Origin of the sequence: Rhizobium sp. BK491 (assembly GCF_014194925.1) — a bacterium.
Classification (GTDB): Bacteria; Pseudomonadota; Alphaproteobacteria; order Rhizobiales; family Rhizobiaceae; genus Rhizobium.
In genome coordinates, this window is the sequence record NZ_JACIAR010000001.1 from 679,742 (window position 1) to 905,335 (window position 225,594).

226 protein-coding genes, 1 tRNA gene, 2 other RNA genes, 1 pseudogene and 1 riboswitch (2 of these 231 only partly in view) are annotated in these 225,594 nt (G+C 58.7%); of the genes and pseudogenes, 96 read left to right on the forward strand and 134 right to left on the reverse strand.

The window, feature by feature from the left end:
• From FHX05_RS03390 to FHX05_RS03415, 6 genes are all read right to left on the reverse strand, one after another.
• Positions 1-1,608, reverse strand: the 5' portion of a protein-coding gene (locus tag FHX05_RS03390; protein ID WP_183870667.1) for a Do family serine endopeptidase. Its footprint begins 99 nt before the window's first position; the window shows 1,608 of its 1,707 coding nt (coding positions 1-1,608); its start codon is at positions 1,606-1,608; the stop codon falls past the left edge of the window.
• A gap of 192 nt (positions 1,609-1,800) precedes the next feature.
• Positions 1,801-2,739, reverse strand: a complete 939-nt coding sequence (locus FHX05_RS03395; protein ID WP_183870668.1) for a protease modulator HflC — start codon at positions 2,737-2,739, stop codon at positions 1,801-1,803.
• A complete protein-coding gene (gene hflK, locus FHX05_RS03400; protein ID WP_183709717.1) occupies positions 2,739-3,863 on the reverse strand; it encodes an FtsH protease activity modulator HflK in 1,125 nt (374 codons plus the stop codon). The genes FHX05_RS03395 and hflK overlap by 1 nt, the downstream gene beginning before the upstream one ends.
• Before the next feature lie 163 nt (positions 3,864-4,026).
• Entirely contained in the window at positions 4,027-4,545 is a 519-nt protein-coding gene (locus FHX05_RS03405; RefSeq protein ID WP_112605329.1) for a dihydrofolate reductase, read from the reverse strand.
• 105 nt (positions 4,546-4,650) lie between these two features.
• Positions 4,651-5,487, reverse strand: coding sequence for an NAD(P)-dependent oxidoreductase (locus tag FHX05_RS03410; protein ID WP_183870669.1), 837 nt, complete (start codon positions 5,485-5,487; stop codon positions 4,651-4,653).
• A gap of 102 nt (positions 5,488-5,589) precedes the next feature.
• Entirely contained in the window at positions 5,590-6,156 is a 567-nt protein-coding gene (locus FHX05_RS03415) for an XRE family transcriptional regulator (RefSeq protein ID WP_183870670.1), read from the reverse strand.
• 200 nt (positions 6,157-6,356) lie between these two features.
• Between FHX05_RS03415 and FHX05_RS03420 the strand changes: the two genes are divergently transcribed.
• On the forward strand, positions 6,357-6,884 hold the full coding sequence (locus FHX05_RS03420) for a GNAT family N-acetyltransferase (RefSeq protein WP_183870671.1): 528 nt from the start codon (positions 6,357-6,359) through the stop codon (positions 6,882-6,884).
• Here FHX05_RS03420 and FHX05_RS03425 read toward each other — a convergent pair.
• Complete coding sequence (locus FHX05_RS03425; RefSeq protein WP_183870672.1) at positions 6,881-7,801, reverse strand: thymidylate synthase; 921 nt, start codon at positions 7,799-7,801, stop codon at positions 6,881-6,883. The two genes, FHX05_RS03420 and FHX05_RS03425, sit on opposite strands and share 4 nt — an antisense overlap.
• Positions 7,802-7,984: 183 nt before the next feature.
• Here FHX05_RS03425 and ssrA point away from each other — a divergent pair.
• The 4 genes from ssrA to FHX05_RS03445 all read left to right on the forward strand — a co-directional run bounded on the left by ssrA (position 7,985) and on the right by FHX05_RS03445 (position 9,553).
• Positions 7,985-8,355: a transfer-messenger RNA gene (ssrA, locus tag FHX05_RS03430) on the forward strand.
• Between the two features lie 118 nt (positions 8,356-8,473).
• Complete coding sequence (locus FHX05_RS03435; RefSeq protein WP_041677914.1) at positions 8,474-8,986, forward strand: SspB family protein; 513 nt, start codon at positions 8,474-8,476, stop codon at positions 8,984-8,986.
• A gap of 55 nt (positions 8,987-9,041) precedes the next feature.
• Positions 9,042-9,236 (forward strand): DUF4169 family protein, encoded by a 195-nt coding sequence (locus FHX05_RS03440; protein WP_015340298.1) that lies wholly within the window; start codon positions 9,042-9,044, stop codon positions 9,234-9,236.
• A 104-nt stretch (positions 9,237-9,340) separates the two neighbouring features.
• On the forward strand, positions 9,341-9,553 hold the full coding sequence (locus tag FHX05_RS03445; RefSeq protein ID WP_041677915.1) for a ribbon-helix-helix domain-containing protein: 213 nt from the start codon (positions 9,341-9,343) through the stop codon (positions 9,551-9,553).
• Between the two features lie 77 nt (positions 9,554-9,630).
• Here FHX05_RS03445 and FHX05_RS03450 read toward each other — a convergent pair whose 3' ends face one another.
• Together FHX05_RS03450 and FHX05_RS03455 are read right to left on the reverse strand one after the other, a co-directional pair.
• Positions 9,631-13,338 (reverse strand): AsmA family protein, encoded by a 3,708-nt coding sequence (locus tag FHX05_RS03450; RefSeq protein WP_183870673.1) that lies wholly within the window; start codon positions 13,336-13,338, stop codon positions 9,631-9,633.
• A 245-nt stretch (positions 13,339-13,583) separates the two neighbouring features.
• Positions 13,584-14,996 carry an FAD-linked oxidase C-terminal domain-containing protein gene (locus tag FHX05_RS03455; protein ID WP_183870674.1) on the reverse strand — a complete coding sequence of 471 codons (1,413 nt, stop codon included), beginning with the start codon at positions 14,994-14,996 and terminating at the stop codon, positions 13,584-13,586.
• A 345-nt stretch (positions 14,997-15,341) separates the two neighbouring features.
• Here FHX05_RS03455 and FHX05_RS03460 point away from each other — a divergent pair, with 345 nt between their 5' ends.
• The 4 genes from FHX05_RS03460 to FHX05_RS03475 all read left to right on the forward strand — a co-directional run bounded on the left by FHX05_RS03460 (position 15,342) and on the right by FHX05_RS03475 (position 18,215).
• Entirely contained in the window at positions 15,342-16,121 is a 780-nt protein-coding gene (locus tag FHX05_RS03460) for a transporter substrate-binding domain-containing protein (RefSeq protein ID WP_183773984.1), read from the forward strand.
• Between the two features lie 63 nt (positions 16,122-16,184).
• Positions 16,185-16,856: an amino acid ABC transporter permease gene (locus FHX05_RS03465; RefSeq protein ID WP_183870675.1), complete on the forward strand. Its 672-nt coding sequence runs from the start codon at positions 16,185-16,187 to the stop codon at positions 16,854-16,856.
• Positions 16,853-17,512: an amino acid ABC transporter permease gene (locus tag FHX05_RS03470; protein WP_183870676.1), complete on the forward strand. Its 660-nt coding sequence runs from the start codon at positions 16,853-16,855 to the stop codon at positions 17,510-17,512. The genes FHX05_RS03465 and FHX05_RS03470 overlap by 4 nt, the downstream gene beginning before the upstream one ends.
• Positions 17,490-18,215 carry an amino acid ABC transporter ATP-binding protein gene (locus FHX05_RS03475; RefSeq protein WP_015340305.1) on the forward strand — a complete coding sequence of 242 codons (726 nt, stop codon included), beginning with the start codon at positions 17,490-17,492 and terminating at the stop codon, positions 18,213-18,215. The genes FHX05_RS03470 and FHX05_RS03475 overlap by 23 nt, the downstream gene beginning before the upstream one ends.
• A 16-nt stretch (positions 18,216-18,231) precedes the next feature.
• On the opposite strand, the gene FHX05_RS03480 is transcribed toward FHX05_RS03475, so the two are convergent.
• Positions 18,232-19,098, reverse strand: coding sequence for an AraC family transcriptional regulator (locus FHX05_RS03480; protein ID WP_183870677.1), 867 nt, complete (start codon positions 19,096-19,098; stop codon positions 18,232-18,234).
• A 35-nt stretch (positions 19,099-19,133) separates the two neighbouring features.
• Here FHX05_RS03480 and FHX05_RS03485 point away from each other — a divergent pair, with 35 nt between their 5' ends.
• Positions 19,134-19,541 (forward strand): DUF2000 family protein, encoded by a 408-nt coding sequence (locus FHX05_RS03485; protein ID WP_112334527.1) that lies wholly within the window; start codon positions 19,134-19,136, stop codon positions 19,539-19,541.
• 58 nt (positions 19,542-19,599) lie between these two features.
• Here the strand turns inward: FHX05_RS03485 and FHX05_RS03490 are convergent, their stop codons facing one another.
• Positions 19,600-20,268 (reverse strand): OmpA family protein, encoded by a 669-nt coding sequence (locus tag FHX05_RS03490; RefSeq protein ID WP_112411710.1) that lies wholly within the window; start codon positions 20,266-20,268, stop codon positions 19,600-19,602.
• 315 nt (positions 20,269-20,583) lie between these two features.
• The gene (locus tag FHX05_RS03495) at positions 20,584-21,558 is read right to left on the reverse strand and encodes a flagellin (RefSeq protein WP_183871175.1); all 975 of its coding nucleotides are present in this window, start codon (positions 21,556-21,558) and stop codon (positions 20,584-20,586) included.
• Positions 21,559-22,119: 561 nt separating this feature from the next.
• On the opposite strand from FHX05_RS03495, the gene FHX05_RS03500 reads away from it, so the two are divergent.
• Together FHX05_RS03500 and FHX05_RS03505 are read left to right on the forward strand one after the other, a co-directional pair.
• The gene (locus tag FHX05_RS03500) at positions 22,120-24,585 is read left to right on the forward strand and encodes a UvrD-helicase domain-containing protein (protein ID WP_112411757.1); all 2,466 of its coding nucleotides are present in this window, start codon (positions 22,120-22,122) and stop codon (positions 24,583-24,585) included.
• 391 nt (positions 24,586-24,976) lie between these two features.
• Positions 24,977-25,261, forward strand: coding sequence for a GIY-YIG nuclease family protein (locus FHX05_RS03505; RefSeq protein WP_183871176.1), 285 nt, complete (start codon positions 24,977-24,979; stop codon positions 25,259-25,261).
• On the opposite strand, the gene FHX05_RS03510 is transcribed toward FHX05_RS03505, so the two are convergent.
• The gene (locus FHX05_RS03510; RefSeq protein WP_183870678.1) at positions 25,241-25,603 is read right to left on the reverse strand and encodes a helix-turn-helix domain-containing protein; all 363 of its coding nucleotides are present in this window, start codon (positions 25,601-25,603) and stop codon (positions 25,241-25,243) included. The two genes, FHX05_RS03505 and FHX05_RS03510, sit on opposite strands and share 21 nt — an antisense overlap.
• 147 nt (positions 25,604-25,750) lie before the next feature.
• On the opposite strand from FHX05_RS03510, the gene gstA reads away from it, so the two are divergent.
• The gene (gstA, locus tag FHX05_RS03515; RefSeq protein ID WP_183871177.1) at positions 25,751-26,386 is read left to right on the forward strand and encodes a glutathione transferase GstA; all 636 of its coding nucleotides are present in this window, start codon (positions 25,751-25,753) and stop codon (positions 26,384-26,386) included.
• 130 nt (positions 26,387-26,516) lie between these two features.
• Here the strand turns inward: gstA and FHX05_RS03520 are convergent, their stop codons facing one another.
• Positions 26,517-27,254, reverse strand: coding sequence for an SDR family oxidoreductase (locus FHX05_RS03520; RefSeq protein ID WP_183870679.1), 738 nt, complete (start codon positions 27,252-27,254; stop codon positions 26,517-26,519).
• Between the two features lie 147 nt (positions 27,255-27,401).
• Here FHX05_RS03520 and FHX05_RS03525 point away from each other — a divergent pair, with 147 nt between their 5' ends.
• The 4 genes from FHX05_RS03525 to FHX05_RS03540 all read left to right on the forward strand — a co-directional run bounded on the left by FHX05_RS03525 (position 27,402) and on the right by FHX05_RS03540 (position 31,483).
• A complete protein-coding gene (locus FHX05_RS03525) occupies positions 27,402-28,016 on the forward strand; it encodes a TetR/AcrR family transcriptional regulator (RefSeq protein WP_112605291.1) in 615 nt (204 codons plus the stop codon).
• Positions 28,017-28,298: 282 nt separating this feature from the next.
• Positions 28,299-29,582 (forward strand): sugar MFS transporter, encoded by a 1,284-nt coding sequence (locus FHX05_RS03530; protein WP_183870680.1) that lies wholly within the window; start codon positions 28,299-28,301, stop codon positions 29,580-29,582.
• Positions 29,583-29,693: 111 nt separating this feature from the next.
• Positions 29,694-30,317: a bifunctional nicotinamidase/pyrazinamidase gene (gene pncA, locus FHX05_RS03535; RefSeq protein ID WP_183870681.1), complete on the forward strand. Its 624-nt coding sequence runs from the start codon at positions 29,694-29,696 to the stop codon at positions 30,315-30,317.
• Between the two features lie 80 nt (positions 30,318-30,397).
• A complete protein-coding gene (locus FHX05_RS03540; protein WP_183870682.1) occupies positions 30,398-31,483 on the forward strand; it encodes a glycosyltransferase family 1 protein in 1,086 nt (361 codons plus the stop codon).
• Positions 31,484-31,487: 4 nt separating this feature from the next.
• Here FHX05_RS03540 and FHX05_RS03545 read toward each other — a convergent pair whose 3' ends face one another.
• Together FHX05_RS03545 and gcvA are read right to left on the reverse strand one after the other, a co-directional pair.
• Positions 31,488-32,873: a hypothetical protein gene (locus FHX05_RS03545; RefSeq protein ID WP_348648302.1), complete on the reverse strand. Its 1,386-nt coding sequence runs from the start codon at positions 32,871-32,873 to the stop codon at positions 31,488-31,490.
• 169 nt (positions 32,874-33,042) lie between these two features.
• The gene (gcvA, locus tag FHX05_RS03550; protein ID WP_183870684.1) at positions 33,043-33,933 is read right to left on the reverse strand and encodes a transcriptional regulator GcvA; all 891 of its coding nucleotides are present in this window, start codon (positions 33,931-33,933) and stop codon (positions 33,043-33,045) included.
• A 124-nt stretch (positions 33,934-34,057) separates the two neighbouring features.
• Here gcvA and FHX05_RS03555 point away from each other — a divergent pair, with 124 nt between their 5' ends.
• The 3 genes from FHX05_RS03555 to panB all read left to right on the forward strand — a co-directional run bounded on the left by FHX05_RS03555 (position 34,058) and on the right by panB (position 36,709).
• The gene (locus tag FHX05_RS03555) at positions 34,058-34,762 is read left to right on the forward strand and encodes an SDR family oxidoreductase (RefSeq protein ID WP_112605652.1); all 705 of its coding nucleotides are present in this window, start codon (positions 34,058-34,060) and stop codon (positions 34,760-34,762) included.
• Between the two features lie 251 nt (positions 34,763-35,013).
• The gene (gene panC, locus FHX05_RS03560; protein WP_183870685.1) at positions 35,014-35,886 is read left to right on the forward strand and encodes a pantoate--beta-alanine ligase; all 873 of its coding nucleotides are present in this window, start codon (positions 35,014-35,016) and stop codon (positions 35,884-35,886) included.
• A 1-nt stretch (position 35,887) separates the two neighbouring features.
• The gene (gene panB, locus FHX05_RS03565; RefSeq protein WP_183870686.1) at positions 35,888-36,709 is read left to right on the forward strand and encodes a 3-methyl-2-oxobutanoate hydroxymethyltransferase; all 822 of its coding nucleotides are present in this window, start codon (positions 35,888-35,890) and stop codon (positions 36,707-36,709) included.
• 7 nt (positions 36,710-36,716) lie between these two features.
• On the opposite strand, the gene FHX05_RS03570 is transcribed toward panB, so the two are convergent.
• Complete coding sequence (locus FHX05_RS03570; protein ID WP_112334812.1) at positions 36,717-36,968, reverse strand: DUF2164 domain-containing protein; 252 nt, start codon at positions 36,966-36,968, stop codon at positions 36,717-36,719.
• A gap of 234 nt (positions 36,969-37,202) precedes the next feature.
• On the opposite strand from FHX05_RS03570, the gene FHX05_RS03575 reads away from it, so the two are divergent.
• On the forward strand, positions 37,203-37,925 hold the full coding sequence (locus FHX05_RS03575; RefSeq protein WP_183870687.1) for an AzlC family ABC transporter permease: 723 nt from the start codon (positions 37,203-37,205) through the stop codon (positions 37,923-37,925).
• A gap of 2 nt (positions 37,926-37,927) precedes the next feature.
• Positions 37,928-38,239: an AzlD family protein gene (locus FHX05_RS03580; protein ID WP_183870688.1), complete on the forward strand. Its 312-nt coding sequence runs from the start codon at positions 37,928-37,930 to the stop codon at positions 38,237-38,239.
• Positions 38,240-38,282: 43 nt separating this feature from the next.
• Here the strand turns inward: FHX05_RS03580 and FHX05_RS03585 are convergent, their stop codons facing one another.
• Positions 38,283-40,118: an aminopeptidase P family protein gene (locus FHX05_RS03585; protein WP_183870689.1), complete on the reverse strand. Its 1,836-nt coding sequence runs from the start codon at positions 40,116-40,118 to the stop codon at positions 38,283-38,285.
• A 344-nt stretch (positions 40,119-40,462) separates the two neighbouring features.
• Between FHX05_RS03585 and FHX05_RS03590 the strand changes: the two genes are divergently transcribed.
• A complete protein-coding gene (locus FHX05_RS03590; RefSeq protein ID WP_162711788.1) occupies positions 40,463-40,603 on the forward strand; it encodes a hypothetical protein in 141 nt (46 codons plus the stop codon).
• 201 nt (positions 40,604-40,804) lie between these two features.
• Here FHX05_RS03590 and FHX05_RS03595 read toward each other — a convergent pair whose 3' ends face one another.
• From FHX05_RS03595 to FHX05_RS03605, 3 genes are read right to left on the reverse strand one after another with little or no spacing between them, the layout of a single operon-like run.
• Positions 40,805-41,683 (reverse strand): 50S ribosomal protein L11 methyltransferase, encoded by an 879-nt coding sequence (locus FHX05_RS03595; RefSeq protein WP_112605270.1) that lies wholly within the window; start codon positions 41,681-41,683, stop codon positions 40,805-40,807.
• A 20-nt stretch (positions 41,684-41,703) separates the two neighbouring features.
• Positions 41,704-42,852, reverse strand: coding sequence for an NAD(P)/FAD-dependent oxidoreductase (locus tag FHX05_RS03600; protein ID WP_183870690.1), 1,149 nt, complete (start codon positions 42,850-42,852; stop codon positions 41,704-41,706).
• Between the two features lie 7 nt (positions 42,853-42,859).
• Positions 42,860-43,462 carry an SCO family protein gene (locus tag FHX05_RS03605; RefSeq protein WP_183870691.1) on the reverse strand — a complete coding sequence of 201 codons (603 nt, stop codon included), beginning with the start codon at positions 43,460-43,462 and terminating at the stop codon, positions 42,860-42,862.
• 450 nt (positions 43,463-43,912) lie between these two features.
• Here FHX05_RS03605 and FHX05_RS03610 point away from each other — a divergent pair, with 450 nt between their 5' ends.
• Positions 43,913-44,377, forward strand: coding sequence for a chemotaxis protein CheW (locus tag FHX05_RS03610; protein WP_015340333.1), 465 nt, complete (start codon positions 43,913-43,915; stop codon positions 44,375-44,377).
• Between the two features lie 266 nt (positions 44,378-44,643).
• Here FHX05_RS03610 and FHX05_RS03615 read toward each other — a convergent pair whose 3' ends face one another.
• From FHX05_RS03615 to FHX05_RS03625, 3 genes are all read right to left on the reverse strand, one after another.
• A complete protein-coding gene (locus tag FHX05_RS03615; RefSeq protein ID WP_183870692.1) occupies positions 44,644-45,138 on the reverse strand; it encodes a CreA family protein in 495 nt (164 codons plus the stop codon).
• Positions 45,139-45,326: 188 nt separating this feature from the next.
• Positions 45,327-45,770 (reverse strand): SRPBCC family protein, encoded by a 444-nt coding sequence (locus FHX05_RS03620; protein WP_132716981.1) that lies wholly within the window; start codon positions 45,768-45,770, stop codon positions 45,327-45,329.
• A gap of 37 nt (positions 45,771-45,807) precedes the next feature.
• Entirely contained in the window at positions 45,808-46,131 is a 324-nt protein-coding gene (locus FHX05_RS03625; protein ID WP_183870693.1) for a helix-turn-helix domain-containing protein, read from the reverse strand.
• A 329-nt stretch (positions 46,132-46,460) separates the two neighbouring features.
• On the opposite strand from FHX05_RS03625, the gene FHX05_RS03630 reads away from it, so the two are divergent.
• Positions 46,461-46,997 carry a GNAT family N-acetyltransferase gene (locus FHX05_RS03630; protein ID WP_112605254.1) on the forward strand — a complete coding sequence of 179 codons (537 nt, stop codon included), beginning with the start codon at positions 46,461-46,463 and terminating at the stop codon, positions 46,995-46,997.
• Between the two features lie 42 nt (positions 46,998-47,039).
• On the opposite strand, the gene ligA is transcribed toward FHX05_RS03630, so the two are convergent.
• Entirely contained in the window at positions 47,040-49,190 is a 2,151-nt protein-coding gene (gene ligA, locus FHX05_RS03635; protein WP_112605251.1) for an NAD-dependent DNA ligase LigA, read from the reverse strand.
• A 345-nt stretch (positions 49,191-49,535) separates the two neighbouring features.
• Here ligA and FHX05_RS03640 point away from each other — a divergent pair, with 345 nt between their 5' ends.
• Positions 49,536-50,276 carry a CDP-diacylglycerol diphosphatase gene (locus FHX05_RS03640; protein WP_183870694.1) on the forward strand — a complete coding sequence of 247 codons (741 nt, stop codon included), beginning with the start codon at positions 49,536-49,538 and terminating at the stop codon, positions 50,274-50,276.
• A gap of 21 nt (positions 50,277-50,297) precedes the next feature.
• Here the strand turns inward: FHX05_RS03640 and FHX05_RS03645 are convergent, their stop codons facing one another.
• From FHX05_RS03645 to aqpZ, 9 genes are all read right to left on the reverse strand, one after another.
• Positions 50,298-50,930, reverse strand: coding sequence for a DapH/DapD/GlmU-related protein (locus tag FHX05_RS03645; protein WP_183870695.1), 633 nt, complete (start codon positions 50,928-50,930; stop codon positions 50,298-50,300).
• Positions 50,931-51,060: 130 nt separating this feature from the next.
• Positions 51,061-52,734 carry a DNA repair protein RecN gene (gene recN / locus FHX05_RS03650; RefSeq protein ID WP_015340341.1) on the reverse strand — a complete coding sequence of 558 codons (1,674 nt, stop codon included), beginning with the start codon at positions 52,732-52,734 and terminating at the stop codon, positions 51,061-51,063.
• Positions 52,735-52,746: 12 nt separating this feature from the next.
• Positions 52,747-53,616, reverse strand: coding sequence for an outer membrane protein assembly factor BamD (locus FHX05_RS03655; protein ID WP_183709668.1), 870 nt, complete (start codon positions 53,614-53,616; stop codon positions 52,747-52,749).
• Between the two features lie 288 nt (positions 53,617-53,904).
• A complete protein-coding gene (gene lpxC / locus FHX05_RS03660) occupies positions 53,905-54,861 on the reverse strand; it encodes a UDP-3-O-acyl-N-acetylglucosamine deacetylase (protein WP_183870696.1) in 957 nt (318 codons plus the stop codon).
• A 331-nt stretch (positions 54,862-55,192) separates the two neighbouring features.
• A complete protein-coding gene (gene ftsZ / locus FHX05_RS03665) occupies positions 55,193-56,929 on the reverse strand; it encodes a cell division protein FtsZ (protein ID WP_183870697.1) in 1,737 nt (578 codons plus the stop codon).
• Between the two features lie 103 nt (positions 56,930-57,032).
• Complete coding sequence (ftsA, locus tag FHX05_RS03670) at positions 57,033-58,364, reverse strand: cell division protein FtsA (protein ID WP_069612528.1); 1,332 nt, start codon at positions 58,362-58,364, stop codon at positions 57,033-57,035.
• Positions 58,361-59,269 (reverse strand): cell division protein FtsQ/DivIB, encoded by a 909-nt coding sequence (locus FHX05_RS03675; RefSeq protein ID WP_183709664.1) that lies wholly within the window; start codon positions 59,267-59,269, stop codon positions 58,361-58,363. The genes ftsA and FHX05_RS03675 overlap by 4 nt, the downstream gene beginning before the upstream one ends.
• A gap of 11 nt (positions 59,270-59,280) precedes the next feature.
• Entirely contained in the window at positions 59,281-60,207 is a 927-nt protein-coding gene (locus FHX05_RS03680) for a D-alanine--D-alanine ligase (RefSeq protein WP_112411687.1), read from the reverse strand.
• 301 nt (positions 60,208-60,508) lie between these two features.
• Positions 60,509-61,195, reverse strand: a complete 687-nt coding sequence (aqpZ, locus tag FHX05_RS03685) for an aquaporin Z (RefSeq protein WP_183870698.1) — start codon at positions 61,193-61,195, stop codon at positions 60,509-60,511.
• 254 nt (positions 61,196-61,449) lie between these two features.
• Here aqpZ and FHX05_RS03690 point away from each other — a divergent pair, with 254 nt between their 5' ends.
• Positions 61,450-62,781, forward strand: a complete 1,332-nt coding sequence (locus FHX05_RS03690; protein WP_112398973.1) for an MFS transporter — start codon at positions 61,450-61,452, stop codon at positions 62,779-62,781.
• Between the two features lie 92 nt (positions 62,782-62,873).
• Here the strand turns inward: FHX05_RS03690 and murB are convergent, their stop codons facing one another.
• The 17 genes from murB to FHX05_RS03775 form a co-directional block, all read right to left on the reverse strand.
• Complete coding sequence (gene murB / locus FHX05_RS03695; RefSeq protein WP_112605236.1) at positions 62,874-63,848, reverse strand: UDP-N-acetylmuramate dehydrogenase; 975 nt, start codon at positions 63,846-63,848, stop codon at positions 62,874-62,876.
• Complete coding sequence (gene murC, locus FHX05_RS03700) at positions 63,845-65,260, reverse strand: UDP-N-acetylmuramate--L-alanine ligase (RefSeq protein ID WP_183870699.1); 1,416 nt, start codon at positions 65,258-65,260, stop codon at positions 63,845-63,847. Before murC ends, murB begins: the two co-directional genes overlap by 4 nt.
• Complete coding sequence (gene murG, locus FHX05_RS03705; protein WP_183870700.1) at positions 65,257-66,378, reverse strand: undecaprenyldiphospho-muramoylpentapeptide beta-N-acetylglucosaminyltransferase; 1,122 nt, start codon at positions 66,376-66,378, stop codon at positions 65,257-65,259. Before murG ends, murC begins: the two co-directional genes overlap by 4 nt.
• A gap of 181 nt (positions 66,379-66,559) precedes the next feature.
• Complete coding sequence (gene ftsW, locus FHX05_RS03710) at positions 66,560-67,714, reverse strand: putative lipid II flippase FtsW (protein ID WP_015340353.1); 1,155 nt, start codon at positions 67,712-67,714, stop codon at positions 66,560-66,562.
• Position 67,715: 1 nt separating this feature from the next.
• Positions 67,716-69,128 carry a UDP-N-acetylmuramoyl-L-alanine--D-glutamate ligase gene (murD, locus tag FHX05_RS03715; protein WP_183870701.1) on the reverse strand — a complete coding sequence of 471 codons (1,413 nt, stop codon included), beginning with the start codon at positions 69,126-69,128 and terminating at the stop codon, positions 67,716-67,718.
• 7 nt (positions 69,129-69,135) lie between these two features.
• A complete protein-coding gene (gene mraY, locus FHX05_RS03720) occupies positions 69,136-70,257 on the reverse strand; it encodes a phospho-N-acetylmuramoyl-pentapeptide-transferase (RefSeq protein WP_112334486.1) in 1,122 nt (373 codons plus the stop codon).
• Positions 70,258-70,268: 11 nt separating this feature from the next.
• A complete protein-coding gene (locus FHX05_RS03725) occupies positions 70,269-71,729 on the reverse strand; it encodes a UDP-N-acetylmuramoylalanyl-D-glutamyl-2,6-diaminopimelate--D-alanyl-D-alanine ligase (protein WP_183870702.1) in 1,461 nt (486 codons plus the stop codon).
• Positions 71,726-73,189 (reverse strand): UDP-N-acetylmuramoyl-L-alanyl-D-glutamate--2,6-diaminopimelate ligase, encoded by a 1,464-nt coding sequence (locus FHX05_RS03730; RefSeq protein WP_183870703.1) that lies wholly within the window; start codon positions 73,187-73,189, stop codon positions 71,726-71,728. The genes FHX05_RS03725 and FHX05_RS03730 overlap by 4 nt, the downstream gene beginning before the upstream one ends.
• Positions 73,190-73,255: 66 nt before the next feature.
• Positions 73,256-75,010, reverse strand: a complete 1,755-nt coding sequence (locus FHX05_RS03735) for a penicillin-binding protein 2 (RefSeq protein ID WP_112334482.1) — start codon at positions 75,008-75,010, stop codon at positions 73,256-73,258.
• A complete protein-coding gene (locus FHX05_RS03740; protein ID WP_112605219.1) occupies positions 75,010-75,531 on the reverse strand; it encodes a hypothetical protein in 522 nt (173 codons plus the stop codon). The genes FHX05_RS03735 and FHX05_RS03740 overlap by 1 nt, the downstream gene beginning before the upstream one ends.
• Before the next feature lies 1 nt (position 75,532).
• Positions 75,533-76,558, reverse strand: coding sequence for a 16S rRNA (cytosine(1402)-N(4))-methyltransferase RsmH (gene rsmH, locus FHX05_RS03745; protein WP_183870704.1), 1,026 nt, complete (start codon positions 76,556-76,558; stop codon positions 75,533-75,535).
• Between the two features lie 14 nt (positions 76,559-76,572).
• Positions 76,573-77,013, reverse strand: a complete 441-nt coding sequence (gene mraZ, locus FHX05_RS03750; protein WP_183870705.1) for a division/cell wall cluster transcriptional repressor MraZ — start codon at positions 77,011-77,013, stop codon at positions 76,573-76,575.
• A gap of 429 nt (positions 77,014-77,442) precedes the next feature.
• An RNA gene (gene rnpB / locus FHX05_RS03755) (RNase P RNA component class A) lies at positions 77,443-77,842 on the reverse strand.
• 67 nt (positions 77,843-77,909) lie between these two features.
• Positions 77,910-79,103 (reverse strand): FAD-binding oxidoreductase, encoded by a 1,194-nt coding sequence (locus FHX05_RS03760; protein ID WP_183870706.1) that lies wholly within the window; start codon positions 79,101-79,103, stop codon positions 77,910-77,912.
• 77 nt (positions 79,104-79,180) lie between these two features.
• Positions 79,181-79,738, reverse strand: a complete 558-nt coding sequence (locus tag FHX05_RS03765) for a transglycosylase SLT domain-containing protein (RefSeq protein ID WP_183870707.1) — start codon at positions 79,736-79,738, stop codon at positions 79,181-79,183.
• Positions 79,739-80,005: 267 nt separating this feature from the next.
• Entirely contained in the window at positions 80,006-80,767 is a 762-nt protein-coding gene (locus tag FHX05_RS03770; protein ID WP_183870708.1) for an N-acetylmuramoyl-L-alanine amidase, read from the reverse strand.
• On the reverse strand, positions 80,764-81,474 hold the full coding sequence (locus FHX05_RS03775; protein ID WP_112334471.1) for a DnaJ family molecular chaperone: 711 nt from the start codon (positions 81,472-81,474) through the stop codon (positions 80,764-80,766). The genes FHX05_RS03770 and FHX05_RS03775 overlap by 4 nt, the downstream gene beginning before the upstream one ends.
• A gap of 273 nt (positions 81,475-81,747) precedes the next feature.
• On the opposite strand from FHX05_RS03775, the gene FHX05_RS03780 reads away from it, so the two are divergent.
• From FHX05_RS03780 to FHX05_RS03790, 3 genes are all read left to right on the forward strand, one after another.
• A complete protein-coding gene (locus FHX05_RS03780) occupies positions 81,748-82,959 on the forward strand; it encodes a pyrophosphate--fructose-6-phosphate 1-phosphotransferase (protein WP_112334470.1) in 1,212 nt (403 codons plus the stop codon).
• Positions 82,960-83,077: 118 nt separating this feature from the next.
• Positions 83,078-83,713: a LysE family translocator gene (locus tag FHX05_RS03785; protein ID WP_183870709.1), complete on the forward strand. Its 636-nt coding sequence runs from the start codon at positions 83,078-83,080 to the stop codon at positions 83,711-83,713.
• Between the two features lie 134 nt (positions 83,714-83,847).
• Positions 83,848-85,002 carry a lytic transglycosylase domain-containing protein gene (locus FHX05_RS03790; protein WP_183870710.1) on the forward strand — a complete coding sequence of 385 codons (1,155 nt, stop codon included), beginning with the start codon at positions 83,848-83,850 and terminating at the stop codon, positions 85,000-85,002.
• 29 nt (positions 85,003-85,031) lie between these two features.
• Here FHX05_RS03790 and FHX05_RS03795 read toward each other — a convergent pair whose 3' ends face one another.
• Positions 85,032-86,420 carry a serine hydrolase gene (locus tag FHX05_RS03795; protein ID WP_183870711.1) on the reverse strand — a complete coding sequence of 463 codons (1,389 nt, stop codon included), beginning with the start codon at positions 86,418-86,420 and terminating at the stop codon, positions 85,032-85,034.
• A gap of 192 nt (positions 86,421-86,612) precedes the next feature.
• Here FHX05_RS03795 and FHX05_RS03800 point away from each other — a divergent pair, with 192 nt between their 5' ends.
• From FHX05_RS03800 to FHX05_RS03820, 5 genes are all read left to right on the forward strand, one after another.
• On the forward strand, positions 86,613-87,860 hold the full coding sequence (locus tag FHX05_RS03800) for a DUF3419 family protein (RefSeq protein ID WP_183870712.1): 1,248 nt from the start codon (positions 86,613-86,615) through the stop codon (positions 87,858-87,860).
• 50 nt (positions 87,861-87,910) lie between these two features.
• Positions 87,911-88,531: a class I SAM-dependent methyltransferase gene (locus FHX05_RS03805; protein WP_183871178.1), complete on the forward strand. Its 621-nt coding sequence runs from the start codon at positions 87,911-87,913 to the stop codon at positions 88,529-88,531.
• Positions 88,532-88,745: 214 nt separating this feature from the next.
• Positions 88,746-89,537, forward strand: a complete 792-nt coding sequence (locus FHX05_RS03810) for a GH25 family lysozyme (RefSeq protein ID WP_183870713.1) — start codon at positions 88,746-88,748, stop codon at positions 89,535-89,537.
• Positions 89,538-89,616: 79 nt separating this feature from the next.
• Positions 89,617-90,861 carry a lytic murein transglycosylase gene (locus tag FHX05_RS03815; RefSeq protein ID WP_183870714.1) on the forward strand — a complete coding sequence of 415 codons (1,245 nt, stop codon included), beginning with the start codon at positions 89,617-89,619 and terminating at the stop codon, positions 90,859-90,861.
• A 153-nt stretch (positions 90,862-91,014) separates the two neighbouring features.
• The gene (locus FHX05_RS03820; RefSeq protein ID WP_183870715.1) at positions 91,015-91,941 is read left to right on the forward strand and encodes a DMT family transporter; all 927 of its coding nucleotides are present in this window, start codon (positions 91,015-91,017) and stop codon (positions 91,939-91,941) included.
• 415 nt (positions 91,942-92,356) lie between these two features.
• Here FHX05_RS03820 and metF read toward each other — a convergent pair whose 3' ends face one another.
• The 4 genes from metF to FHX05_RS03840 all read right to left on the reverse strand — a co-directional run bounded on the left by metF (position 92,357) and on the right by FHX05_RS03840 (position 96,999).
• Positions 92,357-93,259: a methylenetetrahydrofolate reductase [NAD(P)H] gene (gene metF / locus FHX05_RS03825; RefSeq protein WP_183870716.1), complete on the reverse strand. Its 903-nt coding sequence runs from the start codon at positions 93,257-93,259 to the stop codon at positions 92,357-92,359.
• 1 nt (position 93,260) lies between these two features.
• Positions 93,261-94,286, reverse strand: coding sequence for a metalloregulator ArsR/SmtB family transcription factor (locus FHX05_RS03830; protein WP_183870717.1), 1,026 nt, complete (start codon positions 94,284-94,286; stop codon positions 93,261-93,263).
• Positions 94,287-94,477: 191 nt separating this feature from the next.
• Positions 94,478-96,127, reverse strand: coding sequence for an energy-dependent translational throttle protein EttA (gene ettA / locus FHX05_RS03835; protein WP_112334452.1), 1,650 nt, complete (start codon positions 96,125-96,127; stop codon positions 94,478-94,480).
• A 125-nt stretch (positions 96,128-96,252) separates the two neighbouring features.
• Complete coding sequence (locus FHX05_RS03840; RefSeq protein ID WP_112605173.1) at positions 96,253-96,999, reverse strand: ribonuclease; 747 nt, start codon at positions 96,997-96,999, stop codon at positions 96,253-96,255.
• A gap of 165 nt (positions 97,000-97,164) precedes the next feature.
• On the opposite strand from FHX05_RS03840, the gene FHX05_RS03845 reads away from it, so the two are divergent.
• From FHX05_RS03845 to FHX05_RS03860, 4 genes are read left to right on the forward strand one after another with little or no spacing between them, the layout of a single operon-like run.
• Positions 97,165-98,097, forward strand: coding sequence for an alpha/beta hydrolase (locus tag FHX05_RS03845; RefSeq protein WP_183870718.1), 933 nt, complete (start codon positions 97,165-97,167; stop codon positions 98,095-98,097).
• 19 nt (positions 98,098-98,116) lie between these two features.
• A complete protein-coding gene (locus FHX05_RS03850; protein ID WP_183709646.1) occupies positions 98,117-99,076 on the forward strand; it encodes a DMT family transporter in 960 nt (319 codons plus the stop codon).
• Positions 99,077-99,094: 18 nt separating this feature from the next.
• On the forward strand, positions 99,095-100,297 hold the full coding sequence (locus FHX05_RS03855) for a CaiB/BaiF CoA-transferase family protein (protein WP_183870719.1): 1,203 nt from the start codon (positions 99,095-99,097) through the stop codon (positions 100,295-100,297).
• Positions 100,294-101,952: a thiamine pyrophosphate-binding protein gene (locus FHX05_RS03860; protein WP_183870720.1), complete on the forward strand. Its 1,659-nt coding sequence runs from the start codon at positions 100,294-100,296 to the stop codon at positions 101,950-101,952. Before FHX05_RS03855 ends, FHX05_RS03860 begins: the two co-directional genes overlap by 4 nt.
• 42 nt (positions 101,953-101,994) lie before the next feature.
• Here FHX05_RS03860 and FHX05_RS03865 read toward each other — a convergent pair whose 3' ends face one another.
• The 3 genes from FHX05_RS03865 to FHX05_RS03875 form a co-directional block, all read right to left on the reverse strand.
• Positions 101,995-102,336 carry a RidA family protein gene (locus FHX05_RS03865; RefSeq protein ID WP_183870721.1) on the reverse strand — a complete coding sequence of 114 codons (342 nt, stop codon included), beginning with the start codon at positions 102,334-102,336 and terminating at the stop codon, positions 101,995-101,997.
• Between the two features lie 83 nt (positions 102,337-102,419).
• Positions 102,420-102,758, reverse strand: a complete 339-nt coding sequence (locus FHX05_RS03870) for a sulfur transferase domain-containing protein (protein ID WP_112334441.1) — start codon at positions 102,756-102,758, stop codon at positions 102,420-102,422.
• 72 nt (positions 102,759-102,830) lie between these two features.
• Entirely contained in the window at positions 102,831-103,670 is an 840-nt protein-coding gene (locus tag FHX05_RS03875) for a DUF4432 family protein (RefSeq protein WP_183870722.1), read from the reverse strand.
• A 216-nt stretch (positions 103,671-103,886) separates the two neighbouring features.
• Between FHX05_RS03875 and FHX05_RS03880 the strand changes: the two genes are divergently transcribed.
• Entirely contained in the window at positions 103,887-105,347 is a 1,461-nt protein-coding gene (locus FHX05_RS03880; protein WP_112605153.1) for a L,D-transpeptidase, read from the forward strand.
• A 114-nt stretch (positions 105,348-105,461) separates the two neighbouring features.
• On the opposite strand, the gene FHX05_RS03885 is transcribed toward FHX05_RS03880, so the two are convergent.
• From FHX05_RS03885 to FHX05_RS03905, 5 genes are all read right to left on the reverse strand, one after another.
• Positions 105,462-106,610 carry an iron-containing alcohol dehydrogenase gene (locus FHX05_RS03885; protein WP_112605150.1) on the reverse strand — a complete coding sequence of 383 codons (1,149 nt, stop codon included), beginning with the start codon at positions 106,608-106,610 and terminating at the stop codon, positions 105,462-105,464.
• The gene (locus FHX05_RS03890; protein ID WP_183870723.1) at positions 106,607-107,992 is read right to left on the reverse strand and encodes an aldehyde dehydrogenase family protein; all 1,386 of its coding nucleotides are present in this window, start codon (positions 107,990-107,992) and stop codon (positions 106,607-106,609) included. The genes FHX05_RS03885 and FHX05_RS03890 overlap by 4 nt, the downstream gene beginning before the upstream one ends.
• 155 nt (positions 107,993-108,147) lie before the next feature.
• Positions 108,148-109,518, reverse strand: coding sequence for a glutamine synthetase family protein (locus tag FHX05_RS03895; protein WP_015340391.1), 1,371 nt, complete (start codon positions 109,516-109,518; stop codon positions 108,148-108,150).
• A gap of 125 nt (positions 109,519-109,643) precedes the next feature.
• Positions 109,644-111,215 carry an amino acid permease gene (locus FHX05_RS03900; protein ID WP_183709634.1) on the reverse strand — a complete coding sequence of 524 codons (1,572 nt, stop codon included), beginning with the start codon at positions 111,213-111,215 and terminating at the stop codon, positions 109,644-109,646.
• Between the two features lie 126 nt (positions 111,216-111,341).
• Positions 111,342-112,112, reverse strand: a complete 771-nt coding sequence (locus FHX05_RS03905; protein WP_183871179.1) for an N-formylglutamate amidohydrolase — start codon at positions 112,110-112,112, stop codon at positions 111,342-111,344.
• Positions 112,113-112,288: 176 nt separating this feature from the next.
• Between FHX05_RS03905 and FHX05_RS03910 the strand changes: the two genes are divergently transcribed.
• The 7 genes from FHX05_RS03910 (at position 112,289) to FHX05_RS03940 (ending at position 118,502) form a co-directional block, all read left to right on the forward strand.
• Positions 112,289-113,161, forward strand: a complete 873-nt coding sequence (locus FHX05_RS03910) for a MurR/RpiR family transcriptional regulator (RefSeq protein WP_015340394.1) — start codon at positions 112,289-112,291, stop codon at positions 113,159-113,161.
• A 188-nt stretch (positions 113,162-113,349) separates the two neighbouring features.
• On the forward strand, positions 113,350-114,453 hold the full coding sequence (locus FHX05_RS03915; RefSeq protein ID WP_112334428.1) for an ABC transporter substrate-binding protein: 1,104 nt from the start codon (positions 113,350-113,352) through the stop codon (positions 114,451-114,453).
• Between the two features lie 72 nt (positions 114,454-114,525).
• A complete protein-coding gene (locus tag FHX05_RS03920; protein WP_015340396.1) occupies positions 114,526-115,416 on the forward strand; it encodes an ABC transporter permease subunit in 891 nt (296 codons plus the stop codon).
• Positions 115,413-116,201, forward strand: a complete 789-nt coding sequence (locus FHX05_RS03925; protein WP_015340397.1) for an ABC transporter permease — start codon at positions 115,413-115,415, stop codon at positions 116,199-116,201. Before FHX05_RS03920 ends, FHX05_RS03925 begins: the two co-directional genes overlap by 4 nt.
• 11 nt (positions 116,202-116,212) lie before the next feature.
• Positions 116,213-117,274 (forward strand): ATP-binding cassette domain-containing protein, encoded by a 1,062-nt coding sequence (locus FHX05_RS03930; protein ID WP_015340398.1) that lies wholly within the window; start codon positions 116,213-116,215, stop codon positions 117,272-117,274.
• Between the two features lie 106 nt (positions 117,275-117,380).
• Positions 117,381-117,526, forward strand: a riboswitch (FMN riboswitch).
• 89 nt (positions 117,527-117,615) lie between these two features.
• Positions 117,616-118,092, forward strand: a complete 477-nt coding sequence (locus FHX05_RS03935) for a 6,7-dimethyl-8-ribityllumazine synthase (RefSeq protein ID WP_112399004.1) — start codon at positions 117,616-117,618, stop codon at positions 118,090-118,092.
• 59 nt (positions 118,093-118,151) lie between these two features.
• Complete coding sequence (locus FHX05_RS03940) at positions 118,152-118,502, forward strand: VOC family protein (RefSeq protein WP_112413630.1); 351 nt, start codon at positions 118,152-118,154, stop codon at positions 118,500-118,502.
• Between the two features lie 39 nt (positions 118,503-118,541).
• Here the strand turns inward: FHX05_RS03940 and phnF are convergent, their stop codons facing one another.
• The 4 genes from phnF to FHX05_RS03960 form a co-directional block, all read right to left on the reverse strand.
• Complete coding sequence (phnF, locus tag FHX05_RS03945; protein WP_183870724.1) at positions 118,542-119,270, reverse strand: phosphonate metabolism transcriptional regulator PhnF; 729 nt, start codon at positions 119,268-119,270, stop codon at positions 118,542-118,544.
• A gap of 1 nt (position 119,271) precedes the next feature.
• Entirely contained in the window at positions 119,272-119,958 is a 687-nt protein-coding gene (locus FHX05_RS03950; protein ID WP_183870725.1) for a methyltransferase domain-containing protein, read from the reverse strand.
• 119 nt (positions 119,959-120,077) lie between these two features.
• On the reverse strand, positions 120,078-120,473 hold the full coding sequence (locus tag FHX05_RS03955; protein ID WP_183870726.1) for a VOC family protein: 396 nt from the start codon (positions 120,471-120,473) through the stop codon (positions 120,078-120,080).
• A 69-nt stretch (positions 120,474-120,542) separates the two neighbouring features.
• Positions 120,543-120,989: a tautomerase family protein gene (locus FHX05_RS03960; RefSeq protein WP_183870727.1), complete on the reverse strand. Its 447-nt coding sequence runs from the start codon at positions 120,987-120,989 to the stop codon at positions 120,543-120,545.
• Between the two features lie 121 nt (positions 120,990-121,110).
• Between FHX05_RS03960 and FHX05_RS03965 the strand changes: the two genes are divergently transcribed.
• The gene (locus tag FHX05_RS03965) at positions 121,111-121,716 is read left to right on the forward strand and encodes a TetR/AcrR family transcriptional regulator (protein ID WP_112605126.1); all 606 of its coding nucleotides are present in this window, start codon (positions 121,111-121,113) and stop codon (positions 121,714-121,716) included.
• A gap of 66 nt (positions 121,717-121,782) precedes the next feature.
• On the opposite strand, the gene FHX05_RS03970 is transcribed toward FHX05_RS03965, so the two are convergent.
• The 5 genes from FHX05_RS03970 to FHX05_RS03990 form a co-directional block, all read right to left on the reverse strand.
• Positions 121,783-122,787 (reverse strand): ABC transporter ATP-binding protein, encoded by a 1,005-nt coding sequence (locus tag FHX05_RS03970; RefSeq protein ID WP_183709628.1) that lies wholly within the window; start codon positions 122,785-122,787, stop codon positions 121,783-121,785.
• Between the two features lie 12 nt (positions 122,788-122,799).
• The gene (locus FHX05_RS03975) at positions 122,800-123,864 is read right to left on the reverse strand and encodes a Gfo/Idh/MocA family oxidoreductase (protein ID WP_183870728.1); all 1,065 of its coding nucleotides are present in this window, start codon (positions 123,862-123,864) and stop codon (positions 122,800-122,802) included.
• On the reverse strand, positions 123,861-124,700 hold the full coding sequence (locus FHX05_RS03980; RefSeq protein ID WP_183870729.1) for a carbohydrate ABC transporter permease: 840 nt from the start codon (positions 124,698-124,700) through the stop codon (positions 123,861-123,863). The genes FHX05_RS03975 and FHX05_RS03980 overlap by 4 nt, the downstream gene beginning before the upstream one ends.
• A 12-nt stretch (positions 124,701-124,712) precedes the next feature.
• Positions 124,713-125,666: a sugar ABC transporter permease gene (locus FHX05_RS03985; RefSeq protein WP_183870730.1), complete on the reverse strand. Its 954-nt coding sequence runs from the start codon at positions 125,664-125,666 to the stop codon at positions 124,713-124,715.
• A 200-nt stretch (positions 125,667-125,866) separates the two neighbouring features.
• The gene (locus tag FHX05_RS03990) at positions 125,867-127,126 is read right to left on the reverse strand and encodes an ABC transporter substrate-binding protein (RefSeq protein WP_183870731.1); all 1,260 of its coding nucleotides are present in this window, start codon (positions 127,124-127,126) and stop codon (positions 125,867-125,869) included.
• 543 nt (positions 127,127-127,669) lie between these two features.
• Here FHX05_RS03990 and FHX05_RS03995 point away from each other — a divergent pair.
• On the forward strand, positions 127,670-128,554 hold the full coding sequence (locus FHX05_RS03995) for a BadF/BadG/BcrA/BcrD ATPase family protein (protein WP_183870732.1): 885 nt from the start codon (positions 127,670-127,672) through the stop codon (positions 128,552-128,554).
• Positions 128,551-129,315, forward strand: a complete 765-nt coding sequence (locus tag FHX05_RS04000) for a GntR family transcriptional regulator (RefSeq protein ID WP_112334406.1) — start codon at positions 128,551-128,553, stop codon at positions 129,313-129,315. Before FHX05_RS03995 ends, FHX05_RS04000 begins: the two co-directional genes overlap by 4 nt.
• Before the next feature lie 131 nt (positions 129,316-129,446).
• Here FHX05_RS04000 and metH read toward each other — a convergent pair whose 3' ends face one another.
• On the reverse strand, positions 129,447-133,223 hold the full coding sequence (metH, locus tag FHX05_RS04005; RefSeq protein ID WP_183870733.1) for a methionine synthase: 3,777 nt from the start codon (positions 133,221-133,223) through the stop codon (positions 129,447-129,449).
• A gap of 262 nt (positions 133,224-133,485) precedes the next feature.
• Here metH and FHX05_RS04010 point away from each other — a divergent pair, with 262 nt between their 5' ends.
• Positions 133,486-134,742, forward strand: a complete 1,257-nt coding sequence (locus FHX05_RS04010) for an AGE family epimerase/isomerase (protein ID WP_183870734.1) — start codon at positions 133,486-133,488, stop codon at positions 134,740-134,742.
• A gap of 45 nt (positions 134,743-134,787) precedes the next feature.
• Here FHX05_RS04010 and FHX05_RS04015 read toward each other — a convergent pair whose 3' ends face one another.
• Positions 134,788-135,276: a heme-degrading domain-containing protein gene (locus FHX05_RS04015; protein WP_112334401.1), complete on the reverse strand. Its 489-nt coding sequence runs from the start codon at positions 135,274-135,276 to the stop codon at positions 134,788-134,790.
• A gap of 190 nt (positions 135,277-135,466) precedes the next feature.
• Here FHX05_RS04015 and FHX05_RS04020 point away from each other — a divergent pair, with 190 nt between their 5' ends.
• The 3 genes from FHX05_RS04020 (at position 135,467) to FHX05_RS04030 (ending at position 137,375) form a co-directional block, all read left to right on the forward strand.
• The gene (locus FHX05_RS04020; protein WP_183870735.1) at positions 135,467-136,435 is read left to right on the forward strand and encodes a polysaccharide lyase; all 969 of its coding nucleotides are present in this window, start codon (positions 135,467-135,469) and stop codon (positions 136,433-136,435) included.
• A gap of 131 nt (positions 136,436-136,566) precedes the next feature.
• Positions 136,567-136,863 (forward strand): hypothetical protein, encoded by a 297-nt coding sequence (locus FHX05_RS04025; protein WP_183870736.1) that lies wholly within the window; start codon positions 136,567-136,569, stop codon positions 136,861-136,863.
• Positions 136,864-137,168: 305 nt separating this feature from the next.
• On the forward strand, positions 137,169-137,375 hold the full coding sequence (locus FHX05_RS04030) for a hypothetical protein (RefSeq protein WP_183870737.1): 207 nt from the start codon (positions 137,169-137,171) through the stop codon (positions 137,373-137,375).
• Between the two features lie 90 nt (positions 137,376-137,465).
• Here FHX05_RS04030 and FHX05_RS04035 read toward each other — a convergent pair whose 3' ends face one another.
• The 8 genes from FHX05_RS04035 to FHX05_RS04070 all read right to left on the reverse strand — a co-directional run bounded on the left by FHX05_RS04035 (position 137,466) and on the right by FHX05_RS04070 (position 142,244).
• Positions 137,466-138,344, reverse strand: coding sequence for a sugar phosphate isomerase/epimerase family protein (locus tag FHX05_RS04035; RefSeq protein WP_183871180.1), 879 nt, complete (start codon positions 138,342-138,344; stop codon positions 137,466-137,468).
• A gap of 91 nt (positions 138,345-138,435) precedes the next feature.
• A complete protein-coding gene (locus FHX05_RS04040; RefSeq protein ID WP_112334396.1) occupies positions 138,436-138,765 on the reverse strand; it encodes a hypothetical protein in 330 nt (109 codons plus the stop codon).
• A gap of 74 nt (positions 138,766-138,839) precedes the next feature.
• The gene (locus tag FHX05_RS04045; protein WP_183870738.1) at positions 138,840-139,091 is read right to left on the reverse strand and encodes a hypothetical protein; all 252 of its coding nucleotides are present in this window, start codon (positions 139,089-139,091) and stop codon (positions 138,840-138,842) included.
• Positions 139,092-139,237: 146 nt separating this feature from the next.
• Entirely contained in the window at positions 139,238-139,870 is a 633-nt protein-coding gene (locus FHX05_RS04050; protein ID WP_183870739.1) for a hypothetical protein, read from the reverse strand.
• A 26-nt stretch (positions 139,871-139,896) separates the two neighbouring features.
• Positions 139,897-140,562, reverse strand: a complete 666-nt coding sequence (locus tag FHX05_RS04055; RefSeq protein ID WP_183870740.1) for a DUF4376 domain-containing protein — start codon at positions 140,560-140,562, stop codon at positions 139,897-139,899.
• A gap of 18 nt (positions 140,563-140,580) precedes the next feature.
• The gene (locus tag FHX05_RS04060) at positions 140,581-141,000 is read right to left on the reverse strand and encodes a hypothetical protein (RefSeq protein ID WP_183870741.1); all 420 of its coding nucleotides are present in this window, start codon (positions 140,998-141,000) and stop codon (positions 140,581-140,583) included.
• Positions 140,990-141,412, reverse strand: coding sequence for a hypothetical protein (locus FHX05_RS04065; protein WP_183870742.1), 423 nt, complete (start codon positions 141,410-141,412; stop codon positions 140,990-140,992). Before FHX05_RS04065 ends, FHX05_RS04060 begins: the two co-directional genes overlap by 11 nt.
• 4 nt (positions 141,413-141,416) lie before the next feature.
• A complete protein-coding gene (locus FHX05_RS04070; protein WP_246698835.1) occupies positions 141,417-142,244 on the reverse strand; it encodes a hypothetical protein in 828 nt (275 codons plus the stop codon).
• A 63-nt stretch (positions 142,245-142,307) separates the two neighbouring features.
• Between FHX05_RS04070 and FHX05_RS04075 the strand changes: the two genes are divergently transcribed.
• From FHX05_RS04075 to FHX05_RS04085, 3 genes and pseudogenes are all read left to right on the forward strand, one after another.
• On the forward strand, positions 142,308-142,718 hold the full coding sequence (locus tag FHX05_RS04075) for a hypothetical protein (protein WP_183870743.1): 411 nt from the start codon (positions 142,308-142,310) through the stop codon (positions 142,716-142,718).
• 105 nt (positions 142,719-142,823) lie between these two features.
• The gene (locus FHX05_RS04080) at positions 142,824-143,264 is read left to right on the forward strand and encodes a hypothetical protein (protein ID WP_210294800.1); all 441 of its coding nucleotides are present in this window, start codon (positions 142,824-142,826) and stop codon (positions 143,262-143,264) included.
• A 156-nt stretch (positions 143,265-143,420) separates the two neighbouring features.
• Positions 143,421-143,993 (forward strand): annotated as a pseudogene (locus FHX05_RS04085) (transposase); the annotation flags it as partial.
• Here the strand turns inward: FHX05_RS04085 and FHX05_RS04090 are convergent.
• On the reverse strand, positions 143,990-144,280 hold the full coding sequence (locus FHX05_RS04090; protein ID WP_183870745.1) for a hypothetical protein: 291 nt from the start codon (positions 144,278-144,280) through the stop codon (positions 143,990-143,992). The pseudogene FHX05_RS04085 and the gene FHX05_RS04090 sit on opposite strands and share 4 nt — an antisense overlap.
• A gap of 262 nt (positions 144,281-144,542) precedes the next feature.
• On the opposite strand from FHX05_RS04090, the gene FHX05_RS04095 reads away from it, so the two are divergent.
• The 4 genes from FHX05_RS04095 to FHX05_RS04110 all read left to right on the forward strand — a co-directional run bounded on the left by FHX05_RS04095 (position 144,543) and on the right by FHX05_RS04110 (position 147,167).
• Positions 144,543-145,010 carry a hypothetical protein gene (locus FHX05_RS04095; protein ID WP_183870746.1) on the forward strand — a complete coding sequence of 156 codons (468 nt, stop codon included), beginning with the start codon at positions 144,543-144,545 and terminating at the stop codon, positions 145,008-145,010.
• Positions 145,011-145,114: 104 nt separating this feature from the next.
• Positions 145,115-145,804 carry a transposase gene (locus FHX05_RS04100; RefSeq protein WP_183870747.1) on the forward strand — a complete coding sequence of 230 codons (690 nt, stop codon included), beginning with the start codon at positions 145,115-145,117 and terminating at the stop codon, positions 145,802-145,804.
• A 225-nt stretch (positions 145,805-146,029) separates the two neighbouring features.
• Positions 146,030-146,482 (forward strand): hypothetical protein, encoded by a 453-nt coding sequence (locus tag FHX05_RS04105; protein ID WP_183870748.1) that lies wholly within the window; start codon positions 146,030-146,032, stop codon positions 146,480-146,482.
• Between the two features lie 271 nt (positions 146,483-146,753).
• Positions 146,754-147,167 (forward strand): hypothetical protein, encoded by a 414-nt coding sequence (locus FHX05_RS04110; RefSeq protein WP_183870749.1) that lies wholly within the window; start codon positions 146,754-146,756, stop codon positions 147,165-147,167.
• 47 nt (positions 147,168-147,214) lie between these two features.
• Here the strand turns inward: FHX05_RS04110 and FHX05_RS30305 are convergent, their stop codons facing one another.
• The 10 genes from FHX05_RS30305 to FHX05_RS04160 form a co-directional block, all read right to left on the reverse strand.
• Positions 147,215-147,520 (reverse strand): hypothetical protein, encoded by a 306-nt coding sequence (locus tag FHX05_RS30305; protein WP_183870750.1) that lies wholly within the window; start codon positions 147,518-147,520, stop codon positions 147,215-147,217.
• Positions 147,521-147,543: 23 nt separating this feature from the next.
• Positions 147,544-147,945 (reverse strand): hypothetical protein, encoded by a 402-nt coding sequence (locus FHX05_RS04120; RefSeq protein ID WP_183709578.1) that lies wholly within the window; start codon positions 147,943-147,945, stop codon positions 147,544-147,546.
• Positions 147,946-148,028: 83 nt separating this feature from the next.
• Positions 148,029-148,514 carry a hypothetical protein gene (locus FHX05_RS04125; protein WP_183870751.1) on the reverse strand — a complete coding sequence of 162 codons (486 nt, stop codon included), beginning with the start codon at positions 148,512-148,514 and terminating at the stop codon, positions 148,029-148,031.
• 3 nt (positions 148,515-148,517) lie between these two features.
• The gene (locus FHX05_RS04130; RefSeq protein WP_183870752.1) at positions 148,518-148,949 is read right to left on the reverse strand and encodes a phage tail terminator-like protein; all 432 of its coding nucleotides are present in this window, start codon (positions 148,947-148,949) and stop codon (positions 148,518-148,520) included.
• A gap of 36 nt (positions 148,950-148,985) precedes the next feature.
• Positions 148,986-149,378 (reverse strand): HK97 gp10 family phage protein, encoded by a 393-nt coding sequence (locus FHX05_RS04135; RefSeq protein ID WP_183870753.1) that lies wholly within the window; start codon positions 149,376-149,378, stop codon positions 148,986-148,988.
• 21 nt (positions 149,379-149,399) lie between these two features.
• Positions 149,400-149,648: a hypothetical protein gene (locus FHX05_RS04140; RefSeq protein WP_246698836.1), complete on the reverse strand. Its 249-nt coding sequence runs from the start codon at positions 149,646-149,648 to the stop codon at positions 149,400-149,402.
• Positions 149,624-149,980 carry a hypothetical protein gene (locus FHX05_RS04145; RefSeq protein WP_183870754.1) on the reverse strand — a complete coding sequence of 119 codons (357 nt, stop codon included), beginning with the start codon at positions 149,978-149,980 and terminating at the stop codon, positions 149,624-149,626. The genes FHX05_RS04140 and FHX05_RS04145 overlap by 25 nt, the downstream gene beginning before the upstream one ends.
• Positions 149,980-150,537, reverse strand: a complete 558-nt coding sequence (locus tag FHX05_RS04150) for a DnaT-like ssDNA-binding protein (protein WP_246698837.1) — start codon at positions 150,535-150,537, stop codon at positions 149,980-149,982. Before FHX05_RS04150 ends, FHX05_RS04145 begins: the two co-directional genes overlap by 1 nt.
• Positions 150,538-150,686: 149 nt before the next feature.
• Positions 150,687-151,277, reverse strand: a complete 591-nt coding sequence (locus FHX05_RS04155) for a hypothetical protein (RefSeq protein ID WP_183871211.1) — start codon at positions 151,275-151,277, stop codon at positions 150,687-150,689.
• On the reverse strand, positions 151,234-151,581 hold the full coding sequence (locus FHX05_RS04160) for a hypothetical protein (protein WP_183709559.1): 348 nt from the start codon (positions 151,579-151,581) through the stop codon (positions 151,234-151,236). The genes FHX05_RS04155 and FHX05_RS04160 overlap by 44 nt, the downstream gene beginning before the upstream one ends.
• 331 nt (positions 151,582-151,912) lie before the next feature.
• Between FHX05_RS04160 and FHX05_RS04165 the strand changes: the two genes are divergently transcribed.
• Entirely contained in the window at positions 151,913-152,551 is a 639-nt protein-coding gene (locus FHX05_RS04165) for a 50S ribosomal protein L11 methyltransferase (protein WP_183709558.1), read from the forward strand.
• 70 nt (positions 152,552-152,621) lie between these two features.
• Here the strand turns inward: FHX05_RS04165 and FHX05_RS04170 are convergent, their stop codons facing one another.
• The 4 genes from FHX05_RS04170 to FHX05_RS04185 all read right to left on the reverse strand — a co-directional run bounded on the left by FHX05_RS04170 (position 152,622) and on the right by FHX05_RS04185 (position 154,318).
• Complete coding sequence (locus FHX05_RS04170) at positions 152,622-153,287, reverse strand: DUF6362 family protein (protein ID WP_183871183.1); 666 nt, start codon at positions 153,285-153,287, stop codon at positions 152,622-152,624.
• The gene (locus FHX05_RS04175; RefSeq protein WP_112334391.1) at positions 153,262-153,678 is read right to left on the reverse strand and encodes a hypothetical protein; all 417 of its coding nucleotides are present in this window, start codon (positions 153,676-153,678) and stop codon (positions 153,262-153,264) included. The genes FHX05_RS04170 and FHX05_RS04175 overlap by 26 nt, the downstream gene beginning before the upstream one ends.
• Before the next feature lie 58 nt (positions 153,679-153,736).
• Complete coding sequence (locus tag FHX05_RS04180) at positions 153,737-154,018, reverse strand: hypothetical protein (protein WP_112399018.1); 282 nt, start codon at positions 154,016-154,018, stop codon at positions 153,737-153,739.
• 75 nt (positions 154,019-154,093) lie between these two features.
• Positions 154,094-154,318: a hypothetical protein gene (locus tag FHX05_RS04185; protein ID WP_112605090.1), complete on the reverse strand. Its 225-nt coding sequence runs from the start codon at positions 154,316-154,318 to the stop codon at positions 154,094-154,096.
• Between the two features lie 361 nt (positions 154,319-154,679).
• Here FHX05_RS04185 and FHX05_RS04190 point away from each other — a divergent pair, with 361 nt between their 5' ends.
• From FHX05_RS04190 to FHX05_RS04200, 3 genes are all read left to right on the forward strand, one after another.
• Positions 154,680-155,468: a LexA family transcriptional regulator gene (locus tag FHX05_RS04190; protein WP_183709557.1), complete on the forward strand. Its 789-nt coding sequence runs from the start codon at positions 154,680-154,682 to the stop codon at positions 155,466-155,468.
• 306 nt (positions 155,469-155,774) lie between these two features.
• Positions 155,775-156,161 (forward strand): hypothetical protein, encoded by a 387-nt coding sequence (locus tag FHX05_RS04195; RefSeq protein ID WP_246698838.1) that lies wholly within the window; start codon positions 155,775-155,777, stop codon positions 156,159-156,161.
• A 47-nt stretch (positions 156,162-156,208) separates the two neighbouring features.
• A complete protein-coding gene (locus FHX05_RS04200) occupies positions 156,209-156,604 on the forward strand; it encodes a DUF4440 domain-containing protein (RefSeq protein ID WP_183870755.1) in 396 nt (131 codons plus the stop codon).
• 70 nt (positions 156,605-156,674) lie between these two features.
• Here the strand turns inward: FHX05_RS04200 and FHX05_RS04205 are convergent, their stop codons facing one another.
• The 5 genes from FHX05_RS04205 to FHX05_RS04225 all read right to left on the reverse strand — a co-directional run bounded on the left by FHX05_RS04205 (position 156,675) and on the right by FHX05_RS04225 (position 163,136).
• Positions 156,675-157,325 carry a response regulator transcription factor gene (locus FHX05_RS04205; protein WP_183870756.1) on the reverse strand — a complete coding sequence of 217 codons (651 nt, stop codon included), beginning with the start codon at positions 157,323-157,325 and terminating at the stop codon, positions 156,675-156,677.
• A 3-nt stretch (positions 157,326-157,328) separates the two neighbouring features.
• The gene (locus FHX05_RS04210) at positions 157,329-158,393 is read right to left on the reverse strand and encodes an ATP-binding protein (RefSeq protein ID WP_183870757.1); all 1,065 of its coding nucleotides are present in this window, start codon (positions 158,391-158,393) and stop codon (positions 157,329-157,331) included.
• Positions 158,394-158,621: 228 nt separating this feature from the next.
• The gene (locus tag FHX05_RS04215; RefSeq protein ID WP_112605078.1) at positions 158,622-159,953 is read right to left on the reverse strand and encodes a nitrate/sulfonate/bicarbonate ABC transporter ATP-binding protein; all 1,332 of its coding nucleotides are present in this window, start codon (positions 159,951-159,953) and stop codon (positions 158,622-158,624) included.
• Positions 159,954-159,974: 21 nt separating this feature from the next.
• Complete coding sequence (locus FHX05_RS04220) at positions 159,975-161,735, reverse strand: ABC transporter permease subunit (RefSeq protein ID WP_183870758.1); 1,761 nt, start codon at positions 161,733-161,735, stop codon at positions 159,975-159,977.
• Positions 161,736-162,773: 1,038 nt separating this feature from the next.
• Positions 162,774-163,136: a hypothetical protein gene (locus tag FHX05_RS04225; RefSeq protein ID WP_183870759.1), complete on the reverse strand. Its 363-nt coding sequence runs from the start codon at positions 163,134-163,136 to the stop codon at positions 162,774-162,776.
• A 465-nt stretch (positions 163,137-163,601) separates the two neighbouring features.
• On the opposite strand from FHX05_RS04225, the gene FHX05_RS04230 reads away from it, so the two are divergent.
• Complete coding sequence (locus FHX05_RS04230; RefSeq protein WP_183870760.1) at positions 163,602-164,684, forward strand: hypothetical protein; 1,083 nt, start codon at positions 163,602-163,604, stop codon at positions 164,682-164,684.
• A gap of 110 nt (positions 164,685-164,794) precedes the next feature.
• Positions 164,795-165,013 carry a hypothetical protein gene (locus FHX05_RS04235; protein WP_183709544.1) on the forward strand — a complete coding sequence of 73 codons (219 nt, stop codon included), beginning with the start codon at positions 164,795-164,797 and terminating at the stop codon, positions 165,011-165,013.
• A 112-nt stretch (positions 165,014-165,125) separates the two neighbouring features.
• Here the strand turns inward: FHX05_RS04235 and FHX05_RS04240 are convergent.
• Positions 165,126-165,201 (reverse strand) — tRNA-Ile (locus FHX05_RS04240).
• Between the two features lie 163 nt (positions 165,202-165,364).
• On the opposite strand from FHX05_RS04240, the gene FHX05_RS04245 reads away from it, so the two are divergent.
• Positions 165,365-166,108, forward strand: a complete 744-nt coding sequence (locus tag FHX05_RS04245; RefSeq protein ID WP_112605066.1) for an SIMPL domain-containing protein — start codon at positions 165,365-165,367, stop codon at positions 166,106-166,108.
• Positions 166,109-166,232: 124 nt separating this feature from the next.
• On the opposite strand, the gene FHX05_RS04250 is transcribed toward FHX05_RS04245, so the two are convergent.
• The 4 genes from FHX05_RS04250 to FHX05_RS04265 form a co-directional block, all read right to left on the reverse strand.
• A complete protein-coding gene (locus FHX05_RS04250) occupies positions 166,233-166,571 on the reverse strand; it encodes a hypothetical protein (protein WP_112334374.1) in 339 nt (112 codons plus the stop codon).
• 245 nt (positions 166,572-166,816) lie between these two features.
• Entirely contained in the window at positions 166,817-167,122 is a 306-nt protein-coding gene (locus tag FHX05_RS04255; protein WP_112411637.1) for a hypothetical protein, read from the reverse strand.
• A gap of 179 nt (positions 167,123-167,301) precedes the next feature.
• Complete coding sequence (locus FHX05_RS04260) at positions 167,302-167,727, reverse strand: secondary thiamine-phosphate synthase enzyme YjbQ (RefSeq protein WP_112605643.1); 426 nt, start codon at positions 167,725-167,727, stop codon at positions 167,302-167,304.
• Between the two features lie 79 nt (positions 167,728-167,806).
• Positions 167,807-168,160 carry a DUF1428 family protein gene (locus FHX05_RS04265; RefSeq protein WP_183870761.1) on the reverse strand — a complete coding sequence of 118 codons (354 nt, stop codon included), beginning with the start codon at positions 168,158-168,160 and terminating at the stop codon, positions 167,807-167,809.
• A gap of 131 nt (positions 168,161-168,291) precedes the next feature.
• Here FHX05_RS04265 and FHX05_RS04270 point away from each other — a divergent pair, with 131 nt between their 5' ends.
• Positions 168,292-168,690, forward strand: a complete 399-nt coding sequence (locus FHX05_RS04270; RefSeq protein WP_183870762.1) for a GNAT family N-acetyltransferase — start codon at positions 168,292-168,294, stop codon at positions 168,688-168,690.
• Between the two features lie 14 nt (positions 168,691-168,704).
• Here the strand turns inward: FHX05_RS04270 and FHX05_RS04275 are convergent, their stop codons facing one another.
• From FHX05_RS04275 to FHX05_RS04320, 10 genes are all read right to left on the reverse strand, one after another.
• Positions 168,705-169,631, reverse strand: coding sequence for a LysR substrate-binding domain-containing protein (locus FHX05_RS04275; protein ID WP_183870763.1), 927 nt, complete (start codon positions 169,629-169,631; stop codon positions 168,705-168,707).
• 288 nt (positions 169,632-169,919) lie between these two features.
• Positions 169,920-171,149 (reverse strand): MFS transporter, encoded by a 1,230-nt coding sequence (locus FHX05_RS04280; protein WP_183870764.1) that lies wholly within the window; start codon positions 171,147-171,149, stop codon positions 169,920-169,922.
• A 94-nt stretch (positions 171,150-171,243) separates the two neighbouring features.
• The gene (locus FHX05_RS04285) at positions 171,244-171,975 is read right to left on the reverse strand and encodes a phenylalanine--tRNA ligase beta subunit-related protein (protein WP_183709540.1); all 732 of its coding nucleotides are present in this window, start codon (positions 171,973-171,975) and stop codon (positions 171,244-171,246) included.
• An 81-nt stretch (positions 171,976-172,056) separates the two neighbouring features.
• Positions 172,057-172,863 carry an AraC family transcriptional regulator gene (locus FHX05_RS04290; protein ID WP_183870765.1) on the reverse strand — a complete coding sequence of 269 codons (807 nt, stop codon included), beginning with the start codon at positions 172,861-172,863 and terminating at the stop codon, positions 172,057-172,059.
• A 92-nt stretch (positions 172,864-172,955) separates the two neighbouring features.
• A complete protein-coding gene (locus FHX05_RS04295) occupies positions 172,956-173,933 on the reverse strand; it encodes a DMT family transporter (protein ID WP_183870766.1) in 978 nt (325 codons plus the stop codon).
• A 138-nt stretch (positions 173,934-174,071) separates the two neighbouring features.
• Complete coding sequence (locus FHX05_RS04300; RefSeq protein WP_183870767.1) at positions 174,072-175,508, reverse strand: DUF930 domain-containing protein; 1,437 nt, start codon at positions 175,506-175,508, stop codon at positions 174,072-174,074.
• Positions 175,509-175,744: 236 nt separating this feature from the next.
• Complete coding sequence (locus FHX05_RS04305) at positions 175,745-176,545, reverse strand: APH(3')-II family aminoglycoside O-phosphotransferase (RefSeq protein WP_183870768.1); 801 nt, start codon at positions 176,543-176,545, stop codon at positions 175,745-175,747.
• Between the two features lie 100 nt (positions 176,546-176,645).
• Positions 176,646-178,706, reverse strand: a complete 2,061-nt coding sequence (gene rpoD / locus FHX05_RS04310; RefSeq protein WP_015340553.1) for an RNA polymerase sigma factor RpoD — start codon at positions 178,704-178,706, stop codon at positions 176,646-176,648.
• A gap of 449 nt (positions 178,707-179,155) precedes the next feature.
• Positions 179,156-180,193 (reverse strand): L-threonine 3-dehydrogenase, encoded by a 1,038-nt coding sequence (gene tdh / locus FHX05_RS04315; RefSeq protein WP_183870769.1) that lies wholly within the window; start codon positions 180,191-180,193, stop codon positions 179,156-179,158.
• Positions 180,194-180,214: 21 nt separating this feature from the next.
• Positions 180,215-181,402 carry a glycine C-acetyltransferase gene (locus FHX05_RS04320; RefSeq protein ID WP_183870770.1) on the reverse strand — a complete coding sequence of 396 codons (1,188 nt, stop codon included), beginning with the start codon at positions 181,400-181,402 and terminating at the stop codon, positions 180,215-180,217.
• A 262-nt stretch (positions 181,403-181,664) separates the two neighbouring features.
• Between FHX05_RS04320 and FHX05_RS04325 the strand changes: the two genes are divergently transcribed.
• A complete protein-coding gene (locus FHX05_RS04325) occupies positions 181,665-182,435 on the forward strand; it encodes an SDR family oxidoreductase (protein WP_183870771.1) in 771 nt (256 codons plus the stop codon).
• Between the two features lie 38 nt (positions 182,436-182,473).
• On the opposite strand, the gene recQ is transcribed toward FHX05_RS04325, so the two are convergent.
• Both recQ and dnaG read right to left on the reverse strand, forming a co-directional pair.
• Positions 182,474-184,354: a DNA helicase RecQ gene (gene recQ / locus FHX05_RS04330; protein ID WP_183870772.1), complete on the reverse strand. Its 1,881-nt coding sequence runs from the start codon at positions 184,352-184,354 to the stop codon at positions 182,474-182,476.
• A 7-nt stretch (positions 184,355-184,361) separates the two neighbouring features.
• Positions 184,362-186,347 carry a DNA primase gene (dnaG, locus tag FHX05_RS04335; protein WP_183870773.1) on the reverse strand — a complete coding sequence of 662 codons (1,986 nt, stop codon included), beginning with the start codon at positions 186,345-186,347 and terminating at the stop codon, positions 184,362-184,364.
• A gap of 327 nt (positions 186,348-186,674) precedes the next feature.
• On the opposite strand from dnaG, the gene FHX05_RS04340 reads away from it, so the two are divergent.
• The 3 genes from FHX05_RS04340 (at position 186,675) to FHX05_RS04350 (ending at position 188,406) form a co-directional block, all read left to right on the forward strand.
• The gene (locus FHX05_RS04340) at positions 186,675-186,869 is read left to right on the forward strand and encodes a hypothetical protein (protein ID WP_146746663.1); all 195 of its coding nucleotides are present in this window, start codon (positions 186,675-186,677) and stop codon (positions 186,867-186,869) included.
• A 46-nt stretch (positions 186,870-186,915) separates the two neighbouring features.
• Positions 186,916-187,149, forward strand: a complete 234-nt coding sequence (locus tag FHX05_RS04345) for a hypothetical protein (protein ID WP_183870774.1) — start codon at positions 186,916-186,918, stop codon at positions 187,147-187,149.
• 348 nt (positions 187,150-187,497) lie between these two features.
• Positions 187,498-188,406 (forward strand): hypothetical protein, encoded by a 909-nt coding sequence (locus tag FHX05_RS04350; protein WP_183709527.1) that lies wholly within the window; start codon positions 187,498-187,500, stop codon positions 188,404-188,406.
• Here FHX05_RS04350 and FHX05_RS04355 read toward each other — a convergent pair.
• Positions 188,381-188,833: a GatB/YqeY domain-containing protein gene (locus tag FHX05_RS04355; protein ID WP_183709525.1), complete on the reverse strand. Its 453-nt coding sequence runs from the start codon at positions 188,831-188,833 to the stop codon at positions 188,381-188,383. The two genes, FHX05_RS04350 and FHX05_RS04355, sit on opposite strands and share 26 nt — an antisense overlap.
• A 301-nt stretch (positions 188,834-189,134) precedes the next feature.
• Between FHX05_RS04355 and carA the strand changes: the two genes are divergently transcribed.
• Entirely contained in the window at positions 189,135-190,343 is a 1,209-nt protein-coding gene (gene carA / locus FHX05_RS04360) for a glutamine-hydrolyzing carbamoyl-phosphate synthase small subunit (RefSeq protein ID WP_183871184.1), read from the forward strand.
• A 115-nt stretch (positions 190,344-190,458) separates the two neighbouring features.
• Here carA and FHX05_RS04365 read toward each other — a convergent pair whose 3' ends face one another.
• The 4 genes from FHX05_RS04365 to FHX05_RS04380 form a co-directional block, all read right to left on the reverse strand.
• The gene (locus FHX05_RS04365; RefSeq protein WP_112334355.1) at positions 190,459-191,031 is read right to left on the reverse strand and encodes an EVE domain-containing protein; all 573 of its coding nucleotides are present in this window, start codon (positions 191,029-191,031) and stop codon (positions 190,459-190,461) included.
• Between the two features lie 92 nt (positions 191,032-191,123).
• A complete protein-coding gene (locus FHX05_RS04370) occupies positions 191,124-192,524 on the reverse strand; it encodes an MATE family efflux transporter (protein WP_112605012.1) in 1,401 nt (466 codons plus the stop codon).
• 148 nt (positions 192,525-192,672) lie between these two features.
• Positions 192,673-193,929 carry a TCR/Tet family MFS transporter gene (locus FHX05_RS04375; protein WP_112334806.1) on the reverse strand — a complete coding sequence of 419 codons (1,257 nt, stop codon included), beginning with the start codon at positions 193,927-193,929 and terminating at the stop codon, positions 192,673-192,675.
• 160 nt (positions 193,930-194,089) lie between these two features.
• Complete coding sequence (locus FHX05_RS04380; RefSeq protein WP_112605009.1) at positions 194,090-195,001, reverse strand: LysR family transcriptional regulator; 912 nt, start codon at positions 194,999-195,001, stop codon at positions 194,090-194,092.
• 123 nt (positions 195,002-195,124) lie between these two features.
• On the opposite strand from FHX05_RS04380, the gene FHX05_RS04385 reads away from it, so the two are divergent.
• Entirely contained in the window at positions 195,125-196,117 is a 993-nt protein-coding gene (locus FHX05_RS04385) for an aldo/keto reductase (RefSeq protein ID WP_183870775.1), read from the forward strand.
• A gap of 49 nt (positions 196,118-196,166) precedes the next feature.
• Here the strand turns inward: FHX05_RS04385 and FHX05_RS04390 are convergent, their stop codons facing one another.
• Entirely contained in the window at positions 196,167-197,087 is a 921-nt protein-coding gene (locus tag FHX05_RS04390) for a neutral zinc metallopeptidase (RefSeq protein WP_183870776.1), read from the reverse strand.
• A gap of 93 nt (positions 197,088-197,180) precedes the next feature.
• Positions 197,181-197,672: a DUF2306 domain-containing protein gene (locus FHX05_RS04395; protein ID WP_112605000.1), complete on the reverse strand. Its 492-nt coding sequence runs from the start codon at positions 197,670-197,672 to the stop codon at positions 197,181-197,183.
• Positions 197,673-197,758: 86 nt separating this feature from the next.
• Here FHX05_RS04395 and FHX05_RS04400 point away from each other — a divergent pair, with 86 nt between their 5' ends.
• The 6 genes from FHX05_RS04400 (at position 197,759) to FHX05_RS04425 (ending at position 206,186) form a co-directional block, all read left to right on the forward strand.
• Complete coding sequence (locus tag FHX05_RS04400) at positions 197,759-198,583, forward strand: LytTR family DNA-binding domain-containing protein (protein WP_183870777.1); 825 nt, start codon at positions 197,759-197,761, stop codon at positions 198,581-198,583.
• Positions 198,584-198,902: 319 nt separating this feature from the next.
• Entirely contained in the window at positions 198,903-199,472 is a 570-nt protein-coding gene (locus FHX05_RS04405; RefSeq protein WP_183870778.1) for a DUF1190 domain-containing protein, read from the forward strand.
• Positions 199,473-199,483: 11 nt separating this feature from the next.
• A complete protein-coding gene (locus FHX05_RS04410) occupies positions 199,484-200,653 on the forward strand; it encodes a glutathionylspermidine synthase family protein (RefSeq protein WP_183870779.1) in 1,170 nt (389 codons plus the stop codon).
• Between the two features lie 232 nt (positions 200,654-200,885).
• Positions 200,886-204,371 (forward strand): carbamoyl-phosphate synthase large subunit, encoded by a 3,486-nt coding sequence (gene carB / locus FHX05_RS04415; protein ID WP_112604987.1) that lies wholly within the window; start codon positions 200,886-200,888, stop codon positions 204,369-204,371.
• 252 nt (positions 204,372-204,623) lie between these two features.
• On the forward strand, positions 204,624-205,100 hold the full coding sequence (gene greA, locus FHX05_RS04420) for a transcription elongation factor GreA (protein ID WP_015340574.1): 477 nt from the start codon (positions 204,624-204,626) through the stop codon (positions 205,098-205,100).
• Between the two features lie 6 nt (positions 205,101-205,106).
• Entirely contained in the window at positions 205,107-206,186 is a 1,080-nt protein-coding gene (locus tag FHX05_RS04425; protein WP_183870780.1) for a glycosyltransferase family 4 protein, read from the forward strand.
• Between the two features lie 9 nt (positions 206,187-206,195).
• Here the strand turns inward: FHX05_RS04425 and FHX05_RS04430 are convergent, their stop codons facing one another.
• From FHX05_RS04430 to FHX05_RS04440, 3 genes are read right to left on the reverse strand one after another with little or no spacing between them, the layout of a single operon-like run.
• Entirely contained in the window at positions 206,196-207,110 is a 915-nt protein-coding gene (locus tag FHX05_RS04430; protein ID WP_183710127.1) for a glycosyltransferase family 92 protein, read from the reverse strand.
• Between the two features lie 55 nt (positions 207,111-207,165).
• Positions 207,166-208,074 carry a glycosyl transferase gene (locus tag FHX05_RS04435; protein ID WP_112604981.1) on the reverse strand — a complete coding sequence of 303 codons (909 nt, stop codon included), beginning with the start codon at positions 208,072-208,074 and terminating at the stop codon, positions 207,166-207,168.
• 4 nt (positions 208,075-208,078) lie between these two features.
• Entirely contained in the window at positions 208,079-208,546 is a 468-nt protein-coding gene (locus tag FHX05_RS04440; RefSeq protein ID WP_015340578.1) for an Lrp/AsnC family transcriptional regulator, read from the reverse strand.
• Between the two features lie 236 nt (positions 208,547-208,782).
• On the opposite strand from FHX05_RS04440, the gene trxB reads away from it, so the two are divergent.
• The 4 genes from trxB (at position 208,783) to FHX05_RS04460 (ending at position 212,795) form a co-directional block, all read left to right on the forward strand.
• On the forward strand, positions 208,783-209,757 hold the full coding sequence (gene trxB, locus FHX05_RS04445; protein ID WP_183709512.1) for a thioredoxin-disulfide reductase: 975 nt from the start codon (positions 208,783-208,785) through the stop codon (positions 209,755-209,757).
• A gap of 23 nt (positions 209,758-209,780) precedes the next feature.
• Positions 209,781-210,677, forward strand: coding sequence for a LysR family transcriptional regulator VtlR (locus FHX05_RS04450; RefSeq protein ID WP_015340580.1), 897 nt, complete (start codon positions 209,781-209,783; stop codon positions 210,675-210,677).
• A gap of 562 nt (positions 210,678-211,239) precedes the next feature.
• Positions 211,240-211,533 carry a metalloregulator ArsR/SmtB family transcription factor gene (locus FHX05_RS04455; protein ID WP_132717119.1) on the forward strand — a complete coding sequence of 98 codons (294 nt, stop codon included), beginning with the start codon at positions 211,240-211,242 and terminating at the stop codon, positions 211,531-211,533.
• A 149-nt stretch (positions 211,534-211,682) separates the two neighbouring features.
• The gene (locus FHX05_RS04460) at positions 211,683-212,795 is read left to right on the forward strand and encodes an alkene reductase (RefSeq protein WP_183870781.1); all 1,113 of its coding nucleotides are present in this window, start codon (positions 211,683-211,685) and stop codon (positions 212,793-212,795) included.
• A 101-nt stretch (positions 212,796-212,896) separates the two neighbouring features.
• Here FHX05_RS04460 and FHX05_RS04465 read toward each other — a convergent pair whose 3' ends face one another.
• The gene (locus FHX05_RS04465; protein WP_246698839.1) at positions 212,897-213,874 is read right to left on the reverse strand and encodes an SDR family oxidoreductase; all 978 of its coding nucleotides are present in this window, start codon (positions 213,872-213,874) and stop codon (positions 212,897-212,899) included.
• A 92-nt stretch (positions 213,875-213,966) separates the two neighbouring features.
• Here FHX05_RS04465 and FHX05_RS04470 point away from each other — a divergent pair, with 92 nt between their 5' ends.
• Positions 213,967-214,881, forward strand: a complete 915-nt coding sequence (locus FHX05_RS04470) for a LysR family transcriptional regulator (RefSeq protein ID WP_183870783.1) — start codon at positions 213,967-213,969, stop codon at positions 214,879-214,881.
• Between the two features lie 2 nt (positions 214,882-214,883).
• Positions 214,884-215,369, forward strand: a complete 486-nt coding sequence (locus tag FHX05_RS04475) for a GrpB family protein (RefSeq protein ID WP_348648304.1) — start codon at positions 214,884-214,886, stop codon at positions 215,367-215,369.
• Between the two features lie 25 nt (positions 215,370-215,394).
• Here FHX05_RS04475 and FHX05_RS04480 read toward each other — a convergent pair whose 3' ends face one another.
• Positions 215,395-215,676: a DUF2188 domain-containing protein gene (locus FHX05_RS04480; protein ID WP_015340586.1), complete on the reverse strand. Its 282-nt coding sequence runs from the start codon at positions 215,674-215,676 to the stop codon at positions 215,395-215,397.
• Positions 215,677-215,945: 269 nt separating this feature from the next.
• Here FHX05_RS04480 and FHX05_RS04485 point away from each other — a divergent pair, with 269 nt between their 5' ends.
• The gene (locus tag FHX05_RS04485; RefSeq protein ID WP_112413594.1) at positions 215,946-217,007 is read left to right on the forward strand and encodes a calcium:proton antiporter; all 1,062 of its coding nucleotides are present in this window, start codon (positions 215,946-215,948) and stop codon (positions 217,005-217,007) included.
• A 142-nt stretch (positions 217,008-217,149) separates the two neighbouring features.
• On the opposite strand, the gene FHX05_RS04490 is transcribed toward FHX05_RS04485, so the two are convergent.
• The gene (locus FHX05_RS04490) at positions 217,150-218,352 is read right to left on the reverse strand and encodes a pyridoxal phosphate-dependent aminotransferase (RefSeq protein ID WP_112604963.1); all 1,203 of its coding nucleotides are present in this window, start codon (positions 218,350-218,352) and stop codon (positions 217,150-217,152) included.
• Between the two features lie 516 nt (positions 218,353-218,868).
• Here FHX05_RS04490 and FHX05_RS04495 point away from each other — a divergent pair.
• From FHX05_RS04495 to FHX05_RS04515, 5 genes are all read left to right on the forward strand, one after another.
• Positions 218,869-220,029, forward strand: a complete 1,161-nt coding sequence (locus FHX05_RS04495; protein WP_183870785.1) for a PQQ-dependent sugar dehydrogenase — start codon at positions 218,869-218,871, stop codon at positions 220,027-220,029.
• A gap of 100 nt (positions 220,030-220,129) precedes the next feature.
• Positions 220,130-221,020: a DMT family transporter gene (locus tag FHX05_RS04500; protein ID WP_183870786.1), complete on the forward strand. Its 891-nt coding sequence runs from the start codon at positions 220,130-220,132 to the stop codon at positions 221,018-221,020.
• Between the two features lie 497 nt (positions 221,021-221,517).
• Positions 221,518-221,733, forward strand: coding sequence for a cold-shock protein (locus tag FHX05_RS04505; protein WP_004116423.1), 216 nt, complete (start codon positions 221,518-221,520; stop codon positions 221,731-221,733).
• A 148-nt stretch (positions 221,734-221,881) separates the two neighbouring features.
• Entirely contained in the window at positions 221,882-222,319 is a 438-nt protein-coding gene (locus FHX05_RS04510) for a BA14K family protein (RefSeq protein ID WP_183870787.1), read from the forward strand.
• Between the two features lie 51 nt (positions 222,320-222,370).
• Positions 222,371-222,889, forward strand: coding sequence for a nucleoside kinase (locus tag FHX05_RS04515; protein WP_183870788.1), 519 nt, complete (start codon positions 222,371-222,373; stop codon positions 222,887-222,889).
• A gap of 42 nt (positions 222,890-222,931) precedes the next feature.
• Here FHX05_RS04515 and FHX05_RS04520 read toward each other — a convergent pair whose 3' ends face one another.
• Positions 222,932-223,576, reverse strand: a complete 645-nt coding sequence (locus FHX05_RS04520; RefSeq protein ID WP_015340593.1) for an MBL fold metallo-hydrolase — start codon at positions 223,574-223,576, stop codon at positions 222,932-222,934.
• A 248-nt stretch (positions 223,577-223,824) separates the two neighbouring features.
• Here FHX05_RS04520 and FHX05_RS04525 point away from each other — a divergent pair, with 248 nt between their 5' ends.
• The 3 genes from FHX05_RS04525 to FHX05_RS04535 all read left to right on the forward strand — a co-directional run.
• A complete protein-coding gene (locus FHX05_RS04525) occupies positions 223,825-224,463 on the forward strand; it encodes a DUF1236 domain-containing protein (RefSeq protein ID WP_183870789.1) in 639 nt (212 codons plus the stop codon).
• A 246-nt stretch (positions 224,464-224,709) separates the two neighbouring features.
• Positions 224,710-224,973: a hypothetical protein gene (locus FHX05_RS04530; protein ID WP_112399071.1), complete on the forward strand. Its 264-nt coding sequence runs from the start codon at positions 224,710-224,712 to the stop codon at positions 224,971-224,973.
• 461 nt (positions 224,974-225,434) lie between these two features.
• Positions 225,435-225,594, forward strand: partial view of a MarR family transcriptional regulator gene (locus FHX05_RS04535; RefSeq protein WP_181476084.1) — the beginning only. The gene runs 311 nt beyond the window's last position; only the first 160 of its 471 coding nucleotides appear in the window; it begins with the start codon at positions 225,435-225,437; the stop codon falls past the right edge of the window.

Below are 225,594 nucleotides of genomic sequence, written 5' to 3' on the forward strand. Positions count from 1 at the left end.
CTCCGAGGCAGCACTCGGAGTCTGGACGAATTCCTGCGCAACCTCAACGACGACATCGCCGGGCTTCAGCCCCTTTTCCGCCGCCGCCGAGCCTGGTGCCACTTCGGTGATCACGACGCCATCGACACTGTCCGCAATGCCGAAGCTCTTGCGGTTTTCGGCTGTTAGCGTCGAGAGCTTCATTCCGAGAATGCTCGAGGTTGCCTGGACCGGCGGCTGGGCCTGCGGCGATTGCTGCGGATCGCCTCCCTGATCCTGCCCATCCATGCCGTCGTCACCCTCGTCTCCCTGGTCGGGATTGATGACACCATCGCCATTGCCCTTATCGTCGGGCGCGAGCTGCGGCTTCTTGTTCTTGTCGGCGCTTGCGGCTGCCGCCTGATCGCTGTCCTCCAGGCGACCGAGTGTCACCTTGACGGTCTGCTGCTTGCCATCGCGGTAGATGACAACGTCGACTTCCTTGCCGACGGTGCTTTCGGCAACGACGCGCGGCAAGTCGCGCATCTCTTCCACATCCTTGCCGTCAAATTTGAGGATGACATCGCCCGCCTTGATCGAGCCGTTATCGACAGGGCCGCCCTTGATGACACCGGCCACGAGCGCGCCCTTGGCTTCGGATAGGCCGAGGCTATTAGCGACATCGTCCGTGACCGGCTGAATGCGCACACCGAGCCAGCCGCGACGCGTCTCACCGAAGTCACGGAGCTGATTGACGACGCCTTCCGCGAGTTCGGACGGCACTGCAAAGCCGATACCGATCGACCCACCGCTCGGGGAGATGATGGCCGTGTTGATGCCGATCACCTCACCCTTCATGTTGAAGAGCGGACCGCCGGAATTGCCCTTGTTGATCGCCGCATCGGTCTGGATGAAATTGTCGTAGGGGCCGGCATTGATGTTACGGCCGCGCGCCGAGACGATGCCGATGGTCACCGAGCCGCCGAGGCCGAATGGGTTGCCGATCGCCATCACCCAGTCGCCGATTCGCATCTTCGAGGAATCGCCGAATTTGACTGACGTCAGCGGATGCTTGGGCTCGACCTTGAGAACCGAAAGATCGGTCTTCGTATCCGTTCCGATCAGCTTGGCCTTCAGCTTCGTGCCGTTCGGGAAGATCGCCTCGATATCGTCAGCGCCTTCGATGACGTGATTGTTGGTGACGATATAGCCTGCGGGATCGATGACGAATCCGGAGCCGAGCGAGCTCACCTTGCGGTTGCTGTCGTCGTCTTTCTTGTTGTTGAAGAAATCCTTGAATTCATCCTGGTAGGGCGAATTGTCCGGCACCTTCGGGGTGGCCGGTCCGTTTCCCTCATCCTTGACCTTCTGCGATGTGGAAATATTGACGACCGCGTCGAGTAAGCCGGAAGCGAGATCCGCAACCGATGCCGGTCCTGCATTCATCACTGGATTCGTAGTGATCGTGGGAGATGCGGCCGGCGGCTGATTGTTCGGCGTTGCTGGCGGCTGGGCGCCCGCGGCCGCACCGCTGTTCTGCGTCTGCGCATAAGCCTGTTCGGTAACGCCCGCGACGGGACCGGCAATCAGTGCAATGCTTGCGAGCAAGGCAAACGAACGGCTGAAAGGCAGGCGATTGGTCGAAGCCATCAGGCATCCTCATAAAGAAAGGGAAAACTTGTATAAGCATCAACATAAGGCGGAATGATGAAGCGTGAAATCACCTTTTTGCGAAATCCTCGGACCTCCGTCCCGCCGATGTGGAGATGACGAAGGTGATGCAATCTGCCTTAAAGAAAAGGGCCGCCAAAAGGCAGCCCTTTCATTTCTTGCGCCGGCAGCTTAGTTCGCGGGCGCCGTCGGATTGGCAAGCGCCGGCGCCCCGGAATTGGGCGCGGCACCTGCCGGACTGTCGAAGAACTTGAAAAAGTCCGACTGGTTCGGCGGCAAGACAAGCGTCTTGCCACCCGAGCCAAGCGCCTTGGTATAGGCAGCCATTGAGCGATAGAACTCGTAGAAGTTCGGATCGCGCTTGGAGGCATCCGCGAAGATGCCGTTGCGTTCGGCTTCGCCTTCACCACGCAGCACTTCCGAATCCTTCTGCGCATCGGCAACGATCTCGACGACCTGACGGTCCGCGACCGCCCGGCGGCGCTGGCCCTCTTCGTTACCGCGAGCGCGGATCAGCTCGGCTTCCGCCAGACGCTCGGCCTTCATGCGGTCGTAAGTGTTCTGCGACACTTCCTGAGACAGATCCGTGCGGCGGATGCGGACGTCCTCAATGTTGAGGCCGAGTGTTTCCGCATCGCGATGGAGATCGTTGCGCACATCCGTCATCATCGCGGCACGCTCGTTGGAAAGCGCCGCCTCGAAGCCGCGTAGACCATAGACGCGACGCAGAGCAGCGTCGAGGCGCGTCCTGAGACGCGATTCAGCCGCATCGCGATCGCCGGAGACGGTCTCGCGGAACTTGCGCGCATCCATGATCTTGTAGACGACGAAGGCATCGACTTCGTAGAACTTGCCGCCCGAGACCTGGACACGGATATTGTCCAGATCGAAGCGAAGTTCCTGCAGCTGCACATACTGGACGCGATCGGCATCCATGAAGGCAAAAGGCAGCTTGAAGTAGATGCCCGGCTCCGTCTTCACGGCACGAATCTGGCCGAAGCGCAGGACAATCGCCTGTTCACGGGCGTTGACCACGAAAACCGACGAATAAATAAGCAGCAGTACTACCGCGAGCGCGATAAGAATGGCTGGCAAACGGCTGGATGTCATTATTTGGCCTCCGGCTGAGTTGCAGCAGCGGGCTTGCCCGCCTGGGTCGTGGACTGCTTGCTGACTTCATTCAGCGGCAGATAAGGCACGACGCCCTGCTTGTCGTCGATGATGATGCTGTTGGAATTGCCGATGACGGACTCCATGGTTTCCAGGAACAGGCGCTTGCGCGTGACCTCGGGCGCCTTGACGTATTCGTCGTAGATCGAGATGAAGCGCTGCGCCTCACCCTGAGCTTCCTTCACGATACGATCCTTGTAGGCAGCCGCTTCTTCGCGGATCTGAGCCGCGCGGCCGCGGGCCTGACCGAGCTTCTGGTTGGCGTATTGATTGGCCTCTTCCACCTGCTGGTCTTCGTTCTGCTCCGCACGCTGCACTTCTTCGAATGCGTCGGCCACTTCGCGCGGCGGCGAGACATCCTCGATCGGAACGGCATTGATGGAGATACCGGAGCCGTAGCGATCCATCGTATCCTGGATGATGCTTCTGACTTCGGTTGCGATTTCCTGACGCTTGTCGCGATAGATGTCCTGAGCCGGACGGCGACCGACCACTTCACGCATGGCGCTCTCCGCAACCTGCTGCAAAGTCTCGTCGGGGGTCTCGAGATTGAACAGATAGGATTGCGGGTTGGTCACGGTATAGAGGATAGAGAACTGCACGTTGACGATGTTCTGATCGCCCGTCAGCATCAGGCCAGCATTCGAACCGGCCGAGGAGCGGCCGCCGATATTGCGCTGCTGCTCTGTGACCTTCACGAATTCGATGCGGTCCATCGGCCAGATATGGAAATGCAGGCCAGGCATGGAGACTTCTTCACGTGGCTTGCCGAAGCGCAGCTCAACGCCGCGCTCGTCCGGCTGCACGGTATAGATGCACTGGATCAGCCAGAAAACGGCAATCACTGCAATGATGATGAGAACGACGCCTGCATTGAAGCCACCGGGCACGAAACCTTTCAATCGGTCCTGACCGCGGCGAATGATATCCTCCAAGTCCGGAGGCCCACCATTGCCGCTGCCCCGCGGCCGGTTCGGTCCCTGTCCCCAAGGTCCCTGATTATTTCCGCCGCCACCGCCGCCCCATGGGCCACCGCCGCCGCCATTCTGATTGCTCCAAGGCATCAAAACCTCTTTGTTTGTTGACTCCCGATATCGCGCCAAGCCCACGAAATCCGTGGGTGGCAGCGATTGTTTCCCGTTATAGGTATCGAAGCACCTGCTTTCAACGCGACTTCAGGAAGTTCGTCGGATTCATTGGAAAATATTTGCTTTTTAGGGCCAGCTCTTATGCCTTTCGCCTGAAATAGCGAACGAAACGCGTCGGATACGTGTCCTTTTCTCCAGCCGGCACGGCAAGCTCGCTATCTGCCTGCCAGATGCCGGGATCGATCTTTGGAAAGGACGTGTCGCCTTCCACATCCGCCTCGACATGGGTGATCAGTAGCCGGTCGGAGAGATCAATCGCCTGCCGATAGATTTCGCCACCGCCGAGGATACAGATTTCGTCGACATTGCTCTCCTTGGCCAGACGGGATGCAACCGAAATCGCTTCATCGAGCGAGTGCACGACCGTTATCCCCTCGGCGGAAAAATCGGTGTCGCGGGTAATGACGACATTCGGCCGGCCCGGCAGTGGCCTGCCGATCGACTGGAACGTCTTACGCCCCATGATCACCGGCTTGCCGAGCGTCATCGCCTTGAAACGCTTGAGGTCGGATGACAATCGCCAGGGCATGTCGCCTTCGCGTCCGATGATGCCGTTGCGCGATACGGCAACGACGATGGTCTTGATCGGCTGGGTCATACGTCTCCCTCAATCTGCCTCGCCGACGCCAATACGAGTCGGCGAGGCGACTTTACATCATCAAGGCGGCGGCGGCAGATGGAACGCACCTATCCCGGCCTAATATCAGCCACCGCTATTCAATTTATCGAGCTGGCGGGCCAATAGGCCTCCCTCTTCCCGATCCCTGGCCATCTTCCGATAGAGCCCGGCCATGCCTTTGAAGATCAAGGCGGCCGGATCATCCTCACCGAGGAACTCGGAAATCTCCTCCATCTCCGCGACCCATCGGTAGGCTTTCGGATACATGTCCGGAATGCCGTGGACGAATTTCGCATCGAGATCCGGCAGGCTTTCCTGAAGTTCGCGCTTCAGGGCGGCATCGGCACCCGAACGGATCGCCGCAAGCAGCATGGCGGCACCGAGGCCGGTCACGCCCTTGTTGATGCCGGCATAGCACATCTTCAATGCCGAAGCCGCGCCGATTGCCCCATCGATGTGGCGAACCTGCAGTCCGTATTCGACCAAGACGCCGCTGTCGTTCGCGGTATCGGCGCTCACATAGAGTTTCGGCCCCTTCTGGCCGGGCTTTGGCGGACCGCCGATGATGGAGCCGTCGAGAACCACGGCGCAGTCGCCGCCGAAAATTGCCGCAACCTCGGTCATGGTCCTCGGCGAAATCGCATTGCAGTCCATGAAGGTCGTTTTCGCGCCCATCCGACGCAGTTCAGCGGCAATCTGCTTAGCGACGGCAACAGCCTCCGCCGGCGGAACGATGGAGAGAATGAGACGCGACGCGGCGATGGCGTCTAATCCAACCGGCTCCATGCCGGCTGCTTTCGCCCGTTCGATGGTCGAAGCCGAGCGTCCGTCGAGATAAGTGAGCACCCTCGCCCCATTTTCGACCAAACGCCGGCCAATGGCGCTTCCCATGGCACCGGCTCCGATGACTGCGATCTCCACGGCCAATCTCCTTTTCCGATCGAGGAAGACGGCAGCATATCGCCTATCGTCCGGCCGGACGAGCGCAATGCCTTGCGGTAACGCTAAGTTTAGCGGGGGCCGTCAAGCGTCGCGAAGCACGAGGACGGCACAGATACAGGGCTCTCCGCTTTCATTCTTGAAAACGCAATCCGTCGGCGGACCGAGCTCGAGGCAATCGCCCGCCGACATCGAGTACTTCGTATCTCCCTCGAGAAAGGTCAGCTGTCCGTCGAGCACCCAGATGAGCTGCCGCACGAAGGCATAAGCCGATGCGGGCATCGGAACCTCCGCCCCGGCAGGCAATTCGATGCGGACGAGATCGAGCGGCAGGTCCGACTTCGGGGAAACGTGCCGGCGCTCATAGCCCGTCTGCGGATCGACCCAGACGGGCTGCTCCCCCTTTCGAAGAAACCGGCCCCGCTGCATCTCCGCACGTGCCATCAAGGCCGACATGCTCAGGCTGAAAGCGCCGGAAAGCTTACCGAGCAGCGTCGCCGTCGGGCTGCTTTCGCCACGCTCGATCTTGTGGATCATGGCCCGGGAAACGGCCGAGCGTTCGGCCAACTCCGTCAGCGACCAGCCGCGACTTTCCCGTTCGATGCGAATGCGCGCGCCGATGCGCTTATCGATATCATCAAGCTGAGACATGCGTTTTACTATAGTGGACTTTCACGGGAGTGACAATCGAGGCAAATTACTGAAAAAGCTTAACCATGGCGTAGCTGAGTTTGATCTCTGATGCAGCCGTGTAATAACATAGTAGACAGGCGTCGAAATCAGTGTATGACAGCATGAAGAACAAACGATACGATCATCCAATCTGATGGACGGTGTCTACGGAGCGACCGATGCAAATTCGCGATGCGAGAGACGAGGATCTCGCGGGAATAACCGCGATCTATAACGACGCCGTCGCCAATACCGCCGCGATCTGGAACGAGGCGCAGGTCGATATCGCCAATCGCAAGCAATGGCTGCAGGATCGGCACAAGCTCGGCTATCCGGTCCTCGTCGCGACCGACGATCGCGGTGACGTGGTCGGCTACGCCTCGTTCGGTGACTGGCGCGCCTTCGACGGCTATCGGCACACGGTCGAGCACTCCGTCTATGTACGAAACGATCAGTATCGCGGCGGCATCGGCAAGGCGCTGATGATCGAGCTCATCGAGCGCGCCCGAGCGATCGGCAAGCATGCGATGGTCGCAGGCATCGAGGCAGGCAACGAGGCTTCGATCCAGCTGCATGAAAAGCTCGGTTTCCAGCAGGTCGGGCTTCTCCCGCAGGTCGGTACGAAGTTCGGACGTTGGCTCGATCTCGCCTTCCTGCAACTACTCCTCGATCAGCGCACCGATCCCGACGCCAAGCCGACGAGCTAAACCGCGACTTCGGCCGCGATCGCCGCGTGCGGCTCATATCCGAGAACCTCGAAATCCTCGATACGATAATCGTCGATGCTGTCGGGCCGACGCAGCAGACGCAAGGTCGGGAACGGCTTCGGCTCCCGGCTGAGCTGTTCCCTGATTGCTTCCAGATGGTTGAGATAGAGGTGGACGTCACCACCCGACCAGACCAGCTCGCCCATATCCATATCGACCTGCTGCGCGACCATAGCCAGCAAAACCGCCTGCTGGCAGATGTTGAATGGATTGCCAAGGAACAGGTCGCAGGAGCGCTGGAAAACCATCAGGCTGAGACGCGGGCGCTTGCCGCCTTCGGCCGAGATGTTCGATACATGAAACTGATAGACCATGTGGCAGGGATGCAGCGCCATATCGGCAAGTTCGCCGACATTCCAGGCGTGGAAGATCATCCGGCGGCTGCTGGGATTGGTCTTGAGATCCTTGATAACAGCGGCGAGCTGGTCATGCACGCGGCCTTCGGCATCGCGCCATTGCCGCCACTGCTTACCATAAACCGGGCCGAGATCGCCCCATTGCAGAGCAAAGGCCTCGTCCTCCAGAATGCGCTTTTCAAAAGCGACCTGATCGATCTCTTCGCCCGTCGCCTTGCGATATTTCGCCAGCGGCCAGTCGGTCCAGATCCGCACATTTTCCTTCAGCAGATTGCGGATATTGGTGTCGCCGGTCAGGAACCAGAGCATTTCCTTGACGGCGAGTTTCCAATAAACCCGCTTCGTCGTGAAGATCGGAATCTGTCCCGTTGAGAGATCGAAGCGCATCATCGCGCCAAGACCACTCAAGGTGCCGACGCCGGTGCGATCGATACGACGATCGCCGTGCTCGAGCAGATGCGCCATCAGGTCGAGATATTGGTACTCTGGGTGACGAGCCATCTACCGCTCCGAAATCGCTTGAAATTTCCGGCCGTAAGGCTTGCCTGAACAGCCGCCTGCCGATTCCTTTTTCGCAATTTTAATGACAAGCCGACGCGAAACCAACCGCGGCGAGGCGTAATTCAGGTAAATCTCGCGACCTTGCAGGCAAACCGATGTTTCCACGAAGCATTTGTGACAATTGCCCTTCCCTTCGCCTGCGGAAAACACTATATCACCCTTGCCGGTCTTCGGGCCGGCTATGGCGATAAATGAGCGGTGTAATAAACCTATTGGACCCGGGGGCGGTACCCGGCGCCTCCACCAAAAACCGGCCGGCAGAACTTGCGACAGACCGGCTTTTGATGGGGGCGAAACAGGATCGACAAGGGTGTAAAGATCGACTTTTCGCTCGGCATTGTACCGCCGTTATCGGGCTAAAATTGTAGTTGCAAACGACAACTATGCGGAAGCTCGTCTCGCTGCTTAATCGCGGTGTGACACTTCAAATAAAGTCCTAAGGGGTCGCACTCTTAGGCGGGGTTCGAAGGCACCTGGCAACAGAAGCCTTCACCTTCTTCTCCAGTGCTATATTATGGATCGACACGCGGTGACTCGCGCATAGGGCTTTTCCGGCGGCGCTCAGCGTGGCATAAGCCTATAAAAAGCATGGCCAACGAAAGACAGGAAAGCATGGGGCAGGATCATATCCGCTACGACATTTTGGCACAGGACGCCCTGCGGGGAGTAATCCGCAAGGTGCTGACCGAGGTCGGCGCTACAGGCCGCCTGCCCGGTGACCACCATTTCTTCATCACCTTTCTGACCGGCGCCCCGGGCGTGCGCATTTCACAGCACCTGAAGGCGAAATATCCCGAACAGATGACCATCGTCATCCAGCACCAGTTCTGGGATCTGAAGATCACGGAAAGCCAATTCGAGATCGGCCTCTCCTTCTCCGACGTTCCGGAAAAGCTGGTCGTCCCCTTCAACGCAATCCGCGGCTTCTACGACCCCTCCGTCAATTTCGAGCTGGAATTCGACGTGCCGCTGGCCGACGAAGAGGAAGAGACCTCCTCCGGCGAAATCACGGCCTATCCGGTGCCGGTCGAAGGCGAGGAAGCGCCTGCGGCTGCAGCCAAGGAAGGTGAGGAAAAGAAACCGGGATCGGTTGTCTCTCTCGACGCATTCCGCAAGAAGCAGTAGCCATTGCAGGGGAAGCATCCGCTTCCCTTTTTCATGCCGGTAACGGAAGAGATTAATGAGCGCCGAAATCGTCAATCTGCGTCAGTTTCGCAAGAAGCAGGCCCGCTCGGATAAGGAAACGCAGGCTGAGCAGAACCGCATCGCCTTCGGAAGGACCAAGGCTGAGAAGAAGCTGACGACAACGCTTAACGAAAAGGCCGCAAAGGCGCACGAGGCCGGCCGAATCGAAACCAAGAAGACCGAAGACTAATTTAGGTCCTGAGACAAAAAACTTCAGAAATCAGTTGCTTACTTCCGCATTTTGAATCACTTTCAGAAATATCCCGCCATTTCCGATTTTTGATCGATCCGCCGATGATCCGTAAACATTCCGCGACGCTGCATGGCCATCGCACGAGCTTTTCCCTTGAGGATGCCTTCTGGACAGAACTGAAGGCGATTGCCAATGCGCGCGGCACGTCGCTCGCAGCGCTGATCTCAGAGATCGACGACGGCCGCGAAGCCGGCAGCAATCTCTCCTCTGCGCTCCGCCTCTATGTCCTTAAATGGCTGAAGGATCGCAACTGAATAGTTGCAGAGAGCTCAAGACGATGTCGTGAGCGCGCTTTACCTACCAGATGTGGATCAATCCACAACCTTCCGGTTTACTGGGCAACTCCCGGCAGTTCATTGAAATTCAAAGGTGCCGTAGGATGTTGAGTTTCGGCCTTGGCTCGCGCGTCGGCCGCCGCCTTGGCCTTGGCCGCCTCCTCCGCTGCCTGCTTAGCGCGCGCCTCTTCCTCCGCCTGCTTCTGAGCGGCCGCCTGCTGAGCCAGATTGCGTAACCGTTCCTCTTCTGCGCGGCGTTGCTGCTCGATGGCGGCATCGCGCTGGCGCTGAGCCTCGCGCACGCTTGCAACATACTTGTACAGCGCCACCTCACGCCGCAGCCGCTGCTTTTCAAGCACATTGGCCTGCAAGCGCTCCACCCGACGGCGCTCGCGCTCGAATGCCCGGACCGACAGGAAGCTGGTGACGTCCGTGATATCCATCGTTCGGCCAGGTGCGGAGAGCGGTCCGGCGAAATCGAGGCGTAGGGCCGGTTCCGCCCCGCTCTGCGCTTCGGCACCGGCCTTGAAGGCGATACCGAGTGAGCCGCGCATGCGCTCATCCGGCAGGCTGATTTCGGCATTGCCCGAAAGCTTTGCCAGATCGTTGCTGGCGACAATATTGGTCGCTCGCACCACACCGGCGGAAATGTTGAAAGGGATGCTGGTCGCCGGGAGAACAGCCTCGCCATTGTTCAGCAGCGTCTGCACGATCGGCAGCACCTTGGCGGCAGTGATATCGCCCTGAATCTGATCCGTCGCCGAGAGGAGCGGCGGCATGACGGAGAGATTGAGGCCACGCACATGCGTCTCGCCCAGCTTCATTTCACCCGAACCGCTTGCATTCGCGGCAAGGTCGGCAATGCTCTTGCCGCTCGCTTCGGCATTCATCGCAAGGCCGAAGCGGCCGGTCGCAAGCGGCGCTCCATCGCGCTGCCAGGCAACAGCCGCAAGATCGCCATTGGCGAGACTGAGCTTCGTCTGCAGCAGGCCGGTGCCATCCGAATTGGCGAACATCGCGCTCCCGGTCAGCGTACCACCATTCCAGCCACCCGTCAGATCATTCAGCCGCAACTCCTCGCCCCTGTAAGCTGCATTGGCGGTGAAATTCGAAATGGGACCGAACAGACCAGGCCATACCTGCTTTGCGGAGAGTTTGACGCCAATGTCCATGCCGCTGAAGGCTGGAAGGCCGAGCTTATCCTTGTTGAGCGCGCCTGTTTTCGGATCGCTCATCGGCCCGTAGATGGCTTCCGCCAGCCAGTCGAGATCCATCTTGTCGAGCGACAATTCACCCGAGGCCTTTAGATTCGGCGCCTTCCGATCGACGGTCAGCGTGCCGGACATGTTGTTGTCGGCGAACAGCCCTTTCATATCCGAAAATACGATCTTGTCCGGGCTCAGCGCGGCATTAGCCTGGAACTTCACCGGCAAACCGGCGCCCATCTGCGGAATACCGATGCCGTTCATCACGAAATAAGGATCGATGTCAGCGCTTTCGAACGATAGCGCTATGTTGCCGTTGAGGAAGGTAGCTGGACGGACATCCACCTTGCCGTTTGCGGTAAACGATGTCTTGTCGGTCGCAAAAGTGAGCGCGGCATCCGCCGGATCGGTGCCGCTTGCCGACACTTTCAGCGTCAGACGACCATTGGCATCGGCTTCAACAGGCAACGGATCGAGACCCGCCTGGCCGAACAGGATCGACGTCACCGAATTTTCCAGCGTTCCCTCGAGCGTCGTGGTGCCCTTGCCCTTGAACGCCGAAAGATCGGACATGCGATAATCGAAATTGACGCGGCTGCCGTTGGAAACACCGGCAAGCGTCACCGTCAGCGCGTTGTCCTGATCGCCGCCAAGCGTCACCGCCCCGCGAAGAGCCGTGTTTCCATACCAGGCTGCATTGCGCACCAAACGGTCCATGACGGGATGGTGCGGTAAATGCTGGCGCAACATTTCGAAAAACGGCCCGGGATCGGCGGCCTTGAAGGTGATCTCGCCCGATCCCTTGTAGTCGGATGGCGTGCCGTCGGCGCGGCCCGTTGCAGTGATTTCGGCGCCGGCGACATTGTGTACCGAAAGCTTGTCGATCGTCAGAGCACCGTCGGCAACGGAGAAGGACGTATCGAGATTATCGGCCGGCACACCGAAGGCCATGAATTTGCCGGCCTGCAGATGCGCCGTGATCCGATGATCGAAGAGAGATTCCTCGGTATCCTGGCCTGTAAAGAGCCCAGTCAGCGCCCTCAGCGCGTCGAGGTCGAGAGCATCACCGGTCAGATCGACCGCAAGCTTCGGCGGGGTCTTGTCTGTCCCACTCTGGCGATCGATCCGGCCTTTCAGCGTGGCCGAACCGATTGCGATCTCCAGATTTTCGAAGCGCTGCTCGTCATGCTTCAGGCTGACATCGGCGGAGAAGCCGGCCTGACGCAGCTGGCGTATTGCCGGATCGACGGCCCCGACAAGCCACGAGGCCAATCCCGACGGCTGGTTGGACGCAACGACCAGATTACCGATGAAGTTGGGCTCGTTCCGCAGCATGAGATTGCCGCGCGCTTCGACCTGCGTGCGGCCGGGCATCGTGCCGATCGCATGATCGATCCTCCATCCCGTTCCCGCCGGTTCGAGATCGAGCTGCACGTCGCGTATGGTCGTGTCGCCCGCCACGATCGCCGGCAGCCGGAAGGTCGCCTTGCCGGGAACCTGTGGCACCGGAATTTCAGCCGCAATCGCAATCAGATTGTTGAGGCGTTGACGTGCCGAGATTGCCGGGTTGCGATTGGTCTTGCCGTTGGTGCCCTTGTTGTTGCCGAGACGGTTGACGTCGATCTGCTGTCCATCGGCGGTCAGCAGGAATTCCGGCTTCGAACCTGTATCCAGCGTCGCCTCGCCTGTGACGACATAAGGATCGTCATCGGCGCCGACTTCAAGGCGATATTCCGGAACGCGAATACGGTCATTCGTCAGCTCGAAACGACCCTTGATGCGGGGCTGCGCCTTCTGATCGGCAGAATCGCGCGTCTGCTTGTCGTTGAACCCGGCCGTGAAGGAGCCCATGTAATCGGGCTTGCTGTTGACGAGTTTAAGCTCGCCATCGAGATCGACATTAAGCGGGTGGCGGTCCGGCATCAGCCGGGTGCGGACGCGCAGGACGCCATTGTCGTCAGGCTGGCTGCTGGAAACCGTGAAATTGCCATGCTCGTTGTCGAGGGCCGCATCGCCCTCGATACGCCAAGGGCCGGCAAGCGACCGCGCCGACATCTGGGCATTCAGGCCCGTGACGTGGCGGGTCCTGCCCGTTTGCTCGTCAATGAAGAGAATATCGCCGTCTTCTACGTGAACGCTTTCGAGCACGACGGACTTTGCGGGAATTTCCGGCTGACTACCGCGCATCCAGTCGAGCGTGCCGTCCTTCAGCAGCCGCAGCCGCACCTTGGGCTTGGACACCCGCATATCGAAGATCAGTGCTTCGCCGGAAAGGAAAGGCGCAAGTTCCGCATCCATGGAGAATTCGGCCACCTGTACGAGCGGCGTTCCATCAGCCTCCTGGCCGACGCGGACGTCATGCAGCGTCACCGACGGGAACGGCAGAAGACGGGCATCCACGGTGCCATGAACAGTCACCTTCTTGCCGATGATGCGGCTCGCCTGATCCTCGAAGTTCTTGCGAAAATCGGTCCAGTCTATGAAGAGCGGGGCGAGCAGCGCCAGGAACAGCACCACCACAAGCAATCCACCCAGAAAAACCAGGACCCTACCTAACAACGCGTGTCGTCTCCAATCTTCATTCCCAACGTATGCAGGCGTCGCTTGTCAGAGCGCATACACGGCATAATTTAGTCTATGTACGGTTCTACCCGATCTCCGCCTGTCACAGCAGCTCTTTTTAAGAGGTATGCCTCCTCTAGCGCGTGTCAGTGGCTTTTTATGGCAAAAACCGGAAAAGTGCGGATGCAGCCTAGCGTCATTCGCGCTTGTAGCAAGCCAAGATCATGAAAATATTCCATCTTTCAGTGCCTGCGGAATATTTTCCCTGGATTGAAAATGGCATCCGGATCGAGCGACTCCTTGATTTGACGCATCAGATCGACGGCATCGCCGAGCTCCTGCTCCAGAAACGCCATCTTCCCCTGCCCTATGCCGTGCTCGCCGGTGCATGTGCCGTCCATGGCGAGCGCACGCGCGTTAAGGCGAGCGACGAATTCCTCGACGACAGCGATCCCTTCAGAGGTCTTGTCGTCAAACAGGACGAGCACATGGAAATTACCGTCGCCGGCATGGCCGACGATCGGGGCAAGCAGGCCGTGCGCCTCGATATCGGCCTGGGTTTCCGCTACGCATTCGGCAAGGCGTGAGATCGGCACGCAGACATCTGTCGATAGCGCAGCCAACTCCGGCGCCAGCGCGCGGCAGGCCCAATAGGCGTCGTGGCGAGCTTTCCAAAGCTTGTTGCGCTCTTCGGCGTTGCTTGTCCAAAGGAATTCGCCGCCCCCGCATTCCGCCGCGATCTCGGCAAATTGCTCCGACTGCAGCGCTACCGTCTCGTCGGTGCCGTGGAATTCAAGGAAAAGCGTCGGCTTCTCGTCATAGGTCAGGCCGGAATAGCGGTTGCAGGCCCGCATCTGCATGGCATCGAGCAGCTCGATGCGCGCGACGGGAACGCCCATCTGGATGGTCATGATGACGGCATCGCAAGCCGCCTTGATATCCGGAAAAGCGCAGGCCCCGCCGGCGATCTTCTGCGGAATGCCCTGCAAGCGCAGGGTGATCGACGTCAGTACGCCGAGCGTGCCTTCCGCTCCGACAAAGAGCCGTGTCAGATCGTAACCGGCGGATGATTTCTTGGCGCGGCGGGCGGTGCGGATTTCCTCGCCATTGGCTGTCACCACGGTCACGGACAGAACATTGTCCTTCATCGTGCCATAGCGCACGGCATTGGTACCCGATGCGCGCGTCGATGCCATGCCGCCGATCGAAGCATTAGCGCCCGGATCGATCGGGAAGAACAGGCCGGTATCGCGCAGGTAGGTATTAAGCTGCTCACGGGTGACGCCGGGCTCGACCGTGCAATCCAGATCCTCGGCATTGATTTCGATAATGCGGTTCATGCGGCTGAAATCGATGGAAATGCCGCCCTGCGGCGCATTCACCTGTCCCTCCAGCGAAGAGCCAGTGCCAAAAGGAATGACCGGGACCTTGTGTTCGGCACATGCCTTCACGACAGTCCGCACGTCCTCGGTCGTTTCAGCAAAGACCACGCCGTCCGGCAGCTGCGATGGGATATAAGTGGTGGTGTGGGCGTGCTGGGCACGAAAACTTTCGCCCGTCTGGAAACGCTCACCGAAGGCCTGCTTCAGAATGCCGAGAACGGCGGATATGCCGACCTCGTTGCGTGTTCCCGCCTTTGCATCAGCCAAAACCATAGTCCGAATCTCCGATCGCGGTCGTCCAGGGCGTTAACCCCTCTCGGTTCTATGGGGCATTTGGGGCGGGGCTGTCCAGTGATGAAAGTGAGCCGCTATCGGGCATAAGTTCAAGTTTTGTGCGATTGATCAAAGGCGCGACGATCGGCTGGCCGGAAAAAGCATCGCGGCAGAATTTTGCCTATATTTTAATCAATCTATCGCCTCAACGATCACCGAACATTCACTTTCATCCATACCATAACACCGCGAGGCAGTCTTCCGTCGACTGGCATATGTCTTGCGTTTCGCCTTTCAGCTTTCATACAGCCACGATTGGAAGGACATTCGATGAAGCGCAGACAAATGCTCATGGCACTCGGTATCGCGATGCTGGCGATGGGGTCAATTTCCGCCCCTGGCGCAGCTCGGGCGGATGCTCTGAGCGACATAACCTCGCGCGGTACGCTGCGCGTCGCCGTTCCGCAGGACTTTCCGCCCTTCGGCAGTGTCGGCACGGACATGGCACCCATGGGCTATGACATCGACATGGCCAATCTGATCGGCGAAAAACTCGGCGTGAAAACTGAGCTTGTTCCAGTCACCAGCGCCAACCGCATTCCCTATCTGCAGACGAATAAGGTCGATCTGGTGATCTCAAGCCTCGGCAAGAATCCGGATCGCGAAAAGGTCATCGATTTCTCCGACGCCTACGCGCCCTTCTTCAACGGCGTCTTCGGTCCCGGCGATGTCGCGGCCGCGAAGCCGGAAGACCTTTCCGGCAAGACGATCGGCGTCACCCGCGGCGCGATCGAGGATCTCGCGCTGACCAAGGTCGCGCCGCAAGATGCGACGATCAAGCGCTACGAGGACAATAACGGCACCATCTCCGCCTTCCTGTCCGGACAGGTTCAGCTGGTTGCAACCGGCAATGTCGTCGCGGCGGCCATTCTTGCCAGAAATCCGCCGAAGAAGCCCGAGATGAAATTCCTCATAACCAACTCCCCCTGCTTCATCGGCCTGAACAAGAACGAGCAGGCATTGCAGAAGAAGGTCAATGACATCATTGCCGCCGCCAAGGCGGACGGGACACTGAACAAGATGTCACAGAAGTGGCTGGGCGCCGACCTGCCGGCCGGCTTCTGATCAACGCAGGACTGATCGCGCCGTCATTCGGCGGCGTGATCGGTCTCAGCGAGGCTTTCTCCCATGCGCTATCACTTCGATTTCGGCTGGCTTGCCGAATATTATCCCACGCTGATCAAGGGCGTTCTCGTCACGGTGGAGCTGACCCTTATAGGCGCTGTGCTGGGCATTATCCTAGGAATTGCCTGCGCCTGGGCTCGTGCACTTGGCCCGAGTTGGCCCAAACCCTTGGTGGCTGCCTATGTCGAGCTCATCCGCAATACGCCGTTTCTGATCCAGCTCTTCTTCATTTTCTTTGGCCTGCCCGGCATCGGCGTTCAGATGAACGAGATGACCGCCGCCAATCTCGCCATGATCATCAATCTCGGAGCCTATAGCTGCGAGATCATCCGCGCCGGCATACAGGCAACGCCGCGCGGCCAGTTCGAAGCCGGCGCCAGCCTTGCCATGACCCGGTTCGAGACCTTCCGGCATGTCGTCCTCGTTCCGTCCCTGCAGCGCATCTGGCCGGCACTGTCCTCTCAGGTCGTCATCGTCATGCTCGGCTCCTCCGTCGTCTCGCAGATCGCCGCCGAGGATCTGACCTTCGCCGCCAACTTCATCCAATCGCGCTCGTTCCGCGCATTCGAGGCCTATTTCGTATCCACGGCGATATACCTCGCGCTGGCGGTTCTGCTTCGGCAGGCACTTGCGGGAGTGGGCAAGCTGATCTTTCCACGCAGGGTCCGCCAATGATCCAATTCACCACATGGGATATTCTGCGCGGCCTGCTTCTAGCCGCGCGCTGGACGATATTGCTGTCGCTCGTCTCTTTCGCCGGCGGTGCCATCGTTGGCGCAATCCTGCTGTTCCTTCGCATCGGCAAGGCAAAGGTCGGCCGCGTCGCGGTCAGATATTTCGTCGAGCTGTTCCAGGGCACGCCGCTGCTGATGCAGCTCTTTCTGGCCTTCTTCGGTCTCGGGCTTTTCGGCATCGACGTGCCGGCCTGGCTCGCTGCCGGCGTCGCGCTCACCCTCTGGTCGGCTGCCTTTTTGACGGAAATCTGGCGAGGCTGCGTCGAGGCTGTAGCCAAAGGCCAATGGGAAGCATCGGCAAGTCTCGGCATGGGTTATATGCAGCAGATGCGCTACGTCATCCTGCCCCAGGCGCTGCGCATCGCCGTGCCGCCGACCGTCGGCTTTTCCGTCCAGGTCGTCAAGGGCACGGCCCTGACCTCCATTATCGGCTTCGTCGAGCTATCGAAGGCCGGCACCGTCATCACCAACGCGACCTTCCAGCCATTCACCGTCTACGGCTTTGTCGCGCTTATCTATTTCGCCTTGTGCTGGCCGCTGTCGAAGAGCAGCCAGATCCTGGAGAGGAAGCTCAATGTCGCTCATCGAAATCACTGAAGTCCGCAAGAGCTTCGGCACCAATGAAGTCCTGAAGGGCATCAACCTCGATGTCGAGCCGGGCGAGGTCATCGCTATCATTGGCAAGAGCGGCTCCGGAAAATCGACACTGCTGCGCTGCATCAACGGGCTGGAGACGATCAATGACGGTTCGATTTCCGTGGCCGGTGCACAGCTTTTGCCTGACGACCTGCATCTGAAAGCGCTCCGGCTGAAGGTCGGCATGATCTTTCAACAGTTCAATCTCTTCCCGCATCTGAGCGCGGGACGCAACGTCATGCTCTCGCAGATGGTCGTCAAGAAGACCGCCAAGGCCGAAGCCGAGGCGATGGCGCGGCGCATGCTCGACCGCGTCGGCCTTGGGCACAAGTTCGACGCTTATCCGGACGAACTCTCCGGCGGCCAGCAGCAGCGCGTCGCCATCGCAAGAGCACTCGCCATGCAGCCGATCGCGCTTCTCTGTGATGAAATCACCTCCGCGCTGGACCCGGAGCTGGTGGCGGAAGTTCTTGCTGTCGTGCGCGAACTGGCCGGCGAAGGCATGACGCTGCTGATGGTGACGCATGAGATGAAATTCGCCCGGGACGTCTGCTCGCGCGTGGTCTTCATGCACCAGGGGCGCGTGCACGAAATCGGACCGCCGGGCGAAGTCTTTGCCAATCCGCAAACGCCTGAACTCAAGCAGTTCCTCGGCCTGCATTGAAGGTCGGCAAGCTCGGCTAAGCGGTTCTTTGAACCATGGTGTTCCAGGCACCTGGAGCAATGCCGAACGCCTTCTTGAAATGTCGGGTCAGATGGCTCTGATCGGCAAAGCCGGTTGCCGCGGCCACCTCCGCGATCGGCTCCCCCGCGCCGATCATCGCCTTTGCCTGCTGCAGCCGCCGCATCAGCAGGAACCGATGCGGGCTTGTTGCAAAGGCGGCGCGGAAATGCCGCGCCAGCGCAAAGCGATCGAGGCCGGTGATGCGCTCCAGTTCCTGCGAGCGCACACCCCGCGTGACATGCGCCTCGAGATAGTCCCGCGCAGTCTTCACCTGCCCCCAGGCAATGCAACCCAAAGGCCGTTGCGGCAAACGGGCGTGCTGGACAAGTCCGTCGGTGAGCCGCGAGACGAAATCGTCAACGAAGAGCTCATCCAGCTCGCGATCGAGCTCGCCAAGCGCCGCCAGCAACAAGCCGGCGAGACGAGTGTCTTCCACCACGGGGTCATCGACGAAAGGCAGGCCGACACGCGCCGCCTCAAGGCATTGAAACAGTACCGATGGCTCCAGATACAGCATCCGGTACACGAGGCCGTCATCGGTCGCGGCCCCGCCGTCATGCAGTTCGTCCGGATGAAGAATGATCACCCGCCCGGGCAGGCTGTAGCGCTGCTCGCCACGATAGCGGAACGTCTGCACGCCGCGCATGGTGACGCCAAGCGCATAGGTATCGTGCCGGTGCAGTTCGAAGGCATCGCCGCGAAACTGCGCCTGGATGCGTTCGATGCCCGGATAGGCCGGCGCGGAAAGGATGCGATTGCTCTCCGGCGTCACGCACAAACGTTCAAGACCCTCGAAGATCTGTCCGGTTACATCCTCGCGCAATGTCCCATTTCCAGACTGCATGAAAGTGACCATCGATGTTCGATACCAAAATCGCGATCGTTCTGCGAAGCGACCTTCAATCCTGGCAAAAACTGAATGTAACCGCCTTCCTGTCGACAGGCATAGCCGGACAGCATCCAGATATCATCGGCGAAGCCTATCGCGATCGCACCGGCAACGTCTACAACGCTTTGTCGATCCAGCCCATCATCGTGCTCTCGGCCGACAAGGAGAGCATTACCGCCATCCACCGCCGCTCGCTGGAGCGTGGCGTCACGTCTTCCATCTTCATCGAGGAAATGTTTTCAACTGGCCATGATGCGGCCAACCGCGCTGTCTTTTCCGAATTCGCACCCGAGGACGCCAAGGTCGTCGGCATCGCCTTGCGCGCGGACAAGAAAATCGTCGACAAGATCACCAAGGGCGCCAGCATGCACGCGTGATCGGACGCGCAAAGAAAACGGCCGGATCGCGAGACCCGGCCGTCTTTGTTGAAAAAGCTTAGCCGTTCTGCGTGATCGGTGCGATCTGGATCTCGACGCGGCGGTTCTGGGCGCGGCCAGCCTCGGTTGCATTCGTTGCGACCGGCTGCGATGGACCGAAGCCGATGGCCGACATGCGGCGCTGGTCGATACCCTGGCTGCCGAGGTAGGACGCAACCGATCCGGCGCGGCGCTCGGACAGATCCTGGTTATGCTGCAGGCTGCCAGTCGAATCCGTATGGCCGTTGACGTCGATCAGCGTGCGGTTGAACTTGCGCAGGACGATCGCGACAGAATTCAGCGTCGGGAAGAATTCCGGCTTGATCGCGTCCTGGTCGATGTCGAAGGTGATTGCCGACGGCATGTTGAGGATGATGCGGTCGCCGACGCGCGTAACGGAGACGCCGGTGCCCTGCAGCTGCGCACGCAGTTCGGATTCCTGTTGGTCCATGTAGTTGCCGATGCCCGCACCTGCAAGCGCACCGACGCCTGCGCCGATCAACGCGGCATTGCGGCGCGAGGCCGGCGAATGGCCGATCAGAAGGCCTGCGACAGCGCCGACACCGGCACCGATCGCTGCACCGCCTGCCGTATTGGAAACTTTCTGCTCACCTGTATAGGGATCGGTGGTCGTGCATGCGTTCAAAAAGGCTGCCGCTAGGGCAAGAATGGCAATTCTCTTCATCATGGAATCATCGCTCTCCGGTTCGATGGCCGCAGCAGATATGAAGCATTGCGGCAATATCGTGAAGAGAAATCTATGAGGCCCTTATATCTTTGGGATAGAAGCAATTTCGGCAACAATCTCTCAATATCTCGCGTGAACCATCGAATACATAATACACATTAGACCCTAGAACATTGCAAAGCCGAGCCATATCACCATCGCATTGACGCTGCCTCTGACAGCATCGCGAACACTCCAGCCAAGCGAAAAAACGGCTAAAGCCACCGAGACAATGAGGATATGTATAACTCTACCTTTTGTGATTTTTGTTAGCGCTCAGAGATTCTGGAAAAGCTGCAAAGCCGTATTGTAGCTGGCATTGGCGATCGAGAGCGATTGCAGCCCGAGCTGCTGCTGAGCCTGCAGCGCCAGAACCTTGCTCGATTGCTGCTCCATATCGGCATCGACAAGCTTCCCGACACCGCTGGTCAGGGAATCGCTCAAATTCTTGGCGAACTCGGTCTGAAGATTGATGCGCGATTCGAGGGAGCCGAAGGCGGACCCGATCGTCTTGAGCTGGTTCAACATTCCCGTCACTGTGTTGACCATGTCGGCGATGGCCCCTTGGGTCGTATTCGCATCGAGCGAGATCTCCACCTGGCCGCTCGTATTGCCTTTCTGAGTGCTGACGAGCACATAGTTCCTTGCAGCCCCGGCCTCGGTCGCGAAAGACGTCGACGTCAGCACGCCATATCCGCCGGAGCCGCTCGACTGGTCATCGATCAGATAACGCGCATCGACCGATGTGATCGGGCCGCTCGTCGAGCTCACGCCGGCATAGCTCAGCATGCCGATCGTCACTGTCCCGTTGCTGCCGCGGATCAGCGAACCCGGCACTTCGTGCGGATCGGTAGGATCGGCGCCATCCCGCAGCACCGTCCAGTTGACGCCATTGAAGGTCGCAGACTCTCCGATGCTGCGCAGCTGCTGTTTCAGCTGCGCAATCTCGTCATTAAGCTTCGTTTTGTCGACGCTGGTCTCATAGGCGCTGACAAGCTTTGTCCTGATCTCTGTCACGACGTCGATCGCGCTGCCGACACCCGTGGAAGCCGTGCTGACTGTCGAAGCGGCGAGACCGAGCGCATCCTGAACCGACGAAATCGCACCGACGTCGGTATGCGTCAAAGTCGAGATTTTCCAGTACGTAGCATTGTCTCTCGCCGTTTGAACCCGCAGGCCCGACGACATCTGTCGTTCGGCATTACCCAGTTTGGCCTGGGTGTCCCTCAGCACTTCCAGCGCTGTATTCATAGAGGGACTGACCCTGATGAAGGTCGAAAAAATACTCACGGCACATGAACTCCGAACGCAACAATACGCAACATATACAAGGAGACATCGAAACCTTGCCGCGGGCGCTCATGCGCGCGGGCCGATCGCATCGGCAAACAGGAGCCAGGCAAAAACAACACCTGCGCTCTGGCGGTTACATATCGCCATGATTAGCAAACATGCTTAAAAATGCGCTAAGAACAACGCATAATTCACCATAATTGGGCGCGGGGGCGATAACTGGCTTAGCCCCGACGTGCTCGTCGCTATGCCGCGACGCGACGATGTGCGAGCATCGTGTACCGCGCCGAGTCGCATCATTTCACGCGGCCCCTGCTCCCCATGAATCGACTGCTAAACCACAATTTAGATACAAACGAAGTTGTAATCTTCAGTGAGACAACGACACGTTTTATTGGCTCGCCGGCATATCCGCTCCGTGATGCAAAACGCGTATCAAGAGCTGCGAATGTGCACTTTTTGTTCTAATTTCGGCCCGTTTCTTTTGCCTTTCGAGGTAGAATCATTACATTGGGCCGCATGACCATTGGACATGACGACATTCCCTTCTTTGACGAGGAGCCGGAGCACACCGTACCGCGCCGTTCTGCGCCGGCTGCCGGCAGCATTGGCGGCGGCATCGCGGCACGCGCCATGGCGGCACGCGACAGCGGCCGCCGGCCAGATTACCTCTCGGGCCTTAATGCCGAGCAGACGGAAGCCGTGGAAACGCTCGACGGCCCCGTTCTGGTGCTTGCGGGCGCAGGCACCGGCAAGACGCGCGTGCTGACGACACGCATCGCTCATATCCTCTCCACCAACCGCGCCTTCCCCAGCCAGATCCTCGCCGTCACCTTCACCAACAAGGCAGCCCGCGAGATGAAGGAGCGCATCGCGCTGCTCGTCGGCGGCGCGGTCGAAGGCATGCCCTGGCTCGGCACCTTCCACTCGATCGGTGTCAAATTGTTGCGCCGTCATGCGGAGCTGGTCGGCCTCACCTCCAGCTTCACCATTCTCGATACCGACGACGTCATCCGCCTGATCAAGCAGCTGATCCAGGCCGAAGGGCTCGACGACAAGCGCTGGCCGGCCAAGCAGTTTGCCGGCATGATCGATACCTGGAAGAACAAGGGCCTGAGCCCCGCCGATATTCCGGAAGGCGATGCGCGCGCCTTCGCCAACGGCAAGGGCCGCGAACTCTATGCCGCCTACCAGAACCGCCTGAAAACGCTGAACGCCTGCGACTTCGGCGATCTCCTGCTGCATCCGATCAATATATTCAGGCAGAATCCTGATATCCTCAAGGATTATCACCAGCGCTTTCGCTATATCCTGGTCGACGAGTATCAGGACACCAATACGGCGCAATATATGTGGCTGCGCCTGCTGGCGCAGCGGCAGAAGGGCGAGCCGCAGAATGTCTGCTGCGTCGGCGACGACGACCAGTCGATCTATGGCTGGCGCGGTGCGGAAGTAGACAATATCCTGCGCTTCGAGAAGGACTTTCCCGGCGCCAAGGTGATCAAGCTGGAGCGCAACTATCGCTCCACCGAGCATATTCTCGGTGCCGCCGCGCATCTGATCGCCCATAATGAAGGTCGGCTCGGCAAGACGCTGTTCACCGACCGCTCCGATCCGGACGATATAAAGGTGCAGGTGCATGCCTCCTGGGATTCCGAGGAGGAAGCGCGCGCGATCGGCGAAGAGATCGAGCAGTTGCAGCGCAACAAGCACAATCTCAACGACATCGCCATCCTCGTGCGCGCCTCCTTCCAGATGCGCGAATTCGAAGACCGTTTCGTCACGCTCGGTCTCAACTATCGCGTCGTCGGCGGCCCGCGCTTCTACGAGCGCCTCGAAATCCGCGATGCCATGGCCTATTTCCGCCTCGTCTGCCAGCCGGCCGACGATCTCGCCTTCGAGCGCATCATCAACACGCCGAAGCGCGGCCTCGGCGACACCACCGTCCGCGCTTTGCACGACTATGCCCGCGTACGCGATATCCCGATGCTGGCGGCAGCGGCCGATATCATCGAGACGGATGAGATGAAGCCGAAGGCGCGCAAGGCGCTGTTCGACGTCGTACAATCTTTCCGCCGCTGGCAGGGCCTGCTCGAAAACACGCCGCATACCGAGCTTGCCGAGCAGATTCTCGAAGAGTCCGGCTATACGGACATGTGGAAGAACGACAAATCGGCGGAAGCGCCGGGGCGCCTGGAAAACCTGAAAGAACTCATCCGCTCCATGGACAGCTTCGAGTCCATGCGCGGCTTCCTCGAACACGTCGCCCTCGTCATGGATGCCGAGCAGAACGAGAATCTCGACGCCGTCTCTATCATGACGTTGCACTCCGCCAAGGGTCTGGAATTCGACACCGTGTTCCTGCCGGGCTGGGAGGAAGGCCTGTTTCCGCATCAGCGCTCGCTCGACGAAAGCGGCCGCGCCGGGCTGGAGGAAGAGCGCCGCCTCGCCTATGTCGGCATCACCCGCGCCAAGCGCCGCTGCCACATCTGGTTCGTCTCCAACCGCCGCATCCACGGTCTCTGGCAATCCACGATCCCCTCCCGCTTCCTCGACGAACTGCCGGAAACCCATGTTCAGGTCGCCGAAGTCGAGCAATCCTATGGCGGGTACGGCCGCGGCGGCTACGGCCAGTCACGCTTCGACAAGGCAGATCCCTTCGCCAACACCTATTCGACACCCGGCTGGAAGCGCGCCCAGGCCAACCGCAACGATGCAACCCGCGACAACTGGGGCAGCCGCTCCGGCCATGCCGTCGAACGCATCGGCTACGGCGAAAGCGGCCCGAAGGTGCGCACCATCGACGGCGAGCTGGTGGCCAAATCCACCTCCTCCGAACCCTCCAAATTCGCTATAGGCGACCGCGTCTTCCACATCAAATTCGGCAACGGCAACGTCTCGGAAATCGAGGGCAACAAGCTGACGATCGAATTCGACCGCGCCGGGCAGAAAAGGGTGTTGGATGGGTTTGTGGAGAGGGTTTGATCGGGAGCGATTCCGGGTTTGGGGCCATAGAATCACCTGCTGATGCGGACCGCGGATATACGAAGGTCGCGATGGGACTCCTCATCTTCCTCCACTCCGTCATCCTCGGGCTTGACCCGAGGATCCATGCACAGGCTTCCCATCAAATTCGTATTGTCCATTTGAGGTACGAACGAGAGCGCGGCGTGCTTGGCGGCGACAAAGTCGTCTGACACGGCAATCAATTACGCAACAAAGAGGCTTGTGCTTGGATCCTCGGGGCAAGCCCGAGGATGACGGAGTGTGGGCTATGCCGTCGGTGGCAAATGTGAGCACGGATCCGGCATCAATAGATCATCCGTCATCCCTAGCGGCCCTTGACGACCACTACCCCAACCAGCGTCGTACACGCATGGGTGGATGCACTTACATCACCACCAATCACAAGCGAGGCACACTATACATCGGCGTCACCGCCGATCTCGAGCGTCGCATCTACGAGCGTCGCGAGGGCCTGACACCTGGCTTCGCTTGGAAATACGGATGCACGCGGTTGGTTTGGTATGAAGACCACGCAGACATCGTTTCAGCCATACAAAAAGAAAAATCGCTGAAACGCTGGTATCGACAGTGGAAGATCGATCTAGTCGAAAACACAAATCCGGACTGGCGAGATTTATACTACGAGCTCTGGTGAAGCCTCACGCTTCCCGGTCGCCTTCGCATCCCGATCCTTCAGCCACAGCCCAAACTCCTTGACCACGGCCACCACCTTTTCCAGACGCCTCCCATCTTCCGTCAGCGAATATTCGACCTTCACGGGAACCGTCGGATAGACCGTCCGCTTGATAAGACCCGCCTCCTCCAGTGCCCGCAGGTCCAGCGTCAACATTCTTTGCGAAATGCCAGGCATCAATCGCCGCAGTTCGTTGAAACGCTGGGGTCCATCGACCAGATAGGACACGATCAGCAGCCGCCAGCGGCCTCCCAGCAAGTGCATCGCCTCTTCCACGGAGCAACCCGTCACGGTCTTTTTCATCGCGCATACCTCATGTGCATGGCGGTATAATTTTTGTACCTAGATGTCAAACTTTTCCGTTCTTACTATTCTATACCTCTTGGATTACATGGTTCGCGACAGTCTTTCCAAGCGAAAGCTGGCACCGGAAACATCATGGAGACCCTCGTGAAGCTCTACTATCTGCCCGCAAGCTGCTCACTCTCACCCCATATCGTCATCAACGAACTTGGCTTGGACGTGGACCTGATCAAGGTCGATCACGCCAGCCACAAGACCGAAACCGGACTCGATTTCTATGATATCAATCCGCATGGCTATGTCCCGCTGCTTGATCTCGGCGACGGCAATCTTCTGCGCGAGGGGCCGGCGATCGTCCAATATCTGGCGGATCTGAAGCCGGAGGCCGGATTAGCAGCCGCCCCCGGCACGATGGAGCGCTACAGGCTGCAGGAAATGCTCGGCTTCTTGTCGACGGAAATCCACAAGGGGTTCATTCCGCTTCTCTATGCGCGGCTCGCGGGAAACTATGTCGAGACCGCAAGGCCGAAGCTTGAAAAACGATATCAATGGATCGACGCGCAACTCGCCGACCGTCCCTTCCTGATGGGCGACAGATTCACGGTTGCCGACGCCTATCTGTTTGCACTGACGGGATGGGGTCAGGCTCCATGGCTGAAATCCTATTACAAAGCCGGTATCCATTTCGACGGACTTCGTAATCTGGAAGCTTGGTATGGCCGCATGAGGCAACGGGAGGCCGTCCAGAAGTCCATCGCCGAGGAAGGATTGGCATTCGACTGAGCCCGCAACGAAGCGACGGGAAAGCTATCGCGAGACACGACCGGTCTCGCGATGGCATCATTCAGTATCGCGTCATTAGGCAAGAGACGATCCTTCTGCCGCCAAGGCTTCTGCGCCTCGCTGCGCCACTTCAGTTGCGCCCGCCATTCGCCCTGATGATCTGGCCGTTGACCCAACCGCTCTGCGGTCCGCCCAGAAACGATACGATCTGGGCGATATCCTCAGGCAGCCCGAGGCGCCCGAGCGGAATGTCGTTGACCAGCCGCTGGATCAGCGCCTCTGACCTTCCCTTGAACAGCAATTCGGTCGCGATCGGCCCCGGCGCGACTGCATTGACGGTGACCCCGCGCGGACCGAGCTCTTTGGCAAGAATATGGGTCATTGCCTCCACCGCCGCCTTGGTCGCCGCGTAGACGCCGTTGCCGGGGGAGTAGTGACCGATGATGCTCGTGGACAGATTGATGATGCGGCCGCCATCGCGCACCCGCCTCGCCCCTTCTCGCATCCCGTTGAAGGTGCCTGTCAGATTGACGGCAACCTGCTGCCGAAAATCCTCATCCGAAACCTCAGCCAATGGCGAGAATTTGCTGACCCCGGCGTTGTTGACGAGCACGTCGACCTTTCCGAACTCCGCTTCGGCGCGATCGAACAATGCGGTCACGGCCGCGGGGTCGGCGACATCGGCACGGACCGCAATCGCGCGACCACCCGCCGCGGCGATACCGGCGACAACATCGCCGGCCTCTTCGGAACTCGATGCGTAATTGACGACGATCTGAAAGCCATCGTCGGCAAGCTGCTTCGCAATGGCGGCGCCAATCCCTTTGGATGCGCCGGTTACGATCGCGGTTCTAATTTCGTTGGACATGCGTCAAATCTCCTTGTCGTTCGCACAAGCGCTCTCCGTCATGCCTGGGAACTCAATCCCGGCATGTTCGCTGAAATGCTTGTTTCGTTGGGTCGCGATTTGTAATATGAGCGATAATTCGCTTTTTGCTACTCGCATTCTAGGAACATGTCCGAAAGCCCGCTCCACAGCCGCGCCATGCCGAGAAAAGCGCCGAGACAAGCCCGCTCGCTTGCAACAGTCGAAGCGATCGTGGAGGCTGCGGCTCGCATTTTGGAAGAGCGCGGTCATGAAGCCTTCTCCACCAATGCCGTCGCGGAGAAGGCTGGCGTCAGCGTCGGCTCACTCTATCAGTATTTTCCACGCAAGGATGCGCTGATCGGAGCCTTGATCCTGCGCGAGACGTCGCGCCTCGTCGCAGAAGCGGAAATTGCCGCCGACAAGACCACCGGCAGCGAGGCCCTATCGGCGCTCATCCTCCCTTGCGTCGAGCAGCAGCTTCGCCGGCCGGCACTGGCCCGCTTGCTCGATTTCGAGGAGGCGCGACTGCCGCTCGATGCCGCCACAGAAGCGGTCAAACGGCGATTCTTCGAACTCACGCGCGCAACCCTGCTGCGACCGGATTTGCCGCCGCAGGCCGATATCGAAGTGGCAAGCCGCGACGTGGTCGCCATCATCAAGGGAATGGTCGATGCCGCAGGGGACCATGGCGACACGGATAAAAACCAGCTGGCTCTGCGCGTGAAACGCGCCGTTCTTGGCTATTTGCACAGCCTCGACTGACGTCGGCAGCGGCCCCAATCGAATAGGCCGCTCAAAAGCCGTAAGGCATGGCTAGACATTCCACCCTTGCAAGTGATTGCATTGCAGCATTGCAGAATCCGCATGCCTAGCAAGCTACCAATGATAATCCAATCGATTATATCGATTAAAGCGGCTTCGGGATTCTGCGTTTCCTGCGGGGGTCTCGGCAAGCCGCTGCCAGTTTCTTCTTTCGGCCCGTTCGGGCTTTTCGTCCGGCTCGAATCTCGAAGCCTGGCAACAACAAGAACCGAGGATAAAAAAGTGGCTGGCTCAGCAACAAGCTCTGCGCCCACCAGCGCCCGTGCATCCGCACGCCAAGGCCAGGGCAACTACCAATTCGCGCTCATCGCACTCACCTCACTCTTTTTCATGTGGGGCTTCATCACTTGCCTGAACGATATTCTGGTCCCGCACCTGAAAAGCGTCTTTCAGCTCAATTACACCCAGGCAATGCTCATCCAGCTTTGCTTTTTCGGCGCATACTCTATCATATCGCTTCCTGCCGGCACGCTCGTGAAGCGCATCACCTATAAATGGGGCATCGTTGTCGGCCTCGCGATCGCCGCTGTCGGCTGCGCCCTGTTCATTCCGGCCGCCACCTACCGAGTCTACGCCCTTTTCTTGGGCGCGCTTTTCGTGCTCGCCACCGGCATCACCATCCTGCAGGTCGCCGCCAACCCCTATGTCACCGTGTTGGGACCACCGGATACGGCCGCCAGCCGTCTGAACCTGACGCAAGCATTCAACTCCCTCGGCACGACGATTGCACCTTACTTCGGCGCAATGCTTATCCTGTCCGCCGCGACCGTTGCGGCCACCAACGCGACGCCGGAGCAGCTCGACGCCATGCGGCTTGCCGAGGCCGGTGCGGTCAAATTCCCCTACCTGCTTCTTGCTGCGGCGTTCCTGGTGCTCGCTGCCGTCTTTGCCGCGTTGAAGCTGCCCGAGGTCGAAGATGAAGAAACTGTCGAGCCGATGCGCGGCGGCGGCTCCGCCTGGCAGTACCGTCATCTCGTGCTCGGCGCTGTCGGCATCTTTGTCTATGTCGGTGCGGAAGTCAGCGTCGGCAGCTTCCTGGTGAACTTCTTGAGCCAGCCCGATATCGCCCATCTCTCCGAGTCCGATGCCGCCCACTATGTCTCCTATTTCTGGGGCGGCGCGATGGTCGGACGCTTCGTCGGCTCGGCAATCATGCGCCACATCGATGATGGCAAGGCGCTTGCGTTCAACGCCGCGGTCGCCATCGTGCTGCTGCTGGTGACGGTGCTGACGACAGGCCATGTCGCCATGTGGTCCGTGCTGGCGATCGGCCTGTTCAACTCCATCATGTTCCCGACTATCTTCAGCCTGGCACTGCATGGCCTCGGCAAATATACGAGCCAAGGCTCGGGCATTCTTTGCCTTGCCATCGTCGGCGGCGCGATCCTGCCTGTTATCCAGGGCGGTCTTGCCGATACGATCGGCATCCACCTCGCCTTCCTGATGCCGATCATCTGCTATGTCTACATTGCCTTCTATGGCCTCAAGGGCCACAAGCCGGCGTAAGCCTTTACAAACCATCGCGTCTCGCCGCCTTGAGTGGCGAGGCGCAAAGGGCTTGATCCGAAGCGCGCCGCTTGGCATCGTGCAGCGCGACAAAACGGAAGGACAGGCCTCATGAAAGCGCTGCTGCTCATCGATATCCAGAACGGCTTCTGCCCTGGCGGCAACCTACCCGTTCCCGAAGGAAATCTGACGGTGCCTGTCGCCAACGAGCTCATAGACAGCGGCCGATACGATCTCATCGTCGCATCACAGGACTGGCATCCGGCCGGTCACGGTAGCTTCGCCTCCGCTCATCCGGGCAAGAAACCATTTGAAATCGGCATGCTCTCGGGCAAGCCGCAGATGATGTGGCCCGATCACTGCGTTCAGAATAGCAAAGATGCCGGGTTTCACCCGGACCTCCATATCAACGCCGTCGATTTCATCCAGCAGAAGGGCCAGAACCCTGCAGTCGACAGCTATTCCGCCTTCCGTGACAACGATCAGGCTGCCCTCACCGGGCTGGCCGCCTATCTGCGCAACAAAGGCGTCACCGAACTCGATCTTTGCGGCCTGGCGACCGATTACTGCGTGAAATTCTCGGCACTCGATGCCGTTGAAATGCTGCCTGGCGTTACCGTCCGCTTCATCGAAGATGCCAGCCGAGGCATCGATCCCGCCGGCGTCAAATCCGCAATCGATGAGATGCGAGCCCGTGGTGTTACCGTGATCAGCAGCAAGGATGCGCTTGCGTAAAATCGCGCAAGTCCAGCTAAACCTTCTCTAAACAAAATGATGCAAGCTGTTCCCGATCAATAAAATATCGGGTTTTGCGCGTGCAATCTATTGTCCTCAACGGGCGTTTCCTCGGCCAGCCCCTTTCGGGCGTGCAGCGCTTTGCGCGGGAGCTCACCTTAGCACTCGACCGCAAGATTTCCGCGGGCGCCCTGCCAGCCTCTCTGAAAGGCGTGCGCTGGCGGCTGGCCGTGCCGCGCAACACGCCTATCGATCTCAAGCTCTCCGCTATCGAAATCGACGAATTCGGCGCTGGGCCAGGTCACGTTTGGGAGCAGACGTCGCTGCTTTCACGCTCGCGCGGCAGCCGGCTCATCGGCTTCGGCGGCAGCGGGCCGCTTCTGCATCGCCGCCAGGCTGTCGTCATTCATGACGTGACGATCTTCCGCCATCCGCAGTCCTTCAAGCGCAGCTACCGCCTGCTGCATGGCGCCCTTGGAACCGTGCTGACACGCACCGCCAAGATCGGCACCGTCTCGGAGTTCTCGCGGCAGGAGCTCGCCTCCGTCTTCCGGGTGCCATCGAGTAGTATCGACGTCGTCTACAATGCCGTCGATCACTATGCCGCCATCGAGCCGGATGAGGCCGTCATGCTGCGGCTTGGCCTGAAGACGAACGGCTTCTTCCTGCTTGTGGGAACGATGAAACCCAACAAGAACCTCGATTTCGCCATCCGCGCTTTCGAGGCGCTCAAAGATACCAATCAGAAGCTCGTCGTCGTGGGCGGCTCCGCACCGACCGTGTTCAAATCGGACAGCCAGCAATCAAACGACAGCCTGCTCTTCCCCGGCCGGCTCGCCGACGCGGAAATCGCCGCGCTGGAGCGCCATGCCACGGCTTTCGTTTTTCCGAGCCTCTACGAAGGTTTCGGCATCCCACCATTGGAAGCAATGACTCAAGGCTGCCCGGTGCTTGCGGCCGATATTCCCGCGGTGCGCGAGGCGTCGGGCGATGCCGCACTCTATTTCGATCCGTTCCGACAGGACGAACTCGTCGATGCCATGCGCAGGATCGTGACGGATGAGACGCTCCGCGAAGATCTGCGCCGGCGCGGCTACGAGAACATCAAGCGCTTTTCATGGGACGGCAGCGCGGATCGCGTACTCTCCATGCTCGAAGCACTTTGAGAGCTTATGGCCGCACTTGCCGCTGGAACATAATGACGAAATAGCTATAGAGGCCGAGCAGACAGAAAAGCGCACCGCCAACCACGCCCCCGGCCACGAATATCCATAGCGAGTACCCAAAGCCGATCGTCGCCAGCACCGGCAGGGCGAGCCCGATGGCGGACAGGATAACGGGCGGCCAGACGAAATCGAAGGCGAGAGACATCATTACCTTCACACCGATCGCCATGGCACACAGCGCGCCGATCATGCCACCGGCCATAAGCGCAGCATCATCATAAGAGCCGAGATAGCCGCCGATGATCGTGCCCGCATTCAGCAATACGCAATCCAGTGCCGCCAGCAGAAAGATCGTCAGCAACCGGTGCTGTAGATGTGCAGGGGTGGGCAGCATATTGGCCGTCAGCGCACGGCAGGTCGCAAGGCCGATGACAAAGGGGGCGACGGCAAGAAACTCCTTGCGCAAACCAGCCGCGATGACCAATTGGCCGACCGGCTGCAATAGCGCGAAAATGCCGGCGGCCGTCATCAGCGTCAGACCGGTCAGCAGCGAATAATATTCTCCAAGCTGCTTGGTAAAGGCGGGCGTCGATCCATCGCGATCATAGGTCGTGACGACATCGGGATATTGAATGGCCTGCAGCGCAGAGACGATCAGGATGAAGGGTCGCTGCAGCAGATCAAGCGCCAGAAGTGCACCGGCAGCGCCACCCGCTCCCAACATGGCCGTAAGGATGGACTTCAATCCCAGCGGCGTCAGCATGCCGATAACGGAGGCGCTCGCAGCGACGCTGCCATAGACGAAATGCTTACGTACTCGTGCCTTCTCGAACGAAGCCGCCTCGAGAAGACTGTTGCGGGTCAGAAATGCGGCAAGGAGCCCATAGGCAAGATAGCCGGCCATCAGACCGGCGACAGTCCATGTGAAGGTCGGGGCAATCGCCGCGCCCGCAAGCGTACCGATCGCCAGAATCGTCGCACGCGAACCCTGCAGCCGCGAAAAGACGCGAAATTCCTGACGAAAGCGCAGCATGGTAAGATGCAGGTCGCTGCCACCTTGGAAGATCGCAACCAGGCCGCCAAGCACGGCAATCTCTGCAGAGACAGAAAAGAAGATCGAGACGGAAGCGGCGATCAGGCAGATTGCCGAGCATGCCGCGAATTCTACCGTCAGCGCCTTGCGCTCCAGCGCCTCGCTCCCAGGTCCATGCCCCGGATAGAAGCGGCTGCAGGCAAAGCGAACCCATTCGAAGCAGAGGATCGCCGCAAACTGGCTGATCGAGATGAACAGCGAATAGGCGGCATAATCCGCTGGCGTCAGCAGATGCGCCACAGCGATCAGCAGCCCGAAAGCCACCGCAGCCTGATAGAAATATGCAGCCAATGCCACGATCTTCGCCATGGCTGCAGATAACAGGAAAAGATTGAGGAAAGCGCTAACCCCGGAAGGACAATTGCAGCGTTCGGCAGCGCGACCGCGCCTTGATGGGCGGCCTTCGAAAACCGGGGGCATTTCATTCCTGAAAAACCTGCTCGCAACATTAGGCGAGCGGTATCCCTTATTTCCTGCTCGCTTCTCCTCTCATCCAGGCGATAACCGTCTCAAGGGCTGCGGATTTGCGATAGCGCGGCCAAACGAGATAGAAGTCGGATGGACCACTTAGCGACCCCTGGATAACCTGCGTCAAGCGACCTTCCGCCGTATCTCGCGCCACGAAATCGCGGTTGGCTAGAACGATTCCCTGCCCGGCGATCGCCGCCTCGATCGCATGCGATGTCTGGTTGAAGCTGATCCCTTTATAGGAGGCGTGAGCCGCCCGCCCGAAATGCTTGTCGATGAATTCGGGCCAGGAATTATGGGCATCATGAAGAAGCGCGTAATCGACAAGCTCTTCCGCGGTCCTCGGCGGCTTTCGGTCCTGCAGCAATGCCGGGCTGCAAACAGCGATGATCTCTTGCTCGAAGAGCAGTTCAGTCGCCAGCCCCGGCCCGAAAGGTGGTCGCCCGTAGCGGACTGCAAGATCCACTCCATCAGCCTGGAAGCCTGACATGCGTTCCGTCGCAAGGATATGAAGATCGAGATCGGGATGACGAGCGGTAAAATCCGGCAGGCGCGGAATCAGCCATTTCGACGCGAATGTCGGCGTGGTGCTGATGGTGAGCCTGACGGGCTGCGGCCTGAGATCGCCGGTCGCCTGCGCGATAATTTCAAAGGCACGCCTGATATCGGCTATATAGGCCCGTCCCTCGCCCGTTAGCGCCAAAGTCCGCGGCATTCGCTCGAACAGCTTTACGCCAAGCTCGGCTTCCAGCCCGCGCACCTGCTGCGCTACGGCGCCCTGCGTAACCCTAAGCTCCTCGGCCGCGAGCCTGAAGCTGCGATGGCGCGCGGCCACTTCGAATGCCTTCAGACCGTTCAGCGAGGGAAGTTTACTGGGTGAACCATTCATGCGATAGTTTTTCTACTGGAAAACAGGAGTTTATCTGCTTCGCTCTCGCGCGAAGACAATGATATTTCATCGATAATTTCGAGGCAATCAGTTCTAGCAGAACAAGATGAAGGAGGAACCGAAAATGTCGATAGAAAAAGTGGCTGTCATCACGGCGGGCGGTAGCGGCATGGGCGCCGAAAGCGCCAGACGTCTTGCGGCCGATGGCTTCCATGTCGCCATCCTCTCCTCCTCCGGAAAGGGTGAGGCACTGGCTCAGGAACTTGGCGGCATCGGCGTTACCGGGTCCAATCAGTCGAATGACGATCTCAAGCGCCTGGTCGATGCGACGATGGAAAAATGGGGGCGGATCGATGTGCTCGTCAACAGCGCCGGCCATGGTCCGCGCGCCCCTATCCTGGAGATCACCGACGAGCAATGGCACACCGGCCTCGACGTCTATCTGATGAACGTCATTCGCTCGGTCCGTCTCATCGCTCCTATCATGCAGAAGCAGAAATCCGGCTCGATCATCAACATCTCCACGGCATGGGTATTCGAGCCATCGGCAATGTTCCCGACATCGGCGGTATTCCGGGCGGGCCTTGCCTCCTACACGAAGATCTTTGCCGATACCTACGCCGCCGACAATGTGCGGATGAACAATGTCCTGCCCGGCTGGATCGACAGCCTGCCGGCGACCGAAGAGCGCCGTGACAGCGTGCCGATGCAGCGTTATGGCACCAGCGCCGAGATCGCCGCCACCGTCGCCTTTCTGGCCTCCGATGGCGCTGGGTATATCACCGGCCAAAACCTCAAAGTCGATGGCGGCCTGACCCGCTCGGTCTAGCCTCTGCAAAACAGCATCGTCTCGTTTTCGCTCTCTCAGGCACCCCTTGGGAGAGCGATTCTGTTTGGAGCACAACAGCGGAGATTAAATCGCCTTGGTTTGGCCTGCGAACCTCATAGCCTGAAAGCGAAACCGTGGCTGGTGGCGCGGGCGAATTGCCTTTTTGCACTGCACACGCTAGAAGTCCCGGCAATTTTGAGGGATGGAAACCGGCGATACGGAAACGGCATTGCCTGGGGAGGAGTGCCACGATGGAGATCGTTCACACGATTGCCGCTCTACGCGAACGGCTTGGCGAACACCGCAAAGCCGGCAGGAAAATCGGCCTGGTGCCGACCATGGGTTATCTGCACGCCGGTCACATGGAACTGGTCTCTCGTGCAAAAGCCGAGAACAACGTCGTCGTCACCTCTATTTTCGTCAATCCGCTGCAGTTCGGCGCCAATGAGGACCTGGCGAAATATCCGCGCGATCTCGAGCGGGATAGTGCCATGCTACGTGACGCCGGCGTCGATTTTCTCTTCGCACCCGGTGTCATGGACATGTATCCGCGACCGATGGAAACGGTGGTCGACGTGCCGAAGCTCGGGGCGGAGCTGGAAGGTGCGGTTCGCCCGGGGCACTTCGCCGGTGTTGCCACCGTCGTCACCAAGCTCTTTAACATCGCCCAGCCCAACAGCGCCTATTTCGGCGAGAAGGACTATCAACAGGTCACGATCATCCGCCGCATGGTCGAGGACCTGGCCCAGCCTGTCCGGGTCGTACCGGTACCGACCGTTCGCGATGCAGATGGCCTGGCTCTCTCCTCGCGCAATGTCTATCTATCGAAGGAAGAGCGTGCCGCCGCTGTTATTATCCCCCAGGCACTGTCGGAGGCCGCAAGGCTTTACGATCTCGGCGCGGACGATCCAGCAGCACTCGAAGAGGCGCTCCGCGCCTTCATCGAAAGGGAGCCACTCGCGACCGTGGAAGTCGCCGCCGTTCGTCATCCCGAAACGCTGGAACCGCTGACCAAACTGCAGGGGCAGCCGATCCTCATCGCCTTGTTCGTCCGCGTCGGCACCACCCGCCTGCTCGACAACAGGGTTATCGGCAGCAAATCCGCCAACGAAGGGGTCGCCTGAAATGAGCACCGTCGGACACACCAAGCGCACGACGCCGGCCGCCATCGAAGCGATGAAGGGCACCCGTCCCATCGCCAGCCTGACGGCCTATACGACACCGATTGCCCGCCTGCTCGATCCGCATTGCGACCTGCTGCTGGTCGGTGATTCCCTTGGCATGGTGCTCTACGGCATGGACACGACCGTCGGCGTTACGCTGGATATGATGATCGCCCACGGCCAGGCCGTCATGCGCGGCGCAAAACATGCCTGTGTCATCGTCGACATGCCTTTCGGTTCCTATCAGGAATCGAAGGAACAAGCCTTCCGCAATGCCGCGCGCATCCTGAAGGAAACCGGCTGCGATGGCGTGAAGCTCGAGGGCGGCGAGGAAATGGCAGAAACCGTTTCCTTCCTCACCTCCCGCGGCATTCCGGTCTTCGGCCATGTCGGCCTCATGCCGCAGCAGGTCAATACGACCGGCGGCTATCATTCGCTTGGTCGCTCAGAGAAGGAAGCCGACAAGATCCGGCGCGATGCCAAGGCGATCTCGGAGGCCGGCGCCTTCGCCATGGTCATCGAAGGCACGGTCGAACCGCTCGCCCGCGAGATTACCGCCGCCGTTGCCATTCCTACGATCGGCATCGGCGCATCTGCCGCCTGCGATGGGCAGATCCTCGTTTCCGATGACATGCTCGGCCTGTTCAACGATTTCAAGCCGCGCTTCGTCAAGCACTTCGCGGAGCTGGCGCCCATGATCTCGAAAGCGGCGGAAGCCTATGCCGAAGAGGTGAAGGCTCGTACCTTTCCGGCACTGGAGCATACCTTCCAGCCGAAGAAGTGAGGCGCTGTCAGCTCTTGGCCGGCTCTTTCTCAAGCAGATAGATCGCCTCGCCGAAATCCTCCATCTTGCTCATCAATGCCGCATGGGCATCCCGCAAACCCTGATTGTAATAGTAAGGGCCGATCTCGGCGGTGAAGAAATCAAGCAGGAATTCGGCAGGCAAGGTGCCCAGCGTCTGGTCCAGCTCATCGGCGAAATAGCGCTGAAGGCGTGCAATCGTGGCTGCCTTCTCCTCCTTCGAAAAGGTGATCTTCTTCATCTTTCCATCTCCCATTTTGCGAGCGGGCTCCAAGGGCTGGATCAAGGAAATCAATTGATCCATCAAGGAAATTCAATTGCTGGCTCCAAAGGCTCGGCTTACACCTCCCGCCATTGAACAGCGCGGCAACAAATGCGCAAGGATGCAACCATCGTTGTTTCCATGCGGAATGCGCGCCCTCGACACAACATCCGGACGAAGGCACCGGATTTTCCACAAAGGACAAAGCGGACCATGAGTCGCGCGGAATTTCTTGAAGGCTTGAAGGGTGGCATTCCCGTCGGCCTCGCTGCAGCGCCTTTCGGCGCCCTTTTCGGTGCGTTGGCGCGCGATCAGGGCATGTCCCTTGGCGAACTGACCCTGATGAGCGGCACCGTCTATGCCGGTGCCAGCCAGATGGTCGGGATCGATCTCTTCGGCCACAATGTTCAGGCCTGGCTCATCGTGCTGTCGATCCTCGCCGTGAATTTCCGCCATGTGCTCTATTCGGCAGCGATCGCTCGCTATATCAGACACTTTTCCGTTGTGGAGAAGTTCTTCACCTTTTTCCTGCTGGTCGATCCGCAATTCGCCGAGACGATCAAGCGCCATGAAAGCGGCAAGCCGGTGACTTTCGCCTGGTACATCGGCTTTGCGGCGGTGATCTATGTTCCCTGGGTGGTGGTGAGCCTGATCGGCGGTCTTCTCGGCAGTTTCATCGGTGATCCCAAAGCCATCGGCCTCGATATTCTGCTGCCGGTCTATTTCCTCGGCATCGTCATGGGCTTCCGCACGCGCGAAAACTTCTTGCCCGTCGTCGCCGTCAGCGCCGTGGCATCGGCCATTGCCCATCGTTATGTGGGCTCACCTTGGCATGTCAGCATCGGCGCATTGGCGGGCGTCGCGCTTGCCGCAATGCTGCCGCCGCTCAAAGCGAATCGCAAGCCTGATATCGCGCACGAAAGCCACGAGGTCTGACCATGTTCGATTTCAATTCGCATATGGTGTTGCTGATTGCGGCTGCGACCGTGGTGACCTTTCTGACGCGCATCGGCGGCTATATCCTGATCGTCAAGATGACCCGCATTCCGCCGCGCGTCGAGGCAGCGCTCAATGCCGTGCCCGCCGCTGTACTCACGACCCTCGTCGCACCGGCCTTCTTCATCGGCGGCTGGGATATCAAGGTGGCGATGCTCGCAGCCCTTCTTGTCGGCATGCGCTACCCATCGACTTACATGCTTGTCGCCGGATGGATCGTCGTCATGGCATGGCGCCATTCCATAGGCGCTTGAGACGGACCCCATCCCTTTTTCAAAGGGGTGGGGTCCATATTTCTCAATGGCTAAGCTCGAGCGTGGCATTTTCCAGCCACGCCCGTACGTCGTGATCATGGATCAGCGGCATCAGCGCTTCGCGCGTCCGGGCGTGATACTCGTTCAGCCAATGCAACTCCTCATGCGTCAGCAGTTCGACGAGGACCAGGCTGCGATCGATCGGGCAGAAGGTCAAAGTCTCGAAGCCCAGCATCGGCATGTCCCCTCCCTCGATCTCCTCCGGATCGCGGATATAGATCAGGTTTTCGATGCGGATGCCGAATTGACCCGGACGGTAATAGCCGGGTTCATTGGACAGGATCATGCCGGGAAGCAGTTCCTGCACGGCAAGGCGCGCAATGCGCTGCGGCCCCTCATGGACGGAGAGATAGGAGCCGACGCCATGGCCTGTGCCATGAGCAAAATCGACGCCCGCCTTCCAGAGCGCGATGCGTGCCAGCGGATCGAGATCGCAGCCACGGGTACCCTTCGGGAAACGTGCCGTGCTGATGGCGATCATTCCCTTCAATACCAGCGTGAAGAGGCGCTTCTGCTCTTCGGAGACGGCACCGATGCCAACTGTACGGGTGATGTCGGTGGTACCGTTGATATATTGCGCACCTGAATCGATCAGGAACAGTTCGCCGGCCTGGATCAGCCGGTCGCTCGCCGTGGTCACGCGGTAATGCATGATGGCCGCGTGTTCGCCAGCACCCGAGATCGTATCGAAGGAGATATCTTTCAGCGGGTTCTGCATGCTTTCGCCGACGCGGGCGCGGCAAGCTTCCAACCGTTCTGCCGCAGCGATTTCCGTCACCGTTCCAGGCTTGCTTGTCTCCAGCCAGTAAAGGAGCTCGACCATGGCGGCGCCATCCTGCAGGTGCGCCGCGGCCGATCCGTTGATTTCGGCAGCATTCTTGCAGGCACGCGGCAGCTTGGCGGGATCATTGCCCTCCACGACCTCTCCACCTTCACGACGGATGATGTTGGTCAGAGCGTAGGAGGCAAGATCCGGATCAACCAGGATGCGCCCGCCATTCGCGGCCGCAGCGGCCAGGCGTTTGGTAAGTTCCGACGGCGGCAGCTGCTTGCAGATCTGCGTGAGATAGGCTTCGGCCTCGACCTTAGTCTTGCGCTTGTCGAGAAAGAGCGCCGCTTCACCTTCCGCATAGATGATGGCACGGGCCAAGGGATGCGGCGTGTGCGGCACGTCACTGCCGCGGATATTGAAGATCCAGGCGACAGAGGACGGATCGGTAATCAGTGCCGCCTTGAGGTTTTTTTCCTTGAGGCCGTTCGCAATCATCGCAAGCTTGTCCTTGGCTAGGATACCGGCCTGGGCGATATCCTGAATGATAACATTGCCCAGCGGCTCGGGCGGCCGGTCGGTCCAGAGCCTGTCGAGCGGATTGTGGGGCAGGAAGACGAGCTTGCCGCCGATCTCGGCCAAGGCCTTTTCCAGTCGGCGTACTTCGGCACCCGTATGCAGCCACGGATCGATGCCGAGCCGGAAACCCTTCTTCGCGTGACGCGGCAGCCAGACATGCGGCGGCTCGTTCACCAGATCGCCTCCGGTGAAGACGCTTCGATCCACCTGTTCGGCAAGCTGAGTCACATAACGGCCATCCACGAAAACCACGGCCTGCGAGTGTGTGATAAGCGCAACACCTGCCGATCCAGTGAAGCCCGTGAGCCATGCGAGACGCTCCGAGCATTTGGGCACATACTCGCCTTGATACTCGTCAGCCCGCGGCACGAGGAAGCCGTCAATGCCGAGATCGTCGAAGGCAGCGCGCAAACCGGTAACACGCTCGCGGCCGAATTGCGGGGTGGAAGTGACGTCGAAAGACTGAAACATGGGCTGATCCGGTAGTGATGGAGAGTTCGTGAAATTGAATATTGCCAGTATGTTAGAGCATCACGATCGGAAGTGCGACGTGATTTTCGATCTCTAAGACGCTATGTACGATGACTGCAATATCACACCGGATGAGAGTAGTTTATCTCATGTCGGGCCGTTAACGAATCCGCCCATTTCGTGAGCATGCCAGTCCGATTATGACAACTTCACGGCATGAAACATGCATATTACGCATAGCTCCCATGAAGCCGCCCCCCTGCCACGCCGACGGGCGAGTCGCTATATCGGCGGCATCAAACGGGGTTCACGAAGAACCAGCTCAAAACCAAGGACTTAAGACAATGCCTATCTCTCGCTCCGCATATGTTAGCCCGGCGCTGGCTGGCGAGCGTCGCACCGTACGCCATTCCGTCGGCTCGCTTCGTCAGCTCGAAGTCGAAACCGCAAAGGCAATCGGCGCCAGCCGCGGCGGTCGCCGCTAACAAGTTTACGATCTACGCGTTCCAAGTCGATCGCAATCCGGTTCTCCTCCTCCCACGGATTATGATCAGAACGCTTAGAGCCCGCTTGAGCACTCCTCCTCCACACGCTCGCGGGTAAGATCGGCGAAAACCGATCTGAAGGCGGTGCTTCGGCACCGCCTTTTTTATTTTTTGCAATTGTTGATGCGGGAAGTGACCGGCTCAAGGCCGGTCGAGGTGGATGGTGACCCAGCCGTTGCGCCAGATCGTGCGCACATGCCGCAGGTGCGCGCCGTTATAGGCAGCGAGAACCTTCCAGCGCTGCTCGGCAAGAATACCCGACAGAATGACCGAACCGCCCGGTGCCAGATGCGCCACAAGCTGCGGCGCCATCTTGATGAGCGGCCGCGCCAGAATATTGGCGATGATCAGGTCGAACGGTCCATGACGGGAAAAGGCCGTGGAATGGAATCCCGGTGCCGTCTGCAGCGAGACACCCGAGGCGATACCGTTGCTGCGGACATTTTCCTTCGCAACGCGGACGGCAATCGGATCGATATCGGTCGCCAGAACCGGAATATTGCGCAGCTTGCGCACGGCGATCGCCAGCACGCCGCTGCCCGTCCCGAGATCGAGCGCGTTGCGCACGCGGCGGCTCGCAACAACCTTCTCGATCGTCTCAAGGCAGCCAGCAGTCGTCCCATGGTGACCGGTGCCAAAAGCTTGTCCTGCTTCGATTTCGATGGCAATGTCGCTGGAGCCGACCTTGTCGCGATCATGCGAGCCGTGCACGAGGAAGCGGCCGGCACGCACAGGCTTCAACCCTTCCAGCGACTTGGCGATCCAGTCGATGTCGGGAAGCACTTCCTTTTGAACGACGAGATCGGCGAAAGTCGGCTTCAAGAGCGCTTCGAAGCGACCACGGACCTCATCTTCATCCGCAGCGTAGAGATAGATCGACGCTTCCCAGACATCGTTCTTCTCGTCGATCTCCGTTGTTGCAATCGGCAATTCTTCATCTTCGAACACCGGCGTCATTAGGTCCAGAACCTGCCCGGCCTTCTTCTCGTTCGTCGTCACATAAAGTCGGATTTCGCTCAACTCGTCGCTCTTTCTCGTTCTTATTCGGCCCAGTCGATCCAGGGTGGTTTCGGCGTGTCGTAGCCGGCCACACCCCGAAGCAATTGCCGGCGGACCGGACCAAAGCGCAGCAATAGCGGCGCAAGGAAATTTCGCGCCGCAACTGCCAGCGGGTTTTGCATCGTCACCAATCGTGTCAGGCCATAGGTCTGTTTCAAGACCTGCTTGACGGCGGGAATTCTCAAGGCCGAATACTCCTGTTCGCGGCCTTCCGCAATGAGCCACGCAAGCCAGCAGGCATCTTCGATGCCGAGATTCATGCCGCGCGCGCCGGCCGGCGAATGAATATGCGCGGCATCGCCGGCAAGAAAGACATTCCCCTTGGCCATCGGCTCGACATGCCGGAAGTGGATGCGAAACTGCGAGGCCCAGGTCTTTTCCGAAACCGCAGCCGGATGCGCGATGCGGCTTTCGAAATCCTCCAGCGTCGAGATGTAGCGAATGATGCCGTCCGAGACAGGTAGACGGCCGACCATGCCGGGATCGAAGAGCGATATCTCGCCGAAATGCGTATCGACCGGCTCCGCATAGCGAAAATCGGCAAGATAGAAATAAGCCTCCAGCGCCTCGCCCGGGAAGCCGGCGCCGAATGCCTTGCGCACCGCAGAATGGGCGCCATCAGCACCGATCAATATATCCGGCCGCGCTGTTTCCGACGTACCATCGGCTCTGCGCAGCGTGACCTCCGGTTCTTGAAGGTCTACCATGGCTTCTGCAACCACGGCCGTCTGCCATTCGGGCGAGATGCCATAGGCTGAAAGCGCCTCCATCAGCAGGCGCTCGGTATTGCCCTGCGGCAGGGCGCAAATAGCACTGAAGCGACCTTTTACTTCTCGCGTATCCAACTCGATCAGAATTTTCTTATTCGAGCGGACGCGAAAGCGCTCGATCGGTTGCGCAGCGGCGATAATGCGCTCCGCAACGCCAGAGGGAGACAGCAGCGTCAGCGTGCGGGCGTTGACACCCAACGCGCGGCTCTCTTCCTTAGGCGTCGGCCCAGTGCCGTCATCGACAATACGTGGCGAGAAGCCGCGGCGGGCAAGTTCGAGAGCGGCGACAAAACCAACAGGCCCGCCCCCAACGATCAGAATGGATCTGGATTTTCCCTGTCCGTCAATCCCCTCGCCCATGCAGGTCCTATCCCTTCTTGACTAGGTTCTCCAGTTTCTTCACCGCCACGTCCGGGTCCTCCCCATAGGCGATGGTTCCGGCAAAACGGCCCTGCGAATCCAGCAGGAAGACGGAAGCGGTGTGATCCATCGTATAGTCGCCATTCGGCTGCTTGTCGTCGACCGGCACCTTCTTGGCATAGACACGGAATCCTTTGACCATGTCCATCACCTTGGCTGGATCACCGGAAATTCCGGTGATGCGCTTCGAAACGTTGGAGACATATTGGTCCATGATGGCAGGCGTATCACGTTCGGGATCAACGGTCACGAAATAGGCATTGAGCTTGGTGCCATCGGGATCGACCTTCTGCAGCCAGGCGTTCAGCTCGAACAGTGTCGTCGGACAGACATCCGGGCAATGCGTGTAGCCGAAGAAGACGGCAGAGGGTTTGCTGCGAAATGCCTGCTCGCTGATCGGCTGGCCGCTCTGTGAAACGAGCGTGAAAGGGACACCATAAGGGCCGGATGCCGCAACCTCCGGCGACTTGCCGCCACCCAAGCTGAACCAGCCCAATAGTCCGGCCACGATCAACACGGCCACCCAAACTGCAATCCGCACGCTTCTCATGAATGCTATTCCCCACCAATACGGACGATCGCACCGAAAGTGCAGTGCAATCGCTCCCTAGCCGATGTAGCGGCTCGAAGTGGAGGACGCAATTCAAGAAGATGTTCAGAGGAGGCCGAAATCGTCGCAGCATGCGGTTCGGTGGTCTTCCGAGCCTTGTTCACTCCATTTCGCCACTCCTCTGGGGCCTGAGAGATAAAATCCCGATGGATGTTAAATCAATCCTAACCAGTCCGCGCCAACATCTGCTTCAACGGTCGAACTCGCTTTCGGCCACCGCCCGAAAGCGCGGCGAACCTCTTTATTCCAGAAGGGCATGACGCCCGCCGGAAGCAAGGCGTCTTTGTCGCCAAAGCACCGGATGCTGACGCTGCCCAAGCCGCTCCAGCCGATCTCTCTTTTCAATCGCGAGCGTCGCTTGCGGCGATGCCAAACGGGAAGTTCTCGAACATGACGAACGCCATCAAGCAATCGGGCGCCTATCTGGAAATCGTCTCCTTTCACCTTGGCGACCAGGAGTTCTGCATCGACATCATGGCCATCCGCGAAATCCGCGGCTGGGCGCCGGTGACGCCGATGCCGCATACACCGCCTTACGTGCTCGGCCTCATCAACCTGCGCGGTGCAGTGATCCCGGTCATCGATATGGCCTGCCGCCTTGGCATGAAGATGACGGAACCTTCGGAGCGCTCCGCAATCATCGTTACTGATATTGCGGGCAAGCTCGTCGGTCTCCTGGTAGAGCAGGTATCCGACATGATGACCATCAAAAGCGAAGATCTGCAGCCGGCTCCGGAAATCATCCCCGAAGGGCAGCGCGCCTTCTGCCGCGGCATCGTGGCGCTGGAAAAGACCATGGTCTGCTTCCTCAACCTCGATACGGTCATTGCGGATCAGTTGGCGCAGGCAGCCTAATTTCAATAGTCGGCTTACAAAACAGATCGCCCTGGAGTCGAGCTCCAGGGCGGTCGCTTTTTGTATAACCGGTTTTGGCAGGGGTGTAGCCAAGGACGCGGTATTGCAGGCCGTGAACAGAGGCGAGAGTCGCCTTCCCGTTCGCTTTTGAAATTGCATCAAAAAGGTGCAAACCGAAAGCAACCAGAAGGAATTCGACAACCCAAGAGTATGACTTTTTTTGGTATTATCTTTCTGCGCGTTATTTTAGCGGTACTGAAATACCATCATTTCGGCCTGCCGTTCTTCCAGTTCACGTTCTGCCCGAACAAGGGGATCGTCGAAATCGCCATCTTGGCGGAGCCATCCGTCAGCTGCCGCGAATGGATAAGATAGACGAGCGTGTCATTCTTCCTGTCGTAAATGCGGGTGACGACCAGCTTCTTCCAAATGAGCGAAAGACCGGCGCGAAATACCTCCTCACCGCTCTGGGACAGGTTGATATCGCCGATCTCGATCGGACCGGTCTGACGGCAGGCGATGGAATTGTTGGAGGGGTCTTCGAACCAGTTGCCCTTGCGCAGCCGGTCGATCACGCTGCGGTCGAAATAGGTCACGTGGCAAGTGATGCCCGAGACTTCAGGGTCCGGCACGGCATCGACCAGAATATCATTGCCCGTCCAGTCCACGCCCACCTTGCCGACAATTTCGGCGGAAGCGGAAACGGGCGCCAGAGCCAGAAAAGACGCGGCAATGGCGGCAGAAAGTTTGGGTGAACGCATCGATCATCCTCCAACAACAGCCGCCAAGAGCAAGAGCGGCACGGCTAAGGTAAGATGGCTCACGATCGTTGCAAGATGAAGAGCCCCATCTCCGAGCGGCCACGCCTCGCCAACAACAGGCCGCAGGTCGCCAGGAGGGACGCCGTCAAAGCAACGGCGTCCAGAAACACGCAGGATAACGCATCATTTCACTTCTGACTGATGGCGACAGTGCCGGTTTCCAGCAGCGATTTAAGGTTGGACAAGATCTTCGGCCATCCACCGGAAACAGCTTCGATCAGCTTCGAGTTCTCGACCTCGATTGTATGGGTAACCGTGAGCTTGACGACGCCGTCCGCCGGCTCCAGTTCCATCACGCAGCGCGACCAGCCTTCAGCTTTCAGGTCAGGGCGCCACTCGTTGCGCCATTTGATGGCAAGCCGCCGTGGCGGGTCCAATTCCGCTATCTCTCCCGTGTCGGCAACGCGGCCATCCGGAAAGAGCATTTTCCACGGCGATCCAACCTTCCACTCGGTCTCGTGGATCATATCGAACCAGTATTGCTTGACGAATTCGGGCGTAGTCAGCGCCGACCAGAGCTTTTCCTGGGTGGTGCGGATAAAGGTGACGTAGACGAATTTGCTTCCAGTCATGCCATTTCTCCTTGTTTGAATTCCTCTGTTCTTGAGCTCACTGCCCGCCCTCGCCTTCCAGCGCCTTTTTCAAGGCCGAAAGCGTATTCAGATGCCGCTGTTCGAACTTATTGATCCAGCGTTCGGCGATGCCGTTGATCGGGACCGCATTGATGAAATGCAGCTTCTCGCGTCCATGCTTTTCGGAGGAAACGAGGTTGGCCTCCTCCAGAATCGCAAGATGCTTGGCGACTGCCTGGCGGCTCATGTCCAAATCCTCGCAGAGGGCGTTCAGGGTCTGCCCGTTCCGCTCATGAAGCCTGTCGAGCAATTGCCGCCGGCTGGCATCCCCCAACGCCTTGAAGACTGCATCATCATCCACGGATACGAAACCATTTGGTTGCCTTTTACGATCTTATAAGCAACCAAATGGTTGCCTGTCAAGTAGCATGCAGACGAGGCAATCGAATTGCGCCTCAAAGACACGGCAATCGAAGGATTTATCCAGGAACGATTGACAACCTTCGCGCCAAATCGGATCATCCGCCCATGATCGCAAACCGGACCACAGTAATGCACCTTCACACCATCTCTCCCTTTGCAGGGCGAGTGGAAGCTGTGTTGCGCTGAGCTGACCGCGATCCATCTCAACCCTGCCGAGGCGAGCAGGGTTGAAGCCCTTGCTCTCCTCATCAATATCAAGGAGAGCCTATGTCTTTCGAGGAGCAAGAACCCGCCAAACGACGATCAGGCAAGATCGGCGCTATCGAGATTCGTGCCTCGCACCCATCCGACGCGGAAGGAATTGCGGCCATGGTCAATCTACCCGGCTTTCGCGCCGGCACGCTTCGCCTGCCCTTTCAAAGCGTCGAGGAAACACGGCAATGGCTGGAGAAGTCATCGCCCAACTCGACCGGCCTTGTCGCCTTGCTTGACGGGCGGATTGTCGGCAATGCCGGCCTGAACCGCCTTGCGGGCCGCCGGATCCACAGCGGTAGTATTGGTATGGGCGTGCATGACGACTTTACGGGCTGCGGCATCGGCTCCGCGCTATTGGGCGCTCTCATCGATACCGCGGACAACTGGCTGGCAATCAAGCGGCTGGAACTGACCGTCTACGTCGACAACGCGCCGGCGATCAAGCTCTACGAAAAATTCGGCTTCGAGACCGAAGGCCGGCTGCGTGCCTTCGGTTTCCGCAATGGCGAATATGTGGATGCATTCACGATGGCACGGCTGAGATTCTGAGCAAGCAAGGCGCGGCGGACTGGATTTCCGCCGCTCCGATCGTCAGCCAATCAAATCCAGCCACTCGTCCTCAGTCATGACCTGGACATTGAACTCGCGCGCCTTGTCCAGCTTCGAGCCGGCGCCCGGCCCCGCCACGACGATATCGGTTTTCTTCGACACCGAGCCGGAAACCTTGGCGCCCAGGCTTTCAGCCTTCGCCTTGGCCTCGTCGCGGGTGAATTTTTCCAGAGAACCGGTAAAGACGACGGTCTTGCCGGCCACCGGACTGCCCGAAGTCACCGGTTGCTCGGCCTCCTGCGGCTGCACCTCCTCCAGGAGCTTCGCGATGACCTCGGTATTGCGCGGCTCCTTGTAGAATTCGACGATGGCGCGCGCCACTACCTCGCCGATTCCCTCGATATTGTTGAGGTCGTTCCATGCGTCACCGCTAAGGGGGGCTGCTTCCTTCATCCCTGCTTCGAAGGCCGCATAGGTGCCGTAGGAACGCGCCAGAAGCTTCGCCGTCGTCTCGCCGACATGGCGAATACCGAGCGCGAAGATGAAGCGATGCAGGGCGATCTGGCGCCGCTCATTGATCGCGGCATAAAGCTTGCCAACACTGACCTTGCCGAAACCATCGATATTTTCCAGCTTCGTCAGTGACGTCTGCTGACGCTTTTCCAGGGTGAAGATGTCAGGCGCGGTCTTTATCTGTAGCGCCGGATCCTCGCTCTCGAAGAAGAAATCGATCTGCTTCGAGCCCAGACCCTCGATGTCATAGGCATTGCGCGAAACGAAATGCTTGAGATGCTCGGTCGCCTGCGCCCGGCAGATGAACCCGCCGGTGCAACGTGTGACGGCATCGACCTTACCAGTCTTCTCATTGATATCGCGCACCGCGTGGCTTCCGCAAACCGGGCAGACTTTGGGGAATTCATAGGGCGCGCTCGAGGCTTCCCGCTTTTCCAGCACGACATCGACGATCTGCGGGATGACATCGCCTGCGCGCTGGACGATCACCATGTCACCGACGCGGATATCGCGGCCATCGCGGATCGGCTCGCCCTTGTTGCCGATGCCCTTGATGTAGTCGGCATTGTGAAGCGTCGCATTGGTCACCACGACACCGCCGACGGTGATCGGCTCGAGGCGCGCGACCGGCGTCAGAGCGCCGGTGCGGCCGACCTGGATATCGATATCGACCAAACGCGTGAATGCCTGTTCCGCCGGAAATTTATGCGCTGTCGCCCAGCGCGGCGAACGCGAGCGGAAACCAAGGCGAGCCTGCAGTTCCAGGCTGTCGACCTTGTAAACGACGCCATCGATATCGTAATCGAGATCCGGCCGCTGGAGCCCTATCTGATCGTAATGCGCAAGAATATCGGCAACCGAATTCAAGCGCTCCATCAACGGGTTGACGGGAAAGCCCCAGGATTTGAAGATCTGCACCATGCCGTATTGCGTATCCGCCGGCATGTCGGACATCTCGCCCCAGGCATAGGCGAAGAATTTCAGCTTGCGGCTGGCGGTCACTTTCGCGTCGAGCTGGCGCAGCGATCCGGCGGCCGTATTGCGAGGATTGACATAGGTCTGCTTGCCCTCGGCCTCCATGTGCGCGTTGAGCGCCAGGAAGTCGCTCTTGGCCATATAGACCTCACCGCGCACCTCGACGACCGAGGGAGCGCCCGCTGGCAAGGTCTGCGGGATTTCCTTGATGGTCCTGATATTGGCGGTGACATTCTCGCCTGTCGTGCCGTCGCCGCGCGTCGCGGCGCTTACCATGCGGCCGTTCTCGTAGCGGATGGACATGGAAAGACCGTCAATCTTCGGCTCCGCCGTAAAGGCGATGGAATTATCAGGCAGGCGACCGAGAAAGCGATAGACGCCAGCGACGAAATCCTCGACATCTTCTTGCGAGAAGGTGTTGTCGAGCGAGAGCATCGGCCTGGCGTGGACGACGGGTGCAAAGGTCTCCGATGGTGCGACACCGACCCGGCGTGACGGGCTATCGGCGCGAATCAATGCGGGAAACCGGGCCTCGATCGCATCATTGCGCCGCTTCAGCGCATCATACTCGGCATCCGAAATCTCCGGCGCATCCTTGCCATGATAAAGCGCGTCATGGTGCGCGATCTCTGCAGCCAGATAGGCAAGCGCTGCGGCCGCTTCCTCTTCGCTCAAATCTTCCACGGGCTTCTGTTCGGTGCTCATGAATCTACACTCCCCGATTTCGGAGATGTTTTAGAGCACTTCCGCAAAAAGTGCGAAGCGGTTTTCGCCACGGAGCACGTAAAAACAAAGGGAAAAATCTGCATTTCAGTTACCGAATGCCAATGACCGTCATGGTAGCGTTCACGACAACTTTACGCCATGATCGGCCGTTCTTGATGTTACAGGTGCGGGAAATATCAGCATCGAGCCAGCCTTGGTGGAATTCTCTTTCCAATTCCCGAGCAGCGGCTCTTTCCCGAGTATCACAGGGGATTTAAGATAAGTTATTATGAGAGCGAGACCTCTGGAAATGATCGGATCGTCAGCAGAAATTCGAAATCACGCATGAAGTATCGTCTTGCCGTTCTCTCCATTTCTCTCATCGGTGCAGTGTTGATTATGAGCTCGTTCGTCAGCCGCTCTGCCTTGGGGCTGGTCGTTAGAGCTTGTGAGATCAACTCCACCCTGACAGGATCGCCATATCCGTGCCTCAAGATAGTGGAGTCGCCGGATCCGCTGTCGTCCTACGTTGTCCTTCGCGAACCGGCTGACAAAGAACGAACCATTCTTGCGCCCCTCGCCGACGTCCCCGGTATCGAGGACCCTCGCCTTCTGACCGCAGGAGCGCCGAACTACTTTGAGGAAGCGTGGAAAGAGTTATCGGCAATCGATCCGCGTGCAGCGAAGGCTTCGAGACAGAATTTTGCACTGGCGATAAACGCCGCCAGCTGGCGCACGCAAGATCGGCTTCACATTCATATGGGGTGCGAGACACCTCGCTTCAGGGCGCTCTTGAAGGCTCATATGACGGAGATTGAAAGCGGCCGGTTTACCGACCTGAAGACCCGAGCCGGTTGGTGGGCAACCTTCCATACGGCGGATGACCTCTCGGATTTGAACCCGCTGCAGCTCGTTGCGGATGGCATCGATGGCGCCCGTTCAAATATGGAAAACGTAGTGGTCGGCGTCTTTGGCGCCGTATTGCCTGACGGGCAGCATGGTTTCTATGTTCTGGCGAGAATAAACAAAGCACACAAATCCCGCGGGTCCGCGGAGGATATGATCGATCCCAAATGCCGGCTCTGATGCATGTCGCGCAGAAGCGGATCAAGACCAGCGCTCGCAAAAGGCTTCTATGTCGCTTGATTGAAAATCAGCAAGCCGCTCCATAACGGTTTCGAACGGCCAATTCCACCAGGCGATAGACGCAAGTCTCTCCGCAATGCTTCGCGTGAAGCGCTCTCGAATGAATTTCGCGGGAATACCGCCGACAATCGTATAGGGTTCGACGTCTTTGGTGACGACAGCGCCTGCTGCAAGCACGGCACCGTCTCCAACCTTTACGCCCGGCAGAACGATCACGCCGTGACCGATCCAGACATCGTTGCCAATGACAGCGCGATCCTGCTTGCGCCGATCGAAAAACGCATGATCCCGTACGGCGTCCGCCGAGTAATATTCCGGACAATAGGTGAAGCGATGCATGGACGGGCGGTCCATCGGGTGATTGGGGGCGCCGATTCTGACTTCTGCCGCAATGGCGCAGAATTTTCCAATCGTTGAATCACCGACGATGCAGCGCGGCCCGAGATAGGAGAAATCCCCAAGTTCGACCGTGTGCAGAGACGTGTCTTCCAAAATCTCGCAGCACATGCCGACGCGCGAATCTCTTATATTCGCCGTCGGGTGGATAACGGTTTCCGCGATTTTGGGGCGATTTGGCTGTGCGGTCGAGTGCATTGACGGTCTCCGGATTCTAGCCTGCCTAGCCGGAGACGATGAAGGATATGTGACGCGGGACTGCCGAAAGACCCAGCGAGATGTCCGTGGCAGATCGTCGCCGATATCTGCTCCATGGACAGCCGCGAGATCAGCCGTTGCCGGCCAGCAAGCGTTTGGCGGCCGCTCTCGCCTCTTCGGTCACAGAAGCGCCCGCGAGCATGCGGGCGATTTCCTCGGTGCGGTCCTTCGGCTCCATGGTGGCGACGCGCGTTGAAATCTTTTCCGAGCCGTCCGCGACCGGCCCCTTGGAAATCAGGAGATGCGTTGCGGCGCGAGCGGCGACCTGCGGTGCATGAGTGACCGACAGCACCTGCACGCGATCGGACAGACGCTTTAGCCGCTGGCCGATCGCATCCGCTACCGCACCGCCGACGCCGGTGTCAATTTCATCGAATACGAGGGTCGGCGCCGAGCCGCGATCGGCGAGCGCAACCTTCAATGCCAAGAGAAAGCGCGACAGCTCGCCTCCGGAAGCAACCTTGGTGATCGGGCCTGGACGCGTACCGGGGTTGGTCTGAACGTGGAATTCGACGACATCGATGCCATCGGCCGTTCCGGCTTCGGGATCACTTGATATCTCCACCATGAAACGCGCACGCTCGAGCTTCAGGGCCGGCAATTCGGCCATGACGGCCGCGGCAAGCGCCTCGCCTGCGTGGCGGCGCTTCTCCGACAGGCTGCGCGCTGCAACGTCATAATCCGCCTTGGCAGCGGAAAGCTCGGCAGCAAGACGCGCCAGCCGCTCTTCGCCGGCATCGAGATCGGCGAGATCCGAAATCATGCGCGCGGCCAGGGCCGGCAATTCCGTTACCGGCACAGAGTATTTACGCGAGGCGCCCCGCAACGCGAAGAGACGCTCTTCAACCCGCTCAAGCTCGCGCGGATCGTATTCCGTCTTACGCAGCGCGGCTTCGACCTCCATCTGCGCGTTGGAAAGCTGATCGAGAGCGGCGTCCAGCAATGCGACGGTATCTTCCAGCAGGCCCGGCGCCTCATGGCTCTTGCGCTCCAGCCGGCGCACCAGCGAGGCGATATGCGGCACGGGCGATGCATTGCCGTTGAGAAATTCCGAAGCCTCGGCGATATCTCCAGCGATGCGCTCGGCCTTCATCATCCGCGAGCGCGTCTCGGCAAGCTCGTCCTCCTCGCCATCTTGCGGCGAGAGCTTCCCCAGCTCCTCGACAGAGGCGCGAAGATAGTCGGCCTCGCGGGCAGCCCGCTCCACCTGCTCTCTGTGCTTCCTCAACGTGCGATCGGTATCGCGCCAGATCTTGTAAAGCCTGCCGACCTCCTGTGCCTCATCAGCGAGGCCAGCGAAAGCATCGAGCAAGATGCGGTGCGCATCCGTGTCGACGAGCGCACGGTCATCGTGCTGACCATGAATTTCGACGAGAAGCTGCCCGATCTGGCGCATGAGCTGAACGCTGAGGGCCTGATCGTTGACAAAGGCTTTGGTGCGGCCATCGGCGGATTGAACGCGGCGGAAAATCAGATCGCCGTCATCATCGATGCCGTTTTCGCGCAGGAGCTTGCGGGCCGGATGCTGCGTGCCGACATCGAATACAGCGGTGACCTGGCCGCGCTCTTCGCCATGGCGCACCAGCCCGCCATCGCCACGCCCGCCCAGGGCCAGCGACAGGCTGTCAAGCAGGATGGATTTGCCCGCACCCGTCTCGCCGGTCAAAACCGAAAGCCCGGACTCGAAGGCAAGATCCAGCCGCTCGATCAAAACGATATCGCGGATCGAAAGCTGGATCAGCATCTGCGCTCAATCTCACGTCCCAAGAAGAAGTTTCTTGCCCGCCCTGGAAATCCAGGAGCCCGAATTTTCGCTCGGCTCAACGCCGCCCTTCTGCAGCAGCTGATAGGAATCCTTATACCAGCGGCTGTCCGGATAGTTGTGACCGAGAACCGCGGCGGCTGTCTGGGCTTCCGGAACAATACCCATTGCATAATAGGCTTCGACGAGTCGCGCCAGCGCTTCTTCGATCTGGTTCGTCGTCGGATACTGCTCCACCACCACACGGAAGCGGGAAATAGCAGCCAGATAATCCTTGCGCTCCAGATAATAACGGCCGACCTGCATTTCCTTGCCGGCAAGCTGGTCCTTGGCAAAGCGGATCTTTTCCTGAGCGTCGCTGACATATTGCGACTTTGGATAGGTGTTGACGAGCTTGGTCATCGCCTCGATCGTCTGCTGTGCAGCACGCTGGTCCTGCGTCACGTCCACGATCTGCTTGGCATAGGACGAGCCGACCAGATATTGCACGTAGTCGGCATCTTCCGAGCCGGGATATTGCTTGAGATAGGTATTGCCGGTCTGCACCGCGTCGTCATACCGGCCTGTGCGGTATTTCACGAAGGTGCTCATCACCAATGCCTTGCGCGCCCATTCGGAGAAAGGCTGCTGCTGATTGATGGCATCGAACTTCTTGCCGGCCTCCGTCATGTTGCCAGCTTTGATGTTGGCAAGGCCCTGATTGTAGAGCATCTCCGGCGGATCGGTCTCGACACCAAGCTTGGTGATGTCGATATCCTTCTTCGTGTTACACCCTGTCACCACCGCACCGGTACCGGCCAGAAGGAACGATACGAGCAAAGCCCGTGCTGTGATATTCATGCGTTCAGACCTTGCAAAACCCATCGGATGACTGTCCCATAACCGTCGTTGCGGAGACGGCGTTCTCTCTCGCTGGCGTTTCTAGCCGCAAAAACACCATCAGGGCAACGCATTGATGGTGCATTAACGCATTTTTGTGGCAAAGACCGCATATCCGCAGCCTTTAATGCCTGTTTTAACAGGGAATTCTCATATCGGCCCGCGCACGCTGTCCGTCTTGCGAAGGCCAACGGTAAACCGCCTGATTCGCCTGTCAAAAAAAGAGCCGCCCCTTATCGGAGCGGCAGCTTTTCTTATTCAAATTCCGCAGCGTTATGCCGACCAGGGAGCGAACTCTGGCGCATTGACCGGCACGAATTCGCGGCTGTGAGCGCGCTGGCGCGGAGCCGAAGTTTCGACGACCTCATAGGCGCTGGCATCGCTGAGCAATGCCTTCAGGGCATTCGCGTTCATGCGATGGCCGCCACGGTAAGAGCGGTAGCAGCCGATGAATTGTGCGCCAGCCAGCGCCAGATCGCCGACGGCGTCCAGCGTCTTGTGACGAACGAATTCGTCCTTGGCGTAGCGCAGGCCCTCGACGTTGATAACAGTATTGTCATCGGAAATGACGACTGAGTTTTCGAGCGACGAACCCAGCGCATGACCCGATGCCCAGAGGCGTTCGACATCGCGCATGAAGCCGAAGGTACGGGCGCGCGATAGTTCCCTCTTGAAGGTTTCGGCCGTCAGATCGCCCTGCCACTTCTGGCGGCCGATCAGCGGGCATTCGAAATCGATCTCAACTTCGAAGCGCGTGCCGTCATAGGGACGGAACTCGCACCAGGAACCGCCAGCTTCAATCCGCACCGGCTTGATGACGCGGATGTAGCGACGCTTGACACCGAGCGAGACGATACCCGCCTGCTCGATCGCCTCGATGAAAGGATAGGAGCTGCCGTCCATGATCGGCATCTCCGCGCCGGATACCTCGACAACGACGTTATCGAGGCCGATCGCGTAGATCGCAGCCATGACGTGCTCGACCGTCGCGACGGAGCGCGCCGGGGAAAAACCGAGAACCGTGCAGAGATCCGTATTGCCGACTTGGGAGGAAACGGCGCGAAGTTCGGTCACATCGCCATTGTCGTGCATGCGCTGGAAAACGACACCGGTACCGGCTTCGGCGGGATAGAAAGTGATCGACACATTGGCACCGGAATGAACGCCAATACCGGAAAGTGTCACAGGGTTTGCAATGGTGGTCTGAAAACCAAGCAATCCAATTGCCATGTAATTCTGCCTTCGTCTGTCTGATCCAGGCTGGGCGGTCATCTTCGGACGCTTACCCTTTATTGCCGGTTCAGTCTGTTAACTATGCCACGCACATCACATACATTCGTCTCCGAATGTGATTCAGCGGGCTTGCTTGATATCTACATACGCGTCGAGACACCGCATTCCAAATCACTGTTTCTTTCGTTTTGTTACGAAAGCAGCCAATTGAATTCATTGGATAATTTTAAATAAGACAATGGTTATAAAATAAGAAAATCCGGAGCCTTTCGGCCCCGGATTTCTTCAATATGGTTAGCAACCTATTAAAGGGCTGCCCTGTTGCGAGTCAGTTCGACTGCCGGCGCAGAAAGGCCGGAATCTCGAGCTGATCGTCCTCATGGCTTGCCATGCGCGCCTGCGGGACCGGGCGGCCATGATCGTCAAGATTGCCGCGACGCGGAGCGTAGAGGCTTGCTTCCTGCGACGGAGCACGACGCTGCTGCGGAGCGGCATTGTTCGTCGAAGCCATCATGTCGTCGAAAGCCGGATCTTCTTCGCGGCGGCCGAGCGAATTGGTGATTCGCTTCAGCAGCCCCATCGGGCCGCGCTCTTCGGTCGCCTGGGCGGCGGCCGGCTGGGCACGATGTTCCATTTCAGCCTTAACGACCGGCGGGAAATCCTCGACCTTCGGCATGCGGACCTGCTCGGGAGCCTGACGGATGACCGGCTGCTGATGCATGACCGGCGCCTGCGGCTGTGGCTGAACCGGGGCCTGACGGACCGGCTGAGGCTCCGGAGCGGCTGCGAAGATGCGGCTCTGCGGACGGAAGTTATCTTCCGGCGCTGCGGCCCGCTGCATGACCGGCTGCTGCGGCGCCTGAGCCTGCCGGCTCATCTGGAATTCCAATTCGCGCTCCAGATCGGCTTCTGCCGCACGAATGGTCTGAGCGACCGGATCCACGGTACGAGGAGCCGGAGCGGCGGCCTGTGCGGTTTGGGCCTGCGAGACGTGGGCAGGCTGAACTGCGGCCGCTGCCGGAGCGGCGGCCGCGGAAGGACGCATAGCAGGCTTTGCGGCCGGGCGGAATTCCATGCCCCTGTCGGAAGCCTCGTTCATCGCGCGATCAATGCCGGTTGCGACGACAGAAACGCGGATGATGCCTTCAAGCGATTCGTCGAAGGTGGCGCCGAGGATGATGTTGGCGTCGGGATCGACTTCTTCGCGGATGCGGGTTGCGGCTTCGTCGACTTCGAACAAGGTGAGATCACGACCGCCCGTGATCGAGATCAGCAGGCCCTGTGCGCCCTTCATCGAGGTTTCGTCGAGCAGCGGGTTGGCAATCGCAGCTTCAGCAGCCTGCATTGCACGGCCCTGGCCAGAAGCCTCGCCGGTACCCATCATGGCGCGGCCCATTTCGCGCATGACCGAACGGACGTCGGCGAAGTCGAGGTTGATGAGACCTTCCTTCACCATTAGGTCGGTGATGCAAGCAACGCCCGAATAGAGAACTTGGTCGGCCATCGAGAACGCGTCGGCGAAAGTCGTCTTGTCGTTGGCGATGCGAAACAGATTCTGGTTCGGAATGACGATCAGCGTGTCGACCGACTTCTGCAGTTCCTGGATGCCCTGCTCGGCGAGACGCATGCGGCGGCCGCCTTCGAAGTGGAACGGCTTGGTGACGACGCCAACGGTCAGGATGCCCTTGTTGCGAGCGGCCTGTGCGACAACGGGAGCGGCACCCGTGCCCGTACCGCCGCCCATGCCGGCGGTGACGAAGCACATATGCGTGCCGTTCAGGTGATCGATGATTTCATCGATGCATTCTTCCGCAGCTGCACGGCCGACTTCCGGCTGCGAGCCTGCGCCGAGACCTTCCGTGACATTGACGCCGAGCTGGATGATCCGCTCCGCCTTCGTCATGGTCAGTGCCTGAGCATCCGTGTTGGCGACGACGAAATCGACGCCCTGCAAGCCTGCCGTGATCATGTTGTTGACGGCATTGCCGCCACCGCCACCAACACCGAACACGGTGATTCGCGGCTTAAGCTCGGTGATATCTGGCTTATGCAGCTTGATAGTCATTGTACCCGTTCCTTCTCTTTATGGCCGCATCGCCACGCCGGCCAATTCACTCGATTTCACTTGCCTGACGCTTGCCCCGGAATGGATTTCCGGGATCAGGCACTCAAAAACTCTCTTTCAGCCATTGGCCGACGCGGCCGATCCGGCTGTTGTTACCTCCAAACGACGAGAGCAGACCGCTGCTCGGCGCATGTGTTTCCATGTCTGCGACCTGCGGATAGATCATCAGACCGACCGCGGTCGAAAAAGCCGGACCCTTGGCTGCCGTCGGCAAACCAGACACGCCCATCGGACGACCGATGCGGACATTGCGGGCAAGAACACGGCGTGCCACATCGGGCAAACCGGTCAGCTGGCTCGCGCCGCCCGTGAGGACGACGCGCTTGCCGACGATCGGGCTGAAGCCCGAACGCTGGATGCGATCGCGAATGAGCTCGAGGGTTTCCTCGATGCGAGCCTTGACGATGCGCGACACCAGCGCCTTCGGCACCTGTGTCGGCTGGTCACGCTCGTCTTCGCCGATCGGCGGGATGGAAATCAGTTCACGCTCTTCCGAAGAATTCGCGAGCGCCGAAGCATGAACGACCTTCAGCCGTTCCGCATCCTCGATGCGGGTGGAAAGGCCGCGGGCAAGATCGGTGGTGACATGATGGCCGCCAAGGCTGACGGCGTCTGTATGCACCAGCTTACCCTCGGCGAAGACCGAGATCGTCGTCGTACCGCCGCCCATGTCGATCGCAGCGCAGCCGAGTTCGACTTCATCGTCGACGAGGGCTGCAAGACCGCTGGCGTAAGGTGTTGCCACCATGCCTTCGACCGAGAGATGCGCGCGGTTGATGCAGAGCTCGAGATTGCGAAGCGCCGCACGCTCGGCCGTCACCACATGCATGTCGACACCAAGCGCGTCTCCGAACATGGCCAGCGGATCGCGAATGCCGCGCTCGCCATCAAGGGAATAGCCCGTCGCCAGCGAATGCAGCACGGCGCGCTCCTGGCGGATCGACTGCTGGCAGGCTGCAGCCAGAACCTTCTTGAGATCGTTGGCTTCGACTTCCTGACCGCCGAGATCGATGGTCGCGGTGTAGATATCGCTGCCGAGACGGCCAGCCGAAACATTGACGATCAGGCTGTCAACCGTGAGGCCGGCCATGCGCTCGGCGGCATCGACGGCAAGCCGGACGACACCTTCCAAGGCGTCGAGATCGGCGATCACACCGGTCTTGATGCCGCGTGAGCGCTGATGGCCGATACCGATGATCTCGATATTGTGCGTGCGGTTCGGGAGAACCTGGCTCTCCTCGCGCGGCGTCAGGCGACCGATCATGCAAACGACCTTCGTGGAGCCGATGTCGAGGACCGAGACGATATGCGACCGCTTCGAAGAGAGCGGCTTCAACCGAGGCAGGCCGAAATGGGACGAACCAAATAAGCTCATGTATCCTGACCTGCTTTCTTCAAAGCCTTGTTTCTTGCATCGACTGCGGCCTGGCGACGAACTGCGGCATCCGGAGTTAATTCAATGGCGGTACGGTCATCGATCCGGAGATCGACGGCAGCGATATCGCGCTGCAAAAGATTTTGATCCTTGTCGAGCTTGGTCAGCCGCGCCAGCGCGCCATCGATATCGTCTTCCGGCAATTTGATGATCACGCCGTTGTCCAGATAGAGATCCCAGCGGCGACCGGCGACACGCACGAAAGCCTTCACATGGCTGCGAATTTCGGGCCACTTCGCAAACTGGTCGTCGATGGAGGCGGCTGCGGTTTCGGCATCACGACCGACGAAGAGCGGCAGCTTTGCAAACTTGTTGTCGCGCAGCGGCGCAATCACGCTGCCATCCTTCTCGATCAGCGAAAGCTCCGAACCGTGCTGCCAGATGGCATAGGCCTTGCGCTCCTTGAGCTTCACTTCGACGGCCTTCGGATAGACCTTACGAACCTCGACGTCCTGAACCCACGGCAGATTCGCAATCTTCAGGCGGGCCGCATCGGCATTGAGAGCGACGAGCGAGGTCGTACCATCAAGACCGAGCAGCTGCAGGATCTCGATTTCGGAGGTCTCGTCGTTGCCGGAGACCTTCACATCTTCGATAGCAAAACCGGCAGCGGAGGTCGTCGCTTCGGCGACAGCCTGAGTGTGACCGCCAACGGACATGCCATAAAGGCCAGTCGCCGCGAGGAGAACGAGGGTCGAGACAGTTCCCGTGTGAGCGGGGATGTTAATGCGACCCGAACCGAGACTGACCAGGAAGCGAACGGCGCGACGCAGCGGACGCGGAAGGACGAACGCGTCCTCAACCTCGTCGATGGCGAGCGGGACGCGATGACGGGACCGCCTCATATTTTTGACCGTCAGCGCAAACACGACGCGTCCTCCACCATCCACCGGAGAAATTCACCAAAAGAGTAGCCGGCATGAGCGGCCATTTCAGGCACCAGGGAGGTAGGAGTCATGCCGGGCTGGGTGTTGATCTCCAACCAGACAAGTTCGCCCTCTTCGGAAAAGCGATCGTCAAAACGGAAGTCAGATCGACTAACGCCGCGGCAGCCGATAGCTTCATGCGCCCTTAACGATAATGTTTGTATCTTTTGGTAAAGATTCGGTGAAATTTCCGCCGGCAAGACATGTTTTGACCCACCCTTGGCATACTTGGCGTCATAATCATAGAAGCTGTGGCCGAGCGGCACGATTTCAGTCACGCCGAGAACCTTGCCGTCCATGACGCCGCAGGTCAGTTCGCGCCCGTAAATATAACGCTCGACCAGAACCTCATCGCCATAACGCCATTCGGCAGAAGTAACAATCTGCGGCGGATGCGCCTGATCTTCCTTGACGATAACGACACCGAAGCTCGAACCTTCGCGCACAGGCTTGACGACATAGGGCGGCTTCATCGGGTGTTCGCCAACAATGGCGAAACGATCCATGACGATCGAACTCGCGACCGGGACACCCGCAGCAGCGGCGACAGTCTTCGCGCGCGACTTATCCATCGCAAGCGCTGAGGCAAGCACGCCGGAATGCGTATAGGGAATCTGCAGATATTCCAGAATGCCCTGAATGGTACCGTCTTCACCGAAAGGGCCATGCAATGCATTGAAAACCACATCTGGCTTCAACTCAGTTAACCGACTGGCAACGTCATGATCGACATCGACACGGGTAACCTGAAAGCCTTCCGCTTCAAGGGCATCGGCGCATGCCTTTCCTGAGGAAAGGCTGACCGGCCTCTCCGAGGAAAATCCGCCCAAAAGGACAGCCACATGCTTGCCACCCATCAATACCCCCGACTCCACGGTCTCTAACTTTGCGTTTGCAGGGCCTCGCCTAACCGCGATTCTCGCCCCGCTTTCAATAGGTCGATTAGAACGACATTAAGGTTAATGAAGCGTTTACTTTCGTTAACTTTCCGCCGTCCTGGCGATGGCCGAATGGTTCGAATCAAACCGACTTAAAGAATTCTGCCATTGGAATCATGGAGTTGCTACTTTTGAAATCGCTACATTTAGATTTTTTTAAACAATGAGCCCCGCATCGAGGGATCGATGCGGGGCTCAAGGCTTTTAAATGAGGCTGAAATCACTCGCTGTCGTCGACCAGCTTCCAGACGAGTCCGCCCAACGCTCCGCCGACGATGGGCGCGACCCAAAACAGCCAAAGCTGCTGCAGAGCCCAACCGCCGACGAATATGGCCTGCCCCGTCGAGCGGGCCGGATTGACCGACGTATTGGTGATCGGAATCGAGATCAGATGGATTAGCGTCAGCGCCAAGCCGATGGCGATCGGCGCGAAGCCGGCCGGCACCTTGCTGCTCGTCGAACCCAGAATCACGACCAGGAAGAACAGCGTCAGCACGATCTCGGCAACCAATGCCGACACCATGGAATAGCCGCCGGGAGAATGTTCCCCATAGCCGTTCGCCGCAAAGCCACCGAGCTGGAAATCGGCCTTGCCGCTTGCGATCAGATAGAGCACGGCCGCCGCGACAATGGCGCCGATGACCTGCGCTATAATATAGGGAACGAGCTGCCCGCCGGGAAAGCGGCCCGCCACCGTCAGGCCGACGGAAACGGCCGGATTGAAGTGCCCTCCTGATATGCCGCCGACGGCAAAAGCCATGGTCAGCACAGTCAGACCGAACGCAAAGGCAACGCCTAGAAAACCAATACCGAGGCTCGGAAAGGCTGCTGCGAAGATCGCACTACCGCAGCCGCCGAAAACGAGCCAAAACGTCCCAAGAAACTCAGCGATGAGTTTTTTCTGCATGAAACCCTTCTCCTCAGCCCGCAATCCAAGCGAGAATCGGCCATTGGTGAAAAGATTCCGGTAAGGACTAGCCGGAGCACGCCTCTCCAATAACAAACGCCCGACTGATTGCTCACGAATCAACAATTACGTCAAAATAATAGCACGCAACCGCTGATTTCTTGCGCAGTTAACGTTTGCGTTGAACAAAAATTACGCTAAGGACAATTTTTATCCGCTAAGCGCGCCTTAGCATCCTCTGAAATGGTGGGAACATGACTGACGCGATATCTCCTTTATCGCCGACCCCCTCGTCATCGAACAATGCTGTTGCGAATTCCCCGGCACGTGTTCTGATCGCGAGCCTCATCGGCACAACGATCGAATTTTTCGATTTCTATGTTTATGCAACGGCGGCGGTTATCGTCTTCCCGAAGCTGTTTTTCCCGGCAAGCGACCCGACGTCCGCCACCCTGCAGTCCTTCGCGACCTTTTCCATCGCCTTCTTCGCGCGCCCGATCGGCGCGATGATCTTCGGCCACTTCGGCGACCGAATCGGCCGCAAGGCGACACTGGTCGCGGCTCTGATGACCATGGGCCTCTCGACCGTCGTGATCGGCATGCTGCCGACCTACGAGTCGATTGGTGTTCTCGCACCGATTCTGCTGGCGCTTTGCCGCCTCGGCCAGGGCCTTGGCCTCGGCGGCGAATGGGGCGGCGCCGTCTTGCTTGCGACGGAAAACGCACCGGAGGGCAAGCGCAGCTGGTACGCCATGTTCCCGCAACTCGGCGCCCCGATCGGCTTCATTCTGTCGGCCGGCCTTTTCCTCATCCTGCGGGAAACCATGGCCGATGCGGACTTCCTCAACTATGGCTGGCGCGTTCCCTTCCTGATTAGCATCGTGTTGGTAGCAGTCGGTCTTTATGTCCGCCTGAAGATCACCGAAACACCGGAGTTCCAGCGTGCCATCGAGAAGGAAGAGCGCGTTTCCGTTCCGATCGCGGTCATCTTCCGTTCGCACTTCCGCAGCCTGATCCTCGGCACCATCATCGCGGTGGCGACCTTCGTGCTGTTTTATCTGATGACGGCATTCACCCTGAGCTGGGGCACCCGCCCACCGGGCAACGGTCCGCTTCCAGCCGGCCTCGGCTACTCGCAGGGCCAGTTCCTGGTCGTTCAGCTCGTCGGCGTCGTCTTCTTTGGCCTGATGATCCCGGTCTCTGGTCTCTTGTCCGACCGCTATTCCCGCCGCCTCGTCCTCATCCTGACGACGATCGGCATCCTCATCTTCGGCCTGTTCTACTCGTCGCTGCTGACGGCTGGCCTTGCCGGTGCCTTCGCCTGCTCGATCATCGGTCTTGCCCTGATGGGCTTTACCTATGGCCCCATCGGTGCGGCGCTGGCGGCACCCTTCCCGACCACGGTGCGCTATACAGGCGCTTCGATGACCTTCAATCTCGGCGGGATCGTCGGTGCGTCCCTGGCACCCTACATTGCCACATCGCTCGCGACCAATTACGGCCTTGTCTATGTCGGCTACTACCTCGCCGGCGCAGCAGTGCTCTCCCTGATCGGCATCCTGCTCTCGGGCAATGATGAAGTCTGAGAAAACAGGTATAACCAATTGAAAAGGCCGGGTGAAAACCCGGCCTTTTTGCTGAATCATTTTATAAAGACGGCACCAATTGCAGTCGGGACCTACTCGGTAGTCACACCCTGGAACGGGCGGACCTCCCGACCCGGCATGAAGTTTCCGAGGCGCTTGATTTCCCACTCCAGCTTGATGCCGGATTTTTCAAAAACCTCGCGGCGCACCTGCTCGCCGAGATATTCCAGATCGTAGCCCGTCGCCTGCTCCATGTTGATCATGAAGTTGCAATGCAGCGACGACATCTGCGCACCACCGATGACCAGGCCACGGCAGCCCGCCTCGTCGATCAGCTTCCAGGCGGAGAAACCATCCGGATTCTTGAAGGTTGAGCCACCGGTCTTCTCGCGGATCGGCTGCACCGTTTCGCGATGAGCCCGCACGGCATCCATCTCGGTGCGGATCTTGGCGCGATCCTCCGGATATCCCTCGAAGAGGACATGGGTAAAGATCAGATCCTCAGACGCATCGGAATGGCGGTAGCTATAACCCATCTCGGCATTGGTCAGGACATGCTTGTTGCCCTTGCGGTCGACCGCGTGCACTTCGATGACGCGCTCACGGGTTTCGGCACCATTGGCGCCTGCATTCATCCGTGCAGCACCACCGATGCTCCCGGGAATACCGTAATAGAAATGGAAACCACCGATGCTGTTATCCATCGCCATGGCTGCGACGTGCTTGTCCGGGCAGATCGCACCGGCCAGAATGCGGTTCTCGCCGGCCAGCTCGACCGAGCCGAAGCCCTTGGCCGAAAGCCTGAGGACGACACCCGGAATGCCGCCGTCACGCACCAATATGTTCGAACCCACGCCAACGACAGTCAGCGGCACGTCTTCCGGCAAGATCTTCAGGAACGCAACGAGATCGTCCGTATCATGCGGCTGGAACATCAGTTCAGCCAACCCGCCGGCACGGAACCACGTCACGCGATCCATCGGAGCGTCCGGCGTCAGCCGTCCCCTGATGTCCTTTACACCGTCGCCAAGCGACGTCAGAAGCTTTTCCCCATCTACTTGTTTCATGCGGACTTACCCGAGAGGCCTTCCAATTCCTTTGGCAATGATGCTGCCCAATACGTGATGCTACCAGCCCCCAACAGAACCACAAAATCCCCTGGCTGCGCAATCTCTGCAACCATGGCGGCAAGATCTTCCTGTGATTGCAGAAAGCGTGCATCGCGATGACCGCTGGCTTTGATACGCGAAACCAGCGTTTGCGAATCCACGCCCTCGATCGGCTCTTCGCCAGCGGCATAGACAGGCGCCAGGAAGATGCTGTCGGCATCGTTGAAGCAGGCTGCAAATTCCTCGAAGAGGCTCGAAAGGCGCGTATAGCGATGCGGCTGGTGGACGGCGATGATGCGGCCCTTGCAGGCTTCGCGCGCCGCCTTCAATACCGCCTTGATTTCGACGGGGTGATGGCCGTAGTCATCGAAGACCTTGACCCCGTTCCATTCGCCGGTCAGCGTGAAGCGGCGCTTGACGCCACCGAAGGATGCGAGCCCCTTGGCGATCGCTTCGCTGGGAATCCCCAGCCGGTTAGCAACAGCAACGGCAGCCGTCGCATTGGAAATATTGTGGCGGCCCGGCATCGGCATGACGAGATCCTTGATCTGGATCACCTTGCCGGTGCGGCGCCTGCGAATTTCGATATCGAACAGCGAACGCGTACCATCGATCCGTACATTCGAGAAGCGCACGTCGGCCTGCGGGTTCTCGCCATAGGTGATCACCTTGCGGTCCTCGATGCGCCCCACAAGCGACTGCACTTCCGGATGGTCGATACACATGACGCCGAAACCGTAGAACGGTACGTTCTCGACGAACTGCCGGAAGGCGGCACGGACAGCATCGAAATTGCCGTAATGGTCAAGATGTTCGGGATCGATATTGGTGACGACAGCGACATCGGCCGGCAGCTTCAGGAAGGTGCCGTCCGATTCATCGGCCTCGACCACCATCCACTCACCCTCGCCCATGCGCGCATTGGTGCCGTAGGCATTGATGATGCCGCCGTTAATGACTGTAGGATCAAGACCACCGGCCTCCAAAAGCGTCGCCACCAGCGACGTCGTCGTGGTCTTGCCATGCGTGCCACCGATGGCGATGGCGTTGCGGAAGCGCATCAGCTCCGCGAGCATTTCGGCACGGCGCACGACCGGCAGCAGCTTTTCCCGCGCGGCCACGAGCTCGGGATTGCTCTTCTTGATGGCCGTGGAGACAACGACGACTTCGGCATCGCCGAGGTTCTCAGCCTTGTGGCCGATATGGACCGGAATGCCCTTATCGCGCAGACGCTGCACGTTGGCGCTTTCCGTTTGATCGGAACCCTGTACGCGATGGCCGAGGTTATGCAGAACCTCGGCGATACCGCTCATTCCGATGCCACCAATACCGATAAAATGCACAAGGCCGATTGCCTTCGGCAGCTTCATGCGCCTGCCCCCTTGAATTGCTGAATTGAACGTCCCGCGGCAATAGCCTCAACCATGTCGGCAAGCAAGTTTGCCGCATCCGGTTTGCCCGCCTGCTTGGCTGATGCCGCCATCTTTGCAAGCTTTTCCGGCATGGTCATGGCACCGCGCAGGATGGTGGAAAGTTTCTCCGGCGTCAGTTCCGACTGCGCGATGACCTTGACGCCGCCGGTTGCCGCGAGTGCAGCCGCATTGGCTGCCTGGTCGTGATCGAGCGCATGCGGATAGGGAACCAGGATCGCCGGGCGCCCGATGACGGCAAGCTCCGAAACCGTGGAGGCGCCGGAGCGGCAGAGAACCAGATGCGCAGCACCGATGCGCTCCGCCATGTCGTTGAAGAACGGCGCGACATCGGCGCCCATCTCAAGCTTTCTCGTGCAGCTATTGACCGTCTCCATATCCTCAGGGCGCACCTGCTGCGTGATCCGCAGGCGCTTGCGCAGCGGCTCCTCAAGCAGGCTGATAGCTGTCGGCACGGCCTTGGAGAAATATTGTGCGCCCTGGCTGCCGCCGAACACGACGAGGTTAAACGGATCTTCTGGACCAGATGGCACATACGGACGCTTGGCCGCCTCGATGACGGCCGGACGCACGGGATTGCCCGTGGTCACCGTCTTCTCGGCAAACGCGCCGTTTTCCGTGAGGAAGCCGCCGGCAATCGCACGCACGCGCGTCGCCAGCATCTTGTTGGCGCGGCCCATGACCGCATTCTGTTCATGCAGCATGGATGGTACGCCCATACGCGTCGCCGCGAGAAGCGGCGGAACCGTCGGATAGCCACCGAAGCCGACGACGCAGACGGGCTTGATGCGCTGGATCAGCCTGCGCGCTGCGCGCATGCCGGTCCACAGCGTCCAGAGGGCTTGCGCGACCTTAACGGGGTTCTTCGAACCGATCGTTGCCGAGGGCACGACATGGATCTCGTCGGCCGGGAATTTGCCGGCATAGCGTTCGGCACGGCTGTCGGTGACGAGGTGCACGGAATAGCCGCGCTCTTTCAGCTTATAGGCCAGCGCTTCGGCCGGAAATACGTGGCCGCCGGTACCGCCGGCGGCAAGAAGGACAATGCCTTTACTCATAATTTTCGCTCCCGCGAATACCCCACTACTCGGGGCATCTCCCTAATATAGGAAGTCGCCCCGACCGCGTCATCGGCGCGGGCCAAGCCCCCCTCATAGACCGGCGCCCCGGGAAAAGCGACCGGAGAATCAAGAGCAGGCAGGAGATATGAGGAGCAGATGGCCGGCAGTCCCAAGACGATCACTCCGCCGGCAAACCGTGCGTTACGCGGAACATTGTCCGATCCTGCGCACGCTTTTCCGGCCTATGACGCGTCAGCGCCAGAATGAAGCCCGCCGTCACGCAGATCGCGGTCATCGACGAACCGCCGTAAGAAATCAGCGGCAGCGTCATGCCTTTGGCCGGCAGAAGCTGCAGGTTCACGCCGATGTTGATGATCGACTGGATGCCGATCTGCAGTACCAGGCCGGCGACGGCAAAACGGTTGAAATCGTTCTTCTCCTTGTAGGCATGCGACAGGCCGCGCAGCACGAGGAAGGCGAAGATCAGCACGAGCACCATGCAGAAGATGGCGCCGAACTCCTCAGCCGCGACCGAAAAGATGAAGTCGGTGTGGGCGTCCGGAATGATGCGCTTGACGGTGCCCTCGCCCGGGCCGACACCGAACCAGGTGCCATGGACAATCGCTTCCTTGGCGGTGTCAACCTGAAACGTATCGCCCTCGCCGGTCAGGAACTTGTTCACGCGCTGCGCGACGTGATCGAACACATAATAAGCGGTGACGAAACCGCCCGCGCCAAGACCGCCGAGCACGATGATCCACAGCCAAGGCATGCCGGCCATGAAGAACATGCCGCCCCAGACGGCGGTCGTCAAGATGGTCTGGCCAAGGTCGGGCTGGGCGACGAGCAAGGCGACGACGATGCCGAAAAGAATGATGGCGAAGAGATTGCCGGGAATCTCCGGCTGGCGCGCATGTTCGGAAAACAGCCAGGCGCAGACGACGACGAAAGCCGGCTTCATGAATTCCGAAGGCTGGATCGACAAGGCGGCGATATTGACCCAGCGCCGCGAGCCCTTGACCTCGATGCCGAAGAAGAGCGCAAAAAGCATCATCGCCAGTGACACGATCAGCAGAATGACTGCCGTTCGTCGCACCTGTCTGGGCGTCATGAAGGAAATGCCGATCATCGCCGCGATCGCCGGGACGAGAAACAAGGCGTGGCGCTTGACGAAGTGGAACGGCTCAAGCCCGATGCGCTCCGCCACCGCCGGCGAAGCCGCGAAGGACAGCATGAAGCCGATGCCGATCAAGAGGATGAAAAGGGCGAGAAACACGCGGTCGATGGTCCAGAACCATTCGGCCAAGGCCCCACGTTCAACGCGGCTTACCATATCATTTGCCTCCAGTTGCTGAACCGATCAGCATGGTGACGCCATCGATAGCAGCGACATGGCTGACGAAGGCGTCGCCCCTGACCTCGAAATTCTTATACTGATCGAAGCTTGCGCAGGCCGGTGACAGCATCACCGCCGCAGACTCGTGCTCATCCCTGTCAGCGTCCGCGGCAGCATGTGCCACAGCGCGTTCCAGTGTGCCGGAAATTTCATAAGGCACCTGATCGCCGAGCGTCGCCGCAAAGGCGGGCGCCGCTTCACCGATCAGATAGGCCTTGGCGATACGCGGGAAGAGCGGCGCCAGACTGGTGATGCCACCCTCCTTCGGCAGGCCGCCGGCGATCCAGTAGATATTCTCATAGCTCGAAAGCGCAGGCGCGGCCGCATCCGCATTGGTCGCCTTGGAATCGTTGACGAAGACGACGCGCCCGCGCTTTCCAACGGGTTGCATGCGATGCTTGAGTCCTGGGAAGGATTTCAGACCAGCACGAATTTCCTCCGCGGAAACGCCGACAGAGAGGCAAGCGGCAATTGCCGCCGCCACATTCTGTGCATTATGGCCGCCGCGCAGCGTTTGAATACCGTCGAGATCGGCGATCTCGCTTGCCGCACCATTCGATGCCCGCAGGATGCGGCTACCTTCAGCATAGAGGCCATCCGCCAATGCGTGCCGGCGCGAAATTCGTGTGACCTTGCCGCCGGCTCGCTCGATGCGGTCGGCGATCAGGGAGGAATGGCTGTCATCGACACCGACGACGGCGACGTCGCTGCCCGCGACAAGCCGCTCTTTGATGTCGGCATAATGCTGCATCGTGCCATGCCGATCGAGATGATCGGGTGTCAGGTTCAAGAGAATGCCCGCCGAAGGATCGAGCGTCGGCGCCAGATCGATCTGATAGGAGGAGCATTCAACAACGTAGAAACGTCCGGCCTTCGGCGGATCGAGCGTCAGCACCGCCGTACCGATATTGCCGCCGAGCTGTGTGTCGCGGCCGCTTGATTGCAGGATATGAGCGATCAGCGCAGTCGTCGTCGATTTGCCATTCGTCCCGGTGATGGCGATGAAAGGGCAATCCGGCGCATGCGCCCGCCGCTCCCTGACGAAAAGCTCCACGTCGCCTACGATCTCGGCGCCGGCTGCATGAGCGAGATCGACGGTCCAGTGTGGCTTTGGATGCGTCAGCGGCACGCCGGGCGACAAAACGAAGACCGACAGGCCGTTCCAGTCAATCGTTCTCAGATCGGCGACCGCTATCCCTTCGGCAGCCGCCTTCGCCACGCTGTCCGGATTATCGTCCCAGGCCGTGACATCGGCGCCGCCTGCAACGAGAGCGCGCGCCGTGGCAAAGCCGGAGCCGCCGAGGCCGAAGAGAGCGACCTTCTTTCCGTTCAGCGTGGAGATAGGAATCATCGACGCCTCACCGCAGCTTCAGGGTGGAGAGGCCGATCATCGCCAGGATGACGGCAACGATCCAGAAACGCACGACGACCTGGCTTTCCGTCCAGCCCTTCTTTTCGAAGTGGTGGTGGATGGGCGCCATCAGGAAGACGCGGCGTTTCGTCATCTTGAAGAAACCGACCTGGATGATGACGGAAAGAGCCTCGAGCACGAAGAGACCGCCGATGATCGCCATAACAATCTCGTGCTTGGTGGCGACGGCGACCGAGCCGATCATGCCGCCGAGTGCCAGCGAGCCGGTATCGCCCATGAAGATGGCCGCCGGCGGCGCATTGAACCAGAGGAAACCGAGGCCGGCGCCGATGACGGCACCAAGGACTACGGCCAACTCACCCGTTCCGGGCACGAAATTGATCGCCAGGTAATCGGCAAAGACGAAGTTGCCGGCGAGATAGGAGATGACGCCGAAGGACGCGGCTGCGATCATGACGGGCACGATAGCAAGCCCGTCGAGACCATCGGTCAGATTGACGGCATTGCCGGCGGCAACGATGACGAAGGCACCGAAAAACACGAAGAACATGCCAAGATTGAGCAACAGGCTCTTGAAGAAGGGGAAGGCGACCGACGAGCCGAAGGTAGAGCCGGCCGGACCGGAGGACAGTGCCGTCGTCATCATGAAATATACGGCGATCGCGGCAATTACGAATTCGATACCGAGGCGCGCGCGGCCGGAAAAGCCCTTGTCGCTCTGCTTGGTCACCTTGAGATAGTCGTCATAAAAGCCGATCGCGCCGAAACCGAGCGTCACGAGCAGGGTGGCAACGACATAAACGTTGGCAAGATCAGCCCAAAGCAGCGACGAGACGACGATGCCGGCCAGAATCATCAGCCCGCCCATCGTCGGAGTGCCGGCCTTCTTGAAATGCGTCTGCGGACCGTCGGCGCGGATCGGTTGCCCCTTACCCTGACGCACGCGCAGGGAGGAAATGATTCGCGGCCCGAAGAGAAAAACGATCAACGCTGACGTGAACAGGGCACCGCCGGTACGAAACGTGATGTATCTGAACAGATTGAGGAATCTGAAGTGGGTACTGAAAAAATGAATATGGTCCGACAGTTCGGCAAGCCAGATCAGCATAAGAGCCCTTTCTAAAGCCCCTGATGGGTGTGGGGGCCCGTGTCGGAAAATGCGGGAAATTTGTCAAGCAAGCCCGCGATGATCTTTCCGAATCCCATTCCCAGCGACGATTTCACCATCAAAACATCGCCGGGGGCGACAGAATTGAGCGCGAATTCCGAGAGCTCCTCAGTCGTCTCGTGATATTCGACATGAACACTTTCCGGCAGCTCATCCCTCAAAGCCGCCATCTCCGGACCTGCCAGCCAGACATGCTCGATGCCGGCCGCAAGCAGCGGCCCCGCAAGGTTGGCATGAACGCGCTGCGCATAATCCCCCATTTCCAACATGTCGCCGAGCATGGCGACCCGCCTACCTAGCCGACCGCCGGCTCCCGCATGCGGAGAGGTCGTCGCTAGCAGCGCGATGGCCGCGCGCATGGAAGCGGGATTGGCGTTATAGCTTTCGTCGATCAGCGTGAAATAGCCGTTGCCGATCGCGCGCTTATGGCGTTGGCCCCTGCCCTTTTCAGGCCGCAGGTCGGCCAGCGCATCGACCGCCTGGTCGAGATCGGCCTCCACGAGCATGACGGCGCCAAGTACGGCGAGTGCATTTTCCGCGATATGGCGCCCAGGTGCGCCAAGCGCCACCTCCATGGTCTCGCCGCCGATCGTCAACCAAAGCGTTGAATTCTCTTCAGAAGCATTGAACTCGGCGAGACGGACATCCGCCTTCGCATGCTGGCCGAAGCTATGGATATGCTCGATACCGGCTGCCATGGCAGCCTTCTCCAGCATTTCGAACTGGTCGTTGTCGTGATTGAGAATGGCGTGCCCGCCAGGCACGACACCGTCGAAAATTTCCGCCTTGGCGGCGGCGATCTCACTGATACTATTGAAGTTGCCGAGATGAGCCGGCGCGATCGTGGTGATGATCGCCACATGCGGCTGCACCATCTTGACCAGCGGCCTGATCTCTTCGGGATGGTTCATGCCGATTTCGAAAACGCCGAAATCGGTATCCTCGGGCATACGCGCCAGCGTCAGCGGGACGCCCCAATGATTGTTGAAGGAAGCAACGGAGGCATGCACCTTGCCTGACGGGGTCAGCGCGCGCCGCAGCATCTCCTTGGTTGTCGTCTTGCCGACCGAACCCGTGACGGCGATGATCTTCGCCTGCGTGCGCTTGCGGGCGGCAACACCGAGCCGCGCAAGCGCCGCCAATACATCGTCCACGACAACCTTCGGTACAGTCAGACTGCCCATAGCAGGCAGGCGCGCCTCGCTGATGACGATGAAGGCTGCACCGTTCGCCATAGCGATATTGGCATAGTCATGACCATCGACGCGATCGCCCTTGATGGCGAAAAAGGCTTCCCCAGGCTGGATGGAGCGACTGTCTATGGAAATGCCCGTAATGCCCTCAGGCAACGCTCCGAAAGAGCGGCCGGAGATTGCAGCGATCAGATCCTCAGTTGTCCATAACCAGCTCAAGACTTCAAATCCTCCAATGCTTTGCGCAACTCGGCATGGTCGGAGAACGGCAGCGTGACGCTGCCGATCGTCTGACCTTCCTCATGCCCCTTACCGGCGACGATCAGCGTGTCGCCGGATTTCAGCAGGCCGACAGCCTTGCGGATCGCTTCGGCGCGATCACCGATCTCGGTCGCACAGGCGGCAGCCGCCATGATTTCCGCGCGGATCGTTGCCGGATCTTCCGAGCGCGGATTGTCGTCGGTGACAACGACGACATCGGCAAGACGGCATGCGATCTCGCCCATGATCGGACGCTTGCCGCGATCGCGGTCGCCGCCGCAGCCGAAGACGACGATGACGCGTCCCGTCGTGAACGGCCGCACCGAATTCAGGACGTTTTCAAGCGCATCCGGCTTATGGGCATAGTCGACATAGGCAAGCGCGCCGTCATGCGTGTGCCCGACCAACTCCAGGCGGCCCGATGCGCCGACCAGCTTCTCCAGCGCGGCCATGGCAACCGGCGCGGCAACACCGGTCGAGATCGCGAGACCGGCGGCGACCAGCGCATTGGCGATCTGGAAATCTCCGGCAAGCGGGATATGAACCTCGAAGATGTCGTCGCCGACATGCACCTCGGCGATCTGCTTATGGCGGAAGTGCTCGACGCGCTTCAACGTCAAAAAATCGCCCTTGCGCCCGACAGTACGGACATCATGCCCGGCCGCCTGTGCGGCGGCAATCGCCGACGCAGACCAGGCATCATCGGCAAAGATAACGGCTGGCGAACCCTTCGGTAGCAAGTCGCGGAACAGCCGCATCTTGGCGGCCATGTAGTCCTCGACCGTCGGATGATAATCCATGTGATCACGGCCGAGATTGGTGAACGCGGCGGCCGCGAGCTTCACGCCATCGAGCCGGAACTGATCGAGGCCATGGCTGGATGCTTCCATGGCCGCATGGGTAACGCCCTCGTCCGCCAATTCGGCAAGAAGCTTGTGCAGCGACACCGGATCGGGTGTCGTCAACGCGCCATATTCGTTGCGGAACGGAGAAACGACGCCTGTTGTACCTATCATGGCGGCCGGCTGGCCGGCATAGGCCCAGATCTGGCGCGTGAAAGAAGCAACGGAGGTCTTGCCCGCAGTTCCCGTCACCGCCACCATCGTTTCGGGCTGACGCCCGTAGAAGCGGGAAGCGGCGACAGCGAGGAACCGGCGCGGCTCGCCAACCTGCAGCAATGGCACATTACCGGCATCGGCCGCATGACCAGCAACTATAACTGAGGCACCGCGCGAAACTGCATCGGCAATGAAACTTGCTCCATCCGCCTTCGTGCCGGCGACGGCAACAAAAGCCACGCCTGGCGCCACCTTACGGCTATCGGCGGAGATCCCGCTTATCTCAAGATCGCCAAGCGCTCCGCCAATATGTGTGTTGAGTTCCGGAAACTCATTTCCGGCAATATCCCGCAAGTTCATCGAATGTACTTTTCGCCTTCTCGATCAGTCCGCCCCTCGCGAATCGACGTGTGTATTCTTTCACGCTTAATAAGACGCCAGCAAGGCCGAGTCATCTTTTCCAAAATTGGGCTGCACCCCGAGAATCGGCGCCGCACGGGCGACGATATCACGGGCGATCGGCAAGGCCGTGAAGGCCGAAATCGTCCCGCCACCGCGCTCGCCGCTCTTTGGCTCGTCGATGAAGGTCATGACGATGTATTGCGGATTGTCGATCGGAAACACGGCCATGAAGGTATTGAAGTTCAGAGTATTGGAATACCGGCCGTTGACCACCTTGTCAGCCGTGCCGGTCTTGCTGCCGACATTGTAGCCAGGAACGCGGGCGTTGCGACCCGAGCCCCTGGTGCCGTTGAACTCAAGCAGGAAGCGCACGTCATCGCTGGTGCTCTTCTTGACGACCATCTTGGCAATAGCGTCGGCCTGGTCGCGCGTTCGCGGCAGGAAGGTCGGCTCGATCAGCTTGCCGCCATTGACGAGTGCCGCTCCCGCGACAGCTGTCTGCAGCGGCGTCGTCGAGACACCGTGACCGAAGGAGATCGTAATAGAATTGATCTTCTTCCAGACGCGTGGCTGCGACGGCATTTTCACCTCGGGCAATTCGGTCTGCATCTTCGTGAGCAGGCCGATACGGGTGAGAAATTCCTTATGGCCTTCGATACCGACGAGATCGGCAATCTTGGCCGTGCCGATATTCGAAGAGTACTGGAAAATTTCGGGAACGGTCAAAACGCGCCGCTGACCGTGGAAATCCTTGATGGTAAAGCCACCAATACGGATGGGGTTGGTGGCATCGAAGGCGTTACGCAACGTCACCTTGCCATCATCCAGCGCCATCGCCATGGTGAAGGTCTTAAAAGTCGATCCCATTTCGAACGTGCCGTTCGTCATGCGATTAAGCCAACCTTCCGTGGCGCCCTCATTCGGATAGTTCGGATCGAAATCCGGAGCCGAGGCCATGCCGAGAACCTCGCCGGTATGGACGTCGAGAACCGCTGCACCCGCGCCCTTGGCCTGGAAATTCTTGACAGCATTGACGACCGCATCACGAACGATGCCCTGCACGCGCAGATCGATCGAAAGCTTCACCGGCTGCAGCGGCTGATCGTTGGTCATGCCCGCGGCAGCGAGGTCGGCGAGCCCCTGGTCGTCGATATATTTCTCCATTCCGGCAACGCCGCGATTGTCGATATTCACGTAGCCGAGAATGTGGGGGGCGGTCGTCCCGCCCGGATAGAAGCGGCGTTTCTCGGGACGGAAGCCGATGCCGGGAATGCCCAGTGCCAAAATCTGGTTCTGCTGCTTCGGCGTCAGCTGCCGACGCAGCCAGGCAAAGTGCGAGGACTTCGCCGAAAGCTTCTTGTAGGTGGATTTGGTATCGAGATCCGGTAGAACCTTGCGCAATTCCTCGACAGCTTCGTCCGCGTCGATGATCTTGTTCGGCTCGGCAAACAGCGAGACCGTACGGATGTCGGTTGCCAGCAGGGCGCCATTGCGGTCGACGATATCAGGACGCGAGGCCATCAGCCGATCCGGCGGCAGAATGCTTGACGTAATATCTGGTTTGGTCATGGCAAATTGCGCAATACGACCACCAATCACGCAGTAGATAGCGATGAAACTCCCAACCAATAGTACGACACGGCTTTTTGCCTGGTTGGACTTGCGCTTGCGCGCACCCTCGAATGTCGAACGGGAAAATCCATCGTTGGGGCGATTGTTGCCGTCCGTGGAGAAGTGGGCCTTGCTCTTCAGGACCATGATACGCGAAAGAAAAGACATTAATCCCTCACCGATCCCGTTGCCATGTTGTCGACATCCGGCTTCTTGCGCTTGGCAAGAGCGGGCGGTTTCGGACGCGGCGCCGGAGCGGCAGCAACATCGGCGATGGCCTTCCTGATCTGCGCATCCGTCGTATCGCCATTGCTCGGGGCCACCGACGCACCGCTCTTGGCACCGCCTGCCTTGCCGCTCTTTGGATCATTGGAGGCCGTTACCGTTGGCGGCGGAAGCTGCGAGCGTAACATCGGCAATTCACTCGGCTGAACGATCGCCGTCGAGAGCGTCGGCTGCAGCTGAAGTTCGCTATTGTAATTATTGACCAGGCGTTCCAGCCGGTTCGGCTGCGAAACCAGCGCCCAGTCTGCCTTGAGGAGATCGATCGTATCCCTCTCAAGCTTGATTTCCGATTCGAGGCGATGAACCTCTTCCAGCTTCAGCTCGGCACGATGCTTGATCGTATAGGTCACACTGGCCATTGCCGTCATGACGCCGATCAGCACAATGTCAAAGGTCTTCAGCATTTTAGCCCCCAAGCTTTCCAAGACTGGCGAGACTGGGCAGATCGAAGATCGAAAGATCTGCCGCCTCCGCCGGAGCCAAGGTGCGAACCCCCGCACGCAACTTGGCCGAACGAGCACGCGGATTGGCTTCCGCCTCGGCATCGCTCGCAGAAATCATCGACTTGCCGACCGGCTCGAAGGTGGCGGGCCGCTCGGTTACGATAGGCATATGACGCGACCCAACAGCACGGCCCGAGCGATCGGCGAAGAACTTCTTGACGATCCGGTCTTCCAGCGAATGGAAGGTCACGACGACAAGGCGCCCACCCGGCTTGAGGGCGCGCTCGGCCGCAAACAATGCCTGAGCCAGCTCGCCGAGCTCGTCGTTGACGAAAATGCGCAGAGCTTGAAAAACCCGCGTCGCAGGATGGATCTTGTCCTTCGCCTTTCGCGGCGTGACGACCTCGATCAGACCTGCCAGATCGCGGGTGGTCACGAAAGGGGCTTCCGCACGCCGCTTCTCGATCGCATGCGCGATACGCGGCGCCTGCTTTTCCTCACCTAGAAACACAAAAATGCGAATGAGATCGGCAAGCTTTGCACGGTTGACGACATCGGCAGCCGATACGCCGCTTGCCGACATGCGCATGTCGAGCGGACCGTTTTTGGTGAAGGAGAACCCACGCTCCGCCTCGTCGATCTGCATCGAGGAGACGCCGATATCGAGCACGACGCCATCGAGGCCGCCTTCAGGCGCATGCTCGGCCAGCCGAGAAAACTGCGATTGAATGAGTTTGAGATGGCCGGCATGGGCGGAAACGAGCGCCTGCCCCGCCGCAATTGGCGTCGGATCGCGATCAAGCGCGATTACATCGGCGCCGGCATTAAGAATGGCGGACGTATAGCCGCCAGCCCCGAACGTTCCATCGAGGATGATCTTGCCGGGCGCCGGAGCCAGCGCCTCCAATACCTCGGAAAGAAGAACCGGAATGTGGCGAACCGGTCCGCCACCGGCATCAGAAGAACCTCCGCCTGAATTCGCCGCCATTCCATTTCCCCGCTCTATTCCGAGCGCCTGCCCGCCAGCCTGCGCTCCTCTCGTGCCTGCGACTGCAAGGCCAGGAAGGCCTCCGGTCGCCACAGTTGAAAATGATCCGCTCGTCCGACGAAGGTTACCTCGCCCGCGATTCCGGTGAAATCGCGGATGAAATCCGTGACCATCAATCGCCCTTCGGCATCGAGCTTCATGAAGACCCCGCCCCCATGAATGAGGAGCGACATCTGGTTCGCCGCCGGCGAAAACGGATCGTCCGCCGCAATTTGCCGCTCGAAGCGATCGAGCAGATCGAGACCGCCGATACTGATTGCCGGAAACACAAAGTCCTGAAAGCAGTACAGCTCCTGGATATTGCGCTCGGCCAGCACGGAACGAAACGCCGCAGGAACGGAAACCCGCCCCTTGGCATCGATCCGGTTGGTCGCATTCGATAGGAAGCGGTTCATGACGCGAAACACCCGTTCCCCATGACCCGCAAGCCGCTACTCGCTTACAGGCACAGCCAAAATCGGACACAGCTTCGCAAGCCGAAAGAGCCGACACCCCTTCGACACCCCCAGAACAGGAGCGACCATGGCTTTGCGATGATTGGGCTCTGATTTGCCCTTGTGCAGTGTTCTTTTGGGATACCATGGGACCATATGGGCGTCAATGGGATGAAGCCACGTCAGACGTGGCCACAGCCTGAATATTCATAAGACGTTAAGTTTAACGAAAGGTTAGGATCGGCTTCAGGATACGTCCCGAAACGGATTGTTTTCACAGGTTAAAACCTTCGCCCGTCGGGCCTGGAAGCCTTGAAATTCAAGGCATTCGGCAGCTTCGAAAATTAGTTGGCGGAAGCGTTGGACGCGCCGCTCGAAGTGACGCGATGATTTGCCAGTTGGCCTGTAAGCCGGGTTCTGTATGGCTCCGGCCAAGGCCGGAACGTGGCAGCCATTCATCTGGGACGGCGCTTGCGCGACGCCTCATGCAACCCACCCGGATGACCGGCCCGGAAACAGGCTGGAGCGCTCGCGCGCTCCGTGTCATCCCTATTCGGTTTTGCTCCCGGTGGGGTTTTCCGTGCCGTCGCTGTTGCCAGAGACGCGGTGGGCTCTTACCCCACCCTTTCACCCTTACCCGATCCGAAAATCGGGCGGTTTGCTTTCTGTGGCACTTTCCCTGAGGTTGCCCCCGCCGGACGTTATCCGGCACCGTGTTTCCGTGGAGCCCGGACTTTCCTCACCCCATCGCCTTTCGGCATTGATGAAGCGCGGCTGCCCAGCCAACTGGCACAGGCTCATTAACCGAGACCGCCGGCAATTGCCACCGAAATATGCTGGTTTGTGAAGAGCGGATGTCAATTGCGGAAATACGCTGAGAAATCTGTGCCGTAGCCTTCATCCTTGATTCGACCTGTAAGCAGCAGTTCCGCCCCGAGCCGGCCGATTTCATCGGAGCTCTTGGCGGCCATGCCACAGCCGCCCGTCAGAACCGCCACGCGTGGCGAAGAGGTGTAGCCGATCATCGGGTAACCCGATGGCGAATAGGAAACGGCGCAGGAATTGGTGAAAGCCGGTGGCCGTCTGACGCCCGGGACTAGCCCGTGGAATATGCGCACCAGATGCTCGCGCGCCTTGTCGCGACCAGTCGTGCGGAACCAGGCACGCAGCTCCGTCTCGGTCGTGAATTGCAGATCATCGGGATCGCCACCAATCTTCATGTAATATTTGCCGTCCGGATAGCGGATCGGCGGCAGCATATAGATGCTGTCCACATCATCAGCTGCCTTCGATATCAGCGACGGCATGCCGGAAAGGGCTTCGGCTTCCGTCTCGCTCACTTCGAAGAAGGTGACCGTGCGACCATAAACTTTCATCTCAACAGGTCGCGGCAAGAGATTCTCGGCAATGGAGAAACCGCCGGCGGCGAGCAATATCTTTTCGGCGCTGAATGTCTCTCCCTCGGCGGTCGTCACGACAGCTAGGCCGCCCTCGTCGCGGATCGATAGCGCCGTCTGCTTGATGACCCGCGCGCCTGCCTTTTCCGCCAGCAGGGATTGTGCCTTGACGAGCCGGCGCGGGCTGATGTGGCCGGCCCCACGCGGTTCGAAAACCCCTTCGCTTCCCGATGCGAAGGAGAAAAAGGGAAACTTCACCTTGAGTTCGGCATCATCGAGGATATCGGTTTGCACGCCGAGCCGCCTGGCCGCTTCTACGACATCACCGATATAAGCTATTTCATCACCCCGCTTCGGCCCGACAACAAGGCAGCCGACCGGGGCGTAGAATTGAATGCCGCTATCTCGTTCGATATCCGCATAACGGCCGATCGAACGGTTTGCGAGACGAGCCCAATCCGTATCCGGATCGATCGTGCGGGTAATACGGCCCTCGTCATAATGACTGCCGAAAACACCCTGGTGATTGGCGCGATCTTCAGGTTCATCCGGCCCGATGACGGCGATGCCGTCGGTTTGTCTGGCCAGGTGACGGGCAGCCGCTGCCCCCATCATGCCTCGACCAACGACGATGAACCTGAAATCCGCTGCCATACCGTAACCCTCACCGATAGTCGCGGTTTCGATAGCACGGAAAGCGATTCCGCCCTACCCGAATCCTGGCTTGGATGTCAGTCCAGAAGTGCAAGCACCTTGCCGCAATAGCGCTTCGAGATCGGGTTCATGCGCGTGGCGCCATGGCCGGCATTGTATTTGAGGATGGTGTTGCAGGTCGGTCCGCCACCAAGATCCTGCGCCATGGCGAGATATTTCATGCCGAACTTGATGTTCGTTTCAGGATCGTAGAGCCCTTGGGCGCGACCCGTATAGCCCATCAGCTTGGCGGTCGCCGGCTTGATCTGCATCAGGCCGATTTCGCCTGCACTTCCACGAGTTTTCGGATTGAAATTGCTTTCGATCCGGATGACGGCGGTAGCGAGCTCGACTGCGACGCCGTTCTGCTTGGCATATTTGGCAATCAATGCGGAGTAGCGATTTTGCCGTGCGAAGGAGGTCTCTGCATCACGCAATTCGACGGGAACATTGGGAACCGGGAAGCCGGTAGTGCGGCTGACGATCTTGAGAGGAACAGTTTTCTGTTTTGCGTGGCGCTCGCCCGCAGAGGCGCAATCATATCCCATCAGCAGCACGCCCATGCATGCCACAGCCGCAACAATCAAATTTTTCATGTAGTCTTTTGTCTCCAGGGGTGGGACCGCGGATAGCCAAAGCCATCACGTCCGGCTGGAGGCAAAAAGAGCCGCCGGAATGCACAGTCCCCATTTGTCGTCTACGGCCGCGCGACACACAAACCCAGACGGCGCGACCGCCGTTCAGCGAGCGCCGTTAGACCAATGCAATGCGGAAATAATAGGGAAAAGCTATGGCGTAGCAGGGTGTTACGCGTTTTTGCATCTATAGCCGGCTATAAACACCCATGACAGGATGGAACGAATTCACGAATAGCCGGGCAACGCGGCCAGTAGGCGGTGAAGCGTATCGATCGTCGAAAAGTCGGCGATGCCGTCCACGCGCTCCTGCCGGAAATGGCGCTGGAAGGCTTCGACGTCGCCCTTCAGCTTTTCCGAGAATTCGCCATTTATTTCAGTGCTGTAGCCATAGAGCGAAAGCATTGATTGCAAGGCTTCGATCGGCTGTCCCACATCACCCTTCTGGAAGAACCGTCCGCCGGTGATCGAAGCCGGCTCAACCCAGTGCCCGACACCGGCCGCAGCCAGCCGCGCCCAGGGGAATTTCTCACCCGGATCGACCTTGCGCACAGGCGCGACATCGGAGTGTCCAAGCACCCGTTCAGGCGCGATTGCCCAGCGTTGGCCGCAATCACGACACAGTTCGATCACCGCTTCGATCTGCGCATCAGGGAATTCAGGCAGTCCGCCGGGATGGCCGGCATTGGCGATTTCGATGCCGATCGACGACGAATTGATGTCGGTTTCGCCATGCCAGGAGCTCTTGCCCGCGTGCCAGGCACGGCGCCCTTCCGGGACAAGCTGCATGATCCGCCCGTCCTCGAAGACGAAATAGTGGCTCGACACCTGGCTCTCCGGACGACAGAGCCAGTCCAAAGCTCCTTCGGCGGTCCCCATGCCGGTATAGTGCAAAAGGATGATATCAGGCCGACGCCCATCTCGCCTCTCGCCATGATTCGGCGAAGGCTGCACATGGGCGCGAGCGAAATCGGCCTTGAATGCACTCATGCTGCGCGGCGTTCTTTCTCGATCTCGGCGTAAGCCGCATTCAGAGCTGCCATGCGTTCGTTCGCGATGGCATGGAACTCTTCCGGCACCCCACGCGACATGAGGCGATCCGGATGGTTCTCATAGACGAGGCCATGGTAGCGGCGGCGAATCGTCGGAAAATCGTCCTGACGGGAGACGCCGAGCACCTTGTAGGGATCGCGGCCGCCAACATTGACATGGCGCGCCATGATCTGCTCGAACCGCCCCTCGCTCATATGGAAGATTTCGGCGACATGCTGAAGGAAGGCCATTTCCTTCTCATGAATCAGGCCATCCGCCTTGGCGATATGGAAGAGACCATCGAGCACGTCTTCCAGCACCGGGCAATTCTCCGTGCAGGTTTCGCAAAGGGAGGACAGCCGCTCCGCATAGGCTTCGTAACCGGCCACATCCTGGCGCGCCAGATTATAGAGACGAGCCACATTTTTCGCTTGATCGGGCGGAAATTCGAAGATCTCGCGGAATGCGTTGACCTCGTTTTCCGTGACCACGCCGTCTGCCTTCGCCATCTTGGCGGACAGGGCGATTATAGCAACGGAAAACGCCACCTTGCGGCGCGTTTCCGGATCGCCTTCAAAGACAGTGCGAATGGCCTCGACGACCGCCGACAGGGCATTGCCGGCAGTGCTACCGATAGCATTCAGCAATTTTTCCCAGAACGACATGCCGGTCTCGATATCCACTTAAACAGTAGAACACCTTGATCAAATAATAGTTGCCATTGCAAGCAGTCCATTCGTCGCAAGGGCGAAAACACTTTTCACAATTTGGTAATGATGCTGCATTGCGAGCAACCAGCCAAGCGCCGTGTCCGGCCTTCGGGGGCGAAACAAACCGCGGATTTCTTAAATTCTTTACTTTACACCCATGTCCGCCTGTCGCATCCATTCCCACCGCAACCACTGAAATGACGCAGCATGACTGCAAGGAGGATCTCCATGGCCAAACAGAAAGTCGCAATGCTCACTGCAGGCGGACTGGCGCCCTGCCTTTCGTCTGCCGTTGGCGGGCTGATTCAGCGCTATAGCGATGTGGCACCTGACCTCGGCATAATCGCTTATCGTTCCGGCTACCAGGGAGTTCTGCTGGGAGACAGCATCGAAGTGACGCCGGCCATGCGCGAAAAGGCCTACCTGCTGCATCGATACGGCGGCTCGCCGATCGGCAACAGCCGCGTCAAGCTCACCAACATCGCCGATTGCGTCAAGCGCGGCCTGGTCAAGGAAGGCGAAAACCCGCTGCGCGTCGCAGCCGAGCGGCTGGCGTCCGACGGCGTGACCATTCTTCACACGATCGGCGGCGACGACACCAATACGACGGCCGCCGATCTCGCCGCCTATCTTGGCGCCAATGGCTACGACCTGACGGTAGTCGGCCTGCCGAAAACGGTAGACAACGACGTCGTGCCGATCCGCCAGTCTCTCGGCGCCTGGACGGCTGCCGAAGTCGGTGCTGACTTCTTCGACAATGTCAGCAACGAACAGACCGCGGCCCCAAAGACCCTCGTCATCCATGAAGTGATGGGCCGCCACTGTGGCTGGCTGACCGCTGCAACCGCGCGCGCCTACATTCAGAAGACCAGCGCCAACGAATATGTCGAAGGCTTCATGATGAATGCCGATTTGAAGCGCATCGACGGCCTCTATCTGCCGGAAATGGTCTTCGACATCGAGGCTGAAGGCGAACGCCTGCGCACTAACATGGAAAAGACCGGCCAGGTGACGTTGTTCGTTTCGGAAGGCGCGGGCCTCGACGCGATCGTCGCCGAGCGCGAAGCAGCCGGCGAAACCGTCAAGCGCGATGCATTCGGTCACGTAAAGATCGACACCATCAATGTCGGCGGCTGGTTCCAGAAGCAATTCGCAGCCATTATCGGCGCCGAACGCTCGATGGTGCAGAAGTCGGGCTATTTTGCACGCTCCGCGCCGGCAAACGCCGAGGACCTTCGCCTGATCCAGGGCATGGTCGATCTCGCCGTGGAAAGTGCGCTCAACAAAGTATCAGGCGTCACCGGCCATGATGAAGGTCAGGGCGGCAAGCTACGCGTCATCGAGTTTCCGCGCATCAAGGGCGGCAAGGCCTTCGATACCTCCACTCCCTGGTTCGCCGAGGTCATGGACCATATCGGCCAGAAATACACACAGGCCTGATAGATCTGTGATCAACGGACTGATTGATAATCAGGCGGCCCGATTGTCAATCAAGCGGTTGACGGATCGCTAATCCGATGTCTTTGCTGGCGGCGAAATAGGAATTAGGGAGGATTCCATGTCCATCGAAACCTGGCTCGCTTTCGCCGCCGCATCCTGCATTATGCTGGCCATACCAGGCCCGACCATTCTCCTCGTCATATCCTATGCACTAGGCCACGGCCGCAAGACGGCGCTGGCAACGGTGACTGGCGTCACGCTTGGCGATTTCACGGCAATGACCGCTTCGCTCGCCGGTCTCGGCGCCCTCCTTGCCACATCAGCGACACTATTCACAATTCTGAAACTGATCGGCGCAGCCTATCTCGTTTTCCTCGGAATCAAGCTCTGGAGAGCCCCCATTGTGACGGGACCGATGGGCGATAACGACAATCTCCCAGAGGAAAAACCGTTAAAAATTCTCTTACACTCATACGTTGTAACCGCACTCAACCCGAAGAGCATCGTCTTCTTCGTTGCGTTCGTTCCGCAATTTCTCGACATGTCGAAGCCATTTCTTCAGCAAACGCTTATTCTGGAGGCAACTTTCCTCACTTTAGCGGCCTTGAATTCGCTTATTTACGTCTTCGTCGCCGATATGGCACGCGGCTTCATCCGCAAGGCAAGCGTGCAACGCGCTGTTAACAGAACGGGGGGAACCCTGTTGATTGCAGCCGGTGCAGTGACCGCCGGATACCGCCGGATGGCCGCCTGAGGCGGTGCAGGGTTGCGAGGCGATCACGGATAGGTTAATGGGGATTCATAATTTTATCGATCCTGTGATCGAATTTGGCGGTCCTGTGGCCGAATTGCATCGAAATTAGGTTTGGTTTTTTCGAAAGTGACAGAATGGTAACGATCGGATTTCCCAGCCTGAAGCGCAGCGTTGCCTTGTCGGCAATGATGTGCGGCGCTCTCGCCGGGTGTGCAAGCACTCAGCAGCAGACGTCTCAGGCAGAACTCCCGTCGGCACACGCCAACGTGCCGCATCCGAATACGACCCTGACCGCCACCGGCACGGCCGCGCCTGCAGTGGGCGGCGTGGCAGTGGCCGCGATATCGCCGAATTTCATCGGTCCGCGGCAGCCGCAACAGATGGCAACGGCAAAGTCCGGCCGTGTTGTTCCGGGTTCGACAAACGTTGCTGCTGCAAGCCAGCAGCAGATGGACGCCGGACGTTTCGGCACGCCTGTTGCGAGCGCTGCCAATCAGGGAACCGCCGCAATCGCTGCCGCAACAGGCGCTCCAGCTGGCAGCAACTCAGCCGCAGCAGCCTATGCCGCGTCCGACGTGCCGCTGGTGCCTTCCGTGGTCGCCATCCCGATGCCCAATCCGGCGCGCCCTGGTGATGCCGCGCTCACTCCGGTTTCCTCCTCCGTGGCTCAGAGCCAACCCGGCATTCCGATGACATCGGATGTTGCGGCCATTCAGGTCGCCGTGCCGACGCCGCGCCCAGGTTCGACACCGCAGACTGAAGTCGCTTTCGCCACGCCCGCGCAGATGGGTGTTCCCCGCTATGCCGACAACCGCATGCATTATGACTTCAATTTCGACAGTAGCGGTCCGACTGTCGTGCCGGCCGTCATGACCACCCCCAACACTGCGAATTACGATTCCGATGTTCCGGCTGAGCAAAAGAGCTACGTTTCGAAGCTCATCCAGAAATACGCCAAGCTTTACGAAATTCCGGAATCCCTGATCCATCGCGTCGTTCACCGCGAAAGCCGTTACAATCCGAAAGCCTATAATCGCGCTGGATATTTCGGCCTGATGCAGATCAAGTATAATACGGCGAAGTCCATGGGCTACGAAGGCCCGGCGTCCGGGCTTCTCGACGCGGAAACCAACATCAAATATGCCGCCAAATATCTGCGCGGTGCATGGATGACGGCCGACAGCAAGGCTCAAAACAAGGAAGCCAATGCCGTGCAGCTTTATGCCCGCGGCTATTACTACGACGCCAAGCGCAAAGGCCTGACTGACGTCGCCAACGGCAATTACTGATTTTATCTAGATAACTCTGAGAAGCCGGCCTAATTCGTGGCCGGCTTTATCACATCCATGATCCGCTTCAGCAGGATTTGCGGCCGATAATCCGCCCAGGTCGGCGTCAGCCCCATCCGCACGACGACGAGATTGGCGGACGGGACGATTGCGACCGTTTGGCCGTCATGACCGGTCATCCAAAATGCATCCGCGGGCAGACCGAATTGGGCGTTAGAGCCGCCAGGCCCCGCAAGCCAGGCCTGAACCTGCGAGTAAACGCCCTCGGAAGCCTTCGTCGGCGTGCGCATGGCGCCGACGAACCCCTCCGGCAGCAGACGATGCCCATTCCAGACCCCGTCTTGTAGCAGAAACATGCCGAAGCGCGCCCAATCCCGGGCATTAGCATAGAGATAGGAACTGCCGACGAAGGTGCCGCGCTCGTCGGCTTCGAAAACGGCGCTATACATTCCGAGCGGCCCGAAGAGTGCCTCTCGCGGATAGGAGATGGCAGCGCTCAGATTGGGCAGGCGGTTCATCCAAAGGCGAGAAAGCAGCGCCGCCGTACCACTGGAATAGCTGAAACGCTCGCCCGGCGCTGCCAGCTGGCGCGCATTGACTGCCAGGCTCGTCACATCCGCGTCGAGATAGAGCATGCGCGTTACATCCGATACGGTGCCATAGGATTCGTTGAACGCAAGCCCGCTTTCCATGGCGAGAAGATCGCTGAGCTTAATGTTCTTGCGCGAGTCGGCGCTCCATTGCGGCAGAAGATTCTGATCGTCGAAGGACATGCGCCCGGCCAGCATGAGTCGGCCGATAATCGCGGCATTCACCGTCTTCGTCATCGACCAGCCTATCAGCGGCGTTGCCTTGCTGAAGCCATCGCCATAGGTCTCGGCGACAATACGGCCATCCTTGACCACGACGATCGCACGCATGGCCGGCCCGGCGAGATCCGGATTCGATACGACATCGGCAAGCTTCTTCCCCACGTCACCCTGATCGAGGTTTACCGTATCTCCATCCGGCCAAACCGCATCGTTCTTCGGCGCCTTCACCTTGTTGAGGAAGACGGCGCTGCGAGCCGTTTGCAGATCACCGTCCGGCACCAGCGCGCAGCCGAGCGCACCGCGATAAAGCGCACGGTTCGGCGCGAACAATCCCAGGAAACGGGCCGTCACCACACCCTCGTCCCGATCGACATAGACGCGAATGAGCTTCAATGCCGGATTGCCGGGAGCCTGGACATCTTCCTCCATCACCTTGTCCGGATCCCGCTTGGCCACGAATGTGTTGGAGCAGACGATCTTTGCCGCGTAGCCATCGCCGACCTTCAGTAATTCCGGCGGATAAAGAGAGAGCCAGACGGCTCCGCCGGCGACAATGATCAGCAGCAGAACAATAAGAGCCCCGATCACTCTCGATATCAAACGCATGTCACATACTCTCCAGAAAGGTAGGCGGAGACAATCAGGAAACGCAGCAAGATGAAAGACCTATGATGATCAGGGCTCCTTAAATATGTGCAAGGATGCTTTGCAGCTGGATCTGCCAACAGCCCGCGTCATCAGACTGTAGCATTGCCGGGTTACACGCCCTGAAATTCACAAATCGGTGACAAGACTCAGATGACGGAATTCGCCCCGGATGCCGGTCTCCAAAAGAACCGGAAACTCAAGGACGCTCTGCTGCAGCACAAGGCACTGTCCAAGGCAGGCCTTTCCGAGCGTTTGTTCGGCATGTTGTTTTCCGGCCTTGTCTATCCGCAGATTTGGGAAGATCCGGATATCGATATGGAGGCGATGGAGCTGGAAGCGCATCATCGCATCGTCACCATCGGTTCGGGCGGCTGCAACATGCTCGCCTATCTCTCGCAAAATCCCGCATCCATCGATGTCGTCGATCTCAATCGCCACCACATCGCACTGAACAAGCTGAAGCTTGCTGCCTTCCGCCTGCTTCCTGGCCACGCGGACCTGGTGCGTTTCTTCGGAACGGCTAATTTTGCGGGCAATAGCCAGGCTTACGACCAGTTCATTGCGCCGCGCCTCGACACGGCAACGGCTGGCTACTGGGATGGTCGCGATCTCTATGGCCGCCGCCGCATCACGGTCTTCAACCGCAATATCTACAAGACCGGCCTTCTCGGCCGGTTTATCGGCGCTGCCCATATACTGGCGCGCCTGCACGGCGTTCGCCTCCAAAAGATGACTGAAGCCCGTACCATGCGCGAGCAGCGTCAGTTCTTCGAGGAAGAAATTGCTCCGATCTTCGACAAACCGGCAGTTCGCTGGCTGCTCGGCCGCAAGAGCTCGCTCTTTGGCCTCGGCATTCCGCCGCAGCAATATGACGAGCTTGCGAGCCTGGCGGGCGACGATTCCATTTCTGCCGTGCTGAAACACCGCCTGGAAAAGCTCGCCTGTCATTTCCCGATGCGCGACAATTACTTTGCCTGGCAGGCATTCTCTCGGCGCTACGCTGCCCAGCACCAGGGCCCCCTGCCCACCTATCTCAAGCCGGAGCACTACGCGGCGATTCGCGCCAATGCCGATCGTGTAAGCGTCCATCACGCCAATTTCACCGAGCTTCTCGCTTCGAAGCCGGCAGCTTCGCGCGATCGCTATATCCTCCTCGATGCGCAGGACTGGATGACCGACGAGCAGCTCAATGGCCTCTGGACGGAGATCACCCGGACAGCGCGCGAAGGCGCCCGCGTCATCTTCCGCACGGCCGCCGAAAAGAGCATCATCGAAGGCCGCCTTTCTCAAGCGATCCGCGACCAGTGGGTCTATTTCGAGGAGCGTTCGCAGGAACTCAATGTTCGCGATCGCTCGGCCATCTATGGCGGCTTCCACATCTACGGGAAAAAAGCGTGAGCCAGGCGGACACAGGCATAGAAACCAGCGCGAACAACCACGCCAAGCTGATGGACGGCATGTACCGTTATCAGCGTCACATCTATGACCTTACCCGCAAATATTACCTATTCGGCCGCGATCGCACGATCGAACAGCTGAATGTTCCCGTCGGCGGCTCGCTTCTGGAAGTGGGCTGCGGTACCGGCCGCAATATGCTGCTCGCCTATCGGCGCTTCCCTTCTGCCCGCCTTTATGGCCTCGATATCTCGCAGGAAATGCTGATCTCCGCCCGCAATAATTTCCGCGGTCTGAAACAGATGCCGGATTTTCGCGTCGCCGATGCTACTGCTTTCTCGCCCGACGATTTCGGCACCGAGGGCTTCGACCGTGTCATGGTCTCCTACGCGCTGTCGATGATCCCCGACTGGAAAAATGCCATCGACGCATCGCTCGACGCAGTCGCACCGGGCGGCGAGCTCCACATCGTCGATTTCGGCCAGCAGGAAGGGTTGCCAGGCTGGTTCCGTGCCATGCTCAAAGGCTGGCTAAAGAAATTCCACGTCACTCCCCGCGCCGATCTTTTGACCGTGCTCGAAGAGAAGGCTGCAGTGCGGGGCATGTCGGTGAAAACCGAAAAGATCGGCCGTGGTTACGCTTGGCGGGCTGTAGCGACCCGGCTCGGCGCCTGAGCGGCGACAGATTCCAGCGCAAAATCCGGCCTCGGAAGGCGCCAAGCATAAGAATTTGCTTGAAGATAACGCATTTTTTACGTTGATATGGTGAATAAAGTGGCAAGATCGGCTGGAAGCAGTACGGTCTGCCGCTCTTTCGGATTCTCGGGGACCACATTACGGAAGCCAAATCTTGGGGCAGCAAGATCACTCGGGCCATAACAGGATATCTATGCGCCGGCTTCTGGCATGCCTACTGCCGCTCGCTCTTGCCTTGACTGGCTGCACAACGGGCTATGACGCCCTCTCGACGGCCGCCCTTCCCAAGACCAGATTTGCCGACACGAAACCGCAGGACTTCGGCCGCGATCATCCGCAGCGCCATCCCATCCATGGCATCGATATTTCCAAATGGCAGGGCGATATCGATTGGAAAGCCGTCAAGAGCTCCGGCGTCGCCTTCGTCTTCATCAAGGCGACGGAGGGCAAGGATCGGATCGATCCACGCTTCACCGAATATTGGAATCAAGCGAGCGCTGCCGGACTTCTGCATGCGCCCTATCATTTCTTCTATTTCTGCTCGACGGCCGACGAGCAGGCCGATTGGTTCATCCGCAACGTGCCGAAGGATGCCATGGCACTTCCGCCCGTCGTGGATGTCGAATGGAACCCGGGCTCCCCGACCTGCAAGACCAGACCGGCTCCCGAAACGGTACGCAGCGAGATCAAGCGCTTTATGGATCGCCTGCAGGCCTATTACGGCAAACGCCCGATCATCTATACTTCGGTCGACTTTCACCGCGAAAATCTAGTCGGCTATTTCAAGGACTATCACTTCTGGGTTCGATCCGTCGCCAAGCATCCGAAAGAGACCTACGCAGACCGTAGCTGGGCCTTCTGGCAATATACCTCGACGGGCGTCATCCCCGGCATCAAAGGCCCGACGGATATCAATGTTTTTGCCGGTTCTGAACAAAATTGGCACAACTGGGTAGCAGCAGTAGAGAAGCAAGGAAATTCTTGAGACTGCAGCCAATTCTCTCTTGCTTATGTCACAATCTTCTGTGAAAGCGACCCTATTCTATCACTGGAAAGGATCGCTCATGGATCGTGACACCATTCGACGCGGCGCTCTTGCGTTGCTCTTCGCTTCAGCCATGACCGGTACGGCGTTGGCTCAAAGCGCAGCACCGGCTGCAGTGCCGCCCGCGAGCAGTGACGCCACTCCGAAGGTAGCCTGCGGCGGCGATCTCACCGCATTTCTGGCAGGCGTGAAGGCTGAGGCGATTGCCGATGGCGCAGATGCTGCCGCTGCCGACAAGACGCTCGCCGGCGCCCAGATTGACCAGAAGGTTCTTGCCATGGACCGCAGTCAGGGTGTCTTCCGCCAGACCTTCCTCGAATTCTCCCAGCGCACCGTAAGCCAGGGCCGTCTCGACATCGGCCGCCAGAAGATGAAGCAATATGCCGACGTCTTCGCCAAGGCCGAACAGGATTATGGCGTACCTCCCGGCGTCATCACCGCCTTCTGGGCGATGGAAACCGATTTCGGCGCCGTTCAGGGCAATTTCAACACCCGCAACGCGCTGGTCACCCTCTCGCACGATTGCCGTCGTCCGGATTTCTTCCGCCCGCGCCTGATCGCGCTGATCGAGCTCGTCCAGCGCGGCGATGTCGACCCGGCAACGACGACGGGCGCATGGGCTGGCGAAATCGGCCAGACGCAGATGCTGCCGCCCGATATCATCGCTTATGGCACCGATGGCGATGGCGACGGTCATGTCAATCTGAAGACCAGCGCACCTGACGTCATTCTGACGACAGCACGATTCCTCCAGCATCTCGGCTTCCAGCGCGGTCAGCCCTGGCTGCAGGAGGTGACGGTTCCGGACAATCTTCCCTGGGAAAAATCCGGTATCGGCGGCACGCTGACTGCAGGCGATTGGTTCAAGCTCGGCGTCACGCCGCGAGACGGCAACACGAGCTTCGGCTCCCTGCCCGCCGCTCTCATCCTGCCGCAGGGTCGCAAGGGGCCTGCCTTCCTGACCTATCCGAATTACAATACCTATCTCGGATGGAACCAGTCGTTCATCTACACGACCTCGGCCGCCTATTTCGCCACCCGCTTTGCCGGCGCTCCGCCCTATAACAAGGGCAACCCCGAGCCGGGCCTGAACGACGTCGATATGAAGGCGCTTCAGACCAAGCTTGTGGCCCGCGGCTATGATGTCGGCAAGATCGATGGAATTCTTGGCTCCGGCACGCGTGTCGCGATCCAGAAGGAACAGTTCCGCCTGGGTATGCCGGCCGACGGCTGGGCGACGACGGCGCTGCTCAACGCGCTCTGATTTTCCATATATCGATCGAAAAGGCGGCTCCAGGCCGCCTTTTTTGTATCTGCTCTCCTCGCAATCGTGAGCATCCACAATCCCCAAACAGCAAGAAACGGGTGGAGAGCTTGCCCTCTTCCGGTTTAGATGCCTCGAAAGAGGAGAGATGCCATGAATGGCGAACATCGAATGAACGCCTCGACCTGGGGCCTGCTGCTGTTGCTCGGATTGATCTGGGGCGGTTCGTTCTTCTTCGCCCGTATCGCCGTTCACCACGTGCCGCCCTTCACGCTCGTCTTTCTGCGCCTGTCGCTGGCGGCCGTGGCATTGCATCTCTATCTAGCCGGCCGCTTCGGCATTTATCAGTCCCTGCGCCACCATTGGCCGCAATTTCTGCTGCTGGGCTTAATCAACAATGCGATACCGCATACGCTGATCTTCTGCGGCCAGACGCAGATGGGTGCCGGGCTCGCATCCATCCTGAACGCGACGACGCCGATGTGGACCGTGTTGATCGGCAATCAGCTGACAACGGATGAGCGCCTGACATCGGCCAAGCTGGCTGGTTGCCTCACTGGACTCCTGGGAACCATCGTGTTGCTCGGACCGAGCGTTACCAGCGGTGGCTCGGTACCCTTCTGGGCACTCCTATTGCCGATTCTCGCGGCAATCTCCTACGGATTTGCAGCGATTTATGCCAAACGCTTCAAAGGCATCGCGCCGCCGGTTGTAGCAGCGGGCCAGTTGACAGGCTCCTCGCTCATCATGCTGCCGGTCGCACTGATGATCGACCAGCCTTGGGCGCTTGCCACCCCGCCGGTAACGGCAATTGCCGCCATTCTTGGCCTCGCGCTGCTGTCGACCGCTTTTGCCTACATCCTCTATTTTCGTATCATCGAGCTTGCAGGCGCCACCAACACCTGCCTCGTCACTCTGCTCGTGCCGCCGAGCGCGCTATTGCTCGGCTTCCTCTTTCTCGGCGAGCGGATGGGGCCTACCGAAATCGCCGGCATGCTGCTCATCGCCGCAGGTCTGCTCGTCCTTGATGGGCGGCTTTTCGCATGGATGAAACGCGGCGTTAGGACGCGGGAAACATGATCTCCCGCTCCATTCGGATGGCCTGCAGTCACAACATATTAATATTTATTCACAGCCCGTCATCAAGCCAGCAATCGACATTTATAACGTAATATCAAAATGTTGCCGAAAGCCCATGAATCACACCGCGAACTCGATACTGCGTCGCAGCATCGAATGTTCTTTCCAAGCAACACATTTTCGACATAACATTTAACAGCTGACTGAGGAGGAAGACATGGGATTAACACGATCCATCAACGTCCTGGTGGTCGGTGCGGCCTTCGTTTTCGTCGTGACGATGCTTTTCATCTGACGGCTTCAGGGAAATTCGCACACGACCAAACTCCGATAAGTTAACAAAACCCCTGCTCTATTAAAAAAGCGCATGCCCGCGCGGACATGCGCTTTTTATCGTCACGCTTCGCAAAGCGGTTTAGGCAGCAGCGCCAGCCTGAGAAGCCATCTTGCGCTGGAGACCGAGCCGCTCAAGCACGGCGGAAACAAGCGGCGAACGGTTCATCGTATAGATGTGAAACTCGTGAATGCCACGGCGCACCAAATCTTGGATCTGCTCGGCGGCGACATCCGCTGCGACCTTGGCGCGCTCCTCGACATCCTCATCCAAACCATCGAAACGCTCGTCGAGCCAGGTCGGAATAGTCGTGCCGCAAGCGCTGGCGAAGCGCTTGAGTTGCGTCAGGTTCTGGATCGGCATGATGCCCGGCACGACGGGAATCTTGATGCCCGCTGCGCGAACGCGATCATGATAACGCTCGAAGGCGTCATTATCGAAGAAGAACTGCGTCAAGGCTCGATCAGCACCGTTCTCTGCCTTGCGCTTCAGCATGTCGATATCGGCTGCCGTATCGCGGCTTTCCGGATGCTTTTCGGGATAGGCGGAAACGGAAATGTCGAAATCGCCGCGCTCCCGCAAAGCGCCAACCAGTTCCGCGGCATTGGCATAACCGCCCGGATGCGGTTTATAGGCCGAACCGACACCACCCGGCGGATCGCCGCGCAACGCGACGAAACGGCGAACACCCGTAGCCAGGAACTCGTCGATCACACGATGCGTATCTTCGCGCGTAGCGCCGACGCAGGTCAGATGCGATGCGGTCGTGAACGGCGTCTCGTGGATCATCTTTCGCACGGCGGAAAGCGTCGGCGCCTTGGTCGAGCCGCCCGCTCCATAGGTCACAGAAACGAATTCAGGGTCCCAATCGCTGAGTTCCTCGACGGTGTTCCACAGCTGCTGTTCGGCCTCTTCCGACTTCGGCGGAAAAAACTCGAAGGAGATGCGGATACCCGCATTATGGCTTTCTGATCTCGAAGACATGTCAAACTCTCCCGGCAAGAATGGGGGATGACTGCTGGCCCTGGTCGGACGCAATCAGCAACCGCGGGTCGCGCGCCAGCCAGATGGTGACGGTCAGCGCCTGTCCGCCTTCCCTCCCCGAATGAAGATCCTGCACGCGCTCCACATCTAGCCCCGCCAGTTTCAGCCAATCCGACATGGCCTGATGCGAGAAACCGAGGCGCAGATGCGCATGCTCGTCACGCAGATATTCAAGCCCGTGCGGCGCGAGGTCGATGATGACAAGCCGGCCGCCGGGCCGAAGCATTCGTGCGGCCTCATTGATCGCAACCTCCGGCTGATCAAGGAAATGCAGCACCTGGTGGATGGTGATGAGATCAAAATCCTGCTGCTCGAGCGGCAGGTTGAAAATATCGCCATGCCGCACGGAGGCGCTTGTGATGTTGGCCCGGTCGAGATTGGCGCGAGCGACCGCCAGCATGTCACGGCTGGCATCGATGCCGATGGCGCGGCGGTAATGCCCGGTCAGAAGCTGCAGCATCCGGCCCGTGCCGGTGCCGAGATCCAGGAAGGAGTCGATTGGTTGCGGGCCGATCAGGTCGATCAGCGCTTTGTCGACATCCTCGTCGGCGACATGGAGACGACGCAGTTCATCCCACTCGGCGGCATTGCGGCTGAAATAGGCCTGGGCGCGTTCGGCCCGGATGCGCTTCACGGAAGCAAGACGTTCCCCGTCACGCAGCAGCACCGTATCCTTTTCTGCGGTATGGCGCAGGAGGCTGCGGGCCAGCGTCACGGCCTTGCCCTCCTGCTTCAGCCGGAAGTAAGCCCAGGCGCCTTCCTGATAACGATCAATCAGACCGGCTTCGCCGAGCAGCTTCAAATGCCGGGAAATGCGCGGCTGCGACTGGCTAAGGATTTCGGTAAGATCGGTCACCGTGAGATCGCCGGCAGCAAGAAGCGCGAGAAGACGCAGCCTCGTCGGCTCTCCGACTGCCTTCAACACGTCCACTACGTCATCCAAGCCGAGTTTAACCAGATCTGTCATTCTGCACCCAATCAAGATATAAAGATATCTTTATGTGATTTGGGTTTTCTTGGCAAGAGCCAATCGGCTAGCCAAGGGAGTTCGACGTCGGAAATCCATTAGTTTCCGGCGAAAACAGAATATCGAGGGCGATTGCTACATAAACGAAAACCCCGGACAAGCCGGGGTTTTCAAAGAGCCAAACCGGGAGCTCAGCGTGTCAGGCGCTTATGCGCCTGGCTGCCCGGATTAAGGGCATCGGGGCCGAGACGGCGGATCTTGTCCTGCTCGTAATCTTCGAAATTGCCTTCGAACCATTCGACATGCCCTTCGCCTTCAAAGGCCAGGATGTGCGTGGCCAGGCGGTCGAGGAACATGCGATCGTGGCTAATGATGATGGCGCAGCCCGCGAAGTTTTCAAGCGCGCTTTCCAGCGCCCCCAGCGTTTCCGTATCGAGGTCGTTGGTTGGTTCGTCGAGCAGAAGCACGTTGCCGCCAGCCTTCAACATCTTGGCCAGATGAACGCGGTTGCGCTGACCGCCAGAGAGATTGCCGACCTTCTGCTGCTGGTCGCCGCCCTTGAAGTTAAAGGCGCCGCAATAGGCGCGCGAGTTCATGTCGAACTTGCCGAGCTTGATGACTTCGGCGCCGCCGGAGATTTCCTCCCATACCGTCTTATTGCCGTCAAGCGCGTCGCGGCTCTGGTCGACATAGCTGAGATGCACCGTCTCGCCGATGCGAACCGTGCCGGCATCCGGCTTTTCCTGCCCGGTGATCATCTTGAACAGGGTCGTCTTGCCGGCGCCGTTCGGGCCAATGATGCCAACGATGCCGCCGGGCGGCAGCTTGATCGACAGATCGTTGATCAGCGTGCGGCCTTCGAAGCCCTTGGTGATGCCCTCCATCTCGATCACCACCTGGCCGAGACGCTCGCTGACCGGAATGATGATCTGCGCATCACCGGGACGCTGATTTTCGGCAGCATCGACCAGCTGTTCGTAAGCGTTGATACGCGCCTTGGACTTGGCCTGGCGGGCCTTGGGGCTGGAGGCAATCCATTCCTGTTCACGGCTGATCGCCTTCTGGCGGCCAGCTTCTTCGCGGGCTTCCTGCTGCATGCGCTTGGCCTTGGCCCGCAGATAGGCGGAATAGTTGCCTTCGTAGGGAATGCCACGACCGCGGTCGAGTTCGAGAATCCAGCCGGTAACATTGTCGAGGAAGTAGCGGTCGTGGGTGATCATCATCACGGCACCCGGATAGTCGCGCAGGTGCTTTTCCAGCCAGGCAATGGTCTCAGCGTCGAGATGGTTGGTCGGTTCGTCGAGCAGCAGCAGGTCCGGCTGCGAGAGAAGCAGACGGCACAGTGCAATACGGCGGCGCTCACCGCCTGAAAGGCTGGTGACTTCGGCATCGCGCGGCGGGCAGCACAAGGCTTCCATCGCCATCTCCACCTGGCTTTCCAGATCCCAGAGGTTCTGGCTGTCGATGATATCCTGGAGCTTGGCACCCTCTTCCGCGGTCTCGTCGGAATAGTTCATCATCAATTCGTTGTAGCGATTGAGGATTTCGGTTTTCTTGGCAACGCCTTCCATGACGTTTTCGAAAACCGTCTTGTTGGGATCGAGCTGAGGCTCCTGCGCCAGGTAGCCGATGGTGGCGCCTTCGGCCAGCCAGGCTTCGCCGGTATATTCCTTGTCGAGGCCGGCCATGATGCGCAGCACGGTCGACTTACCTGCACCGTTCGGGCCGAGAATACCGATCTTGGCATCGGGGTAGAAGGAGAGATGGATATTCTCGAGAATCTTCTTGGCGCCATAGGACTTATTCAGACCGGCCATATGATAAATGAACTGACGTGCCATAGCTTGGGTTGCTCCACGGGCGAATAGCGTTGCGATTTGTGCCGCTATGTAGGCGAAACCCCGCCCTCGGGCAACGGCGAAACCTTGTCCGAGGGCATTATCCGCGTCAGAAAGGCCGTATTTTCTCAGAAACCGGCCGCGTCCACCACACCCCGATCACAGCCGAAGGAGGTGCTGCCGGCCCCCTGGATCAGTTTGGCGAGCCGCGGCTCACTGCCCTGCTGGGGATCGATCGCATCTTCGGAGAGACCGATGGTCAGCTCCGAAATCATTCGGACATCACCGACGCGGCGGCAGCTCATCTTGATGCGCGCATTGGCGCCCTCGCCGAAGCTCTGATCAAAGGCCGCCTTGATGCTTTCGGCATCCAGCTCTTTGCCGATATTCTGCGCGAAAAGATCCCGCACGGCAGACGTATTGAGTTCGGCGATCAGGCCAGCGGCGATGGAGAAATATTGATCGGCGCTGAGCTTCGTGCAGGTGCCGTGCTTGATCCATTCATGCCGCTCCAGGCCGGATTGAGTGCCTGGCATTGCCTTGTCCAGCTTCGCCTTCACGTCTTGGGAAAGCTGCACGGCAGGCAGATCCTTCCAGTCGCGACCACGATCCGCCTGCTTCAGATCCTCGGAAACATCGCAATATTCCTGCCGCATCGGCCAGAGGCCATGCAGAGAAAAATTCGTGGCATCATGATTGTTCGACGACTGGTTCCGGCATTCCACCTTTTTCTGGTTCGTCTGACAAAATGCCGGCTCCCAGCTCGCCGCCAGGATAAAGCGCGTCCGTCCGCGGCTATGTTCCTGAGCCATGGCGCTCGCCGCCGTTCCGACCGAAAGAAGTACAACTGCAAATACTCGAAGCCACTGCTTCATTCCTGCCTCCAACTAGAACATTATGGGAACAAATAAGCAGTTTGAGCGAGCGGGCGCAATCCTGAATCACGGCGCTCGGAAAGATTTATTTCTGTGAGCTTTACCACCTATCCATTGCAATCGAGCGGAGGATAACCTTTCGTCTAACTGGGGAGGAGCCAATATATGTTCGCCGAGACGCAGCGCCTGAAAAGTCCGACAGGCGCAACCCTTGCCTATCATCATTTGCCGGCGGCAACCGATGCTCGCGGCATCCTGCTGATATCGCACGGTCTCGCCGAGCATTCCCGCCGATACGAGGCCTTCGCGGATGCGATGGCGGGCCGAGGCTTTCATGTCTATGCTCACGATCATCGCGGCCATGGCGAGACGATGGCCCCCGATGCACCCATCGGCCGCTTTGCCCGGAGAAATGGTGTCGAGCAGGTGATCGCCGATGTGCTCGCCATGCGCGAGCTTGCCGCAAGCTCCCATCCTGATCTGCCCATCATCCTGTTCGGGCATTCCATGGGCGGGTTGATTAGCCTGAATACTGTGGTCACGCATCCAGCCAAGTTCGATGCCGTCACGGTCTGGAATTCCAATTTCAATCCGGGCCTCGCCGGCCGCGCCGCCCAACTCATCCTCAAACCGGAGCGCATGTTCAAGGGATCGGACGTTCCGAGTGGACCGCTGCCGAAACTGACCTTCGGCACGTGGGGTAAATCGATCGCCAACCGCCGCACCGATTTCGACTGGCTCTCGCGCATTCCCGAGCAGGTGGACAAATATATCGCCGATCCGCTTTGCGGCTTCGATGCCTCGGTCTCGCTCTGGCTCGACCTGTTTGAACTTACCTTCCGCGCACCACAGAAGGCGCATCTCGATCGTCTCCGCCGCGACATGCCGATTCATCTCGTCGGCGGTGGCAAGGATCCGGCGACCGACGGTGCGAAAGCGATTTCCTGGTTGGCAAAGCATTTGGAAAAAGCCGGATTCTCTCGTATCACCACCGAAATCTATCCCGACATGCGGCACGAGACGCTCAACGAAATCGGTGCCGAGGAAGCCATTTCCAACTTCGCCGACTGGTGCAAGAGGGTAGCGGCAAACAACTGATTCTCATGGGAATTCCACAATGAACACCTCCAGCGGCTCCTCGGCGCGATTGCAGCAGTCGGAGCTGACCTTCGGTTTGGTGACGATGTTTCTCTCCGTCGTCCTCTCGCCAGTCATGGATATCTTCTCCAAGCTCGCGGCGACCACGATTCCGCCGGGCGAAGTGACCGCCGCCCGCTTCATCTTCCAGGCTCTTTTTGCGCTCCCCATGATGGCAATGCGCGGGAAATGGGGCGTGTGGGGTTGGCGACGCAGCGGCGTCCATGCCATCCGTGCCACCGTGCTCACGCTGTCCATGGTGTCGTTCGTGACCACGCTGCAGGTGATGGAAGTGGCCGATGCCATTGCCATCTTCTTCGTCGAGCCGATGATACTCACCATCCTCAGCAGCGTCTTCCTGAAGGAAACCATCGGCTGGCGGCGTTATACCGCCTGTGCCGTCGGCTTTTTCGGCGCGATGCTGATCATCCAGCCAAGCTTTCAGGAAGTCGGCTTTTTCGCCTTGCTTCCTATCGTCACCGCGTTTTGCGTCGCCGTCTACGTCATGATCACGCGCGTGGTCTCCCATAGCGAGGACGCATGGTCGATGCAGTTCCAGACGGCTTTATGGGGGACCGGCATCAGTGTGGTCCTGCTTGCCATCGGTCGAACGACGGGATCTACAATCCTCGATCCGGTCATTCCGGATCTGACGGCCATGCTCTATCTGCTCGGTGTCGGGGCCACCGCGGCAGCGGCGGGTATCCTCACGGTATATGCCTATCGCGCCGTGCCGGCCTCGACACTTGCGCCGCTGCAGTATTTCGAGATCGTTTCCGCCACGATCTTCGGCTGGCTCGTCTTCGACAATTTCCCGGATGCGATCAAATGGCTCGGCATCCTCATCATCACCGGCTCGGGGCTTTACATTCTCTGGCGCGAGCGGCGCTTTGCTTCCAAGCCGGTATCCGATACATCTGAAACTGCATTCACGCCGTAAGCGGCAGAGCGGATCGACATGACGGACCAGAAAACCAAGAAACCTCCGCTCTCCGGTATTCGCGTCATTGAGCTTGCCCGCGTTCTCGCCGGTCCCTGGGCCGGACAGATGCTGGCCGACCTCGGCGCCGATGTCATCAAAGTGGAAAATCCCGACGGCGGCGACGACACGCGCCAGTGGGGACCGCCCTTCGTCGAAGGCAAGGACGGCGAGAATCTCTCTGCCGCCTATTACCACTCTGCCAATCGCGGCAAACGCTCCATTACTGCCGACCTCAAGACCGAGGATGGACAGGGCCTGGTGCGCCGACTGGTAAAGACGGCCGATGTGGTGATCGAGAATTTCAAGCTCGGCGGCCTGGTAAAGTACGGGCTGGATTATGAAAGCCTGAAGAAGATCAATCCCCGCATCGTCTATTGCTCGATCACCGGCTTCGGCCAGACCGGTCCCTATGCCGGTCTCGCCGGCTATGACTATATCGTGCAGGGCATGTCCGGCTTCATGTCGATCACAGGCGAGCCGGATGGCCAGCCGATGAAGGCCGGCGTCGCGATCGCCGATATCTTCACCGGCATCTATGCCGTTTCGGCAATCGAGGCCGCCCTGATCCATGCGCTGAAGACCGGGGAAGGACAACTCATCGATATGGCGCTGCTCGATGTACAATCCGCAGTGCTCGCCAATCAGAACATGAACTATCTGATCTCGGGTAAGCCGCCTGTGCGGCTCGGCAACGCCCATCCGAATATCTCGCCCTATGAAGTCGTGCCCACCGCCGATGGATATCTCATTCTCGCTGTCGGCAACGACGGGCAGTTCCGGCGCCTCTGCGCCATTCTCGGCATGGAAACCAATGCCGCCGACGAGCGCTATGCGACCAACAAGGCCCGCGTCGCCAACCGCAACGAAGTGCGCGCTTTCATTTCTGCCGAAACGCTGAAGTGGAACAAGGCAGAGCTGCTGAGGGCCTGTGAGGCCAACGCCGTACCGGCCGGCGCCATTAACACGATCGAGGATATGTTCGCCGATCCGCAAATTGTGGCGCGCGGACTGAGGATCGATCTCAAAGATAGCGCCGGCACTGTCATTCCGAGCGTCCGCACGCCGATCGTGCTGTCGGAAACGCCGTTGACCTATACGCGGCCGAGCCCGCGTCTCGGCGAACATCAGGAGGAAGTTCTGGCCGAATTGGCCAAACTGGAGGGGAAGGCGAGGAAATGAAGCGAACGGGCGGGCAACTTATCGTCGAGGCTTTGAAGGCCAATGGCGTGCAGCGCATGTCCTGCGTGCCGGGCGAGAGCTTTCTCGCCGTGCTCGATGCCCTGCGCGAAAGCGATATCAAGGTGCTCGTCTGCCGCCAGGAAGGGGGCGCGGCGATGATGGCGGATGCCTGGGGCCGATTGACCGGCGAGCCGGGCATTTGCATGGTCACCCGCGGTCCCGGCGCCACAAACGCCTCTGCCGGCCTTCATATCGCACGGCAGGATTCGATCCCGATGATCCTGTTCATCGGCCAGGTCCAGCGCGATGCCCGCGAACGCGAAGCCTTTCAGGAAGTCGAATTTCGCCGCGCCTTTACCGAATTCGCCAAATGGGTCGGCGAGATCGACGATGCCGCCCGCATTCCGGAATTCGTCACCCGTGCCTTTGCTGTGGCAACATCGGGGCGTCCCGGTCCGGTGGTGCTGACCCTGCCCGAGGACATGCTGCGTGACGAGGTCGAAGCGCCGCAAGCGCTGCCCTATGTCCCTGTTGCCGCCCATCCGGGCCGCGACCAGCTTGCAGAGCTTAGTCAGCGCCTTGCGGCTGCCCAGCGGCCGATGGTCATTCTCGGCGGCACGCGCTGGAACGAAGAAGCAGTTTCCGGCATCAGGCAATTCGCCGAGCGTTTCAAGCTGCCGATCGGCTGCTCCTTCCGCCGGCAGATGCTGTTCGACCATCTGCACCCAAACTATGCCGGCGATGTCGGCATCGGCATCAATCCGGCGCTGGCAAAGGAAATCAAAGAGGCGGATCTCCTCATCCTTCTCGGTGGACGTCTTTCCGAAATGCCGTCCTCCGGCTATACGCTGGTCGATATCCCCTACCCGCGCCAAAAGCTCGTCCACATCCATCCCGACCCTTCAGAACTCGGCCGCGTCTATCGGCCGGACCTTGCCATTTGTGCCAGCCCAGCGGACTCCGTTGCAGCTCTGGCGGAACTCGATGCGCCAACCGCGACACCGTGGGCCGAGCGCACGGAACGTATGCACGCAGCCTACCTCACCTGGTCGAAAACACCGGAAAAGAGCCCCGGCGCGGTCCATATGGGCCGCATCATGGATTGGATCGAAGCCAATACGGCCGATGATGCGATCTTCACCAACGGCGCCGGCAACTATGCCACCTGGCTTCACCGCTTCCATCGCTTCCGCCGCTTCAACACGCAGGCGGCTCCGACGTCGGGCTCGATGGGATATGGCCTGCCGGCAGCGGTTGCCGCAAAGCAGCTCTTTCCTGATCGCGAAGTCATCTGCTTTGCCGGCGACGGCTGTTTCATGATGCATGGTCAGGAATTTGCGACGGCTGTCCAGTATGGACTGCCGCTCATCGCTTTAGTCATCAACAACGGCATGTACGGTACGATCCGCATGCATCAGGAGCGGGAATATCCCGGCCGGGTCAGCGCCACCGCACTCGACAATCCAGATTTCGCGGCCCTTGCCCGCGCCTATGGCGGCCACGGCGAAACAGTGAAGGCGACGGAAGAATTCGGCCCGGCCTTCGAACGGGCGCGAGCGAGCGGCAAGCCGGCCATCATCGAGATTGCGCTCGACCCGGAAGCGATCACGCCCTCCCGCACCCTTACGGAAATCGCCCAGACAAAAGGCCGGTGAGCGCGAGCCCACCGGCCTTGAAAAAATCACGGATGGCGCGACTTAGAGCGCTGCCGTCACGATGAATTCGACCTTGTACTTCGGCGCTGCAAGCTTGGCTTCGCTGGTCGCACGGGCCGGCGTGTTGGCCGGATCGACCCAGGCTTCCCAGGCGGCGTTCATCTCAGCAAAGTAGGAGATGTCCGAGAGGTAGATGAGCGTCTGCAGGATCTTCGACTTGTTGGTGCCAGCCGCAGCGAGCAGGCGGTCGACTTCAGCCAGTGCCGACTTGCACTGATCGGTGACGCTTTCGCCTTCGCCAACCTGGCCAGCGAGATAGACGGTGTTGCCGTGGATGACAGCGCCGCTCATCCGGGCGCCAACGTCGATACGCTTGATGCTCATGGTGTTCTCCTGGTGTTGTTCTTAGACAGATAAAAGGGCATGACCATGCCCTGTGATCAAAAAGGTGAGGGGAAAGAACCCGTTCAGCCGCGAATGTGATGTGTCTTCTGATAGATCGCGGTCGAACGAGCGCCGGAGCGGCAATAGCCGAGCATCGGCCGCGGAAACTCGTCCAGCGCATCAACCATGCCCTGCACGGCCTCTTCAGTCACGCCCATCGGGCCGACAGGCACCTGGGTGATCTCCAGGCCGAGTTCCTTGGCGCGAGCCTCGATGACACCGAATGGCGTCTGATCCGGGCTTTCGCCATCGGGGCGATGGCAGACGATGGACTTGAAACCCAGGGCCTTGATCTGGTCGAGATCCTCTACGGTGATCTGGCCGGACACCGAGTATTCATCGTCGATCGGGCGGATATCCATGGTTCATGTCCTCTCTAAAACCGTGGCCTTGATCTACGCCGCCATAGGGCGAGCGTCAACCGCGGCGCACTCTCAAACGAAGGCAAAGTTGAGCATGAAATTGCGGGTTTCACCGGGCTGGAGAATATTGAATTCGCCCGCCTCTTCCAGCTCGGCCCGCGAGACCCAGCGATGCGAAACAGGCTCGATACCGAGCACATGCGCCGGCGCGCGCTGATTGCGCCAGACCTGCAGGAATGGCAGCGTGTCCGTTCCGAACCGCACCCTTAGTGTCTTGCCGCCGATGGCCGCGATGGGGCCGAGGCTGATTTCTGCCCAATCCTCGCCCTTGTCCTGCGCCGGCACACAGAAGATATCGCCCCCCTCCTCGCCGAAGGTCCAGGGAAAGCCGCCATTGTCAAGCATCTGACCGGCAAGACGCGTGCCGTTATCGAACCATTTGCCGCCGATATTCATGTGGTACATCAGAAAGACCGGCATCGCCTCTGTGCTGGTATTGACCAAACAATCGGCAAGTGAGACCTCGCCCGTCGCGCCATCGATCTGCCAAAGTCGTTCGAGCCTTGCCGTTCGCCTTTCGGCGGTGACAACATCGATATCGGCGCGGCATTCCGCATTGCCATTCTCGAATTTAGTCCAGAGAATTTTGGCTGGATGGGACGCGAAGGAACCGTGAAGCGGATAGCGCTTGCCTTCATATGCGCCGGACATCGGCTCGGGATGGCGGATATGGTCCGGCCCGCAGGTGAAGAGGAAGCCTTCCACCGAATGACTGATACGCGGATCGCCATCATCAGGAACGGCGCTTCCGGGCGCAAGATTATTGCCCTCGACAATGCAGGCGCCTATATCCAGCACAGACCCCTCGTCCAGCGTCAATTTCGGCCCTTTCGCCGCAGAAAAATCCATCATCCCCAAAGTCCTCCCTGATTGGCGCCGAGCGCAGGTGCTGTCCCAAGCTGGCGCGCGGCTGAAATAAGCGGTTATTTGGCTTACCAAATCTTAACTTGAAGCCTTGATCACATAAATTTTTATATTTTATTCAGCATGATAATCTAAATCTCCATACTGGCGTCAAAATTGCCATGTGTGTGTCAGCCGAACGACCATCCCGAGGATCCGACAGACGTGAACCGGTTCGTAAAATTAAGTTTTGCCCTGGCAATGACTGCCACCGTGTCCATGCTCGCGCTCACGAACGCGCAGGCACAATATTATCGTAGCGGCAACGGCAACACGGTTCTTGTCACCCCTGACGGCCGGATCCTCGATCAATATCCTTATGGTGGTGGATATTCCATGGCCCGCGACGGTCGCGGCCGCCGGGTCCTGATTGATGCCTACGGCAATGTCGTCGCCACGGAAATGAGGGCCAGCACCTACTATCCCCGCGCCCCAGCCCGCGATACCTATGGCAATAATGGCGGCCGGTATGGCGACACGCAGCTTTCCAACAACGGCGACTACCAAGACTATCGTCAATATCGCTCCGACAGCTACGGAAATTACGACGGCGCACCCAACAATGGTTACGACCAGCAGGATCGCGGTGTGGTCACCGGCGGAATTCCGCGCGACAGCGATATCCAGCGCCAGCCGCTCGACAGTCAGCCATTGCCTGGTAAGAACCAGGGCCAGACGAACCCGAACGGCAACGACTACGCGTCGATCGATCCACAGCAGAGCGCGCCCGACATCGTCAACAAACCGGCACCGGCCGAACCCGTCATTACGCTGAAGGGCAAATCGAAGATGGAGATCACCGCGCTGGAGGTCTTCCTCGCGCGGCAGGGCATTTCGCCTGGTGCGATCGACGGCAGAATGGGTGCCAATGTCACCAAGGCGATCTATGCCTATCAGCAGATGACCGGCCAGACGCTCGACCCGAACAATACCGACGCGATCCTCGAGCAGCTTCGCATGTCCGGCGGTATGCCGATCGTCAACTACACGATCACGGCGGCCGATGCCGCAGGTCCGTATGTCGCCTCTATTCCTGAGGACTATGCGGCTAAGGCACAGATGCCGTCCCTCGGCTATACCTCGACGACGGAAATGCTGGCCGAACGCTTTCACATGGATGAAGGCTATCTGAAGGCGCTCAATCCCGGCGTCGATTTCACCGTGCCGGGCAGCACCATCAAAGTCGTCAATACCGGCCCCAGTAAGACCGGCGCAGTCGCCAAGATCCTGGCGGACAAGGGCCGCAAGCAGGTTTTCGCCTATGACGCCAACGGCACGCTGATCGCCGCCTACCCGGCCAGCATCGGCTCCGCCGACACGCCCTCGCCGTCAGGCACAGTCACGGTCGAGCGCGTCGCCTTCAACCCGGGCTATACCTACAATCCGAAGATCAACTTCCAGCAAGCCGGAAACGACAAGGTTCTCAATATTCCGCCAGGCCCGAACGGCCCGGTCGGTACGGTCTGGATGGCTCTATCGAAGCCGACCTACGGCATTCACGGCACGCCGGATCCCTCGAGAATCGGTAAGACGCAGAGCCATGGCTGCGTGCGCCTCACGAATTGGGATGCGACCGAACTTGCCAAGATGGTCAAGCCAGGCGTCGTCGTCGAATTCGTGGATTGATTACCAGACAGAGCTTCAATGAAAAAAAGCCGCCGGGTGACACTCGGCGGCTTTTGTTGTTTGGCCTGATATGCTGCCAATTTCATCCCGCATATCGGGGAGCTCAGCGCAGTATCAGAAGCAATCCCGGAAGAGAGCCTTGGTATTTTCGAGCGTCAGCGGCACCGGATTGCCGCCGGCACTCGGGTCTTCGATCGCCATGGCGGAGAGCTCGTCGATCCGATCGGGCGCGATGCCCATGGCAGACAGATTTTCCGGCACGCCGAGTTCCGAGCGCAGTTGCAGCACATAGTCGTAGAAGCCGTCAAAACCGCCCGAGATGCCCAGATAGGCTGCGGCGCGGGCAATCTTATCCTCGATGGCCTTGCGGTTGAAACGCAGGACGGCCGGCATGACGACGGCATTGGTCATGCCATGATGCGTGTTGTAGACGGCGCCGATCGGATGCGAGAGCGCATGGATGGCGCCAAGCCCCTTCTGGAAGGCGACGGCGCCCATGGCGGCAGCACTCATCATGTTGGCGCGGGCTTCGAGATCCGTTCCCTCGCGATAGGCGCGCGGCAGGAATTCCTTGACGAGCCGCATGCCCTCCAGCGCGATACCGGCCGACATCGGATGGTAGAACGGCGAGGAATAGGCTTCCAGGCAGTGGGCGAAAGCGTCCATGCCAGTGCCGGCGGTGATGATCTTCGGCATGCCGACGGTCAGTTCGGGATCGGCGATGACGACGCCGGGCAAGAATTTCGGGTGGAAGATGATCTTCTTCACATGCGTTGCGGAATTGGTGATGACGCTGGCACGGCCGACTTCCGAACCGGTGCCGGCAGTCGTCGGCACCGCGACGATCGGCGCAATGCCTTCGACGCTGGCGCGGGTCCACCAGTCCCCGATATCTTCGAAATCCCAGACCGGACGCGTCTGGCCCACCATGAAAGCGACGCACTTGCCGAGATCGAGGCCGGAACCGCCGCCGAAGGCGACGACGCCGTCATGGCCGCCGTCCTTGAACGCCTTCACGCCGGCTTCGAGGTTCTTCTCGTTCGGGTTCGGGTCGACGTCAGCGAAGATGGCGCGGCCGAGACCTGCATCTTCCAGAATATCCAACGCCGTCGCCGTGATCGCCATCGAGGCAAGTCCCCGGTCGGTGACCAGGAGAGGCTTCTTCATGCCCAGGCTCTTGCAGGCGTCCGCCAGTTCCTTAATCCGGCCACGGCCGAGCTTGAAGGCGTTGGGATAGCTCCAATTGGCTGAGATAGTGCTCATGCTGTTACTTTCTTCAGATGATAGGATTTCGGGCGCGTCAGATTGTGGAAGCCGATGATCGAGAGCGAGCCGCCGCGGCCGGTTTCCTTGACGCCGGTCCAGCACAGCGCCGGATCGAGATAATCGGCGCGGTTCATGAAGACGGTGCCGGTTTCGATCTCGCGGCCGATGCGCGAGGCGCGCTCGACATCCTTCGTCCACAGCGAAGCCGTCAGGCCGTAGGGGCTGTCGTTCATCAGCTTCAGCGCTTCCGTGTCGCTCTTCACCTTCATGATGCCGACGGCAGGGCCGAAGGTCTCCTCGCGCATAAAGGCCATGGAATGATCGACATTGACGAGAACCTGCGGCGCGAGATAGGCACCGCCATCGTCAGCCGGAAACAGCTTCGGGTCGACCAGCGCCTTGGCGCCCTTAGCGACCGCATCGGCGATCTGTTCACGCACCACCTTGGCAAAGCGCTTGTGCGCCATCGGCCCGAGCGACGTCTCGGGATCAAGGGGATTGCCGAGCTTGTAGTTCGAAACCCAGGCAACGGACTTCTCGACGAAGGCGTCATAGAGCGATTCATGCACATAGATACGCTCGATGCCGCAGCAGCACTGGCCGGAGTTGTAGGTCGCTCCATCCATCAGCGTGTCGACGGCAGCGTCAAGATCGGCGTCCTCCATGACATAGCCCGGATCCTTGCCGCCAAGCTCCAGTCCGAGGCTGGTGAAGGTGCCGGCAGCGGCGCGCTCGATCGACCGGCCGCCTTCGACGGAGCCGGTGAAATTGACGAAGTTGAAGCTTCCGGCTGCGATCAGCGCCGAAGTCGTTTCATGATCGAGGAAGACATTCTGGAAGACATCGGCGGGGACGCCGGCCTCGACGAAAGCCTGCACCAGCCGCTCGCCGACGAGCAGCGTCTGGCTTGCATGCTTGAGAATGACGGTATTGCCGGCCATCAGCGCCGGGGCGACCGTGTTGATCGCCGTCATGTAGGGATAGTTCCACGGCGCGATGACGAAGACGACGCCATGCGGTTCGCGCTCGATGCGGCGGGCAAAATTGGCGCTGTCCTCGACGACCAAGGGTGCCAGCGCATCGGCGGCGATCGACGCGACATAGTTGGAGCGCTCGTTGAAGCCGCGATATTCACCGCCGTACCTGATCGGGCGGCCCATCTGCCAGGCAAGCTCCGGCACCACTATTTCAGCCATCTCATTGAGCCGGGCCACGCCCTTGAGCACGAGCTGAACGCGATCCTCCAGCGGACGACGCGCCCAATCCTTCTGCGCCTTGCGGGCGCGTGCGACGACGTCCTTGGCAGCTTCCAGCGACAGAGATGGACGCTCGGCATAAACCTCTCCGTTCACCGGGGAGACGCATGTGATCATGGTCATGATCGAATTCCTGTTTTCTTGGTCAGCCAATTGATTGCCCGGATGTTGCAGAACCTTTGGCCGCCTCTAACAAGAAACGGCAGGTCAACAAGCATCCCAGCGCCCCCTGCCCGATCCTAGAATGAAAATCGGGCAAGAGGCAGATCGCAAATGCCTTACGCTCTTTCGAATCCGCGCGCCACTTCCCAATCCGTGATGCGACGATCATACTCCTCCTGCTCCCATTCGGCAGCGCGGGTATAATGATCGATGACATCGTCGCCAAAGGCGGCACGCAACATCTTCGAATTGGTCAGGGCTTCGGTCGCACCACGCAGGGTGCGCGGTATCTCGCGAACTTCGCGCGCACCATAGGCATCGCCGACAAAGGGCGCCTCCAGTTCGAGCTTGTTTTCGATGCCATCAAGGCCGGCGGCAATCAGGGCAGCAAATGCCAGATAGGGATTGAGATCCGAGCCGCCGACGCGGCATTCGATGCGAATGCTTTTGGTTTCGGCTCCGCACAGGCGATAGCCGGCGGTGCGATTGTCCGTGCTCCAGATCGCCTTGGTGGGTGCGAAGGTGCCGGCAACGAAGCGCTTGTAGGAGTTGATATAGGGCGCAAGGAAATAGGTGATTTCGCTGGCATGCGTCAGAAGGCCCGCGACATAGTGCTTCATCAGCGGCGTCATGCCGTGTTCTTTTTCCTTGTCGAAGAACAGCGGCGTCTTGCCGTCTACACTCCAGAGCGACTGATGAATATGAGAGGAACTGCCCGCAGCGCTGTAGTTCCACTTCGCCAGGAACGTAATGGCCTTGCCCTTCGACCAGGCAATCTCCTTGCAGCCATTCTTGATGATGGCATGGCGATCGGCCATGGTCAGAGCATCGGCGTAGCGGACGTTGATTTCCTCCTGGCCGGCGGATGCTTCGCCCTTGGAGTTTTCGACAGGGATCTCCGCGCCCTGCAATCCCTTGCGGATCGCCCGCATCACATCTTCTTCCTTCGTGGTCTGGAAGATGTGGTAATCCTCGTTGTAGCCGCTGACGAGATTGAGATTGCGATAGCCGGACTCGCGTGCGCTGTCGTAGCTTTGGTCGAACAGGAAGAATTCAAGCTCCGAAGCCATGTAGGCCTTCATGCCCATCGCTTCGAGACGCTTGACCTGCTTTTTAAGAATAGCGCGTGGCGAATGCGCGACTTCCTCATGAGTATGATGGTCGAGCACGTCGCAGAGGACGAGCGCTGTGCCTTCAAGCCAGGGAATACGCCGCAGCGTGGCGAGATCGGGCTTCATCGTATAGTCGCCATAACCCTTCTCCCAGCTCGTCGACTTGTAGCCGGAGACGGTCTCCATCTCGATATCGGTCGCCTGCAGATAGTTGCAGCTATGCGTTTCCTTCCATGCGCTTTCGATGAAAAATTCCGCCTGGAAGCGTTTGCCCATCAACCGGCCCTGCATGTCGACCTGACATGCCAGAACCGTATCAATGCGCCCTTCGGCCACATCTCGCTTGAGGTCGTCGAACGTATAGCTGCTGCTCATAATTTGGTCCGCCTAGAAGATGGAAGTGGGTCGGCCAGCGGTGCTGTCGGATATGTTACCGGAGCCGCTCGTCAGTTGGATGGGGCCGCGGCTGCGGCCCCTGCCGGATTGATGCTGAATGAGGATCACACTTCGCCGACAGCTCGTTCGGCAGCGGCGATATCGGCCTGGCGCTTGGCGATCATGTCACCGATCGGCGGCCCCTGGAAACGGCGCTTCTCGAAGGCGAACCAGACGATTGCAGTCAAAACGAGGAAGCCGATTGTGATATAGAGCGCCCATTCGTTCGGCGGCTGCACACCGATGATGAAGATGACTGCCATAGCAATGATCACCAGAACGGAGACCAGCTTGTAGGTGCCGATGCCCATGTTCCACGGCCCCATCTTCGGCCATTTCGCCGTTCCGATCGCCTTGATGCCGAGGACGATCGGCACGGTAAAGGAAAGGAACAGGAAGATGACGGTGCACGACACGACGATGGTATAGGCGGAAGAGCCGGCGATGGTCACGAGCGAAGCGCCCCAGACGAAGAGGACCGCAAGGATTGCAGCCGTCCAGATGGCGATGGAAGGCGTGCGGAATCTCGGGCTGACACTGGCGAGCGACTTCGAGAATGGCAGGCCGCCGTCACGCGAGAAAGCATAGATCATGCGCGATGCGGAGGTGACGGTCGCCAGGCCGCACAGCAGCTGCGAGATGAAGATCGCAACATAGAGGATGTTGGCGACGACGGGATTGGTGATGCTGTTGATCGTCCAGAAGAAGACGTTCCAGCCCTGTTTCGATGCCTCGTTCATGTCCGGGATGGCCAGAAGGAAGGCCAGCAGCATGATGTAGCCGAACAACGACGACCACCAGACCGAGGAGACCATGCCGCGCGGCACGGAGCTGGAAGCCTTGACCGTCTCTTCCGACGTATGCGCCGAGGCGTCGTATCCCGTAATCGTGTAGATCGGCAACAACAGTCCAAGAGCGAAGACGTACCAGATATTGTCCATCTTCGGCCAAACGGAAGCATCACCTTCCGGCGTTCCGGAGTAGTTGGTGAAAGTCCAGATGCGGCTGATATCCCAGCTCTTGACACCGATCAGGCAGACGATGGTCAGCGCGATCGCGGCGGCAAAGATCAGGTAGCCGGACATATCGGTCAGTTTTGCCGTGAGCCTGATGCCGAAATGATTGATCAAGGCTTGCAGGCCGGTGATGATGGCAACAAAAATGATCTGGTTGGCAAAACCGGCCGAAGTGGTGGTATCGACGGCAATGCCGAACCAAGGGGCGATGGAGCCACTGAAGAAGCCCCAAGTACCCACATTGATCGCGCCAAGCACCGTGATCAGGCCGAGAAGATTGAGCCAGGCCGTCAGCCAGCCGGTGAACCGGTTGCCGAGGATCGACCCCCAGTGATAGAGGCCGCCGGCCGTGGGATAAGCCGAAGAAATCTGCGCCATCGAGAGCGCGAAAACGCCCGAAATCAGGCAGCCGAGCGGCCACCCTATACCAATGGCGGCACCGCCCGCGCCAGACGTCGCCTGTGCAAGCGAATTGATGCCGCCGGATAGAATGCAGATAATGGAGAAGGAAATGGCGAAATTCGAAAACGAACTCATGCGCCGTTCCAGCTCCTGAGCATAGCCCATGGAGTGCAGGATTTGTATATCCTGCTTTTTGTCTAACTCTGAATAATCAGACATGCCATTCCCCCTAAAGCCCGGTCGTCCGCGGGATTGCGGAGAACCATGTGTCACATTGACCGCTGGCATTTTGCCATGCGGCCTGATCGCAGTTGAACTGCTCCCCGGGGTCTTTTTCTTTTATGCTCAGGCTTCCAGACTGCTCTGGAGAAGCCCCGTCAGATAATCGGCCACGACCCCTTGGCCGACGTCATCCCGAATGAGGTCGTTGCGGACCTCGATCATTACGTTATGCAGACTATTGGCAAGCCCATGCAGCTTCAGCGTATGGGTAACGCCGTCTTCAGGCCCATAAGGCTGGTTTCGTTCAGTCTTGTAGAGCGGCGCTTCGGTCGCTGCGTCCAACATGCGATCGGCTAGCCAACGGTCTTCGTCATGCAGAATGCCAAGCTCCACTGCGCGCGGCTTGCCATTATAGATCGGCGTGAAGCTGTGAATTGTCACGATCACGGTTTTTTGTCCGCGTGCGGCACGCTCCTTCAAGAGCGACCGGATGCGATCGTGGAACGGGATATAGAGCCCCTCCGTGCGGGCCTGCCTATCCGCTTCGCCCAGATGCTGATTGCCGGGGATCGTATAGATCTCGCTCGTCTCCGGCATGGCACCAGCACTTTCGGGCGGCCGGTTGCAATCGTAAATCAGCCGGGAGAAGCGCTGAAACACCAGAGTGGCATCAAGGCCCGCGGAGATTCTCCTTGCAACCGCGAGTGCGCCCGGGTCCCAGGCGATGTGGCTGGAACGCGCCTCTGCTGAGAGCCCGAGATCGCCGAACCGCTCAGGAATCTCACGCGATGCATGTTCGCAAACGAGCAAAACTGCGCTGCTTCCGTCCGGCCTTTCGACCGCGACGCAATCGCCGTCTGCCTTCGACAAAATGCCTTGCTGCGCAAGCATCAGAGACGCCCCAGTGCCGATTAATAAAATCTTTATAAGAAAAGAATTCTTCAGGTTTTCCCTGCTGTCAACTGGAAACTGAAATTATTTCTTCATTTGTGACATTGACTCGAATTGTGACAGCGTTGTTATATCCTGGAAAGAAAACGGCATCAGACCGTTTGGGGAGCAAAAATCGAGTGAGCAATGCGTCGAAGACAGTTTCGGACGTGATCAATGCGCGCTTTGACACTTTAACGCGCGCCGAAAAGCAGCTCGCCAAGAGCTTGCTCGACAACTATCCTGTTTCCGGATTGGGTAGCATCACCACCGTCGCCGAGAATGCACGGGTTTCGACCCCGACAGTCGCACGCATGGTGCAGAAACTCGGATACAAAGGCTATCCGGACTTCCAGGCCCATCTTCATCAGGAAGTAGAAGCGACGATCTCCAACCCGCTGACAAAGCACGATCGCTGGGCGTCGAACGCTCCGGGTACGCATATCCTCAATCGCTTTGCCGATACCATCACAGGCAATCTGCGGCAGACCCTGTCGGATCTCGACGTGGCAACCTTCGACAGCGTCGCGGCACTGCTGTCGGAGAGAAAACGTGCACTTTATTTCGTAGGCGGCCGCATCACCGGGGCGCTTGCCGAATATTTCTTCACTCATATGCAGGTCATCCGACCGAATACGACCTTGCTTTCTTCGAACTCAAGCGCATGGCCGCAATATGTCCTGAACATGAATCCGGGCGACCTGCTCGTCATCTTCGATATCAGGCGCTACGAGCAGGAAATGGTCAATCTCGCGGCGGCTGCCCGCCGCCATGGCGCTGAAATCATCGTCTTCACCGATCAGTGGGCAACTCCGGCCGCCAAACACGCCAAGCACACGTTCCGCGTGCAGATCGAGGCGCCATCCGCCTGGGATTCATCGGTCGTTACCCTGTTCATCGTCGAAGCCCTGATCGAAGCCGTGCAAAGCTCGACATGGGACGAAACGAGCGAGCGCATGAAGACACTGGAAGGTCTTTTCGAACAAACTAAGCTGTTTCGCAAGCTAAGCTGAAGGGGAATGAAAACAGAAAATAACAGCTCCTGGAGGATATGGAATACAGCGACTGTCATACTTGTCGATTAGAAGCAAAAATCGACTGCGTTTTCAGCAAACCCAACGCTTTGAAGTCGTCACACAACCTTCATGTAACGTCATTAACAGCAACGCCAGACACTGAAAACCCAAAAGGAGGAAATGCAGTGATCTCGAAAATTCATCGTCTTCTGACAATCTCCACGGCGATGCTCGTCGCTTCGACGGCTATTGCCGCCGCGGAACCGAGCGCCGATCTCATCGCTGCCGCCAAGAAGGAAGGCACGCTGACCACCATCGCCCTGCCCCACAACTGGTGCGGTTATGGCGATCTGATCTCTGCCTTTAAGGCAAAATACGGCATTGAAGTCAACGAACTGAATCCGGATGCCGGTTCGGGCGATGAAGTCGAAGCAATCCGCGCCAATAAGGGCAACACCGGCCCGCAGGCTCCTGATGTGATCGACGTTGGTCTCTCCTTCGGCCCGACGGCCAAGAAGGAAGGCCTGCTGCAGCCCTACAAGGTTTCCACCTGGGATTCGATTCCGGACAGCGCCAAGGATGCCGAAGGCTACTGGTACGGCGACTACTACGGCGTTCTCTCCTTCGTCGTGAACAAGGACGTTGTGAAGAACCCGCCGAAGGACTGGGCTGACCTCCTGAAGCCGGAATATGCAAACACCGTTTCGCTCGCCGGCGACCCGCGCACCTCGAACCAGGCCGTTCAGGCCGTCTACGCCGCCGGTCTCGCCGCTGGCGAGAAGGATGCAGTCAAGGTCGGCGCCGCCGGTCTCGACTACTTCGCAAAGCTGAACAAGGCCGGCAACTTCGTTCCGGTCATCGGCAAGTCCGCTTCGCTGGCTCAGGGCGCAACCCCGATCGTCGTTGCTTGGGATTACAACGGTCTTTCCTGGCGCGACAGCCTGAACGGCAACCCGCCGGTTGACGTCACCGTTCCGGCCTCGGGCGTTATCGCAGGCGTCTACGTCCAGGCAATCTCGGCTTTCGCTCCGCATCCGAACGCTGCCAAGCTCTGGATGGAGTTCCTCTATTCCGACGAAGGCCAGATCGGCTGGCTCAAGGGCTATTGCCACCCGATCCGCTTCAACGACCTGGCGAAGAACAAGAAGGTCCCGCAGGAACTTCTCGACAAGCTGCCGCCGGCTGCCGCCTATGAAAAGGCAGTCTTCCCGACGCTCGACGAGCAGGCTGCCGGCAAGACCGCCATCACCACCAAGTGGGATTCTGTCGTCGGTTCGAACGTACAGTAATTTGACCTGACATGACCTCCCCGCTTCGGCGGGGAGGTTTCCGTTTTTCTGACGCCGCGGATTGGGCCAATCATGAGCATCGCCACAACATCAACGGTCAGTTCCACCCCGATGATCAACAAGCGTGTGGTTATCGATTGGCTGGGAATAGCACCCTTCCTGATCTTCGCGCTGCTGTTCCTAATTCTTCCGACGATCTATTTGATAGCAGGTGCCTTTCTGACGCCGGACGGCAGCCTGACGCTCAAGAACATCGCTGACCTGTTCACGCCGACGATCATGAGCGCCTATTGGATCAGTATCAAAATCTCGGTCGCTTCGGCGCTCGGTGGTGCGATCATCGGCTTTTACCTGGCTTGGGCGCTGGTCCTTGGCGGGCTTCCCACTTGGATCCGTCACGCCTTCCTGACCTTCTCGGGGGTCGCATCGAATTTCGCCGGCGTGCCGCTGGCCTTCTCGTTCATAGCCACGCTCGGCCGCCAGGGTCTGGTCACGATATTGCTCGCTCATTTCGGCTTCAACCTCTACGGCAGTGGCTTCAACCTGCTGAGCTTCTTCGGCCTGACCATTACCTACATGTACTTCCAGATTCCGCTGATGGTGCTGATCATTACGCCTGCGCTCGACGGCATGAAGAAGGAATGGCAAGAAGCTGCCTCCATTCTAGGCGCAACCAATGGACAATATTGGCGGATGGTCGCCTTGCCGATCCTTTGGCCGAGCCTGCTTGGCACGACGCTGCTGCTGTTTGCAAATTCGTTCGGCGCCATCGCGACTGCAATTGCACTTACCGGCAGCTCGCTGAACATCGTTCCCATCGTACTCTATGCGCAGATCCGCGGCGACGTGCTGCACAATGCCAATCTCGGCTATGCGCTCGCGCTCGGCATGATCGTCATTACGGGTATTTCGAACGTCATTTATATCTTGATGCGCATGCGCGCTGAACGGTGGCAGAAATGAAGCTGCAAAAATTCTTCGCCTGGATCGCCGTTGCCATCGGCCTCATCTACTTCCTGGTGCCGCTCATCGGTACGCTGGAGTTCTCGCTGCGCATGCGGCGCAACGCTTACAGCTTTGACGCCTATGCCTCCGTCTTTTCAGATTTCGGTTTCATAACGGCCTTTGGTTTCTCGATGTTGATGGCGCTTCTGACCATTATCTTCGGTATGCTGCTCGTTGTGCCCACGGCCTATTGGGTGCGGTTGCGGTTGCCGCAGCTCCGCCCTGTCGTGGAATTCATCACCTTGATGCCGTTGGTCATTCCGGCCATCGTCATCGTTTTCGGCTATCTGCGGCTCTATAATTCGTCGTCGATCCTGCCGTTGACCGGCTATAATTCGACGACGAACATTCTGCTCGTCTGCTCCTACATTGTATTGTCGCTGCCCTATATGTATCGTTCGGTCGATACGGCGATGCGTACCATTGATGTCGGCACGCTGACGGAGGCTGCCGAAAGCCTTGGTGCAAAATGGACAACCATCATGTTCAAATGCATCTTTCCGAATGTCATGAGCGGTGTGCTTTCCGGAGCATTCATCACCCTTGCGATCGTCATGGGCGAATTCACCATGGCATCGCTGCTCAACCGTCCGGCATTCGGGCCCTACATGCAGCTCATGGGCGCCAATAGAGCTTACGAGCCCTCTGCCCTGGCCATCATCGCGCTTGCCGTTACCTGGCTCAGCATGGGCCTCTTGCAGCTCGTTTCCCGTTTCTCAAAATCCGCTCCGATTAAGGCGTAAGGCTTCTCACCATGGCTTTTCTCGAACTCACCCACATCAAGAAGTCCTTCGGCGACATTCACGTCGTCCATGATTTCAATATGCAAATCGAGAAAGGAGAATTCGTCTCCTTCCTCGGACCGTCGGGCTGCGGCAAGACGACCGTGCTGCGCATGATCGCAGGTTTCGAAACGCCGACCGCCGGCACCCTCTCGATCAATGGCAAGGACCAGCGGGCGCTGAAACCGAACCAGCGCAATATTGGCATGGTCTTCCAGGCCTACGCATTGTTTCCGAACATGACGGTGCATGACAACGTCGCCTTCGGCCTCAAGGTCGCCGGCATGGCGAAGCCCGATATCGACAAGCGCGTCAAGGAGATGCTGGCTCTCATCAAGCTCGATCATCTCGCCGGCCGCTATCCATACCAAATGTCCGGCGGCCAGCAGCAGCGTGTGGCGCTCGCCCGCGCCATCGCCGTCAAGCCGCAGGTGCTCCTGCTCGACGAGCCGCTCTCTGCTCTCGACGCCAAGATCCGTATCTCGCTGCGCGAGGAAATCCGCGCCATCCAGCAGCAGCTCGGCATCACCACCGTCTTCGTGACGCACGATCAGGAAGAGGCGCTGTCCATCTCCGACCGTATCGTGGTCATGAATGCAGGCCGCGCCGATCAGATCGGCACGCCGTTCGAAATCTACAACAAGCCGGCAACCCGTTTCGTCGCCTCCTTCGTCGGCACGCTGAATCTGATCGAAGGCAAGGTCGTCGATCCCGACAGTAACCGCATCATGATCGGCGATCAGGGCGTGACCCTGAAGCAGTCGGTGACCGCCTACAAGCCGGGCGATACCGTATCGCTCGCCCTGCGTCCGGAAGCCGGTTCGCTGGCGGAATCGGCCAAGGGCGATACAGCCCTCACGGGCGAAGTCTCCTCGGCACATTTCCTGGGTTCGGTCATCCGCACCCGCATGAATGTCGCCGGCAACACGATTTCCTTCGACATGTTCAACAGCCCTGGCATGATGCCTCCGAGTGTTGGTGAGAAGGTGACGTTACGTTTTGCCTCCTCCGACCTCCTCGTCATTCAGGACTGAGAAAGAGCCCTCCATCGCCGGGTCATTTTGGAAAATTATTCGCAGACGCCGGGCCAAAACCCCGGCGTTTTTCTTTGATTTCCATAAGGCAAAGCATCTATAGTCCACGCGTTCTCAGGGCGGGGTGCAATTCCCCACCGGCGGTATGGGGAGTTTCCTCGAGCCCGCGAGCGCCTTCCGGATTTCGGAAGGGTCAGCAGATCCGGTGAGATGCCGGAGCCGACGGTATAGTCCGGATGGAAGAGAGCAAGCAGGATCGTACCTCCTCCGCGCGAGGGGTGCTGCGATGTTGCGTGTTCGCCCAAGGGATATTTGACAACAACCCTTGAAAGGCACAATTCATGACCATTTCGATTTCTACCCAGCCGAGCCGCATTGCGATCATTCGGGCCCGCTGGCACGCCGATATCGTCGATCGCTCGGTCGATTCCTTCGTTGCTGAATGGCAGACGGTCGAAGGCGCACCGCCGATCGATATCTTCGACGTACCCGGGGCGCTGGAAATTCCGCTGCACGCTCAGACGCTTGCCCGCAACGGCCGTTATTCCGCGATCATCGCCACCGCTTTCGTTGTCGACGGCGGCATCTATCGCCATGAATTCGTCGCCAATACGGTTCTCGATGCCATGATGCGCGTCCAGCTCGATACCGGTGTGCCAATCCTGTCGGCGGTCCTGACGCCGCATCACTTCCAGGAATCGGAAGCGCATATCCAGTTCTTCAAGGAACATTTCATCATCAAGGGCCGTGAAGTCGCCAGCGCCTGCCGCCACATCCTTTCGGAGCGCGCCAAACTGCTCCCCGCAGTCACGGTCTGATCCAACATAGATGGAGGCGCGGCGAAGGCCCGCCTCCATGTCCACCAGGGAGGAAGTCAGTGACCGTCCTACGCATCATCCCGAACCTGCCGGCAGCTGATCCAGACACGGCTCGTCTTTTCTATCATGACCTGCTCGGCCTCGACATCGTCATGGATCACGGCTGGATCCTGACCTTCGCCTCCGAAGCGGCAACTGTGCCGCAGATCAGCGTCGCCAGCGAAGGCGGTTCGGGAACGCTCGTCCCCGACCTTTCCATCGAAGTCGACGATGTCGACACGCTCTATCAGCGTGCCACCTCCATGGGCTTCGGCATATTGTACGACCTCACGGACGAGCCGTGGGGTGTCCGCCGCTTCTATGTCCGCGACCCTTTTGGCAAAGTCGTCAACATCCTTTCCCACCGCTAATTCAAGCTCGCGGAGAGCCTCAAGGGTTCCCCGGCACTCTCACCGCAGATCGAGATTGAATGTGGTGCGCTCGGCCGGCCAGACCGATTCCGAATAGCTGATCGGCACTCCGTCGGTATCCGCATCCACCTTGCGCGTCACCAGCAGCGGCGCGGATTTCGGCTGGCGCAGGATCCGCGCTTCGTCGGCCGTCGGCATACGCGCCTCGATCTCCGTCGACAAGCGCTCGTAGTCGATGACGCCATAGCTGGCGAGCGCCGCCGAGATTGTCGGATGCCGCAATCTAGCATGATCGAAATCGGGAAAACGTTCGGCCGGATAGTAGGAATCCCCCAATTCCACCGGAATGCCGTCGGCCGTCATAACGCCGCGACGATGGATGACCGGCGCGCCGATTGCGATCTTCAGATAGGCCGCGACGCGTTCGGTCGCGGGCACGATCTCGTGAATGAGCAGCTCGCCGCCCGGTTCGAAACCTTGCTCGATCAGATTTTTGTGGAAGCGGGTGCGCTTCGACAGCGTATAGTCGAGCACGCCCCTATGAACGAAGGTTCCGCGCCCCTGTTCGGCGCGGACCAATCCACGCTGCTCCAAGTGCCCCAGCGCCTGGCGCACGGTGAAACGGCTGACGCCGAAACGCTGCATCAGCTCCGGCTCGGCCGGCAGTTTCGTCCCCGGGGCAAAAATCCCAGCGGCAATATCAGCCGCCAGGATCTCACCGATCTGATGCCAGAGCGCGCTGCCGCCCTTTCGGTCGATCGTCTCCATATCAGATACGCTTCTCCAACCGGAACAGCAGCTTGTATTCGGCAGGATAGCTCAACGCATCGAGAATACTCGGATAATATTTCCGGTCCTTGGTGGCACGCACAAAACCATCATAGCCGAAGCGCCTGACGGAAACATCGAAGCCTGCCGCCGTGAAGGCTTCGATATAGTCCTGTGGCGAGCGATCCTGCATGGGCGCATTGCTATTGTTGCCGATAAGCTCAAGCCATTTTGGCCAGAGCGGCATTTCGTTGTGGCAACCGGTCACCGCGTAGTAGACGCCCCCATTGCGCATGGCCCGGAACACCCCTTCGGCATGCTCTTTCAGCTGCGGCAGCAGATAGATCACCTCATAGCTGAAGGCCACGTCGAAGCTGTCGGCAAAGGGCGCCAGGTCGGTCGTGACATGAAACTCGAGCGGCATGTTGCCCGCGGCTTCGACGGCAGCAGCCACAGACTCCGAAGCAATATCGATACCGATACCGCGTCGGAACGGCCGCATGGCATAAAGCAGCCGCAAAAAGCCGCCGCGGTTGCAGCCGAAATCCAGGACGGTCTTCGAGGAGAAATCCCGCTCCGGCACCGTCTCGATGAAGTGCCGCCAATAGGGGCTATGAGATTCTGCCATTGCGGCGTCACCCTGCGGTTCCTTGTGCCAGGTTGCATAAGTCGTTGCTGCGCTCGTCATGATGCTCTCGCTGTTGGAGTAGACTGAACACTTGATAGCCAAGTCTCATGACAGTCATGTGAATTCATCCGGACGACCGGACTAATAATGATAATCTCTCACGCGTGATCGGTTGCTGCTTATTGCAGGCAGTCCACCATCCATTGCACGCCGAACCGATCAGTCAGCTTGCCGTAATAACTACCCCATGGCTGCACGGCGAGTGGTGTCGTCACGTTGCCGCCTTCTGCCAATCGGGCAAAAATCCTGTCGGTACTCTCTCGGTCATCCACCATGAGCATATGAGCGGAACCTCGCATCGGCTCCGCATCATGATTGTCAGAGGCGAAGAACAAGATGCCTGGTCCCTCAAAGCGAGCGTGCATTACCCTGCCCCGCATCGCTTCGTTGGCAAGCGGTATCCCCTCCGTACCGTGACGGATCAATAGCGTCACTCGGCCCAGCCCGCAGGCCGTATAGAAAGCGAGGGCTTCGTCGCAATGCGTCGTAAAAAACAGATAATTGGCGAGTCGCATTTCCTGCCTCCCTTGTTATCGAACGAGCGGCCCATGCGGCCGCCCGGTATTGATGCCAATTACCTCATCTCAAGCGCGATGAGCTTCGACCTCAGGCACTGCGGCGCTCGCAATAGCGCCGACCAGATCGGCATTGCTGTAGCTTTGCCCCGCAATGCCCCAAGCACCCTCAGGCGCATAGACTATATTCGACCAGATATGCTCACGCTTGATCCGTCCTTCGGCCGCCCGCTCAACGACATCGGTCGCCCTTGCAATGAAAGCACGCTTGGCTTCGGCGGTCGCGAGGGCGATTTCGGGCAGCTTGAGTTCGATGAAGGCCGCAGCAACGGGCTTTCCAGCTGCCAGCACATGTGCGGCCGGAAGCACATTGATCGATCCGATGACATTGGCCGTCATGAATTCATTCCCGGCCAAGCCGGCAACATCGAGGACTGCATCCGTCAATCCGGCAAAGGCTTGCGCCTGCGCTTCGGATGAAAGCAATCCTTCGGATACGGTGAGCGTAATGGGCATTGGAACATCTCCTTGTTGGACCTATGGCGGCAATTGATATATACCGATCACTCTTTAACAATACATACAGATCACTCTCTATGCAAGCAATAAAGAGTGACCACTCTCAATGGAGGCAGCAATGCGCTATAGCGCCGAACACAAGGAAGAAACCCGGACGCGGGTCGTCGCGGCTGCAGGGCAGGTATTTCGCAAGGAAGGCTTTGGCGGCGCGGGTATCGATGCTCTGACCAAGGCTGCCGGCGTTACCAACGGCGCCTTCTACGGACACTTCAAATCCAAGAGCGAAGCGTTTCGAACAGCCGTCGTGGAAGGCTTGCAAGAGCTGCGTCAAGGAATCCTGGCGCTCAGGGAAAACCAGCCTAAAGATTGGTTGAAGGCGCTTGCCAGCTTCTACTTGGGCTACAAGCGGACCTGCGATCTCGGTGACAGCTGCACGCTACCGAGCCTTTCCCCCGACGTGATGCGTGCCGACGAGGAAACACGCCGCGTCTATACGGTAGAGTTGAGAAAGTTGATCGCAGATGTCGCTGCCGGCCTGCCGGAAAGCACAAACTCCGGCGAAACAACGGCGGAGGATCGCGCCATCGTTCTTCTCGCTACGCTGAGCGGTGGTCTGACGCTTGCCCGCGCCGTCTCCGATCCCGCCCTTTCCGTCCACATAGCCGAAGTCATCGAGCGGGCTGCTTTAGCGGCCGGCACCCCTTCACGACCGCGAGGCGAATGACGATGCAATTCACGCGATGAAGGAATAGCCGAGGCGAAGCTTCCCGCTCCGTCTCGGCAGGGCCATTTACGCCCGGATCGCCTTGTCGTTCGCATCGAAGCGATGCATCTGGTTCGCATCGGGCGTTGCATAAACTATCTCGTCCGGCTCGTATTGATGCTCCCCGAAGAGACGCGCAGTGAGAAGGCCGGTGGTCTCGGATTCGAGATAGATGATCGTGTCCGCGCCGAGATGCTCGACATGGATGACCTTGGCTGCCCAGGTGCCTTGATCGCGCGACAGCGTGATATGTTCGGGGCGAATGCCGACGGTCTTGGCGCCGCTTTCGCCCAGACGCTCAGCCGCGATGAAATTCATCTGCGGCGAGCCGATGAAGCCGGCCACGAAGGTGTTGGCCGGACGATTGTAGAGCTCCATCGGTGAACCGATCTGCTCGATCGCACCGGCATTGAGCACGACGATCTTGTCGGCAAGCGTCATCGCTTCGACCTGATCGTGGGTAACGTAGATCATCGTCGCCTTGAGACTGCGATGCAACCGGGCGATCTCCAGACGCGTCTGCACGCGCAACGCGGCATCAAGATTCGACAGCGGCTCGTCGAACAGGAAGAGTTCCGGCTCACGAACGATAGCGCGGCCGATGGCAACACGCTGGCGCTGGCCGCCGGAAAGTTCTGACGGGCGGCGTCCGAGATAGGGCGCAAGCGACAACATGCCCGACGCCTTCTCAACCCGGCTGTCGATCTCGGCCTTCGCAGTGCCGGCCTGCTTGAGACCCAGGCCCATATTGTCCTTGACGGTCAGATGCGGATAGAGCGCATAGGACTGGAACACCATCGAGATGCCGCGCTTGGCCGGCGGCGTGACCGTTACATCCTGGCCGTTGATCAGCACGGCGCCGGAGGTCACGTCCTCGAGGCCGGCGATGCTGCGCAGAAGGGTCGACTTGCCACAGCCTGAGGGCCCGACGAAGATGACGAACTCACCATCCTTCACCTCGAGGTCGATGCCCTTCAGCACATCATGCGTACCATAGGCCTTGCGGATGGATTTCAGTTGAAGCGATCCCACAGTCTCTTGTCCTTATAGATAAACAGGCTTGCCGGTGCGCACGCTCTCATCGGCGGCAAGGCATATGCGCAGCGATTGAACGGCATCGGCCATATGGCGATTGAGGTCGAGATCCTCGCGGATGGCTTTCAGCATGAAGGCCTGCTCGAAGTCGCAGAGCTCCTGATGACCTGGCTCACCATCCATATGCAGATCCTGATCCGGCCGGATGAATTGGCCATTCGGCCCTGTCTCGGCGCTATGGAGCCGGATGACCGAGGTCTTCGTATGCATGTCGATATCGTCGGACTTGGCGTTCTGGTCCATGACGATCGAAACCGAGCCGTTCGGCGACATCACGTCCTTCACGAAGAAGGCCGTTTCCGAAATCATCGGCCCCCAGCCGGCCTCGTACCAGCCGACCGAGCCATCCTCGAAGATCACCTGCAGATGCCCATAATTATACATGTCGAGCTTCACCTCCTGCGACAGCCGCAGGCCCATGCCACGCACCTCGACAGGCTTGGCGTCGGTGATCTGGCACATGACGTCGACATAATGCACGCCGCAATCGACGATCGGCGAGGTCGTGCGCATCAGCGCCTTGTGCGTCTCCCACGTCGGGCCGCTTGATTGCTGATTGAGGTTCATGCGGAACACATAGGGACCACCGAGCTTGCGGGCTTCGGCGATCAGCCGCATCCACGAGGGATGGTGGCGGAGGATATAGCCGATCGCCAGCTTCTTGCCGGCCTTCTTGGCAGCGGCGATAACGCGCTCGGCATCCTCCACCGTAGTTGCCAGCGGCTTCTCGACAAAGACATGGCAACCCGCCTCAAAAGCCATGACGGCGAAATCAGCATGGCTGTCGGAATAGGTATTGATGGAGCAGAGATCCGGCTTCAGCTCCCTCAATGCCACCTCGAAATCCGCATGGATCGTATAGCTGCGCAGTTCCTCAGGCAGCTCCGGCCTGGAGCGATTGACGAGGCCGACAATCTCGAAACCCGGATTGTTGTGATAGGCCAGCGCATGACTGCGGCCCATATTGCCAAGGCCGGCGACGAGAACGCGGATCGGCTTTTCGGATGAGCTCACTTGACTGCTCCGGAGGTAATGCCGCGAATGAGTTGACGCGAAAAGATGACGTAAAGGATGAGGATCGGCAGAATGGCGAGCGTCAGCGCCGCCAGCACCGCATTCCAGTTGGTCACGAACTGGCCGATGAAAATCTGCGATCCGAGGGTCACCGTCTTGGTCGCCTCGCTCGGCGCGAGGATCAGCGGAAACCACAGATCGTTCCAGATCGGGATCATGGTAAAGACGGCAACTGTCGCCATCGCCGGACGGACTAACGGCAGGACGAGACGGAAGAAGATGGCATATTCGCTGAGACCGTCGATACGGCCGGCATTCTTCAGGTCGTCGGAAACCGTCCGCATGAACTCGGACAGGATGAAGATCGCGAGCGGCAGACCCTGCGCCGTATAGACGAGAATCAGCGCCGTCAGCGTGTTGACGAGGCCGGCAGCCACCATGCCCTGCAGGATCGCGACCGTACCAAGACGGATCGGGATCATGATGCCGATCGCCAGATAGAGGCCCATCACCGTATTGCCGCGGAAGCGGTATTCCGACAGCGCAAAAGCGGCCATCGCCCCGAATAGCAATGTCAGGATGATCGAGACGATGGTGACGACGAAGCTGTTCTGGAAATAGGTCAGGAAATCCCCCTGCTTCAGAACGGTGTGATAGCCAATCATGCTGAAGGAGGATGGCGTCGGGACGCTCAAGGGCGCGCGGAAAATCGAAGCGCGATCCTTGAAGGAGTTGATGACAGTCAAGAATACCGGAAAAATAGCAACCAGCGTATAGGCTATAAGCGCCAGATGGACGAAGCCGGTACGGATAAGGGAAGTGCGTGCCTTGGACATGGGTCGCGCTCCTCAGAACTGATAGCGGCGGATGCGCCGCTGGACGATGAAAAGATAGAAAGACACACCGGCCAGGATGATCAAGAACATCACCGTCGCAATCGTCGCGCCCATCGAGCGGTCGCCCAACTGCAGCTGGAAGCCGAAGAAGACGCGGTAGAGCAGCGTGCCGAGAATATCCGTCGAGCCGTCCGGCCCAGCCAAGGCGCCCTGCACGGTGTAAACCAGGTCGAACGCATTGAAATTGCCGACGAAGGTCAGGATCGAAATGATGCCGATCGCCGGCAATACCAGCGGCAACTTGATCTTCCAGAACTGGCTCCAGCCGGTGATGCCATCGCATTCGGCCGCCTCGATGACCTCCTCGGGGATGTTGAGCAGTGCCGCATAGATCAGCATCATCGGGATGCCGACATATTGCCAGACCGAGATCAGCGCGACGGTAATTAGCGCCGTGCTCGGCCTGCCGAGCCACGGGGCGAAGAACGATTTCAGACCGATGACATTCAGAAGCTCGGGCGCAACACCCCAAAGCGGCGAGAGGATCAGCTTCCAGATGAAGCCGACGACGACGAAGGAAAGCAGCGTCGGCAGGAAGATGGCCGTGCGGTAGAAGGCAACAAAACGCAGCTTCGGCAAAGACAGGAGTGCAGCCAAAGCCACACCGATCGGATTCTGAACGCACATGTGGATGGCGAAGAAGATCAGGTTGTTGCGCAGCGCGTTCCAGAAATCATGCGACCAGCGTTCGTCGCCGAACAAAACCTTGAAATTGTTCAGGCCAATGAAGACGGACTGATTGTCGACGACATTGTAAAGCGACAGCCGCAAGGTCTCGATCAGTGGCAAGATCATGACCGCCGTATAAACGACAAAGGCCGGGAATAAGAAGACGAGGATGTGCCAGCGCTTGGAGCGCCTGATCGGCATGACCTCAAGGGCATCTGACGTCGCAGCGTCGCTCATGGCTTTCTGCCTGTTTTTCTTGGCTGCATGCCGACGCAGCAGCTCTAAGGTTTAAATCCACCCGCAGTTACGGCTTATGGCCGAAGTGAAAACGGCATCGGGTGTGTCGAATGCAATGGCGAGGCGATCGCCGGTTCGATTATCAAACAATGAAAAGGGCGAGGAGCCCGTAAGGTCCCTCGCCCGCATGATGCAGCTATTTACTTGCCGGGCTTGTACCAGCTGTCGAGGCCCTTCTGGAGCTTCTCGCCAGCCTGTTCCGGAGTGTCCGTGCCGTTGATCACGTTTGCGGATTCGGTCCAGGTCTCATTTTCCAGGTTCGGCTTACCGCGCGACAGGATCTGATAGGTAGAACGAACGGTCGACTTGTGATTGTCACGCCAGGAGACGAATTCCTGCGCAAGTGCATCGCTCATCTTTACCGGATGCGAGTTCAGGCTGAAGAAGCCGGGCAGTGAGTTGGCATAGATGTTGGCAAACTCGTCGGAAGCGACCCAGCTCAAGAACTTCTTGGCTTCTTCCTGATGCTTGCTCTTCGTGTTCAAGCCGACACCAATATCCGGATGGTCGGAGATATAGGCGGTGTCGCCAGCCTTTGCGACCGGCGGCGGGAATGCGCCCATCTTGAACTGCGCCTGGGTGTTGAAGAGAGCAATTTCCCAGGAGCCGGCCGGATAGATCGCAGCTTTGCCAAGCGTGAAGAGGTTCTGACTATCAGCGTAGCCTTGAGCTTCGAAGCCGTCGCCGAGGTAAGGCTTCCACTTGGCCAGTTCCTTGTAGGGATCGACCCACGGCGCGTCCGTCAGCTTTTCCTTGCCAGCGATCAGAGCCTTACGGCCGTCTTCGCCCTTCCAATAGTTCGGGCCGATGTTCTGGTAGCCCATGGTTGCGGCTTCCCAAAGATCCTTCGTGCCCATGGCCATCGGGATGTAGGTGCCATCGGCCTTGATCTTGTCGAGGACGGCGAAGAACTCGTCACGCGTCGCCGGCACTTTCAGCCCGAGCTTGTCGAAGGCGTCTTTGTTGTAGATGAAGCCGTGGATGACGGACGCCATCGGCACGCAGAAGGTGGATTTCCCGTCGTCGGTCGACCATGCAGCCTTGGCCACAGCCGAGAAATTTTCCAAGCCCTTCAGGCTCGTTAGATCAGCAAGGTGCTTCTTGTTGAAGAGGTCGAGCGAAGCATCGAACGGACGGCAGGTGATGATGTCGCCTGCGGAGCCGGCGTCGAGCTTGGCGTTCAGCGATGCATTGTATTCAGTCGGCGCCGTCGGCGAGAAGACGATCTTGATGCCCGGGTTCTTCACTTCGAAAGCCGGGATGATCTTCTCCTGCCAGATCTGCAGGTCGTCGTTACGCCAGCTTTCAACCGTCAGCGTCACATCGGCCGCATGCGCCAGGCTGACCGAGGTCAGCAGGCTCGATGCAAGAAGCAAGCCTTTCAGAACATTGGTTTTCATTTCCCTCTCCTGTTTTCCGCGCCATAGCAAGGCGCTGTTCTCGATCTGAAATCCGCTGGCCTGTCCGAGGAAACGGTCAGCGCTCCATAGGGACCGCCAATATTGCCGACCCCTCCATGCAAAAGGCTTCAGAGGCTTTGTGCCCGATCGGCCCTATTAATTGCCGTCGCCGCCACCAGACGGAGACACAGCAAGAACCACGCGGGAAAATTATGACAAACGTCGAAACGAGATCCTCCTGATCCCGAACGGCCTGGCGCAACGACGAGATGCACGCCCTTCCGCTTCACTTACCGGCTGTTGTTTTTCTGCCGGCTTTGCCGATGTCCGTTTGCACTGTTCCCTTACTCCGAATTAAGTCCAAAAAAATACCAATTGTCCAGCCAAATTTAACTTTCGAATGCAAAAAGATTGAAGCTCATTAATTTACCTAGGTAATTCAATGAGATGAAGACAAGCAAAAATGCTCGCTTTGCCTATTGGTAAATGGTATTTTTTTGGTATTATGTGAAAAACGGGGAACAGGCGGCATCCGGAGGCACGATGGGGCAGTTTGCGATTGGTATCGATGGCGGCGGCACGAGTTGCAGGGCGGCTGTCATAGATCATAGCGGGCAGGTGCTCGGTATCGGCAAGGCGGGTGCGGCGAACATCCTCTCCGATCTGGAAAATTCGCTGATTCATATCGTCGCCTCGGCAAAGCAGGCCTTGATCGATGCTGGGCTCACTCCCGAACTGCTGCAGGAATTACCGGCCGTCATCGGAACAGCAGGAGCCAATGTCGGCAATTACGGCAAAAAGGTCGAAGGCGCCCTGCCCTTTGCAAGCACACGTGTTGTCACGGATGCGACGACAGCGCTTCAAGGCGCTCTCGGCGACGCCGATGGCGTCATCGGCGCCTTCGGCACCGGCTCAGTCTACAATGCCCGCCGTGACGGCAGGATTTGGGGTATCGGCGGCTGGGGTTTTGTAATAGGCGACCAGGCAAGTGGCGCTCGTCTTGGGCGAGATTTGCTCGAGAGAGCTGTCTTGGCACATGACAAGGTGACGGCGGGTTCAGCACTGACGGCATCGATCATGGCCGAATACGGTAATGATCCAGAACGGATCGTCGAATTTGCGCACGCCTCCAAGCCCAAGGATTTTGCCCGCTACGCGCCTGTTATCTTCGAATATGCCGGAATGGAGGATGCGGTCGCCATCGACATCGTGAGAACTGCGGCAAAATCGATAACCGAAAGCCTGGATGCGCTGCTTTGGCCGGAATGCCCTTCGATCTGCCTTCTCGGCGGCCTTGCCCAAGCCTATCGCCCCTGGCTTGATGAACGCCACAAGGCGATTCTCGCTGAGCCAAGAGGGGACGTTCTGCGCGGAGCCGTGGAGTTGGCGGCGAAATTGCTGCTGGGTGGAGAGGTAAACAGGGCATGACTGAAGATTTGAGCGCGATCTTCTCGCCGGAGCGCCTTTCCGGAGGTGGGACGGGTCCACTTTACGTCAAGCTACGACGCAGGCTTGAAGAGGCCGTGAAGGTCGGTAGGCTGAAACATGGGGATGCGCTTCCACCTGAGCGCGACATCGCCGAATTTGCTGCGGTCAGCCGTGTCACGGTGCGTAAGGCGATCGACGACCTGGTGGCGGAAGGCATTCTCGTTCGCCGTCACGGCTCGGGTACATTCGTTGCAAAGCCCGTTTCCAAGGTAGAGCAGCGACTGTCGCAACTCACCTCATTTACCGAGGACATGGCGAGGCGCGGGATGACGGCTCGTTCGGAATGGCTGCACAAGGGCATCCATACGCCCTCCCCCGATGAGATGATGATTCTCGGGCTTGCCGCCGACACTCGGGTGTCGCGCCTCAGTCGCCTGCGCATTGCCGACGATCAGCCGCTCGCGATCGAGCACGCCAGTGTTTCCGGTGAATTCCTGCCGGATCCGTCGGTAGTAACGACATCGCTCTATGCGGAATTGGAAAAACGCCAGGTACGTCCCGTTCGCGCCGTTCAGCGCATATCTGCAACCAACATGAAAGAAGCCGATGCAGGATTGCTCGGCGTTCCCGTGGGAGCAGCCGGCCTATCGATCGAGCGCATCTCTTATCTCGGTTCAGGCCGCGCAGTCGAATTTACGCGCTCGCTCTATCGCGGTGACGCCTATGACTTCGTCGCGGAACTGACGATCGGCGCGAACTAGCCCACGCCCGCGAAACCGAAGAAATCCCAGAATCAAAAAAAGGCGCCACCCCAACCGAATGGCTGAGGTGGCGCTTGTATATGGAATCAAATTCTAAGCTGAATACCGCAAGTCTTTGACATGACTCGCGATCAGGCTGCGTCGTCGACCGCGGTCTCGCGCTTCTCCGGCACATAATTGAGGACAGGGCCTAACCAACGCTCTACCTCTGCCACGGGCATGCCCTTGCGGGCTGCATAGTCTTCGACCTGATCGCGCTCGATCTTGGCAACACCGAAATAGTAGGAAGACGGGTGAGCGATATAGATGCCCGAAACGGAAGAACCCGGCCACATCGCATAGCTTTCCGTGAGCTTTACGCCCGTTGTCGCTTCGGCATCCAGCAGGCGGAAAAGCGTCTCCTTCTCGGTATGGTCAGGCTGCGCCGGATAGCCAGGCGCTGGACGGATACCTGCATAGGCTTCGAGAACGAGCTCCTCACTCGTGAAATTCTCATCCGCAGCGTAGCCCCAGAACTCTCGACGCACCCGCTCATGCATCCGCTCGGCGAAGGCTTCGGCAAAGCGGTCGGCCAGCGCCTTGACGAGGATCGACGAATAATCATCATTTGCGCGTTCGAAGCGTTCGGCAATGGCCACCTCCTCGATACCGGCCGTGACGACGAAGCCGCCGACGTAATCGCCGACACCGCTGGAAACCGGCGCCACAAAGTCCGACAACGCCACATTCGGGCGACCGTCCCGCTTCGACAGTTGCTGCCGCAGCGTGTAGAAAGTGGCAAGCTCCTCGTTGCGGCTTTCGTCGGTGAACAGCCTGATATCGTCGCCGACCGTGCCCGCTGGCCAGAAACCGATGACGGCGCGCGGACGAAACCAGTTTTCCGAGACGATCTTTTCGAGCATCGCTTGTGCATCGGCATAGAGCTGCCGCGCCGCCTCGCCCTGCTTCTCATCTTCTAGAATTGCCGGAAAACGACCCTTGAGCTCCCAGGTCTGGAAGAATGGGGTCCAGTCGATATATTTCGCCAGCTCAGCCAGATCGTAGCTCTCGAATACCTTGGTACCGAGGAACTGCGGCTTGACCGGCTTATAGCCCGACCAATCCACTTTTTCGGCATTCTCACGCGCTCTTGCAATCGGCAGGCGTATCTTCTCGGCCTCGCTCCGCGCATGCGCGGCAGCGACCTTGGAATATTCAGCCCGAACAGTATCGACATAGCCCTGCCGTGCATCGGGGGATAGCAGCGCTGAGACAACACCGACCGCACGACTTGCATCCGTGACATAGACCGTCTGTCCGCGATGATAACTCGGATGGATCTTTACCGCTGTATGGACACGACTGGTGGTGGCCCCACCGATCAGCAACGGAATATCGAAGCCTTGCCGCTCCATCTCCGAGGCGACATGCACCATCTCGTCCAATGACGGCGTAATCAATCCCGACAAGCCGATGATATCGACCTTTTCGGCGACGGCTGTCTCCAGGATCTTGGTCGCCGGCACCATGACGCCCAAATCGATGATTTCGTAATTATTGCAGGCGAGCACGACGCCGACGATGTTCTTGCCGATGTCGTGCACGTCGCCCTTGACGGTCGCCATCAGCACCTTGCCGGCTGACTGCCGTTCGCTGCTGCCGCCGTTGGCAGCTTTCTCGGCTTCCATGTATGGCAGCAGCACGGCAACGGCCTGCTTCATGACACGGGCGGACTTCACGACTTGTGGCAGGAACATCTTGCCCGAACCGAAGAGGTCACCCACGACATTCATGCCGGCCATCAACGGGCCTTCGATAACATGCAACGGCCGCTCGGCCTTCTGACGCGCTTCCTCGGTATCGGCCTCGATATATTCGGTAATGCCGTTGACCAACGCATGTTCGAGCCGCTTCTCGACCGACCATTCGCGCCAGGAGAGATCCTGGGCCTTCGCCTCCTTGCTGCCGGCACCGCGAAAGCGCTCGGCAATCTCAAGTAGGCGCTCCGTGCTATCCGGACGGCGGTTGAGCACTACGTCCTCACAGGCGTCCCGTAATTCCGGATCGATATTGTCATAGACAGCCAGCTGCCCGGCATTGACGATGCCCATGTCCATACCCGCCTGAATGGCGTGGTAAAGAAATACGGCATGCATGGCCTCGCGGACGGGTTCGTTACCGCGGAACGAAAAGGACAGGTTTGAGACACCGCCGGAAATATGGACCAGAGGCATGGTCTTCCGGATTGTCCTCGTCGCCTCAATGAAATCGACACCGTAATTGTTGTGCTCTTCGATGCCAGTCGCAACGGCGAAGATATTGGGATCGAAGATTATGTCTTCCGGCGATAGACCCGCCACTTCAGTCAGCAGCTTATAAGCACGTGAGCATATCTCGACCTTGCGCTCGTAGCTATCTGCTTGACCTGTCTCATCGAAGGCCATGACGACGACCGCTGCGCCGTACATCCGCATCAACCTCGCCTGTTTGAGAAAGTTCTCCTCGCCTTCCTTCAGCGAGATGGAGTTGACGATCGGCTTGCCTTGAACACATTTCAGGCCGGCCTCAATGATCGAAAACTTGGAACTGTCGATCATCACGGGAACGCGGGCAATATCCGGCTCAGCGGCGATGAGGTTGAGAAACTCCACCATCGCCTTTTCGGAATCGATCAGGCCCTCGTCCATGTTGATGTCGATGACCTGCGCGCCGTTTTCGACTTGATCGCGGGCGACGGCAAGCGCCGCCGTATAATCGGCATTGGTGATCAGCTTGCGGAATTTCGCCGAGCCAGTGACGTTGGTTCGCTCACCGACATTGACGAACGGAATATCCTTGGTGAGCTCGAATGGCTCCAGGCCCGAGAGCGACATGAAGGGACGATGCTCGGCAGGCTGCCGCGGCGGATATTTCGAAACCGCCTGAGCGATAGCGGCGATATGCTCCGGCGTCGAACCGCAGCAGCCGCCAACGATATTGACCAGCCCCTCGCGGGCGAACTCCTCGACTTGAGCCGCCATCATCTCGGGCGTCTCGTCATACTGACCGAATTCGTTCGGAAGACCGGCATTGGGATAAGCGCAGATGAAGGTGTCCGCAGCAGCGGAAAGCTCCTGCAGATGCGGCCGCATAGCGTTTGCACCGAGAGCACAGTTGAGCCCAACTGTGAAAGGCTTCGCATGGCGCACGGAATTCCAGAAGGCTGACGGCGTTTGGCCGGATAGCGTGCGCCCGGAAAGATCGGTGATCGTGCCAGAAATCATGATGGGCAGATGAACACCCTTGGCATCGAAGCGCTCCGCACAGGCAAAGATCGCGGCCTTTGCATTCAGAGTATCGAAAATTGTCTCGATCAGGATGATGTCGGCACCGCCGTCGATCAGACCGTCGATCTGCTCCCCATAGGCCAAGCGCAGAACATCAAAATTGACCGCACGGTAGCCGGGATTGTTAACATCGGGAGAAATGGACGCCGTCCGATTGGTCGGACCGATCGCACCGGCCACGAAGCGTCGCTTACCATCTTCGCGTTCCGCACGGATCGCAGCGCGGCGGACGATCCCGGCGCCCTCCTTGTTGAGATCGTAGACCGCACCTTCCAGCTGGTAGTCCGCCTGCGCAATGCGGGTGGAAGAGAAGGTATTGGTCTCGAGGATATCCGCACCGGCTTTGGCATAGCGATAATGAATATCTTCAATCGCATCGGGCTGGGTCAGGATGAGGAGGTCGTTATTGCCCTTCTGGTGGCACGCGCAACCGATGAACCGGTGGCCGCGAAACTGATCCTCGTCGAAGCCGAGACCCTGGATCTGCGTGCCCATGGCGCCATCAAGCACGAGTATCCGTTCACTGGCCGCCTTTCGCAAGGCTTCGAAAATCTCGCCGCCATTACGCTTCGTCGTCTCTGAACCAAAAAGAGTGTCAAACATAAGCGAATTCCTCTGGCCTGATTGCGACTCCGCAACCAGATCACATAAAGATATCTTTATGTCAACATATCTACGCTCATGTTCTCTGCAGCGCAAGCGCGCATCTTCTATAGCTGTGTTCTTTCAGGAAAAGCAGACCGGGCGAATTGCCGACCGACCATGGACAACGCGAGGGTAACGACACAGCTTCATCCCATAACGCCATGACAGCGCTTTCGGACGGCGCTATACGGCTTCTGGAAGAGAATCCTAGGAGGACGGCATGAACATACAGATTGAACCCACAGCGCTCGGAAATTGGAGCACCCGCGCCTATCACAGGCGCTGGTTGCTCGATCAGGCCGATGCGCTTTTCAATTTCTTCCAGTACCGCGCCGTCAATCCCAAAGGCGGCTTCCACGACATGGATGATGCCGGCAAACCGTTGGATAAGGTAAATCCCGTACGCGGCATTCATTCGACCGCCCGCATGGTGCACTGCTTCTCGATCGGGTCGTTGCTCGGTCGTCCCGGTGCAAACGAAATTGTCGATCACGGCATGAACTATCTATGGAAGCATCATCGCGACACCGAGCATGGCGGCTACTTTTGGTCGCTGAACAATGACGGCCCCGTCGATTCCAGCAAACAGGGCTATGGCCACGCTTTCGTGCTGCTTGCTGCCTCATCCGCAAAGACGATCGGCCATCCACTGGCCGATGGCATGTTGGCAGACGTCACGGAAATTCTGAATACTAAGTTCTGGGAAGCAAAGCACGGGGCGATCGCCGAGGAATTCAATCGGGATTGGTCCTTGATCGACGGTGGCACCTATCGCGGCCAGAACTCCAACATGCACCTGACGGAAGCGCTGATGGCTGCTTTCGAAGCGACCGGCGACAAGACATATCTCGAAAAAGCAGAAAGTATCGCCGATCTCGTCATTCGCCGTTCGGCGGGGTCCGTCGGCTGGCGCGTTGCCGAACACTTCAACGCCGATTGGGTGCTCGATAAGAATTACCGCGGCAATGAGATGTTTCGCCCGTCGGGTACGACACCAGGGCATTGGCTGGAATGGGCGCGTCTGATCTTGCAGCTTTGGGCGCTTGGGGAAAAGCGGCACGACTGGATGCCGGAAGCAGCCAAGGGCCTCTTCTCTCAGTCCATGTCACTCGGCTGGGACAATGAGAAGAGCGGATTCTTCTATACACTTGATTGGGAAGATGTGCCTGCAAAGCGCAACAAGCTTTGGTGGCCTGCCTGCGAGGGGGCTGGTGCCGCTCATTACCTGAACGAACACGTCCCGAGCGATTTTCACGAAGAAAGCTACCGCAGGATCTGGAGCGTGATCGGCCAAGCCTTCATCGATCGCGTCAATGGCGGCTGGCATGAAGAGCTGACGGAAGATCTCATTCCGGCTCATACGCTGTTTCCTGGCAAGGGCGATATCTATCATGCCTTGCAGGCCTGCCTCATCCCCCTTTTCCCGGCTAAGGGCAGCCTGACCAAGGTTATCGCCGAGGCCGGCGGCAAGATCTGAGATCAGCAGCGGCGCCTGCTCGACTGGCGGCGCCGCTTCGCCCCTCTATGCGAGGCTGAGATTGTGAAGCTCGTGGCCGAGAGTGAGAGCCAGGGCTTCGACAACAAGATTGTGATCTTCCCGCTGCGGCAGACCTGAAACGGTGACGGCGCCAACGCACCCCGTGCCGTTGACAAAAATGGGGAAACTACCGCCAGATGCGGCATATTCCGCGCTTGAAAGCCCGTTGTCCTCGATCGTCTTACCCTGCTGCTGTAGCCGCAACGTACTGGCGTAGCTACTGCGGAAGTAACGCAGCACCATATTGCGCTTCCGACGAATCCAATTGGAATTATCAGGTGTCGAGCCGGGCAAGGCTATGTAGAAAACCGGCATGGAATGTAGGGTGATATCGATGGCAACGCCCATGTTGCGCTCGCTGGCGAGGTCGCGCAACAACTTGCCGAGCACCCAAGCGGTCGAAAGGTCAAAAGCATCGAAACGCAGCATTTCCTCTTGCAGCTCGATGCGGGCGAGATCCTGGTCGATCGTCATGGAAACCTTCTCTAAAAATTGTATTCGCCTATGAAACGCGGAGAGAACGATTTGTCCATCTATCTCTTCCGCATTTCGAAACCAAGCTGCCATCACCCGGCCTTGAAGGCTAGCGCTGTTGCTTGCTTGCAGGAAGCGAACAGGTCATTGATAAAGCTCTATGAATGTCCCGCCAGAGGAATACTCCAGCATGAATGCAAAATATGCGCTGCCCGCCATACTGGCCTGCACCTGTGCCACAACATCGGCTCTGGCCGACAGTCCAGCGCAATTAGTGCTGCGAGACGGTTTCGACGGCAAGGATTTCGCTCGATCTGGGCACCTTTACTATCGCGATAATGCTGAACAAAAGGCAGGAACGATCGAATTTCAATCAGACGTAAAACGTACCGGCGCGGGAGCCTTGAAGCTGAGCGTCCGGCCATTCTGCGCGCCGGATAAAACAAATTGCAGCGAAAGGGCCGAGATCTGGGAGCGCACTAAATATCGCGTGCCATACAATCAGGGAGTTTGGTACGGTTTCGCTGTAAAGTTCGCCGACCCCATACCTTCTGGCGACCATCGCTACCTCATTGCTCAATGGAAGCGGGAAATCGGGCCGAAAGCCGAAGGGGACTTCAGTCCCTTTCTCGCGCTGCGGCTCAATAATGGGAAGCTCTTCGCGACTGTGGAAACCAACTACGTTGCGCCCATCAAGAACCAGGAGCCTGGAAACAAAGGCAACGTCTGCAATAATGAAGAGGCGCCGGTCTGGTTTCGTCCCGATACCAATCAGATGCGCGCATTGGTGGCTACGGATAACAATTGGGACGAATCCGACGGACAAGAATTTACAGGCTGCACAGACGCGATCAAAGTCATAAATCGTGGAAACAAGTTGCCGATGCCTGCATCAGGCTGGATCGATTTTGCCATTTACAGCAAACCAGGCCCGGATGGCTCGGGTCATATCGAGATATTTGCCAACAATAAATGGATCGTTACTGTCACCGGCCATATAGGACATGCGGATCATGGGTTGGGAAAAAACCAATATTTCAAGTTTGGGCCATATCGCGCCGCGGATACCACCATATGGACACTTTACTATGATGATTTCCGCCGCTCACCCCGCTGTGCCGATGTACTAGCGGATCCCAAGCTTTGCCCTATGAAGTGAAAAGGCTGCTGAGAATGTACAACTCCATAGCAATACGGCCGCGCGCATTGCGAGAGCGCAGTTTTTTTGAGAAGTGGCCGAACTTTTTCCTTTCTCGATAGTTATCCTCGTTCGTGAAGGAGGTGACCGAGATGCTTACTACCCATCGCGATTGCAAGCAGCATGTGAAGAGGAACGCGATACCCTCTTTGGGTGAAATCGAAGGCCGGGTTGCGGTCCTGGAAATTGTCGCCCAGTCGGCATTAACGCATGTGTTCGAAGAAGGCGAAGTCGATATTGACGCAGCATTGCTAGCCCAAATTCGCAGAGCCATGCATCGTAAGTGTAAGGATTTAAAGCTCGACGGAGAAGATACGGCATCGGCACTTTTATATGCCGAGGAGTTGATCGAGGCCGCGGTTAAGGCATCGCATCCCGTCCATCAATGATGCCTTCGCGGCCAAGGCTGGCATTATCCGTCTTAGTAGCGCTGGCAATTACGCTCGGCGTGGTGCTGTTGGTTGCGCCCCACGATACAGGTGACAGGCTCACTCGGTCGCTGCCACCACCCGGCGGACATCAAAATCAGCAATAATATGTCCAATAATGAGCCTATGTTATGTTAAGGCACAGAGTTTGTCCCGTATCAGGCGGCCGTTAACGTCGCGCGGTAAACTTGGTTGCAAATTTCCGAAACCAACGCAGTGTTCACTTCACCCCACAATATCAAGCTCCGACATGAATGGTGTAGTGAATGTCTATGATGATCAACACGCCGCTTTACTCCGATGATATCGACGTCCTCGCAGGTGCCCTTTTTGCATGGTGCGCCGAGCGCAGCATCAAATTGCAAAGTCAGGAAGGTCTGTCCGCAGCTAATGTGGCCATTGATCTTTATAACGCCGGTTATCAAACACAAGATCAGTTGCTTGGCGCATTACACAATTACGATTTACACTGATGTGTTGCTCGGATATCCAGCTTTATATCCAAAACTGAGCACAATTTCCCCAAGTAACGCCTCTGCAAATGTGGCGGTGGCGACCTTATTTTATGTCGATTTCTCTTCGAAGACGCTGGCGATGCAGTCTCGCTCGTCGAGGATCCCGGACCATTCATCCTGATGATAAGCGGAGTCGTAGATCAGTGTGAAAGGACCTTGATAGCCAGCGGAGTTGGAAAGCTTAATGCAGCGAACATAATCCTCCTTATCGAGGCCTGCTGCTGAATATCGTCCCTTTGCGTGACAGAGTTCGGCGCGGCCCATGATCTTCGCTAGATCCTCGTATTTGCCGGCTCGCTCCCAGTTGCCGAAATCTCCATTGAGGCCGACTGTACCGTGCAGAGTATCGAGAATTCGGTTGACCTCCGCCGGCCCTGGCAGAAGATCGAACCAATTCTCTATGACGAGGCGCACTCCCTCTGCGGCAGTCAATTCAGCCAGCCGCCGCAAATGAGTTTCGGCAAGCGTCAAAGCTGGATTCGTCGGCTGAGCCTTTCCGGCAATAACACGCATGTTTCCAGCCCCAAGAGCCGCGGCAACGTCGATCCATCCTGTCATCCATTCTGCGTCGCGCTGAGCGGTTTGCGGATTGCTCAGGTCTCCGTCTTCGACGAGCAGCGTCTGAAGCTTTACGCCGGCCTCCTCCGTGGCCTTACGAAAATCACGGAGATAGCTGGGAAGGAGACTCGGCAAATGGAAGGAACAAATCTCAAGCCGAAAGATGCTATGATCGGCGCATTGTTGCGGCACATCGATCAATTCGATCGTACCCTTCCCGTAAGTCGATTGGCGAGCTGGGTATGCTCGATCGCCAGGCTTATAGGAATAGGTGGCGCCGAGCGCCCGGTGCAAGGACCAGGTTGAAACCGCAAAACGATCCGACAAATCAACCACAAGGCGCCCCCATTCCCTTTGGTGAAAGGTAATCAAGACATAGTCTCAACTGCGCGGATATCAATCCAAAAATGCTAAGACTCCCCTCTTGTTGCGGCAACTCTATTCCCATAAGAAATCGTCGCTAAGTCCTTTCATGCCCTCCCTTAACCCATCTGGAAATGGCGTCAAAAAGCAGGTCGGCAATCCACATGGCGCATACGCCAACGACGAAAGCCGTGGCATTCATGGCCGCGACATCCTCTTGAGGCAAAGGCCAGTTGATAGCGCGCAGATAGAAAAGCGCCGGCTCCGTTAAATAGGTTGCAGCAAGCGCGCCGCAAATAGGCGATGCAACAATCTCTCGTGTCGTATATCGGCGCCTGGAGAGACCGCGCAGGATACCGCCGGAAAGGCCAGCAATGACAACTCCGACCTTGATGCCCAAAGCATCCAGAAATTCGTGCAACGTCATCGCTTTTCTCGATCGAATTTGGGGATTTGGAATGCCGCCGCTGCTTATTCATGGCGTGCGGCAGCTGGATGAGCTTATTTGTCAACAGGCGGCTGAGGCTTTATCAAACCCGTAATACCGTCCCGCATGATATTGATAATGATTTTCAGTATGCTCAAAGCCGCCACAGCGGCTGCGGCAAAGCCTGGACCGACGAAGGATTGCGAACACTCCAACGTGCCATCCGCAAGCTGGGTACAGCCAGTTGCCAGAAGAATAGCGATCATCGAAGCCGATAACGCAATTAATACATTGAGAATATTGTGGAACGTATTCGTATTGAACATATGTTCTCCCGTTGTATCGATAGGGGTTGTGCATCAGCGCGCGACCCCGAAGCCTTGAATTCATGGGAGGCAGCCACGAAAGGGATTTAGGAGGTCAGCACCCTTTGTATCGCCTGTATCCGGCCGCAGCCCATCGTTCTGCAAATCTATCGAGCACCCTCAATCGCCGCAGCGAACTTCCTGGCAAAGCCGGCAATATCGATTGCTCGATCCGTGCCGTTGATAATCCGGCGCGCCCCGAGCCAATCGGAACCGATAGCGTTGAAGTAATCGGCAAGCTTCCAGCCGGTGAAACGCCCGTTGATCATGCCATCAAATAGGATTTCAACTGCTTTATCAGGATCGAGAGCCCTATCCGGATCATCCGCGATGCCATACTTGGCATAATTGTCCCGACCGGTGATCTGAACGAGACCGCGCCCACGATACCGCCAACCGTCATCACTGGCTTCATCCCCGTTTCCCATCCGGTTCGCATAAGCGCGGTTGGCGATCCGCTGCGGCTGGCGGGAATAAGCGGCCGCTTGCGCCGGCGTGAAGTATTTCGGGAAGGTGGCGCGTAGGCCAGCGGCCGAATAGTTAAGGTTTTCGGAGATGGCGCACATGGAGGCGTCCGTCTCATGATAAGCGGTAGCCAACATATAGGCGAGCCAGCGGGTGTCGAAGGACTTTGACTGCCATTCGTCGAGAATGGCTTCCATGCCGTTGACTTGGTTTGTCGATAGGCGCCCGCTGAATAGCGACGGGCGCACCGCCGCGAAGAATTTCACGCGATCCATGATGAGAACTCACAATGTTTAGGGGTTCAGGTTGCCGGCGAATCGCCGTTAGACGGCCACCCGAAGGCGTCGATTTCGGCCGGCTTGGTGATGGTGCCGGCGATGATCTGCTGATTGATCTCGCCTTCGGTCGCGAAGGCTGCCTGGACGTGAGCGCCGACCGCATTGGCGATCGCCGTCATCTGCGCGGCGGTCAGCTCGACAAAGCCGCCCGAGGTTTTGAACTTCACGGTGATGTCCGGATTGGCCTGAACATAATTATAGGCTCCGGTGATCAGGGATTGGCTCGCCCGATCGGTCATGACCCGCATGCCATTGAGCACGATGCCGCCCGTTTCGACGGCGTAGCGCTTGGAGGCAGCATAAGCGTAGAGATCGACCGGAGCCGGTTCCGGAGACCAGCCGGCGACGATCGCCAGCAGGCTACCCGGCGTCTCCGGCCAATCCACGGCCGAGCCGACGAGCGCCGCTTCTTTGCTGTTCAGCTGGTCGAGAATGGCACTCTTGTCGGCGTCTTGCAGGCTCGACGTGATCTTGGCGGCAAGCGCCAACCAGAAATCCGGCACATTGTAGATCTGCTGCCGGCCGAGCCAGAAGGCAACACAGGCCATCCAGCGGTCGGCCTTGTTTTCGGTGCGGGCCGAGAGGAGTGCCTCGACCATCGGTTCATACATGCTGTCTATGCGATACATGGCAGTCCTTCCTCTTGTTTAGGCTTGGGCAAAGGCGCGCACGGCCCGCCAATCGATTTCGGCGGCAGCGCGGATTTCGGGAGCGGTTTTGGCGGCGGCAAGAGCGGCGTTCGCCGATCGGCGCAAGGCCTCGATCATCCGCGAGCCAACCTTCCAGTGCTGGTCTCGCGTTAGAATTTCAGCGGCCTTTTCAAAGCGGCTAACGCCATCCTCGGCTGCTTCGGCCGTGATATGCGGCGTTTCACCCTCGGGTACGGTGCCGCCCTGGCGCGGATCGGCAGCGATCAGCTCGGCTTCGCGAAGCTTCAGCGCATAGACCGCTTCCTGACCGGGAATGACCGTGATGAAGAGCATCCGCGCTAGCCTCACCTGTCGGTCGATGTCGGTTTGCGCCTGGATGCGCTCCAGAGAGAGATCTGCGGACACGTTAAACAGCATGAATGGTCACCTCGAAATCATGAAAGCCGGCTGCGGCGATGAAGGGAAAGCGGTGGTCGCCGCGAACGTCCGTCGTGAACTCGAAAATGCCGTCCTCGATCGCGACGATCTCGTTGGCATGAACGACCGAAGTTCCGGCCGGCACGGCAAAGCGCACGCGGTCCACGCCATCGGCCTGAATCGTATATTCGGTGATATCAAGGGCCGACCGCTTCGGAACGATCGCGCCGTCTCGCATATAGGACGTGGCATCGATATTAAGCCGATAATCGGCTGCCGGCACCTCCATGACCGCGTAGCCTTCGCCAAACAAGGTGGCGAGCTTGGGCAGCGTTTCCCGGTCACAGTGACCGCTTTGGCGGATACGGCCATCCGTGGCGAACAGAATGTAATGGACGACTGAAGACGTCATGACGCTACCTCTTGAACGCTGTTGCGATAATGTTGCTTTCGTTCCAGACGATGGTGTTGCCTGGGCAGTAGATCTGCAGCGTGTAGGTGTGAAAGCCCGCGCCGGGAGCGTCATAGAGGGCCGGAACGGCAACCAGACCGGCTGTATAGGTCGTCTGAGAGGTGCCTCCGTTTTGGCCGCCTGTGCCGCTGACGACGGTCTGAACAACGCCGAGATAATAGGTCTGGCTAAAGATCGCGGTGCCGTCGCGGAAGATGTTGCACCCGATTGGCTGGGAGTTCTGGCTGCCGCCATTCTGATTGAACTGCCCCAGCGTCATGGCGCTGATCACCACGCGGCCGTCGCCTGCGACCGTAATGCCGCAGGCGGCTAGATTGACCGTCCCGCCTGCGCCGATCGTCTGGCCGGCACCATTGCGGCCAGCCGAAACCGCAGTGACCGCGCCGCCCTGAATATTGCTGGTTCCGACCTGTAGCGTTCCGATGACGGCCGAGCTGATGTTCACAGCCCCAAGGTTGGCGGTGATCGCATCGAGGCTGTTGACAGCGATCTTGTTGGCGGTGATCGCCCCATCCACGATCAGCTCGGCCGAGACAGCACGGCGCATGACGGGTTTCGACCAGTAGCATGAGCCACCGGTTCCTGCCGTCTTCTCCACCTGAAGGAGCATGGCGAGTTTTGTATAGCCGCTCGGCACCTGGTAGCGTCCCTGTAGTCCCGCCACGGTTCCCTGCGCTCGTTTCGAGGCTCCGGACAGATTGTCAACTTCGACAATCGCTTGGGAAACGCTAGAAATAGCAACCACAAGACTTAACGTAGCAACGTCCGTCATAGGCTTTCCTTTTGTTTGAATTGTACGCTATCGTCTTATGGTTGATTCAACCGAGGGTATTTTATGCGCGTGTTTTTATTTATAGCGGCATTCATGGTCGCGAGTAGTGTCTATGCGGAGGACGCTGACCGAACAGCAGCAAGCAAAGCAGCTGAGGAGGTTGGTACGCAGGGCATAATTTACTTGGGTGTTGCGTATATTTGCCAAGACGCCATCGGCGCCTCTTTTTATGATCTTGCGCGGGAAAGAACAGTACAAGCATTTTCCTCTCTAGGCCCGATGGATAGTCCTCAAGCTATTCGCAATTCACGAGATAGAGCGGCGAATATTGTCGACGAACAAATGAAGACTTTTCGTCGTGAGCAGAAGAAGCTTCCCGCAAGAGCGGCAGAGCGTTGCCTCCAAGAGTTGCAAGCGGCCCAAAGACAGTTAGATCTGTCAATATCAAAATTCCGAATAGCCGCTCGTCGTTAAGTGACAGTTTGCGACCGGTTCGGTAATCAATATCGCAACATCTGCCACTGGTATCCCTTTCAAAACCATGCGAAATACAACCCTGCGCTTTGAATGGGGGATTTCGTGGAAAGATTGTGGAGATTGGCCGGCGCGGCTTTTTTGCTATCATTGTTGAGTAGCTGTGATCTTTTCGACGCCAAAATCGTCACAGTGTGCGAAAGCGCCCTCAAGGATAGGCTTCGGTCACCGTCCGAATACAAGCGGATCGAAATCACGCGGTCGGAGGAAGCCATTGGCCGCGCAGAATACAAAGACCTCTTCGGCAGCACAGGTTCTCCCACGCTTCAGGCGGTAACGATGGCCGATTTTGACAGCGGCGCGGTAAAGCCGGTGCGTTATACTCTTCGGATAAGTTACGACGCGCCAAACGCCTACGGTACACCAATTCGTGGCGTCTCCAGATGCGAATACGCAAGCGCATTTGGGGGCGATTCGACGGCTAGTGAGTTCACCGTCCGCATCGATGGCGACACCGACATGGAATGGCGGAAAAAGCAGCATTAACATGCAATTACGGTGACAGTACACTCTATAAGATTAGATCTGACTAAGGCACCCAATGGCCCGTCTCGCTCGTATCGTCGTTCCTGATACCCCAATCACGTCACCCAACGCGGCAACGGGCGGGCACAAACCTTCTTTTGCGATGATGACTATGCGCTCTATCGCGATCTCCTGGCTCATCATTGTCGCACCGCCGGCGTAGAGGTCTCGGGCTGGGTGTTGATGCCCAACCATGTTCACCTCATCCTCGTTCCGGCGGATGCCGACGGTATTCGCCGCGCGCTATCTCGCGTTCATCGCACCTATACCGGCCATATCCATGCAAGGCTGCGCCGGACCGGCCATTTCTGGCAGGGCCGTTTCGGTTGTGTCGCCATGGATGAAGAGCATCTGGCGGCAGCGCTCCGCTACGTCGCCCTCAATCCGGTGCGCGCTCGCCTTGTCGAGCGGGCTGCCGATTGGCGATGGTCGAGTGTCGCGGCCCAACTTGGACTGATTGAGGATGACGGCGTCACGACCACAGCACCGGTTCGCGCTCGCTTTCCCGATTTCGCCGCCCTCCTCACTGCCGGAGAAGAAGAGATGGCGTTTGCTGCGCTTCGCCGAGCAGAAAGCATCGGCCGCCCCATCGGCAACACCGACTTTTTAGACCGGCTCGAAGACCTCACCGACGCCACCCTCAAGCCGGCTCCTCGCGGCCGCAAAGCCAAGGTCGTCGTTGGGAATTAGTGCACTGTCACCGTAATTCGTAATTCTTTCAGTGAAACTACTAGCTGAGTGGACTTCCCAATTGTTTTTGCAAATGCTGTCCCAAGATCAACAATTCCTGCGCCAATTTTGGAAATCGAGCTGCCACTCAAACGACTATTGTCACTCAAAATGCCCATTGCGCGCGCAGCGGCTCCGATCGCTTTCTCTGTTCGCATTGCAGTTGCAGCCCAAGCATCTAAATAGCTCGTCGCGGCGCGCAAGTTGGACGTGTCGACCCCAACTCCCAATGTGGCAACATCGGCCATATTCTTTCCTTTTCGGTGTATCTCGTTTTAAGGGCAAACAGAGAAAAAGCGGGAATAGCAATGAACAGAAGGATGCCTCTCACGGGATTCTGCGGGCGCAAGGTCATCACAGAAACCTTAGCCGACTATGTGAGAGATCAGCGCGTCATCCAGAACATTTACAGAACGCGTCATTGACACGCTAAATCTTTGCGTGCAACATTCGCCAGAGTTGCAAATATACGATCTACCACCCAATGAACCTATCGAGCATCTTCATCCGATGAAGCCCATAACAAGCGTCATAAGCCTGATGATTGCGACATTGCTTTTAAGCGGTTGCAATGATTCAGATTCAAAAATGGTCACGGCATGCGAAACGGCTCTCAAGGAGCGTCTTTTAGCGCCGTCGTTGTATAAGCGTATTGAAATTGATGAGACAAAAATGCCTGCCGACCATGAGTCGTATGAAGCTAGGCTTGTTAAAAGAAGCCAACGCGATCCCGGCTTTACCGATGAAAGGATAAAGGATCGTCTAAGCAGATTCGATAAGGGCTTATCAAATCCCGTCCTCCTGGCCGTTTTTATTAGATACGACAGTCCAAATATCTATGGAACACCTATAAGGTATCACGCTGCGTGCGGGTATCTCGATGATCCTGAAGATCACTCAGAGCCAACAGCGTATAACGTCGAAGTTAATGGTAAAACGGACAACGAGTGGAGCGATAGCAAAGCGGCGCGCTACTAAAGCGCACCGCAGAAATCCGCTGCCTTACCTGCGCCCCGATGAATTACCGATGAATTACGGTGACAGTGCACTCAATAAACTTTCAGATCTGACCAACACAACCAATGGCCCGTCTCGCTCGTATCGTCGTCCCTGATATTCCACATCACGTCACCCAACGCGGCAACGGGCGGGCGCAAACCTTCTTTTGCGATGATGACTATGCGCTCTATCGCGATCTCCTGGCTCATCATTGTCGCACCGCCGGCGTAGAAGTCTGGGGCTGGGTGTTGATGCCCAATCATGTTCACCTCATCCTCGTTCCGGCGGATGCCGACGGTATTCGCCGCGCACTATCTCGCGTTCATCGCACCTATGCCGGCCATATCCATGCAAGGCTGCGCCGGACCGGCCATTTCTGGCAGGGCCGCTTCGGTTGTGTCGCCATGGATGAAGAGCATCTGGCGGCAGCGCTGCGCTACGTCGCCCTCAATCCGGTGCGCGCTCGCCTTGTCGAGCGGGCTGCCGATTGGCGATGGTCGAGTGTCGCGGCCCAACTTGGACTGATTGAGGATGACGGCGTCACGACCACAGCACCGGTTCGCGCTCGCTTTCCCGATTTCGCCGCCCTCCTCACTGCCGGAGAAGAAGAGATGGCGTTTGCTGCGCTTCGCCGAGCAGAAAGCATCGGCCGCCCCATCGGCAACACCGACTTTTTAGACCGGCTCGAAGACCTCACCGACGCCACCCTCAAGCCGGCTCCTCGCGGCCGCAAAGCCAAGGTCGTCGTTGGAATTAGTGCACTGTCACCGTAATTCCGTTTGCCACCTGAGCATTAGAATTCAAACTTTGAAATGCCCTAGCCAGAGCGCCGGCAGCTTTCTCGGCACGCCCGCTTACCTCCTTCAAGGCATTGATCTCTTTGGTAGCAGTACGCACTTCCGAGCCGTCAACAGAAATACCAAGGGTTGCGATGTCTGACACTGGTGTACCTTTCAAAATAATGCCAGAAATCACCCCGGATACTATTGGGGGATTTCATGAAGCTAATTTCAAATGTTGCGGCCATATCGCTTCTGTTGCCGCTTTTAAGCGGTTGCGACTTCTTTGATGCGAAAATCGTCACCATTTGCGAAGCCGCTCTGAAGCAGCGCTTGCTCTCACCTACGGAATATAAAAGGGTCGAGATCAGCCGCTCCGAGAAGATCCTTAATGGAGCGGAATATCTTGCCAGCCTCCAGGACTTGAAACTTTCAGCAGCGATCATTCAAAGAGACATGAGAGATTTCGATGCAGGCAAAGTAAAACCCGTCCAAATCAATATTTTCATCAAATATGACACGCCCAATAGTTTTGGGGTGCCGATCCGAAGTTCGGTGGACTGTGAAGATATCAGCCTTGCGGGAGATGGCTCTGGCTCCAGCAAGTTTTCAGTCAAAATCAACGGCAAAACCGAAACCGAGTGGATAGCAGCGGGCGGTCTGAGAGAATAATGGAAAAGCACACTTAGACGACTTACTTATTCGCCGCGCACTGTCTCGCGTTCATCGCAGCTATGCCGGCCATATCCATTCAAGGCTGCGCCGTACCGGCCATTTCTGGCAGGTCTTGAAGACATCTATAGAGGCTCTGATATCATCAGATATGAAAACGGTACCCAGAATTGCAATATCTCTTCACTGGTGCCCCTTTCAAAAAGATGCGAAATACAACCCCACGTATCGCCTTGGGGGATTCCATGACTCGATTTGGAGACTAAGTGCCTTGCTTTTTCTGCTGCCACTATTGAGCAGTTGCGACTTTTTCGACTCAAAGATTGTTCAGTCGTGCGAAGCAGGCCTTAAAAGGAAGCTAACGTCGCCGTCGGGATATAAGCGTATCGAGATCACACAGCATGAGTCAACTCTCAGTCGGCCAGAATACGCGGCTTATCTTGCCGATAGAGAGCAGCGCATATATGGCGGCAAGCGGGTGCTGACCGAGACGTTTTTGCGGGACTTTGACGAAGGGCGACAAAAGCCCGTTTTATTTACTCTCTATATCAACTACGATGAGCCGAATACTTACGGGACGCCCATACGGCAGATTTCAAAATGCACTTATGTCGGTAATGACGCTTCAAACGTTTTGGAACCAGATGTATCAGTGGATGGAATGACCTGGGCGGATTTGCATTGATCATATCGTCGGCAAAATCGCAGGAAGATTGTTGGAAAGCAAAATGATCACCCCGCCTCCCGCGCCCTGATCGCCTCCGTCTCCTCCTCCACCGCCTGGCAATAGCGCCCGTCCATCGCCTTCAGCACGGCGATGTCTTCCCGGCGCAGGCGGTTGCCGGTCAGCTGCAGCCAGGCCAGCATTTCCTGGTGGGAGAGCGGGGCCGGGCCGGAAAAGCCGGGAGCCTGCGCCGAACGCAGATCCCAGAACCAGTCCCAGAGCGCATGGCCGGCCTCCGGCACTTCGGCCTCCGGGCTTAAAAGCTCGAAGGCTTCGTTGCGTTCGCGCCGGGTCTCGCCATTTGTATCGCGCACGCAATCATAGCGCGCGACGATCCCTACGGCTTCTGAAAGCCCTTCGGCAAGCTCTTCATAAAATTTGCGCGGTCCTCCGAGGCGCCGGCCACCTGATCGTAGATCCAGCCGGCGTCCTCGACGACTTCGCGGGCCTTCTCGAAGGAGAGCGCGGGCTGCTCGCCCTTCCACTGCTGCTCGCCCCAGTTCCAGGAGGCGATGGCGGCGGCGGCCTTGTCGAGATATTCGGCCTCGACCTTGCTGGTCGTCAGCTTCTTCTTGCGGCTGGCGAGGAAGCGGTCGCTATGCTGGCGAACGATCTTCTTCACCTCGTTGCTCTCGGCCGAGCGGATCATGAAGGAGATGCCGAGCGGCTCCTCGGTGGCCGGATGCAGGAGCTGCAGCTCGAAGAGATCTTCGGAATTGACGAGACTGGAGATATCCAAGGAAACACCTTATCGGTTGGGACATACGAGAGTAGCCGCGCGCCGCAGGAGAGCGACGCGCGCAAGATTCCGTAAGATGGCGCTTACGGCGTGGTGACGGGATCGACGCGGATCGGCAGTTGGTTGAGGCCGATCTTGAACTTTTCCAGATCGAAATCGTCGGAGCCGCCGCCGGGATAGAGCGGGCCGGAAACGACGCCGCGCGAATAGAACACCGTATTGGTCTTGCCCTGCGGCGCGTCGTTGCGCTCGACCTTGATCGCCATATTGTTGACGTTAAGGGGATCACCGAAGGTGCGCAGGATATCCTGGCCCGGATCGTCGGCGATGGAGGCGACTTCGAGCTCCGGATCGCCGGCGTTGGAAACGCCCTTCTGCTTCTGCTGCACCGGCTCATCCAGCGTATCGTAGTGGTTGATGGTGGAGTCCGAGCCGAAATCGCCGATCTTGCCCACCTCGCCCACCTGCACCCAGGTCAGCGCGGCATAGGCCGTGGCCGTGAGATCGGTATTCTGGGGCGTCTCGCATACGTAGACTTTCGAGCCCTTCTTCGTGCTTTTGTTCGCCATGGATCATGTCTCCGGTTCAAAGGCGGTGTAGGGAATGGTGACCGGTATCTGCACCCGGTCATCCTCTTGGATCGGGCCTGCGGCCCACGGCTCGCCACTGATCGTGATCTTCACGCCAGAGGCGAACAGCGTCTTGTTGTTGAAATGGTCGATGACCTGGCCGGCGGCATCGAGCGGCTTGATCAGCCCGCCGCCGGCCTTCCAATAGACGGAAACCTGCAGAAGCCCGAGCTTCTGCTGCGGATCGTCGCCGAGCGTTACCTGCCGGGGACGGTTGGGCAGGTAGCTGACGGCCAGATAATTATCCGGCTTTTCTTGCCCCGCCGGGGGAAAGGCAATGCCCGGCTGCGCCACCGGCAATGGCGGCTGGAATTGGAGTGCTGCCAGATGGTCCAGCAGCGCAACCAGAATGAGAGCGTCCGTTGCCGTCGCCATGCGTCACCTTGTCTAGATTGTTGAGATTTCGAGCGATCAGTCGGCAGTGTCGCGCGCGGCGCGCTCGACGATGTCAGGCCATTGGCGCGCCGCAAGCCGCACCATGCCCTGCCCTGCCTGCCCATCCTTGCCATATTCGACGGCAGCGGCGTGCGGCGCAGTGAAGCCCATGTGGATCATGCCGCCCAATGGCACGCCGAGCCCGACCAGATCGACCGGCTGGCCTTCATCAGATCCCTCCGCGTCCCTGCTTTCCCGTGGCGGGGCGGAGACCCGGAAGGAATTGACAAGTTCGCCGGAGGCCACAGGCGTTGCCTCGACAATCGCCTCGGCTAGCCGTTGTGCAGAGAGGTTCGCCACCTCCTCCATGCGCTTCTTGGTCCGCTCGGCCCAGGCGGCGATATCGGCGGAAAAATTAGAGGAAGCCATATCGATTGCCCCTTGATAAGCTTATGCGTCATCGGCGGCGTCGCCCGGTGAGGAGCCACGCCGCTCGAAATTCAAAAGGGTGAGATGGCCGTAACGGGCCCGAACCGTAGGTCTGTCGGTTCCGGATTCGGCCTTCGTCCCGCCACTCGTCTCAATTCCCGGCAATGGCGAAACCCGATTGAGCAGCAGGATGACTCGTGACAGCAGCCAAAGCGTCAGGATCGTCTTGAAACGCACCAGCGCCTTCATCGCCGCACCTGCAACTGCCAAAAGACGACCGTCCCGCCCGGCGACAGCGGTTGGATATCGACGATCGCATGCTCGATGCCGCCGATCAGCACCTTGTCGGCCAATGTCGGCGTGATCGATAGCCCCTCGGTCGAGAGATAGATCATGCGATCCCCACGCTGGATCAGCGTGTCAGCCACATGCATCTGGCTCTGATCGAGATCGACGAATGAACATGCAAAATCCTCGCTCGCCTGAACGGGGTCATAATCAGGGCCGGAATTGTTGATGCGACGTAGACTGCCCTTCTGGCCGAACTTGCCGATCAAACGCTCCGCCGTCGCCCGCGCTCTGTCGTAATCGAAAGCAGCCATCAGACCACCAGAATGCCGGGGAGTACCGGGCGCAGGAGTGGATAGAGCAGCCCATCAAGCTTGGTCAGCACCGGCCTTGCGGAGGCGATCATGTCGCCACTCGTGTCGGCAACGGCATACTCCGTCTCCAGCGGTCCCACCTTCTCGCGCTTCACCGTGCGAGCCGCGACGATAACAGGCGTGAGGCTGCCCGGTTCCGCAAGCTCGAGCGCCGCCGCCTCATAGGCCGCGTAAGTTACGGCCAGCGGCAATGCATCATCGGCGATCGCTTCACCGTTCACCGTCGTCGCCGCGCTGCGAGGCCAAGACAAGGCTTGATCATAGCCCCTGGTTCGCCGCCCGCTGAATTTGGGCTCGTAGAGGCTATCGACAGCCTGCGATCCACGCACCAGCGCCGCCAGCCGATCGCCGTCGCTGGCCGCGGCCCAGCTGGTATTGGCACGATCGGCGAAATAGGCATCGGCGGCGGCAAGCGTGCCGTAAAAGGATGTCCTCGGATCGACAAATCCGATCGAGGTCCGGCATCGGCGCTCCGGCTCGAATTCCATCGGCAGCATCAGGTGTTCGTAGCCGAGCCAAGCGCGAGGATCGTCCCGGAGACATCCGCCTCATGCAGCCGCTGCATCACGACAACGATCGCCGAGCGTTGAGGGTCGTTGAGCCGCGTCGGGACGGATTCGCGAAAGGTGCGAACCGTGGACAGGCGCTAGGCCTCCGATTCCGCCCCATCCACGGAATGCGGATCGTCGATGATGACACGATCGCCGCGGCCGCCCGTCAACCTGGAGAACGGCACACCCTGCCGCGAGCCCAAGCAGCCATTGGCAAAAGCAATTTCGCCCGTTCTTGTCAGCCTGACCCGATCGCCCCATAGTGTCTGATACCATTCGGAGGCAACGAGATCCCGCATGCGCCTATTGTCGCGCGTGGCGTAATGTTCCGAATACGAGGCACCGAGATAGCGCAGTTGCGGTTTGCCTTTTGGCCCCCATTCCCATGCCGGCCAAAAGACACCGCACAGGAGCGATTTCATCGTGCCCGGCGGAACGTTGATCAGCAGCCGGGTAATGTCACCCGATGTCACCGCCTCAAGATGTCGGCAGATAGCATCAATATGCCAGCCGTGGACATAGTCGACTGAGGGCTCGACGACATGCCAGGCCTCTCGCACGAAGCCGGTTAGAGACTGGCAGCTGGCACGAATGCGCTCGGCATCCATGGTAAGCCGGGCTGCGACCTCCATCTGCTCGCGTTCAGCTCTCCGCCTCGCCTTCTCCTCTTTGATCGCTGCGATCATCGTCGCCGGATCCGGCAAGCGGACCGAAGAGAGATTCGAGTATTGCAAGCTGCTCATCCGTGGCATTGGTTAGATCGATGGTGACGCCGCGGCCTTCCTTGGCCCCGGCGCCGGAGCGCTCGCTAGGTTTCTGATGAACATAGGATGCGGCAATCTTCGCCATTTCATCGCGCCGCTTCTGGTCCGCTTCGTCGTCGCGCATCACTTTCAGCATGTAATCAAGCGGCGTATCTTCGACGGAAACGGCCTTGCGACGGCGCGCACGCGGTTTGCGCGGCGCGACTGGCTTGTCGGCATTGGTCATGCTTCATGATTTCCGATGGAATTTTGAAAGAAAACAAGCGGCTTAAAACATCGCTTGCGGTCAACAGTGCGTCGCTGCAACTGTTCTCATCATGCCAAAATAGATACCCCATTTCGGCTGAGTTGGCGACACCCTTGAAGGCCGATCAGCGCGCAAGGAATAAGGATTTTGACGAGGGCTACAAATAACCAATTGAAATTCCCCGTAAATATCGGATTCTCCAGTCCGACGAACTAAACGATCTAGCCCTCAATTCGCGAAAATACTCAAGATGCGCAAAGGCCGGCCGACAGGAATCTCGGCAAGACGAAACAGCAGTTCGGATGATCCCATGAGCCAGGATTGGCTTCGGCGGTTCATCGCCGCCAATCTCCCGGTCATGCATGTTCCAGGTATCCCCGATATTTGCCTGCATAAAGCAGATCCACAAAGCGGGCTGCGACACCTCGCAGAACAAGATTCGCAATTCGGCTCACCGTACTGGGCGCATTACTGGGGAGGAGGTCTGGCTCTCGCCCGTTATCTTCTTGATAGGCCGGAAAGTGTGGCTGGTCGCCGCGTATTAGATCTGGGCGCCGGCTCGGGAATTGTCGGGGTTGCCGCTGCAAAGGCAGGCGCAGCGAAGGTATATGGCGCCGACATTGATCCCTATGCAATCGCAGCTATCGAGCTCAATGCCGCGCTCAATGATGTGACGATCGATACGGTACTCGCCGACCTGACGAAAAGCGAACCGCCTGACGTCGACGTCATATGCGTCGGGGATCTTTTCTATGAGGCAGCGCTTGCGGAGAGCGTCATCGCATTTCTGGACCGCTGCCTGGCTCGGGAAATCATGATTCTGATCGGTGATCCCTGGCGAGTTCATCTGCCGACATCGCGTCTCCGGCTCTTGGCAGAATACACGGTCCCAGATTTTGGCGAGATCACTGCAAAGACTCGCCCCGCCGGCGTTTTTGCGCTTGATTGAACAAAGTCACCAATCGGAGATATTGGTGCATCACAATGATCGCGGGTTCGGACCGCATCAGTGCGACGGCTCAGACTTTCATCTTGGCGCGCCTACGATTCCCGCGTTCCAGTCGCTTGGCCAGTTCGGCAAGTTCCGGGCTTGCCGCGTCGAAAACTGGCCGCGCATCGTCCGGCAGCCAATGTGTTTCATGTTTGAGTGCCTTCGGCCTTGCCCGGTCGAGACCGCCAGGCGCATTCGGCATCATTGGCGATATGCGCGACCAATCCGGTTCCTGAAGCATCGGTGAGGCAGCGAGAAGTACATCGGCCAACTTCTGGAACTTGCTGTGAATACGCCGTTCGGCCGTGCGCCGTACGCGCCCGGTCCGCGCGCAAAAATCCCGAAACGAACCAGCAATATAGGGCGCGGCAAGACAAATGGACCATCGCGAAAGCAGAATGCGCCGCTCCTCATCCTGGACGTGAACCCGGAGCCATTCCAGCAAAACCTCCTCTGCCCGACTGATGGCTGCAGCACTCGGCCGATAGCGAATGCGGATATCGGCGTGATCCATCGGTTCGGGCAAAACCTCCGGCCAAAGTGTCCGCATCCTGTCGGGCCGGATGCCGCGCACGTCGAGATGAACCATCGTATCGGCAGCTTCGACGAAACGTGCACGGACGATCAGGCTCAGGTCGGCAATCTCAGCCGCGCGACGGGACAGGTCGTCAAACTGCAAGGCGGACGGGTGCATCAAGTCGTTTCTCCAATTCCTGATAAATCAGCGTTCGCAATGTCGCCCGAACGGGCCACGGCCGCCGCGCCACTGCATCCGTGCGCAATGTGGCAAGCGCGATATCATCGAAGGCACCCAAGAGATCACCTGGACGCTGCAGCGCCCAATCCTGGCGCTGCGCCAGGACATCGGATATGGCGCCAATCGTGTCCGACCAGAGTTCATCGCGATTGCTCCCGGTTTGTCGGATGCATCGCAGAACAAAGACCAGATGACCGTCCCCGTAGCGGCCCCGGATTTCCTGCATCGTACCGCGCGCGTGGCTCTCCGCCGGTGCGCGGCGCCGATGGACGGGAACCAGCTTGATACCGAGCCCATCGAGAATAAGATCCAGCCTGCCTTTGGTCATGACAGTTCAACTCCTTTCGTCGGCGAATTTGTTGCCTCTCCCATCCATGGGCAGCTCACTAAGCGCTTCCAATCGTGGCGGTAGCGCTGGCCGATTTGGGTTTGAAGAAGGCTTCCGCCTTGGAAATCGCTTCCACCCTCGCCCCATCTCGGAGCATCGGCGTGTTGAGATAAGCAACCATCGCCTCGCCGGCTGCAGCCTTGGCAGCATCTTGCGTCGCAAAGACGATCGGTTCACCTCTCCTATCCCGCAGGACCTCATTTGTCGCTCGGTGAACCTTGCGAATCCAGCCGAGATGGCCGCCGGCAACGGCTTCTGTTCCGATTTGAAATTCGTTCATAGCAACCTCCCCCGGCTCGCTTGGCCAGGTCTATCTCTAGAGTTTTCGATTGGGTTTTGACGTTTGGGTGCCCGCCTACCGCCTGCGCAGTTCCGCCGGCCGTGCCGGCTCTTTGGGCGCAAGCGTGGGGTCTTCGGCAATGCGGAAATGAATTTGGTCTCCCTCCGGAGCACCGAAGTCCTCATCTTCAAGGGATCTCATTGGCGATTTCCAAGTGACCGACTTTATCGCGATCACCATAGCGACAAAAAACAACGCCGCGCCGATACAGGCTAGAAGACCCTGAAGCATTTCGATCATGGCTGCGCCTCCTGACCAGCTGCTTCGGAAAAAGACCCGATCTTCGTCATTTCCGCAGGCTCGACGGCTACATCACAACTCTCACAATGCAGCTCGATGATCTCCGCGATCGATAGAATTCGGAGGCATCCGGGGCACCCCCAAAAGCGATCGAAATATCCAGCCTGCGACACTGTCCTCCTGTTCCCATTGCCTATGATCATAACTTCACCTCCAAAACATTGTCGGTCGCGTACTGCGCCGGGCCGCTCACCCGCCAAACAGCGTTTTGCGCCACGGGCACCTTGATAAACACAAATTATGTTGATAACAATGACGTTGTCAACATGATTTATGTCGGAAATTTTGCAAGGGTCAAAAGATGCAGAAATCCATGGGCGAACGACTAAGAGCGGCGCGCGAAGCCGCAAATTATCCATCAGCCACGAAGGCGGCAGAAGCGCTGGGCGTGAGCTTGTCCACCTATCGCGCGCATGAAAACGGTCAGAACGAATTCAGCGCCGAAGTCGCCAATCGCTATGCCAAGAAATTCGGCACGACCGCGGCTTATCTTCTCACTGGCGAAGGTCTGCGCAAAACCGCACGTCCGGCGCCAAACATTGTCATGTCCTTCGATCCCGACGAGCAGGATCACGATGGATTTGCCGAGAGCGGCGAAGAGCTCAGCTATAGCCGGGAACACTGGAAGCCGCAGATCGAAGGCGCAACACCGGAAGTGGACGTCAAGCTCGGCGCCGGTAGCGGCGTCGTCGGCGAAGTCATAAACCTCCCCGTCGGCTCAGGCAATGTCGCCGGGCATAAGATCGTCGCAGAATGGCTGATCCCCACCGGCTATCTGCGAAACGAGGCCAAGGCTTCCCCGAGCCACACGATCATCATGGAAGTTGTCGGCGATTCCATGCAGCCGACCTACATGCCCGGCGATCGCGTCATCGTCGATCTCTCACAGAACCAAATGACCACCGATACGGTCTATGCGATCAGCGACGGTTATACGGAGCCGCAGATCAAGCGCTTGCAGCGAGTTCCCTTTAGCCGGCCAAGCGAAGTCAAGATCATCTCCGACAATCCGGCACTGGAAACTTTTACCGTCGAATTGGACCGCTTGACGATCATCGGCCGGATCTGCGGTCATATCGCACGCAAATAAAACCAATTTTCTATTTGAGTCGCGCGGTAAACATAAATTATGTTGACATATATCATGTTGAATGGCAACTTCACCGAGAAGAGCCGTTGGCCCTGAATGGAATGAGCCCGGGCAAGAGCAGGATCTCGTCCGAAGTTAGCGAAACCGGACAGGCCAATTGCAACAATTGGAAAAGCCGCAAGGCCATCGAAGGAGAATGTCATTCATGCCGAGACAGCCGAATGCTTTCATAATCATACCGGCAGATGCCGTGAGGGGCGCCGGCGTTGCCGAACTATCGTCGATCGCCAGGGTGGGAGAATGATGATGTACGCTTCAGAATTCTCCTGCGAATATTCGTTTGATGAGCTTAGTATCCGCCTATGCGATCGTTGGGAAACCGGGTTGCTGTTATACGGGCGTGCTGAGCTGACCTCGGCAGGAGCCGATTACGAGGACGAGTTCTATGTGTCGGCAATCAGACTGGATGGTGGTGCAAGACTGTCACGGCCGAATGCCTCGAACAATGCAGGCAGCTTCGAGTCCGAATTATTCCGGCGGATAGCAACGGTCATCGAAGACGACAGAACACAGGCGGGTCGTCACGCCGCCGAACTTTTCGTCTCTGCGTTGGAGCAATCTAGAGAAGCTGACTATGATCAAAATCACAAGTTCGAGCGGGAGAGAAAACTGGAAGCACTCGGGACATACTGAGGTCCGCGACATACAAACATCGATATTCACCGGAGGTCGCTGAAACAATGAACGTTCCCCAGCACGAGCTTGAAGAGATCCGCCTGCTGGAGCAGAAGCTACATCTCCCGGAAATACGACGGTCGCCGGCAGTCGTGGAGGAATTGCTGGCCAAAGGCTTCGTTGAATTTGGCAGTTCCGGTACGGTTTACGACGATAGGGATGACCTGATCGCCGGTCTGGCCGCAGAAAAGAGGGAAGAAGCCGCCCCTCCCGTTATTTCCCGCGACTATGCCTTTCGATCGATCTCCCCAGATGCTGTCCTCGTCACCTACAGAAGCGTCCGGCGGGCCGGAGAGAGCAGTCCGGAGCGGCATACTTTACGGAGTTCGATTTGGCAGCGTATCGATGGGCGATGGCAGATGATTTTTCACCAGGGAACGCCAACGATTCCGCGGGATTGAACTAACCCACGTGGCAACACCGCATTCGTAAGCCATGAGATCCTCGCGACTGGGGGCGAGTGCAGCAAGACTAACGAAGCCCGGGCGTCGTATCGCTGGCTTTATCGTTCGTGAGGCCGAGATTATCGGCCATCCGAATGAGGTCGGCGACGGAGTCGGCGCGCATCTTGCGCATCGCCTGACCTCGATGAACCTTGACGGTGATTTCACTGAGGCCGATCTCGGCAGCGATCTGCTTGTTGAGGAGACCTCGTGCGACGAGCGCCATCACCTCGCGTTCACGTGGCGTGAGTGTCGAAAATCGCTCATGAAGATCGATTTCCGCCGCCTGCTTGCGCAGCCGGATGCGATCGATTTCGAGCGCTTGCCTGATTGCATCGAGGAGATCCTGCTCACGGAACGGCTTCAAGAGAAACTCCACCGCCCCCGCTTTCATCGCCCTGACGGACATCGGCACGTCGCCGTGCCCGGTGAGAAAAATGATCGGGATTGCATATCCCATACGCGCAAGCTCATCCTGAAAATCAAGACCGCTCGCATCCGGCATCCTGACATCGAGCACGATGCAGGCTGGCCCCTCAGACCGAGAAGAAGCCAGGAAATTCCGCGGCGATGCAAAGGCACGCGTATCGTAGCCGACGGAGCGTAATAGGCTGTCCAGCCCATCGCGCACGGATGGATCGTCGTCGATCACGTAAACGGTCGGCTGCTGTCCTTGCATGCCCTACCCCTTTGCCCTTCCGTTCAGCGGCAAGGTAAAACCGAAGACGGCTCCGCGTGGAAAATTCGGCGCGGCATAGATGGTCCCGCCATGCGCTTCGATAATGGATCGGCTGATGGCAAGCCCCATCCCCATGCCCTTCGGCTTGGTCGTGTAGAAGGCATCGAATATCCTGTCGAGCCTTTCGGCCGGCATGCCGCTGCCGGTATCGCGCACGCTGACGGTCACCTTCCGTTCGTCCGCGGCTGCGCTGACGAGCAGCTCGCGCGTTTCCTCATCGACCTCCGCCAGAGCTTCGATCGCATTCATGACGAGATTGAGGATCACCTGCTGCAGCTGGACCCGGTCGCCGGCCATCAATGGTAGATCGCTCGCCAATTCCGAGCGGAACAGGATTTTATTCCGTCGAATCTCGCTGCGAACGAGTTCCAGTACATCATTGATAGCCTCGACGAGATCGATCGTGTCGCTAGAGGGCGACGAGCGCGCCACGAGCCCGCGAACACGACCGATGACATCGCCTGCTCGCCCGGCATCCGCGACAATTCGCTCGATAGCGCGGCGGGCTTCGTCGTGATCGGCCGGTGTTGCGGACAGCCATCGAAGCGCGGCATTGCCGTTAGCGGCAATTGCGGTGATCGGCTGGCTGACTTCGTGGGCTATCGATGTGCCCAACTCACCGACGATCATGAGACGTGACATGCGTGCAAGCTCGGATTGCGCCTGCCTCGCCCTTGCATCAAGCATTTCGATCCTGATCGCCAGATAAGTGGTCGCGCCGATCGCGACTAGGCTAAGTGTACTGTTGATCAGGCCCGCCTGCGAAGCGCCGTGACGCGTCAGGAAATAGCTGATGACAGTCAAAGCAGCACATGCAATCCCGACTATCGCGATAGCGCCTGTCCGCCCCGAATAGACCGCCAGCAAGATGACGGATACATACAAAACGGCAAAGGCGATCTCCAGATCGGTGATCGTATCGCCGATGAAAATGAGAGCGGCAAGAACAGCAATGCCGAGCCAAAGCAAGGGCATCTCGAAGAGGTATTTCAAAAACTCGCGCCTCATCTCTGGCATCCCTGCATTACGGCTTCCGCAAGATTGCGTGCGGAAGCTGCAAACTGCCCGAACCGAAGCATCAAAACAACAACCGCGTTCTCCGGTGCCGAGAAAGCTGGCGACCCGCCGGATCTGATGCGCTAAGTCCCCGCTAGGCGGCCTGTCAAATCCTGGAATGCCATGAGCTGATCGCCGCCTCAACTGGCGGCGCCCTCTCGCGTTCGTTCCAGCGGGGTTTCAACTCGGGTTTTCCAGCGTGAACAGATCGGCGTTTTCGTCATAGGCGAAGTATTCCGCGTAGCGAGCCCAGTTCGTGACGGCCTTGATGGTGGTGTCGGCATAATCCTCGGACATGTGATCCTCCAGCTCATCGCGGAAGCGCCGTGCAGGTGCGCGGTGAGTCGGCCGTTCGTCGAGCACACGGCGAATATGTGCAGCCAGCGGCACATAGGTCGCTAGGTGCTGTTCGAAGAGTTTCTTGCGTTCATCGACGTCGCTGTCGAAGAAGCGCAAGCCCGGCGCCGTCAACTTAATGTCGCCTCCTTCCAGATCAGCGAAACGCAGGAGCTGAAGCGTTTCCGCGACCGGAAAGAGATCATCGATATCGAGATGCAGATGCGCCGCCAGCGGCGGCAGGTCGGCCTGCCCGCGATACGGTTCGGCGGCGACCGTTTCGATGAGACCGGACATGAGGTTGGTCGACACGCGCGGAAGCGCCATGGCAATACCCGTGCCGGGGAAAAGGCCTTCGCGCGACGGCGCATCGGTCTTTACCGTCATCCGCGCGTAGATGTCTTCGACGAGCATGCGGAAGGCCGGATCGAGACGATTGCGCGGCTGCGGCAAATCCACATGGATCTCCGCAATCACGCGGCCGGGATTCGATCCGAAGATCAGGATACGGTCGCACATCAGCACCGCTTCTTCGATATTGTGTGTCACCATGAGAACCGACTCGATCGGCATGCGGCCCTCGCACCACAGATCAAGGAGATCCGTGCGAAGCGTTTCTGCCGTCAGTACGTCGAGCGCAGAAAAGGGTTCATCCATCAGCAAAACCTTCGGCCGGACGACGAGCGCACGCGCAAGGCCGACGCGCTGGCGCATGCCGCCCGACAGCTCCTTCGGATAGGCGCTTTCGAAACCGTCTAGGCCGATGAGATCGATTGCAGCGAGCGCACGCTTGCGCCTCTCAGAAGAGGCAACACCTTGCGCCTCCAAGCCAAGCTCGACGTTTCGGAGGACGGTCAGCCAGGGAAAGAGCGCAAAGCTCTGGAAGACCACGGCAACATCGGGGTTGGGGCCGACGACCGGCCTGCCTTGGAAGGTGATGTCCCCTTTGCTCGGGCGGATCAGGCCGGCGATTGCACGCAGCAGCGTTGATTTGCCGGAACCGGAGCGGCCGAGCAGCCCAACGATTTCATTGGAATAGAGCTGAAGATCGACATTTTCGAGAACGACGAGCGAGCCGGAAGCTCCTTTGTCGTAAGCCTGGCACACCTGCTTGGCGAGAACCAGCGGTGCATTCTTTACAATATCGAGCTTCCTGGAGATGACAGCGTTTTCCATATTCGGTTCTCCGATCTTGAATTAATCGAGGCGCATGCGGCGTTCGGCGAAGACGTAAAGCGGCCGCCAGAGCGTTCTGTTGAAGAGCGTCACGAAGATCGACATGACGACGATACCAAGGATGACGCGCGGAAAATCGCCCGCCTCAGTCGCCCTCGCGATGTATGATCCAAGTCCGAAGGCTTCGAGTTTCGTGTTGCCCCAGCTCGCCAGTTCAGCGACGATGCTGGCGTTCCAGGAACCGCCGGAAGCGGTCAGCGCTCCCGTGACGTAGTAAGGGAATATCCCCGGCAACATCACTCGCCGCCACCAGGTCCACGAGCGCAGCCGGTAAACCGAGGATACCTCCCGCAGATCGGTAGGGAATGCACTCGCGCCGGCAATCACGTTGAACAGGATGTACCATTGCGTGCCGAGGACCATCAGCGGCGACAGCCAGATGTTCGGACTGGCGCCCGTCGCAACGATCGCAACCACTGCAACGGGAAAGAGTACGTTGGCCGGAAAGGCCGCCAGGAACTGCGCCAGAGGCTGGACGCGCTCGGCAACAGCTGGACGCAAGCCGATCCAGACGCCGATTGGAACCCAGATGACGCTGGCGACTGCAATGAGAACGACAACGCGAATGAGCGTCACGAACCCAACGGCAAAAGCAATCCAGACATCAGCCAAGGAGAGCGTCTGGCTGAGATAGGAAACCGCATCCCCGATACTCCAGACACCAATGACGGCGATCAGCGCATACCAGGCGATGTCGATAGCCCAGCTGACGGCTCGCTGCCCGCCGCGCTCTCTTGCGACGGCTCGCGACGTCGGTGGCAACCGCAGGAGCATCAACCGACCCCACGCAGCGGCCAAAGGTGTGGTCACATATTTCAGGAGTCGCGTGCGGCGGATCAGCGAATAGACCCAGGAACGCGGCTTCCGCTGTCCGGCCGTCTGCTCGAAGCGGAACTTGTCTGCCCAGGCGACGATCGGGCGGAAAAGCAGCTGGTCGTAAAGAAGGATGACGACTGCCATGGCAAGTACGGCCCAGCCTACGGCAGCGAAATCCTGCTTGTCGATGGCAACCGCCAGCCACGAACCCAGACCTGGAAGCTGCACGGTGGTGTTACCCACCGTGATCGCTTCGGATGCAACCACGAAGAACCAGCCGCCGGACATCGACATCATCGTGTTCCAGACGAGACCGGGCGCCGCAAAGGGAGCCTCCAGCCGCCAGAAACGTTGCCAGCTCGACAGGCGAAATCCACGGCTGACCTCATCGAGGTCACGCGGAACCGTCCGCAGCGACTGATAGAAGGAGAAAGCCATATTCCATGCCTGGCTGGTGAAGATCGCGAAGATCGACGCACATTCTGCGCCGAGCTGACTTCCGGGGAAAAGCCCCATGAAGAAGGTCACCGTGAAGGTCAGAAAGCCGAGCACCGGCACCGATTGCAGAATGTCGAGGGCCGGAATGATGATCTTCTCGGCGCGGCGGCTCTTTGCGGCAAGCGTCGCGACGACGAAGGTGAAAATGAGGGAGGCGATGATGGCCGCCATCATCCGCAAAGTCGTGCGCAGGGCGTATTCGGGCAGATAGGCCGGGTCGAGCGACAGCGGTGCCGTGGACAGGCCAGCCAGCGGCGCGCGCATCTCGGCTATACCATGAAGTGCGAGATAGGCGGCAGCGGCAATGAAAGCGAATGCGGCGAGATCATAGCCATTCGGCAGGATACGCGCACCCGCCAACGCAGCGACGGCACTACGCCCGCGTCGATCGTTAGCAAGGAAAACCATGTGATAACCCTTTGAAAACAGGAATTTTTAGTCAGGGTGCGACGTAGGCGCCGCATAGCGACGCCACAGGTACTTCTTTCGGAAGGAACGGTTTAGGCCGCGCGACGGCTGCCATCCTCATCAAGGAAAGGCCCGCTTTCCGTCGTCCAAAAGCACTCAAGCTTCCCGGTATGGGAATTGATGTGCCAAATGGCGATCAGCCGCGGACGCTGTGGCGATATGGAACGTTCGGCCGGACGGCTGCCGGTCAAAACGGCAAAAGCGTTCGGGGCGGAAAACTTGGTTGCGAACCTGCGTCCGCGGAAAAAAACGATGTTGTTCATGGCTCACCTCATCGGCCCGCCTAACGGCAGATCCGAAGGGCGAGCCGGACAGGCTAAGCCCGACCGACGCTCGCCCGGCGAATGCCGACAGCGGTCCAGGTTGTTGCGATGACCGTCCGGATGCAGCATGACGCCACAATCGGACAGCGACTAGGGTAGCTATCCATTGGTTTCTTGATCTGTTGGTTTCGTAAGCCTTCGCCTGATGTTGCGAAGACATGGCCGTAGTGTCACAGCCGCGAGGAGCGGTCAATCAGGCGATGGTGCACCGCCATTATACCAAAGTATAAGCCGTAGGCTCTGTTGGCGAATGGGCCGATAAGGGCAATAAAATCCTGACTCTAATTGAAGTTACCACTTCTGTGGCGGGGAAGTATCTGGAGCCCGGGAGCTTCTCTAACACTGCGTTGGTCATGAATTTTCCGACCGCCAATAGTTGCGGGGAAGATGGAATTTAGCCGATCAGGACTGTTTTCTTAACGGACCCGCATCGGAAACGAGCTCGCCAGACGTCGAATGAATGTGGGAAAACTGAGCTTTTGTGCAACAATAACTTTCGAAATTAAAGCTCGAGAATAGTTCATTTGCAAATATTTGTGCGTTGCATCAGGAATATATAATCGATTCCACTGTCATTTCGCCGTTTATCCAGACGGAGCGCGAAAGACGGCCGCGGTTATATATCTGAAGCAATATAGAAGGCGCGATGAAATTTTTACTCAGAACTTTTGGTGAAATCGCTCTTCTGGATGGCGACGAACATCAAATAAATTTCCCCAAGAAGGCGCTTCTGATTATTGCCTATCTGCTCGCGAGCGATAGAAAATCCGTCAGCAGAACAAATATGGCGAGATTTCTCTGGGGCGATGGCGACTTGGCGAATTCGCTGACAAATCTTCGCAAGCTGGTCTCTCGTATCAAGAGCCGACAATCGGAATTGAACACCGAATTTCTGACCTTTGACGATACGGATATTTACCTGGTAATCGGCTCGCTCAAAAGCGACATCTTCCCGGCCGGCGCAGACACGTCCAAGGATCCGATAAAGAGCCTTGCTCGCTTGATCGAGGCCCTGCAATCAAAGTTCATGGAGCGGGCTAACTGTCAGGCCAGAGCCTTCATCGACTGGCGAGAGGGCGAAAGAAAGCGCCACTTTGCGATCTTGAAGGAAACACTGGATGCGGCGGTGAAGCTTCCGATAGCGACGAGCGATGTCGCGCCCATCAAGGAGGCGGCTCTCCTTCTTTTCGAAGCCGAGCCGCAGGACATTGCAACGCATCGTATATTATTGAAGGCTTTCGATGCCGAGGGCGGCCTGGAACAACTCAAACGCATATTTATGCAACGCGAGGATCTCGCCTCATCATGGCCGGCGCTCCTTCGGGCATCCTCTCGCTCATCAATATCGGCCGCTGCGCCGCATTCGACCGCCATATCCGAGCAGGATATCCCTTTGCGGACGATCTCGCGCATTCCACGTCTCGCATTGCTGCCGCCCGCCGGCGGCAGTACCGATGACGTGGCAACCACGCTCGCATCCTCCTTGATCGAAGATATCACCCTTGGTTTCAGCGCACTGCATAGCCTGAGAGTGATCGCCCCCTACTCCGCTGCTCAGATCGGACGCCAAAGCGGCGATCAAACCACGCTTTTCGAGCGATACGACATCAATTACGTCTTGGAGAGCCGATTAATCGGGCCGAGGGAAGATCCCACGCTCTTTACGCAGCTCATCTCATTGCCAGGCAGCAAGATTCTGTGGGCGAAGCACTTCTCCTTCGCTAAACCGGATCTTGCGCGCTACAAGCGCGAAATCTCGCAGGAGGTCGTGCGCATCTCCGTCGCGAAGGTCGAGCATCATGAATTGGCGCGCATATATTTTGAGCCAAGCCCCGTCGCATATCATCGATACCTTGTCGGGCTGCAATATCTCGATCACCCTTCCCTGCTCAAGCTGACGCGCGCCCGCAAGGAGCTGAAAGCCGCGCTGCGCCATAGCGCCAATTTTGTACCGGCCCTCGGCTCCCTTGCCCGCACCTATTCCAAGGAATGGCAGTTAACCCCGCGCCGTGAGCACCAACTGCTGAAGTCGGCCGAAGATTTTGCCGAACGCGCCATCTCGGTTCGCAACGATTTGTCCGACGGCTATCGCGAGCTGGGCGTCGCCAAGCTTTTTCTGGGTTCTATCGACAGCAGCGTAGAAGCGTTGGAAATAGCGGAGACCCTCAGTCCGCATAACGCCGATATTATTGCCGACCATGCTGACACGCTGGTCCACTTTTCCCGGCCCGGCCTGGCTCTCGAAAAAATCCAGCGGGCCATGGATCTCAATCCCGTAAATCCGGATGTCTATCTTTGGATCGCCGCCCGAGCGAATTATGCCCTGAACCAATTCCAGACCGTACTCGATTATATCGGCCGAATGATCGACCCAAGGCAAGCGGACGGGCTTGCCGCAGCGAGCTGGGCAATGCTCGGCAATCAGGATGAAGCCCGCGCACTCGTTCGTCGCGTCCGCGAGAACAACCCTGCTTTCGACGTCGATGAATGGCTGTCGCTCGTCCCCGTGAAGGAGCGATGGCACAATGACCTGTATCGAGAAGGTCTCAAAAAGGCAGGATTTTGAACGCTGAAGCCTTCCAGCCGTAGATCTTGGGAACCCTCCCTGAGGTAAATCGAACGTAGACATCATCGACGCCACCAAGACTGGCGATCTTCATTTTCTTGTTACGGAATATGGAAAGCCGTTTTCTGTTCCAGGATTTGGTAATTGGTTTTGGGACGCCGCGAGAAAAGCGAGGATTGAAAAAAACTCACGGGCTAAGGAAGTTGGCAGCAACGATGGCCGCCAGTGGTGGGGCGACTGCCTACGAACTGATGAGCCAATTCGGCTGGACCAACTCTAAGCAGGCAGAAGTTTACACCAAGGGGCTGATAGAGCTCGCCTTGGAGTGAAGGCTTCTCGCATCGTTTCTGAACAGTTGGCGAACGAACTCGCCCCTCCATGTGAATCTGGTGAGGGGAATGTTGCCGAAAATGAAACCAAATGAACTGGTTAAAAAATGACTGGTGGGCCCGGAGGGACTCGAACCCCCAACCAAGCGGTTATGAGCCGCCGGCTCTAACCATTGAGCTACAGGCCCGGGCGCAGCAAAAGACGTTGCGCTTGCGATTCCGGAGCAATGGTTCTCCGAAGCCGACTTGGCTCTAACCCAATTTCTCTTTTCCGACAAGGGACTGCCGTAATACCTTCACAATGAATCCGCAAAAGCTCATCTTGAGGGATCATCAACCAAGGAACGAACCATGCTTCTGACGAAAACCAGAGATTTTGCTCTTGCCGCTCTTGTTAGCGCCACTTTTTTCGTGCCGGCGGCTGCTGCCTTTGCCGAAGATGGCAAGCCGCGCGAGGCCGTCATCACTGTCACCGGCGAGGGACATGCGGCGATCGCGCCGGATATGGCTGTGGTGACGCTGTCGGTCGTTCAACAGGCCAAGGCTGCGCAGGACGCTCTCGATCAGAACAACAAGGCCATGGGTGCCGTGCTGGCAACGCTGAAGGAAAGCGGCATTGCCGAACGCGACCTGCAGACCTCCGGCTTTTCGATTCAGCCGCAATATACCTACCCGAACGACAAGGACGGCCACAACCAGCCGCCGGTTCTGAACGGCTATCAGGTAACGAACGGCCTGACCGTTCGCGTGCGCGATCTCTCCAAGCTGGGCGGATTGCTTGACCAGGCGGTTAAGCTCGGCATCAACCAGGGCGGCGATATCCAGTTCACCAACGACAAGCCGGATACCGTACTCGAAGACGCACGAAAGAAGGCCGTCGCCGATGCCGCCGCCAAGGCAAAGACCCTGACGGATGCCGCCGGTGTCAAACTCGGCCGTATCATCGCCATTCATGACGGCGTCGTTGCTGCACCGCCTCAGCCCTATATGCGCGCCATGGCTGCATCCGCACCTATGGACAAGGCCGTCCCTGTCGCAACCGGCGAGAACGAATACAACGCATCGGTGAGCATCACCTACGCGATCCAGCCGTAGACAAAACAAAACCGCCCTTCGCTCAGATCCCATCGGATCACGCAAAGGGCGGTTCCGCGGCCCCCGCCAAAGGCGAAAAGGTCAGAGAACGAAAAACGGGCGCTCTGTGCGCCCGTTTTGCTTGTCAGCGGCCCAGAAGCGGGCAGCCGCGAACATTGGCAAACATCATCGTATCCGGACCGCGGCGACCGAAGCCGTCAACGATGACACGGCGCGGCGTCACATCCACGACGCGGGCGCGGCGCAGACCATAGCTGCGTGCAACATCCACGGCCTGACGGGGATCGCAGCCGCGCCGATCAAAACGCGGCGGCGGACGATCATAATCCGGCGGCGGCGGGCGATGGCGGCCCGGATTCACATAAATATCCACCCCTTGTGCAGAGGCAAAATCCGCAGTGCCCGACAATGCAGTCACCGCGACACAGACAGCGACCCCCAACTTTGCCAGCATTTGTCTCATTGTGTTCTCCGTGAAGCATAAAGCCTCTCTCTCATGCCAGCGATTAGCGCTGAACGAGTGCCCGAGAGGTAAAGGCAGATGCTGAATGAGCTCGGAATCAGCCATTCATCCATTACTCAGCTACAATGAACGCTAAGGGGAAACCAGAGGGCCGATAGTAGCATAGAGCTAAAATAAAGCCGCCTCTCTTTTGGAGACGGCTTCAAATTCATCACATAGATGTGGAAAACCTCGGTACGCAGCAATCAGCGGCGGATCAACGGGCAACCCGGCGCATTAGCGAACACAACGCGATCCGGGCCACGGCGGCCGAAGCCTTCGACCACGACGCGGCGCGGCGTGATATTGTCGATGCGGGCGCGGCGCAGGCCCATGTCGCGTGCTTTCTCAACAGCGAGACGGGGCGAGCACATGCGGCCGCGCGGGTGATCATAGCGAGCCTGCTGGATGCCAGGATGGAAGTCGTTGGCCGATGCCGTCATGGTGGTGGCGGACATGGCGCCGAATGCCATGAGAGCTGCAATACCTGCCTTGGCGAAAAGATTGGTCATGGTGTTTCTCCTTCAAATCCTTGCTGCGGATCGTTGCAATCCCCTTATTGGTCGCTCATTGGTAAACGCCCTTGGGATTGGGGCCACGTTAGGTCAGCCAAGCTGAACCGAACACGAATTGGCCGTTCAGATTGTATTCACGACGGTTAACAATCAGTTGACGAGAGAAGGCGCGCTGTTCAACCAGAAAAATGCAGCACGATCTCGCGGCGATGTGGTCGGTCGCGATGCTCGAAAAGATAGATCCCCTGCCAGGTGCCGAGCGCCAGCCGACCGTTCATCACCGGAATCCCGATGGAGACCTGCATCAGCGCAGCCTTGATATGTGCCGGCATATCGTCCGGCCCCTCCATCGTGTGCACGATCCAGCGCATCGACGGATCTGAGGATGGCGGCACGAGCCGGCTGAAGAAGGCCTTGAGATCGGTCTTGACATCGGGATCGGCATTTTCCTGAACCAGAAGGGAACAGGAGGTGTGGCGCACGAAGACAGTCAGAAGCCCCTCACCGCCTGCCGCTACTGAGCGGACGAATTTCGCCACCTGATCGGTGAATTCATAGAGCCCTTGACCATGGGTCGAGAGCGTGACAACGGTTTGTGGCATGGTATCCCCGAACATGACGATAGCGATGCGCATCAGGTCGGGCGCAGTGGCCGGATGTCAAGTCCGGCCTCTGCTCGGACTAAAGCTCGATGGCGACCTTGAAGCCGCCATAGATCATGCGCTTGCCGTCAAAGGGCATGTTTTCCATCTCATCCTTCAACCGGGGATCGGCCATGACCTTGGCCAATATCGAATCGCGGCTTTCCCGTGATTCATAGGTGATCCACGAAAACACCACGACCTCGTCTTCCGTTGCCTGAACGGCACGCGGAAAGGAGGTGAGTTCGCCATAGGGAACATCGTCGCCTATGGCCTCGACGTAGCTGAGTGCGCCATATTCACGCCAGATCGCCCCGGCTCTTTGCGCCAGCACCTTGTACGCCTCGATCTTGTCTTTCGGCACAGCGACGATGAAACCATCGACATAGGACATTTCAGCCTCCTCTGTTCTATGTTCACCTTCAAAGGACGATCGACCACAACCGGATCCGACATCGGCAGCAGATATATTCCGCACGCTTCCGAGCGGTCGGAATGAATGCGCCGAAGTAACACGCGGGGGAAATGCCAATGGCTATAGAATACAGGGATAATCCGGATCTGGGAAACGAGGCGCTCAATGCCCTGTGGGCGACCGCCTGGAACACTCCCCACCCACGGGACTTCCAACCCATCCTTTCCCGAAATCTCGCCCATGTCGGCGCATTCGCTGGCACGAGACTGGTCGGCTTCGTCAATGTCGCCTGGGACGGCGGCATTCATGCCTTTATTCTCGATACCTGCGTCGATCCGGAATTTCGGCGCAGAGGCATAGCAAGCGCTCTCCTCGAGCGGGCGAAAACCCTGGCCAGCGAACGTGGCGCGGAATGGCTCCATGTCGATTTCGAGCCGCATCTCAGCGGCTTTTATCGAGGGCTCGGTTTTGCTCCCACTGAGGCTGGTCTCATTCGGCTGCACGATTAACAGACCATCTCCCACTAGTCCGGCGAACGAACCTGCGCGAGCAGCCAGTTGCGGAACAGGGCCGCAGCCGGGTTCAGCAAGGCGTTCGGCGGATAGACCAGGCTATAGCTGACGGCAGCCGGCTGCACCTCGACAAAGCATCTCACCAGCTTTTTCTCGGCGAGATCGCGTGCCACCAGCGAGCTTCGCACGAGAGCAAAGCCGCGGCCCTGTCGGCAAGCCTCCAGCATCTCGGCAAAGGAATCGAAGAGAGGCGCCTCCTCCACAGCCCGTGCGATATCGAAACGCACGCCGTCCTCGCCGCCGCTCTCGCCAATCACCTGCTCGTGCCAGCGCTGCCAATCGAGAATCGTATGCCGCATGCCGGAATAGCGCAGAAGCGGAGCAGCCCTTATGGCCCAGCGCGGCGGCAGTCGTTTGGACAGTTCCGGCGAACTGACGACGAACTCCTCGTCCGTCAGCAGCTCTTCATGGGTGAAAGCCGCGTCGGCACGGCCGAGCCAAATGGCGAGATCGGTACCTCCAGGCTGAAAATCCGGGCGCTGATAGCCAACAGCCAGCTTCACCTCGATGTCCGGATGACGCTGGCAAAAATCCGGCAGCCGCGCCGCCAGCCACTGGCTGGAGAACTCCGGCGAGACGGACACCGCGACGCTGCGAACCGAAATACTCGCGCGCGCTTGGTACAGTGCCGCCTCCAACTCGGCGATCACGCCTGAGATTGCTGGGTGCAGGCGGGCGCCCAACGATGTCAGCCGCGCCCCATTTCGGCCGCGATCGAACAGACGGCCGCCGATCCATCCTTCCAACTGCGCAAGCTGGTGGCTGACCGCCGTCTGTGTCTGCCCGATCCGCTCGGCAGCACGGCCGAAACCGCCGGTCTCGGCAATGGCGCAGAATGTCTGAAGCACCGAGAGCGGTGGCAACGGTCTCTTTCCCATGAAAATCCCTCATGCTTTGTAGCCTGAGGATTCACTATACATCGCTCTATTCCAAGCGCCTCTATCTGCTGGCCAAGCACTTCGAGGTCACAGATAGATGAGCATTCTTCATATTAACAGCTGGAGAGCATGGGTCGTCCGACTCCTGATCTGGCAAGGCGCCGCGGAACGACGCTCGCATAATGAAGGTGGCCGAAAGCGAGACATGCTGCCGGAGGAAAACCAACATCTGCTGCGGGACGTCGGGTTAATCAATCTCGCGGAAAAGCAATCCAAGGATGGACGCCGCTAACCTCTGAGCGTCTTCACCCTGGTCAGATCTGGAAAGAGGCGCATCCAGAGAAGCACCACAACGATGGTTCCGACGCCGCCGACGATGCCGGTCAGGACAGGTCCAAGTGCAGTGGCAAGCATACCGGACTCGAATTCACCGAGCTGATTGGACGTGCCGATGAACAGCGAATTCACGGCATTGACGCGGCCGCGCATGGCATCAGGCGTCAGCAGCTGCACGAGCGAGCTGCGCACGACGACGCTGACGGTATCCGAGGCTCCGACGACGAAGAGCGCCGCGACCGAAAGGATGATGTTGCTCGAGAGGGAAAAGACGATAGTAGCGACCCCAAAGATGAGCACGGCAAACAGCATCTTCTTGCCGACATCGCTCTGCAGCGGCCGGCGTGCGAGCCAGATGGACATGGCGAGCGCGCCGATTGCCGGCGCGGCACGCAACAGGCCGAGCCCCCAAGGTCCGGCATGCAGGATATCGCGCGCGAACATCGGCAGCAGCGCCGTCGCGCCGCCAAGCAGCACGGCGAAGAGATCGAGCGATATCGTTCCCAGCATAACCGGGCGGCTTGCGATAAAGGAAACGCCGGCAAAAACGGAGTTCAGCGTCACCGGCTCGCGCGATGCCGGTTGCTCCCGCTCGACCCGGATCGAAATGACGTTGACGCTCGCGATGATATAAAGCACGGCCGACATGGCAAACGGAGCAACGGGGCTGACACCATAAAGCAGACCGCCCAGCGAAGGCCCGATGATGAAGGCCGTCTGCATCATCGAAGTGGAGGTGGCAATGGCAACCTGCAGCAACGAAGACGGCACGATATTCGGTAAAAGTGCTGCCATCGTGGGACGTTCAAAGGCGGTTGCTGCGCCCATGACGGCAACGGCAGCCAGAATGCCGGCGGGACCTATCCAGTGCTGCCAGACGGCCATGGCAAGAACCAGCGCGGTTAGCGCCTCGATCAGCTGGCAGGCAAGGCCGATGCGGCGGCGGTCGAAGCGATCGGCGACATGCCCGACGACAAAGGTCAGAATGACCATGGGCAGAAACTGGCAGAAGCCGACGAGACCGAGGAAAAAGGCGCTATGGGTCTGATCGTAGATCATCCAGCCCATGGCAACCGTGACAGACTGAAAGCCTATCGAAGAAAAGACGCGCGACGCAGCGAATGAACGATAGCCGGGGTGACCGAGCACGCTTGGCCGGTCCAGAGTCTGCAATGTATCCATGGGCCTTTTCGTCTGCCGGCAGGGGTGCTCGCAGACTTGCTTCTCAACAATCGAATTTTCTACACCTCCCTGCTCTGCCTCGATGCGCCCCCTGTCAATCTTGTTTTTGCTGCAGCTGCAAATTCATCGCGGACGATAGATCAAATCGCGGTGAAGACGAGTTGAGAACACCCTGCCTGACCTCGATCGACCATATCGCCGCTAGCTCCGCTGCGATCGTATCGATCAGCTTGGGAACATCGCTGGCCGCAGAACCGTGCAGCGCTTCCGCGACGATAAGCACCGAGTGTGTGTCGTCACGCATTGCGGACAGGCCGCTCTGCCTATTGGTCCAGCGGCGGGCATGTGCCTGCCCAGCCGCATCGGCAAAGATCACCTCCCTCGCCTCCGGATGCTCCACCTCACCGGAAAAGGTCAAATAGGATTCGCTGCCGCTTGCATGCCGCACTTCGAGATTGCCGGAGATTTTCGAAAGATCGAAAACGGCGACGGGAATCGCGAAAGCGATCGAGATCGCATTGCAGAGATCGACAAGCGGGTGCAGTCGTGGCAGCGACCCTTCCTGGCGAAAGCGGCGAAGCAAAGCTTCGGAGGCGCAGCGATATTGCGTCGGCTTCAATCCCATTTTGGAGAAAGCCCGCCGCCACGCCTGTATTTCAGCCATCTCACTTTCCGGACGTCTCGCCAACCGCTCTGTAGCAATCGCATGATATTTTGCGATCCGACCCTCGACATTGGCAGTCGAGGTGATCCCTTCGGCAGATAACACACCGGGAACCAACTCAGGGAACTCACTCCAGATCTCGTTCGAATGTCGGAAAAACATCACGCCTCCTCGTAGGTCTCTGCTTGTCGCAGCAGAAAACATCGGCACCATCTTTCCGTCTTGAATAAAATTGCAGAAGCTTTAGCCGATAGCCGCAGCATAGGCGCCCGGCGAGACACCGAAATTGCGGACGAAGAGCCTCGTCATGTGGCTCTGATCGGAAAAACCGCTGGCAAAAGCTGCTTCCGCGAGGGACGTGCCCACCGCAATCAGCCGTCGCGCTTCGTGAATGCGACGCTGCATGAGGTAGGCATGCGGTGTCAGTCCCGTCGCCTTGGCGAAGGCACGCAGGAAACGGAAGTGGCTCAGCCCGCATAGTTCTGCCAGTTCGGCAAGGGTCAATGAAGCGGCGGGATCGTCATCGATCAATTCCCGTGCCCTTTTGATATCAGCGGGAATGGCATCTTCGCGCAAGGCGCCTGCCCCCTCACGCATCACAGCGGCAATGAGCGACAGAAGCAGTTCATCCCGCAGGAGGACATTCTCAACCGCATCCTCGATCAGAAGCGAAAACAGGGTTTTGAAATGCCCGGCCATCTCGCCGTCGCGGATGACGGGCGATGGAAATTCCACCGCACCGAACCTGCCCTCACCGACATCGCGCAACAGATCGCCGATCAGCCGGGGATCGAAATAAAGCATGGACCACGCGCGGCTTCTGCCGATCGGCATGCCGTCATGCACCTCATTCGGGTTGACGCTGATGACGTCGCTGGCCTCTGCCTGCACTATCCCTCGCCCGCTCAGCGACCTCTGCGCGCCGGCCTCGATGACACCGATGCCGAACTGGTCATGTGTGTGCTTGGGGAAGCTATGGCCGGTTTCGGCCCGAACTGCCTCGATGCCGGCAAGGCGAGAGCGGTATATCCTGAATTCACCGGACTTCATCGCTGGCGCCTCTCATTCCGCCTGTTCGCTATACCAGCTATGGCGTCGCACACGAGCGACAATGTTGCGCACCCGCAATCGGGACACAAGGCTTAAGCGCCTCCTGCGGCCTTGTGATCCTCCGCCGTCGCCAATGCCGCCTGCGTATCGCCGGTAACAGCGGCCGGCAGCGGTGTTCCGCGCTTGCGCTCGCGCGCCAATGTCAGCAGGCCGGAAAAGATGATGAGGACAATGCCGACGGCCATCGGCATATCGATGCTATCGTTGAACAGCAGGTAGCCGAAGGCAATCGCCCAGAGCATCTGACTATATTGCGGCGGCGCAACCAGATTGGCAGGCGCCATCTGCGCGGCCGTCAAGAGCAAGACGCTGCCGCACGCGCCAAGCAGGCCGTAGCTCGCAAGGAATATCCACTGCGTCGGCGTCGGCATGGTGACTTCGGACAGCATGAGAAGGCCGCTGACGATAAGCGTTCCAAAAAGACCAGCGCCATAAAGCGAGATGCGCTTCTCCTTCGAGCCGAGCGCGCGGTTGACGACGATGGAGATCGCCGCCGCAAGACCGCCGATCGCCGCACAGAGATGGCCGATCGAAAGCTCGCGAAAACCCGGCCGCAGGACGATCAGCACACCGACGAAACCGAGAATGACCGCCGTCCAGCGCTGCCAGCGCACATCTTCCTTGAGAAAGATCACCGAGAGGATGGTGACAAAGGACGGCAGCAGAAACAGCAGCGCAAAGGCTTCCGCCATTGGCAGCTTGGTGAAGGCAACGACGGAGCAGATGGCGCCAGTCGCGCCGCAGACGAAACGCAACAGCCACAAGGGACGGTTCGACGTCCTCACCATGTCAAGCCACTCGTCCTCCCGTTTCTTCAGGAAAGGCACGGCGGCAAAGCCGAACAGCGCACCGATGAAGGCGACCTGATAGGAGGGGATCACCCCATGCAGGATCTTGATCGAGGCATCGCTGAAGGCGAAGACGGCATAGGACGCGAATGCCACAAGGACACCACGCAGGGCGGAGCGGCTTGCGGCCGCAGAGCTGGAATCGGCTGTAATCGAGGACATCGGAATCTTCAGAAAAGTGCGATGGAAAGACACTGAATCAGGGAGATACAGGCAATTGTATGATGAAATGACCCAAAATTCGATTGGGTTGGGAATAAACTATTGTTTCAACGCGACAACGAGGGCGCTTCTCTAGGTTCAATTGCCTAGGAAGCGTGCTTGATCCATCTGGCTCGGGGAAATGCGCCCCCTGTCCGTGTAAGAAAAAGCGACAACCTTTAGCGCATCGCCGTCCACTTCGCAGGTAAATGCAACTCTCCGCCAGCCATTGGGCGCCTGAACTGCAACCCCATCGCCAAACAAGCTAACATCAGAAAGCATTGCCGAGGACAGCGCGGAGTTATTATAGCCTACCGCACCGAGATCATGACGAAACTGTAACAGCTCCTCAGAATTGCAGAGATATCGTACCCGATCACGCCGTGGCAATTTCTTCCAGGCGTCATAATCACTCTTCGACAGACGGGCCATCTCGGCACCCGAATAAAGCTTCTTCGCCTGAACGGCTCGCTTCGGCACAAGTGATTTAGGCCGCGGTGGCTCGGTGACCAACGCGGTGCCACTCGTGGGATCACCTTGACTGGAAACAGACTGGCTTTGAGAGCTCTGCTGTGCCGGCGATGGCCTGACCGTCGGAACGACAATCTGCGGCGGGTCTTTCGCCTCATCCTTTGCCTGCTCGGCCGGAGACTGCTGCTGCGGATCGGATGGCGGCACTTGGGCGACCGCTTGTGGCTGTGAATTATTGGAATCGGTCGATGGCGCTTGCGGTTGTTGCACCTGCGAATCCGAAGGCTGGTTGGTCGCCAGGACATCGGGTGCGGTGGAAGAGGCTTGAGCGGCCGAGTGGCTTGCCGGCGGTTGGGCCGCATTTGCTTGCTGATCCTTGGCGTCAGCTTGCTGTTGGGCTTCCTGCGCCTGCTGCGCCGCCTGGGCTTGGGCCTCGGCCTGCGCAGCCGCCTGTTGTTCAGCCGCAGCATCGTTCGGAGGTGTTGGAGGGGTATCGTCTTTCGACTGTTCCGAAGCGTCCACTTGCTGCGTGGTGTTTGCGTCCTTCTGATCGCCCTTCATGTCCGGAAGCGGAGTCTCGGTCGCGGAGGGCTGCTGTTCCGCCTTCTCGACAGGCTTGTCGGCGGCAGGATCATCAGGTTTGGGCTCAGACTTCGCCTGCTCTACCGGCTTATCAGCCTTGGCCTCGTCAGGCTTGGCTGCGGGCTTCTCTGCCTGCTTATTGCCGTTGGGATCGGATTGCTTTGGCGGCTGTTCGTCCGCCTTCTTTCCCTCAGGCTGCTGTGGCTCCTGTTGGGTTTCGGCCGTCTGCTCCGCCGGCTTCTCGTCAGGTTTCGGCGTCGGCTTCGGAGGCTGATCGGGCTTCTCGTTCGCCTTGGTCGCAAGCTCCTGCTTTTCCTCCTGCTGCGGCACCAACTCGACATTGACGCTCTGCTCTGGCTTCGCCTCGGGTGGCGCGGGAAATAGCGGCAGCAAAAAAATCGCGACAAACAGGACGTGCAGAAGGATCGACAGGACAAAGCCCGGCCTTATTTCCCTATCCCGTTTTTCCGCGACCTTTTCCATCGTTCAGCGGATGGCTCGCGACGAGAAAGCAATCAGGCGAAAACAATGCATCGATTCATTCGATCCTTATCGGCAAACAGATCAGAAGATTTTCCGGTCGCTGACATATGGTGCCCGACCACGCACCGCGAAAGAGGCATCGGTCGAAATCGAACTTGTCAGGCCTCCGCGCGATCCGCAATGGCGCAAAAACAAACCTGCGTGATCGCGCTTCGCCTAGACAGTCGCATGCCCGGTCAGAAGAACTCATCCAGCAGCTGATAGTATGCCATCTTTTCTTCTTTTGGCTGAAAATCGCCATAGGCTTTCAAAAACTCCGCAACCAATTCTTCTCCGAAATTGTGCTCGATGCTGCCACAGGCAAGTGCAATATCCTGATGGCGATCAGCCACGCCGAGACGACCGCAATCGATATAGCCGCTGAACTTCGGGCCGTCGGCCATGAAATTCGGAAGGCAGGCATCTCCATGGGTGACAACAAGATCCTCCATTGACGGTCTCTTGGCCTGAAGTTCGCGGAAGAGATCTTCTGCCGATCTTCCAAGCCGGGCCTCATCGAAATCATCCTCATCGACGCGACCGGCAAGCAAGTGCGCCTTTGCCGTGCCGATTCTGTTCTCCAGCCGATGATCGAAGGGACAAGCGGCGATATCGATGGCATGCAATTGCCGCAACGCATCCGCCAAAAGCCGCACCCGCTCGAGCGGCTGTAACCACTCGGCGCTGACGAGATCGCTGCCGTGAAGAGCACTCATCAAAAGCCATTCGCGTTCGTCGTCCGTCTCGTGGGCAATGATTTCAGGGCAGGCAAGGCCCTGCGAGGCGAGCCATCGCAGCCTCGCAACCTCGCCGGCCAGTTCACCCAAGGGATCGGCCAGCTCGGTCTTGAGATAGACCGGCGCACGCCTATCGGCCTCAAGCCGGAAAACATGGGCCGAGGAACGCCCGAGCCCATCCTGTCGCCATTCGTACCCGGCCAGCAGATCGCGCAGTCGGACAGGAAGGGATGTCTCCATGAATTGCGGCTTGCTTGCCATAAGCGGCTCCTCAAATTTGATAGTGCCAATAAAAAGCCCGGCTCGCTTTCGCGAACCGGGCCTTATCTCATAAAACACCGATGTCGGCTTGCGCCAGACCTCAGCTGTCGAGGAAGCTTCTGAGCTTGCGGCTGCGGCTCGGATGCTTAAGCTTGCGCAGCGCCTTCGCCTCGATCTGACGGATACGTTCGCGCGTCACCGAGAACTGCTGACCGACTTCTTCGAGCGTGTGGTCGGTGTTCATGCCGATGCCGAAGCGCATGCGCAGCACGCGCTCTTCGCGCGGCGTCAGCGATGCCAAAACGCGGGTTGTCGTCTCACGCAGGTTCGCCTGAATGGCGGCGTCGATCGGCAGAAGCGCATTTTTGTCCTCGATGAAATCGCCGAGATGCGAATCTTCTTCGTCACCCACCGGGGTTTCGAGCGAGATCGGCTCCTTGGCGATCTTCAGAACCTTGCGCACCTTTTCGAGCGGCATGGCGAGCTTTTCGGCCAGTTCTTCCGGCGTCGGCTCGCGGCCGATTTCATGCAGCATCTGGCGCGACGTGCGAACGATCTTGTTGATCGTTTCGATCATGTGCACCGGAATACGAATGGTGCGTGCCTGGTCGGCGATCGAACGGGTGATCGCCTGACGAATCCACCAGGTGGCGTAGGTCGAGAACTTGTAGCCGCGGCGATATTCGAATTTATCGACCGCCTTCATCAGGCCGATATTGCCTTCCTGAATGAGGTCGAGGAACTGCAGGCCGCGGTTGGTGTACTTCTTGGCAATGGAAATGACGAGGCGCAGGTTGGCTTCGACCATTTCCTTCTTGGCGATGCGCGCTTCGCGCTCACCCTTCTGAACCATGTGAACGATACGGCGGAATTCCGAGATCGAAATACCGGTTTCGGTCGCAAGGTTCTGAATTTCCTGGCGAATGTCGCGGATGGTCGTGTTTTCGCTCTTGGCGAATTCCTTCCAGCCACGGGCAGCCAGATTGCCAATGGACTTCATCCAGTTCGGATCGAGCTCGGCGCCCTGATACTGCTCCAGGAAGCTGTCACGCTTGACGCCATAGGATTCGGCAAGGCGCAGCAGGCGGCCTTCGTTCTGAACAAGGCGCTTGTTGATGTCGTAGAGCTGCTCGACGAGGGCGTCGATGCGGTTCTGGTTCAGCGAGAGAGACTTGACCGACTTGACCAGCTCATCCTTGAGCTCCTTATAGCGGCGCTCCTGCGCCGAAGACAGCGTACCGGAAGCCGACAGGCGCTGCTCGACCTGCTGGTCCTGCAGCTTGCGCAGCTTCTTGTAGGTTTCGGCGATGATGTCGAGCGTCGTCATCACCTGCGGGCGAAGCTCGGCTTCCATCGCGGCGAGAGAGAGGTTGGATTCGTCCTCGTCCTCTTCCTCTTCCTCGATGGGCAGGCCTTCGCCGCCGACATTAGTGATGTCGTCGTCACCGGAAGGAGAGCGGCCGCGGCGTGCCTTTTCCTTCTCTTCGGCTGCTTTGCGGTCAGCCTCGATCTTCTCAGGGCTCTGGAACTGCGGCGCAGCCTTGGCCTCGGGACCGGAATAGGTGGTTTCGAGGTCGATGATCTCGCGCAGCAGCGTCGTGCCCTCGTTGAGTTCATCGCGCCAAATGATCAGCGCCTGGAACGTCAACGGGCTCTCACAGAGGCCGCCGATCATGGTTTCGCGGCCAGCCTCGATGCGCTTGGCAATCGCGATTTCGCCTTCACGCGACAGAAGCTCGACGGAACCCATCTCGCGCAGATACATGCGCACCGGGTCGTCCGTACGGTCGGTAGGCTCTTTCTTCTTCGCGGTCGCAAGCGCGGAACCGGTGGAGGGGGCCAGTTCGCCGCCTTCACTTTCATCGTCGCCGCCGGCATCGTCGTCGTCACTAGCCGCAGCGCCAGCCTCTTCGACATCTTCGTCTTCAATGACGTTGATGCCCATGTCCGAAAGCATGGCCATCGTGTCTTCGATCTGTTCGGACGTCACTTCCTCGGACGGCAGAACCGCATTGAGCTCGTCCATCGTCACGTAGCCGCGCTTCTTCGCGGCCTTGATCATCTTCTTGACCGCGTCGTCGGAAAGATCGAGAAGGGGGCCGTCGGAGGTGCCGTCGCGCTCGACTTCAGCTTCTTCGTTCTCTTTGACCTTTGTTGCCATTTTTATATCGTCGCTTTCCCTGACGCTGCAAACTTTCACGCGGTGAAACAATCACACTGGCTGGCGCGCCCTGCACCAGCCGCGACTCACCGACGAACACCTAACGGAATGACCTTTAATGCCCGATTAACCACGATCACCGCCACCGGATTGCAAAGCTGGATTGCGTTTGGATTTCCGGCCATGGTATTAGGTGATCCGCTTGATCCAGTTTACCGTTCTTTCCGAAGTTAAACGGTGATTCCCAGAATTTTAGTTCTCGTCAAGCTTTTCCAGCAAAAAAGCCCGTTAAATGCGCGAAAAAGCCTTATCCACAGGCTTCGCACGCAGCAATTTATTGTTTCCCGTATTTAGGAAGTCCCCGCGCGATGACAAGAGCATCCTGAGCAAAGCCTCACATTTCCAGCATCGGCAGGTATTACCGAGGCCGGGAGTGTGGCCGAATGGCATCAATTCCAGTCCATTACGACCTTCCCGGAATTGCCTGAACGCATTGCTTCGAAGCCATCGCGGAAATCATCGATGCCGATACGATGGGTGATGAGGGGCGATACATCGAGACCGCCTTGCACGAAGGCGATCATCTTGTACCAAGTCTCGAACATCTCGCGGCCATAGATACCCTTCAGGTTCAGCATCTTGAAGATGACCTTGTTCCAGTCGATCTCGAAGCCGGCCGGCGCGATGCCGAGAATGGCGATCTTGCCGCCATTGTTCATCTTGTCGATCATGTCGCGAAAGGCGGGAGCCGCGCCTGACATTTCCAGCCCGACATCGAAACCCTCGGTCATGCCAATAGACTTCATCACATCGGCAAGGTTCTCCTTGGAAGCGTCGACGACATGATCGATGCCGACCTTGCGGGCGAGCGCCAGCCGGGTGGGATTGATATCGGTGATGACGACCTTGCGGGCGCCTGAGCGCTTGGCGACCATCGCGCCCATGATGCCGATCGGCCCTGCGCCGGTCACCAGCACGTCTTCACCGACCAGATCGAAGGAAAGCGCGGTGTGGACCGCGTTGCCGAATGGATCGAAGATCGCGGCGATTTCATCCGGGATATCGTCGGGGATCGGCACGACATTGGATTCGGGTATGCAGACGAACTCGCCGAAGGAGCCGGGGCGGTTGACGCCGACGCCGAGCGTGTTGCGGCAAAGATGGCCCCTGCCCGCCCGGCAGTTACGACATTTGCCGCAAACGATATGACCTTCGCCCGAGACGCGCTCGCCGACATGATATTTCGTCACGGCCGAACCAATCTCGGCGATCTCACCGCAGAATTCATGGCCGACGACCATCGGTACGGGAATGGTCTTTTGCGCCCATTGATCCCAGTTCCAAATATGGACATCCGTGCCGCAGATAGCCGACTTTTTGACCCGAATCAGGACATCGTTCGGCCCAACCTCGGGAACTGGGACGTGCTCCATCCACAGCCCGGCTTCCGGCCTGGATTTAACCAACGCTTTCATCATGTTCGACATGATCGGCTCTCTCCAACCAATTCAAATGATTCCGAGTTCTTTTCCGGCTTCGGCAAAGGCTGCAATCGCCTTTTCGACATCGGCCTTCGAATGGGCGGCTGACATCTGCGTGCGGATGCGCGCCTGCCCCTTCGGCACCACGGGGAAGGAAAAGCCGATGACGTAGACGCCCTTCTGCAGCATGAGCGCCGCCATGTCCTGCGCGAGTTTTGCATCTCCGAGCATGACGGGAATGATGGGGTGATCGGCGCCGGCAAGCGTGAAGCCGAGCTTGGTCATCTTACGGCGGAAGAGTTCGGCATTGCCTTGAAGGCGTGCACGCAGGTCGGCGCCGTTCTCGATCAGATCGAAGACCTTCAAGGAAGCAGCCGCGATGACGGGCGCCAATGTGTTCGAGAAGAGATACGGACGCGAGCGCTGCCGCAGCCATTCGACGATCTCGCCTCTCGCCGACGTATAGCCACCCGAGGCACCGCCGAGCGCCTTGCCGAGCGTGCCGGTGATGATATCGATACGGCCTTCGACGCCGCAATATTCAGCCGATCCCCGGCCATACTCGCCGACGAAGCCGACCGCATGGCTGTCATCGACCATGACCATCGCGCCATATTTTTCCGCCAGATCGCAGACGCCGCCGAGGTTGGCGATGATGCCGTCCATCGAGAAGACGCCGTCCGTCGCGATCAGCTTGAAGCGGCTGCCTTCGGCCTTCTTCAACTCTTCTTCCAAAGCCGCCATGTCATTGTTGGCATAGCGGAAGCGCTTTGCCTTGGAGAGCCGCACGCCGTCGATGATCGAAGCATGGTTGAGCGCATCGGAGATGATGGCATCCTCCTCAGACAGCAGCGTCTCGAACAACCCGCCATTGGCATCGAAGCAGGACGAATAGAGGATCGTCGCCTCCATGCCGAGGAAAGCCGAAATCCGCGCCTCGAGCTGCTTGTGCTCTTCCTGCGTGCCGCAGATGAAGCGCACCGAGGCCATGCCGTAGCCATAGCGATCGAGCGCCGTCTTCGCGGCCTCGGCAAGCTCCTCGTTGTCAGCGAGACCGAGATAGTTGTTGGCACAGAAATTGAGGACGCGCGCGCCGCCGAGCACAGCGATTTCGCCAGCCTGCTTGGAGGTGATGACGCGCTCGGCCTTATAGAGGCCGGCTTCTTTCAGGCCGAGAAGTTCGTTGCGCAAATGGGATATGAACGCTGAAGTCATAGTCGCATTCCGATGCTGGTCAAAGGGCCTAATTAATCAAGGAATAACATAGGATCCGGCCTGTTGCTGCATCCGACAGCGGCAAAAATGCGCAACCCGGTGACGTCAGCGCGATAGAGCGCAGTTTCGATAGCATCTGTCAAAGCAGGGCGGGTTGACGCAATTTCCTAGTCAAGTCTGAAGGGACTTTATCTCAAAAATTACTTGACTCAGTCCAATATCTTGCAGCAAATTGGCGTTACTTTGAAAATAAGGGAGAGCCATGAGCATATTCCATAGATTCTCCCTCGCAGGACGGGTTGCCCTCATCACGGGAGGCGGACGCGGGCTCGGATTCGAAATGGCGAAGGCTCTCGCTGATGCCGGAGCACACGTCATAATCAATGGGCGGACCGCGGCGACGTTGGATACGGCGATTGGGATCATCCAGGCGAGAGGTGGCTCCGCCGAAACCGCGGCCTTCGACATTTCCGATCGCGACGCTCGGCATGCAGCAATAAACGACATCGAGAAAAATCACGGCCGGCTCGACATACTGATCAACAACGTCGGTGCCCGCGACAGGCGCCCGCTGGCCGACTTCGACGACGAGGCGATCATCGCCCTGCTCAACACGGATCTCGCCGCCTCGATCATGCTCTCCCGCGACGCCGCGCGCCTGATGAAACGAAATAATCACGGGCGGCTGATCTCGGTCACTTCGATCAGCGGACAGGTCGTCATGCCGGGTGACTGCGTCTATCCCGCCGCCAAGCAGGGTCTGACAGGTCTAATGCGCAGCATGGCTGTGGAATTTGGCCCTCACGGCATCACAAGCAACGCCATCGCGCCAGGCTGGTTCGCAACGGAAACCAACGCCGCCATGGTCGCGAACGAAGACCTGATCCCCATCGTGCGCCAACGCATCCCCGTTCAGCGCTGGGGACGTCCCGACGAGATTGCGGGCGCAGCACTTTTCCTCGCCAGCGATGCCGCTTCTTTCGTTAACGGCCACGTCCTGACCGTCGATGGCGGAATGACGGTGCGCATGTAGCGTGTCGGCGGCCGGGCTTCGATAATGGCATCAACACGTCACCGATTGGCGAACTCCGAAATCACGGCAAGGAACGCGTCTCCATAGCGGTCCAGCTTCGATTGCCCGACCCCCGATATCCCTAGAAGATCTCGGTGATTCCTGGGCCGTTCTGTCGCAAAGGCGATCAGCGTCGTATCCGGAAAAACGACGTAAGGCGGCACGCTCAACTCCTTGGCGATCCGGGTGCGCTCGGCCCGCAGCGCATCGAACAGTGCCTGTGCTTCGCCGGAAAGCCCGTGTGCCTGCTTCTCCGGTCGTCCCGCCTTCTTGCCGCGACGGCCCGTTTCGGGCCGATCCTTGCGGAAAAACACCTGCCGCTCGCGCTTGAAGACGGCCCTCGCCTGTTCCTGGAGCTTCATGGCACCGAAGGCCGTGTGGTCGATGCTGATAAAGCCGTTCGCCAATAATTGCCGGAAGATCGATTGCCAGGTGCGAGAGGGAATATCCTTGCCTGCGCCGAAAACCGGCATATCGATGTGGCCGAAACGCTCGGTCTTCTCATTGACCGTTCCCATCAGCACATCGATGACATGGCCGGTGCCGAAACGCTCGCCGGTGCGATAGACGGCGGCAAGCGCCTTGATGGCAGCTTCCGTTCCGTCCCAGGTCTCCACAGGCTTCAGGCAGGTATCGCAATTGCCGCAGCCGCCGCCATGTGCCTCGCCGAAATGCGAAAGGATCGACTGCCGCCGGCAGCCGGCCGTCTCGCAGATCGCGAGCAGCGCATTGAGCTTTGCCCGTTCTACCCGCTTGATTTCCTCGGACGCGCCGCCTTCGTCGATCATCCGCCCGCGCTGGATGACATCGGCCATGCCATAAGCCATCCAGACATTGGAGGGCAGCCCATCGCGCCCGGCGCGGCCAGTCTCCTGGTAATAGGCCTCCACCGATCCCGGCAGATCGAGATGGGCGACATAACGCACGTTCGGCTTGTCGATGCCCATACCGAAGGCAACCGTCGCCACGAGGCACAGGTCCTCCTCTTTCAAGAAGGCATCCTGATTGGCATCGCGAAGCGCTCGATCCATGCCGGCATGATAGGGAAGCGCGCGGATGCCCTGCCCGTTCAGCCACTCCGCCGTGTCCTCGACCTTGGCACGGGAGAGGCAATAGACGATGCCGCTATCGCCCCGATGGCCCTCGAGAAAACGCAGCAATTGCTGGCGCGGCTGGTCGCGCTCAACAATCTCGTAAGTGATATTCGGACGATCGAAACTGGTGGTGAAGACCTTGGCACCGTCGAGAGCCAGCCGCTCGATAATGTCTTCGCGGGTATGGGGATCGGCCGTTGCCGTCAACGCGATGCGCGGAACGCCAGGAAAAAGCTCGGCAAGCCGGCCGAGATCGCGATATTCCGGTCGGAAGTCATGGCCCCATTGCGAGACGCAATGCGCCTCATCGATCGCAAAAAGCGCGATCTTGGCCCGTCCGAGCATCTGGCAGAAGCCCTCAGCTACGATGCGTTCCGGCGTTACATAGAGCAGATCGAGCTTGCCTGTGGAAATGGCGCGATAGACATCGCTCGCTTCCTCGCGCGACAGGGACGAATTCAGGGCGGCGGCACGAATGTCGAGCTGCTTCATCGCCTCTACCTGATCCCGCATCAGCGCGATCAGCGGCGAGACGACGATGCCGATACCATCGCGGCAAAGCGCGGGAATCTGGAAGCACAGCGACTTGCCGGCACCGGTAGGAAACAGTACGACCGCGTCGCCGCCGGAGACGACATGCTCAATCACCTGCTGCTGCTTACCGCGAAAGGCGGAATAGCCATAGACACGTTTCAGCACATCGAGCGGCGCCGGCGCACGTGTGCCCTCACCAAACAATGCGTCGTCTACGAAAAATCGCGGCTCTTGTCGTTCAGGCTGAGGCATCTATTCCCTATTTTCCAGCGGCACCTTTAACGCGACCGGAGAGCACGCCGAAGCCATCGATGATCGCTTCCTGATTTTCCAGACGCAGCGCCTCGAGCTGTACTTCCTGCAAGGCGCGAATCAACGGCTCGATCGCTTCACCGTCGCCTTCTTCCGTCGCCTCGGCAATAGCGCCTTCCAGCTCGATCTTGTGCCAGCGCAATGCTTTCGAGCGCTTGTGGAGCGCAAGTGCTTGGCGATAGCCCTCGCGCGCATCCTCCATGGCGGCGGCCTCGGTGGCAGTCCACAGGCGGGCATTGCGAATCTGCTGTTCCAAGCTTTTCAGCAGGGCGCCGAAATCCTGTTCTTCCAATTGCTCGAGCAATCGCTCGCGCACGAGCTGAGGCCCAACCAGAGTTGCAGCCGCCCCGAGGACCGCAGACCAGAGCCGCTGCAGTTCACGGCTGTCATAATCGATCGCGGCGATCTCGTCATATTCGTCCTGTAGCAGTGCCGGATGGTTGACGATGGTCAAAGCGAGCACGCTTTCGCGAAGGCTCGGAATATCCTGATGTCCCTTGATCATGGCCGAACGCTGCAAGCGATCGGATGCGGTCGTCGCCACCGCAGCCCCGGTACGCGCCTGTCCGCCACGACCTGCAAAGTTGCGGCTATTACCGTCGCGGGAAAAACCACGCCCCTGCTGGCCGCCCCGCTGGAACTGCGGCTGGAACAGCCCGTTCAGCCGCTCGCGCATATTTTGCTGATAATGGCGCCGCACATCTTCGTCGCCGATGACAGACACGATGCGCCGCAACCGTGCTTCCAGCTCCGCCCGCGCCTCCGGCGTCTCGAAGGCGCCGCTGCCGGCCTCCCTCGTCCAGATGAGGTCGGCAAGAGGCTTTGCCTGCGCCAGCACCTTGTCGAACGGTGCGCGCCCGTCCTGCCGCACGAGATCGTCAGGGTCCTTGCCATCGGGCAGCAAGGCAAAGCGTACGGTGCGGTTCGGTTTGATGTGAGGCAGCGCCAGATCGGCGGCACGATTGGCGGCGCGGATGCCGGCGCCATCGCCATCGAAGCAGAGCACCGGCTCCGGCGTCATCTTCCAGAGGAGATCGAGCTGGCTCTCCGTCAGAGCCGTGCCGAGCGGCGCAACGGCATTCTCGACGCCGGCCTGATGCAGCGCGATGACATCCATATAACCTTCGACCGCGATAATGGTCCCCGCGCCATCGGCGCCCTGCGCAGCGCGGCGGGCGCGGGTGAAATTGTAGAGCACATTGCCCTTGTGGAAGAGCTCGGTCTCGTTGGAATTCAGATACTTCGCCGGCGCATCCGGCGACATGGCGCGGCCACCAAAGGCAATCACCTTCTCGCGCGAGGACAGGATCGGAAACATGATGCGGTCGCGGAAGCGGTCATAGGAGACCGGCACGTTCTCATGCACGACGAGGCCACAGGCCTCCATCTGCTCCTTCAGCACACCCTTGCTGGCAAGATGCTCCTTCAGGGCGTTGCGGCTATCGGGCGAATATCCCAAACGGAAGGTCTCGATCGTGCGGCCGCTGAGGCCGCGGTCTCTCAGATAGGCCCTTGCCCGCGCTCCATTGGCTGTCTGCAGCTGGTCTTGGAAAAACTGGGTCGCCATTTCCATGACGTCGAGCAGCGACGTGCGTTCCTTCTCCCTTTTCGCCTCCATCGGATCGGCAACGGGCATCGGAACGCCTGCCATGTCGGCGATCTGCTGCACGGCCTCCGGAAAACTCAAGCCCTCCAATTCGGTCAGAAAGCGGAAATGGTCGCCTGTGACGCCACAGCCGAAGCAGTGATAGCGGCCTTTGCGATCCTCACAGTGGAAGCTCGGCGATTTCTCGCCATGAAAGGGGCAGCAGGCCCAGTAATCGCCGCGCGGCACATTGGTCTTGCGCCGATCCCACGTCACGCGACGACCGATCACGTCTGAAATCAAGACGCGGTCGCGAATCTCATCGAGAAACGTATTGGAAAATCGCATGGCTACCTCTGGCTCGCTCCATATAAACAGGAATACGGGGCATTGCCACGACCACCCGACCGCCTCCCACGCTATTCACAGCCCTTTGCCGGCGATTACATTTTCGCCCCTCGATCACAACTCCGTGAACATGGCGGCACATTTATTCGCATTCGCCTCGAAATCTACGGCCGCGTTTGACAGGCCCGATACGCCCAAAAACCGCTTCACCGTGACCGGAACTGGTAGGATTATGCCCCTGGGAGTAACTATTTCGTCCGCAAAAATCTGCGAAAAAGCAAAGGCTTGCACAGCCTATGGTCGACAAATGCGAACAAGGGTGACGCCATGAACAATCAATGGCTGCAAAGCAATCGCGCCCGGGCGACACTCCTTGAAGGCACATTTGCGGCATGGTTCGTAAGCCAAACATTATTTTTTTGTAATTTGATTGTTGGTGTGCGTCGCAATAGCGTCCTTCTCACAGGGCGAGACAAGCCGGCGAAGGACTTCTTCGCGACGCGACATGCCGAGACGCCCTGACGAACCGAAGGCCAACAGGTACGGGCTTTCAGTTTAGGAGAGAAAAATGCGCGTTCTTATCGTACCCTTGGCAGCAGCAGCCATCTTTGCCACAGCTACTTATAGCTCGGCCACGATGACCGACAGCGCCAGCGACAAGAACGTACTCTATGCCGGTGCAGGATATCAGCTGCCGGCGGATATGAAAGTCCCTGCCCTTTCAGCAGGCGTAAAGATTCAAATGTCCGAACTGCCGCCGCAGGCATTGGCTTTGCCCCAGCAGATCAGGATTCTCCGATAAGTTCAGCAGATACTCAGGTGGGGCACCATCCCTACCCCCGGCGCCGCCCCACCTGAGTGCCTTTGCAAAAGACGTTTGATTTTTGGGCCCCACCCTGCGTCATCAAATGTCAGCAAAGCGCAAGAAGGCAGGAGCTCCCCCAGCTCCTGCCTTCTCTAATTTTGGCCATCTCCATTTCGCGACAGCACGATTATTGAGCACATGCTGCGGAACATCTTTGGTTCCTCGCCGCGAATATCTTGACGCAACGCTATCGATCGATATCCTTTATTATCTACGTATATGCGATCTTATTAATTATCTCGTCAGACAATTTGAAACTTAGTTCAGTTGATCGGAGACGATTGCATGTCTTTGTCTACAAAGGAACTTACAAAAAACCCGAATTTTTTCCCAGAAATCCTCGATTATACACGAGAGATTATATCCACTTATGATCGGAATCAGCGCGTATGCTCCGTCTTTGCTTCACAGCAGCGCTGGCTGATGGCGCTTGCCGGCTTCGCCCTCTATTGTGGCGGCATTGACGGGGAACCGCCCGGCATCCATGCCAATCGTTTCGCCAACTATATTGTCGAGCACGAAATCGCCAGCCACAACACCGCGCTCAGCTTTATTCAGGAGATGCTTGCTCTCGGTTTCCTGCGCTACCTGCCCGTAGCCAATGATCGGCGCGCTCGGCCGATGCAGCCAACGGAAGAGGCCGCAAAGCAGCTTGCGCTATGGCTGAGCATCCATCTTTCCGTGCTGGATCGATTGGATGGCGGCAAGCGTAATGTCTCATTTAACAAAAGACCGGAACTCATTGCCCTGCTGCAGCCCACGATCTCGGTTGGCATCATTGAAAGCGACGAGCTGCGCAATCCGGGAGAAACCTTCGACCTGTTTACCTGGGCAAACTCGGGCGGCATCATCATGGATTATCTGATCTCCCGCATCGGGACAATCAACACCGCGACTAAAAAAGCGATTATCGGTCCGGTGGCCTTTACCGATATCTGCAACCGGTTTCTCATCTCCAGAACAAACGCAAAGCGTCTCATGAACAAGGCCATAAAGATGCAAAGCGTGGGGTGGACAGGATCGCCGGGGCGAAGCCAGCTTTGGCTCTCAAGCGCCTTCATCGAGGAGTATTGCAACTATCAGGCGGGGAAACTCGCCATCATAGACGCCGCCTGGCAAAACACCCTCGGCACGCGGCCAATCCGCATGCCGAGCGCGAAACAGAATTTTACTTCAGCAGCTCCTTCAAGATAGCCGAAGCCTTGGCAAAATCCATCTGACCGGCATAGCGCTCGCGCAGGGCGGCCACGCACTTGCCCATATCCTTCAGGCCCTGCGCGCCAAGTTCCGCGACAACCGCAACGCAGATCTCGCGGACCTTATCTTCGGAAAGCTGCTCCGGCATGAAACCCTGGATGACGGCGATTTCCTCGCGCTCCTTGTCAGCCAACTCCGGACGGCCGCCCTCGATGTAGATCTTCACCGATTCCTCGCGCTGCTTGATCATCTTGGCGAGCAGCTGCAGAATCTCGTCTTCGCTCGCCTGTTCCTTGGCGAGACCGCGATTGGCGATGTCCTTGTCCTTAATGGCTGCAAGGATGAGACGGACGGTCGAAAGCCTCGCCGTGTCCTTGGCCTTCATGGCATCTTTCTGGGCGTTGGAAAGGGTTTCGCGGATCATGTCTTTAACTCCTTGAAGCAGGCCGGCGACGATCGCCCCGGCCACTTATGTCATGTTGCTGTCTCTTAAACCAACAGTGTCGATCAACGCAATTGCGCCCGAGAGCCCGAATTCCTTGACGGGAAAGCAAAAGCGCGCATTGACCGGCTCGCCTTGTTTAGCTATGTCCATCACCTGCACATAAGATCGATAGGAAGATCTCAAGCCGCGACCTCTGTCGACGGCTGCATCTTGCTACAAACATGGCGGAACCGCCGGTCTCTTCAAGGCCGCGCCCGACGCCGGAAACGGGATGACGACTATGACCGCCACAGCCCCATGGACCACTGAAAAGCCGACTGCCCTCCTCGTTCTCGCGGATGGCACTGTGATCGAAGGCAAGGGTATCGGCGCGACCGGCAAGGTCCAGGCCGAAGTCTGCTTCAACACGGCGCTCACGGGTTATGAAGAGATCCTGACCGACCCCTCTTATCTCGGCCAGATCGTCACCTTCACCTTCCCCCATATCGGCAATGTCGGCACCAACGATGAAGACATCGAAGACCTGACGCCCGCCGCCCGCCACGGTGCCGTCGGCGTGATCTTCAAGGCCGATATCACCGACCCCTCGAACTACCGCGCCGCCAAGCACCTCGACCAGTGGCTGAAGGCGCGCGGCATCATCGGTCTCTGCGGCATCGACACGCGTGCGCTGACCGCCTGGATCCGCGAAAACGGCATGCCGAACGGCGTAATCGCTCACGATCCGAACGGCGTCTTCGACATCGAGCAGCTGAAGGCGGACGCCAAGGCCTGGAGCGGACTTGAAGGTCTTGATCTCGCCAAGGTCGCCTCTTCCGGCCAGTCCTCGCAATGGTCGCAGACACCCTGGGTCTGGAACGAAGGCTATGGCGAACTCGGCGCCGATGACGCCAAGTACCATGTCGTCTGCCTGGATTACGGCGTCAAGCGCAACATCCTGCGCCTCTTCGCCGGCCTCGATTGCAAGGTCACCGTCCTGCCGGCGACGGCTTCCACGAATGACGTCCTCGGTCTCAAGCCGGATGGCATCTTTCTCTCGAACGGCCCCGGTGACCCGGCGGCGACCGGCGAATATGCCGTGCCCGTCATCAAGGATCTGCTGAAGACCGAAATCCCGCTCTTCGGTATCTGCCTCGGCCATCAGATGCTTGGCCTCGCCCTCGGAGCCAAGACTGCAAAGATGCATCAGGGCCATCACGGTGCCAACCATCCGGTCAAGGACCATACGACCGGCAAGGTCGAGATCGTCTCGATGAACCACGGCTTCGCAGTCGACTCGAAGTCGCTGCCTGAAGGCGTTGAGGAGACTCATATTTCGCTGTTCGATGGCAGCAATTGCGGTCTTCGCGTTTCCGGCAAGCCGGTCTTCTCCGTGCAGCATCACCCGGAAGCATCGCCCGGCCCACAGGACAGCCACTATCTCTTCCGCCGCTTCATCAACCTAGTGCGCGAAAAGAAGGGTGAAGAAACCCTGGCGGAGCGCACCTAATAAAGCCGACCATCTAATCGCATGAGAAAGCCTCGGATTGGTGCCAATCCGAGGCTTTCTTTTCGTGCGTCAACTTGGGAGGTCTCTTGGCACATATGTTCATGCTTGCCGAAGCTCAGGCTTGCAGGCGGCGCTGTTTGACCACTTCGAGCTCGCTCATCAGGATTTCTTCGAGGAACTCGAAATCCGACTGCCCGAATTCAACGAGACCGAATCTCAGCTTGTAGCCCCAATTCTTGTCCTGGGTGAAATCAAGCCAGCCCAGGAGAGGACGGAGCGGCTGTTCGGGCGCATCAAGCCAGTCCACATCCTTGCGATAGGCTTTTCCGCAACCCATCTCGGCCAGGTAAGGCTCACCCTCACGGACAAAACCGATGGCGGTGAAGCTCTGAAAGCCGTCCCTCTCGCCCATCTTCACTGAAGGGGAGTAGTAGACGATGCCATCGCCCGGCTTGATACGCTTCAAGGGGGCTCGCTTGCCGTGGTTCACCTGCATGAAGCCATGTTCACGCCCAATGCGTACATGCTCGGCACTGGCCACGGCCAGCCAGTAGGACTTCTGCTCCGGCTCCGGACGCCGGGACGACGTGTTGGCGTGTGGCAGGAGGCGTACGGCCGCCCCCCGATTGATCTGATCGTCCCGCGGGAAAAGCGCGGCATCACTAGGATTGCTTGCCTTGAAATTCATGGTCGTCTCCCGTCTCTGGTATGAGACAGATATAGACGATCATACTGTCAATTTTTGTCAGCAGTCTCGCAGGACGGGGATGACTCTCGCTATCAAGCGGCGGCAGCCTTCTCCGTCCGCACGAGAATGTAGAAGCGCGCGCAAAGCATCGCCGCTGCGGAGGCAAGGCCGAGCAGGAACCCAAACCAGATGCCGATACCGCCGAAATTCAGCGGAAACGCCAGCAACCAGGCGAGGAAGAAGCCGATTGGCCAATAAGCGATCAGCGCCAGGATCATCGGCACGCGTGCGTCCTTCAGCCCGCGCAGCAGACCGCTCGCAATCGCCTGCAGCCCATCGACAAGCTGGAAGAAGCCGGCCACGACGATCAGCGGTGCGGCAAAGGCAAGGACCTCAGGCGCCTCGGCCGAATGAACGTCAAGGAACCAGCTTGCCAGCCAGGAGGGTATAGTCGCAAACAGTATGCTGCCGCAAAGCGCGATGCAGCTCGAAAGGATGAGCGCGACGATGGCGGCGCGCTTCAGGCCGAAATGATCGCCCTGCCCGTGGGCGACGCCGACGCGCACGGTCGCCGCCTGGCTGAGGCCCAGCGGAATCATGAAGGCGATGGACGCCCACTGCAAAGCGATGCCATGCGCAGCAAGCTCGACAGTGCCGATCTGGCCCATCAGCAGCGATGCTGCCGTGAATAGGCTGACCTCAGCGAGAACCGTTACGCCGATTGGGAAACCAAGCCGGATGACATCCCATAAAGCATGCCAGTCGGGCCGCCAGAATCGCACAAAGATCTCGTAGCGCCGCGTTTCCTGGTGGGCTTGCACGTAACCAACGATGAACAGCAAACCGGCGGTCTGCACGGCGACCGAGACGATGGCCGCACCATGCAGGCCCATCGCCGGCAGGCCGAAATGGCCTAGCACCAGGATATAGGCAAGCACGGCATTCATCACCAACATGGCGATAGTCACTTTGAGGATAATGCCGGCGCGGCCGATGGCGCTCACCAGCGCCCGGATGACATTGTAGAGCAGCCCCGGCAACACGGCAAAGTGGCCGATGTCGATATAGCCGCTCGCCAATTTCGCGACATCGGGCTTCTGCCCCGCCGCGAGCAAAATCTCCTCGGAATAGAAGAAAGCCGGCTGCGCCAACAGCCAATAGGCCGTTACGACCCAGAGGCCCATGCGCAGCGCACGGCGCACCGAGGTAACGTCGCCTCTACCATAGGCCTGCGCCACCAGCGGCATGACTGCGATGGAAAAACCCGAACCGAAAACCAGGATCGTGAACAGAAACTGCGCGGAAAGCACCATTGCAGCCAGTTGTTCGGCACCGAGCCGGCCCACGATCATGACGTCAGTGGTGTTAATCCCGAGCTGCGCCAATTGCGCACCGATCAGCGGAATGCCCAGCGCAAGCGTTGCGCGCACATGTGCAGACCACGAATTATCATTGTCATGCGCGTAAGGGCGCACAGGTGCCGGCATATCCATAGCGAAGACTCGATCTTTAGAGTCGCGCAAACCGTCCTACCCAAGGGTGCGCGAGCCTGCCGCATTAACGCAACCTAGGTTAAAAAGCCAGCAGACAAGTCGATAATGCTAAAGAATTCATCAGAACATCAAAATATCTGATGATATTTTAGGCCGCTTCGCCCGCCTGCGATTGGGATACCGCTTTCGGCTCGGTCTTGCGGACCTTCGCCACGAGCACGACAAGGCCGGCGACCACCAGGATTGCGCTCATGATGAAGGGCGCACCAGCAAAAACGACGGGTGCGGTTGGCGCGGTATAATACTGGAACAGATACGGAAACAGCACCGGCCCAATGATGGCGGTTATACTCGTCAGGCTGCCGAGCACTCCCTGCAATTCGCCTTGTGCGGAAGGCGGAACCTTGCTGGCTGCAATGGAACGAAGCGGCGCGTCCGCGACATTTTCAATAACAGTCAGGACGATAACTGCGTAAACCATCCAACCTTGCCATGAAAAGGCGTAGCCGATCAGGCCGAGACCGGAAAACACCATTCCGAGCACTGCGGTCTTCCACTCGCCGAGCACAGGCACCAGCCGTGGCAATACGAGACCCATGGCGACGGCGGCACCTATCCCATAGACAGCGAGCGAGAAGCCGATCTGCCCCTCGCTCCAGTCATAGCGATAGGAGGTGACGAAAGCCCAGACCGCCGGGTAAACGCCATGCGCCAGCCAGTTCAGGAACATCACGACACAGACCCAGCCGATACCTTGGTAGCGGCGCATGTGCTTCAGCGCGCCGAACGGATTGGCGCGCGTGATCTCGAAGGGCCGGCGGTGTTTCGCGTCGAGCGTTTCCGGCAGCAGGAAATAGGCGCCGACGAAATTTAGGAACGCGAGAGCCGCCGCGCCATAGAAGGGCACGCGGGGACCGAACTCGCCCAGAAAGCCCCCGATGACGGGGCCAAGCACGAAGCCGACACCGAAAGCCATGCCGATCAGGCCGAAATTCTTCGCACGGTTCTCATCATTGCTGATATCGGCGATATAGGCGGAGCAGGTCGAGAAGCTTGCGCCGCTGATGCCGGCGAGGATGCGGCCGACAAACAGCATCCAGTATGAGCCGGCAATCGCACAGATGAAATTGTCGATCGCGAAGGTCAGCACGGAGGCCAATAGCAGCGGCCGACGGCCATAGCGATCGCTCAGATTGCCGATCAAGGGTGAAAACAGAAACTGCATGCCGGCATAGGCCAGCAACAGCCAGCCGCCCTCGGTCGCCGCCGTGCTGACCGAGGCACCCGTCAACTCCTCAAGATATTTCGGCATCACCGGCATGATGATCGCGATACCGATGACGTCGAGAAAGAGGATAAGGAAGACGAGGAACAGGCCTCGACGGGCGAATTTCTGATCGATCATGGAGATGCCTTCTGGCGGCTCCGCCTCGATGAAAGAGACAGAACGTGAACGAAAAACCGGTGCGTTCCCCATACATAAAGATTTTGGCGGAAACAATACGTGAACGCTTCAATCCTATTGATTTATCGAACGCTTTTTTTGATCCTTGGCACAAAAGCGACTATCTGTCGCGACCGCGCCGCTGTTCTCGATTGAGAAAGTCGACGAAGGCTCTAAGCGGTGCCGGCATATGACGTCTGCTGGCATAATAGAGAAACGGGCCGGAAAAAGCCGTGTCCCATTCTTCCAAAATCGGCACCAATTCTCCGCTGGCAATCTGCGGCGCCAGAAACTCTTTGAATGTCCTGATAATGCCCAATCCAGCCGCCGCAGCGCTGCGCTCTATCTCGATCGAATTCGTCGCAACCACCATCGGTGGCGTAATGAAGATCGTCTCGCCGTTCCTTTCGAACTCCCAAGGCACCACGGATCCGCTTAGGAAGCGATGACGAATACAGCGATGCTCGAGTATATCGCGCGGATGTTGTGGCGTGCCGTTTGCAGCCAGATAGGCCGGCGCGGCAGCCGTGATATAATGCTGTTGCCGCGGCCCGATCGGCACGGCGATCATGTCCTTTTCCAGCCGCTCATCATAACGAATACCGGCATCGTAGCCGGCCGCCACCACATCGATGAAACTGTCCTCGGCGACGATTTCGACTGATATCGCCGGATACTCCTTCAGAAAGCGGCTGATGATGTCGGGCATGACGACCATGGCAGCGACAAGCGGCACATTCAGCCGCAAAGTCCCGCCGACGCTGTCACGAAAGCTGTTGATATCGTCGAGCGCCACAGAGATCTCGCTCATAGCGGGCGTCAGCCGCTCCATCAGCCGCTCCCCGGCTTCCGTCGGCGTCACGCTTCGGGTCGTGCGATTGAGCAGACGGACCGTCAGCCGTTCCTCCAGCCGCCGAACCGCTTCGCTTAATGACGAGGCGGAAACGCCGCGCTTGCGTGCCGCTTCGCGAAAGCTGCGTTCGCGGGCAACCGCAGTAAAGGCAACCAGGTCTGCCAGTGGCAAGTCATCCATTGTGCGAAATTCCAAACGACCTGTTTCGATTTACCGGGATTATCGCACAGAGAGCAGCGGAGTAAAACATCATCACAGAGGCCTCTGGAAAAGAGGGCGCACCTTCGACCAAGGAGAGTAACGATGGAAAAACATCAACTGGGAAGAACCGGACCGCAGGCATCGACACTTGGCCTCGGCTGCATGGGCATGTCTGGCATGTATGGGCCGTCTGATCGCACCGAAAGCATCGCCACCATCCATGCCGCGCTCGATGCTGGGATCAACCTGCTCGATACCGGTGATTTCTACGGCATGGGCCACAATGAGATGTTGATCGGCGAAGCGATCAAGGGGTTGAAGCGGGACGATTTCCTGCTAAGCGTCAAGTTCGGCGCGCTGCGCGATCCCGCTGGAGCATGGCTCGGCTACGACGCCCGGCCGGCGGCGATCCGAAATTTCGTCGCCTATTCGCTGCAGCGCCTCGGCGTCGATCACATCGATATCTACCGCCCTGCCCGCCTCGACCCGAACGTGCCGATTGAAGATCAGATCGGCGCGATATCGGATCTCATCAAGGCAGGCTACGTCAGGCATATCGGCCTGTCTGAAGTCGGCGCTGACACCATCCGCCGCGCCGCCGCCGTCCATCCGATCGTCGACCTACAGATCGAATATTCGCTGATCTCGCGTGGCATCGAAGACAAGATTCTGCCGACCTGCCGTGAACTAGGTATCGGTATCACCGCCTACGGCGTTCTTTCGCGCGGCCTCATCAGCGGCCACTGGCAGAAGGATAATGTCCAAAAGGGCGATTTCCGCACGATAAGCCCGCGCTTTCAGGCTGGAAACGTCGAAAAGAACCTGGAACTGGTAGACGCTTTACGCCGGATCGCCGAGGCGAAGGGCACAACCGTCGCTCAGATCGCGATTGCCTGGGTCGCAGCCAAGGGCAAGGATATCGTCCCGGTCATCGGCGCCCGTCGCCGCGACCGCCTGACGGAAGCCTTGGGAGCGCTCTCGGTTGAATTGTCTGAGGCCGATATGGCCGCGATCGAACGCGCGATCCCGAAAGACGCCGCTGCCGGTGGCCGCTACCCCGAAGCGCAGCTGACGCATCTCGACAGCGAGAAATAACTCGAAAGGCTTGCCCGCTCGCCGACATCACGGCAGCGGGCAAGCAACATCAGACCGGATTGTTCAGCGTATCGCAATCCGAGAGCTTGCCGGAATCGAAGCCCTGCTTGAACCACTTCATGCGTTGCGCCGAAGTGCCATGATTGAAGCTGTCGGGAACGACATAGCCCTGCGTGCGCTTCTGTAGCATGTCATCGCCAATCTGCTGCGCGGCATTCAAGGCTTCTTCGAGATCGCCGGCCTGCAGGATGCCCTTCTGCTGGGTGAACTTGCCCCAGATACCGGCAAAGCAATCCGCCTGCAATTCGATGCGCACCGACATCTTGTTGGCATCCACTTCGCTCATGGTGCGGCGGGCCTGGTTGAACTTCGGCAAGATTCCGAGCAGGTCCTGGACATGGTGGCCGACCTCATGTGCGATCACATAGGCTTGCGCGAAATCGCCGGATGCACCGAACTGGTCCTTCATCTGCTGGAAAAAGGCCATGTCGAGATAGACCTTCTGATCGCTCGGGCAATAGAAGGGGCCGGTCGCCGCCGAAGCCTGACCGCAAGCCGAAGGGAAGCTGCCGGAAAACAGCACGAGCTTCGGATCCGTATAGGTCTGGCCCATCGATTTGAAGATGCCGGTCCAGGTGTCCTCCGTATCGGCAAGAACGGTCGCGACGAACTGCTTCATCTCGTCATTGGCCGGCTGCCCGCCACTGCTATTGTTGGAAGTGCTCTGCTGATATCCGGAGCCGCCACCCTCCAGCATGCCGCTTTGCTGCAGTAGGCCGATGACATCGACGCCCATGGCCCTCAGGATCAGGAAGATCACGATAAGGACGATAATGGTGCGGAAGCTCAAACCGCCGCCGCCTATCCCTCCACCCGGAAATCGAAAGCCGCCGCCACCGCCGCCGCTCATCGGTGATGAGCCGCGTTCGTCCTCAATATTGTCGGATTGCCGACGCCCCTTCCAATCCATAGTGCACCTCCTGGCGATGCCTAAAATCAAAGTCCCTTGAGGTATTTATATATCCAGGAAGTGTAACAAAGCCAGTTGGCTATCGACAGAACATTAGCTTAAACGGCGGCGCTGCCATATTTCTTTAGACATCAGCCATAAAAGCGCGATGACTATACCCGCCGCCACCAGAAACGGCGCCACTTCATCGCCGTCGAAGGCCACCTTGCTCATGATCCGCCCCGGAAGAAAGGTAAAAGCTCCGGCACCCACGATGCCACCGAAGTAAAGGCCTCTGACGATGCGTTTATGCGCCTCGATATCATGTTTGCGGGCATTGGCGATCGCTCCCCAGCAACCGAAGAGAACGAAAAGTGAAAGCAGGTGGATCGGGCTGAAGCCATAAAACATGTTGATCTGATGAATGAAGAAGCTCGAGAGCGCCGTGACGGCCATGAGAGCCAGCCATATCTTGCCGAGCACCCGGTGTATCGGCGTCCCCTTCGGCCTTGCGAGAAGATAGGCCCCCAGCAATGCGGCCGGGACGACCGCCGCGACATGGATCTGGATCGCAATTGGTGCATCAAGAAGCGGCTCGAACGTCATGATTTCTATCCGGTTGAGTTTATCGAGCCTTTCCGTGATAGTGTCGTTCTCTCAACCGAAATTGCGCGAAAGAACGAGACATCTTCGTGGATCACACCTTTCTGCAGTCCACGCTTCGTGAATTGCAGGTCATCCAGCGTTCACCGCGCTTCTGGGCGACCTTCGTCACGATCGTCCTGATCTTTGCCCTGACCGGACCGTACGGCACCCTTGACAGGCTGATGCCGGGAGCAAGACTGGGCTACTGGCTTGCGCTGCACGCCATGGCGTGGTCGATCGCGATCGTCTTCTCCATCGTCGCCGAGATCCTGCTGCGCGCGCAAATAGCAAGCATGTTCGCCAGGATGATGATCGGTTCTGTCGCCGCCGCATTGCCGATCGGCTTCGGCATCGCGCTCATCGACTTCGCATTCTTCGGCACATGGCCCACGGTAGCCGGCAGCCTGCATCAGTCCATCGGATCCATACCCCTCTGCGCGCTCTTCTGCATTCTCTCCTATATGACCATGCATCGGCAGATAGCGATCGCAGCCGGAGGAGCAGATCTCGCGGAAGCGAACCCGATATCCGCCTCCGCATCTGAGATTCGGCCCGGAATATCGCAACCTCCGATTCTCTCGCGTTTGAAGCCGGAAAACCGTGGAGCGCTGATAAGGCTTACCGTTCGCGACCACTACACGGAGGTCGTGACGACACGTGGCCGTGAACTCATCCTGCTGCGCTTCAGCGATGCCCTGATGGAAATCGGCAATACCGAGGGTATCCGCCTGCATCGATCGCACTGGGTCGCGGCGGATCATGTTGCCGGCCTCAAACGCGACAACGGCAAGCTTTTCGTCGTCGCACGCGACGGAATGGAGATGCCAGTCAGCCGCTCTTATGCGGAAGCCGTTCGGCGTCGTTTCGGCTGATGGCTGCCGGATTATCACAGAACCGCTTCTGCGGGGCGGACCGGAGGCAAAGACAGCTCCCTCCAAATACATAGAGTCAATGCGACTTATGAAAGTTGGAAAGATATTCTTTACGGTCACAACCATTGATTTAAAAAAATCGGCCTAACTTGCGTCCGCATTCTTTAAATGCGGACGATTTGCACCTAACTCAGATTTCGCGCCCACATTCTTCACGTTGTATCTCTTACATAAGCGGACAACCGCGATGCCGTCAGGCGATCCTGAACGATGTGGGTGCCTTAACGCGCACCGCGCAGGGGGTTTTATGAAGCGATCGATGAGTGTGTCTTTGCTGCTCATGGGAACAGCGGCATTGACGAGCTGTGGCGAGAAGGAGGATAGGGTTCAAATTTACAAAGACGTCAATGCCTGCATTGCGGGTAAAGTCTTTTCCGCTGATGAATGTCGATCTGACTTTGCCTCGGCCGAAGTGGAACGCCAGCAGAATGCACCTGCCTATGAAACAGCCGCAAACTGCGAAAAGGACTATGGCGTCAACAATTGTCAGCCAACGACAAGCACGCATCAGTCCGGTATGGGTCACTTCATTCCCCTCCTGGCCGGTTATCTCGTCGGCAGCGCCGCCAGATCGTTTGATACGAAGGCGCTATATCAGCCGTTTGGGAGTACCGACTTTCGAACGGCGACCGGACGAAGCCTTGCCAATGGCATGCTGCTTGGAAAAACGAAATATGCTGAAAGAAAAGACGACAACACACAATCGTCTTCTTCCGGTGGCGGCGGTAGCGGTGGCTCTTGGGGAAAATCCTCCGAACGTACCAGCCGTTCGAGCGGCGCAGTAGAACGCGGTGGTTGGGGCTTTCGTGGCTTCCATCTTTCGGGCTGACGGGTGAACGAATGAAACGCGTAGTGATGAACGAACGGCCGGACTGGACGGCCGACGCAGAAGCCTGCGGCTTTACCATCCATTCCATGTATGGCGAGCGCTACTGGGACGAGCGGCATGCCTATGTTTTCACTCTCGAGGAAATCGAAACGAGGCTTGAGGCTCCCTCAGCCGAATTGCTGGAAATGTGCTATGCGGCGGTCGAAAGGATCGCCTCGGACGAGGAATTGATGCGCCGGATGGCCATTCCGTCGGCCTATCATGATGCTGTACAGCGTTCCTGGCGCAATCACGAGCGTGACCTCTACGGCCGTTTCGACCTTTCCTATGACGGGAACGGTCCGGCAAAGCTTCTTGAATTCAATGCCGATACACCGACCAGTCTATTCGAAAGTGCTGTTTTTCAGTGGCGCTGGTTGGAAGATATGAAGCAGCGCGGCGAACTCCCCTCCTCGGCAGACCAGTTCAATTCGGTGCACGAACGACTGATCGATGCCATACGTATTCTTGCGGCACCTTCGGGGCACATGCACTTTGCCGGCATGCTGGAATCCGAAGAAGACCTCGTGACGTTGAACTATCTTGTCGACTGCGCCGCTCAGGCCGGCTGCAAGGCGAAGCTCATCGCCATGCCGGATATCGGCGTCGACGATGAGCATCGGCTGATCGACCTTCAGGATGAGCCCATCGACTGCCTGTTCAAGCTTTATCCCCTCGAAGACATGGTGCGCGAACCTTTCGGCCGCCATCTGCCGCTCACCCCGACGCGTGTCATTGAGCCGCTGTGGAAACTGACCTTGTCCAACAAGGGACTGCTACCGGTTCTATGGGATATGTTCCCCGGTCACGAAAACCTTCTGCCCGCTTATTTCGAGGACGATACGCGTATCGGCGATCTCGGCGTGCGATATGTCCGCAAGCCGTTGCTATCGCGCGAAGGCGCGAATGTAACGCTCGTCAATTACGAAGCCGGTGCCGGCATATATCAGGTCGAAGGACCTTACGGCGAAGAGGGATATATACGGCAGGCAATGCACTTGCTCCCCCGTTTCGGCGATGATTGGACTGTCATCGGCTCCTGGGTTGTCGCCGGCCAGCCAGCGGGCATCGGCATTCGCGAGGATGACACCCCCATCACCCGTGACACGTCCCGCTTCGTACCACATTATATTGAGGGTTAGCCGATCAACGAGGGTCCCGTCGCTGTCGCGCTTTCCCATTTGGCATATCATTTAACCGCCCCTGGGCGATCTTGGCAGAATTCATGTCGATTCCGCCATTTATGGGGTTCCGTTTGCAAATACATTTGCCTATAAGCCGCTTCTAGCCTGAAAATATTGCCCATAGCGCCCCCGGCCGGTGATCTCCCACCCTGGCCGGTTTTTGGCGCAACGAAAAAATGGATGTGAGCCCATGCCGAAGCGCCAAGATATCAAATCGATCCTCATTATCGGCGCAGGACCGATTGTTATCGGACAGGCTTGCGAATTCGACTATTCCGGCACGCAGGCCTGTAAGGCGCTCCGAGAGGAAGGCTACCGCGTCATCCTCGTCAACTCCAATCCGGCAACGATCATGACCGATCCGGGCCTGGCGGATGCGACCTATGTCGAACCGATCACGCCCGAGGTCGTCGCCAAGATCATCGCCAAGGAGCGCCCTGACGCGCTGCTGCCCACCATGGGCGGCCAGACCGCACTCAATACCGCGCTGTCGCTGAAGCGCATGGGCGTGCTCGACCGCTACAATGTCGAGATGATCGGCGCGAAACCTGCCGCCATCGACATGGCCGAAGACCGTGCCCTCTTCCGCGAAGCCATGGCCCGCATCGGCCTCGAAACGCCGCGCTCCATGCTGGCAAACGCCACAGACATCAAGGATGCCGACCGCAAGACCCACGAGGCCGAGCGCAGCAAGCTGAAGGCGCAGCTTACCGGCACCGAGCTCGACAAGGCACTCGACGAACTGGAAAACCAGTGGAACCTCGGTGAGAGCGACCGCAAGCAGCGCTATATGAGCCATGCGATGGCAATTGCCGCGCAGGCGCTCGACCATGTCGGCCTGCCCGCCATCATCCGCCCGTCCTTCACGCTGGGCGGCACGGGCGGCGGCATCGCCTACAACCGCTCGGAATTCTTCGAAATCGTCGGCGGCGGCCTCGATGCTTCCCCGACCACGGAAGTCCTGATCGAAGAATCGGTTCTCGGCTGGAAGGAATTCGAGATGGAAGTGGTCCGCGACAAGGCGGACAACTGCATCATCATCTGCTCGATCGAAAACATCGACCCGATGGGCGTTCATACCGGCGATTCGATCACCGTCGCCCCGGCTCTGACGCTGACGGACAAAGAATATCAGATCATGCGTAACGCCTCGATCGCGGTCCTGCGCGAGATCGGCGTCGAAACCGGCGGCTCGAACGTACAGTTTGCCGTCAACCCGAAGGACGGCCGCCTCGTCGTCATCGAAATGAACCCGCGCGTTTCGCGCTCCTCCGCGCTGGCCTCGAAGGCAACCGGCTTCCCGATCGCCAAGATCGCAGCCAAGCTCGCCGTCGGCTACACCCTGGACGAACTCGAAAACGATATCACCGGCGGCGCAACCCCAGCATCTTTCGAGCCCTCGATCGACTATGTCGTCACCAAGATCCCGCGTTTCGCCTTTGAAAAGTTCCCCGGCGCATCCCCGGTTCTAACCACCGCGATGAAGTCGGTCGGCGAAGTCATGGCGATTGGCCGTACCTTCGCGGAATCGCTGCAGAAGGCTCTGCGCGGTCTCGAAACGGGCCTGACGGGCCTGGACGAGATCGAAATTCCCGGCATCGAGGAAGGCGAAGGCAGCCAGAATGCCATCCGCGCCGCCATCGGCACGCCGACGCCCGATCGCCTGCGCATGGTCGCCCAGGCGCTGCGCCAGGGCATGAGCGTCGAAGAGGTGCATGAAGGCTGCAAGATCGACCCCTGGTTCCTTGAGCAGCTGAAGAACATCGTCGACATGGAAAGCCGCATTCGTGAGCACGGCCTGCCGCAGGATGCCGCCAATCTGCGCATGCTGAAGGCCATGGGCTTCTCCGACGCACGTCTGGCGACGCTGACCGGCAAGCGCCCGAAGGAAGTCGCCGAACTCCGTAATTCTCTGAATGTCCGCCCGGTCTTCAAGCGCATCGATACCTGCGCCGCCGAATTTGCCTCGCCGACGGCCTACATGTACTCGACCTATGAGACGCCCTTCGTCGGCGCTGCCCGCTCCGAGGCACAGGTTTCCGACCGCAAGAAGGTCGTCATCCTCGGTGGCGGCCCGAACCGAATCGGCCAGGGCATTGAATTCGATTATTGCTGTTGCCATGCCGCCTTCGCGCTGAAGGATGCCGGTTATGAAGCCATCATGATCAACTGTAACCCGGAGACGGTTTCGACCGACTACGACACGTCGGATCGTCTCTATTTCGAGCCGCTAACGGCCGAAGATGTCATCGAGATCTTGCGTGCGGAGCAGGAAAAGGGCGAAGTCGTCGGCGTCATCGTTCAGTTCGGCGGCCAGACCCCGCTGAAGCTCGCCGAAGCGCTGGAAAAGAACGGTATCCCGATCCTCGGCACTGCGCCTGATGCGATCGACCTTGCCGAAGATCGTGACCGCTTCCAGAAGCTCCTGATGAAGCTTGATCTCAACCAGCCGAATAACGGCATTGCCTACTCCGTCGAACAGGCACGCCTCGTCGCCTCCGAAATCGGCTTCCCGCTGGTCGTGCGCCCGTCCTACGTTCTTGGCGGCCGCGCCATGCAGATCCTCCATTCGGAAGGCCAGCTGCAGGGCTACCTGCTCGACACGGTTCCGGAACTGGTGCCGGAAGACATCAAGCAGCGTTATCCGAACGACAAGACCGGCCAGATCAACACGCTGCTCGGCAAGAACCCGCTGCTGTTCGACAGCTATCTGACGAACGCCATCGAAGTCGACGTCGATTGCCTCTCCGACGGCACCGACGTCTACATTGCCGGCATCATGGAGCATATCGAAGAAGCCGGCATTCATTCGGGTGACTCCGCTTGCTCGCTGCCCCCTCGCACGCTCTCTCCTGTGATGATCGACGAGTTGGAGCGCCAGGCGAAAGCCATGGCCAAGGCTCTGAATGTCGGCGGCCTGATGAACGTTCAGTTCGCCATCAAGGACGACACGGTCTACGTGCTCGAAGTCAACCCGCGCGCCTCGCGCACGGTGCCCTTCGTCGCCAAGACCATCGGCGCGCCGATCGCCAAAATCGCCGCCCGCGTCATGGCCGGCGAAAAGCTGGATGCGACCTTTGCCGCCTATGGCGAAAAACCCGATCCGCGCAAGCTGAAGCATATCGCCGTCAAGGAAGCAGTCTTCCCCTTCGCCCGCTTCCCTGGCGTCGACACCCTGCTCGGGCCGGAAATGCGCTCGACCGGCGAAGTCATCGGCCTCGATACGGATTTCGCGCTCGCCTTCGCCAAGTCCCAGCTCGGCGCCGGCGTGGAACTGCCGCGTGACGGAACGGTGTTTGTCTCGGTCCGCGACGACGACAAGCCGCGCGTGCTGCCGGCCATCCGCATGCTGGCGGAACAGGGCTTCAAGGTGCTCGCAACCGGCGGCACCCAGCGCTTCCTCGCCGAAAACGGCATCGAGGCGACGAAGATCAACAAGGTGCTTGAGGGACGTCCGCATATCGAGGACGCGATCCGCAACCGTCAGGTCCAGCTCGTCATCAATACGACCGACAGCAACAAGGCGATCTCGGATTCGAAGTCCCTGCGCCGTGCGACGCTGATGCAGAAGGTGCCATACTACACCACCATGGCCGGTGCTGAAGCAGCCGCCATGGCGATCAAGGCGCTGAAGGCCGGAAACCTCGAAGTTCAACCGTTGCAGAGCTATTTCTGAAGCAGTTAATTCCGTAGTCAGGAGCGTGAGCGGGATAGCCGGCTCACCTTCGCTGCGCCCCCGCCAGCCGGTCGAATGGTCAAGGGCTTCAACAGGAGCTTGTCTTAAACCTTCGAATTTTCTGGCATTCGTCTGTCGCAATCTGCTATAGATGAGGGAATAACGGCTCTGGATGGTTCCGAAGTACCCCTTCGGGACCTGTTTTCTTTTGTGTCTGCAGCAGAGCAACACAGGGAGTGAAGGACAAGAAAAATGGTTGAAAAGGTACCGATGACGCAGAACGGGTTCGTCAAGCTGCAGGAAGAACTGCGCTGGCGTCAGCAGGAAGAGCGCCCGCGAATCATCGAGGCAATTGCAGAGGCGCGCGCCCATGGCGATCTCTCTGAAAATGCCGAGTACCATGCCGCCAAGGAAGCCCAGAGCCATAATGAAGGCCGCATCTCCGAGCTCGAAGATCTGACGGCGCGCGCCGAAGTCATTGATCTCACCAAGATGTCCGGCTCGAAGATCAAGTTCGGCGCCAAGGTCAAGCTCGTCGACGAAGACACCGAAGAAGAGAAGATCTACCAGATCGTCGGCGACCAGGAGGCCGACGTGAAGGCAGGCCGCATCTCTATCTCCTCCCCGATCGCCCGCGCCCTGATCGGCAAGGAAGTCGGCGATTCCATCGAGGTCAATGCACCCGGCGGCGCCAAGGGCTACGAAATTCTCTCCATCACTTGGGGCTGATCGCCCGTGCGCGATCGCGAGACAGCGCATGCGAGCGATCTCCGTGAGATCGAAATCATAGCAACGAATTTCAAACGCCGGCTTTCCGGCGTTACGTCTACGATCGTGCAACTGATCCCCAAGCAGGTCGAGCTTGGCTATCATATCGCCACACTCGGCCCCGGCCTGCCGGAGAGCCTGCCAAGGCTCGGCTGGCTCCGCCTGCCCGGTCTGTGGATGAAGCCGCGCCGCTATCGCGTCCGCATTTGGCATGCCCGCCGCAACAACGAAATGCTAGCGGGTTTGCTGCTGCGCTCCTTTCTGCGCATGCCTCTCAAGCTCGTCTTTACCTCGGCCGCCCAGCGCCGCCATACAGGCTATACGCGCTGGCTGATCCGCCGCATGGACGCGGTCATTGCCACCAGCACCCGCTCGGGCAGCTTTCTCGAAGTGCCGCACACTGTCATCCAGCACGGCGTCGACCTCAACAGCTTCCATCCGCCGGAAAAGCCTGGTGACCGCATGGCCGCAACCGGCCTGCCCGGCACCTATCTGATCGGCTGCTTCGGCCGCGTCCGCCATCAGAAGGGCACCGATCTCTTCGTCAAGGCGATGATCGAGCTGTTGCCGCGCTATCCGGACTGGACAGCCGTCGTGTGCGGCCGCGTGACATCAGAGCATCGCGGTTTTGGCGAGCAGTTGCAAAAGATGGTGGCGGATGCAGGCCTCACCGATCGCATCCGCTTCATGGGCGAAGTCGACGATATCAAGCCCTGGTATCGCCGCGCCACCCTCTATGTCGCCCCTTCCCGCAACGAGGGTTTCGGTCTGACGCCGCTGGAAGCCATGGCTTCCCGCACCGCCGTCGTCGCCTCGGATGCCGGCGCCTATGCCGAAATGATCGTGCCGGGCGAAACCGGCGCCGTGGTGCCGGCGGGCGATGGCGAGGCTCTCACCAGAGCGATCGCCTTCTATCTTGCCAATCCGGAGGAAACGCTTCGCCAGGGAGAAAATGCCGTGCGCCATGTGCGCAGCGAATTCGCCCTGGAAAAGGAAGCTACCGCCATCGGCGACGTCTACAAGCGGCTGCTGGTCGCCAACAAGTGAGCGGATCAATCAGCGGCCTAGATCGATGCGCTTGCGCTCGATGAAATCGATCATCGAACGATCCTCCACCATGTCTTCCTCGATGCTTTTGACGATGGACAGGACCTTGTCCCGATATTTCGTCGCACTGCTGTCATAGGTCCAACCCCGCGCCAGCTTCTCCATCAGCTCCTGCCGGGACTTCGTATAATAGTGGTTCAGCTGCAGAAAACGGTTCGAATAGAACTCGGGCGACTTCCGCGCACGCCGGGTAAACCGCTTGCCCGCGTCATTGGCCGTCAGATCCCCGTGGGCCCGCGTCCGGAACTGGTGCACACTGACTTCGGTTACTTCACATGGATCGACGATACACTTGAAATTGCTGACGTTTTCCTTCGTCGTCATTGGATCGGCGCCGCGCATCGTATAATTCAACGTCAACGGTCCGTCCGACGGCATCTCATGGCCGCTGGTCGCAAACATATGCCAGGGCAGCGAGACATTCGGGAAATCGCCGACGGCTTCCAACGCCTGTTCGACCGTCGCAGCCTCCTTCGGCAGGAGGAATTCGTCCACATCGATAAACGCCATCCAGCGGTAGTCACCGCCAAAATTCAGGATGGCATGCGCGAAGGTAATGACCTGGCCGTTCAGTACCGCCGATGTCGCCGCATCGCGCATGCGCCCGGCCCAGGGAACAATCGTCAACGCATCTTCAGAGAGCAGGCTTCGAAGAAGCGAGCAGGTCTCATCCGTCGATCCATTATCATAGATATAGAAGTGACGAATGCCGACCGCTTGGTGGAAGCGCACCCATTCCTCGATATAACGAGCCTCGTTCTTCACACAGGCGGCAATGGCGATGCCATGGCGTCCTGCCCTTGGCTCGGGCGGTTCGATGGACAGCTTCTTGGCGTCGGACGCCTTGGGTTTTAGCCAGCGCATAAGCTTCATTCCATCGACCCTAATTTCAAAGCAGGCTCGCCGGTTCCGGCAAAGATCACGCCTGCGGCTTCAACGCAAACCTGTCGTCGTAGCCAAAATCATATTTGAGCAACGCCGAAACACGGGAATAGTTGACGAAAGAGACGCCGCGCTCGGCAGCGATTTGCCGTGCAAGTACGAGATGCTCGATGATGCGGGCTTCAGCGCGTGCAATACCGGAAAAAGCGGTATCGCCGGCGGTCTCATAAAAGCGGGGCTCGCCGGCATTGGAGATATCGATCCCCAGAAAGCCGACCTGATGCTTCGCGCAGTAAAGAGCAAATTGCAGGGCCGAGACGGCAACGGATCCGCCCAGAAAAACTCCGCGATCAGGCGAAAGCGAAAAACCTGCCGAACCCTCAGCATCCAATCGCACATATTGCAGTTTTTTGAGATCGTCGAGGGAGCGGCGGCGCGCGCCATAGGGCTTGCGGATATCGTCGATCAGGATGATCGTCTTGTCCGCCAGCCAGCTTTTGTCGATCTCGCAGAGTGCACGCAGCACCGCCACGGAAAACAGGCAAAGCGAACCGGGAGCCACCTTCTCGCGCAGCATATCGAGATGCCGCCAGACAAAACGCTCATCCTCGACTGCAATTGCCAAAGGCTCGGAGATTGTGTCGCCTGACAGGCCGATGGCACCATTCAAAAGAATGGCGCTGCGGAATTCCAGGCCGCTCAGATCGCTATCGCGAATCGATGGTCCTGATCCGACGATGTAGACCGCATCGCCGCAGCGTTCGCGCAGGCGGTCCATGCCCGCAAGGCTCGCGACCTTGACGCCGCGGTAAAGCACCTCGCTAACATTCTGGCTGCGGACGATACTGAGCCCCGGAAACCAGTCCTGCACATGAGCCCGCGAGCCGCCCAGAAAGAGGCGCACGCCGGTTTTGATCAGCGACCGATGCCAGGGGCGATCCGCCATTCGCCTAGAGCTCCACCAAGCCGAGTTTCTTGACCTGTCGGATGGTCAGCATGGTGCGGACGGTATCGACATGTTCATTCGCCGTCAGGACTTCGATGACGAAATCCTGGAAACGGGTGAGATTTTCCGCAACGCAATGCAGCAGGAAGTCACTGTCGCCGGACACCATCCAAGCCTGTCGAACCAGCGGCCAAGCCGAGGTTGCGCTGGCAAAAGCCTTGAGATTCGCTTCCGACTGATGCTTGAGACCCACCATGCAGAAAGCCACGAGATCGAAGCCCAGTTTCGGGCTGTTCAGCATGGCGTGATAGCCTTCGATGACACCAGCCTCTTCCAATTTGCGCACGCGGCGCAGGCATGGCGGCGCCGAAATGCCGACCCTGTCCGCGAGCTCGACGTTGGTCATGCGTCCGTCCCGCTGGAGTTCCCGCAGAATCTTGATATCGATAGCATCGAGCTCAGCGCGAAGCACTTTTTTGCCTTTCTTTAATTCCCCCTCGCCAGCTTCTATATAAGGCTGGAAAATACGCAAGAAAGTTTCTCCCGCGTAGTTGATTCTAACACAAAGCAGATTTGCTCTGTGTGTAATGCAAGGCTGCCCTTGAATAAATGCATAAGGCAATCATAAATGAAGCGCGGATCGCGAAATCGCCTGTTTTGCGCGCTTGAAGCCGCGGTTTCGCAATCGCCGAATTGAAAGGACTGACTATGCCTGCCCGCCACACGAAGGTGCTCATCATCGGTTCCGGCCCAGCCGGCTACACCGCAGCGGTTTATGCCGCGCGCGCGATGCTGCAGCCCGTTCTGATCGCCGGTCTCGAACAGGGCGGCCAGCTGATGATCACGACCGATGTCGAGAATTATCCGGGCTTTGCCGATCCGATCCAGGGTCCGTGGCTGATGGAGCAGATGCTGCAGCAGGCCCAGCATGTGGGCGCCGAGATCGTCAACGACCTCGTGACCGAAGTCGATACCAGCAAGCGTCCTTTCGTTGCCCATACCGACAGCGGCCAGGTCTGGACCGCCGACACTCTCATCATTGCCACTGGCGCCAAGGCGAAATGGCTGGGTATCGAGAGCGAACAGCATTTCCAGGGCTTCGGCGTCTCCGCCTGCGCCACCTGTGACGGCTTCTTCTATCGCAACAAGGATGTGATCGTGGTTGGCGGCGGCAACAGCGCTGTCGAGGAAGCACTCTATCTCTCCAACATCGCCAAATCGGTGACGATGGTGCATCGCCGCGATACTTTCCGTTCGGAAAAGATCCTGCAGGAGCGCCTGTTCGCCAAGGAAAACGTTAGGATTCTCTGGAACACTGAGGTCGCGGAGATCACCGGCACGCCGGCCAAGCCGCCGATGCCGCCATCCGTCACGGGCGCGCGCCTGCGCGATACGCGCACTGGCGCCATCACGGAGATGCCGATCGACGGCGTCTTCGTTGCCATCGGCCACGCGCCGGCGACCGAACTCTTCAAGGGCAAATTGAAGCTCAAGGACAATGGTTATCTCTGGACCGCACCGGATTCGACCGCGACCAACGTCGAAGGCATCTATGCGGCCGGTGATGTGACCGACGATACGTTCCGGCAGGCGATCACGGCAGCAGGAATGGGCTGCATGGCCGCGCTTGAAGCGGAACGCTATCTGACTGGGCACATGCCCGTCGCCGTGGCTGCGGAGTGATGCAGCCGATGAGGGGAAACGGCATGCCATTGGATTGGGACAAGCTGCGTATCTTTCACGCGGCTGCCGAAGCGGGTTCGTTCACGCATGCGGCAGACAAGTTGCATTTGTCCCAATCCGCCATCAGCCGCCAGGTCAGCGCCCTCGAGCAGGATGTCGGCATAAAACTCTTCCACCGCCATGCGCGCGGCCTCATCCTGACGGAACAGGGCGAGCTGCTTTATCGCACCGCTCACGACGTTTTGCTGAAGCTCGAAACGGTCAAGATGCAATTGACCGAGACGACCGACAAGCCAAGCGGCAAACTGCGGGTGACGACGACCGTTGGCCTCGGCCAGGGCTGGCTCACCGACAAGATCCAGGAATTCCTGCAGCTTTATCCTGACATGTCGATCCAGCTCATCCTCGACAATGAGGAGCTGGACGTGAACATGCGTCACGCCGATTGCGCCATCCGTCTGCGCCAGCCGCAACAATCGGATCTGATACAGCGCAAGCTCTTTACCGTGCATATGCACGTCTATGCCGCCCCCTCCTATATCAACCGCTATGGCGAGCCGCAGTCGGTCGAAGATCTGGACGAGCATCGCATCATCAGCTTCGGCGAACCGGCACCGAACTACCTGCTGGATGTCAACTGGCTCGAGATTGCCGGCCGCTCATCCGACAACAAGCGCGCTCCGCATCTGCAGATCAATAGCCAGACATCAATTAAGCGCGCCTGCCTGCTTGGCATTGGCATCGCAGTCTTGCCCGATTATATCGTCGGCCGCGATCCAGGCCTTATTCAACTCGCGATCAATGCAGACGTGCCGTCCTTCGACACCTATTTCTGCTATCCGGACGAAATGAAGAATGCGGCCAAGCTCAAGGTTTTCCGTGATTTTATCGTCGCGAAAGCGCGCAACTGGAATTTCTGACGAAGGTAAGTCACTGATAACCAACTCTTTTTAGGGCCAGCATACGAGCCGCGCATATGATGCATAGCTGATATGCACAAATGAGAGTTGAAGCCTGCACATTTAACTACCATATCGCACATAGCTGATGCACACGGTGGCTTTTCCTCCCAGTTCCACCGCATTGGCTGTTCCCCTCTGGAGGTTTTTAACCTTCATACCTATAGGGCCCTGGTTTACTCCGGAGGCCCTTTTTTTTGCTCTTTTGTCCCAGGCACGCCAAACGCATAACTGCCATGCACAAAAAAGCATTGCGCACTGCACAAATTAACATCATAACGCACACAGCTGATGCACACGGTGGCTTTTCCTCCCAGTTCCACCGCATTGGCTGTTCCCCTCTGGAGGTTTTGACCTTCACACCTATAAGGGCCCTGGTTCATACCGGTGGCCCTCTTTTTTTGCCCAATTTCTAAGCACGCACGTCGGCAGCCTTGCCGAAAATAATATTCGGCGTCGCCCTTGATATATCGAAAATCATCGATACATAAATCGTAATTATTCGATATTGCTGGTAAGTACCATGGACAAAAACGAGATATTGAAGGCGTTGGCCAATCCGGCCCGGCTCGAAATCCTCAACCACTTGAAAGATCCGGAAGCGCATTTTCCGACGCAGGAACACCCGCTGGAGCTTGGTGTCTGCGCCAGTCAGTTCGAGCGGTGCGGTCTCTCGCAGTCCACCGTCTCGGCCCACCTCGGCACGCTTCACCGTGCCGGCCTGGTGACGACCCGGCGCCTCGGCCAGTGGATTTTCTACAAGCGCAACGAGGAGATCATCACAGAATTCCTCGCAGCCATGCAAAAGGAGCTCTGAAAATGTCAACTGCTCTCCCTGCACACACGCTCACGTCCTCGCAACCGACGCGATTTTCCCCAAGAAGCGACTACCTTAACCCATAGGTTCCCGGCCTTGGCGGTCGCCTCTTCCTGATTTCTCCCTCCCCCCAAAAGAAAGGACTACCCATGACCAAATTATTCGAACCGACGAAGCTTGGTGATATCTCCATCGCCAACCGCATCGTCATGGCGCCCCTAACGCGCAATCGCTCGCCGAATGCTGTGCCGAACGATCTGAACGTCAAATATTATGCCCAGCGCGCGACCGCGGGCCTGATCATCACCGAGGCAACGGCAATCACCCATCAAGGTCAGGGCTATGCCAACGTTCCCGGCCTTTACAGCAAGGAAGCGCTGGACGGCTGGAGGAAAGTGACGGAAGCCGTGCACGCCAATGGCGGCAAGATCGTTGTCCAGATGTGGCATGTCGGTCGCATCTCCCACACGACCCTGCAGCCGAACGGCGGCAAGCCGGTCTCCTCGACCTCCAGGCGCGCTGAAAATTCCAAGACCTATCTCGTCAATAGCGACGGCACCGGCAGTTTTGCCGATGTTTCCGAACCACGCGCCCTGGAAACTTCGGAAATTCCGGGCATCGTTGAAGATTATCGCAAGGCCGCCCGCGCCGCCATCGATGCCGGTTTCGACGGCGTCGAAATCCACGGCGCCAACGGCTATCTGATCGACCAGTTCCTGCGCGGCGATATCAACGATCGCACCGACCAGTATGGCGGCTCGATCGAGAACCGTACCCGCTTCCTGTTCGAAGTGGTCGATGCGGTCACCAAGGAAGTGGGCGCTGGCCGCACGGCAATCCGCATTTCTCCCGTCACGCCCTCTGGCGATGCCAGCGACCCGGCTCCCCAGCAGCTCTTCACCCAGGTCGTCGAAGGCCTGGCGAAATACGGCCTTGCCTATATCCATGTCGTCGAAGGCCAGACCGGCGGCAAGCGCGACTTCCTGCCCTTCGACTACGACGCGCTGCACGCGGCCTATAAGGCTGCAGGCGGCACGGCCGGCTGGATGCTCAACAATGCCTATACCCGCGAAATGGCGATCGAAGCTGTCGAGAGCGGCAAGGCTGATGTCGTTGCCTTCGGCAAGCCGTTCATTTCGAATCCGGATCTTGTCCGTCGCCTGAAGGAAAATGCGCCGCTCGCCCAATGGGACCAGGCAACGCTCTATGGCGGCGGCGCCAAGGGCTATGCCGACTATCCGACACTCGAAGAAGCAGCCTAATTAGGGCTCCCCAGCTACGGTGCGCTTTGGACAAAGAGCCCCTGCAACCCATGTTGCGGGGGCTCTCCATATCGGCTTCTGAAGCGAGTGAAACGAGCCATTCACGCAGTTTGCAGGCAGCCGATCGACGCTAGGCTTTCCTTGATGGCCTGATCGATCGGCGTATGCGGTTCTTCGCCGAGCACGGCCACCAGCCTGTCGTTTCTCATCTCCAGCGGCACATCCCAGAGATAGCTCATCTCGCGCAGTTCCCGCATGAATGTCACGAAGGGAGAGGCTAGCGGTACTATCCACCAGGGAAACGATTTCACCTTCACCTTGTGTCCAACGACGCGCTGCACGGCTTCGATCATCTGTCTGCCGTCTCCATCCCAATGACCGCGCATATGATAGACGGCGAAGGCCGGCAGCTCGTCGCCCTTCTCGATCAGCCGAATCATGGTTTCGGCAACATCGGGTAGATAGGCCCATTGATGGCCGACGCCGCGTTTGCCCGGATAGGTCATCGAAGTGATCGGTTTACCCGGCGTCACCATGGCTTGAGAAAACCAGCTGTTGGCGCGCGCACCCCCGAAGAAATCGCCAGCGCGAACGATGATGACCGGGCTATCGCCCTGCTCTGCCGCTGCCCTCAGACGCCGCTCCATCTGCACACGGATGGCGCCCTTGCGGGTCTTCGGCCGCTGCGCGCTGTCTTCCGTGACAATCGGGAAAACATCGGGACCGAAATTATAAACCGTGCCGGGCAGGACGATTCGCGCACCGACCGCCTTGGCGGCGGCAATGGTATTGTCGAGCATCGGCAGGACGACCTTGCCCCAATTGCGATAGCCGGGCGGGTTGACCGCATGCACGATGACATCCGCACCTTGCGCCGCCTTCAGAACATCATCCGCCTGCATGGCATCGCCCTGGAACCAGTCGAAATCCGGCTGGCGGCGAGCCGCCTCGGCCGCATTGCGGTTCAGCGCTCGGATGCGCCAGCCGCGAAGGGCAAGCCCTTGCGCGACAGCACCGCCAATGCCGCCAGTCGCGCCGAGTACCAGGGCCGTTTTCGTATTCTCTGTCTGGTTGCTCATCGTCATCTCCATCAGTTTCGATGGGCTGACTATGCTTGGTATCGGCGATAAACGAAATTGCCGAAAAATCTGCAGATGTTATACATAAATGCATGACAAAACTCACTGAACCAAGCTGGGATTTCTATCGTACCTTTCTTGCCGCGCTGGAACACGGCTCGCTATCAGCCGCTGCCCGCGAACTGGGCCTGACACAGCCGACGGTCGGCCGTCATATCCTTGCATTGGAGCAATCGGTCGGCGCAGAACTGTTCACGCGTTCGCAACAGGGGCTGCTGCCCACCGATGCCGCTATGGTTCTGAAACCCTATGCCGAGACTTTGGCCAGCACAGCCGCGGCTCTGCTGCGCGCGGCCTCCGGCTCGAAGGATAAGGTCAGCGGCACGGTGCGCATCAGCGCGAGCGAGGTCATCGGCACGGAAGTGCTGCCGCCGATCCTCGCCAAGTTGCAGGCAAGCTATCCCGATCTGATCGTGGAGCTTTCAGCCTCCGATACGGTGAAAGACCTGCTGCAGCGCGAGGCCGATATCGCCGTGCGCATGGTCGCGCCCGCGCAAGAAGCATTGCTCGCTCGGCACATCGGCATCATCTCTCTCGGCCTCTTCGCCCATCGCAGCTATATCGAGCGGTACGGCAAGCCCGAAACCGTCGGGGAGCTGGGCCGGCACAAGCTCATAGGCTTCGATCGCCAGACTGCCTATATCCGCATGATGACGAAGCGTTATCCTGTGCTCGAAGGCATTTCCTTCAGCTTTCGTTCCGATCACAGCATTGCTCTGCATAACGCCCTGCGCGCCGGCATCGGCATCGGCTTCCTTCAAATCCCCCTGGCAAGCCGCGATCCAGCCCTCGTGCAGCTGTTGCCGGAGATCAAGGTCGAGATCGACACCTGGATCGTCATGCACGAAAACCTGAAGACATCGCCACGCTGCCGCGTGACGTTCGATGCGCTGGTGATGGGGTTGCTTGATTATATCAAGGAAAACAGCGTGGATAATGGATCCTGACCATGGCAACAGCGGTGGAACTGGTCCCATACGGTCGGCGCTGGCCAGAGGATTTCGAGCGCATCCGTGATAAGCTTCAGCGATTGCTGGCGCCCTATGTCATGGCGATCGAGCACATCGGCAGTACGTCAATTCCCGGGATTGCCGCAAAACCGCTCATCGATATCGACATCATCCTGCGCAGCTCAGCCGATGTACCGCCGGCGACCCAGATTCTTCTAGGGGAGAATTACGAACCGCGCGGCAATCGCTATGACGACGATGTATGGGTCTTCATGCGGCGCGACGACAGGCCGCCGGAACGAATTTATCTCTGCCCACCGGACAACCGAACACACGAACGACGTTTGATCTTTCGCGATTATCTTCGGACCCACCCGGCAGAAGCAGCAGCCTATACTGCGCTGAAAGTGGAGCTGGCCGAACTCCATCGCCATGATGGCGATCACTACCCGCCGAAAAGCGTCGCTTCGTCGACGCGATTATAGAAAAGGCGTTAAAGAAGCCGAAAGGCTAAGCGCCAGGAGCAGTATCGATCGGCGGGAAGTGCACCTGGCCATCGATGACTTCCGTTTCCGGTCGGTCACCGCCGTCGGCATATTCCTCATGCCACTTGCCGCTCTCGTCCTGCCAGCTGATTTCGGCTGAGTCTCCCCCGATCTGCTGTTCCGCCGCCACGATCCTGGCGGCCTCCACCGCCTCGGAATGTGTTGGAAACGCTTCCGAATAAACATCACGGAAGCGATAAGCCCACCCACCGTCATGCGGCACGATTTCGTAAACGACCTTGACCATTCAGACCCTCCTTCTCATCTGCCAAGACCTTCGAACCGGATGTCGCCGGCGGGATCGCGTGCATCTGAGACGGATTCGAGGATGCCGCGGCGTTGTGGTTGGGCAGACCTATCCGCGCAGTATTCCATTAAACCGCGTTAACTGCAAATTTCGCCCTCTTCCCGCAAGCTTGATGTGCGAACTCCTTGCTTTAGAGTGCAACCGTGAATCGGCGCAGAGGTGGGAAAGTGCTCATAGCAAAGTGGTTTAAGCAGGAAGGAAACCTGCTGGTGGCATTGATAGTTGCCGTTGGCGCCTATGTCGGCGAGCATTCCATTCTGGAAATGGGCCAGGGCGCATCAATGATCGCAGCCGCGGCATTGATCGCAACCATTGTGCTGGCCTCCATGCGCGTCGCCCATCATGCCGAGACGCTCGCCGTCAAGGTCGGCGATCCCTACGGCACGATGATCCTCACCCTTTCCGCCGTTGCCGTCGAAGTTATCATCCTTGCCATCATGATGAGCGGCGAGAGTTCGCCGACGCTGGTGCGCGACACGATCTACGCCGCCGTCATGCTCGATATCAACGGCATCCTCGGCCTCGCCGCCCTTCTCGGCGGGTTGAAGCATGGTGAACAGCCCTATAATGACGATTCCAGCCGGACCTATGGCGTGATGATCCTGACTGCCATGGGCATTTCAATGATCGTGCCGGAATTCATCCCGGATGCGAGATGGCATTATTATTCGGCCTTCACCATCGTTGCGATGATCGCCCTCTATGCGCTGTTCCTGCGCATGCAGGTCGGCCGGCACAGCTATTTCTTCAGCTATAGCTATCCGCGCGCGGAAAAGAAGCTCGCAGCTACAGAGGCTGAAGAACATCATGAAGAGGACTCCACGGCGACTTCGATCGTGACAATCCTGATCGGCGTCGTCCTGATCGGTACGCTCGCCGAATTCATGTCGGCCTTCATGGATACCGGCCTCAAGGGCACCGGCGCTCCGCCCGCCATCGCCGCGATAGTTGTTGCCGCCATCTCGGCAGCGCCGGAAATTCTGACCGCTCTGCGGGCAGCTCTTAGAAACCGCATGCAGGCGACAGTTAACATCGCCCTCGGCGCCTCACTCTCGACCGTCATCCTGACCGTACCGGTTATGGAGGCGATCGCGCTCTATACCGGCCAGCCCTTCATGATGGCCATGTCGCCGGTGCAGACCGTCATGGTGATGATCACGCTGATCGTCGCCGCCATTAACCTCAATGACGGCGAAACCAACGCCATCGAGGGCATGACCCATTTCATTCTCTTCGCCACCTTCATCATGCTGACGGCGCTCGGCCTTTGACTCTGATTTCAGGGACTTACACCGATGATCGGATTCAAATTGCGAAACAGTTGAATCATTTGATGAAGCCGAAACCGTCAGCCTGAATACGAAAAAGCCCGCCATCTCTGGCGGGCTTTCCATGTAAGCTATCGCTAGCCGCTTACTTGCAGGCGCCGCAGAAGCGCTGGATGCGACGGCAAGCTTCTTCGAGCAGTTCTTCCGAGGTCGCGTAGGAGATGCGGAAGTTCGGGCCGAGGCCGAAAGCCGAACCGTGGACGACGGCAACGCCTTCCGATTCCAGCAGCTCGGAGACGAAATCCTCGTCCGTCTCGATGACCTTGCCGGTCGGAGCCGTCTTGCCGATCAGGCCGGCGCAGGACGGATAGACGTAGAAGGCGCCTTCCGGAACCGGGCAGGAAATGCCCTTCGCCTGGTTCAGCATCGACACGACGAGATCGCGGCGACCTTCGAAGATCTTCTTGTTGCGCGGAATGAAGTCCTGCGGACCGTTCAGCGCCTCGACGGCAGCCCACTGCGCGATCGAGGTTGCGCCCGAGGTCTGCTGGCCCTGGATCATGTCCATGGCCTTGATCAGCTGCAGCGGGCCGGCGGCATAGCCGATACGCCAGCCGGTCATGGCATAAGCCTTCGAGACACCGTTCATCGTCAGCGTGCGGTCGTAGAGGCTCGGCTCGACTTCGACCGGGGTGGCGAACTTGAACTCGCCATAGGTCAGGTGCTCGTACATGTCGTCGGTCAGGATCCAGACATGCGGATGCTTGACCAGCACGTCCGTCAGCGCCTTCAGCTCGGCATGCGAATAGGCAGCGCCCGACGGGTTGGACGGCGAGTTGAACATGAACCACTTGGTCTTCGGCGTGATCGCCTTTTCGAGGTCGGCCGGCTGCAGCTTGAAGTTGTTGGCCTGCGTCGTTGCGACGAAAACCGGCGTGCCGCCGCACAGCGCCACCATTTCCGGGTAGGAAACCCAGTAAGGCGTCGGGATGATGACTTCATCGCCCGGGTTCAGCGTCGCCATGAAGGCGTTGAACAGGATCTGCTTGCCGCCGGTGCCGACGATCGTCTGCTCCCACGTATAATCGAGATTGTTCTCGCGCTTGAACTTGGCGGCGATCGCCTTGCGCAGTTCCGGAATGCCGGAGACCGGCGTGTACTTCGTCTCGCCGCGGTTGATCGCGTCGATGGCCGCCGTCTTGATATTATCGGGCGTATCGAAATCGGGCTCACCGGCGCCGAGGCCGATCACGTCGCGTCCTTTTGCTTTCAGCTCGCGCGCTTTCTGGGAAACGGCGATGGTGGCAGAAGGCTTTACACGGGAAAGAGCGTCGGCAAGAAAGGCCATGGTGATCGGTCCTATTCGGTTGAAAATGGCAGAAAGCCTGTGGACCAGATTTCTGCGCTAAGCTCTATGTCGAATATGGACCGACGTTTCAAGCACAAAGGCGTCACAGTGGCTTTATTTCATGGCTTTCCGCGCCGTGCGCGCTAGCTTTTTTATCCGGCTAGAAGCCTGCCCAAGAGACCGCACGCCCCTTTCGCCAAGGTTAGATCGGCCGTAGCCCGGCACCTCCAACCCCTCTCAACTTGAATCATCACGCGAAGCACCTGAATCAAACTCTGAAGATGGTGGGAATTTCCTATATGGATCAGACACTTCTTCAACATCGGCCTCTCGCGCCTTCAGTCGAATGGCTCTTGCGTGGGAAATGCTTTCGCCTGCCGACGAGATCGGCAGATCCAAAAACGTCCCTTTCGCCGAAGGCAGGAACACAATGACGTTATCGGTTCCGCGATCCGCCTTGAATGGCAACCGAACGGTCCCACCTTCCAAAAGCGAGCCTATGGGGAGGTCGAAAAGATGCGCGGCGCCAGAACGGGATTAGGCAGAACGGGTTTCTCCATCGCCTTGATGGCCGGCGCTCTGCTCACGGCAACATCGGTGCTTGCCGAACCGGTGCAGACTTTCAAGACGCAAAAGGTTGATGTCAAAGTCGAAACGGTCGCGACGGGGCTTGATCACCCCTGGGCCGTCGAAGTGCTGCCGGATGGCGCCTATCTCGTGACCGAGCGGCCCGGCCGCATTCGCCTTATCCGCGACGGCAAGGTCTCAGGCCCTATATCAGGCGTGCCCGAAGTTTACGCGCATGGTCAGGGTGGCCTCCTCGATATAACACTTGATCCGAACTTCGGCAGCAACCACACCCTCTATTTCACGGCCTCCGTGGCAGGTGACGGCGGAAGCGGCACAGCCGTATTCCGCGCCGGACTATCGCCGGACGAAACTCGGCTGACCGATGTGAAGCGCATCTTCCTGATGAACAAGCTGTCGCGCGGCAATATCCAGTATGGTTCGCGCATCGCAATTGCCCGCGACGGCAGCCTCTTCGTCAGCCTCGGCGATCGAGGCCAGCAAGACCGAGCTCAGGACTTTCACGACGACGCCGGCTCCATCATTCACATCGGCGCCGACGGCAGCATCCCCGCCGACAATCCGTTCAAGGACGGCAAGCGCGCTTTGCCCGAAATCTGGTCGAAGGGCCATCGCAATCCGCAGGGCATCACTTTCGACAGCCAGACAAACAGGCTCTATACGGCCGAGCATGGCGCCAGGGGCGGCGATGAGATCAACACGCCCGAAGCCGGCAAGAATTACGGCTGGCCAGTCATCTCCTACGGCGTCAATTATAACGGCACCAAGATCGGCATCGGAACCGCAAACGCCGGCATGGAGCAGCCCCGCTTCTATTGGGATCCTTCGATCGCGCCCGGCGCCATTGCCGTCTATCGCGGCAAGATGTTTCCCGAGTGGAATGGCGATTTTCTCGTCACGGCGCTGAAGTTCGAGCTGCTCTCACGGCTAAGCCAGGACGGCAAAGGCAAGATCATCGAACAGGAACGCATATTTGAGGGAAAATTCGGCCGCATGCGCGATGTAATAGTCGCGCCCGATGGTGCCTTGCTGATAACGACGGATGAAAGCGATAGTGCGCTCCTGAGGATTTCAAGGGCTGCAAGCTAGTGGGAAGCATTCCGCTTCTTGCGCCTTTCTGCCTTGCCGCAAACAAAAGCAGCTGCTAACGGTCGGCCTCGTTCTTTCCTCCCCTTTCCGCAGGATGCAGATGTCTCGCATACAGGCGAATTTGTTGTTGTTGCTTGCCGCCGCGATCTGGGGTGGCGGTTTCGTTGCGCAATCGACAGCGATGAAGGCGATCGGCCCCTTCTGGTTCATCGGTCTCAGATTCGCCGTCGCCACCCTGGTCGTCCTGCCCTTCGTGTGGATGGAAAACAGGAAGGCTGCGAAGCCCCTGACGCCTCGCAACTGGCTCTCCTTTTTGCTGATCGGCCTTGCTCTTTTCGGCGGAGCGGCAACGCAGCAACTCGGCCTGCTGACGACGACCGTCACGAACTCGAGTTTCATAACCGGCCTTTACGTGGTCTTCGTGCCGCTGATCGCCGTTATCTTCCTGCGACGCTCGCCGCATTGGGTCATCTGGCCTGCAGCCTTGATGGCGCTTTGCGGCATCTACCTGCTCTCGGGGGGCTCCTTCTCGCGCCTTACCGTTGGCGATTTCCTGACTGTGATCTGCGCCCTCTTCTGGGCAGCCCAAATCACGCTCGCCGGCTCCGCCGTCAACGAAACCGGTCGGCCGCTCGGTATTTCGGCCACGCAATTTGCCGTCACCGCCGTTCTCGCTCTCGCGGTTGCCGCCGTCATCGAACCAATCAGCATTACCGATATAAGTGCCGCACTCGGCGAGATCCTGTACGTCGGCATCTTTTCCTCCGGCCTGGCTTTTGCGCTGCAGATCATCGGCCAGCGTTATACGACCGCACCCCAGGCCGCGATCTTCCTGTCTTCGGAAGCACTGTTCGGAGCTTCACTCGGCGCCTTGCTGCTCGGCGAGACCATCCGCCCGCTTGGCTATGCCGGCTGCGCCTTAATGTTTGCGGCGATGCTCGCTGTAGAATTGGTCCCAGAACTGACACGCCGGCGCGACGCTGCAGCGTAAAAACGCCGGAAATGCGGGCTTTCGGTCGCGTGCCTCTATGGTTTGGCAAAATTTTTCGAACGATCGAAAACGACCGTTCACACCAACGGATTTGGAGAAATTTTGTCAAAACTATATCGTGGACGATGCAAAACCCTTAGAAACCTGTTTCAAAGTGGGAAAATTTGCGAATCGCCATAACATATTCGCGTTACGGTATTGTGCTCGTTGTGCCACGTTAAAAAACTTTTGCTTGCCAATTTCCCCTAAACACAGCACTCTCAACAGTGTTCGGGCATTTTTAGAGCATGGGAAGTCCTAATAGAATTGCGAGCCGGAAACGCTAATATTCCGGTCAGCTTGGTCGAGAAGCGGGGTGGCAAACATCGCATCACGTCCATGCCGAGTTACGGGGACCTTTTCCTTCAAATTTCGAGAACTGCCTGCAAGCGCCCGCAAGGGCAACTGAAGTAATGCTGCCCGTGTGGATGGTGGGCAGAGAGAAAAGGACCTGAGGCATGGCCGAGACTGGCACTGTAAAGTTTTTCAATACCGATAAGGGCTTCGGTTTCATCAAACCGGACAAGGGTGGCGCAGACATCTTTGTACACATTTCTGCAGTTCAGGCTTCTGGTCTGGCAGGATTGTCGGAAAACCAGAAGGTAAGCTTCGACACGGAACCGGATCGCCGCGGCAAGGGACCGAAGGCCGTCAATCTGCAGATTGCTGGCTGAGACACCCTACGGTTATCAAATTCGAGTTGAGGCCCGGCAGCAATGCCGGGTTTTGTCATTCAGTATGCATTCAGTTTGCCCCATATAATTTGCCCTCCATGAAAGAGCGGGACTGATTTTTATCCCGCCTCCGTTAGAGGACAGGCCAATGACCATACTCGGCAAAACGCTCGTCATGTCTGCCGCCGCCGCCGCGTTGACAGTCACTTCCATGAGCGCTGCTTCCGCCGATGAATATTGGCGTCATCACAACCGCGATGGTTGGGCGCTCGGCGCTGCGGGGCTTGCAACCGGCTTGATCGTCGGCTCCGCCATTGCCAGCCAGCCGCGCTACGCCGAGCCGACCCCGGCCTATGTCGATCCGGACTACGATGCGCCTCCTCCGGCCTATTATTATCGTCCGCCGCCGCGCCGTGTTTATGTCGAGCGTGACGTCAGTTATTACGCGCCGCCGCCGGCATATGGCCTGCGTCCCTGGTCGCCGGCGTGGATGCGTTATTGCTACGACCGTTATAGAAGCTTCGACAGCCGCTCCGGCACCTATGCCGGCTATGACGGCATGCGCCATTTCTGCACGGCCGATTGATTTCGACCGTACCCATGCATGAGCATGCAGGAACCAAGGCACCGCTTTCAAATGGGCATCAAGAACTATTTGATCGAAGGTGTTTCAGGAACCGGCAAGACCGCTGTCGCCGCCGAACTGCAGCGGCGCGGGTATCATGTGATCCATGGTGACCGGGAGTTGGCCTATAAGGGCGATCCGGAGACGGGTGAACCGCTGGATGCTTATGCCCTTCGGAAGCACATTGCGGATGTGGCCTTCGGGCACAGACATCATCTTTGGGATGTCGGCAAGGTCAAATCCCTGGCCGCCGATCGAAGCCACCCGATCTCCTTCTTCTGCGGCGGCTCACGGAATTTCGATCGCTTTATCGATCTGTTCGATAAAGTCTTCGTTCTGAATGTCGATCTGGACACGCTGAGGCACCGCCTTGCCAGCAGGCCGGAAGACGAATTTGGCGGCAGGCCTGCCGAGCGAGATGTCATCATGCGATTGCATGCGACGCAGGAGGATGTTCCGAAGAACGCGGTGACCATTGACGCCACCGCGCCGCTGGCCAGCGTTGTCGATGATATTTTCTCGAAATGTTAGCAAAGCGGCCGGATGGCCGCTAACAAGCGAGCGGAGCTTTCCTCATAATCCGCGCAGAAAGGGATTGGTGCGGCGCTCATCGCCGATGCGGCTTCCAGGTCCGTGGCCGCAGATGAAACCTACCTCATCGCCCAGCGGAAAGACCTTGTCGCGGATCGATTCCAAAAGCTGCTGGTGATTGCCGCCGGGCAGATCCGTTCTGCCGATCGAGCCGTTGAACAGCACGTCGCCGAGATGGGCGAAACCCTGCTTCCGGTTGACATAGATGACGTGACCCGGTGCATGGCCGGGGCAGTGGAAAACCTCGAACTCATGTTCACCGAAGGAGACCTTGTCCCCCTCCTTCAGAAAGCGGTCCGGCGTGACGTTGCGCACGCCGCTGATGTTGAACATCTTGCCCTTGGCTTCGATATCCTCGAGCAGGAAGCGGTCGTCTTCATGGGGACCGATCACCTCGATGCCGAGCGCTTCGCGCACCTCGTCGGCACCGCCGGCATGATCGATATGGCCGTGCGTCAACCAGATGGCCTTCAGAGTAATGCCGTTCTCGCGCACCGTCTGTAGGATGATATCGACATCACCGCCCGGATCGACCACCACGCCCTCCTTCGTCTCCGGATCGAACAGGATGGTGCAGTTCTGTTCGAAAGGGGTCACCGGAATGATGCCGGCCTGGAGCATGCCCATGGAGCGCCTCGTCTGTTTGATCGTCTTGTCGCCGGTATAGCGGCAAACTCCAGGTAAAACAGCCCCTGTAGGCTGCAAAGTGGCGCGGGTAACGAAGACCATCCTCGTGAAATTCCAGAAGGGCAAGTTATTCCATATGGTTATTCTGATTTTCGATTGATTGTCACATTGCTCTCACCTGGCCAATCGGAACACCGAAGCATCCGAAGCGTTGAAGAGAAGTCTTTCAAGACAGAAGGAGAAAACCAATGTCCTTGAAAAGAAATCTGTTGCTGGCCAGCTTTGTCCTTCTCGGCAGTGCGGGTCTCGCCGAGGCCGAGATGGCCGCAACGACCGCCACCGATATCGAAGTTCGTTCCGGTCCAGGCGCGGAATTCCCAACAGTCGGCATCGCCACACGAGGGTCCGAAGCCATTCTGGATGGCTGCGTCGAGGGCAGCCGCTGGTGCCGGGTCGATGTCAACGGCATGCGGGGCTGGGTCTATGCGCAATATCTAAGCGTGGAACAGAATGGCGCCTCGGTCGTCGTCCAGGACCACCGGGATGACCTGGGCATTCCCACCATCACCTATGAACAGACAGACCCAGTCCAGACCGGCAGCGTCCGGCGCGTTCAGCCAAGTTCGAACGATCAGTTACTGGGTCCCGTCGATGAGAATGACACCGATGTGGTCGCCGTCACCCCGCCTGAGGAAGTCCGGACCTATATTGATGACAACCCGGTCGATACGGTTCGGTTGAATGGTGATCTGGTCGTGGGCGCCACCGTCCCGCAAAGCGTGGAGGTGCACCGCATTCCGGATTATCAATACAGCTATGTCGAGGTGAACCATCAGCCGGTTCTGGTCGATCCCGGCACGCGCAGGATCGTCTACGTCTACCGCTGATTCGTTTCACGGGACCGCATAAAATAGCGAAATTGACATGCGGCCGGACAGCCGCATGTCCAAACCGCGGATTTCCCCTGAAATTATTGCGGAATTCTCCCGTTTGAGTTGCCCTTCTATTTGCAGCGATCCATGCATGATGTAATTCTAATATCAGTAGGGATTATCGCCGCTGCCTGGCATCGAACCTGTTTGCGGCGAGAAGGCATCCGGAAGCGTCTCCGGAATTATGGGAGAAGGGCAGTCATGGAAAGTCTAGGGCCTATCATTACGCAATTGATTGCCGGTGCGATCGGTGGCAACGCCGCGAGCGCCGTTTTGAAGCAGGACGGGATCAATCTCGTTGCGAGAACGATCGCCGGGGCCGTCGGCGGCCTTGGAGGCGGCCTGATCCTGAACCTGATCGGCAGCGAGGCCCTGACCGGCCTTATCGCGCAGGGCATATCCTCGCTGGTTGCCGGCGGCGTACTCTCCGCGATCGTCGGTGCCGTTCTCGGCCGCAAGGCGTAAATAATCGGAGCGTGCAGGCCGGGCTTGGCAATGACCCGGCTTGTGCGGATCAATGCGCAATTCTGCTTGGCCACAGCTGCCTCAGCCGTGCTTCTAGCCGGGCGGAGCGGAAAAGTATGACATCTCCAGGGTTTTCGCCGTCTTCGACGGTTGGATATGCATCAGCTTTCCAGCCCGAGGCGTCCGTCTCTCGTCTCCACTTGCCCAAGACGATCTGCCGATTCGCCATACGGCCAATCGCCGAGGCTCAACACCGGTGGCAGTGAGCGAAAATACAGGATATGTTAGAGTTTTCGTTGGGACCGCGCTTAATTTCCTCATGAAGCAGCGCCATTCGAGCAACATGGCATTGTGCGAAGCCGGGCAGCAACGTAAAAATGCGTCAACAGGCCTGACGTATTTTTGCGGAAATTTCCCGAATGCTCCATAATAGGAAAGGAAATGCCACGGTGCCACGACAGATGAGCCAGAATGCGGCAAAGACGGAGCTGCTGGCCACGCCGTTGCAGAACGCGGGAAGCATCGATTTCGAGATCATCGAGCTGCTTTTCTTCGCCTACCGCGATTTCGTTTCCGATCCGGACCAGATTCTGCTCAAGAGCGGCTTCGGCCGGGCTCATC

Excerpts from the sequence above, each read along its gene's own strand:
- FHX05_RS03445 (WP_041677915.1), top strand. The coding sequence starts at position 9,341 with ATGATCCGTAAACATTCCGCGACGCTGCATGGCCATCGCACGAGCTTT.
- lpxC (WP_183870696.1), bottom strand. The coding sequence starts at position 54,861 with ATGGCAATTGGATTGCTTGGTTTTCAGACCACCATTGCAAACCCTGTG.
- FHX05_RS03440 (WP_015340298.1), top strand. The coding sequence starts at position 9,042 with ATGAGCGCCGAAATCGTCAATCTGCGTCAGTTTCGCAAGAAGCAGGCC.
- FHX05_RS03630 (WP_112605254.1), top strand. The coding sequence starts at position 46,461 with ATGTCTTTCGAGGAGCAAGAACCCGCCAAACGACGATCAGGCAAGATC.
- FHX05_RS03525 (WP_112605291.1), top strand. The coding sequence starts at position 27,402 with ATGTCCGAAAGCCCGCTCCACAGCCGCGCCATGCCGAGAAAAGCGCCG.
- FHX05_RS04025 (WP_183870736.1), top strand. The coding sequence starts at position 136,567 with ATGCTTACTACCCATCGCGATTGCAAGCAGCATGTGAAGAGGAACGCG.
- panB (WP_183870686.1), top strand. The coding sequence starts at position 35,888 with ATGAGCACCGTCGGACACACCAAGCGCACGACGCCGGCCGCCATCGAA.
- FHX05_RS04365 (WP_112334355.1), bottom strand. The coding sequence starts at position 191,031 with ATGAATTTCAAGGCAAGCAATCCTAGTGATGCCGCGCTTTTCCCGCGG.
- FHX05_RS03415 (WP_183870670.1), bottom strand. The coding sequence starts at position 6,156 with ATGTCTCAGCTTGATGATATCGATAAGCGCATCGGCGCGCGCATTCGC.
- FHX05_RS04480 (WP_015340586.1), bottom strand. The coding sequence starts at position 215,676 with ATGGTCAAGGTCGTTTACGAAATCGTGCCGCATGACGGTGGGTGGGCT.
- FHX05_RS04510 (WP_183870787.1), top strand. The coding sequence starts at position 221,882 with ATGACCATACTCGGCAAAACGCTCGTCATGTCTGCCGCCGCCGCCGCG.
- FHX05_RS04435 (WP_112604981.1), bottom strand. The coding sequence starts at position 208,074 with ATGGCGGATCGCCCCTGGCATCGGTCGCTGATCAAAACCGGCGTGCGC.
- FHX05_RS04370 (WP_112605012.1), bottom strand. The coding sequence starts at position 192,524 with ATGGATATGCCGGCACCTGTGCGCCCTTACGCGCATGACAATGATAAT.
- FHX05_RS03520 (WP_183870679.1), bottom strand. The coding sequence starts at position 27,254 with ATGTCCAACGAAATTAGAACCGCGATCGTAACCGGCGCATCCAAAGGG.
- FHX05_RS03885 (WP_112605150.1), bottom strand. The coding sequence starts at position 106,610 with ATGAGCACTATCTCAGCCAATTGGAGCTATCCCAACGCCTTCAAGCTC.
- FHX05_RS03830 (WP_183870717.1), bottom strand. The coding sequence starts at position 94,286 with ATGACAGATCTGGTTAAACTCGGCTTGGATGACGTAGTGGACGTGTTG.
- FHX05_RS03640 (WP_183870694.1), top strand. The coding sequence starts at position 49,536 with ATGAAGTATCGTCTTGCCGTTCTCTCCATTTCTCTCATCGGTGCAGTG.
- FHX05_RS03790 (WP_183870710.1), top strand. The coding sequence starts at position 83,848 with ATGGTAACGATCGGATTTCCCAGCCTGAAGCGCAGCGTTGCCTTGTCG.
- FHX05_RS04270 (WP_183870762.1), top strand. The coding sequence starts at position 168,292 with ATGCCAATGGCTATAGAATACAGGGATAATCCGGATCTGGGAAACGAG.
- FHX05_RS04175 (WP_112334391.1), bottom strand. The coding sequence starts at position 153,678 with ATGACCAAAGGCAGGCTGGATCTTATTCTCGATGGGCTCGGTATCAAG.
- FHX05_RS04160 (WP_183709559.1), bottom strand. The coding sequence starts at position 151,581 with ATGACCAATGCCGACAAGCCAGTCGCGCCGCGCAAACCGCGTGCGCGC.
- FHX05_RS03485 (WP_112334527.1), top strand. The coding sequence starts at position 19,134 with ATGTTCGATACCAAAATCGCGATCGTTCTGCGAAGCGACCTTCAATCC.
- murD (WP_183870701.1), bottom strand. The coding sequence starts at position 69,128 with ATGATTCCTATCTCCACGCTGAACGGAAAGAAGGTCGCTCTCTTCGGC.
- FHX05_RS04450 (WP_015340580.1), top strand. The coding sequence starts at position 209,781 with ATGCCATTGGATTGGGACAAGCTGCGTATCTTTCACGCGGCTGCCGAA.
- hflK (WP_183709717.1), bottom strand. The coding sequence starts at position 3,863 with ATGCCTTGGAGCAATCAGAATGGCGGCGGCGGTGGCCCATGGGGCGGC.
- FHX05_RS03690 (WP_112398973.1), top strand. The coding sequence starts at position 61,450 with ATGACTGACGCGATATCTCCTTTATCGCCGACCCCCTCGTCATCGAAC.
- mraY (WP_112334486.1), bottom strand. The coding sequence starts at position 70,257 with ATGCTGATCTGGCTTGCCGAACTGTCGGACCATATTCATTTTTTCAGT.
- aqpZ (WP_183870698.1), bottom strand. The coding sequence starts at position 61,195 with ATGCAGAAAAAACTCATCGCTGAGTTTCTTGGGACGTTTTGGCTCGTT.
- FHX05_RS03505 (WP_183871176.1), top strand. The coding sequence starts at position 24,977 with ATGGGTGGATGCACTTACATCACCACCAATCACAAGCGAGGCACACTA.
- FHX05_RS04300 (WP_183870767.1), bottom strand. The coding sequence starts at position 175,508 with ATGGAAAAGGTCGCGGAAAAACGGGATAGGGAAATAAGGCCGGGCTTT.
- FHX05_RS04375 (WP_112334806.1), bottom strand. The coding sequence starts at position 193,929 with ATGATCGATCAGAAATTCGCCCGTCGAGGCCTGTTCCTCGTCTTCCTT.
- trxB (WP_183709512.1), top strand. The coding sequence starts at position 208,783 with ATGCCTGCCCGCCACACGAAGGTGCTCATCATCGGTTCCGGCCCAGCC.
- FHX05_RS03775 (WP_112334471.1), bottom strand. The coding sequence starts at position 81,474 with ATGTCGTTCTGGGAAAAATTGCTGAATGCTATCGGTAGCACTGCCGGC.
- FHX05_RS04165 (WP_183709558.1), top strand. The coding sequence starts at position 151,913 with ATGAGCCAGGATTGGCTTCGGCGGTTCATCGCCGCCAATCTCCCGGTC.
- FHX05_RS04065 (WP_183870742.1), bottom strand. The coding sequence starts at position 141,412 with ATGACGTCTTCAGTCGTCCATTACATTCTGTTCGCCACGGATGGCCGT.
- FHX05_RS03810 (WP_183870713.1), top strand. The coding sequence starts at position 88,746 with ATGCGCCGGCTTCTGGCATGCCTACTGCCGCTCGCTCTTGCCTTGACT.
- FHX05_RS03460 (WP_183773984.1), top strand. The coding sequence starts at position 15,342 with ATGCTCATGGCACTCGGTATCGCGATGCTGGCGATGGGGTCAATTTCC.
- FHX05_RS04215 (WP_112605078.1), bottom strand. The coding sequence starts at position 159,953 with ATGGAAAACGCTGTCATCTCCAGGAAGCTCGATATTGTAAAGAATGCA.
- FHX05_RS04530 (WP_112399071.1), top strand. The coding sequence starts at position 224,710 with ATGGAAAGTCTAGGGCCTATCATTACGCAATTGATTGCCGGTGCGATC.
- FHX05_RS03620 (WP_132716981.1), bottom strand. The coding sequence starts at position 45,770 with ATGACTGGAAGCAAATTCGTCTACGTCACCTTTATCCGCACCACCCAG.
- FHX05_RS03465 (WP_183870675.1), top strand. The coding sequence starts at position 16,185 with ATGCGCTATCACTTCGATTTCGGCTGGCTTGCCGAATATTATCCCACG.
- FHX05_RS03935 (WP_112399004.1), top strand. The coding sequence starts at position 117,616 with ATGACCATTTCGATTTCTACCCAGCCGAGCCGCATTGCGATCATTCGG.
- FHX05_RS03740 (WP_112605219.1), bottom strand. The coding sequence starts at position 75,531 with ATGCTGAAGACCTTTGACATTGTGCTGATCGGCGTCATGACGGCAATG.
- FHX05_RS04130 (WP_183870752.1), bottom strand. The coding sequence starts at position 148,949 with ATGGCGACGGCAACGGACGCTCTCATTCTGGTTGCGCTGCTGGACCAT.
- FHX05_RS03955 (WP_183870726.1), bottom strand. The coding sequence starts at position 120,473 with ATGCGACTCGCCAATTATCTGTTTTTTACGACGCATTGCGACGAAGCC.
- FHX05_RS03875 (WP_183870722.1), bottom strand. The coding sequence starts at position 103,670 with ATGATGGATTTTTCTGCGGCGAAAGGGCCGAAATTGACGCTGGACGAG.
- FHX05_RS04015 (WP_112334401.1), bottom strand. The coding sequence starts at position 135,276 with ATGACGATCGACCAGGATCTCGCCCGCATCGAGCTGCAAGAGGAAATG.
- murC (WP_183870699.1), bottom strand. The coding sequence starts at position 65,260 with ATGAAGCTGCCGAAGGCAATCGGCCTTGTGCATTTTATCGGTATTGGT.
- recQ (WP_183870772.1), bottom strand. The coding sequence starts at position 184,354 with ATGCCTCAGCCTGAACGACAAGAGCCGCGATTTTTCGTAGACGACGCA.
- FHX05_RS04275 (WP_183870763.1), bottom strand. The coding sequence starts at position 169,631 with ATGGGAAAGAGACCGTTGCCACCGCTCTCGGTGCTTCAGACATTCTGC.
- FHX05_RS04340 (WP_146746663.1), top strand. The coding sequence starts at position 186,675 with ATGAACAATCAATGGCTGCAAAGCAATCGCGCCCGGGCGACACTCCTT.
- FHX05_RS04405 (WP_183870778.1), top strand. The coding sequence starts at position 198,903 with ATGAGTGTGTCTTTGCTGCTCATGGGAACAGCGGCATTGACGAGCTGT.
- FHX05_RS03950 (WP_183870725.1), bottom strand. The coding sequence starts at position 119,958 with ATGACGAGCGCAGCAACGACTTATGCAACCTGGCACAAGGAACCGCAG.
- FHX05_RS04410 (WP_183870779.1), top strand. The coding sequence starts at position 199,484 with ATGAAACGCGTAGTGATGAACGAACGGCCGGACTGGACGGCCGACGCA.
- FHX05_RS04465 (WP_246698839.1), bottom strand. The coding sequence starts at position 213,874 with ATGAGCAACCAGACAGAGAATACGAAAACGGCCCTGGTACTCGGCGCG.
- FHX05_RS03980 (WP_183870729.1), bottom strand. The coding sequence starts at position 124,700 with ATGTCCAAGGCACGCACTTCCCTTATCCGTACCGGCTTCGTCCATCTG.
- FHX05_RS03470 (WP_183870676.1), top strand. The coding sequence starts at position 16,853 with ATGATCCAATTCACCACATGGGATATTCTGCGCGGCCTGCTTCTAGCC.
- FHX05_RS04395 (WP_112605000.1), bottom strand. The coding sequence starts at position 197,672 with ATGACGTTCGAGCCGCTTCTTGATGCACCAATTGCGATCCAGATCCAT.
- FHX05_RS03510 (WP_183870678.1), bottom strand. The coding sequence starts at position 25,603 with ATGAAAAAGACCGTGACGGGTTGCTCCGTGGAAGAGGCGATGCACTTG.
- FHX05_RS03490 (WP_112411710.1), bottom strand. The coding sequence starts at position 20,268 with ATGATGAAGAGAATTGCCATTCTTGCCCTAGCGGCAGCCTTTTTGAAC.
- FHX05_RS03500 (WP_112411757.1), top strand. The coding sequence starts at position 22,120 with ATGACCATTGGACATGACGACATTCCCTTCTTTGACGAGGAGCCGGAG.
- FHX05_RS04350 (WP_183709527.1), top strand. The coding sequence starts at position 187,498 with ATGTCTTTGTCTACAAAGGAACTTACAAAAAACCCGAATTTTTTCCCA.
- FHX05_RS03585 (WP_183870689.1), bottom strand. The coding sequence starts at position 40,118 with ATGTTTCAGTCTTTCGACGTCACTTCCACCCCGCAATTCGGCCGCGAG.
- FHX05_RS04490 (WP_112604963.1), bottom strand. The coding sequence starts at position 218,352 with ATGGCCTTTCTTGCCGACGCTCTTTCCCGTGTAAAGCCTTCTGCCACC.
- phnF (WP_183870724.1), bottom strand. The coding sequence starts at position 119,270 with ATGGAGACGATCGACCGAAAGGGCGGCAGCGCGCTCTGGCATCAGATC.
- FHX05_RS04200 (WP_183870755.1), top strand. The coding sequence starts at position 156,209 with ATGAACGTTCCCCAGCACGAGCTTGAAGAGATCCGCCTGCTGGAGCAG.
- FHX05_RS04525 (WP_183870789.1), top strand. The coding sequence starts at position 223,825 with ATGTCCTTGAAAAGAAATCTGTTGCTGGCCAGCTTTGTCCTTCTCGGC.
- FHX05_RS03805 (WP_183871178.1), top strand. The coding sequence starts at position 87,911 with ATGGACGGCATGTACCGTTATCAGCGTCACATCTATGACCTTACCCGC.
- FHX05_RS04155 (WP_183871211.1), bottom strand. The coding sequence starts at position 151,277 with ATGATCGCAGCGATCAAAGAGGAGAAGGCGAGGCGGAGAGCTGAACGC.
- FHX05_RS04505 (WP_004116423.1), top strand. The coding sequence starts at position 221,518 with ATGGCCGAGACTGGCACTGTAAAGTTTTTCAATACCGATAAGGGCTTC.
- FHX05_RS04020 (WP_183870735.1), top strand. The coding sequence starts at position 135,467 with ATGAATGCAAAATATGCGCTGCCCGCCATACTGGCCTGCACCTGTGCC.
- FHX05_RS04150 (WP_246698837.1), bottom strand. The coding sequence starts at position 150,537 with ATGCTGCCGATGGAATTCGAGCCGGAGCGCCGATGCCGGACCTCGATC.
- FHX05_RS03680 (WP_112411687.1), bottom strand. The coding sequence starts at position 60,207 with ATGGGTGGCAAGCATGTGGCTGTCCTTTTGGGCGGATTTTCCTCGGAG.
- FHX05_RS04255 (WP_112411637.1), bottom strand. The coding sequence starts at position 167,122 with ATGACCAATCTTTTCGCCAAGGCAGGTATTGCAGCTCTCATGGCATTC.
- FHX05_RS03965 (WP_112605126.1), top strand. The coding sequence starts at position 121,111 with ATGCGCTATAGCGCCGAACACAAGGAAGAAACCCGGACGCGGGTCGTC.
- FHX05_RS03800 (WP_183870712.1), top strand. The coding sequence starts at position 86,613 with ATGACGGAATTCGCCCCGGATGCCGGTCTCCAAAAGAACCGGAAACTC.
- FHX05_RS03785 (WP_183870709.1), top strand. The coding sequence starts at position 83,078 with ATGTCCATCGAAACCTGGCTCGCTTTCGCCGCCGCATCCTGCATTATG.
- FHX05_RS03895 (WP_015340391.1), bottom strand. The coding sequence starts at position 109,518 with ATGAGCAGCAGCTATACGTTCGACGACCTCAAGCGAGATGTGGCCGAA.
- dnaG (WP_183870773.1), bottom strand. The coding sequence starts at position 186,347 with ATGCGATTTTCCAATACGTTTCTCGATGAGATTCGCGACCGCGTCTTG.
- FHX05_RS04380 (WP_112605009.1), bottom strand. The coding sequence starts at position 195,001 with ATGGATGACTTGCCACTGGCAGACCTGGTTGCCTTTACTGCGGTTGCC.
- murB (WP_112605236.1), bottom strand. The coding sequence starts at position 63,848 with ATGAAACAAGTAGATGGGGAAAAGCTTCTGACGTCGCTTGGCGACGGT.
- FHX05_RS04170 (WP_183871183.1), bottom strand. The coding sequence starts at position 153,287 with ATGCACCCGTCCGCCTTGCAGTTTGACGACCTGTCCCGTCGCGCGGCT.
- FHX05_RS03900 (WP_183709634.1), bottom strand. The coding sequence starts at position 111,215 with ATGTCTGATTATTCAGAGTTAGACAAAAAGCAGGATATACAAATCCTG.
- FHX05_RS04390 (WP_183870776.1), bottom strand. The coding sequence starts at position 197,087 with ATGGATTGGAAGGGGCGTCGGCAATCCGACAATATTGAGGACGAACGC.
- ftsZ (WP_183870697.1), bottom strand. The coding sequence starts at position 56,929 with ATGACTATCAAGCTGCATAAGCCAGATATCACCGAGCTTAAGCCGCGA.
- FHX05_RS03580 (WP_183870688.1), top strand. The coding sequence starts at position 37,928 with ATGTTCGATTTCAATTCGCATATGGTGTTGCTGATTGCGGCTGCGACC.
- FHX05_RS03435 (WP_041677914.1), top strand. The coding sequence starts at position 8,474 with ATGGGGCAGGATCATATCCGCTACGACATTTTGGCACAGGACGCCCTG.
- FHX05_RS04475 (WP_348648304.1), top strand. The coding sequence starts at position 214,884 with ATGGCAACAGCGGTGGAACTGGTCCCATACGGTCGGCGCTGGCCAGAG.
- FHX05_RS04320 (WP_183870770.1), bottom strand. The coding sequence starts at position 181,402 with ATGACTTCAGCGTTCATATCCCATTTGCGCAACGAACTTCTCGGCCTG.
- FHX05_RS04145 (WP_183870754.1), bottom strand. The coding sequence starts at position 149,980 with ATGGCTGCTTTCGATTACGACAGAGCGCGGGCGACGGCGGAGCGTTTG.
- FHX05_RS04185 (WP_112605090.1), bottom strand. The coding sequence starts at position 154,318 with ATGATCGAAATGCTTCAGGGTCTTCTAGCCTGTATCGGCGCGGCGTTG.
- FHX05_RS03655 (WP_183709668.1), bottom strand. The coding sequence starts at position 53,616 with ATGGGTTTTGCAAGGTCTGAACGCATGAATATCACAGCACGGGCTTTG.
- FHX05_RS03985 (WP_183870730.1), bottom strand. The coding sequence starts at position 125,666 with ATGAGCGACGCTGCGACGTCAGATGCCCTTGAGGTCATGCCGATCAGG.
- gcvA (WP_183870684.1), bottom strand. The coding sequence starts at position 33,933 with ATGAATGGTTCACCCAGTAAACTTCCCTCGCTGAACGGTCTGAAGGCA.
- ettA (WP_112334452.1), bottom strand. The coding sequence starts at position 96,127 with ATGGCACGTCAGTTCATTTATCATATGGCCGGTCTGAATAAGTCCTAT.
- FHX05_RS04090 (WP_183870745.1), bottom strand. The coding sequence starts at position 144,280 with ATGGCCGATGTTGCCACATTGGGAGTTGGGGTCGACACGTCCAACTTG.
- FHX05_RS03850 (WP_183709646.1), top strand. The coding sequence starts at position 98,117 with ATGAACACCTCCAGCGGCTCCTCGGCGCGATTGCAGCAGTCGGAGCTG.
- FHX05_RS04355 (WP_183709525.1), bottom strand. The coding sequence starts at position 188,833 with ATGATCCGCGAAACCCTTTCCAACGCCCAGAAAGATGCCATGAAGGCC.
- FHX05_RS04040 (WP_112334396.1), bottom strand. The coding sequence starts at position 138,765 with ATGACGTTGCACGAATTTCTGGATGCTTTGGGCATCAAGGTCGGAGTT.
- rsmH (WP_183870704.1), bottom strand. The coding sequence starts at position 76,558 with ATGGCGGCGAATTCAGGCGGAGGTTCTTCTGATGCCGGTGGCGGACCG.
- FHX05_RS04190 (WP_183709557.1), top strand. The coding sequence starts at position 154,680 with ATGCAGAAATCCATGGGCGAACGACTAAGAGCGGCGCGCGAAGCCGCA.
- carB (WP_112604987.1), top strand. The coding sequence starts at position 200,886 with ATGCCGAAGCGCCAAGATATCAAATCGATCCTCATTATCGGCGCAGGA.
- FHX05_RS04515 (WP_183870788.1), top strand. The coding sequence starts at position 222,371 with ATGGGCATCAAGAACTATTTGATCGAAGGTGTTTCAGGAACCGGCAAG.
- murG (WP_183870700.1), bottom strand. The coding sequence starts at position 66,378 with ATGAGTAAAGGCATTGTCCTTCTTGCCGCCGGCGGTACCGGCGGCCAC.
- FHX05_RS04260 (WP_112605643.1), bottom strand. The coding sequence starts at position 167,727 with ATGCCACAAACCGTTGTCACGCTCTCGACCCATGGTCAAGGGCTCTAT.
- FHX05_RS04010 (WP_183870734.1), top strand. The coding sequence starts at position 133,486 with ATGAACATACAGATTGAACCCACAGCGCTCGGAAATTGGAGCACCCGC.
- rpoD (WP_015340553.1), bottom strand. The coding sequence starts at position 178,706 with ATGGCAACAAAGGTCAAAGAGAACGAAGAAGCTGAAGTCGAGCGCGAC.
- FHX05_RS03455 (WP_183870674.1), bottom strand. The coding sequence starts at position 14,996 with ATGGTTTTGGCTGATGCAAAGGCGGGAACACGCAACGAGGTCGGCATA.
- FHX05_RS04495 (WP_183870785.1), top strand. The coding sequence starts at position 218,869 with ATGCGCGGCGCCAGAACGGGATTAGGCAGAACGGGTTTCTCCATCGCC.
- FHX05_RS03405 (WP_112605329.1), bottom strand. The coding sequence starts at position 4,545 with ATGACCCAGCCGATCAAGACCATCGTCGTTGCCGTATCGCGCAACGGC.
- FHX05_RS03780 (WP_112334470.1), top strand. The coding sequence starts at position 81,748 with ATGGCCAAACAGAAAGTCGCAATGCTCACTGCAGGCGGACTGGCGCCC.
- FHX05_RS03605 (WP_183870691.1), bottom strand. The coding sequence starts at position 43,462 with ATGAGAAGCGTGCGGATTGCAGTTTGGGTGGCCGTGTTGATCGTGGCC.
- FHX05_RS04045 (WP_183870738.1), bottom strand. The coding sequence starts at position 139,091 with ATGTTCAATACGAATACGTTCCACAATATTCTCAATGTATTAATTGCG.
- FHX05_RS04055 (WP_183870740.1), bottom strand. The coding sequence starts at position 140,562 with ATGTATCGCATAGACAGCATGTATGAACCGATGGTCGAGGCACTCCTC.
- FHX05_RS04500 (WP_183870786.1), top strand. The coding sequence starts at position 220,130 with ATGTCTCGCATACAGGCGAATTTGTTGTTGTTGCTTGCCGCCGCGATC.
- FHX05_RS03840 (WP_112605173.1), bottom strand. The coding sequence starts at position 96,999 with ATGAAGCAGTGGCTTCGAGTATTTGCAGTTGTACTTCTTTCGGTCGGA.
- FHX05_RS03815 (WP_183870714.1), top strand. The coding sequence starts at position 89,617 with ATGGATCGTGACACCATTCGACGCGGCGCTCTTGCGTTGCTCTTCGCT.
- FHX05_RS03735 (WP_112334482.1), bottom strand. The coding sequence starts at position 75,010 with ATGTCTTTTCTTTCGCGTATCATGGTCCTGAAGAGCAAGGCCCACTTC.
- FHX05_RS03865 (WP_183870721.1), bottom strand. The coding sequence starts at position 102,336 with ATGAGCATCAAGCGTATCGACGTTGGCGCCCGGATGAGCGGCGCTGTC.
- FHX05_RS03645 (WP_183870695.1), bottom strand. The coding sequence starts at position 50,930 with ATGCACTCGACCGCACAGCCAAATCGCCCCAAAATCGCGGAAACCGTT.
- recN (WP_015340341.1), bottom strand. The coding sequence starts at position 52,734 with ATGCTGATCCAGCTTTCGATCCGCGATATCGTTTTGATCGAGCGGCTG.
- FHX05_RS04265 (WP_183870761.1), bottom strand. The coding sequence starts at position 168,160 with ATGTCCTATGTCGATGGTTTCATCGTCGCTGTGCCGAAAGACAAGATC.
- FHX05_RS04105 (WP_183870748.1), top strand. The coding sequence starts at position 146,030 with ATGAAGCTAATTTCAAATGTTGCGGCCATATCGCTTCTGTTGCCGCTT.
- FHX05_RS04205 (WP_183870756.1), bottom strand. The coding sequence starts at position 157,325 with ATGCAAGGACAGCAGCCGACCGTTTACGTGATCGACGACGATCCATCC.
- FHX05_RS03590 (WP_162711788.1), top strand. The coding sequence starts at position 40,463 with ATGCCTATCTCTCGCTCCGCATATGTTAGCCCGGCGCTGGCTGGCGAG.
- FHX05_RS04250 (WP_112334374.1), bottom strand. The coding sequence starts at position 166,571 with ATGAGACAAATGCTGGCAAAGTTGGGGGTCGCTGTCTGTGTCGCGGTG.
- FHX05_RS03555 (WP_112605652.1), top strand. The coding sequence starts at position 34,058 with ATGTCGATAGAAAAAGTGGCTGTCATCACGGCGGGCGGTAGCGGCATG.
- FHX05_RS03575 (WP_183870687.1), top strand. The coding sequence starts at position 37,203 with ATGAGTCGCGCGGAATTTCTTGAAGGCTTGAAGGGTGGCATTCCCGTC.
- FHX05_RS03425 (WP_183870672.1), bottom strand. The coding sequence starts at position 7,801 with ATGGCTCGTCACCCAGAGTACCAATATCTCGACCTGATGGCGCATCTG.
- FHX05_RS04210 (WP_183870757.1), bottom strand. The coding sequence starts at position 158,393 with ATGAGGCGCGAGTTTTTGAAATACCTCTTCGAGATGCCCTTGCTTTGG.
- FHX05_RS03860 (WP_183870720.1), top strand. The coding sequence starts at position 100,294 with ATGAAGCGAACGGGCGGGCAACTTATCGTCGAGGCTTTGAAGGCCAAT.
- mraZ (WP_183870705.1), bottom strand. The coding sequence starts at position 77,013 with ATGAACCGCTTCCTATCGAATGCGACCAACCGGATCGATGCCAAGGGG.
- FHX05_RS03730 (WP_183870703.1), bottom strand. The coding sequence starts at position 73,189 with ATGAACTTGCGGGATATTGCCGGAAATGAGTTTCCGGAACTCAACACA.
- FHX05_RS04345 (WP_183870774.1), top strand. The coding sequence starts at position 186,916 with ATGCGCGTTCTTATCGTACCCTTGGCAGCAGCAGCCATCTTTGCCACA.
- metH (WP_183870733.1), bottom strand. The coding sequence starts at position 133,223 with ATGTTTGACACTCTTTTTGGTTCAGAGACGACGAAGCGTAATGGCGGC.
- FHX05_RS03990 (WP_183870731.1), bottom strand. The coding sequence starts at position 127,126 with ATGAAAACCAATGTTCTGAAAGGCTTGCTTCTTGCATCGAGCCTGCTG.
- FHX05_RS03760 (WP_183870706.1), bottom strand. The coding sequence starts at position 79,103 with ATGGCAGCGGATTTCAGGTTCATCGTCGTTGGTCGAGGCATGATGGGG.
- FHX05_RS04095 (WP_183870746.1), top strand. The coding sequence starts at position 144,543 with ATGAAGCCCATAACAAGCGTCATAAGCCTGATGATTGCGACATTGCTT.
- FHX05_RS03920 (WP_015340396.1), top strand. The coding sequence starts at position 114,526 with ATGAGCATCGCCACAACATCAACGGTCAGTTCCACCCCGATGATCAAC.
- FHX05_RS03615 (WP_183870692.1), bottom strand. The coding sequence starts at position 45,138 with ATGCGTTCACCCAAACTTTCTGCCGCCATTGCCGCGTCTTTTCTGGCT.
- greA (WP_015340574.1), top strand. The coding sequence starts at position 204,624 with ATGGTTGAAAAGGTACCGATGACGCAGAACGGGTTCGTCAAGCTGCAG.
- FHX05_RS04460 (WP_183870781.1), top strand. The coding sequence starts at position 211,683 with ATGACCAAATTATTCGAACCGACGAAGCTTGGTGATATCTCCATCGCC.
- FHX05_RS04100 (WP_183870747.1), top strand. The coding sequence starts at position 145,115 with ATGGCCCGTCTCGCTCGTATCGTCGTCCCTGATATTCCACATCACGTC.
- FHX05_RS04305 (WP_183870768.1), bottom strand. The coding sequence starts at position 176,545 with ATGGCAAGCAAGCCGCAATTCATGGAGACATCCCTTCCTGTCCGACTG.
- FHX05_RS04050 (WP_183870739.1), bottom strand. The coding sequence starts at position 139,870 with ATGGATCGCGTGAAATTCTTCGCGGCGGTGCGCCCGTCGCTATTCAGC.
- FHX05_RS04030 (WP_183870737.1), top strand. The coding sequence starts at position 137,169 with ATGTCTATGATGATCAACACGCCGCTTTACTCCGATGATATCGACGTC.
- FHX05_RS04285 (WP_183709540.1), bottom strand. The coding sequence starts at position 171,975 with ATGTTTTTCCGACATTCGAACGAGATCTGGAGTGAGTTCCCTGAGTTG.
- FHX05_RS03770 (WP_183870708.1), bottom strand. The coding sequence starts at position 80,767 with ATGAGTGCATTCAAGGCCGATTTCGCTCGCGCCCATGTGCAGCCTTCG.
- FHX05_RS04135 (WP_183870753.1), bottom strand. The coding sequence starts at position 149,378 with ATGGCTTCCTCTAATTTTTCCGCCGATATCGCCGCCTGGGCCGAGCGG.
- FHX05_RS03820 (WP_183870715.1), top strand. The coding sequence starts at position 91,015 with ATGAATGGCGAACATCGAATGAACGCCTCGACCTGGGGCCTGCTGCTG.
- FHX05_RS04220 (WP_183870758.1), bottom strand. The coding sequence starts at position 161,735 with ATGGTTTTCCTTGCTAACGATCGACGCGGGCGTAGTGCCGTCGCTGCG.
- tdh (WP_183870769.1), bottom strand. The coding sequence starts at position 180,193 with ATGTCGAACATGATGAAAGCGTTGGTTAAATCCAGGCCGGAAGCCGGG.
- FHX05_RS04290 (WP_183870765.1), bottom strand. The coding sequence starts at position 172,863 with ATGAAGTCCGGTGAATTCAGGATATACCGCTCTCGCCTTGCCGGCATC.
- ftsW (WP_015340353.1), bottom strand. The coding sequence starts at position 67,714 with ATGGTAAGCCGCGTTGAACGTGGGGCCTTGGCCGAATGGTTCTGGACC.
- FHX05_RS04195 (WP_246698838.1), top strand. The coding sequence starts at position 155,775 with ATGTACGCTTCAGAATTCTCCTGCGAATATTCGTTTGATGAGCTTAGT.
- FHX05_RS03960 (WP_183870727.1), bottom strand. The coding sequence starts at position 120,989 with ATGCCCATTACGCTCACCGTATCCGAAGGATTGCTTTCATCCGAAGCG.
- FHX05_RS04430 (WP_183710127.1), bottom strand. The coding sequence starts at position 207,110 with ATGCGCTGGCTAAAACCCAAGGCGTCCGACGCCAAGAAGCTGTCCATC.
- FHX05_RS03765 (WP_183870707.1), bottom strand. The coding sequence starts at position 79,738 with ATGAAAAATTTGATTGTTGCGGCTGTGGCATGCATGGGCGTGCTGCTG.
- FHX05_RS03395 (WP_183870668.1), bottom strand. The coding sequence starts at position 2,739 with ATGACATCCAGCCGTTTGCCAGCCATTCTTATCGCGCTCGCGGTAGTA.
- FHX05_RS04245 (WP_112605066.1), top strand. The coding sequence starts at position 165,365 with ATGCTTCTGACGAAAACCAGAGATTTTGCTCTTGCCGCTCTTGTTAGC.
- FHX05_RS04470 (WP_183870783.1), top strand. The coding sequence starts at position 213,967 with ATGACAAAACTCACTGAACCAAGCTGGGATTTCTATCGTACCTTTCTT.
- panC (WP_183870685.1), top strand. The coding sequence starts at position 35,014 with ATGGAGATCGTTCACACGATTGCCGCTCTACGCGAACGGCTTGGCGAA.
- FHX05_RS04000 (WP_112334406.1), top strand. The coding sequence starts at position 128,551 with ATGACTGAAGATTTGAGCGCGATCTTCTCGCCGGAGCGCCTTTCCGGA.
- FHX05_RS03600 (WP_183870690.1), bottom strand. The coding sequence starts at position 42,852 with ATGGGCGAGGGGATTGACGGACAGGGAAAATCCAGATCCATTCTGATC.
- FHX05_RS03795 (WP_183870711.1), bottom strand. The coding sequence starts at position 86,420 with ATGCGTTTGATATCGAGAGTGATCGGGGCTCTTATTGTTCTGCTGCTG.
- FHX05_RS04280 (WP_183870764.1), bottom strand. The coding sequence starts at position 171,149 with ATGGATACATTGCAGACTCTGGACCGGCCAAGCGTGCTCGGTCACCCC.
- FHX05_RS03925 (WP_015340397.1), top strand. The coding sequence starts at position 115,413 with ATGAAGCTGCAAAAATTCTTCGCCTGGATCGCCGTTGCCATCGGCCTC.
- FHX05_RS04295 (WP_183870766.1), bottom strand. The coding sequence starts at position 173,933 with ATGTCCTCGATTACAGCCGATTCCAGCTCTGCGGCCGCAAGCCGCTCC.
- FHX05_RS03845 (WP_183870718.1), top strand. The coding sequence starts at position 97,165 with ATGTTCGCCGAGACGCAGCGCCTGAAAAGTCCGACAGGCGCAACCCTT.
- carA (WP_183871184.1), top strand. The coding sequence starts at position 189,135 with ATGACCGCCACAGCCCCATGGACCACTGAAAAGCCGACTGCCCTCCTC.
- FHX05_RS03675 (WP_183709664.1), bottom strand. The coding sequence starts at position 59,269 with ATGAGGCGGTCCCGTCATCGCGTCCCGCTCGCCATCGACGAGGTTGAG.
- FHX05_RS04070 (WP_246698835.1), bottom strand. The coding sequence starts at position 142,244 with ATGACGGACGTTGCTACGTTAAGTCTTGTGGTTGCTATTTCTAGCGTT.
- ligA (WP_112605251.1), bottom strand. The coding sequence starts at position 49,190 with ATGAGCACCGAACAGAAGCCCGTGGAAGATTTGAGCGAAGAGGAAGCG.
- FHX05_RS04520 (WP_015340593.1), bottom strand. The coding sequence starts at position 223,576 with ATGGGCATGCTCCAGGCCGGCATCATTCCGGTGACCCCTTTCGAACAG.
- FHX05_RS03930 (WP_015340398.1), top strand. The coding sequence starts at position 116,213 with ATGGCTTTTCTCGAACTCACCCACATCAAGAAGTCCTTCGGCGACATT.
- FHX05_RS04385 (WP_183870775.1), top strand. The coding sequence starts at position 195,125 with ATGGAAAAACATCAACTGGGAAGAACCGGACCGCAGGCATCGACACTT.
- FHX05_RS03890 (WP_183870723.1), bottom strand. The coding sequence starts at position 107,992 with ATGACCATGATCACATGCGTCTCCCCGGTGAACGGAGAGGTTTATGCC.
- FHX05_RS03420 (WP_183870671.1), top strand. The coding sequence starts at position 6,357 with ATGCAAATTCGCGATGCGAGAGACGAGGATCTCGCGGGAATAACCGCG.
- FHX05_RS04180 (WP_112399018.1), bottom strand. The coding sequence starts at position 154,018 with ATGAACGAATTTCAAATCGGAACAGAAGCCGTTGCCGGCGGCCATCTC.
- FHX05_RS03610 (WP_015340333.1), top strand. The coding sequence starts at position 43,913 with ATGACGAACGCCATCAAGCAATCGGGCGCCTATCTGGAAATCGTCTCC.
- FHX05_RS04455 (WP_132717119.1), top strand. The coding sequence starts at position 211,240 with ATGGACAAAAACGAGATATTGAAGGCGTTGGCCAATCCGGCCCGGCTC.
- FHX05_RS03995 (WP_183870732.1), top strand. The coding sequence starts at position 127,670 with ATGGGGCAGTTTGCGATTGGTATCGATGGCGGCGGCACGAGTTGCAGG.
- metF (WP_183870716.1), bottom strand. The coding sequence starts at position 93,259 with ATGTCTTCGAGATCAGAAAGCCATAATGCGGGTATCCGCATCTCCTTC.
- ftsA (WP_069612528.1), bottom strand. The coding sequence starts at position 58,364 with ATGAGCTTATTTGGTTCGTCCCATTTCGGCCTGCCTCGGTTGAAGCCG.
- FHX05_RS04075 (WP_183870743.1), top strand. The coding sequence starts at position 142,308 with ATGCGCGTGTTTTTATTTATAGCGGCATTCATGGTCGCGAGTAGTGTC.
- FHX05_RS03855 (WP_183870719.1), top strand. The coding sequence starts at position 99,095 with ATGACGGACCAGAAAACCAAGAAACCTCCGCTCTCCGGTATTCGCGTC.
- FHX05_RS03495 (WP_183871175.1), bottom strand. The coding sequence starts at position 21,558 with ATGAATACAGCGCTGGAAGTGCTGAGGGACACCCAGGCCAAACTGGGT.
- FHX05_RS03870 (WP_112334441.1), bottom strand. The coding sequence starts at position 102,758 with ATGGATATCCGCCCGATCGACGATGAATACTCGGTGTCCGGCCAGATC.
- FHX05_RS04125 (WP_183870751.1), bottom strand. The coding sequence starts at position 148,514 with ATGGCGAACAAAAGCACGAAGAAGGGCTCGAAAGTCTACGTATGCGAG.
- FHX05_RS04325 (WP_183870771.1), top strand. The coding sequence starts at position 181,665 with ATGAGCATATTCCATAGATTCTCCCTCGCAGGACGGGTTGCCCTCATC.
- FHX05_RS03475 (WP_015340305.1), top strand. The coding sequence starts at position 17,490 with ATGTCGCTCATCGAAATCACTGAAGTCCGCAAGAGCTTCGGCACCAAT.
- FHX05_RS03570 (WP_112334812.1), bottom strand. The coding sequence starts at position 36,968 with ATGAAGAAGATCACCTTTTCGAAGGAGGAGAAGGCAGCCACGATTGCA.
- FHX05_RS04060 (WP_183870741.1), bottom strand. The coding sequence starts at position 141,000 with ATGCTGTTTAACGTGTCCGCAGATCTCTCTCTGGAGCGCATCCAGGCG.
- FHX05_RS04235 (WP_183709544.1), top strand. The coding sequence starts at position 164,795 with ATGGAAAGCCGTTTTCTGTTCCAGGATTTGGTAATTGGTTTTGGGACG.
- pncA (WP_183870681.1), top strand. The coding sequence starts at position 29,694 with ATGAAAGCGCTGCTGCTCATCGATATCCAGAACGGCTTCTGCCCTGGC.